The following is a 200,207-nucleotide window of genomic DNA, read 5'->3' on the forward strand; positions in this document are numbered from 1 at the left end:
CGAGCGCTGGGCCCCAGGATGGGGCGTACAGCGCGGTACCCACGGGAGCAAGAACGGAGCGAGGGAACCCCGGAGCGCAGCGCAGGGGCCGTATGAATGGAGCCAGCGGTTTTTGCCTACTTTTGCCCAAGAGCAAAAGTAGGTCGCCGTAAAGGCGAAAAGGTGACTAGATGTCGACATATTTCAAGAATATGTATGCAAAATCAAAACAATCGAGCCAGAGCCAGAGCCAGAGCCAGAGCCAGAGCCAAATCCAAATCCAAATCCAAATCCAAATCCAAATCCAAATCCAGAGCCAAATCCAGAGCCAAATCCAGATCCCTACCCAAACCAATGCTGCCAAGCCAACCGTACAGTCAACGCCAACACCACAGTAATAAACACCGGCCGAATGAACTTGCTGCCCCCACTGATCGCCGTCCGAGCCCCGAAAAACGCCCCGACCATCACCGACACCCCCATGCACAGCCCAACGATGTAATCCACCTGCCCGGAAATGACAAACACCGTCAGCGCCGCAATGTTGCTGACAAAGTTCATGCTGCGCGCCACGCCACTGGCCCGAACCAGGTCGATGGGATAGAGCAGCAACGTGCTCACGGTCCAGAAGGCACCGGTACCCGGCCCGGCAACGCCGTCGTAGAAGCCCAGGGTGAAGCCCTGCGGAAACTGCCACTTCCTTTTGATCGGCGCATCGGCGTCCACCGGCGCCTTCGGTGTACCGCCGAACAGCAGGTAGACGCCACAAGCGAACACGATCACCGGCAGCATCTTGTTCAGCCACTCGGCTGGCATGTAGTGAGCCACCACCGCACCGATCAGCGCGCCCACCAGCGTGCCGAGAATCGCCAGGCGCCACTGCGCCGGATGGAACAGCTTGCGCCGGTAGTAGGTGATGCTGGCCGTGGCGGCGCCGAAGGTCGAGCTGAGCTTGTTGGTGCCTAGCACCAAGTGCGGCGGCATGCCGGCGGTGAGCAGCGCCGGGGTGGTCAGCAGGCCGCCGCCGCCGGCGATGGCATCGATGAAGCCTGCGACGAAGGCGACCAGGGCGAGAATCAGCAGCGTGAGCGGTTCTACGGTGAGTTCGAAAGGCATGAGGGCACGGGCAGGCTGGACGGGAGGGTGCGGCAAAAGGCCGCGCTAGAGGTGGTGCATGGTAATGCCCTGTGGTCGGTGTTACCAGTTTTGGCCTCATCGCCGGCAAGCCGGCTCCCACAGGGATCGCGGTCCATCTGTGGGGCTTGGCAATGATGAGTCCGGTGAAGCTTACAGGAACCAGCGATACTCCCGCGCACTGACCTCCTGGAGAAACGCCAGATGGTCCTGGCGCTTGTTCTCGCAATAGACCATCACGAACTCCGCGCCCAACCCCTCGTTCACCGCCGGATGCCCACGCATCGCTGCCACCGCGCCGAGCATGTCCTTGGGAAAGTCGATCCCGCTGCCACGGTCCTCGTTCAGCGGCGCAATGGGTTCCTGCGCGGCATCCAGCCCGTGCTCCATGCCGCACAGGATCGCCGCCAGCACCAGGTACGGATTGCCATCCGCCCCGGCCAGCCGGTGCTCGATCCGCAGGTTGCGCGCATCCGACTCGGGGATACGGATACAGGCGTCGCGATCCTCGAAGCCCCAGCTGGCGCGGCTTGCGGCGTTGACCATGGCCCCGTAGCGGCGAAACGCATTGTGGTTGGCGGCGAAGATCGGCATGCAATGCGGCAGCAGCGCCAGGCAACCGGCCACGGCGTGGCGCAGCGGCCGCTGGTTATCGGCGGACAACAGGTTGTTGCCCGCCGGGTCGTACAGGCTGACATGCACATGCATGCCGCTACCCGGCGCGTGCAGATAGGGTTTGCTCATGAACGAGGCGCGCAGCCCGTGCTTGCGCGCCACGCCCCGGGTGCTGCGGCAGAACAGTGCCGCCCAGTCGGCGGCGCGCAGGCCATCGTCGCAATGGCCGAAGTTGATCTCGAACTGGCCGGGACCCAGTTCGGCGGTAATGACGTTGGCGTCCACCCCCTGGATGTTGGCAGTCTCGACCATTTCGCGCAGCACATCGGCAAAGCGCGACAGGCGCTCGATATGCATGTTCGGCTGGTCGTCGGCATCGCCACTGACCGGGTCGCGGGGGAACTGCGGCAAGCCCTCTTTCAACGCTTGGTCGAACAGGTAGAACTCCAGTTCGAACGCCACCACCGGGCGGATGCCTCGACGTTCGAGGCGTTGCAGGACGCGGGCCAGCACCTCGCGGGGTTCGAATTCGATGGGCGCCGCAGTGCCGTCCGAGGTGATCAGCATCTGCCCCAGCGGCTCTCGCTCCCAGGTCACCGGCTTGAGCGTACCGGGGACCAGGCGGCGCGGGGCGTCCGGGTCGCCGTCGTTGAAGCAGTAGTCGCCGATCGGGAACAGCCCGCCCTGCACGCCGAGCAGTACGCAGTTCTGCGGCAGCTTGAGCGGGCTGCCGGCGGCGACTTTTTCCAGCATGTCGATGGGATAGCGCTTGCCGTAGAAATGCCCGGGGATGTCCAGGCTGATCAGGTCGACGTAGCGCACGTCGGGGTGTCGGGTGCGCAAGGCGCGTACTTCGCTGAGCAGATCGGGGAAGCCTGTTGTACTTGTCATTGGCATGCTCTCAACGGAAGACCCAGAGAACCCGGGTCGTTCGGGCGGTCAGGTTGGCGTAGCGGAACTGGCTGTGGGGTGGCAGCTGGAAGCTGTCGTTGGGGGTCAGGGTGACGGCGCCGTCCTGGCCTTCGAGCCACAAGGTCAGCTCGCCCTCAAGGACGAAACCGCCTTGTTCCGAGCTGTCGTCCAGATGCCCCTCGCCACTGCTGGCGCCGGGCGCCAGGTGGCTTTCGAGCATGGCGAAGCGGCCACTTAGCGTCGGCGAGACCAGCACGTCGGTGATCCCGGCGGCGTAGTACAGGGTGCGCCGCTCGCCGGGGCGGGTCACCCAGTCGATCTCGCGGGGCGGCACGGCCTGGTAGAAATAGGTGGTAGGCACGTGCAGCGCTTCGCTGATGGCGGTCAGGTCAGCCACCGTGGGCCGCGACAGCCCGCGTTCGACCTGGGAGAGGAAGCCCAGCGAGCGGTTGACCCGAGTTGCCAGCTCGTCAAGGGTTAGGCCGCGGTGCTTGCGCAGGTCGCGCACCTGACGGGCGAGGGCGTGGGTATCGTCAGACATGATCGCGCATCCTGTACCAGGCCTTAGCAGCCGCTTCCAGTGGCGCGGCCAGCAGGTCGCCGCCTGGGAAACGGCCATTGTCGATGGCCTGGTACAGTTTCAGCAGCTCGTCGTCACCGAGGATTGCGTCGCTGACCGCGCGTGCACCAGCCAGGGTCGGCAGTACGCCGTGGCCGGAAAAACCCTGCAGCCAGTAACGTTGGCCCTGGCGACCGATATCCGGCGTGCGCTGGATGCTGCAATCGATGTGGCCGCCCCAGGCATGCTCGATGGCTACCCCTCGCAATTGTGGGAACACCCGCTCCAGGTACGGCCGGGTGGCGCCGGCGACGTCCTTGGGGATACCACCGAGGTACGTGCAGCCACCGCCGAACAGCAGGCGGTGGTCGGGGGTGAGGCGGAAATAGTCGGGGACGAACTGGTTGTCGATCACGCAGCTGTTGCGCGGCAGCAGCGAGGCGGCGAAGTCGGCGTCCAGCGGCGCCGTGGCCACCTGGTAGGAGCCCACCGGCAGCAGGCGACGCGAGAGCGCGCGGTCGAGGCGGTCGATGTAGGCGTTGCAGGCGAGCACCATTACGCGGCTGCGCACCTCGCCCTGATCGGTGCGGGCGGCGAAGCCGTCGGCGTGTTCCTGGTAATCGATCACCTGGCTCTGCTCGTAGATCCGCCCGCCATGCGCTTCGATCACGCCGGCCAGGCCCTGGGCCAGCTTCAGCGGGTTGAGGTGGGCGCCATTGGGATCGTACAGCGCGGCCTGGTAGCGGGGGCTGTCGATCCACTCGGGCAGTTCCTCGCGGCCGATCAGGCGCAGGCAGTCGTAGTCGAACTTTTCCTGTGCTTCACGCCGGGCCTCCTCCAGCAGTTTTACGCGGCGCGGCAACACGGCGGTCCACAGGCTTCCCAGGCGATAATCGACGTCGAAGCCATGGCGCTGGGGCAGTTCGTGCAGCTCGCGGGCGGCCCAGCACATGCTGTCCCACAGGCGCCGGCTGCGCTCCAGGCCCAGGGCTCGCTCCAACGGGGGCATGTCGCACGACCAGCCCAGCAGTGCCTGGCCACCGTTGCGGCCCGAGGCGGCCCAGGCCACCCGGCTGGCTTCCAGCAGGGTCACGCGCTGGCCGGCCAATGCCAGGCGCAAGGCCGTATGCAGGCCGCTGAAGCCGGCACCGACGATCAGGACGTCGGTGTCGTGGGCGCCCTGTAGGGTGGGGCGCAAGGGGATAGTGGCGGGGTAGGTGCGGGCGTAGTAGCTGGCGACGTGCTGGGCGGATTGCTTGAACATGTCGGGGCCTCGTGAAATTTTTTCTGATTATTTTCATGAAAAAATAGCAGAGGATTTTCATGGCGCCAGTCGGGGATGCCCTCGCGAGGCGTTAGGTCGCCGCCTTGCGGCGCGTCTGCCTGGGTTTGCTGGCTGCGGCTTTGCCCTTGGCCGCGCTTTTACGCTTCTTTTTCCATGGCGTCGCAGCCTTGCCCGCCGCCGGCCCGCTGATGGTCAGGCGCATGCCGCTGCAACGTTGCACCAGCTTGCCCATCCACGCCGATTGCCGGGCGACGAACTCCTCCAGGCTCATTTCCCCGCTCTGCACCATGTCCAGCGCCTGTTCCCAGATCGCCGTGGTGCCGGGGTCGGCGATGGCCCGGGGCACGGCGTCGATCAGGCTGAAGGCGGCGGGTGTGGCCGCGAGGGCCTTGCCGTTCTTGACCAGGTAGCCACGGTCGAGCAAGCCCTGGATGATGCTGGCGCGAGTCGCCTCGGTGCCGATGCCGGTGGTTTCCTTGAGCTTCTGCTTGAGCCTGGGGTCGTCCACCAGCTTGGCGACGTTTTTCATCGCCTTGATCAGGTCGCCTTCGGTGAAAGGCTTGGGTGGCTGGGTCCACAGGTCTTTCAGTTGCAGGTCCCGCACGGTGCAGTCCTGGCCTTCGCGCAACGCCGGCAGCACCTGGGCCGGTGGCGCCTCGCGACCCTTGGCCGGAGTCAATGCCTCGGGCAGCGCACGGCGCCAGCCGGGCTCAACAATCTGCTTGCCCACCGCGCGTAGCGCATGGCCGGCACAATCGAACTCGGCCTGGGTGCGGTCGTACTCGTGGTTGGGCAGGAACTGCGCCAGGTAGCGGGCGCGGATCAGGGTATACACCGCCTTGTACTTGGGTGGCAGGCGCGCCGGGTCACTGGCGGCGGCGGTGGGGATGATGCCGTGGTGGGCGCTGACCTTCTGGTCGTTCCACGCCCGCGAACGGCGCTGTGGGTCCAGGTAGTCCCGCAGTGGCGCGAGGCTGCTGTCGGCGCGATGCAAGGCGGCGAGGATGGCAGGGGCCTCGCCATGCTGGCTGAGGGGCAGGTAACCGCTGTCGCTGCGCGGGTAGGTGATGAGCTTGTGGGTCTCGTACAGGGCTTGGGCGATATCCAGGGTTTCCTGGGCGCCGAGGCCGAGCTTCTTCGAGCACACCTCCTGCAGGGTGCCGAGGTCGAAGGGCAGCGGCGCGGCCTCGCGCACCCGTTCGGTGGCGATCTTCAGCACCCGGGCGCTGCCCGCGGCCTGCATGTCGGCCGCGGCTTGTTGCGCCATGTCCTGCTTCAGGCAGCGGCCCTGATCGTCGCAGGCGTCCTCGGGGGCGCGCCACTGGGCGTTGAACACGGCGCCCGCGCTTTCCAGTTGCACGTCGATGGCCCAGAACGGTACGGGCACGAAGTTGGCGATGCTGCGGTCGCGGTCCACCACCAGGCGCAGTGTCGGGGTCTGCACCCGGCCCACTGGCAGTACGCCCTGGTAGCCGGACTGGCGGCCGAGCAGGGTGAACAGGCGGCTCATGTTCATGCCGATCAGCCAGTCGGCCCGCGAGCGGCCCAAGGCCGAATGGTAGAGGCTGAAGGTCTCCTTGCCGGGCAGCAGGCGCCCGAGCGCCTTGCGGATCGAGGCATCGTCCAGCGCCGACAGCCACAGGCGCTGGATCGGGCCGCGGTAGCGGCAGTGCTCGACCAGTTCGCGGGCAATCATCTCGCCCTCGCGGTCGGCATCGGTGGCGATCACCAGTTCCCGGGCTTCGCCCAGCAGGCGCTTGACCGCCTTGTACTGGCTGGCGGTCTTGGGCTTGACGGTCATCTTCCACTTTTGCGGGATGATCGGCAGGTCTTCGAGGGTCCAGCGTTTGTAGCGCTCGTCGTAGCTGTCCGGCGGGGCGGTCTCCAGCAGGTGGCCGATGCACCAGGTCACGCAGACATCGGTGCCCTGCCAGCAGCCATCGCCGCGGCGCTGGGCGCCGAGAACCTTGGCGATGTCTTTTGCCTGGGAGGGCTTTTCGCAGAGAAAGAGGCGCATGGCCGAAAACGCTTCATCGTGAAAGTTGGTCACTAGGATGCGCAAGCCAGGGCGCGCAGGCAAGTTTTATCTGTATGCATGTACAGGTTTTTTGCCCGCATCTTTGGCAGGGACGTCATCCCTTCGGGTTGGACGAGGTGGCAAATGCGTGCCAGCTTTGCCTTTCGCCCGTCAGTCGTGTCACCGGACGATGTCGCTGGGGTGTCCTTCCTACAAGAACAACAGGGATGTAAACCAATGCCCGTATTCGATTACCGACAGCTCGACAGCACTGCCTCCTCTGCGCTTTACAAGGACGCCATGGCGCTGGCCACCTACGCCTACCATGGCATCGACGATGGCTTCGGCGCCGGCTACCAGAAGTACGGCTTCGGTCTAGGTCTGCCGGCCACGCTGGTCAAGGCACTGATCGGCGGTACCGACAGCCAGGGTGTGATCCCCGGCATCCCCTGGAACCCGGACGCCGAAGCCAGGGCCCTGGCCCAGGTGAAGGCCGCCGGCTGGTCGCCGATCAGCGCGGCGCAATTGGGCTACCAGGGCAAGACCGACGCCCGCGGCACCTTCCACGGCGAAGCGCAGGGCTACACCTCGGCGCAGGTGGAGATCCTCGGCCGCTACGATGCCGCCGGCCAGCTCAGCGGCATCGGCATCGCTTTTCGCGGCACCAGCGGTCCGCGTGAGAACCTGCTGGGCGACACCATCGGTGACGCCATCAACGACCTGCTGGCGGCGATCGGCCCGGCAGGCTATGCCCGTGATTACGCCGGTAACGCATTCGGGCAGCTGCTCGCCGATGTCGCGGCCTTTGCCAAGGCCAACGGCCTGAGCGGCGCGGATATCACCGTCAGCGGGCACAGCCTTGGTGGCCTGGCGGTCAACAGCCTGGCCGACCTGAGCGGTTCGCGCTGGGGCGGCTTCTACCAGGATGCGCGCTACGTCGCCTTCGCCTCACCGACCCAGGCTGCCGACGCCAACAAGGTGCTCAATATCGGCTACGAGAACGACCCGGTGTTCCGCGCGCTCGATGGCACCTCGGCGACCTGGGGCACCCTGGGCGTGCACGACGGCGCCAAGGCCTCGGCCACCAACAATATCGTCAACTTCAATGACCACTACGCGTCCGACGCCTGGAACCTGCTGCCGTTCTCCATCGGCAACATCGCCACCTGGCTGTCGCACCTGCCGACGGCCTACACCGATGGCCTTGGGCGTGTGCTGGATTCGTCCTTCTATCAGTGGACCAGCCGCGACTCGACCATCCTGGTCAGCAACCTGTCGGACGTGACCCGTGGCTCGACCTGGGTCGAGGACCTCAACCGCAATGCGGAGCCGCACAAGGGCAGCACGTTCATTATCGGCTCGGACAAGGACGACCTGATCCATGGCGGGCGCGGCAACGACTACCTCGAAGGCCGGGCCGGCAACGATACCTTCCGCGATGACGGCGGTTTCAACCTGATCGACGGTGGCGCCGGCCATGACACCCTGAAGCTGCAGGATGCCTTGGCCAACCTGAGCATCGCCCGGGATGGCGAAGGCACGCTGTACGTGCGCGACGCCGAGGGCGGCATCAGCCTGGTGCGCAATGTCGAGAGCTTGGTGAGCAAAGAGTCGAGCCTGCTGATCTTCAGCAAGGAAGTCAGTCACGGGGTGGCGGCGCAGGGGTTGTTCGAAAGCGGCAAGATCACCCCCTACGCGTCCTCGCTCAACGGCACCCAGGCAGGCGACCAGCTGGTGGCGGGTAATCAGGGGCAGTGGCTGTTCGGCCTGGGCGGTGACGACCGACTGCTGGGCGGCGCCGGCAATGACGTGCTGGTCGGCGGCACGGGCAACGATGTGCTGATGGGTGGCGGGGGGCGCGACACCTTCCTGTTCAGCGGCCATTTCGGCCAGGACCGGGTGCTGGACTTCACCGGCCAGGATCGACTGGTGTTCATTGGCGTGGACGGCGGCACCGCCGCGCCGGACTGGCGTGCCCATGCCAGCCAGGTGGGGGATGACCTGGTGCTGAAGTTCGGCGGGGACAGCGTGACGCTGGTGGGGATTGCGGGGCAGGGCGTTGGGGATGGGCAGATCGTGATTGCCTGATCCTGGGGCTGCTGTTCGTCGGCACGACAAGCTGGCTCCCTCAGGCAAAGCGCTGTTCGTGGGAGCAATTGTCTTGTGCTGTTTGTAAGGGCCTCATCGCTGGCAAGCCAGCTCCCACAGGGACGGCGCTTGGCTTGAGAGCGGCGCGGTCGGTGTGGGAGCCGGCTTGCCGGCGATGGCTGGCGCTAGCCGGCCCGTTGCTCAGGCGATCTCGCGCGAATCCCGAACCATGTCCACATGCGGGATGCCGGCCTCGAGGAATTCCTCGCTGACCACGCGGAACCCCAGACGCTCGTAGAACGGCGTTGCATGCACCTGGGCGCTGAGCATCTGCTGGCTGAGGTCACGGTTCTGCGCCTCGATGATCACCGCGCGCATCAGCGCATCGCCCACGTGCAAGCCACGCCAGTCCTTGAGCACCGAAACCCGGCCGATGGTGCCGTCGGGCAGCAGGCGGGCGGTACCGATCGGGTAGTCGCCCTCCATGGCCAGGAAGTGCACGGCGGTTGGGTCTTCGGCGTCGAACTCCAGCTCTGGCGGCACGTGCTGCTCGGCAACGAACACGGCGCTGCGGATGCGGTGGATGTCGGCATTGTCCTTGTACCAGTCGGCCAGTCGAACACTGATCTTATTCATCGGCAAATCCCAGGCTGCCTTGCATGACCAGCTGTTGTACCAGCATCAGGCCGTCTTCGTCCTGCAGCCACTGCCCCAGGTTTTCGCTGTGCAGGGCGTCGGCGGAGCAGATCAGCTTCAGCAGTTCGCGCAGTTTGCCTGGCAGCGGGCAGCTGCGACCGCTGGCGAACAGCAGCAGGTCGTCACCGAACTCCGACCAGGCCAGGCGTGCGCTCGGGTTGCGAATCAGGATGGCGCCTTGGCCGAGATAGTCGAGCAGCTCCTGTTCGCTGAGCTCTTCGCCCACCACCTGCTCAGGATAGCGAGGCTCGGTCATGAACTGGCCGAACCAGGTCAGCAGCAGATCCTTGTCGGACATATGCTTGTCGATCAGCGCCTTGAGGCGGTCGAGGGCATCGTGCTGGATCTGGTGCGGGTCGCTGACCGGCTGGGCGTCGGCATCGCTGTAGCGCTCTTCATCCGGCAGGAACTGGCCGAGGAAGTCGGTGAAGTGGGTCAGCACTTCGGCGGCGCTCGGGGCGCGGAAACCGACCGAGTAAGTCAGGCACTCGCTCTCGGCGACGCCGTAGTGGGCCAGGCGCGGCGGCAGGTAGAGCATGTCGCCGGGTTCGAGGGTCCACTCGTCGCTCTGCTCGAAGTCAGCGAGGATGCGCAGGTCTGCGTGGTCGATCAGCGCACTGTCGCTGTTGCACATCTGCCCGACTTTCCAGTTGCGCGTGCCGTCGCCTTGCAGCAGGAACACATCGTAGTTGTCGAAGTGCGGGCCGACGCTGCCGCCGGGCGCGGCATAGCTGATCATCACGTCGTCGATGCGCCAGCTCGGCAGGAAGCGGAACTCTTCCAGCAGCTCGGCCACTTCCGGCACGAATTGGTCCACGGCCTGCACCAACAGGGTCCAGTCACGCTCGGGCAGGTCGCTGAAAGCGTCCTCGGCGAACGGGCCGCGGCGCAGCTCCCACGGGCGCTCGCCGTGCTCGAGCACCAGGCGCGACTCGACTTCTTCTTCCAGGGCCAGGCCGGCCAACTCGTCGGCGTCGATGGGGCTGACGAAGTCAGGGAAGGCCTGACGTACCAGCAGCGGCTTCTTCTGCCAGTAGTCGCGCAGGAATTCACGGGCCGTGAGGCCGCCCAACAGTTGCAGTGGAGTATCAGAATTCATGTTCAACCTATTGAAAAAACGTAATTTTCGTACGGGAATAAAAACGCCCGGCCAGGCCGGGCGTTGCACGCGACGGTCAGCTTAGATGCGTTTGGCCTGGGCCACCGCGTTGCCGATGTAGGTCGCCGGGGTCAGCTGCTTGAGCTCGGCCTTGGCTTCGGCCGGCATGTCCAGGCCGTCGATGAAGGTCAGCAGCGCGTCAGGGGTGATGCCCTTGCCACGGGTCAGCTCCTTGAGCTTCTCGTAGGGGTTCTCGATGTTGAAGCGGCGCATCACGGTCTGGATCGGCTCGGCCAGGACTTCCCAGCAGGCGTCCAGGTCGGCGGCGATACGGGCTTCGTTGACTTCCAGCTTGCCGATACCCTTGAGGCTGGCCTCGTAGGCGATGACGCTGTGGGCGAAGCCCACGCCCAGGTTGCGCAGCACGGTAGAGTCGGTCAGGTCACGCTGCCAGCGCGAGATCGGCAGCTTGCTGGCCAGGTGCTGGAACAGCGCATTGGCGATACCCAGGTTGCCTTCGGAGTTCTCGAAGTCGATCGGGTTGACCTTGTGCGGCATGGTCGAGGAGCCGATTTCGCCGGCAACGGTCTTCTGCTTGAAGTAGCCCAGCGAGATGTAGCCCCAGACGTCGCGGTCGAAGTCGATGAGGATGGTGTTGAAGCGGGCGATGGCGTCGAACAGCTCGGCAATGTAGTCGTGCGGCTCGATCTGGGTGGTGTAGGGGTTGAACACCAGGCCCAGCTCGTCTTCGATGAAGGCGCGGGCGTTGGCTTCCCAGTCGATCTGCGAGTAGGCCGACAGGTGGGCGTTGTAGTTGCCCACGGCGCCGTTGATCTTGCCCAGCAGCGGCACGGCGGCCACTTGCGCGATCTGGCGCTCCAGGCGGTAGACGACGTTGGCCAGTTCCTTGCCCAGGGTGGTCGGCGAGGCTGGCTGGCCATGGGTGCGCGACAGCATCGGCACGGCGGCGTGGGTGTGGGCCAGGGTGCGGATCGCTTCGGCGATCTGACGCATCAGTGGCAGCAGCACTTCGTCACGGCCGGCGCGCAGCATCAGGGCGTGGGACAGGTTGTTGATGTCCTCGCTGGTGCAGGCGAAGTGGATGAACTCGCTGACCTTGGCCAACTCAGGCAACTGCGCGGCCTGCTCCTTGAGCAGGTACTCGATGGCCTTGACGTCGTGGTTGGTGGTGCGCTCGATTTCCTTGACGCGTTCGGCGTGCTCGAGCTTGAAGTCGGTGGCCAGGCTGTCCAGCACGGCGTTGGCTTCGGCGGAGAACGCCGGCACTTCGCCGATCTGCGGGTGGGCGGCCAGGCGCTGCAGCCAGCGCACTTCGACCAGGGCGCGGAAACGGATCAGGCCGAATTCGCTGAAAATGGGGCGCAGGGCCTGGGTTTTGCCGGCATAACGGCCGTCTACAGGGGAAACCGCAGTGAGCGAGGAGAGCTGCATGGGGTGTTCTCGGACAGTCAGGCTTTTGGAAGGGCGCATATCATACATGAAAAACGCGCCCGGGTCGGGTGGCTGACCAAAGGTCGGGCCATTTCGAAGCGTGTGGTGGCTGGCGCGGGAGCGGCGGCGCACCGCCGCTCCCACGGTTCATTTCAATCGGCGGTACGCATCATGCCGTACAGCTCGTTGAGCAGCTTGCGCCGGCTGAACACCAGCTGCCAGCGATGTCCGCCCAGCTGGCGCCACAGGCGCGCGGCGCGGATGCCGGCCAGCAGCAGGGCGCGGATCTTCGATGCATTGCTGGCCTGCTGCAGGAAGCGCATGTCGCCGTGCACCTGGATACGTTGGCGCAGGGTGCTCAGGGTGTCCTGGTACAAGGCGCCGCTGGAGGCGATGACGTTTTCATGAACCAGGCCGAAATGCTCGGCCTGGGACTGGATCTGCGGCAGGCGGTTGCCGATTGTGTCGAGCAGGTCGCCACGCTTGTTCAGTTGGCGCTCAAGGCCCAGCATCGACAGGGCGTAGCGCAGCGGCTCGCGTTGCAGGCTGCTGGGGTCGCGCTCCAGGGCGCCGACCAGTGCCCGGTAACCGTCGCGCAGGTTGAGGTCGTCGCCGCCGAACACTTCCAGGGTGTCCTTGGGGTCGACCACCAGCAGGCTGCCGAGCATGCAGCCGATATTGGCTTCGCTTGCCTGGCCGGTGCGGGCGATACGGTCCACCAACACGGCGGCCTGGAACACGCCGCCCAGGGCAATCAGTTGCTCCTGGAGGTTGTTCATGGGCGCGGGCTCCATGGCTCGGCGATTTCGATCACGCCGCCGCCCAGGCATACCTCGCCGTCGTAGAACACCACCGACTGGCCCGGGGTGACGGCGCGCTGCGGCTCGTCGAACACTGCGCGGTAGCCGCTGGCGGTCTGCTCCAGCGTGCACTGCTGGTCGCCCTGGCGGTAGCGCACCTTGGCGGTGAGCTTGCGCGGGCTGGACAGGTCGATCGGGTTTACCCAGAAAATTTCCGAGGCCAGCAGGGCGCGTGAGAACAGCCACGGATGCTCGTTGCCCTGGCCGACCACCAGCACATTGCGCGTGAGGTCTTTTTCCAGCACGTACCACGGCTCGTCGCTGGCGTCCTTCAGGCCGCCGATGCCCAGGCCCTGGCGCTGGCCGATGGTGTGGTACATCAGGCCGTGGTGCTGGCCGATCACTTCACCCTCGGTGGTCTGGATCTCGCCCGGCTGGGCCGGCAGGTACTGCTTGAGGAAGTCGCTGAAACGGCGCTCGCCGATGAAGCAGATACCGGTGGAGTCCTTCTTCTTGGCCGTGGCCAGGCCGTGTTTCTCGGCGATGGCGCGTACCTCGGGTTTCTCCAGTTCGCCTACCGGGAACAGGGTGCGGGCGATTTCCTTGCCGCCGACGGCGTGCAGGAAGTAGCTCTGGTCCTTGTTCGGGTCCAGGCCCTTGAGCAACTCGGTCAGCTCGCCAGTGTCGCGGCGGCGCACATAGTGGCCGGTGGCGATCAGGTCGGCGCCCAGGGACAGGGCGTAGTCGAGGAAGGCCTTGAACTTGATTTCGCGGTTGCAGAGGATATCCGGGTTCGGCGTGCGGCCGGCCTTGTACTCCTCGAGGAAGTGCTCGAACACGTTGTCCCAGTATTCGGCGGCGAAGTTGGCGGTGTGCAGCTTGATGCCGATGCGGTCGCACACGGCCTGGGCGTCGGCCAGGTCTTCGCGGGCGGTGCAGTATTCGGTGCCGTCGTCCTCTTCCCAGTTCTTCATGAACAGACCTTCCACCTGGTAGCCCTGCTCCATGAGCAGAAGGGCGGAGACGGAAGAGTCCACGCCGCCGGACATGCCGACGATGACGCGGGTCTTGGCGGGGTCTTTGAGTGCTGGGCTGGTCATGGCTACCGATGTGTATCAGAGGGGAAAAACGCCGATTCTATCAAACCGGCGTCAGTCGCGCAGCAGGTCAAGGCTGTGCAGCGGGCCTTTGAGGTAGTCGTCGAGGCAGCGCGGCACCAGCTCGCTGCGCCAGCGCGACGGCTCGGCCAGCAGTTCGTCGCGGGTCAGCCATGCGGCGCGGACGATGTCGCTGTCCAGTGCGCGGCCTTGGTGGTGGCGCACGGGGCGGGCGGCGAAGCAGATGCGCTGGTAGGTGACGCCGTTGCTGGGGGCGGTATATAGGTAGATGCCGACCACGCCGGTGAGCTCGACTTCCCAGGCGGTTTCCTCGAGGGTTTCGCGCAGGGCGGCCTGGGTGATGGTTTCATTGGCTTCGAGGTGGCCGGCGGGCTGGTTGAAGACATGTCGGCCGGCCTTGAACTCCTCGACGAAGAGGAACTTGCCCTCGTGTTCGACGACGGTGGCGACAGTGATGTGGGGTTGCCAAGACACGGTCGATTCTCTCCCTAAGTAGCAAGTTTCAAGCTGCAAGCCACAAGTAGAAGCAGTACGCGGACCGCTTTGGCTTATGCCTTGCAGCTTGAAACTTGCGGCTGAAAAAGCACAAACCCCGGTGCGTGGCCGGGGTTTGTGCTGTTACTTCAAGCGAACCTTACAATGCTGCAATGGCGCTGTTCAGGGTCTCGCTTGGGCGCATCACCTTGGCGGTCAGCTCGGCATCCGGGGCGTAGTAGCCACCGATGTCGGCCGGCTTGCCCTGGACAGCGTTGAGCTCGGCGACGATGGTCGCTTCGTTCTCGCTAAGGGTCTTGGCCAGCGGGGCGAAGCGCGCCTGCAGGGCGGCGTCATCGGACTGGGCGGCCAGTGCTTCTGCCCAGTACAGGGTCAGGTAGAAGTGGCTGCCACGGTTGTCGATACCGCCAACCTTGCGCGAAGGCGACTTGTTGGTGTCGAGGAACTTGCCGGTGGCCTGGTCCAGGGTGTTGGCCAGGACCTTGGCGCGCGGGTTGTCGTAGGTGTTGCCCAGGTGCTCCAGGGAAGCGGCCAGGGCCAGGAATTCACCCAGCGAGTCCCAACGCAGGAAGTTCTCTTCAACCAGCTGCTGCACGTGCTTCGGTGCCGAACCACCGGCGCCAGTTTCGAACAGGCCACCGCCGTTCATCAGCGGCACGATCGACAGCATCTTGGCGCTGGTGCCCAGCTCCATGATCGGGAACAGGTCGGTCAGGTAGTCGCGCAGCACGTTGCCGGTCACCGAGATGGTGTCCTTGCCTTCGCGGATGCGGGCCAGGGAGAACTTGATGGCGTCGACCGGGGCCAGGATGCGGATATCCAGGCCGGCGGTGTCGTGATCCTTCAGGTACTGCTGCACCTTCTCGATCATCACACCGTCGTGGGCGCGGGCCGGGTCCAGCCAGAACACCGCCGGGGTGTTGCTCAGGCGGGCACGGTTGACGGCCAGCTTGACCCAGTCCTGGATCGGCGCGTCCTTGGTCTGGCACATGCGGAAGATGTCACCGGCTTCGACGTTCTGCTCCAGGACGACCTTGCCCTTGCCGTCGACTACGCGCACGACGCCGTCGGCCTTGATCTGGAAGGTCTTGTCGTGGGAGCCGTACTCTTCGGCTTTCTGCGCCATCAGGCCAACGTTCGGCACGCTGCCCATGGTGGTCGGGTCGAAGGCGCCGTTGGCCTTGCAGTCTTCGATGGTAGCCTGGTAGATGCCGGCGTAGCAGCGGTCCGGGATCACGGCCTTGGCGTCCTGCAGCTCACCTGCGGTGTTCCACATCTTGCCCGAGTCGCGGATCATCGCCGGCATCGAGGCGTCGACGATGACGTCGCTCGGTACGTGCAGGTTGGTGATGCCCTTGTCCGAGTTGACCATGGCCAGGGCCGGGCGAACGGCGTACAGGGCCTGGATGTCGGCTTCGATCTCGGCTTGCTTTTCAGCAGGCAGGTCCTTGATGCGGGCGTACAGGTCGCCGATGCCGTTGTTGGCGTTGAAGCCCACTTCGGCCAGCGCGGCGGCGTGCTTGGCGAGCACGTCGTTGTAGAACTCTTCGACGATCACGCCGAACATGATCGGGTCGGAAACCTTCATCATGGTGGCTTTCAGGTGCACCGACAGCAGCACGCCGGAGGCCTTGGCATCGGCGATCTGCTCGGCGATGAAGGCTTTGAGGGCCTTGCGGCTCATGGTCGCGCAGTCGATCACTTCGGCGGCTTTGACGGCGGTCTTTTCTTTCAGCACGGTGGTGCTGCCGTCCTTGCCGACCAGCTCGATGCGCAGGCTGTCGTCAGCCTCGATCAGCGCGGCCTTCTCGCTGCCGTAGAAGTCGCCCTGGGTCATGTGGGCAACGTGCGACTTGGAGTCGGCGGCCCAGGCGCCCATCTTGTGTGGGTGCTTACGGGCGTAGTTCTTGACCGACAGCGGCGCGCGGCGGTCGGAGTTGCCTTCGCGCAGGACCGGGTTCACGGCGCTGCCCTTGATGCGGTCGTAGCGGGCGCGCGATTCTTTCTCTTCGGCGCTGGCCGGCTCGTCGGCGTAGTCGGGGATGTTGAAGCCCTTGGCTTGCAGCTCCTTGATCGCGGCCTTCAGCTGTGGAACCGAAGCGGAAATATTCGGCAGCTTGATGATGTTGGCTTCAGGGGTGGTGGCCAGCTGGCCCAGTTCCGCCAGGTGATCGCCTACCTGCTTCTCGGCGCCCAGTTGCTCCGGGAAGGCGGCGAGAATACGGCCGGCCAGGGAGATGTCGCGGGTTTCGACGGCGATGTCGGCGGAGGCAGTGAACGCCTCGACGATCGGCAGCAGCGAGTAGGTGGCGAGGGCGGGGGCTTCGTCGGTGAAGGTGTAGATGATCTTGGAACGGGTGGGCATGCGGGTTAACTCTCTATGTGCTGAGCGTACTCGAGTCTCGAGGTGCGCAGGGTAGGCGCTTCGCCCTGGCGACGCCATGAGCGGAAAGTCGAGAGGCTGCGAGCGGTGATGGTGGATGCATCAGTCGAGCGTCAAGTGCTGGGCCGCGGTAACGACCCAGGCTTTGTGGCCATTCATGACCAAGGGCGAGCCGCATTTTCCTAGGGTTCGCCCCGATGACCCTATGGTCGCGCCGGAGTATATCAAACCCTTTGGGCTAATCAGCAAGGCGAAGTGGTATCAGCGCATTTATAAGACCAAAGACGTAGGGGCAATGTGGCGTGTTGCCGCAGGCATTTGCCAGCTGTTTGCCGGTGTTGGCGGGCTCCTGCCTTGCAGGTCGGCGGATGTGGTTTAGGCTCAGTGGATCGCACGATTTCCAATCACCCAGGAAAAGCGGAGTAGTGCAGCATGGGATACCAGAAAATCAAGGTTCCGACCGATGGTGCCAAGATCACCGTCAATGCAGACCATTCGCTCAATGTTCCCGACAACCCCATCATTCCCTACATCGAAGGCGACGGCATCGGCGTGGACGTCTCGCCAGTGATGATCAAGGTGGTGGATGCCGCCGTGGAGAAGGCCTATGGCGGCAAGCGCAAGATCGCCTGGATGGAGGTGTACGCTGGCGAGAAGGCCACCCAGGTCTATGACCAGGACACCTGGCTGCCCCAGGAAACCCTGGATGCGGTGAAAGACTATGTGGTGTCGATCAAGGGGCCGCTGACCACGCCGGTCGGTGGCGGCATCCGTTCGCTCAACGTGGCGTTGCGCCAGCAACTCGACCTGTATGTGTGCCTGCGTCCGGTGGTGTGGTTCCAGGGCGTGCCGAGCCCGGTGAAAAAGCCAGGCGACGTCGACATGGTGATCTTCCGCGAGAACTCCGAGGACATCTATGCCGGCATCGAGTGGAAGGCCGGCTCGCCCGAGGCGAACAAAGTGATCAAGTTTCTCAAGGAGGAGATGGGCGTCACCAAGATCCGCTTCGACCAGGACTGCGGCATCGGCGTCAAGCCGGTATCGAAGGAAGGCACCAAGCGCCTGGTGCGCAAGGCCCTGCAATATGTCGTGGATAACGACCGCAAGTCGCTGACCCTGGTGCACAAGGGCAACATCATGAAGTTCACCGAAGGCGCCTTCAAGGACTGGGGCTATGAGGTGGCCCGCGACGAGTTCGGCGCCGAACTGCTCGATGGCGGTCCGTGGATGAAGTTCAAGAACCCGCGCACCGGCCGCGAGGTGATCGTCAAGGATGCCATCGCCGACGCCATGCTCCAGCAGATCCTGCTGCGCCCGGCTGAGTACGATGTGATCGCCACGCTCAACCTCAATGGTGACTACCTGTCCGACGCCCTGGCGGCGGAAGTGGGCGGTATCGGCATCGCGCCGGGGGCCAACCTGTCGGACACCGTGGCCATGTTCGAGGCCACTCACGGTACCGCGCCGAAGTACGCAGGCAAGGATCAGGTCAACCCAGGGTCGGTGATCCTGTCGGCCGAGATGATGCTGCGGCACATGGGCTGGACCGAGGCGGCGGACCTGATCATCAAGGGCACCAATGGCGCCATTGCGGCCAAGACCGTGACATACGACTTCGAGCGCCTGATGGATGGCGCGACCCTGGTCGGCAGCTCGGGCTTTGGCGAGGCGTTGATCAAGCACATGTAAGCGTGGCAAAAAAACCGGTCGCCTCTTTAATTAAAAGAGCGACCGGTTTTTTCGTTTACCGGCAGACAGGCCAGAGGTCAGGCTTCGACGGTGCTGCCTGGGTTCGTGGCGCTGGCCTGGACGTTGCTGGTGGCGCTTCTGATGTCGGTCGCATGCAGCCCTTTGGGGCCCTGGATGATCTCGAAGTTCACGGTTTGGCCGGCTTTCAGCGTCTTGTAACCGTCCATCTGGATCGCTGAATAGTGGGCGAACAGATCATCGGTCTTACCGTCCTCGTTGATGAATCCGTAGCCCTTGGCATTGTTGAACCACTTGACTTTACCGCTTGCCATCCCTATGTCCCTCTGCAAAGGACTCCATCACTGGAGTATCATCCACTTCATCCGCATACGAACCTTGCGAGAAAATCTGGTTGACTGCGCGGATCTTTATCGACCACGGTGGGTTCTTATTGGTTGTAACACCGTTTTGCCGATAGTCAAGGTCAGCCGGCGCCCGCGCCGGGAGGGGCCTGCGCAGTCAACCCACAACCTTAACCTGTCGATCATGATGAAATTCTTTCCATGCATGTACTCAGTGAGATTCGACTAACATTCAATCAGGATCGCCCGCAGTCACATGAGGACGGGCATGAGGACGATGGCGCGGGCCTTGCCGTCCAGGAGGCCAAGCCGATCCTGCAGGCGCCACCGATGTACAAGGTGGTTTTGTTCAACGATGACTACACGCCAATGGATTTCGTCGTCGAAGTGCTCGAGACGTTCTTCAATCTGAACCGCGAGCTGGCGACCAAGATCATGCTGACCGTCCATACCGAAGGGCGGGCAGTGTGCGGATTGTTTACCCGTGACATCGCCGAGACAAAGGCCATGCAGGTCAACCAATACGCCAGGGAAAGCCAGCATCCGCTACTCTGTGAAATCGAGAAGGACGGTTAATCGCCGACCACTTGGGTATGAGGTGAAGCTATGTTAAACCGCGAGCTCGAAGTCACCCTCAATCTGGCCTTCAAGGAGGCCCGTTCAAAACGTCATGAGTTCATGACCGTCGAACACCTGCTGCTGGCACTCCTTGACAATGAGGCTGCCGCGACCGTTCTGCGCGCCTGTGGCGCCAATCTCGACAAGCTCAAGCACGACCTGCAGGAGTTCATCGATTCCACCACCCCGCTGATCCCCGTGCATGACGAGGACCGCGAGACGCAACCGACGCTGGGTTTCCAGCGCGTGTTGCAGCGTGCCGTGTTCCACGTGCAGAGCTCCGGCAAGCGCGAAGTGACCGGCGCCAACGTGCTGGTGGCGATCTTCAGCGAACAGGAAAGCCAGGCGGTGTTCCTGCTCAAGCAGCAGAGCGTGGCGCGTATCGACGTCGTCAACTACATCGCCCATGGCATCAGCAAGGTGCCGGGCCATGGGCCGAACACCGACAGCGACCAGGACATGCAGGATGAGGAGGGCGGCGAGGCTTCCTCTTCCAGCAACCCGCTGGACGCTTACGCCAGCAACCTCAACGAACTGGCCCGTGCCGGTCGTATCGATCCGCTGGTTGGCCGTGAGCAGGAGGTCGAGCGCGTCGCGCAGATCCTTGCCCGTCGGCGCAAGAACAACCCGTTGCTGGTCGGCGAGGCCGGCGTGGGCAAGACTGCCATCGCCGAAGGCCTGGCCAAGCGCATCGTCGATGGTCAGGTGCCCGACCTGCTGGCCCAGAGCGTGGTCTATTCCCTGGACCTCGGCGCGCTGCTGGCCGGCACCAAGTACCGTGGCGACTTCGAGAAGCGCTTCAAGGCGCTGCTCGGCGAGCTGCGCAAACGCCCGCAGGCGATCCTGTTCATCGACGAGATTCACACCATCATCGGCGCCGGCGCGGCTTCGGGTGGCGTGATGGATGCGTCCAACCTGCTCAAGCCCCTGTTGTCGTCTGGTGAGATCCGCTGCATCGGCTCAACCACGTTCCAGGAGTTCCGCGGCATCTTCGAGAAGGACCGTGCCTTGGCGCGTCGCTTCCAGAAGGTCGATGTCACCGAGCCGTCGGTGGAAGACACCGTGGGCATTCTGCGTGGCCTGAAAGGGCGCTTCGAAAGCCACCACAACATCGAGTACAGCGACGAGGCCCTGCGCGCCGCCGCCGAACTGGCGTCGCGCTACATCAATGACCGGCACATGCCGGACAAGGCCATCGACGTGATCGACGAGGCCGGCGCCTACCAGCGCCTGCAGCCGGAAGCCAACCGCGTCAAGCGTATCGACGTGCCGCAGGTCGAGGACATCGTCGCCAAGATCGCGCGGATCCCGCCGAAGCACGTCACCAGCTCCGACAAGGAGCTGCTGCGCAACCTCGAACGCGATCTGAAACTGACCGTGTTCGGCCAGGATGCGGCGATCGACTCGCTGGCCACCGCCATCAAGCTGTCCCGTGCCGGCCTCAAGGCGCCGGACAAGCCGGTGGGCTCGTTCCTGTTCGCCGGCCCCACCGGCGTGGGCAAGACCGAGGCGGCTCGCCAGCTGGCCAAGGCCTTGGGTGTCGAGTTGGTGCGCTTCGACATGTCCGAGTACATGGAGCGGCACACCGTGTCGCGGTTGATCGGTGCGCCGCCCGGCTACGTTGGGTTCGACCAGGGTGGCCTGCTGACCGAGGCCATCACCAAGCAGCCGCACTGCGTGCTGCTGCTCGATGAAATCGAGAAGGCTCACCCGGAAGTCTTCAACCTGCTGTTGCAGGTGATGGACCACGGTACCCTGACCGACAACAACGGGCGCAAGGCGGATTTTCGCAACGTGATCCTGATCATGACCACCAACGCTGGTGCCGAAACCGCCGCGCGCGCCTCGATCGGCTTCACCCATCAGGACCATTCCTCCGACGCCATGGAGGTCATCCGCAAGAGCTTCACGCCGGAGTTCCGCAACCGCCTGGACACCATCATCCAGTTCGGCCGCCTGTCCCACGAGACGATCAAGAGCATCGTCGACAAGTTCCTTATCGAACTGCAGGCGCAGCTGGAAGACAAGCGTGTGCTGCTGGAGGTCACCGACGCCGCGCGCGGCTGGCTGGCGGCCTCGGGCTACGACGTGCAGATGGGTGCGCGGCCAATGGCGCGGCTGATCCAGGACAAGATCAAGCGGCCGTTGGCCGAAGAGATCCTGTTCGGTGAGCTGGCCGAGCATGGCGGTGTGGTGCACATCGACCTGCGCGATGATGAGCTGGTGTTCGATTACGAGACCACGGCAGAGGTTGCGTAAGGCTGGGGCCGCTTTGCGGCCCATCGCGGCTAAAGCCGCTCCTACAGGGATACGTGGTGCCTGTAGGAGCGGCTTTAGCCGCGATGCGTTTCACCAGGCACAAAAAAGCCCGGCACAATGGCCGGGCTTTTTCATGGCTTGAGCTTAGCGCGCACGGTAGGTGATGCGGCCCTTGCTCAGGTCGTACGGCGTCAGTTCGACGCGGACCTTGTCGCCAGTGAGAATACGGATGTAGTTCTTGCGCATCTTGCCAGAGATGTGCGCGGTAACGACGTGCCCGTTTTCCAACTCCACGCGGAACATGGTGTTGGGCAGGGTGTCGACGACAGTGCCTTCCATTTCGAAGCTGTCTTCTTTCGACATGCAGTAAAGCCCTCGGTATCCAGTGATGGCCCGACGCGCAACTGCACCGGGCAAAAAAGTGGCGTGGATTATGCCCGAAAATTGTGTTTCAAGCCAATGCCTTTCAGTTGAGGGTGACCCAGCGCTGGTTGATCAGCAATTCGATGGGGCGGTACTGGGTCTTGTAGTTCATCTTCTTGCAGTTCTTGATCCAGTAGCCGAGGTAAACGGCCTCGAGGTTCTGGCGCAAGGCTTCGGTGATCTGCCAGAGGATCGCGTAGCGGCCAAGGCTGCGGCGCTCTTCTTCGGGCTCGTAGAAGGTGTAGACGGCCGACAGGCCGTTGGGCAGCAGGTCGCACACCGCCACGGCCAGCAGCCGGCCTTCCAGGCGGAACTCGTAGAACCAGCAGAACGGCAGGTCGCGCACCAGGAAGGTGGAGAACTGATCGCGGCTTGGCGGGTACATGTCGCCGTCGGCGTGACGCTGTTCGATATAGCGCCGGTACAGGTCGAAGTACTCTTCCTTGTACGCCGGGCGGGCGGCGCTGACGGTCAAGTCGGCGTTGCGCTTGAGGATGCGCCGCTGCTGGCGGTTGGGAATGAACCGCGCGGCGGGGATGCGCGCCGGCACGCAGGCGTTGCACTGCTGGCAATGCGGGCGATAGAGGTGGTCACCGCTGCGACGAAAGCCCATTTCCGACAGGTCGGCGTAGACGTGCACATCCATCGGCTGGCTGGGGTCGAGAAACAGTGTGGTCGCCTGCTCATCCGGCAGGTAGCTGCAGGAGTGGGGTTGAGTGGCATAGAACTTCAACCGCGCCAGCTCTGTCATGATCAACCCCTTAGGTGAGACGTTGTATCTAAGTGTAAGCCAGCTCCGGGAACTCGCCTAGGCAACCCAGCTGGCCGCACTGGGCTGATCCAGATGGCGCGCCAGGTAATCGGCGAAGCTAGCCCGGCTGATGGCGCGGGCACCCAGGCTGTGCAGATGGTCGGTGGGCATCTGGCAGTCGATCAGCACGAAGCCTGCCTGCTTCAGGTGCTCGACCAGTGTCACGAATCCCACCTTGGAGGCATTGTCGGCGCGGCTGAACATCGATTCGCCAAAGAACAGCTGGCCCATGGCCAGGCCATACAGGCCGCCGACCAGTTCACCCTCCCGGCGTACTTCGACCGAGTGGGCGATGCCGCGCCGATGCAGCTCGCAGTAGGCGGCGCGCATGGTGTCGGTGATCCAGGTGCCATCGGCGTAATCCCGGGGCGCGGCGCAGGCGGCGATCACCGCCGCGAAGTCGCTGTCGAAGCTCACCTGGTAGCGGCCTTGGCGGATCAGCTTGGCCAGCGAGCGCGAGACATGCAGTTCGTCCGGAAGCAGAACGGTGCGCGGGTCGGGCGACCACCAGAGGATCGGCTGGCCGTCCTGATACCAGGGGAAGCAGCCGTGGCGGTAGGCTGCGACCAGGCGATCCGGGGTCAGGTCGCCGCCGGCGGCAAGCAGGCCGTTGGGGTCGTGCAGGGCCTTTTCCAGAGGCGGGAAGGTCAGTGAGTCGCGGGTCAGCCAGGTGAGCATGGTGTTCTTGGGCGGCGGGGGAGGGGAGAGCGCCCAGCATGGCGTGGCGAGTGGATGAGGTCAACGACCGTCATCCCGGAGCATGCCCAGCGACGGGCCTGCCCAGGCAAAATCGACTGCCGATAATTCACGCATTCGCACCGCCATCGGCACCATCTGGCACATTTGCTGTCACACCTGTGCAAAAACACAGCATAAGCCTTTGTCACAAAAGAAAATGCATGCTCAAATTGCATCCATATGAAAGTCGCCCCGTTCACGCGCCATACAGCGTGCCGCCATGGCGGCGGGTGGGCAGTAATGTTAAAAGTAGTGGTTCATTGGCCGGTGACCGGCCAATCACTACTGGACGCGCAGCACGCGCAGGAATAGACGCGTTTTGAAGAAATCCACCGCAACTCCAGCCCCCTTGCCAGTGCCCCTGTGGCGGCAGCAGCTGCACTACCGCCTGAAGGAAGGTGCGCTGATTGCCGTCGGCGCCCTGTGCCTGTACCTGTGGATGGCACTGGTCACCTACGACACCGCTGACCCGGGCTTCAGCCACACCAGCAACGCCGAGCAGGTACAGAACGCCGCTGGCCGTGCCGGGGCCTATTTCGCCGACATCCTGTTCATGGTGCTCGGCTACTTCGCCTACATCTTCCCGCTGCTGCTGGCAATCAAGACCTGGCAGATCTTCCGCGAGCGCCATCAGCCCTGGCAGTGGAGCGGCTGGCTGTTCTCCTGGCGGCTGATCGGCCTGGTGTTCCTGGTGCTGTCGGGCGCGGCCCTGGCGCATATCCACTTCCACCCCTCGGCGAACATCCCGTTCTCCGCTGGCGGCGCCCTGGGTGAAAGCCTGGGCGATCTGGCGCGCAACCTGCTGAACGTGCAGGGCAGCACGCTGATGTTCATTGCCCTGTTCCTGTTCGGCCTGACGGTGTTCACCGACCTGTCCTGGTTCAAGGTGATGGACCTGACGGGCAAGATTACCCTTGACCTGTTCGAACTGGTGCAAGGCGCAGCCAGCCGCTGGTGGGAAGCACGCAACGAGCGCAAGCGCCTGGAAGCCCAGCTGCGTGAAGTCGACGACCCGGTCTTTGACCTGGGCGGCAAAGGCGACAGGCGCGAGCCGGCCAAGGCGCAGCTGCGCGAGCGCGCCGAGCCTGTGATGACGCGCGACGAGCCGCCGGCCCGCCCGGTGGTGCCGCGCGAAGTGGCCGTGGCCCGCGAATCGATCGCGCCGCGCGAAACCGTGGTAGCTCGCACCCAGCCCGCCGCCCCGGTGATCATCCCGCCGACCGCGGACAAGGCGCCGGAACCGAGCAAGCGGGTCATGAAGGAAAAACAGGCGCCGTTGTTCATCGACAGCGCGGTGGAAGGTACATTGCCGTCCATTTCCATCCTCGACCCGGCCGAGCAGAAGAAGATCGAGTACTCGCCTGAGTCCCTGGCCGGTGTCGGTCAGTTGCTGGAGATCAAGCTCAAGGAATTCGGCGTGGAAGTCGCGGTGGACTCGATCCATCCGGGGCCGGTGATCACCCGTTACGAAATCCAGCCGGCCGCAGGCGTGAAGGTCAGCCGCATCGCCAACCTGGCCAAGGACCTGGCGCGTTCGCTGGCGGTGACCAGCGTGCGCGTGGTCGAGGTGATACCCGGCAAGACCACCGTGGGCATCGAGATCCCCAACGAGAACCGCCAGATGGTGCGCTTCTCCGAGGTGTTGTCGTCGCCGCAGTTCGACGAGAACAAGTCGCCGGTCACCCTGGCCCTGGGCCATGACATCGGCGGCAAGCCGGTGATCACCGACCTGGCCAAGATGCCCCACCTGCTGGTGGCCGGTACCACCGGCTCCGGTAAGTCGGTGGGGGTGAACGCGATGATCCTGTCGATCCTGTTCAAGTCCGGCCCGGAAGACGCGCGGCTGATCATGATCGACCCGAAGATGCTCGAACTGTCGATCTACGAAGGCATCCCGCACTTGCTGTGCCCGGTGGTCACCGACATGAAGGATGCCGCCAACGCCCTGCGCTGGAGCGTCGCCGAAATGGAGCGGCGCTACAAGCTGATGGCGGCCATGGGCGTGCGCAACCTGGCGGGATTCAACCGCAAGATCAAGGATGCCCAGGAAGCCGGCGAAGTCATCCACGACCCGCTGTACCGTCGCGAGAGCATGGACGACGAGCCGCCGACGCTGAAGACCCTGCCGACCATCGTGGTGGTGGTCGACGAATTCGCCGACATGATGATGATCGTCGGCAAGAAGGTCGAGGAACTGATCGCGCGTATCGCCCAGAAGGCCCGTGCCGCTGGTATCCACCTGATCCTCGCCACCCAGCGCCCGTCGGTGGACGTAATCACCGGCCTGATCAAGGCCAACATCCCCACGCGCATGGCGTTCCAGGTGTCGAGCAAGATCGACTCGCGGACCATCATCGACCAGGGCGGCGCCGAGCAGTTGCTCGGCCACGGTGACATGCTCTACATGCCGCCGGGCACCAGCCTGCCGATCCGCGTGCATGGCGCCTTCGTCTCCGACGACGAAGTGCACCGCACCGTCGAAGCGTGGAAGCTGCGTGGCGCGCCGGACTACAACGACGACATCCTCAATGGTGTCGAAGAGGCCGGCAGCGGCTTCGACGGCGGCGGTGGTGGCGGCGATGGCGAAGACTCGGAAAGCGATGCCCTGTACGACGAAGCGGTGCAGTTCGTGCTGGAAAGCCGCCGGGCATCGATCTCGGCGGTGCAGCGCAAGCTCAAGATCGGCTACAACCGCGCCGCGCGCATGATCGAGGCGATGGAGATGGCCGGTGTGGTTACCCCCATGAACAGCAACGGCTCGCGCGAAGTGATTGCTCCGGGCGGCCCACGCGATTGATGAACAACCTGTCGGGCGCCATAGACGGCGCCCGGCCCCTTCACTGTGCAATGAGGATTTCCATGCGCGCGATTCGCATGCTGTTGGTTTCTGCCCTGGCCACGGCCAGCCTGTCGGCCCACGCCGGCGAACAGGACGTCCAGCGCCTGACGCAATTGCTGGAGAAGTCGCAGACCATCGAAGCCAATTTCTCCCAGTTGACCCTGGATGCTGGTGGCACCAGTCTGCAGGAGACCAGCGGCAAGATGACCGTCAAGCGTCCGGGCCTGTTCTACTGGCATACCGACGCGCCCCAGGAGCAGGTGGTGGTGTCCGACGGCAAGAACGTCACCCTGTGGGACCCGGATCTGGAGCAGGCCACCGTCAAGAAGCTCGACGTGCGCCTGAACCAGACGCCGGCGCTGCTGCTGTCCGGTGACGTCTCGAAGATCAGTCAGAGCTTCGACATCACCTCCAAGGAGCAGGGCGAGGTCATGGACTTCACCTTGAAACCCAAGACCAAGGACACCCTGTTCGACTCGCTGCGCGTGTCGTTCCGCCGGGGGTTGATCAATGACATGCAGCTGATCGACAGCGTCGGCCAGCGCACCAACATCCTGTTCAATGGCGTCAAGGCCAACCAGGCGGTGCCGGACAGCAAGTTCAAGTTCGACATCCCCAAAGGCGCGGACGTCATCAAGGAGTAAGCGGAGCCTGTGATGGACCTGTTTCGAAGCGAACCCGTCGCCCAGCCCCTGGCCGCCCGCCTGCGCCCGTCGAACCTGGACGAGTATGTCGGACAGGAGCACCTGCTGGCGCGCGGCAAGCCGCTGCGCGAGGCGCTGGAGCAGGGTGCGCTGCACTCGATGATCTTCTGGGGCCCGCCCGGGGTGGGCAAGACCACCCTGGCGCGGCTGCTGGCGCAGTTTTGCGACGCCCACTTCGAAACGGTCTCGGCAGTGCTGGCCGGGGTCAAGGAGATCCGCCAAGCCGTCGAGGTGGCCAAGCAGCAGGCCGGCCAGTATGGTCGGCGCACCATCCTGTTCGTCGATGAAGTGCATCGTTTCAACAAGTCGCAACAGGACGCTTTCCTGCCCTACGTGGAAGACGGCACGCTGATCTTCATCGGCGCGACTACCGAGAACCCGTCCTTCGAACTGAACAACGCGCTGCTGTCGCGGGCGCGGGTCTATGTACTCAAGAGCCTGGACGAGGCCGCGCTGCGCAAACTGGTCGATCGCGCCCTGAGCGAGGAACGCGGCCTGGGCAAGCGCAACCTGCGGGTGGGTGACGAAGCCTTCAAGATGCTCATGGCCGCCGCCGACGGCGATGGCCGGCGCATGCTCAACTTCCTCGAGAACGCCTCGGACCTGGCTGAAGATGGCGGCGAGATCGGCGTCGAGCTGCTGCAGAGCCTGCTCGGTGACAGCCGCCGCCGCTTCGACAAGGGTGGCGAGGCGTTCTATGACCAGATCTCGGCGCTGCACAAGTCGGTGCGCGGCTCCAACCCGGACGGTGCGCTGTACTGGTATGCACGTATGCTCGACGGTGGCTGCGACCCGTTGTACATCGCCCGGCGGGTGGTGCGCATGGCCAGCGAGGACATCGGCAACGCCGACCCCCGCGCCCTGAGCCTGTGCCTGGCAGCCTGGGACGTGCAGGAGCGCCTGGGCAGCCCAGAAGGCGAGCTGGCGGTGGCCCAGGCCATCACCTACATCGCCTGCGCGCCAAAAAGCAACGCGGTGTACATGGGCTTCAAGGCGGCGATGCGCGAGGCGGCCGAGCACGGCTCGCTGGAAGTGCCGCTGCACCTGCGCAACGCGCCGACCAAACTGATGAAGCAACTGGGCTATGGCGATGAGTACCGCTATGCCCACGACGAGCCGGACGCCTATGCCGCCGGCGAGGACTATTTCCCCGAGCAGCTCGAACCGCGCCAGTACTATCAGCCAGTGCCCCGGGGCCTGGAACTGAAGATCGGCGAGAAGCTCAAGCACCTGGCCGAACTCGATCGCGCCAGCCCGCGCCAGCGGAGAAAACCGTGATTGCACTGATTGCCGCAGTCAGCGCCGGCGGCATCGCCGGCACGCTGTTGCGCTTCGCCACCGCCAACTGGGTCGCGGCCCACTGGCCACGGCACTTCTATGCCGGTACGCTGGCGGTCAATCTGGTCGGCTGCCTGCTGATCGGCCTGTTGTACGGGCTGTTCCTGCACAAGCCGCTGGTGCCGGTCGAGCTGCGCGCCGGGCTGATCGTCGGCTTTCTCGGCGGCCTGACCACCTTTTCCTCCTTCTCGCTCGATACCGTGCGCCTGATGGAAAGCGGGCAGGTCCCGCTGGCCTTGGGCTATACCATTATCAGCGTGGTGGGCGGCCTGCTCGCGACCTGGGCCGGCCTGTCCCTGACCCGATTCTGAACCAACACCTACTTATAACGAGAGAACGATATGCTCGATTCCAAACTGTTACGCGGCCAACTTCAGGAAGTGGCTGACCGCCTGGCCTCCCGTGGCTTCAGCCTGGATGTCGCGCGCATCGAATCGCTGGAAGAGCGCCGCAAGGCGGTGCAGACCCGCACCGAGCAACTGCAGGCTGAGCGTAACGCCCGCTCCAAGTCCATCGGCCAGGCCAAGGCCAAGGGTGAGGACATCGCCCCGCTGATGGCCGACGTCGAGCGCATGGCCAACGAGCTGGCCGCCGGCAAGACCGAGCTGGACGGCATCCAGGCGGAACTGGACGGCATCCTGCTGACCATCCCCAACCTGCCCGACGCCAGCGTGCCGGTCGGCGCCAGCGAAGACGACAACGTCGAAGTGCGCCGCTGGGGAACGCCGAAGGCCTTCGACTTCGAGATCAAGGACCACGTCGCCCTGGGCGAGGTCAGCGGTGGCCTGGACTTCGAGGCCGCGGCCAAGCTGTCCGGCGCCCGCTTTGCCGTGCTGCGTGGCCCGGTGGCCCGCCTGCACCGCGCCCTGGCGCAGTTCATGATCAACCTGCACACCGGCGAGCACGGCTACGAGGAGCACTACACCCCGTACCTGGTGCAGGCCCCGGCCCTTCAGGGCACCGGCCAGCTGCCGAAGTTCGAGGAAGACCTGTTCAAGATCACCCGCGAAGGCGAGGCCGATTTCTACCTGATCCCGACCGCCGAAGTGTCGCTGACCAACCTGGTGGCGGGTGAAATCCTCGACGCCAAGCAGCTGCCGCTGAAGCTGGTCGCCCACACCCCGTGCTTCCGCAGCGAGGCCGGCGCCTCGGGCCGTGATACCCGCGGCATGATCCGCCAGCACCAGTTCGACAAGGTCGAGATGGTCCAGGTAGTCGAACCCGCGAAATCCATGGAAGCCCTGGAAGGCCTGACCGCCAACGCCGAGCGCGTGCTCCAGTTGCTTGAACTGCCGTACCGCGTACTGGCGCTGTGCACCGGCGACATGGGCTTCGGCGCGGTGAAGACCTACGACCTGGAAGTCTGGGTGCCAAGCCAGGACAAGTACCGCGAAATCAGCTCCTGCTCCAACTGCGGTGACTTCCAGGCACGTCGCATGCAAGCCCGCTGGCGCAACCCGGAAACCGGCAAGCCGGAGCTGGTGCACACCCTCAACGGGTCGGGCCTGGCCGTTGGCCGTACCTTGGTCGCCGTGCTGGAGAACTACCAGCAGGCTGACGGTTCGATCCGTGTGCCTGAAGTGCTCAAGCCGTACATGGGTGGCGTCGAGGTCATTCGCTGAATGGACTACCTGCCGCTGTTCCACAAGCTGCAGGGTGGCCGTGTGCTGGTCGTCGGCGGCGGCGAGATCGCCTTGCGCAAGGCGCGCCTGCTGGCCGACGCCGGCGCCGCGCTGCGGGTGGTGGCGCCTGAGGTCGACGGCCAGCTCGCCACGCTGGCCCGTGAGGGCGGGGGCGAGGTCCTGGTGCGTGGCTACCAGGCCTCGGACCTGGACGGCTGCCGGCTGGTGATCGCGGCGACCGACGACTCGGCGCTCAACGCCCAGGTCTCGACCGAGGCTCAGGCGCGCAGCCTGCCGGTCAACGTGGTGGACGCGCCGGCCCTGTGCACGGTGATCTTCCCGGCCATCGTCGACCGTTCACCGTTGGTGGTGGCGGTCTCCAGCGGCGGCGACGCTCCGGTGCTGGCGCGGCTGATCCGCGCCAAGCTGGAAGCCTGGATTCCATCCGCCTATGGCGAACTTGCCGGCCTGGCCGCACGCTTCCGTGAGCGGGTCAAGGCCTTGTACCCGGATGTCAACCAGCGTCGCGGCTTCTGGGAAACCGTGTTCCAGGGCCCGATCGCCGAGCGTCAGCTGGCCGGGCAGGGCGCCGAGGCTGAGCGCCTGTTACAGGCGATGGTCGACGGCGCGCCGGTGCAGCAGGGCGGCGAGGTGTACCTGGTGGGCGCGGGGCCGGGCGATCCGGACCTGCTGACCTTCCGCGCCCTGCGCCTGATGCAGCAAGCCGATGTGGTGCTGTACGACCGTCTGGTGGCCCCGGCCATCATCGAGATGTGCCGGCGTGACGCCGAACGCATCTATGTCGGCAAGCGCCGCGCCGATCATGCCGTGCCGCAGGATAAGATCAACCGCCTGCTGGTCGACCTGGCTCGCCAGGGCAAGCGCGTGCTACGGCTCAAAGGTGGCGATCCGTTCATCTTTGGCCGGGGAGGCGAGGAGATCGAAGAGCTGGCCGACGAGGGTATTCCGTTCCAGGTGGTACCGGGCATCACGGCAGCCAGTGGTTGTTCGGCCTATGGCGGGATTCCGCTGACCCACCGGGACTATGCCCAGTCGGTGCGCTTCGTTACTGGCCACCTGAAGGATGGCACCAGCAACCTGCCCTGGAATGACCTGGTGGCTCCGGCCCAGACCCTGGTGTTCTATATGGGTCTGGTCGGCTTGCCGACCATCTGCGCCGAGTTGATCCGCCATGGCCGTGCGGCGAGTACGCCGGCCGCGCTGGTGCAGCAGGGGACCACTCGCAACCAGCGGGTGTTCACCGGCACCCTGGCCGACCTGCCGGCGCTGGTGGCACGCCACGAAGTGCATGCGCCGACCCTGGTGATCGTCGGGGAAGTGGTGCAGTTGCGCGAGAAACTGGCGTGGTTCGAAGGCTCGCAAGACGTCTGAATGACTGGGGCCGCCTTGCGGCCCATCGCCACGATAAGCCGGCTCGCATAGGATCATACAAGCCCCTGTGGGAGCCGGCTTGTCGTGGCGACGAACCGCGGCGATGGGCTGCAAAGCAGCCCCAGCTTTATCAAGCCTTCCAGATCCCTTTGCCCATTAACCGCTCCCGATCATGCGGCAAGCCGAAATCCTGCAGCGGCCCCTTGGGCACGATCCCGTTCGGGTTGATGGTCTTGTGGCTCATGTAATAGTGCTTCTGGATGTGCTCCATGTTCACTGTGTCCGCCACGCCCGGCCATTGATACAGCTCACGCAGCCAGTTGGACAGGTTCGGATAGTCGCTCAAGCGGCGCAGGTTGCACTTGAAGTGACCGTGGTACACCGCGTCGAAACGCACCAGCGTGGTGAACAGACGCACATCGGCTTCGGTCAGGTACTCACCGGCCAGGTAACGCTGGCGGCCCAGTAGCGCCTCTAAGCGGTCCAGTTCGTTGAAGACATCGTCGAAGGCGGCCTCGTAAGCCTCTTGCGCGGTGGCAAAGCCTGCGCGGTACACGCCGTTGTTCACGGCCGGGTAGATACGTTCGTTGAGCGCATCGATGGTCGCGCGCAGCGGCTCGGGGTACAGGTCCAGGGTGTTGTCGGTCAGTTCGTTGAACGCGCTGTTGAAGATGCGGATGATCTCGGCCGACTCATTGTTGACGATGCGCTTCTCCTGCTTGTCCCACAGCACCGGCACGGTCACGCGACCGGTGTAATGCGGGTCGTCCTGGGTGTAGCGCTGGTGCAGGTACTGCAATGCGTCCAGATGATCGCCGCTGGAGCCCTGCTGCTGGTCGAAGGTCCAGCCGTGCTCGCCCATCAGCCAGCTGACCACAGAGACACCGATCAGCGGTTCCAGGCCCTTGATGGCGCGGAAAATCAGGGTGCGATGCGCCCAGGGGCAGGCCAGCGACACGTACAGATGATAGCGGCCCGCCTCGGCGGCGGGCAGTTGATTGCGGCGCTGGGCGTTCTCGCGTTTGAACGCGCCATCCTGGCTGGTCTGGTACCACTGGTCATGCCAGCGGCCATCGATCAAAAGGCCCATTTCGGAGCTCCTCGGAACAAAGTCGTTTGTCGTTGGAGCTCAGTCTAGTGAAAAGCGTTCGAATAAATAGCGCAAAGACTGCGCCCTATCTATCGACTTATTCGATGTTTCTGCGGTTGGCCCAGTAGTCGCGAGCGCGGCTGAACGCCTGCTCGCGGTCCTGGCCCAGTCCGCGCAGGGCGAGGGCCATGGTGGCGACCACGGCCAGCTCGCCATAGCTGTCCAGTGCCTCGCCACGCCATACCGCCAGCAGGTGTTCGGGCTGCAGGCTGGCCGGCTTCACATGGCGCTGGGCGCTGAGGGCCGGCCACTCCTCGTCCCAGGCCTCGCCGGACGAAGTGCCATACAGGTGGCTGATGACATCCGGGTTGACCTCGATCTCGCCGCCGTCACCTTTGATCACCACGGCGTGGTCGCCGAGCAGGCGGCTGGCCTCGCGGTGCACCGCCTGGTAGCCAGGGTGGAAGATGCTCTGCAGTCCGCAGCGGGCGCCGAGAGGGTTGAGCACCCGGGCGAGGGAGTGGATGGGCGAACGCAGGCCCAGGGTGTTGCGCAGGTCGATCATGCGTTGAAGCTGCGGCGCCCAGTCCTGCAGCGGGAAGAAGGCCAGCCGATGGCTGGACAGGGCTTGCTCCACGGCCGTCCAGTTGCGACACAGCGGAATGCCCAGCAGGTCGAGCAGTTGCTCGCTGTACAGCCTGCCCGCCGTATGGGCACCGCCGCCATGCATCAAGATACGCACGCCGTTGCCCGCCAGGCACTTGGCCGCCAGCAGGTACCACGGCAGGTGGCGCTTCTTGCCGGCGTAGCTGGGCCAGTCGAGGTCGACGGCGATGCGGGGGGCATGTAGGTGGCTGCGCAGGGCCTCGGTGAAGCCGGCCAGCTCCTCGGCGCTTTCTTCCTTGTGCCGCAGCAGCATCAGGAAGGCGCCCAGCTGGGTGTCCTCGACCTTGCCCTCGAGCAGCAGGGTCATCGCGGCGCGGGCTTCCTCGCGGGTCAGGCCGCGGGCGCCACGCTTGCCCTTGCCGAGGATGCGCACGAACTCGGCGAACGGGTGTTCGGCCGGGGTTTGCAGGGTTAGTGGGCGTGCTTCGTTCAGCAGGGACTCGGTCATATGCAATTGGTCGGCTTGGGCAGGCCCGCCAGTTTGGCGGCGAGTTTGGCGGGGGTGCCGTTGAACAGGCGATTGAGGTGCGGGCTGTTGCCTTTCTCGGCGCCGAGCTTGAGCGCGGTGTACTTGATCAGCGGCCGGGTGGCCGGCGACAACTGGTACTCCTGGTAGAACTGGCGCAGTAGCTCGAGGATTTCCCAGTGGTCTGCGGTCAGGGCGATGCTTTCGCGCGTGGCGAGGGCCTCGGCGACTTCGCGGGACCAGTCCTGCAGCTCGACCAGGAAACCGTCCTTGTCCAAGGCGATGCTGCGCTCGCCGACAGTCAGGGTACTCATAGCCAGCTGTTGACCTTGTCGTGGTGCAGGGTGAGCTCGACAAAGGCGGGGTAGTCCACTGCCTTGGCCAATTGGCTGTCGAGGGCGCGGGCCTGCAGGTCTTCGGTAAGTGCGAACAGGCGCTCGCCGAGATTGGCGGCCTGCAGGGCAGCGAAGGGCTCGGTGCCGGCCTTGAGCGCGTAGGTGGCGTCACCGCACAGCAGCAGCGCGTCCTGCGGGCCAAGTAGACGCAGGCAACTGGCCAGGCGCTCGTCACCGAAGGGCGAATGGGTGATTACATGCAGGGTCGTCATCAGAGCGTCACCACCTGGTCGAAACGGGCAATCAGCGCGGTCAGCGCGGCGCTGTCGAGCACTTCCACCGGCAGTGACAGGGCGTCGTTGTCCAGTCCTCGGCGGGCGAGGCTGTGACCGCAGGCGAACAGCTCCTCGACACCGAACATCGGCAGGGCCTGGAGGTTGGCGGCCAGGTTCTTCTGTTGCACGGCGTCTGGCTGCTGTGCGGCGGCGAGCTGGAACACGCCGTCATCGAGGAACAGCATGCCCAGCGGCAAATCGAAGGCGCCACCGGCCAGGGCGATGTCCAGCGCCTCGCGAGCGGACGGGCCGCTCCATGGCGCCTGGCGGCTGATGATCAGCAAGGACTTGGCCATTTCAATCACCTCCGAAGCAGACCAGACGGTCGGCCAGTTGCGCGGCTTCGTGCAGCTGGCCCAGGCCGGACAGCTCCCACGGCATCGGCAGGTTCACCGCCGGGCGCTGGTAACGGTTGGCCTCGGTGTCGTCGAGCACACCCCGGCGCAGGGCGGCGGCAATGCACACCACGGCGTCGAGCCTGTGATCGCTGACGAAAGCGCGCCACTGCGCGGCCACGTCCAGCTCATCCTGGGGCGCGACGATATTGGCCGAGGCACTGTGGACCCCGTCCTGGTAGAAGAACAGCCGGGCAATTTCATGCCCGCCGGCCAGCACCGCCTCGGCAAAGCGCAAGGCGCGGCGGGAGGAGGGCGCATGGGCCGGGGAAAAGACCGCAATGGCGAATTTCATGTAAGGCTCGAGCAAATGAATGCGGCCATGATAAAGCAAAAAGCCCGTGCGGGTGGGCACGGGCTTCTGCTCTGGCTGGCGGGGCTCAGGCCTGGTCTTTGCTTTCCGGCAGGAACCAGTTGAGCACCAGGGCACAGATGCCGCCGGTGGCGACACCCGACTCCAGAACGTTGCGCAGCGCCGACGGCATGTGCGCGAGGAACTCCGGCACTTGGGCCACGCCCAGGCCGAGCGACAGCGACACGGCGATGATCAGCAGGGCGCGGCGGTCGAGGCGGGTGCTGGCGAGGATATTGATACCCGAGGCCGCGACGGCGCCGAACATCACCATGGCCGCCCCACCGAGCACTGGCTCCGGCACCGCCTGGATCACTCCGGCGACGCTGGGGAACAGGCCCAGCAGGATCAGCATGGCGGCGATCCAGATACCGATATGGCGGCTGGCAATGCCGGTCAGCTGAATCACGCCGTTGTTCTGGGCGAAAATCGAGCTGGGGAAGGTGTTGAACAGCCCGGCCAATAGCGAGTTGGCGCCGTTGACCAGCACCCCACCCTTGATCCGCTGCATCCACACCGGGCCTTCGACCGGCTGGCGTGAAACCTTGCTGGTCGCAGTCACGTCACCGATGGCCTCCAGCGAGGTGACCAGGTAGATCACCAGCATCGGGATGAACAGCGACCAGGAGAAGCCCAGGCCGAAGTGCAACGGCGTCGGCACCTGGAACAGTGCGGCCTGGTGCATGCCAGTGAAGTCCAGGCGGCCCAGGTAGCCGGCCAGGGCGTAGCCCACAGCCAGGGCGATGACGATGGCGCAGCTGCGCATCCATACCACCGGGACACGGTTGAGGATGACGATGATCGCCAGCACCACGCCCGACAGCAGCAGGTTCTCGCCATCGGCGAAGGTGCCGTTGGCCATGGCGCCGAAGCCGCCGCCCATGCTGATCAGGCCGACCTTGATCAAGGTCAGGCCGATCATCAGCACGACGATGCCGGTCACCAGCGGGGTGATCAGGCGCTTGACGAAGGGCAGGATGCGCGACACGCCCATTTCCACGAACGAACCGGCGATGACCACGCCGAAGATCGCCGCCATCACGCCTTCAACTGGCGTGCCCTGCTTGACCATCAGCGCGCCGCCGGCGATGAGCGGGCCAACGAAGTTGAAGCTGGTGCCCTGCACGATCAGCAGCCCGGCGCCGAACGGCCCAAAGCGCTTGCACTGGACAAAGGTGGCGATGCCCGAGATCACCAGCGACATCGACACGATCAGGTTGGTATCACGCGCCGACACGCCCAGCGCCTGGCAGATCAGCAAACCCGGCGTGACGATCGGCACGATGATCGCCAGCAAGTGCTGCAGTGCCGCCAGCAGGCCGATCAGCAGGCGAGGCTTGTCCTCGAGGCCAAGGACCAGTTCATTGGCAGGCGCCGCCGCGCCTGGGCCGTGTTCGTGTGAACTCATGGGAAAATGCCGCCCCGGAAGAAAAAAGGAGCGCATTCTACGGGCAGAACGGCCATTGCGGTAGAGGCAAGCACGATGGGTGCACAATCGCGGAGGAAGGTGCTAATAAGCTGACTTTTAAGTCAATGTTTGTGAGGTTCCCGGCGCTGTTCAACGGGCATGAAAAAGCCCGCCGAAGCGGGCTTTTCCTTAAGCGCTGGCAACCGATTCGATCAGTCGTCGCGGCCCATGATGCCGAACAGCTGCAGCAGGCTGACGAACAGGTTGTAGATCGACACGTACAGGCTGATGGTAGCCATGATGTAGTTGCGCTCGCCGCCATGGATGATGGCGCTGGTCTGGAACAGGATGCAGACCGACGAGAACAGCACGAAGCCAGCGCTGATCGCCAGTTGCAGGCCGCTGATCTGGAAGAAGAAGCTAGCCACCACGGCACCCAGCAGGACGAAGAAGCCGGCGGTGATGAAGCCGCTGAGGAAGCTCATGTCCTTGCGGGTGATCAGCACGTAGGCCGACAGGCCGCCGAACACCAGGGCGGTCATGGCGAAGGCCGAACTGACCACCTCGGCGCCACCGGCCATGCCCAGGTAGCGGTTGAGGATCGGGCCGAGGATGAAGCCCATGAAGCCGGTGAGGGCGAAGGTAGAAACCAGGCCCCAGGCCGAGTCACGCAGCTTGTTGGTGAGGAAGAACAGGCCGTAGAAGCCGATCAGCACCACGAAGATGTTCGGGTAGCCGACACGCATCTGCTGGGCGACGAAGGCCATGATGCCGCTGAAGGCGAGGGTGAGGGCCAGCAGGCTGTACGTGTTGCGCAGGACCTTGCTGACCTCCTGCTGCTCGACCTGCTGGCCGTGTTGGACGGCGTAATCCTGTTCGCGCATGGCGCACTCCTTTGGGGTGAGACCGCGGTCCGGGACCTGCGGTAATGGAACGTATGGTGCAGAGCATATCAGAGCTGTCGCAAGCCGCGACACAGAGAGTTTGACAGCTTGTTACATTAAGGTATTATTGCCGCCGCAAAACAGCTGGAAGCGTGGCCGAGTGGTTTAAGGCAACGGTCTTGAAAACCGTCGATGGGCAACTATCCTAGAGTTCTTATCTAAGGTGGTTCCCAGATGCACACTACACCTTCATCAGCTGTGCATGCATCGGGAAATTGGCAGAGTGGTTGAATGCACCGGTCTTGAAAACCGGCGTACGTTAATAGCGTACCCAGGGTTCGAATCCCTGGTTTCCCGCCAAACTCAGTAAAATCAGGGCCTAGAGCGATCTAGGCCCTTTTTTGTGCCCGATCATTTCTTGCCTCCCTGGTGTGCTTAGGCACAATTTCCGTCTTGGGGCGCGAGGGATGCATCTCATCCACTGCACGCTACTGCCGCTTGCTGCACGCTTTGGAAAGGGTGAAATTTCGACTGCATGCTTTGCAAACCGCGGATTTCCTGGGTTCCCCGCATAGCCCTGTGCGTCCTCACCCGGTCTTGCATTCCGTCAGCACCTGAACCGTTGTTCGTTGGTGGCCTGGATGACCGTTGCGCCTGCTCCTCGCGGAGTCCCTCAAAAACCCTTCAGGTAATAAAATCGGTTGAGAAACGAACTGTGAAAGCTTCGTTGAGGCGCTCGGATCGTTACAGACCCAAATCAGCAGCGAACTTGAGATCGCGAAGCTCCGGGTGAAAAATTTCAGAGCCCATGGTGCCCAGAAGGTGCTGAGCAAACTGCCTTATGGGGTAGGAATCTACAGGGACACACCATCCTTCGTAATCGGACAGGCAGCTAAGAAATGCAAATCCGAACCGATAGCCTCGCTCTTGAGACACAGCCGTGAAGGCGTCAAAGAGAGCTAGAGCGTGCTCTGGCGGTAATCTCGATAGATCAATCATTACGTCTGTGCTGGGTTGATCATCAATAAAGTCAAAAAAGAAGGTCTCGATTTCCTGCGCGAGTGATTCGGGGGAATTGGATCGACAGGCGATCTCGATGACCGTCACGTCGTAGAGGGTGGCGCTGAGCTGCTCGCTCCGCGAGTCTTGTAGCATTGGTCTTCGCTCGTTTTACTTTTAATGGGGGGCTGGGAGTGTACCTGAGGCAGTAATGGTTCAGGTTTAGCAGTCGCGGTCTGGGGGGGAGGTGTGACCTGCTTAACTCCAGCTGTTCCGATTCTGGTCTGCACATTCAAGATGATGAAGCGCACAGTGAGCCGAGATCAGGAACAAGATCGAAGGGCTCTGATGCAATAAGGCGCTGTTTGTAAAGTGCACCCAAAGCCCAGATTTCTTGCCAACGTCTGCAGCCTAACCTTTACCTGCCTCCAGCCCTTGCTGTGACAGGCGTGCAGCACTGTCGTGTAGTCTAATCAGAGAGTCAACCCAGCGGATTATCTGTGAGTCTTCCCCTATAAACTTTTTCAGATCCAATCACCGGTTAGTGCCACGATCTCAGTACGGATGCTAATCCATCAAGCTGCTGGACAGCAGTCGCGAAGTTCGCTCAAAGCCAAAGAGTACAAATGTACTCTTCGTGGGCGGCGGGGCAGTGATGGGGGGAGGGTGAGAATTGAGCGGCCCATTCGCCAGGTCGCTGCTAAACACCCTCAACGCGCGGTTGCCCCACAAGTAGGTCAACAGCTCGATGAGCTATGGCGTTCTAGTCACTTAAGTGAAGGCTTGCAGCCCTCGATAGGATAGGTTCGAGATACCATCCGTGAGGCACTGCATCAGGCTGTTGGGGGGATTTGGCTGAGTGGATGATCACCATGAATTTTCGGGCCCTGCCTAAGGCGCAGAGGGCAACCCCTCTCAATTAATCAGCGATTAGCCCAGATAGCTGGACTGCCGCAGCAAGGTAAACAAGGAGTTAGAAACCAAGTGGTTAGAGCCGTATTTTTCAATGACGCTTTCAGGGCAGCCTTCAAGCATGCTGAGGCCCTGTGCAGTGATGACAAGCACAAGATCAAAGAGATCGTGTTGGTGATTCCGGCCATGGCAAACCTCAAGGGTTCCACAAGCCTGGTGTCGTTTCTTGGGCCGGAGGCAACAAAAGCGCTCAACAAAGGCGAAGCTGCCGTGCTGAGGGGTATGCCCATCACGCTGAAAACCGAACGCACCTTGTCAGGTTTGACGCCAAATACGCTGGTCGTCTGCGCCTACGCAAGCCAGAGCATGATGGACAAAGTTGATGGGTTTGGGCGGGTTGCTGGCGTCATTGCTCTGCCGTTCGCAAAGGACGTTATCAATAGCTGGATGACCTCTTGGTCGCCTTTGATCGATGGCAAACAGCCTCATCAATCGAGGTCGGCAGCTACCGATGGTGTCGTGTTACAGGCGATGGAGGGATTGACGGCAACAGTGGGGGTGGCAACAGGAGTGCTCCACAACTCGGATAAAGAAAGGGTTGATCGGGTGCTCAGAATTCTTCGCAAAAAAGGGCACGCGCTGGATGCTACGGCTTTACGTGCATGGGCTGTAGGTAATGGTTGGGCGCCAAAGGCCGCAGATGAACTGGAGAAGCTTGCGACCCGGATTGCTGGGCTGAAAAATAAGCCTACTCTGAGCAGCCCGGATCAGGCGGAGCAGCTCTACGCCTCTTGGGTCACGAAAGCCTCCCAATAGCTGAGACAGGCCTTGCATTCGTGATCAATCCGAAAAGGTCATCTGTGCTTGCATGGGGCAAGGGAAGGGTACTTGGGTGCGCGTCCTGCGAGGTGTTGGGTGGATACTTGCGGGCTCCGTCATATCAAAAAAACGGGCTCTAAACCGGGCAGCCCCTCGTTTTGCTTGAGGCTTACGCATCGGTTGAGCTCGTCATCCAGATCGTTGCAGGGGGGTAGTCGATGTCATCGCTACCTCGGATCTAAGCTGCCGGATCCATGTAAGACATGATCTGAATGACGCATGTCGCAGTCACCCCACAGTCGCTGGAAACCAGCCTCAGAGGCCGCTCAAAGGCTTTGAGTACAAATGTGCTCTTCAGGGGCGCCCGGGCGTTGATGGGCGCGACTACAGGGAGAATTGAGCGGCCCCTTCGCCAAGTCGCTGCTAAGGCAGTCTGAGCTGGCGGTTACCCAGAAAGCAGAGCAACAGATCGCTCAGAGCCATGGCCTCTTGATCGCTCAGGTTGAAAGGCTCGTAGCCCTCGATAAAGAAGCTACGAGAGGTGTTTGCAGTGTCAAGCATGGCGGTGTGAACCTTCTTGCCCACTTTGAAGTAGACCCTACCTCGCGATGAGGGGTGCAGTTGGATCAGCAGGTTTTCAGCATCCTGTTTGGATAGTTTGAATGCCTGTTGATCAATCTTCAAATTTAGACGATTCCACTTCCAGCGGAACTGTGTGAATCGCTCCCTGCTAGCTGAGCAGATAGTAAAGGGGCGGAGAATATTGTTCGCTTCCTTAAAGCGACGATGGAGTTCAGGAAGGGGAGGGAGGCCTTCTACGTCTGCGTGGATAACGCTATTGCGATAGCCTTTGAGCTCTATCGCCTCCTTGACAAATTTATCCCAGAATTCAGGATATTCCGGATGCAGAGGATAGTTTTCAAGGGTCTTCCGAACCAGTTTTCCCAGTGACTCTTCTGGTGCTGTACCTGCCATGCGCGCGATGTAGTCTTTGACATTTTTTTCGAACTCGATCGCTTCTGCGCGCAGCTCATGAATGGTGGGTTCGAAGCTTCCAGGTATGTCTTGGAAGTGAGTCGGTGGACGGAATCGACGAGACAGTCCGAATACGTGGGTGATCCATTGCAGCATCCGTTTTTCCTATTTCGATGGGTGGAAGAGCCTTGCTCTAAGCGATCTTGGAGGGTGATGTTTTGGATATCGGCAGATCGGTGAGTTTTTTTAGTGAAATATCACCGGCCTAGTAGATCCAGTGCCAGAGAATTGGCATTCAACAGAGCAGTCAGTCATGGATTGTTGCTGGTGGTGTGTTGTGCTACAAGGAGATCACTGGTAATTTGATAGAGGATAATAATAAGAAGAAGGAATGCGTCGTGGCTGATTTTTCTGTTGAAATTGTACCTGCTCCCAATGGGCCGATGTTCGAATTCAAACGCATACCTAGTAAGCAGGAAAGCCAACCGGTATCTGCTTTTCAGGGTGTCGGATTGATTTATCGAATTGCAGACGCCTTTGTTCGCTTTGATCCGTCTCTAAAAACAACAGCCGATGAATTCGTGTCGCGTCAACTATCTGAGGGCGGGTGGCCAGAGCAGATAGCAGAGTGTTTCCTCGCAGCACCTGATTGGCCCAGTAGAATGCTAACAGCATGGTGCCTTCTCGGCGAAGATGAGCGGCAGAAGGCAGTGGAGCTGGATTATGAGTGCTATATCAATTATTGGCCAAGCCAGGCCTTCATGGAGGCTGAGTGGACGGCGGAGGCTAGGCTATGGATAGAAGCCCCGGTAAACATGAAATACATTTAGCCCGGAGCGGAAAATCTCCGTTCGAAAGAGACATGAGCCCCGATTGAATCAGGGCATGTCGGTTTGGACAACTGACGGTCAGCCCTGGCATGCGAAGGCTGTAACCGTCATCATCAGCGTTACTCCACCTTGCGCATGATGGAGGTGATGTCAGTCCGCCCTCAAGCAACCTTTGTGGGCGCGTGCTCTCGGTATCATTGAGTAAGTCTTGTCGGATCCATTTACTCAGTCGAGACGCCTTCCTGGCAGCTAACCTATGAGATCAAACCCTGCTTCGCAAGCTGCTGCCGCGATACAGCTTGGAAAGCGACTCAAGGATTTCCATTGAATTGGATTGTGTTTCTTGCTCGCCAATCCAGCGTTGCAGCCTCAAACCCGTTAGCTCCTTGAGGTGACCTGTTTTCGCTTCATGGAATACGGGCACCGAGTCGAGAGCACGCGATTCGGTGGCGACCACCAACTCTTTGGCATGCTTGGCTTGCCAAATGAAATGGCTAAACATCAGCTCCATATGAATCCAAGGAGACCCTGTTTTGTCTTCGTCTTCGATCGAGTGCTGTGTGGACAGGGAATGGTCGGTGTTCAAGAAGAACAGTGCGGTGGAATCGCTAATCATCTGCTGCAGAGCTGTGGCTAGGATCATGTACACATGGGCGGTCGAGCGATTGCGAAGGTCGTAGTGATAACGAGTGGTACCTTCGATTTTGCAATGTTTTTCATCAATTGCCTTCAGGAGTTCGTATGCCGAACCCCAAACCGTAGAGTCGATGAAGGCTGTTATTCCTTTCTTTTTCAGATCCAGCGCGAGTTGGATCGCCAAGCCTTGATCCTGGAAGGAATGGGAAATGAAGATGTCGCATCGTTGCGCCGGGAATAGGTGCTTGATAACGGTTTTGGCATCAATGCTGACATTGTCCTCCAACAGGTAATTTTTAAGCTTGACTGTGGAGGTTTTAAGGGTGCTCTTGAAGTCTCTGACCTCCCTGGTAATCGGGAAGTGATTGGGGTTGATGTCAATGTTGAAGCCGTATTCCATTTGGTGGTTATCCTTTACCGAAAGTATTGTCTGGATCGTGCCTTGGTTTCGACGGTTTTACTGACAGATTGCGCTCGCTGTTTAGCCCGATTCCTAGGCCATGGGTGAACAGGCCAACGTAGTCGAGCAGCTCGTCGTAATCTTTTTCGTCGGGTGTGAGCAAGTGATCAATCGTGGCGGAAGCGCCACCAGGGCTGCGGAGCGCGATCACATTTGCTTGGGGATGATCCCCTTTAAACTGCACGTGCTCGTCGAGGATACCTTGTTGACCGCCGATGAAGACCGCGGCCTCGAACTTGTGGTGGCTGAACATGGCTCTTCTCATGAGTTCCAAGCTCGACTGCCGCTCGCCAGTTGAATCTACTTCAATCAAGTTTTCAAACCTGAGGTTCACCTTTGGAGCTACCTCTGCGAAGTATTTCGACTGGTAGATCGTCACGGCAGCTCTGTTGTCGACTCCTAGATCCGGTGTGTACTGGCTAGATTGAGCGTATTCAGTTCAGGATGCCAGAGGGTTGGTACGAACCTTCTGTCGTGCGGCGAAAGAAAGACCTCGAATTCGTTGTAAATGATGTCGGGGCCGCGCCCCTTCGAATCCTGCAGAGCTCGGACTATCTGATCCTCTAGCTTGAGAGCCTGCAGACGCATAGTGGAGTTGATGACCACGATGTGGTGGTCGTTCAGATTTTTGGCTAGTTCATGAGCCTCAAAGATGATGCTGTCCAACACTGCGACCTGGTGCACTTTCTGGCTCCGTATTGATGCGACCCGCTGGCACCTTAGAAAATCTCTCTGCCGGCTACCTGATAAACCTCAAGCCCGGGAGGCTGACAGTCTCGCTGCGGCACGTTCATTTGCTGCATCAGGCTCAGTGACGGCGCGAACCAGCTTGGTCTGTACAAACAGGCGCATGGCATAAACCCAGCCTGGTTTGCGTATCGGCGTAAACTAATGCTCCCGCGCCGCTGAGCACTGATTGACCGCTGATAGTGCTTGGGCTTCAGCTGTAACGGCTGACTGCATGAGGATTTCTGAGCGTTTCATCAGTCCACGCGAGCCATACACATACCGCGAGTGCGATGCATGCATACCCAAGCACTCCCGCAGTTCCAGCGACGCTCATGGATTCCACGTCTCGATAGCACCACACCATCAGGTACCCCATCATTGCGCCCAGCGCCGCGCGAAAAGCTGTCAGCAGGCTTCCACCGATGTTAACGAAGAACGAATGTACCTCGCGAGATTTCTGAATGAGACGGTACGCCCGGAACGTCACCCTGAAAATGAAGATACTCACCAAGCCGAAGGCGAAAAGCAGCCAGAGGTAGTAAGACATCAGGGCAGGAGCCGCCAAGAGGGCGTTTACTAATTCGCTGACCTCTTGGGAAGACGCGCATGCAAGGAAGGGCGGGGTACCGAGGAAAAAGGCATAGGTCAGTTCCCGACGCGCGCGTCGGATGAAGCCAAATTTTGGATCTCTTTTCAGTAGCAAGATTACGGACTTCCTTTAGGTCGCAACTAGATCAGCTGATCATCAAAAGCGGAATCTCGCGAGCCCCAGTAGGCCTTCAAGCATCTGCGTGAGGTAGTTCTCAGAGCCGAAGGCGAATCCTGCGGCCAGGGTAGGGGCCTTGAATTCCTCGGTTGCGTACTCGTGAGCGAAGCGGTTGATGGTCTCCGAATGCCATGAGATCCGTCCGCCTGCGATGGTTCTGATCTTACGATTTCGAATGATGTCGATCAGCGATTCCTCGCTGATTAGGCGCGATTCGCAGAAGAAAAGGAAAGAAAGAAACTCAAACCGTTCGTAGAGCAATCCTGCGCCGTGCAGACCTGCAAAATCTGGCGCCCAGCGCGGTGCCAGTACTTCAGCGAGGCGGTTGCAAAACGGTGTAGTGGAGCTGTCTTGCCCCTCGAACATTCGCCAGCGTTCGAATAGGCCGATGCCCGCTTCGACGTACAGCGGAGCGAACCTTTCCCCTATGGTGCTAGGGATTTCGTGGCGGGCAATTAGCGGAGTGCTGAACAGTTTACGGAGCTCTGTCAGGCGTTCAGCCCGGACTAACCCCATTCCGTACGCGTAGATGACCAACGTTGCGGGATAGCTCTTCAGTGAGACCCAATGCTGCCAGCCGGACTGCTCTTTTTGAGATGCGGCATACAGCCCTTTAATGGCGTCCAGTACCAATGGGTACTCGCCACCGCTTCCCCAGCGTCCCAAAACTGCGCAGAGGCGAGCGAGAGGTTCGATAGTGGCTTCGTAGCTGACGACCCGATCTGTGAAGTCTTTCGGTGCATCTCCTTGAGGCGGTGAAGTGAACAATGGTGTTAGCTGTGTGAGGGAGCGCTGAGTCTGTGCTGTGATCAGGTCGTCCAGCTGGATCCTGTGTTCCGGCTTCGCCAGGAAACGCTTGGCCATTGCAAGCGTCAGTTCTATTCCTGCCGGGTAGGGTAGCCGGGACTGTTGGATGGTTTCTAGCTTAAAGCTCAAGCCCTCAAAGAACGTGTCGGCATCCAAGCCATTAACCACGGTCGCTCTGCGCTGCGTGATGAGCTCTTGGCCGCGTTCGCATGGGCGGCCTCGAGCTAGCCAGTATGTAGAATAACGACGAGAGGGGGCTCTGATGAACGCGGCTCTCAGCGCATGATCCCACTCACCTGACCAACCCGCGACGATCAGCCCAAACTCATCGATGATGCGATCAAGGAGCGTATTGAATGCGGGTGGATAGTCTCCCAACTCATCATCCGTGTTGAGGATCCTGGCATCCTTGTAATCGCCATGGATTTTCAGGATGTAGCAAGTCGAGTGGGTAAGCGGCTCCGCGCCGGCGAAGCTATCAGCCGAGCTGACCACAGTAGGTTCGATGCCGACATCTCTTAGCGCGTTTTCCATCAGGCGATCGAAGTTCGTTGTCACAATCACGCGAATGTGGCCCGTCTTGACCATGTTCGCGATAGCTCGGTGTGCACGTGTGGGCAGTTTGAGGCCGTCCTCGGCCTCCTGCTCATTTGGTTCGAGAAAGCCCTGAATTATGGCTCTGCGTTCGGTTTGGGTCGCCGCCAGGCGCTCAAGCAGCTTGGAGTAGTTGGGCTGCTCACTCGTCTGCGCTACATACCAGGAGACCCAGTCATCCTGATCGCCCGCTCCTGTGGCGATGCCCCAGCGTTTGACCAGTTCCATTGTGATCTCCCAGCCCGTCTGTATTCCTGCGGAGCGGGAGACGCCTGAGCCAACAAGGACTGCGTAGACGCCTTTGTTCTCAAACATGGAGAAAGCAATTTGAGCAGTGGCATCAGGGGCTGTTGCGGTCATGCGGAGTCCTCGGTCATTAAGCGTAAGACGCTCATAGGCAGTCGTGCGTTTCAGTCCCTCGGTACCGAGCCGACGTAGGCATGAGCTCCATGCCACAAGGATGCTCGCCTGAGTTCACTCCCGTCCAGCCCAAGTGCTGGCAATTTGCCGTGTTTGCGTTCAGAGTGCTGTTGCCTGCCTGCTCCTACACGGGTGTGCTTAGCATTGCCCGCTATGCGGATCAGGTTCAGGGCGTTTCAAAACCTCGCAGAAACTACAGATCAGAAGGGATTCAGTATGTATGTAGGGCTTGAGTTGACCAGCTATGAAAGCTATAGCTCGGTACCCGCGTCGGAAATCCAGAAGTTCAAGGATCAGGTGCAAGGTCAGTTCGGTGAGGTGTCCGACTACTTGATCGATGTATTCGAAGGCAGGCGTCTGATCGACGCTAACCTGCTGTCGAGGCATATCTTCCCTCAGCAGCAGAGGACGCACGTGTTTCTCTCGCACTCCCATGCTGACGAGGATAGGGCTGTCGAGCTTGCAATTAAGCTCCGTAATTGTGGCGTCAACGTGTTCGTGGATTCCTGTGTCTGGGGGGCGTCACAGCATCTTATTGAGAAGCTGATGGCTTTTTACGCAGACCAGAAAGCAGACGGACTGCCACTGAGTGAGCGTGAAGTAAGCGATCTTTCGGCTGGCGTGCATCTGATGCTGGTAGGTGCGCTTCAGGAGATGATTGATAGAACGGAGCTTTTCGTGTTCCTGAACACTGAAAATTCCGTTCCCTTGAAGGCTTACGAAGGTTCAGATCGCACGTTCTCGCCCTGGATATATTCGGAGCTTCAGTTCAGCGCAATGGTGAGACGTCGGGTGCCAGCTCGCCGCAGACGCCGTAGCCCAGAGGTCTTGTCGTTGGAACACGAGCAGGCCAAACGCTTGCTGCCAAATTTTGCTCACAAGGCACTCAACTCTCACCTGCCCAAAGTCGACGGTTCAGAGTTCAGTGGCTGGATTGAGTTTTTGCTAGAAAAGGGTGAGCACGCTCTTGACAGCTTGTATGGGCACTTCGAGATACCAGGCCAGTTCAGAAGGCTTCGGGCTCAGGCGGCTGCTAAGAGCAAAAAGCTCTTGTAAGAAGGCTCTTGGCGCCTTCTCAACACCTACATGGATTGAAAAATGGCATTTTTTACGAAATCTGAGGCGCGTGCCGCAGCAAAACGAGCGATGAGGAATCGCAGCCTCGGCGAGATGATGAGCGAATCGATGGAGTCCAGTAAGCGGGCGACCAGGTTCGACGTTTTCCTGTCCCACTCGATCAACGATGCTGAGTTAGTACTCGGGGTGAAGGTGCTGCTGGAGGAAATGGGCAAAAAGGTTTATGTCGATTGGGTAGACGATCCTGAACTGGATCGTAGCCAGGTGAACAAACATACGGCGGAACGGCTGCGAGGTCGGATGAAGCAGTCAGATACGCTTCTCTACATCGCTACCGAGAACGCTACGAATTCGAAGTGGATGCCCTGGGAACTGGGCTATTTCGACGGCCATAAACCCAACAAAGTCGCCATCCTCCCTGTCCTGGAAAAGGAAAACCAGAAATTTGAAGGGCAGGAGTACCTGGGGTTGTATCCGACGGTAGACAAAGACAGCTTGAGCGAGCCTCCTCGGCAGAGTCGAGACCCTCTCAGGGATCTGGAGGCCCTGCGCAGGGGGCTTCCGGGCGGGCCGCTCCCGGGGTTCGGTAAGATCTATCTTTGATCGATGACGTAATTTTCACAATGCGCAGCGTACCTTGAGATAGCTCCCTAATGATTGAGTCCAGCCCGCTCTCCCCATCGCGGGCTTTTTTTTGCCTCCGGTTTCGTGCCCAGAGAAGATTCTCGTTTCGTAGACACGCAAAGGGCGTCTTGTCCTCACGGCTGCCTGGCCGCATTCGGGTTGTTGATCCACAGGAGCTGAACACACACGAGGTGCCATAGCGCACCTCGCCGAGCTGGGTTCGACCTACTGCTCGTAGTGTCACTTGATCGTGAGTTGTCCTGCGAGTAGCCAGCTCGTGCGAGCACGTCGGGATAGATCAACGGTGTAGGCCCGAGCTAGGCATTGCGAGTCCGGGCTCCTAGCTTACGCAGCCGTGTGGGAGTTGATGACGTAGACCACCACCACTGCAGTGATAGCCACCAACACCGCCCCATGGAAGACGATTAACGTTTTTGATAGCGTGGCTTTGAGCCAATTTTTCCACCCTTGGCCTTTATCGATCACCATCAGAAAGTCGATCTGGTCTTTGTCAGTCGCTCGAACCTTGTCGTAGAGCCTGCGGTAGCAACGCTCAAGCGCCAGGAAGTAGCCATCCAGCCCCCAAAACGCGATGCCTGGGATGTAGGCCAGCAGAGCGAAGCCCTTGTCAGAATCTTTGGCGGACAGTGCGAACAGCGCCGAGATCAGGATGATCGACCAACCTTTGAGCAGAAACGAGTTAGTAGAAAGGCGATTGACTACGCCTTGAACGAATTCAAGGTGTTTGAGCTTGGCATCCATGGGGTATATCCGTCAGAAGTTGCGGTATAAAAGATCGATGGCTTTCGAACCTCTAAGGGTGGACGCCTGTAGCATCCACTTTCGAAAATCGCTTTCTGCAATAGAGGTTAGGTGGCCGGTAGGGGCATCATGTACGACGTTGAAATGCTCGTTAGAAACTACTTCGTCCATCGCACGTTTGCCCTCTATCGCCATTTTGTAACGTGAGCGACGCCGTACCAATGTACTGAAATTGAGCTCCATGTGTATCCACGGAGACAAGGTCTTTCGCTCTTCATTTACTGAATGCTTCAGCGAGATCGAATGCTCCGTGTTCATGAAGATGATCGTATCTGTCTGATCAATCATGCGCTGCAGGGCGGTGGTCAGGATCATGTGTATGTGCGCTGTCAAGCGATTACGCTCATCGTAATCGTAATCGATTTGACCTTGACGGCGGCGGTACTTGTCGATGGCCTTCAGCAAATCGTAGATCGAGCCCCAGACGCAAGAGTCAATAAATACATTCAGGCCGCACTTCTCTTGGAGCTCCAGTGCGATTTGGATCGCCTCGTTCGCGTCAGCGGAGGAATGAGACAAAAAAATGTCAGCCTTCACTGCCGGGAAGAGAGCCTCCAATATGAGGGACGCATCGAATGTGTCCTCGTCAATCATTAGCTGGGCGAGGTCGTCAACGCGCTTTTGGTTTGCATCTTTATAAGCATGGACTTTTGTGAAGTCTACGGGGTATGGGCCGGTGTTAATGCTCAGGTTGAAACCGCGATCCATTAAACTCTTCCTTAGTTACTGAAAATCCGTTCGCTATTCGGATCGATGCCTAGGATGCTGTTGAACAGCGAGAAATAGTCTCCTGACTCTTCAAGGGCCTGGATGGCTGGGTCTGATTGCGTACAGGGAAGGGTCGCCGTAGCGCCGCCGCCGGCTCGGACTGCGATCACTTTGGCGTCAGGGGATTTTTCTCTGAACATTTCATATTCGTCGATGATGCCCTTCATGCCGCCGATGAAAATACCGACCTCAAATTCGTTATCTTCCAGCATTCGCCGGCGCATAGACAAAATACTGTCTTTGAGTTCTGCTTCCTTGGGGATTACCCGAATGTCAGCAAATCCATGGTTCTCAAGAGGGAATTTGTCTTCAAAAAATGCGGATTGGTAAATGGTCACGCATTCAATGGTATTGAGCCCAAAGCTTCTGCCCGCGGCATAAACCATGGGTGTGATTGAAGGATGTCCGCCAAATACCAAGCGTTGTCGTCCCAGTGCCAGGAGCAACAGTGATCTTACCGCTATTTGTATTTGATAAGGGTGGCAAGAGTCAAAAAACTCTCTGCCATACGTCGGTACGCTGGCAGAAAGAAAAATTGATTTTTTCATTTGCGCCAGTCCGTAAATTTCCAGCCAGAGTCATAGGGCTTGATCAAGCGGACGTCTTTTTCCAAATAGTCACTTATCCATTCCATATGTGAAATCCACCTTCTCTCTTCAATACCCGCGTCATCATATACTACAGCTACAGGTGCGGGATGGTTGTCAAGCGTGGCGTCATGCAAGGTATATGTTGTAGGTACCCCGAGGGCAGGATAGACGTAGATCGGATCGCCAAATTTCGGCTTCACGGTAATGCTACGGCGCAGTGAGCATCCCTCAATCGTCGCTTGAGCACGCTTGAGCGATGTCCCGAAGGCATCCATCAGCACGTGATAACGCGTTGCTACCCCTTCCGCGCGCAGATCCTCAGCAGACCGGCATACCCGAGCTAGGCATTCATCGGTGAGTGAGACCCCGTCAGGCAGAAAATCGTCTGTGCCTAGACGCATATCCCGCGTGAACTGGCCGCGGTCGTCGAGACCTACATCAGGCCATCCTGCTCTGAGGATAGGGATGCCTCGAAAAACAGCGCGAGCGAATTCTGCAGTCGTCCATCGGCTATCAAAATAGCCAGGCGTGTCCAGGTAGATCATGACATCGCTGTCGCACAGCTTTTGCCACAGCACCTCCTGAAAGTGTTCCCCTGGCAAAATCTCGTGCGTGTCGAGGAAAACGTCGAACAACCGTTCTGAAAGCGCCGCATAGAGCTGTAGCGCTGCGGTGGTAGATTCCGTTCGTCTGTAGCTCAGGAAAACGCGTCGTTGCCTAGGCAAGAGCGAGGCGCATTCCAGCAAGCAGTTGACGATGGTCGGGATTTCCGATGAGTCCAGTCCTAGCCCGTTGAGGATCGATACTGAAGGAGGAAATTCCGCGGCCAGATGTCCGAGCTTCGACGCGACTGGGATGACGGGGACACCATCCTTCATCAATTTCGTAATGTGTACGTCCTGGCCATTAGGAAGAGGGAAACACAGGGCTGCGGTGCATTTCCCGTTGGCAACGCGGTACTCGTCAGGCGTACCTGTGTACCAGTCGACCTCAACGCCGAGGTTGAGTGACAGTACCGCGAGTTTCGCTTTCAAGGCTTCGTAGAATTCGTCAACGAAGCCTTCGGGAGGCGAGCCGAAAATAGCCAGATAGTAAGAGGCGTGCTGCATGGTGTTTCTCATTGGCAGAGTCGAGAGAGGGCGGTTAGTAACGCTTTCGGATCGCTATCGCTTCTTCGACCCACCTGCCAAGATTCTGAGAGATGGTGGCGTACCGTGTGGCGCTGTCATAGCCCGCTGGATCGTAAGTGCGAACGATGTTGGAAAGAGGGACATTGTCCACATTGAAGCCGGTGAACGGATTTGAACCGACTCTGGAGGTCTGGTTGTTGCGATCAGTTATGCCGTGAATGTAGACCCCGACCAGGCCCATGCCTTTGTTCCAGGCTTGCTCAATTTCGTAGTTGATCCATTTGCGTCCCGCAGTTTGTGAGCCGATTAGCACAATCGCGCAGGAGCAGCCGTTCATTTCGGCGGCAATCCAGTTTTTGATTGCCTGTTCGCTGCCATTTTTCACAGCTTCCCAGCCGTTGTCATAGGCCTCGCGGGCGCCATGGATAGCGCCGATCGAGCGAATCTTGGCCGCTCGCCAATTGTCGGCTTCGTAGTGAAAGCTGTAAAAGCAGTGGCGCATGATTCCATCTCCGCGCAGGTAATGCAGCACCGAATGCTCGGCGCTGCGAGGGCGTTGATATCATAGGGCCGCTACTCTTGGGGCGCTACATCACGATTGCAAAAAGGCTGGGTAGACTTAAGCGCTTGCGCTGGACGCGCGTGGTTGAGCGTGCGCAGTTCAAGTTACGCAGGTTGCTCGGCCTTACTGGCTTCCAAGCACTCGTAAACTTTCTTGAGCGCTTCCCGGCGCTGCTGCGCATCTGGGGCCTCCACCTTCGCAAGAAGCCAATCTGCGGCTGCGTTTAGCTCCATCACGCCCAGATCCTCGCCTGGACGAGCCTCAATCTGGCCGGTTCGTCGAACTCTGAGATTAAATCGGCTCGCTACCGAGGCGGGTTCGAGTCGTGATAACGTCGGAGCCACGAATTCATAGGGAGCGCCGTAATGGCAAAAGTGTTTTTCTCATACAGTCATGATGATGAAGCACTGCGCAATCAACTGGAAAAGCACCTTGCCTCCCTGAGGTACGAGGGGCTGGTTGATTCGTGGCATGACCGGCGCTTGGTCGCCGGCGAGATGGTAGACAGTGCGATCGATGCGCAAATTGATGCCGCGGATATCGTGTTGCTGTTGGTCAGTGCCAGCTTCCTGAGCTCTCACTATTGCTATTCGGTAGAGATGCAACGCGCACTGGCCCGGCATGCTGCAGGGGAGTGCCGGGTTGTGCCAGTCATTCTGCGCGCGTGTGATTGGACTCATAGTCCGATGGGTAAGCTACTAGCGGTGCCTCAGGATGGGAAACCAATCACCAGTTGGACGAACCCTGATGAGGCTTTCACTGATGTGGTACGTCAGATTCGAGTACTGATCAAGGAAATATCGCCTGGCAATCCCGGACGTGGTGCAGGGGCTCAATCACATCGACCATCTGCTGCCCATGGCGCCGCAGCGGACACGGTAATTTCGACGATGTTTGAGTCGGTGCGTTCGAGTAACCTGAGGCTTCGAAAAACCTTCACAGATTTCGAAATTGATCAGTTCGCTCATGATGGTTTCACTTACATCCAGCGTTTTTTCGAGAATTCATTAGCTGAGCTTCAGGCGCGTAACCCTGGGATTCAAGCAACATTGAGACGACTGAGTGACACGCGGTTCGCGGCTTCCATCTATCGGGACGGGAAGGTCGCTTCGGAATGTGCGATTGGGATGGGGGATGGTATCAGTCGGAACGGTATCACCTACTCGGCTCAAGTATCCTCAAATGGATTTAACGAAATGCTCTCCGTGAGCACGGATGACCAGTCGATCTTCTTCAAGCCTCTGATGGGATTCTCTCGGAATACTCGTGATGAGAAGCTGAGCCACGAAGGTGCTGCAGAGGCGTTCTGGGCGAAACTTCTTGAGCCTCTCCAGCGCTAGGCCAGTTGACCTTATATTTTCCGCGCGCCGTGGAACGGGTTTACTTGGACTTTCCACGGATCAGCATTTTCGGAGCGTGAGGTCACTGCCTCCAATTTGCTCGGGGTATGCTGCCTGAGGCACTGTACTTCGGTGTTAAGACGTAGCGACTACGGGTGGACACTTTTACTCTTGCAAATTCAGTTCGCTATCAAATCGTCGAGCGCCTGATCAGATTTATTAAATAGGTGAAGACACGCCTAAGATATTGACCTAAGATATGCCTACTGTTCGTCTAGTGATCTCTCGTTTTAAGGAGTTTTTATGTCTCGTTTGGTAGAATTTCGGCAGTTGGAGCAAAAGCTAGCAGAGCAGCTCGCTGAACTTGAAGCGATGAAGGGGAGCTCTGAGCTTCAGCATGAAATTGAATTCGAGAAAAAGCTGAGGGATTTGCTAGCGAAGTACAACTATAGCTTACGTGATGTCATCAATATACTCGACCCGCAAACTGGCCGTGTCAGTGTAGAACCTAAAGCAGCTAAAGCAACACGAAAGGCACGTGAAGTTAAGGTGTACAAAAATCCTAATAACGGTGAAATCATCGAAACTAAAGGTGGTAATCATAGACTTCTGAAAGAGTGGAAGGCTAAGTATGGGGCAGAAGAAGTTGAGACTTGGGTTTCCAAGTGAAATATGTGATTTGATCTGAATGCCCGAAATAAAGCCCCGGTACATGGGGCTTTATTTTATTAAGCGCGTGAGTTTATGTCTGGCTATTCAAGCGCTAGATTGTCAATTTTATGTTCGTAATATCGATTGGTTATATGGCAGGTGGCATAGAGGTCGTCCAGAACCTCTCCAGCATCAGTAAATTTCTTCGCCGCTAGGTCATGGTACCACTTGCTGAAGTCTGTGCCTTTTACAGATGGCAGATGCTCCTTTGAAATTTTAAACGCCATCTCATACGGCTGTAATTGCTTTGACTCGGTCATGTAGCTCTCAAATCCAGCGACACTCGGTAGAGATTTCTTATTTTTCAAGCGTGGCGGAAGCACCTGTTGAACCTGGGCGCTGAATTGAAGCTCGGCATAGATCCACGGGGAAAGGGTTCTATCGCTGACATCGTTTTCAAATGGTACTGATTTTTCCGTGCGTAGAAAAACAAAAGCTTCGGTACGCCAAATCATTTGGTGGATGGCGGCAGAAAGCAGCGTATGCACGGCTGCGCTCACTCTGACTATTTGAGAATCTCTCGTTTCGTTCTCGAGTGGGCTGGACTGATCAAGAATCAGTTCTATTAATTTCTCGGAGTGTCCCCAGACGCATGAGTCTACGAATACCCTGATCCCTTTATCTTTAAGAGAAAGGGCTAGCTCGATTGCTTTACTTTGATCGGCATGGGAATGTGAGAGGAAAATATCATAGTCTGATCGAGGAAATAGACTAGCGGAAATTTTCTCGGCATCGAGATGTTGAATGGTATGCGAAGTTGATGCAACATATTTGGCTAAGTCGTAGATATTTGCGTCGTTTAAAGCACTGAAGCTCCATACGTCGAGGTCGTCTTGGTGGGTTAGGCCTTGATAGTCTGTTAATTCGAAGCCAATAAACATGTTAAGTCCTTTATCAGTCCATTGTGATGGTGTACTTGAGATCTAATTGGCTGATCTTAGTTATTTCAGGAAGCGCACCCATTTCCCTTTACCTTGCGGGTCAAATAGGGCTAAACCACCACCTGAGGCTCGGTCGACTTTGTTGTAGAGTTTTAGATACTCGTTGCCGTAGTGGTGGCCGCTATTGTCGGTGGTAGGAATTATTGCAATTTTCTCGATTCGCTTTTTCCCATCGGCATACCCGATCTCCCAAGGGCACCAGCGAGAAGCCTGAGAGTTTTGAGTCGCGAGAAATAAAAACCAATCAGCGGCGACGATAGCATTCTTGATACGGCTAGCCGTTACTGCGTCGGGCGACTCAGGCATGGCTTTATCCTGCCAATCAATATACACATCCCAGCCCTCTCGACGTAGTGTCTCCTGGAGCCCCAACGCGAGCTTCATATCTTTGTGGCTATGGCTCAGAAAAGCAGTGGGTTGACCAGATCGTTTAGATACATGGCCCTGAGGGACACGTGTTGTAGCGCTGTAGAAAAGTTCAGATTGCCGAATCGCCATAGAGAAACGCCCTCAAAAAATAGAGGCAAAATGCCAGCTTTCTTGGGCTGCCACAAGATGCTGATCTTAAGCAGGAAGGCGAATGCGTCTGCTGACGGTCTCACCACCAGCTCAGCAGCAACGTGATGAAGCCATCCGATTTGGCTACCGTTCGTCAGGTGTATTCGGCTTTAATAGCCATAAATTGACTTGTTAAAATAAAACAAGTTTCAAGAGTTAAGATCCGCGCTAGCGTTAACCGTAATCTCTTGATTTTTCTAAGCTTGGGCCATTGTTGCGTGTATAACTGCGGCTCAATATGTGTATTGTGCAATATCATTATACCGTGGAAGCTTGTTTTATAGTTTAATTTTGATCGTCGCCCCTCTCGCTTGAAGGCCTTGAGCGCTCCTTGCATGGCTGCATTTTGCGGTTAAGCTGCGAGCACAGTAAATCATTTCATAGGGCCTTACATGGTGTCCTGGGAGGCGGCGTGTCAAAGAATAAATTAATTAGGATGCTTGCGATCGCAGTGTTTTTTCTGCTGATTAGTCTATGGTCGCATTCGGCTTATTGAGCCTTGGTTTGATAGCGTTCGCTTTAAGCCTAAGCGGACGTTGCTTTTTTGGAGTAATGGATGATGGACGCACGTATCGAAGGTCTGTGTGCATCAACGCGTATGCAGTGCTTATAAAGGGAGCCAGGTTTATTCTTGATTCTCTCTAGGTTTGAGCAGGTCGTTGTTGTACAGATGCCTAAGAGATAATTCGGCTAGTATCTGTGCATAGCTCATCATGAGACTCAGCAGGTCGCTCAGATTAAAAGTTGAAAAAATGCCGTATGTTGGGTCGGTGTGGCCGAGAAGGAAAACGTGCGTTTCTTCGCTGCTTTTCAGCTCGCCGAAAAATTTATTGGCTTTTAGTGATAGTGCTGGTTTGTCTCTATCATTGATGCCGCAATCTCTAAAGATGCGTTCAATTACCTTCTCTTTATTTTTGACTACGCCTGAGTTATGTACGATCAAGTGACGCAGTTTCGATATTAAGCAGACGTCAAAACCAACATGGCAGTCAAGTTTGTTTTTGGTTTCAATTTTTCTTAGTTCGTCGAATTTATTTCGGAAACATGCGAGGATGCTGTTTGGTTTGCTTTTCTTGATGGCTACTTGGCTTAAGAACCAGTCAAAGTCTTTCGTGGGTAAATCAGAGCGATGAGTGTTTTTGTAGTCTGAAACAGGCCAGAAATCGTAGTCGACGTAGCCCATTCCAGCGTAGAGGTTCTCAAGAAAATCTTCGAACCCCTCGTAAGCTTCTGCCAATACCCACTGGTAGTGTCGGTTTTTATGGATGTGAGCTGACCTAATCTGATCGTCTAAAAATAAGCGCTTTGCACCATAGGTCTTGGCGTGGCCTGTTCTTAAATCATGATAGATCATGTGATGGACAGAGCGAGGGATATCCTCCATTCCCAATTCTTTCTCACGTTCCTTCTCTTCCTTCAGCTTCTTGAGTTCACTGTCAAAGCGGGAACTGATTGCGCTCCTCAGTGCGCTAGCCTCGGTCATCCTATTTTTTAGTGCATCCAGGGCGTCCAAGATTTTTTGTGCTTTCTCAGGCTCTTTCATAGTGCATCCTTGTTGGCTTTCACGCCATTCGTTTGAGTGTTCTCAGTCTGCTACCGGTGACATAGGTATTCGTAACAACGGGTAAAGGGGGGCGATACACACTGCGTGCGTCGCGGGATAGGGCATTTTACGAGAAGCAGTGAGAGAAACGTCCACTCTGGTGGTAGGCTTCTCGTGGCCTGAGCCTTGAATGAGGCACCGCATTTGAGCCTACAACCACCCTTCATCTGGTGGATGGGCTTTGTCGCACAGAATGGAGATTTGTTGTAGTGGATGCCCCAAAGCCTGACGCATCAGCGGATGAGACCGTTGAGCCATTGTTTTCTAAAAGTCTGGTGCATCGCCTGGTCAACCGGCTACTTGATGCCGCAGGCGTGCAGCAGGCATCTGCTTGGAGAGCAGGTCGTGTCGTGGGGCGAGAGGACGGATATCAGTCAGGATTGAAAGTAGGTCAGGCAGCGGGTGTCGCTTTAGGAAACAAGATAGGGCATGCACGCGGTCTTGGTGCAGGGCGCGCTGCTGGACATGAGGAGGGTCGAGCCCTTGGCTTTGAGGAAGGGCAGATAGCAGGGTTTAAAGCTGGCCACCAAAAGGGATTTGACGAAGGCAAGCTGGTCATTGAGGTTCAGGCTGGCCCCGAACCCACGACTGGTGCTCCAGGTATCCGGGAAGACCAGCTCTTTAAAGATTGGCGCTTCCCAATCACGGAGGAGTTGGAGGCACAAATCAGAGCTGACGTTGCTGATCGATTGCCTAAGCAGCCGCCTTCAGCCGATCAGTGGAAGATGATCTTGTCCAAAACGCCCACCACATCTGTGGTTGCCGGCGCGGGGAGTGGCAAGTCGACGACGATGGTGTTACGGCTTCTGGTGTTGAGGCACTACTTAGGAATCGATTTTTCGAACCTCACCGTAGTCACCTTTACCGTTGAGTCTAAGAAGGATTTTGCTAAGAAAGTCCGAGAGGTTTTCAAGCTTTGGGGCTATGACATCTCGCATGATGACTCGCTGAAGATCGTACGTACCTTCCACTCACGGATTTTGTCCTTTGCTCGATGCCTGCCAGGCATGAGTCAAGTGCAGCCTTTCGAATTCCTGGAAAAGGACGGCACGACGAAAGAGAAAGGCTCCATGTTTCAAGTGAAGATGGGCGAGCCCCAGCTGGAGCTGATGAACGAATGCTACATGCGTCTTTACGACAAGAATCCCGAGTTCAAAACGCTCATCGGTAAGCTGTATCGTCACGCACTGGCGATGGAGAAGGTCAACGCAGATAGCCCTGACGCGCTGAAGGCGCAAAGGCAGGCGCGCGACTTGGCCAAGGCTGACGAAGACATATGCGACACCCTAGAGCAGCTGTGGCGCGCTGCGGGCAAATGGCCGATCGAAGGTATTGAGCCTTCGCGCAAGGTGATTCAGCTTCTTGGCCAGGACTTCCAAGTCAACGGCTACATTCCTGAGCTGGATGCCTTTGTCATTTTGGGGGTGGATAAGTCGGAACCAAGTGATTTGAAGGCAAAGGAGGGGCGCTTTCCCTACCTCACCGCGGACGTCAAAAACAAGCGAATCCTCTTTCAGGCTCATTGCTCTCGGCCAGTCATCTACCTAAAAAGCTATGTCGAATCGGCCAGTCCGATAGAGGCAATCCGCAGCTTGGTGAATACCTGCCCAAAATTTACCTATAAGCTCGAAGGTGACATTGCTCCTCAGTACATCACGGAGGCGTTCTACAGCGCCGCATCGTACATGGAGAATCTCGGCCTGGATGTTTTTGAGGCCATCAGGGCCATGCGCCTACGCAAAGACGATGCGGATCGTGACTTCTTCCATGCCCTCGCGATCTACTGGAACGACTTCACACGGATGCTGTTCAACATGACTCCGCCGGTGATGACCTTCAACACGATGTTCTCCATCTTCAGCGAACGTAAGCCCCATAACCTTCGGGCACTGACACCAGATGTGCTGCGACCGATGACCACATTGCTGGTCGACGAGTTTCAGGATGTCGGCGCCAATACCATCTCCTGGATACGTGCGACGTTTGCCGAAATCGAGCGACGGAATTTGAGGGTTCCCACCAACGGTTCACCGGCGTACGCCTCGCTCATGGCCGTCGGCGATGACTGGCAGAGCATATATGGTTGGCGTGGCAGTTCTCCGCACTACCTTATCGACTTTGACAAGGTCTTCGAATCACCAGAGCCCAACCGGGTGCTTATGCAGGAGAACCACCGGTCTCACCAAATGGTGATTGATGCCGCGGAAGAAATCGTAAAGCGTACCCCGGGTGGTGTACCTGGCAAGCGGGGGGTTGCGAAAAACCAGGCTGTGGCAGAGCATCAGGTACCAGTCGAAGTGCGCGAGATGGATTGGAATCAGATCGCAGCCGATGTTGAGCGACACTACGATGCAGGTGATTCGATCCTCGTCCTGACACGCTCAAACTCCGTGAAGGAAGAGGCGCGCGACGCGCTGGAGGATCTTCGTGAACGAGCTAGGCTGGAAAGGCGCTCAGACCAGATCAAGTTCCTGACCTACCATTCTGCAAAGGGATTGCAAGCCAAAGCTGTTTTCCTGCTGGGTGATTGCGATCTCAAAACGTCCTCTCCGTCCAAGAATGACCTTTACGCTCAGGCTGGCCTCAATCGCCCGGGTGATCCTTGCGGATACGACACTTCGCAAGGCGAGGAAGCCTTGCGTACAGCATATGTAGCGATTACCCGAGCGATTACCTATTGCTACTGGTACCTGGATGATGGGTCTAAGCCGGTGATCGAGAGGGCTAGCCGTCATATCAACGCGGCTCAGCCGTACTGGAATCGGGTGAACGCTCCTGTTCCGGACGCTGCCAGCAAACCCAAAAGGCCAGCTAAGCAGCCTGGCAGTCGAGTTCACTGAGTGCCTTCGAGTGATGGCGAATCTGGAGCAAACAATTGGACGAGCATCTCATTCGATTTCTAGAAGGCGACGATCCGTTGATGCGAGTGGCGATTGACGCGCTCAAACGTTATCACGAGGCTGTGGATGCTTTAGCCCCTGAGGAAGAGGTAGTGCATCTGAAGAACGAAGCGGAAGCGCTCTTTCAGGCTGTGTCCGATTACCTATTCCGCGCGACCGGAGGTCAAGCAGGGACGCTGCACTGAGCGTACCGGCCGAGATAGGTGTGGTTTCTTGGGTGAGGGCTAAGTAGTCGTTTCGAGTGATGAAAAGCCTCGAATAAATGGAAGCTTCGAAGGGGAAATCATGGGAAAACATCAGCACCTTGTCGACCTGGCGCTTGGTGGGGAATTGCCCAAGCTTGCGATCGAATTTTTCATCGTGTTCTCTAGATTCGAGTGTGCCCTCAAGCGGTCTGCGGACTATGCAGCGCCAGGCGGTAACGTGAAGGTACACGCCAATTGGGATGCTTTCGCGAGTGATCTCGGAACAGGCTTTTTTGAAGAGGTACTTGCTCAGGGTTTAGCTCCAGAGCTGGTGCACAGGCCGCCCAAGCTACAAGTGCTGCTTCCCCATGGAGGTGGGCTAGGGTGGCGGGACACCGCTGCGGTGACCAACTCTGTGGAGCTTTTTCTCGCAATTCGCCGTGCTCGCAACAACCTGGTGCATGGAGCTAAGTACCGCGACCAAGCCACGGGGCAGGTAGATCTCATTGAGGGATCTGAGCGTGATGAGAGGTTGCTGGATCAAGCGTTGGCAGTGCTTGGCCTAGCGCTCGAACGACATGCAGAAATCCAGCGTTATTTCCAGCCGTACTGAGCTGTAATAGCATGCAAGGCGTAAAAGCAATGGTGCGAGGTATGCACTATCGAGTGTTCGAGAGGAGAGTGGAAACAGTGGAGTTTTCAGCGCTCCTGCACCTAGCTGAGCGCGTATTTGGTAACGAACGCAAAGATGCGGCGTGCCTGAGGTCGCCACTTAAGGTTGTCGTTTAGGGCGCCGCAATGGTGGCCCTGCCTCAACAGGGTGGGAGGGAGAGACATGCCCTATTGCATGCTGCTCAGTCCTGGTAGGCCACCTTCGTGTTCCAATGTTTCGAGCTCACCTTTAGTGTGCTGATAAGATCTTTAGCCGGTCAGCAGCCGTCTTCGCTCAGCGTTGGAGCCAATTGCGTCAATGAGCTCCGTTTGAGATCCGCGCTTAGCTGTTCGAGCTTGTCTAGAGTAATGCTTGGCCTCAGTCCAGAGTGACAGGCCTAGCGAGTGATTTTGAACGACATTTCCTACCAGGCTCTCTGGGCACCGGCTTCAGGCTGCAGTGCCGGCCATCCTGTCACCGCAAGAGTGGATTGACTGAGCAGCACCAAAACGCTTAACTGTATACATATACAGTATGAGTACTTTCCATATGGTGACCATCCTCGGCCCACTTGAACCCAGCGGGGCAAAGCTTCCGCTCTTTTCCTTCCATGTGCCAGCAGGGTTTCCATCGCCGGCAGCCGATCACCTCGAGAAACGCATTTCGCTCGATGAGCTGCTCGATGTCCGTGCTCCGCATATTTATCTGGTACGCGTAGAAGGGGACAGCATGATCGGCGCCGGCATATACCCAGGCGATCTCGTCATAGTCGACCGTTCCATCGAGGCGGAACCTGGCCATATCGTGATCGCCGCGGTGAACTGCGAACCGCTCTGCAAGCGCCTTGCTCGAGACGGCAGCCAAGTGGTGCTCAAATCCGAGAATCCACGTTACCCATCTCGGTACCTGCTCGAAGGGGAGGAGCTGCAGGTGTGGGGTGTGGTGACCTACAGCGTGCGAAGCCATGACAAAGCCTGAGCGGGTCTTCGCTCTAATCGACTGCAACAGCTTCTACGCGAGCTGTGAGCGTGTATTTCGCCTCGACCTCCGCACCAAGCCTGTTGTCGTGCTCAGCAACAACGACGGCTGCGTGATCGCACGGTCGGCGGACGCCAAGCCCTGGATCAAGATGGGCGAGCCGTACTTCCAAATCAAAGACAAGCTCCGCAAGCATGGCATCGTCGCGTGCTCGTCGAACTACGAGCTATACGGCGACATGAGTGAGCGGGTAATGACCGTCATCGAGTCCATGGTGCCGGCGGCGGAGGTATACAGCATCGACGAGGCTTTCGCTGAGCTCACGGGCATGCCTGGCGACCTCGAGCGCCTGGGCCGGCAGATCAGAGCGGAGGTCTATCGGCGGACAGGTATCCCTGTTGGAGTTGGCATCGCCTCAACCAAGACCCTCGCGAAGCTGGCAAACCACGCTGCGAAGAAATGGCAGAGCCACACTGGTGGTGTGGTTGACCTGCGCGATGACGTGAAGCGCAACTGGGTGCTCAAGAAGTGCGATGCGTCGGACGTCTGGGGAGTTGGCCGGCGCATGACGGCGCACCTGGCGGCTATGGATATAAGGACTGCGTGGGAGCTTGCGCATGCTGACGCCTGGGCACTCCGGAAGCAATTCAGTGTGGTGATCGAGAAGACAGCCAGGGAGCTGGCCGGCACCACGTGCCTCGAGTTGGACGAGCCTGACCCACCCAAAAAGGAGATCTGCTGCAGCCGCATGTTCGGTACCAGGCTTACTGAGCTGGCTCCAATCAAAGAGGCGGTGGCTACCTACACATCCAGGGCTGCCGAGAAGCTCCGTGCCCAGCAATCGCTCTGCAAACGGCTACGGGTGAGCATCCGCACGGGCATGTTCAACCCCGACGAGGCGAAGTACGCAAATGGCGTCCTGGTCGAGCTGCCCTATCCAACGGACGACACGCGTTTGCTGACAAAAGCAGCGCAGGAGGGCGTGGAGCGGGTGTTTCGGGATGGCTTCCGCTACAGCAAAGCCGAGGTGCTGCTGCTTGACCTCAGCCAGCCGAACGAAATTACGGGTGATCTGTTCGCCGCGGCTCAGCCGGTGGCGACCGAGAAGCTCATGGGTGTGCTCGATGCGGTGAACGGTAGGTGGGGCAGAGGGACGATGCGACTAGCGAGTGTCCCTGTCAATCCAAGCTGGGGTATGCGCCGGGAAATGATGAGCCAAAGCTTCACTACACGGGTTGATGAGCTTTGGACTGCCTATTGCAAGTGAAAGGCTAGGACAGAGGTAGGTTTGTTGTTGAGTGTTTCGTTTCTGCTGCTGAATGCCTGACACTGCAACCTGAAGTTAACAAAGGGAAATCGATCTATGAAGGCATTTTGTAATGCACTGCGCGCAACTGCTGCCCAATGGAGAGCAAGGCATGAGGAGTGCCGGGGCGGGATTGTGATGATCTGGGAAGGAGATGCATACGCTTGGAAAAATGAGGTTCGAGATCCTCAATGCGAACGACCAGGCGTATACGCGGTTGATGAGGAGGGAAAAATCTTTATCGCGGTAGGAGGTGATGACCACAATGGAGCAGAACGCTGGGTCGTGAAACAGCCAACGGTGGATGATCGTCCAGGTTCAAGTTGAGCAAATATTCGGAGCTCTGCGACATGTTGATGCAACGGCGCCCATCAAGGTCACGGCAGCTAATGCGCATGGTGCTCCACCGGTTATCGTCCAACGTTCGGGCGGGCCTATTCCTTCCGAGGCAATGCCGTACCTCTTCAAGCCGGAGGGGGCTCAAGCTATTCAGGCGGAGATCGGGCACTGCGGCTGGGCTTGGCCGCGACCTGTTCATCGCGTCGAAAATGGTTGCGAGCCGCGGTGGTCGAATTGAGGTGGAGTCGACTGAAGCGGAAGGGGTGACATTCGGAGTGATTCTGCTTTCTTCAGCTGGCTGATCACTCATGAAGGCTGATTTTATATGGCTTGGTTGTCGCTGGTCTGGTTGATCAGGGTGGCGAAATGCGGGGGTTTCTCGGATCATCGACCAGTGCCACCACTTAGCCTTAGCGCGAGCGCCACGGCGCAGGCCTGGCCATGTACACCTGCAAAGGAAGCCGGAATGCAAGCTCAGCAATCCATCGTCATTTACCTCGACAGTTGCGATTATTCGAACCTCAGCCACCCTTTGCTCGACGCTGCAAAAGCTGAGCAGTTGGCTGCGCTCAGGGCACTCAAGAAGCGCGGCGATGTGGTGTTTGTATACTCCGGCGCGCACATCTCCGAGATGTCGCCCCTGGATCAACAATACGCCAGCGCCGCTGTGGCGCGTACCGAGCTGATGGTCGAGCTTTGTGGTCGCTCAACGATGATTGCCTACGATCGACTTATACGGGCGGAGCTGACTCGCCTGGTGGAGCGCAACCCGCACCCCGTGAACGTCTTCGACAACAACGGTGGCTGGTTCCCCGACATGGGCTCATTGATAAATCCGCTTGATAAACTGGATTTGAGCGGGCAGTTAAAGGAGGACGCTGATTGGAAGAGGATGAACCGCCAGCAGCGTAGGAGGGCCGAGGCCACTCTGATGAAAAACGGCGGCTTCCGAAGCAGTTTCGAGCAGCATGCTGGGGAGATGGATATCAGCGAGCTCCTGACCAAGATACCGATGCGACCGAAAAATGCCCTGATGATGAAACGGTATGTGATTGGCAAAGCGACGCGGCAGCAGGCCGAGAAGGCCTTTCTGGAGAGCCTGCGCGATCCAACCTTCATGGCGCAGTGGTTCATCAACCACCACGATCAGATGGGCGCGATTATCGATTGGGTCAGGCGGCCTGCGCAGGAGTTTTTGGAGAGCTGCAATAAGACGTTGATGACGCTGGCCGAAAGCCTGACCAGGTTTCCGGAAGATGAGAGGGCCAAAGCGTTGAAGGGGGTCAGCGGCGATCGTTGGGTGAAGCTGAAAAAACAGGGGTTGGTCGATATCGTGAATAGATTGATCGCGCGTCTGTTTCCTGGTGCGTCGGAATGTGACGACGCAGCCGCGATCGAGCATTATTGCCCAGGCCTCTTCGTCTGTATCAACGGCTTCTACAATTCACTTCAGAACTCGCTGGGGGAGAGGGCGCGCGCGCTGAAAGGCAGTGATTTCGTCGACATCATTCACGCACTCTACATTCCATACGTATCGTTCTTCCGAGCGGATCGGTACATGTGTGGAGTGCTGCAGCCGTTGGCTACGCGATTCGGAACTCAGGTCGTGGAATCGCCGGCCAAGCTGATTCAAGCTCTTGATGCCGAGCGTGCCTGACGGCCCCGCGCCGCTCATTAGGGCCGCGTATTCACCTGCCACCCCAGAGGGTTTGACCATGAGTTACACGCTTTTGATTCTTGACGAAGCAGAGAGGATATTTGGTGACAAACTCAAAGCAGCGGCTTGGCTGAGGCAGCCACGGCCTCACTTTGACGGGCTCGCTGCTCTGGAGTTTGTCCAGGACGAGGTCACCTACCTGCAGGTAAAAGAGTTCCTAGACAGGCTTGATCACGGTTTTACATGCTGACCTGACATCGGCAGTCGCTCAGTCATAGAGGGCGAGCTCAGTTTGATTAGGACAAGTGGAAGGTTGTCGTTTGTGGTGCCTCGCTGGTCGCGCCGCCTCGATAGTGTGGGAAGGAGGGAGAGACATGCCCTGTTGAAGGCTAGTCAGTCCTGGTAGGCCACCTTCGCGCTCCAACGTTTCGAGTTCAACCTTCAGTGTGTTAACAAGGTCTCTAGCTGGCCTGCAACCGTCTTCGCTCAGCGTTAAAGCCAATAGCGTCAATGGGCTCAGTTCTAGGCGCGCGCTTAGCTGTTCGAGCTTGTCTAGAGTGATGCTTGATTTACCGCTCTCAAGCTTCGACAAGTAGGTACGGCTGGTTGCGTCTGCGAATTGCCGCTGGGTAATACTGCGCTTGCTCCTGATGGCGCGGAGCACAGTCGCAAATGACGACTTGAGCGTCATGAGCTAGGCCTGGTCATCTGACTTCGTACATACATTGCGCTCAGAGTTTTCCTTTTTGGATGTCGCTCACCGGAGGGCGAGCACTTGATCGTGAATGGTCGATTGCAACGGCGAGTGGCAGCCTGGCATGGGACTTTGATGGGAAAAGGTTCTCTAGTTTTTAGGCCCTAGCTTCCAAAGCTGAGGTGAGATCTTCGCCTATCATGAACAGGGCCGCCTCAATTTCTCGACTCGTCCATGTCCTAGGTAGCCGGGCGCCACTGCAGTCTAGCGTCGCGGCCTTGGCTAACCGCTCGATGATCCAGTTCGCTCTCCGATTCCAAGTTGCATGTCGTCGGTGGTATCTGATGTGGCCAGAGGGTGTGAAGTATTTGAAGGTTTTGCTATCCGGGGTTCTCACAGCTCGTGGCGTTTTCTGCGAGTTAGCCCTCATGCAGCCAAAGCACAGATGCTCAGGAACACGGAGCCCGCACTCCCGCGCCCACTCTCCTGCGAGCCATGCAAACGCCGCAGCGACACGGCTGTCGTAGATCACAAATCCAGGCAGGATTAGAGAGTGGATTTTTGTGGTGCCTGCATTAGAGCGAAGATCGTTCAGCCTCTCAAGCAGATGAGGTTCCTCGTTCTCAAGGGCCGGAAGGGCGCGAGTAAGGTACTCGTGCAAGCCTCCGTTTAAATTCTCTAGCCACACCGCATTGCCCGGGCGTTTAAAGACGCCTCCCCACTCCATAATCGCTTTTGCCCAGCCAGTCAGTTCAGCGGCGTTTACTGTGTGCTGAGACATGCAGCCTTTGATGCCGTCTGACAGTTTTTGCAGAAGCGCTTCATTCTGAGCAAAGCCCGAGTTCCGAGCGATGCTCATAGCTCCAGCGGGTGTGGCAAGCTCAAGGCGGTTGGGCGGCCAGCTATAACGCTCGAATGCATTGCTCAAAAGGTCATCAACACCGGCCCGATGTCGGAACTGGAGAGGGCGTGCTCCGATGACGACAGATTCGAACCAGGTCAGAAACGCCAAGGTATCGGGGTTCGTGAGAAAGTCATTTTTCGTCATGGTACCTAGCGCTCCATTTCCAGCCGGCATTCTTGCAGACGGCGCTGCCTTAGCACACCCGAATGCTGTGCCTGGTGTGATCGGATGATCAGGTTGCAGACTTTGAACAGGGGGGAGCTCACGCTCTCGTAGCTTCCCATTGGCGGCGTCATCGGTTGCTATTTTGGCGTGCGGAGGTACTGAGTAAACTCCTGAGCGTCTATTGCCTGTAACCGGTAATACTGTCCGTTCGCTTTGAGCGCGGGTTGGAGCTGACACTGAGCGTATGGAGTGCCATAAAAGGTATTCCGAGCATGGATGTTGAAGACAAACTCTTCTCCGCGGAAATGTTCGTGTTCTAGCTGTAGGTTGTCGAGAGCACCTGTGGCCTCTCCGTGTCCTTCGGCGATTTCGATGACTAGGGTGCGCAGGGTGGAGCTATCTCTGTCGGAGACCTCCACTGAGAATTTCCTCTGACGGTGATTGCCACCACTAAAACCACCTCCTGAACTGGCGGAACCGATCCGATTGAGGGTGATGTGAGCGAGCAGTACTACTTCCACGGCTTGGTCTCCATAATTCTGATTATCCACGTGATCGCAGACGGTAAGAGGTCGGCTGGCTTGCCCCGGCCTGGCTTGGAATGCAGCGATGGCTTCTTGTCAGCGCGGTGGCTCTGACGAGCCATTGAGTGCTTGGTTCTGACTCGCCCAGCTCACCGCATGCTTCAAGGCTATTAGAGAGCTGCCAAACGACTGACCATATCCTGCGTTCGAAAACTGAAACTCTTCATTGATGCCCCATCCCTTGATCCGAATCTCTGCGTACCGTGTGGTTGGGATTTGATAGTTATCGATGAACCGCCGATCTGGCGAGCCATCTTTGTTTTCCCGAAGCCAGCTGTACCCCGCGAGCGTAGCGTCTCGAGGGACAGATTCCGTCTCCAAAAATCTTGTCTTGCCGGACTCGATGACGAGTTCTTTCATCGAGAACACCTTGAATTCGGCAAAATTTTCGAGCAGTACAATGCCTGGTAATAAGTAGAGGGCAGCGCCGCTCGCCGTTCGAAGAAGAGGTAGCGTCGGGTTGCCCGTAAGCCATTGCGGCGCACTATCCTCAAAGCGGACAGGACAGCGGACGACTGAGCGACTGACGTTGGAGCGCTCAGTCAATTGGTTGACCGCACTGGAGCTGCAGATGCTCCAGATCATGTCGCTGAGTCTGACATCAGAAAACGTCTTGAGAACGGTGATGTATTGATCCGCTATATCCTGGGTAAGCGTCCAATGGAGCTCCAGTCCAAGGCCTTTGATTCGGTCTTGAACACCTGCTACCAGCTCCTGCTCATGGGCGATCAAACGATCCAGCCGATCTTTCCTCCCGCGCAGAAAAAAAGTAGACAAAATTGGACGCAGTCATGCGGCGCGTTTATCTCGCGCCTTCAGGGCTTGTTCGCGCTGGTTGAGCTCTTCAGTGAGCGTGATCCGTTCCTGGTAAACCTGGGAGATCAAATCCTGGAGATTCTTGATGGTGATTTCATCGGATTCCATCCCACGCCGTTGGAGAGCGGTCAAGCCTGAAGCAGCAACCTCGAGTGCAGGGAAAAGGGTGTTGCAGGAAAGATGAAGGGTAAGACCATTAACGATCTTCACCCGTCTGCGGTGTTGCAACGACATACATCCTTTCCTCGAGAGCTGATTTCGGCAGAATGATACCCCCGGCATACCCTTGGACGGATGACGGTTGGCGTGCGCCAGAACGCAGCCGTGATGCGCTACGTTGGCCCAGTGCCAGGTCTCTCTGGAGTGTTGAACTTCAGCAACCGCAGGCCCATCTGCAATCATTCCATTCGGGTGCGGATAGTCAAAGTGATATCTAATTAGATGGACAACACTCAAGCACTTCGTTAGGCGACGTAGCGACATTGGCACGTGGTCTACGCCAAACCATCACCAACTGCGAATCGGACGGAGTAGATGCCTCAACGAAGCCTGCGTGCTCCGCTGCTTTACGGGAGGCGATGTTCGATTTTCGCATGTGTGCATAAATCACTTCATGTTGGCTTTCCTGGCAGCAAAGGCGGTAGGCTGCCCGACCGATTTGGCGGCCCTGGCTGGGCCGGTTCAAAAAGACATGAAACGAGGCATGCCTTCCGCGAACGGCGTCCACAACCATGTTGATGTATGCGGTTCCCGCACGTTTACCATGCACTTGAATAATCCAGGCTTCTCCACCTGGGCCGCCACCGCGTTCGCGCGAACCTGGAGTACGAACAAAATCAACGTTTTCCAAATCGACCGGCCCCAACCTCGACTTCGCTGGTACCGGAGGCGGCTTCGGCGTCTTGCGTGCTGCCGCCTTTGGTTTGAGGGGCTTTACTGGTCGCTCCATGGCGCTTCTCCTAGGCCCGCGAGTAGACGGTCGCAGCTATCAGCCCAGAACTCAGCGGGATAAAAGCCCGGTGAAAAGGCAATGACGACGTCCGCAAGCCGCTGGGTCAAACCGTGGCGTCGCAGTGCAGCAGTCAGCTCATCAATGCGACTCAGGATTTCGGTTATTGAACTGTTCAGCGGCCCAGGCTGTTCGATATGGTCACTGTCTCCGTCGTATCGGTTGCAGAAGTAATCCATGTCGATGTGCAGCAGGATGGCAGATTCGCTGTCAGCAACCCCTTCAAGCCAAGCGTCAAGATCGTCTGTAAAGCGGTAGCGTCCTTTACCTGCACCTGTGGTCGCTGCCTCAAGTCGGATTGAAGGCCTTGAAGCCTCGGGGTCTAGTAGAGAGTCCTTTACGATTTCGAGTTTGATTACCGAATCTGTGGTTTGCGTGCATTTAGGCTTTTGGCAGAGATGACGCACATCGGCATCAGGATAGAAGTGTAGAAACGGAGTCAAAAAGCTCCCCATGCCGAATGCGCCGCTGCGAATCGCGTTCGTCACTGTCTCAGGCTGGGTCAGGTCAACGGCACTGCCCACTATCGGGTCTATCCAGCCATCCTTGCTCACGAACACGCGCGGGGTGCCTAAATCTTTATGGTCATCCACGTGGAGCACAGTGATGCCCTTAAGATTGGAACTCTGAGCTAACCACTCGCTCCAGCTTTCGAGCGTCCACGTGTCATTGAGCGACAAGAGCACTCTGCCGCGGCGTTTTCGAGCGCTCGCCATTTCCTCGTACTTGAGGGCGTCGCCCCACCAAGCTAACCCTTCATCTAAGCGCGGATCGACGTACCGATAGGGATCATCTGACCAGTGAAGGTTCAAGTGCCATTGACCGCCGTGCTTAGTCGCAATGGCGTCCTTGTCGCAAAAGTAGTCTCTGAGCTCGGCGTGACGCACCAGTGGGTCAGTTGAGAGCCTGGACAGCGGAATTGCTATGGTCGAGCTCATACTGTTCTTGCTCCTCAATCGCTGCACGGTTCAGGACGCCTACCAAGCGCTGCCCCATTTCTGTGAGCGGGCACTCTTGAAGCGTGACGAAAGCTTGGCTCAGGTGAAGGTCTGTATCAGCGAGTTGATTGACGGCACGAGAATTCAGCTCAGCTGGCCCGTGATCTCGTACGTGCATCCAAAACCGTCTTAGCTCGACGAAAACGAAAACGGCATGCAGTAAACCAGAGGGTGGGCGCAAATCCTCTCGCCACGGGGAGACGACTTGAGCGTTGGTACGTTCTACTGTGGGTGTGAATCGCTCGAGCAGATACAGCTTCTGATGTCTGTGTTCGTGAATCAGAGAATCAGCCAGATCGTACGGATCTATGAGGTGGTTACCCTGAGAAATCGAAACGTAAAGCGCGCCGGGCACTGAATTGTCGCTGAACGAAACGATCTTGCGTGGATCGGCTGAAGGGTCTCGGACAAACTGAACGGCTCTGCATGCCTTGAGGATTTCAGTTGCTAGGGCAGGGCGCCAGGCGCGCACGATCTCCATCGCGCGCTGTACCAGTTCCCGGCCAGCCTGCGTCAGCTCCGAGCTTTCGAAATAGATGGATTTGCCAAACGGCGCTCTGAGCCATTCGTCTTCATGACCCACTTTCAGGTCGCTAGCGGGTACCGTCTGCTGGATGAGCGATAGCACCTGAGTCAGGTACTGGGTATCGAATGATATCGGCTGCCCATCGACGGCCAGCAGCGTGTGCCCACGATGTTGCGCCAGTGCTGCATTTGACCATGCAATTGATCCGGGAAGCACGGCAGCGCGCTCAAGTAGCGAATCAGGCAAGGAAAGCAGCTCAATGGCACTGGCATCGTTCGCGAACAGTTGTAGAGCTTCGTGCATGTGTTTCACGGCGTTCGACTTGGCGTCTTCGCACAGCTCATTTAGGTGATGAGCAGCTGTCTCTGCCAGCTCGAACTCTGCGAGGTCGAAGGACTGAGGCAGGTCAGCGAAAATAATCTCGTCTGCGTTCTGCAGATGCTCATTCAATCGGTAACTGATGTGAGCGACTAGCCGCTTCATCTCGTTGCAATAAACCGTTGGATTGATGAAGCCATCTTCAGAGAAACGGTGGGGCAGTGATCCGCCGCCGCAGATATCGACAATCTCACAGCTTTGACAGGTCTGAGACAGACCTTCCTTGCGTAGATACCTGCGATGCTGCGCAATTGCGGCTGACTGAGCGACTTCGGCGATGGGAGTGTCGATGACAGTACCTGCCAGTCGAGTGATCCCATCCTGGGTAACCTTCAGTACATCGAGATCGTGATAGCTGCCATCCGTCTCTATCGACAGCAAGCTTACGTCTCCGAAGCCAAAAGCATCTGTTCCGGATGGCAAACCGGCGCTGACATCCAGCAGCGCTTCAAATGTCCGTAAAGGGATGTGAGCGTAATGGTCGAACCACACATCAAAAGCATTCACCAGCCACTGCTCGTACAGACCAGAGTCTTGGTTACGTCCAGGAGGTGGGCGGAGCCAGTGGGCGTCAGGCAGCAGGAAATCCAGCCGCGGAATGGTGAACTGGTTGAAATACTCGAACAGCTCTTGTGCGCTGGTTGAGGCGTCTACTACCGCGATCACCCCGGCGAAAATCGATGGGTATCGCTGCAGGCGAATCAACGCTTGTTCGGTTGCTTCGAAGCTCGATCGCCCCTTGCGGGTTAATCGATGTTTATCATTTGCCCCTCGCGGGCCATCGAGGCTCAGCGAGACGCCGATGTCGGCGGCTGCCAGAGTTTCTAGGGCCTGCTCTGTGAGCAGTAGGCCGTTAGTCTGCAAGCTCACGTCGACAGGGATACTGCATTTCTGCCTCAGCAAGAACGCGAAATCCGCCAGCACTTGCACGCCGGCAAGTAGCGGTTCACCGCCATGCAGAATCACTGCACAGTGCTTGAGATCGCTGTGCAGGATGTACTCAGCTAACCGATCTGCAAACGCTTCTCTGTGCTCTGCGCAGAGGAATTTGGGCATGGAGCGCCAACTCTGATCCGCGTGGTGGTAGACATAGCAGTAATCGCAGTCCAGGTTGCACCGCGATGCCACCTTTACCAAAAACGACGAGAACTTAGCGGCGTCCATGCTGAGACTCACGAGCGATTGTGGCGGTGATGCATGCGGTCATAGCTGGTAATGACTTGGCCGACATCCGACTCAGTCAGTACGCGAGAGCGCAGGCGTTGGATTGCAGGGTTGTTGCTTTGGCCTTTAGCCAGACTTTGGCGGACTGCCGACGGGGTCGGCGTTTCGATTTTCAGTGCTGCTGACGACATCACGAGCTCCTTTGCATGGTGAAGTGCCAGCATCATTGCCCAGGGGTACATGACAATTCAAGATATGGATCCAATCCATCATGGCATTGTGATATCGGCAATTTTTCCTGACTTTTCCAAGAAATTAATGCCTTATTTCTCGACGTTCGAGTGAGGCCGCCGATAAGATAGAAAAATAGAAAATTATGTAACTGTTTGTGTCCAAAAAAATGACGCGCGATCAATGCCTTCACTGTGACCGGACTGCCAGATTACTGCGCGACATGGTTGGAAACGCCGGCACCGTCAGTGATGCGGTTGGGAAAGTGACAGCAGTCCATGCCAGGCTCTGAAAAAAACTCATGGGAGCTCTGCGCGGTCAAAGAGAACCCTCTCGACATCCGGGTCAGCCTTCTGCAACTATAAGTCGTCGCCTAAACAAGTTTAGATAACATGGATACCCTATTAGTCGAGCAGCTAAACACTTTGCGCATAGCAATTTTTGACAATGCAGCAGCGTTGCATCAAGAGGCTGAAATTTTACTCAAAAACAGCATGTACAGCCGTGCTTATTTGTTGGCTCATTTTTGTATTGAAGAGCTTGGCAAGATCCCAATCTTGATAGGCGCCATTGTGAAAGTCGAAAAAAACGAATCGGTTGACTGGAGGGATGTAAAAAAGCGCTTTACTAGCCACGTGAAGAAAATTTCCTCACAAAATGGTCACTTCTATGCTTTTGGGCGAACACCCGAGTTGAGTGGTGATAAGGGCATCCCTTGGCTGCTTGCCGCGAACCACGCCATACCTGAATCCTACAACAGGAAAAACCTTTCTACATACGTGGATGTCAAGGATGGGAAAATACTGCGACCAAGCGATGCAATATCAAATGACGACGCAATGAGGCTCGTGAGTTATGCGGCAGACTGTCTGAGCGCTCATAGGCGTTCTGAGGAATTGACTAATCCAATAATTTATGAGGCGCATGAGGATGGCCGTCTTTGGGAAGACCCTATTAATTGATTTCCAGTCAATGCGCAGGTGCTGGCATGAGGCTGGGTGACTGGGATGTCGTGGGTTTTTGATGTTGTTTAGTAATTAATAGGTGTCGCAGGCTTTCTGCGGAAATTGGAAGTTGACTCATGAGTGCCGATTTATTTATTTCCTATGCATGGACATCTACAGCTCATCGAGAGTGGGTTCGCTTGCTTGCTAGCCAACTTCATTTGATGGGCTATGATGTGAAGCTCGATGAAGACGTCGATTATGGTTCAAACTTGCACGGCTTCATGCAGCAGGTCACCGAAGCGGCCCACGTTTTGCTGGTTGTCGACGAAAACTATGTCGATAGAGCTGACAATATGCCAGAATCTGGAGTAGGCATTGAAACAAGGTGGATGAGTGGCGTTTATAGGGATAAGCCAGAGTCATGGCTGTCAATCTTGTACATTCAAAATCCCAAGCTTCTCCGGCCTAAATGGTTTGGTGATCATAATCCAAAGGGTTTTGATTTCAACTGCAATATTGAAAGTAAACAGTTCCCGGGGTCGCTACAGCTTGAGGAACTCTGGCGATGGGTTGAGGGGCTTTCGCCTAATAAAGCCAATGCTATCCCATTGTCGGTGCTACGTAATCGCTGCGCTCGGCTTGAGCGTATAGATGCTGGTCGCGATCCCGCGAATTATGTGAGTCCAGCGATTAGTGGGCAAGTGATCTTTGCCTACAAAGACCATCCTTACTACACCCTTGGGTATGGGGAGTGTGAGTTTAAAGTGTCATTTGCCGCACGTTCACTTGACAGTGTTTACGTCTACACAGATGGAGATCTCAAGGCGCTCGGTTTGATTGTTGAGCCTGATTTTGATCCGGCCACTGTTTCATCATTCCTAACACTGGGTCGTGCTGTTGAGCCCGTAGTGGGGCAAAAAGTAGTACTGCTGAACCCATATGGTCTTATGTGTGTCATCACAATCAATGGGTTAGATCGCGAGATAAATGAGAGAAAATACATTCCAGGGCGAGTTAGCTTTTCTTATAAAATTCTGCTAAATGAGTAACTGTCCTGCTGGTAAATGACGCCGCCCAATTGCTGGCTCCGAAGGGGTGCTGTCTTTTTGGCGGTTGCCCCGATCTTTCATAACTGCACTTACAGGTAAGTGCGAATTGCTAGACGGCAGTATTCCTCCATTATCGTATAGCATATTTAGGGCATGCTGGCAGTGCCGCTTAGTGCTGAGTCGGTAGTTTTGAGGGAAGCATCCTTTGTGATCAGATATCGTTGTGAAGAGAGCTTAGCTTATCCGACGTTTTTCTTTCATCGCTCGCCGTCTGAGCTTCTCCGCAATCTCGAATATATTGTCTGCAGGGTCAGGCTTGGTAGGCACATAGCCGTTCTTGGCCAGCTCTTGAAAAGCTTTCTCCACCGCCCGTTCTTTCGGGTTCCGCTCGATGAATGTACTCATAGCCGCATTGCCACCAAGGTGATCGGATCGACATGCAGCATGACATGCAGAGCCAGTTTAGTCACAGGGGCGCGGTGAAATGTTGCCGGGTGCGGCATCGACAGATGCCATACAATGGCCATCGCTTTCTTTCCAATTCCGAGAAGCCTCTGCAGGCACCGTGTTGGCAATCGCGCAGGTCGAGGGGCATAAGCAAGGGCGACGTTCAGTGCGCTCAGGCCGGCCAAGCCGAGCTTGACCAATGAGGAGTGACGTATGAGGGATAAATCCCATCCTTTCCCATTTGATACGGAGGCGGAGCTCGTCATGGAAGCATTCATGAAAGCTACGGGGGAAAGGCTCGATCAAGCGCGCAGACAAGTGGGTGGAGGAGATAACGTCCAGCGCTTCAGCCATGGAGGATCTTGGCAGTCACATCACAGCTATGCCCCTGACCGAGTCGATCAGATGCAGACCATTAGGTACGAAACAAGGTTGCGTGTAGAGGACATCATGGAAGGCCAACTCCAGGTCATTGAGCGCACTGCCGAGGAAATTTCCAGCAGCATGGCGGACAGCTATGCCAAAGCGTTTTACCAAATGCTTTCTGATACGTGCGAAGAGAGCGGCAACGTCATTGATGGCTCGGCTGGGAGCTTGGGCGAGCAGATGCTTAAGGCCATCGAGCAAGTCGAATACTCGGTGGATCGGAACGGTCAAGTATCGCTTCCTGAGTTTCGGATGCACCCCGACCTAGCCAGGCGCCTTCATTCTGATCCTTCGCTCCGAGATCCGGTACTGCTGGCGAAAGCCGAGGAAATCAAGGCGCTCAAAACCGCCCAGGCATTGGCAGAGGAAGCGGCGCGTAAATCCAAGTTTCGATGCAGGGAGCAGTGATGGCCAAGGTATTGCTGTGCATTGGTTGCGACGACTATCAGTCTCTCAAAAAGCTGACTGGGGCCGAGCGTGACGCGATCTCTATCCATGCTGCGCTTTGCACTGGGCCAATGAGCAATATCCAGCCAGTCGACACCTATCTGCTTAAATCTCCGGCCCGGCATGATCTGGATGCCACGCTGCTGCAGATTCAAGATCGGTACGATGAGATCGAAAGCTTCACGCTTTTCTTTGCCGGCCATGGCGGAGAAGCGAATGACAGTTACTTCCTGTGCCTGAGCGATACCCGGGGCGATCGGCTTTCGACTACTGGCTTCGCGCTTAGTCGCTTGTTCGAGTATTTCAACGAGCTCAAAGCTGCTCACTGTAACGTCATCATCGACGCCTGCAACGCTGGCGGTATGGTTTCTAACTTGAGCATATTGCTCAAGCCTGAAGTGATAGGTAAGGCAAAGACGTTCGGCGTCTCATTCTTTGTGTCCTCTGCTGCAGATCAGTATGCCGGCGAGACCAACCGCGGTGGTTATGGAACCCTCGCACTACTCAAGGTTTTAGACGGGGAGATCGACACGGGATCGCGAGCCGGGATGCTCGATCTGGTGGATATGGGGCGGTCTGCTGCGCAGTATGTGGCAGAACAAACCCAAGGGAGGCAAATGCCATCGGTGTGGGGCGTGAATCTCTACGGCCACATGCCGCTCTTTAGTAATCCGCATGCTGCCGACAAACCAGCATCCTCATTGCTGGGCCTCACTGGGATTTTACCCACCTCTTTGGCTGGGCAAGCTATCAGCAGTCATTCCGCCGAGCTCTACACGCTCATGTTCGCCCCGGAGAATGAGCTCACTCCGGACAAGCTTTTCCCTGTTTTAGCCAGGTTCGTTGATCGGCTGGCCGAGATACCCAACTCGACCGGGGTGTTCATAGGCGGGATCTGGCAATCCTTGGAGAAAAGCGCAGGGCGTCATGCTAATAGCTTCTCGAGGGTGGAATTTAGCGCGACATGCATAGCTTTGCTCCTACAGTCCTCTCAGAAGGACACCACCGCTCGAGATTGCATTGAAGGGCTTGCCCACGAGATTGTCAGGGATGTTGAGCGCCTCCTTTGCGCAATCGCCCAGGGACTTCGTGAGAATCCTGGCTCGTTATGCCGTCATGGCATTCCTGATCTGTTCTACCTTCCTCAGCGGATATCGCGGATTTTGGGTTGGGCCGGCGCAGCAGTGCACTTGGCCAGGGAGCTAGGCATCAGAGATGCCGCACTCCGAGAGGTCTTGGAGCAACTGAGCGTCTTGCTGATCGAGCACTATGCAAGCACGTGTGCTGGTATGAGCGAAGACGAAGCACCGTACTGGTCAGCTTTCCTCACAGCCATCAAAGCCGATGACCTCAATGGCCTCGGTGAATTGGTCGTAAGCACGTTGATCAATGCGCTTGTTGAGCACGATGGGCGACTCGCTCGACCATTGCTGCCGGCAGAGGATGTGTACGCGTATCTCAAGGCGCGCGCAGACAAGGATTCTGTTGCTCTGAGCACTTTGAGCAACTCGCCCTCAGAAACTCTGGCCCTTGTCCTGCTCATCAGTGGGCGTCACTCGCTCGAGGAGGAACTGGATTACAACCTTGCGAGTCTTGACCACGCACACCTCAATATTTTCATCCCGCAAAGCTACCTGGACTTCAGCCAGTCTTTCGTTCCTAACGGGATAAACCATGTGTTTCAGATCGGCCAAAAGGTGTGGACAGTCGCGGATGTTGTCCAGCGTTGGGAGGCCGTGTGCAAGCCCCAGATGGATAGTGACTCGTCGCTTCGAGATCCAGCAACGCGGATCGGCGCTATCTGCGCATCACTGCTTTTTCCGAATCGAGTGCCTTGGTTTTTACTCATCGAGCAGTGATCACAGGTTGCTGGCAGATCTTCACGCGTGTCGAGCGCTGTGTCGCCGCGGCTCAGTCGCCCCAGCTAGCTATTCACCGAAGATGATCAAGGCAAGCGCTTACCCAGCTCACCAATGCCTCGCGGCAGTCGACTTTGAGATTCCAAGCATCCTGGAAGTCTCCGCTTTCGAGTGACCAAGGGATTTCAATCGCTGAACTTCATCGCGCAATTTTCCCGCTTCGATAACGCGAGGATGGGGCGCGGTTTGATCGTCAATCGAGAGCGGCTGCTCAAGCGCATCAACAGCCTCTAGCTCAGTACGGACGAGCTCCAACAGCTCCGCCGGAGGCATTTTTTCACTAGCCCCATACGTCAATGCGATCAGGGTGAGGGGATGGATTTTCAGCAGGCCGGCGATCTCGTCGAGCCGTTGCAGTGTTACGCTCGACTCGCTCCTTTCCAGGCGAGAGACGTGCGACTGGGACACGCCGCCCTCGAAATCGGTTTGGAAGACTTGGCGTCGAAGGCGCATGAATTTGAGCGCTGAAGCAAAAGCTTGCCGGAGCATGAGCATCCCGTACCGGAAATCCCACTATATGCCGCGTTTGCGCAGTTCGACTCAAACCCTTATAGTAATTCCAGTGGCACACCTGTTTGTGTGTGCTCTTGCGTTCACCTGGGCAGCAGCTTCATCACTGTCTAAGGCGTGTCGCATCACATGATGCGCGCTCAATACTCTGCTAAATCCTCCTTAGATGTGGCGAGTGGCGAGTACGTTCTCAAGCGACGTCAATTTTCTGGGAAAACGTTTAGTCCGTTCCTGCCAGCCTGATCCGGAGAGCCGTTGTTGACATGAGAGTGAAAAGCTACTCAGACCTGCACTTAGAGTTCTCGAAAGGGCCTCCACTCGACGTGGACGACGCTGACGTAGGTCTCGTGATCTTGGCGGGCGACATACATACCAACGGGAGGGGCATGGCTGGGGCCCAGAACACCTTCACGTCGCGTATGGCCGTTAGCGGCAACCATGAATTCCACAGCTCGGTGGGTCTTTGGGCGTACGCATAGCCATGTTGAAGTGACTTTTGATGGCTGTCGAATAGTGAGTAATCCTCGAGGCTACCCAAAGGAAGGCTGTGGTTTCCAGTTTTTACTGTTGAGACTTAAATTAACGCTGAGAGCGCAATGTATAACTATCGGGAAAAATTAGCTGAGGCGGCTCAGCAACAATTCAGCCATCCAGTGACGGGATTTTTATTAGATGCCCGCCTTAAGGATAAGGGCGTGAGGGGTGCGGTTTTTAATGACGCCTGCAATCGCTATGAAGACGGAGACACCTTTACAACAAGCGCAGTTCGAGAGGTGCGTCAAGAGCATGGTTACACTTTGTACATTACGGAAAATGGTTCCTGTTACGTAGCCGTGAGCCACATGCTCTTCATTGAAGATGTTGTCGACGGCGTGCCCCAGGCGTTGATCCTGCGTGCAGGCTGACCGGGGCGCCCGACCTCGCGCCCAAGGCCACTCGTAAAAATCGCGGCTCTGCATGATCAAGGAAAAATGCATGTCTGATCTAAAGAAAATGGTTGTCACTATCAAGAACTATGATCTCCAAGCTGTCGGTGATCTTGATGAGCTTTATACTCGCGTGCGGCTGGAGGATGAGCAAGGCAATACGTTCTACTTTAAGCAGGTTGTAGTGCCTAAGTACCTTAGAGGGCACGGAGCCATGGCTAAAGATGTCCCGCGAACCTGGTATTTTAAGCATGTGGCAAAAAAATCTATTGTCCTAATTGCTTATGAAAAAGCTGATGGTAAAGTTGAATATGATCTCGATGATTTCCGGGTCATTGCAAGGACAACGGTCTTAAAAGGAATTGTGGTTGCGCTACTCTCTATTCCCGGAGGAGTTATCGCTGCTACGGCGACATTTGGACTAGGTTTGGTAATTATCCCTATGGGAGTTTATTACGGCTATCGCAATGTGTTCAGGCTTCCAAAAATGTTGAGTCGGAAAAAATTGATTGATGAATTCTCAGCGTTTGGTATCTCCGTACGCTGATAGCCTAGGGAAGCAGCTACTCCTGTAGGGCCCCCGCTTCGCTGGATGTACCAGAGAGCCAATTAGCCTGTCGATACGGAGACCTGGCGATACGATGCGAATCACAATCTACTCAGATCTTCATTTGGAGTTCGCTGAATTCCATCCTCCCGCCACGGGTGCTGATCTGGTCGTATTGGCCGGCGACATCTCAGTGCGTGGCCGTGGAGTAGAGTGGGCGAACGACAATTTCAAATGTCAGGTAATCTACGTCTGCGGCAACCACGAGTTCTACAAGGGCCATCTAGACCGGACGTTCACAAAAATGCGTGATGCGGCTGCTGAGCACGTGCACGTTCTAGAAAACCAAATCCTGATCATCGGTAACACCCGTTTTCTGGTCGCTACAGCTTGGACGGACTACACAGCTACGGGCGACTACAAAGCGGCGATGAGGGTCTGTGCGGAGTGGATGACCGACTTCAAGAGGATTCGAATCGGAGAGGGCTACAGCAAGCTTCGCCCTGTCGATCTAATCGCTCGAAATATCGCAACACGCGAGTTCCTAGCTACAGAGTTGGCGAAGGACTTTGACGGCAAGACTGTCGTTATAACCCACCATTGCCCCATCCAAGATGTCGCCGGCGAGGGTCACGAAGGGCATCTCGGCGCAGCGTACTTCAATCAGTGGCATGATCTGGTCGCTCAGGCTGATGTCTGGGTTTTTGGTCACACTCATCAAGCAGTCGACACGGTTGTTGCAGGCTGCCGAGTGGTATCGAACCCGCGAGGTTACCCTACCGAGCCCACTGGTTTCTCGACTGATTTTACCATCGAAATCTAACCATTCATGTGACGATTTTTGAGCGTTTCCCAGCGGTGCCGGCAGCCTGGGTATCGGAGATATCGATATCTGATCTGGCACGCTTGGCCTCCTAAACGCTCACCGAAATCAATCAGGGGAACAACTCTAATTTGCTGAAAACGTAGGCCGGTCTCGGACAAACTTTCCAAAAAGCGACATTACTTTTATAGATGCGACATCCTGTCCACCCCCCCTCTTGAAAATTTTCAAGCGAGACGGAGTTCTTATATTTGAGAGCAAGAGAAAAGCTGCGGTGCCTGAGCCTCGCCGCTCTGTCAGGAAAAATCCGCTCTGCTTTTCGCTTTTCTGCTCTGGCCTTTGCTCTTGATGTTGATCTGAAGGTATTCGGTTTTCTAGCCGGATGCATCAGCCGGCAGGCCGCGGGGGAGGGGGAGATCGTTACTTCGGCGGCAAGGCCGCCGCTTTCGCTTTGACTCCAAAATGAAGCTTCTACAGGCAAAAAAATTTTGAGCCGTACACCGGCTCTAGATTCGGGTTACTACGCCCAAAATTCGGGGGTAACAAGCTGAAGCCGCAGAAGGGCTGCTGGCTCTGAAGCACGCTCGTTACGGGCTGAGTGGCGAATGACCTTTGCTCAGTGTGGTGCATTAGCGGCCACAAGGGCATGTTCCAGGGCTTCCAGAGCGTCTTCGAGGCGCTGATCCTCTCGAGCGTCATCACTTGCAGGCTTAAAGGTGCGACAGTGGCGTAGGAGGCTTTCCAAATCGTTTTGGTTGAGGTCGAATTCGATATGCATAAACTGGATCATCATGGTGATTTGATAACCATCGGGCCGCGTTTTTTGGTGCGGCGACGTGGCTGGCAATGAGGTTGCTGTTGAACATTGATGCAGAGAAACTGGTTTGGCAACACGCATGGCATGTATACGGTGAGTCGCTGGGCTTCATTCTGCAGGAAGCGCTGGCTGGCTATAGGCGTGCTAGCGGTTTCGATCAGTTGACTCGGTTCTACGACAGCGTTGCAAGTCGTGAAGTGCTGAGACTGTTGACGCAGGGTTTGCTGCTCGGGGGCCTTGTCCGAGAGGCCGAAACCGCAGAGTCGTACGTCGAGATTCGTTTTCGGCTTCGGTCGTATCTAGCTGAGTACCTTCTGCGCAAATTGCTGGCGGAGCATCAAGGGACGCCTGAGCTGCGAGATGTTATGTTCGCTGTAGATCTGGGCGTGTAGCTCGCTCAACCTGGACGAGCCGCCGCACATTCGCTGCTGGAATAGGCCGGAGGGCATCATGAAAAAGTCAGAGAAGCGTCCGGCAATGCTGAGCGATACCGAGTACGCCACTATGATGCGGGAATTTGAGTCAGCCTCGAATTGGATGGCTGAGCAACTGGCAGCGAAGCGGGGTAATCCGCGCTCCATTAAGCATCGAAGAGCCCCAGATCAGACGTGAGAGTGTGATCTTGCCGAGAGCATCATTCGTAACTCAGCTCGCCAAACAGGCCTATCATCAAATCGCCTTCGAGCACCTCAAAGGGAAGTTCGACGTAGTCATCAGGATGTCTCGGTAACGCTTTTCCGTCCTGAGGCGCGTTTTTGGTGTGGCCCTGAACTCGCTCACCGTTCTCTTTGACATAAGGCAGCACAACAATTCGTCCATGGTTCCTGGACAGAATCGTGCCTTCATGCCAGAGCGTCTCACTTTCGCTGCCTGCAGACCCACTGCCAGCATTTTTCACCACCCACCTCGGCGACGCATCCTCCTCGTACCAAAAGACAAAGCTACCGATAACCAGAACGCGTTGTCCGCGTGCCCTTGCTTCCGCCAGCATCCGCTTAACTCCTGCGATCTGGAGCAGTTGATTGGCCCTGGGCAGCAATTCCGCTCTGATATGTGCTTTGGTGCGCCCCCAGTGGTTACCTCCTGACAAGCCGAAGCCCCTCGCGATTCGCTCGCGGTAGCAGAGCTGGGACAGCTTCGAATTCAAGGTTCCTGCAGGCTCCCATGTCAAATTATCGGTAAGGCGCAGGGATGTCCGAAATCTCGGAAACGCTACGATCCGCAGATATGGCGCCACTGCAAGTTGCTCGGCAAGATCGTTCCTCAACCGTTCGTGGGGAGAGGTGAGTTGGAGCTCAAGGGCCGCTGGACGAGGGAGGTGGGCGTTCCGTCGTATCGCTTCCTGCTCCATGAGCTCTTCCTCGTCTCGTAGGCGCCGGCCAGCCGTCAGGGCCTTTCCCACTTTCAGGATCGTGGAGGCAGCCAATTCGGATGAAGCTTCTGCTTGTCGCACGCGCTCTGGGTGAAGCACGTTAAAGGTGTCCGCGGCCTTTACGGCTTCGCCGTAGGTTTGAAATACGGAGCTCCTGGCGTGGCCTTCGCCGTTATCTACAAAATGGTGTGTCCAGATTAGTTCGCCACTTGGGAACAGCTTCAGGGCTCGCAGATACCATGTCCAGCCAATGTGAAATCGACGATAGGGGAGGACAGCGATGGTGGGTATCGAGTAGTGAGGTGTTTTTTCGATCCGCATCAATGCTTCTCCTGAAGGACATCGTGAGCCAATGTTTCGTGTATGAAGTTACAGCTCAGGCCGAGTCTGATCGGGTGCTAGTCGGCTTCGACGGCATAGCGGCACATGCCACACAGTCGAGTTAGGTCGTCGTCCCAATCGATCTCCGATCCCAGCGTTCCGCCACATTCTGCGCAAGCTGGGTATGGGCTGTCATCAAGGCACAGTAGGCATTCCAGCTCTTCCGTCTGGTAGCTGAAGTGCCCGCAGGACGAACAGCGCGCGAGTGGGGATTCACCACCTCTGGCGAACGCATAGTAGAGATCTGGGTAGTGGTGCATCGTGGCAATGGTTTCTACTGCCTCCGCGTACGTGGCAGTATGCGCGCAGCAGGTACAAGCGAAGACTATTTCTGATAAAGGCTCGACAACTGCCAGAGGTTTGATGAGCGCTGATTTGCAAGCCGGGCATTGCATCAAATCGAAGGAGCCCCGGAGCAGAGCATGGCCCCAAGGCACTTGCTTATTTGCCTCTTGGCATAGTTCCAGCTCACGTTTATAAAAGACCTCCTGGGTCGTCAGGAATTTCCACAGTTCTTCCCCGAGAAGCTCCACTGGGGTGCGCCTGAGATAGGTCGGGACGAATTGTTGAATTAGATGAAACGAGGCAGCCATAGCTTCAGCCAAGCCTGATGCAGGCAGAGTTGTGTAGTAATGCTCGACGTCGTTGCGCATCCTGGTTAGCTTTTTCAGAAGGCTCCAGTCGATCCCTGTCACACCTAGGCTTTCGAGGCGTTCTTGGATTGTTGCCACATCGACTGTTTTTCCCCCTTTACCTATCCACACCGGATTACCATCGGCATCCCTAGTCGGAATCACCTGCTGCTTGAGTAGCACTTCTTTAGAGTCAGCTGGGCTAAGTTCTTGAAGCTTGACCTTGAACATCAGTAGCAGGCCGGCAGAAAGGTTTCGAATGGCAGACAGTGCGCGAGCCTCGTCGGCTGAGATAGCCTTAAAATCCTCAACACCCAAGCGGATTGAGGACACAGCGTTATCGAGCATTGTCATGGTTCACTTCCTTGTGCGGGTGTCGTGCGCGACCGGGGTGGCCGACAAACGTCGGTTCACGTTTTGGTTGATCGTAAGCTTCCCTTCACGCCAAAGCTAGAGAATAGGGGAAGTCGCACGAAGGCTGATGGCTCAATGGTTGAGGCCTCTATTCGACTGACCTCTGGCAACTGGTCGTGTTGGGAGGCGCCATCTGGCCCGCCAATGCTGCTGTACGGCGCCTATTCATTGCGTACGGCACATTGAAGATCGCGGTTGCTTCGACTAGTCATTTAATGACCGAAACCTGGCAATCCGATCAATGCGTGATCTCTGGCGTTTCGATACGGCCTGGCTTTCGTTCTTCTAGGAGCGCGTATGGAGAGGTTGCGGCGACGCTCCTGATACCGCCTGTCAGAGAGGTCGGAAAAATTATGGTCATTCAAAAAGTGCTTAAGGCTAAAATAAATAACGAATATTGACAAGTTAATTGGATATTATATGGAATAAAATTGGTTGTTGGTGGATTCTTAACTTGTTGATTTGCCGGTGCTGGTGGAAAACAATAACAGAGTATTGACGGCGCGTGCCGACTTTATGTCATATTATTGTGCCGTGAAATAGTCGACGAAAGATGCCTGTGTGAGAAGGGGTGGTGGCGTTTTGGTTTGCCGTGCGGGCTTGCAACCTCCAGTATTACAGATAGCATGAGTGCATGGTATCTGGACTCTTAATACTGACGTTGCCTGATGGCAGCTTGGAGGCTTTCGTGCGCTCTTGGAAATTCGTATTTGTCTTTTTGCTATTTTTGTTATTGCTGCTCTATTCTTCGGTGGCCTATTGATTGCCTGGGCTTCGGTAGCGATCGGCTTCATCTGGTTCCAAGAATTGGCAATCGCTACAGCGAAACGGTTTAGTCCAACTCAGACTATACATCCCAGGAAGAACCATCAAACATTGACTGGGTGGTCTAGGATGTAATGTCTGGTTGGTGCGCAAGCACCGCATTTCTACTCAATAGCCTTGTTGGACTTAGAGAGCTGTTCTAAGAAGCTTCTGCCATTTTCTATTGTGTGCACCGCCTCAAGATCAGCTATTAGGCCCTTTGCGTCATATAGGCCAGGAATCCTATGTTGTTCAGTTGGAGACTCTCTAATTCTAGTTAACGTCTGAAATCGATGGCGCATGGAGCTGTAGACTGAGATGGTGGTGGCGAGAAAAGTTGTGAGCTGGCTAATGGTATCTTGGGCTGCAGTATCAATGAGGGCGTTTGAATTTACAGAAGTCCTGATGCTACTGAGCCGGTCTCTCAAGAGATTTACTTGGCCTTGAAGGCTAGAGATTTTCAGTAGCGTCTCTTCAGAGATCGTCTCTGGCTCTTCGATCTGTACTCGCCCTTGCTCAAATGCTAGATCTACCAATCGCCTATAGTTTTTATTTCGAAGTAGAGTTATATAACTAAAATTGCGAGCTTGTTTGTTGAAGAATGGCGTATTTGGATCGCTAGATTTGGCTTGCCTGATCTCTGACGCTACAATTGCCAGTGCTTTGCAGAAGTCTGTAATGTTCCCGTAGCGGGTTGCATCTACAACTCGCAATGCGGCTTTAAGGATTCCTTCTGTATGTTCGGATCTTTCTCGTACATACCGATCAAATGTAGACTTTTTAGTGGGTGATTTTTTAATTTTTGTATTCATTGCAAATCTCTTTAAGCTACGATGTGTGTTAGTAGATTGGTTTTCTCAGGTGCTGAGATGATTTTCTTGATTGCGTTAGAGTCGCCTGAGGTAATTCCAAAAAGCTCAAATTCATCGATCGCTCCAGATGCAATCATCCCGCTGATCTGTGCAGAGACTTTTGTGGCTATAGGTGTGGCTTTGTTATGATCTACCCCTAAGATCTTGGACATGTCGCCCTCTTTCATAAGCAAAATATGTCGCAGGTGTGCGAGTTGCATGCTTAGGTCTTCAGAGGAAGCGTCCGGGAAGTTCTGCACGTCGATCAGTCTTTTCAGAAGGCGGGCTTCTTCTGGAAGAGAAATGTGCTCATAGTGCCGCACAATTTCTTGACGGTCTTTGACCATCAACTCCTGATTCAATCCGTTCTCATGCATCTTTATCAGCTGGTTCTCGATAATTTCGAGTAGGCAGGCTTCGCGGGCGAAGCGATCATTTTCCGCTTCGAGTTGCTCAAGCTCGGTATTAATTCGCGCCGATGGCTTACGGGTCAGATATTCCTGAATAAGGGTTAACGTGCTCGCCATTAACTCTTTGTATTTGTCTTTTTTCGCCGAAATCGCAGGTAAATGCGCCACCCCTCGAATAGCGAACTGGCAGCCGGAACAACACTGGGGCTCCCCGAGTAGATCGAGAACCTCCTGTGGGCAACTATTATTGAACGGGCAGATATGAGTGGTGTTGTACGCAAACTCACTAACTTCTTTGGCAATCAGTCGATCTAGGCCAGTATCGGATTCACGTTTAACACTTGCCAGGCTCATGAGTCTATGCTTGCTAATTGCAGATGCTGGGTCAGTCTCGATGTCAGCTTTAATTGCCTTGTTAAGCTTGGAGATCGCCTCAGCAAGCTCGGGAAAGTCTCCCGCAGCCAGCTTCTGTTGATTGCTCATCAGAGACATACACAGCAACTGCTGATGCGTCATTCCTAAGTCGCTTTCATCGAATACAGAATAATAAGATACCAACGGCTCAGATTGTCCTGTAAGCCACTGCCCTACAATGCTTGGAGGTAAAAACTTGATCGCCTCAGAGACAAATCCTGCACGCAAACCATGTGGTGTATAGTCGCTAGTTAACGTACTGGCTGTTATAGATGAAAGGCTGCTCACCGAGTGATCACCGATCTGTATTGCTTCGCCATTTGATCCCGCCGGAGGTTTACACCAAACGATGTCTGGGCAACGAGTGTCTCCCAATTCAAATTTATAGAAGTACTGCAGACAAAGAAGCAAGAGGCGGTACGGCTCATAGTTCGCCCATCCGCTTTGGGTTCGGGAAATTCTAAACAACGGTCGAAGTTTTCCAAACTTTGAGCCTGATGTCATATTATACCAGATGGGCTCGCGGAAGCTTGGTTCGGTGCAGCGCTGATACCAAGCGTATTGCCTGTCCAAAATTTCGATAACCCTGGTAGAGACAATTGCAGTCCATTCGCCATGGGCTTTGTCTGTACTCACCAGCAGCGGGGCAATAGGCCTTTTCATATTGCGTTCAACGTAGTTTGCATATCTGTCGACGTCTAGCCAAAGCAAGTGATGCTGGCGGATGCCCGTTTCACACATCAGTAAAACTGTTCGCGTATCATTCATGATGATGCGTGGCTGAATTTCACCATTGATATGCATGTCTGTGATTCGATAGAATCTTGGGATATACGTGAAAGGACGGGGTTTCCCGTTGTGGTAGAAGATTGGGGTGTAATTCAAAGCTTTGAGGTCGACACCTTCGCAGCTCATTACCCCAGTCCCCCACAGCCCTGACCAGTCAGAACCATGTATGAGCTCGCTCAACGTCGGCCACTTGAGCGTTCCCGACACTACGCCAGGTTCAGTACCGTCCGCCATCGCATTCAAATGCATGTTTAAATATTCGAGTGAATACATCATGCTAAGAAATGATGAAAAATATGCTCTAGGAATAGGTTTTTTGTCAGTGCCCCATCGTTTTACCTGTTTTGGGTAGCACTCAGGCGAGAAACTATTTCTTACTTTGTCTGCATCAGGAATGACGGTCGACTGAGAAATTACATAGTCGATGAAGTTATCAATGGGGTAGATTCTCTGGTATTGAGTGTCAGGTGTGTTCTGGTTGATCTCGATAACTGTGTTGATGAGAGTGAGGAGGGTTTCTGGTAATTCCTTTTCATAACCTCCGACCTCTCTAAGAAGGTCAGCGTCCGCTGTGATGTAGATTGCGCAAGTGAAATCATTGAACGTGGTTGGGTATGAGTCTAGGTTCCCGTCTCGGTTCATGAAAAACTTGTACAGATATGGGCCGCAGTAAGCGAGTAGCAGATAGAGCGACCTATAGTGATTTTTAGGGCTCTCCAACCTCCTGGATTTCACGAAAGAGTTGAAGGTGATGTTGATCATCTGACAAAATTTTATGACCTTTTCGGGCAGCAGGGCGAGGCCGCCAGGGGGGGCAGAAGTGTCGTTAATTCGGAAGGCGCCACTCAGATCTGAAGCGTTGGCGAAAGTTATCGCCAATTGCTCAATGCTGTGTTCTGAACCTTCCAGGAAGGATAGGGTTTTATCAAGCATTCTCTCACGTAACTTAGTGACTTTTTTCTGCTGGATAACAGGCTCGATCAGTGCTCGTGCATTCTTAGAACGTTCGCGGCTTTCGGTCAAAATGCCATCTACGGTCTGGCGCATCCAAGGATTATTCGATAAACTGGCGATAAATACGGAGAAGTCGTCAGTGTAAAATCTCCCTAGCTCTGCCTTTTCGCCGTAGCTTCGCAGCTTTAAATCACGTGCCACTTCAGCTGTAAAGGTCTGAGGGTCTTGTAGATTTGAAGCCAACAAAAGGCGCATCCAGTGTGCGGCTCTGAGGTCTCGTTCTTTCTTCGTCATTGCGCCCTCGTAAGTAATCGAGGATACAGGGTTAAGTGCCCTGATTTTGATGAGAATTGGAAGCCTGTCAGCACTCTCCTGAATAATTTCGTCAAGAATATCATCGCCATGGATTGGGCTGCTCCACGCGAGAGGCAAGATGATTTTCTTCTCCATCCATAGCCTTAAAAAAGCTAGCTTTAGCATAGAGACGATTTGCACTGGTTTTCTGGCGATAAAATCAGGAATTACAGATTTGATGATGGCTTCTTTGTCGAAACTGCCGGGGAAACAGCATGTGAGTAGTTGCTCAATGTCAATGGCTGTCAGTGAAGAGAATGGACGAGGGCCCAGATCGTTAATGGATAGCAGGGAGGCACGGTTACGCCCACCGTCCGGTCTGTTATAGCGTTTCCAGTATCGGTGTCGAATGTCACTCATTGCCATGTCGAATGCAGGGCCGATTTCCTTTTCGTCGATCAGCCAAATGGGAGCGGTGTGAGAAGGGTTAATCATGCTGCCTCCAGGGCAAGTTGCTGAAGTTGTTTAATTTCTTGCTGGTGATAATCAATGCGTGCCTGAAGAACCGACTTGGCACCGCCCGATAGGCGAGCAAAGTTTGCTGCGGCCATCGTTGCTTGAAGTAGGTGCGCATCTTGTCGTGCGTATCTTCGTGTGGTTTTGATTAGCACATGGCCCATCAATTGCTGAACCAGGCTCAGCTCTAGCCCATACTTTCTATTGTTGTGTGGGTTCGGATTGGGGCAATGATTTACAAGATAGTAACCATACATGTGTCTGAGGGAGTGAAATCCATACGAGCGCTGAGTTAGCTTCAGCGCAGCCTTATTAAATCGCTCGTACAGCGCTTGGTAGCTGTTATGCATAGGAGCACCATTAACAAGATTTTTCACCAAAAAGTCGTGCCTTACGGGCACCATAAAGAATTGTGAGCGAAGTTCTGCTTTGTACTCTTCTAGCGCGATCCAGAACATTGATGCAAACGGCTCGATCAAAAACGTCTGCGTATGAGCTCGGCCTTTGTGTGGGAGGGCATCGATCTCTGATGGGCTCAAATATGCGATCAGAGCGTTGCGTCGCGTATTCGGATCAACAATTTTTATGCTGTTCAGCATAGGGTTTGTGTCGAGCTTAATATCCTCATTCAGCATGGTGACGGCTTCCGAGAATCTGCAACCAGTGGCCGCTAGTAGGCTCCAAAGCATTTTGTCCCTTGCGCTTGGTGCCATTTCGATAAGCTCTTTGCATTTGTCTATCGGGAAGGCGAACTCATCCCCCCCGTACATGTCTGCATGCGCCAACGCGGATGGTTTTGAAATGACCGAAAGCCCTGCGCGTTTGATGCGTCGCGCTCCTCCAGCTAAACAGCCTGCTAACCAACTGTTTCGTTTGATAGCGCTTCTAACACTCGATGTTGTTTCCATCTTCACTGACTGAGCAAGAGAGAAACCAGAGAGATGCTGGGATGAAATATATCCTTGGGCCTCCAACTCCAACATTCCGAGCCTGAACCGCTCGCTGGCATCGACGAAGCTGTTAAGGGCAGAAATAGCGACACCCACAGAGCTACCAGACAAGTTCCGATCGCCCAATACGTGTGCTGCTTGAGCGATCATCGGGATTTCGCTGGAGGTTCCAAATACCAGGTAGCTCTCGTAATTTTCGATGGTCTGGCTAAGCAAGAGTGGGGTCAAGCCACCATGCAAATGCATTATGAACTGAAGGAGCTCCAGAAATACTCTGTTGTACCCTGCATATGCCTTTACTGTTTTGAATGATTTTTTTTGTGCTAATCGAGAGCACCAGTTTTCAAAAAAGTCATCCATGACCTTGTCTCCAGAAACGAGGGTAAAGATTTTTTTCTCATTTTTGGTAATCGGGATCAGCATTGGCGGGGCGAAGGAAGTGGGCCCGCTGGGTGTCGGCAGGGTGTTCATTTCAAATCCAAATTTGCTTGCTTGAGGAAATGGTTACATATGAGTTCACAAGCATGCAACTGTGTGCAGTTGCAGCAATTTTTAACTAAAAAGGTTAATTCGATTTTTTCAGTTTCGATGTTATATATCGTTATATAACAGTGTTATTAGTGGTCGAAGGGACGTTGGGCGTCTGTAAATTACGTAATCCGTGGCTTTTAGCCCGCGGCACCCTGACATTGGCAGTCATTCGAAGAACTTGTGTAGCACTAGGAGGGGGGCTCCAGCGTTGAGTAGGAGCGAGATGCGGTTTTGTCAATGAGGGGAAAAATATTTTTTCCGAGGTTTTTTTCGGTTTCTTAGACAGCTACCTAGGCCGATTGCGGCTTGGGAGCTGTCCCGGCGGCCTAGGCCTATAAGGCAAGGAGAGCCGCAAGCCTAAGGCCTGCAGCTGGATACGTGATTGCTCGATTCGAACGATGCTTGGGATCGCTGAAACCGCACTAGGATGTTTTTTCGGGGGGATTGCAGTTAGGAAGTGAGGGTAGGCTTTATGTTGACGCGATTCGGTCAAGCCATTCGCGCATCAGGGCGCGCTCTCCGAGGGTCAGCGTTTTTACAACGCCTAGATTGGCTTTTAGCTCTGCGGCGAGTGTGGGAGCCTTCCTGATGGGATCGGGGGCGTCCTCGTTAGAGGATGAGCGCTGCGTTCCCTTTTTTAGCAAGGGCTTGACTGCTTGACGCGCTAGCCAGCAGATGTCTGAAGTACGACTGGTATGGTGCAGACAAGTGAAGATCATTCCGACACTGAAAGGTTGGATAAGCTCCAAGGCTTGTTTCTCGCTGACGTGCAATAGGCCCGCCTTGGCTACCTCTCTGATGCATCCTCTCAGTTCATCAACCTGAGCGCTCCAAAAGCTTGAACCCTTGACTTCACGAGGTTTGCTGACATGTAGATATAGGTCTGGGTAGGTCAGGCCGAAGTCGATAAATCTCTCGATCGCCATGTAGAGTCTGTCGATCGAATCACGCGTGCAGGTTTCCTTGTGTGGATGATTTCGCCACATATGAAAAGCTGCGGCATTCATCAGCTGATCGATGTTCCCAACGTGCTTGTAGATTTGAGGAGGCAAAACATCCGCGTGCTTCGCGATATTTCTGACCGTTGCACCGCCTATCCCAACGTCGGCAATCAGCTTCGCTGTCGCTTCGATAATTGCGACTGCAAGAGGATGGGAGTGAGTATGGGATTGGGACATAGTCGTGGTGCTGATGTGGCTGAGCGCGGGACGGCAGATGATACGTTTCGACGCAGATGTGGGCAAACGCTGATAGGCGTTGTCCTATTCGTCTCGCTAAGAGGGAATGACCCGATAGCCCTGGCGGTCAATGTGTGACGCAGGCATCGTCCGATGACCAGGTGGAGTAGCACCATTGTCGCGAATAGCAGCTCACAGTCTCAGCGGCGATTCCCGCTGGGCCTAGGCTCTATACGAAAAGAGATGCCGCAAGCACCACATGGAACAAGCCAGTGAGGCCATGGCGGCGTAGCTTTTCGCGAGCGTCTCAAACCGCGTTACGATCCGACGGTTCTCCTGCAGCCAGCCAAACATGCGCTCAATGTTGCTGTGCTGCCGGTACTTGGGCCCATCAAACAGGTCTGATGCAGGCAGAGTGAAAAATAGTGCTCAACGCCGTTGCACATCATCGTCAACATTCTCAAGAGCTTCCAGTCGATGCCGGTAATACCCTGACTATCAAGGCGTTGGCTGATGATTGCAACATCCTCCGTTTTTCCACCCATGCCCATCCACCAAGGCTGCCGCAGGCATTTAGGGAGGGGGCACATTCTGCTTGAGCAACGCTTCTTGAGAGCTCGCTGGGCTCAGCTCTTGGAGATTGACCTTGAACCTCAAAGCATGTCTGTCGCGAGATTGACTGACAGTGTACGAGTCTCGTCAGTCGCAATGGCTTTGAAATCTTCGACGCCCAACCGGATTGATGAATCAGCGCTATCTAGCCTGGGCATGGTCACTTCCTCGTCGGCGTTCAACACGGATTGGCTTGAGTTTATGGGTGAGCCTAAGCTTCTCAACTAGATGCCAGTGCTACAAAGGCGGCTAGCCAGGTGAGTCCGCTTGCGCTCAGTACGTCAGCTTTCAGTCGGCTACTAGTCGCCGATGATGGGTGAAATGAAGGGGAGCAGCCCCTCCTGCAGTCAGGTTTGACATGCTACGCGACGACCAGAATCAGTTGGAGTCAGGTAGCCTAGCCCGCCGGTATGAGCCAGAAAGAGTGGACGGTGTCAGACAACAGCAAGTGCATGATTTTTTGAGAAATTGTAAGTATGCAGTCAGGTGCATGCTTGGCCACCGAGCTGTCCCGTAAGGGGAGGCCCCGGTATTGCTGGGCTGGATGGGTTGGTGTAGTATTTTTCTTGCTGGAGCGGTTCCCCGGAATTGAGGGGGTACCTTAGTTAAGGGTTCGAATCTCTACGCTTCCGCCACATTCAAAGCCCTGATTTTTCAGGGTTTTTTGCGTTTTTGGGGCATGGTAAAACTACCCATGGGAACACCCTTGGGAATGGGAAGCGCTTCCGACACTTTCCCTATTTGTTGGGTTTCTCCAGGGCTCCAACTCGGCGAAACCCGCTCTGCGATGTCGCCCTTGATATGGCCAAGCAGCAGGCTGACATGGTCGACATTGGTGATTTCCGAGACCGCCTTCGGGCGAATGTCGCGGAACTGGATTGGCTGATCCGGCCCGCTAGCACCTGGTCTCCGGCTACTACAGCTTCCTTCGTGGCGTTCTGGGCATCGTCCCATCGGTGGCGAAGCATCGGTGGCGTGCCACGTTTATCGTTATCAGTCAGCAGAGGTATGGGAAGCGGTGCGGAGCGTTGCTCTCCAGGATCTTTCTGATCAGCGGCCCAAACTGCTCTCTACTCCGTCCACCTCAAGCATGATCCGCAGCTTCTTTTGGGCCTTCTGCTGCTTTATGCCGAGGGCCTTGTCCTCGATGTCGTCCCTGATCATTGCAGTACGTCTGCCGGACGCTGGACCGTCAAATATGCCAAGTCCATGGCGTCCTTCAGCTCACCCACCGCTTTCGCGTACACCGTGTTCCCGATCGCGTCTTTAGCCTGCAATCGGGGTAAAGGGGGTATATTGGGGAGCGAGTCGGCATTCGTCCGGCTCATCGAAGGGGTAAGAACATGTACGAATCCGCGACGCATCAGGCGCATTTGCATCTGAAGCAAAAGATTGAACAGTTCTTATCCAAAGGCGGGGAAATTCAGAATGTCCCCTCAGGTGTCAGCGGCTTTAACCGAAGCTTACCTAAGGCCCACTGGGCCAAAGGGCAATCTGTAAAATCGTGATCACGATGGTCAGAGCCGTCTTCAAAAGGCGGCTTTCTAGGGTGCAGTGACTCGGGGGCGTTATTCGCCCATTGGTCGCATTTAAGCGAAATGAATATCTATCCCTCTTTTGGGTAAGCCCAGCACTTCGCTTTCGTCATTACGACGAAGTTCTTGAAGGCTGCAGAAGTATCGACGTGCAAGCCCAAACTTCGCGGACTGATGAAACACAAATATTTATAGGAGGGCGCTGCAAAAATAACGACCGAACTGCACAGGTGCCTTGCAACTTCAGGTCGAACGGAGCTATGAGTCGAGCCTTGGTCTGGGGCTGCGGGCGAAAGCATTCGTGATGGGTGGGCGGAGGTAGGTCTGCTTTTCGCATTTGAGCTTGCTGTGGGTACGATGGTGCCTTGCCGGCATATAGCTGTACGAACAGCCTAGTGAGGAGAGTACTGCAGCGGGATGGGGCGGATATACGCCTGATTAGGTTGATTTCAATGATCGAACTGTTCGGCCACTGGGTCATTGCAATAGGCTTGCGCATTTTTCGCCGACGATCGCGCACTGCATAAATCGGTCTGCAGCTTCTTGAATTGCACGTCATTCATGGCTGTAGCGTTCGTGTGAACGTAATTCCCTTGTTTCGTTCAGTCATGTCCGGTGGTCTGATAAATAATTTCTTCAATTGCTATGGGTGCATACTAAGTTAGCTCGGAATTTCTGAGCGTTGAGAGGTGTGTATGACCAGAGATAGGTATGGGATAGATAGTGACAGGTTGAGGGGCAAGCCATCTGAAAGTAATGGTTCTCCAGACGTTTTTGACGATCTGAGCAGAAGAGCACGAGCAGAGGAGCATGATGACAACCTCAAAAACCGGCCCTTTCGAGGCGATCACAGGCAAGGCCCGCCGGACTCATCGCGGGCATCCAACAATGCGCCTTATAGCCATGACAAGCGCCCACTTGAGTAATTGAAGGAGGTCGATACCAAAGCAATCTTGGAGTTCTTTGCTATAGCGTCAGCTTTGGGCTGGGCCTTTTTTATGATCCTTCACGGATTGCCGGAAAACCTTCTTGGCGATTTGCTCGGGTGTCCACCCAAAGGCTCGCAATCGCTTTTAACCCTCGGCCAGTTCAAGAGGGGAAAGCTTTTCGACTTCTTGGCGGGTGATGGTCCGTGCGACTGGCCCGAAGAAGATCAGCGAACCTCTCAAGGCTCAATCTGCTTCAAGACCCCAGCTACAATCGCTTCCGGCCTGTCTTCCTGCATCAGGTGGCCTGAGTTCTCCACTCGCGCGCAGGGCTGCTGGGAAATAAGCTCTGCAAGACGCTCCCCTTGGGAATACGGAATCCAGGCGTCCTCCGCGCCCCAAAGTACTGACACGGGGCAATCCAGCTTCCCGTAAAGCGGTTCAATTTCCTCGGTATAGACCTGATCCATCTGCGCGATCTGGCGGTAAAAGGCCGCCTGGCCAATCGGCCCCAGCCATGGTGCGCTGTAAACCTGCAGGGCTTCGTCACTGAGTGGATTGGCCGCAGAGGTTTGCAGATAGGCGGCCAGCAGTGCGCGGTGCATGTAGTCGGGCATCCCGGAAAAAGCGGCCTCATGTTGACGGACATGTTGTACGAACGCCGAGCCCCAGGGGGCCAGGGCCACCGCATCAAAAAGGGTGAGGGACGCATAGCGCAGACCGTTCAGGTAGTACGCGCGCAGCGCTGTCGCGCCGCCAAAATCATGGGCCAGGACGTCGGGGCGTTCGATGCCCCACTCCTCGAAAAGCGCAGCCATGACGTTGTTCTGAATCGCCAATGAAACGTCCTGGCCCTCCCGCATTTCAGACAGGCCATAGCCAACCAGGTCGAAGTAATACACGGTTCTGCGGTCAGCGAGGTGCGGTATGACGCGCCTCCATACCTGCGAAGAGAAGGGGGTGCCGTGGATAGCGACCAGCGGCACGCCTGTCCCCAATTTCCCCCATCTGACGGTGTTGCCTTCGATGCTCGATGCGTAGGGTAGATCCAACATGGCTCACCTCACATTGTCATTTAGCTAAATGACTATATGATGCGGGCATGGACAGATCAACACAGATGAAAGCGATGAGCAGTGAGGTCCGCATGGCGATCCTTCGCTTGCTCGCAGCGCCGCGTGAGCACTTCGCCGATCAATGGTCGGCAGACCCCGTCGAGTTCGGCGTCTGCATGACCCTTATCGCAAGTGCGTTGGGTATTGCCCAGCCCACAGCGAGCCGGCACCTTGAAATTCTCAAGCAGGCGGGGTTCATATCGGTTTCAAAGCAGCATAAATGGTCATATTGCAAACGTAATGACGCTGAGATTCTCGAGTACCTGGAGTGGCTCAGGCTTGAGTTGTCGCCGCCCGGCCATCTTGGTCCCCTGGAACCTCGCAGTACGGCAGGCGATAGGGAGAGTGAGCGCTAATGGGCAAAAGATTGGATAAGGTCCGAGAGTGGTTCACGCCACGCAGACGTATATGGGCAGGAGTAGCCCTGTTGGCCGCTTATTTTATGATTCCGACGGTCAGCCCCGGCACGACGGTGAGTTGGCTGATAGGGCCAGCGGCCGTTTTCTTGATGGGCGGCATCAAGCCCGAGTCGACCAGAAAACCATAAGGCGGTGGCGGGCAGCGCCAGCGGGTCAGGTGGCTCGGGCCTTGAAAGCGAGCATGGGGATAGACGGTGCATCACGCGCATGCAAGCTTCCATGGCCCAGGTAATCAGAACTGATAACCAACCCCGGCGTAATACCCCCAGCCATCGGACCGACCGCGGAAATCGCCGTCACCGAAATTCAGCTGGCTGCCGTCCTGCCAGTTGCCGCCATTGTGGAAATGGCGGCCCACCAGGGTGAAGCGCAGGTGGGTGAAGGCGTACAGCAACACGTTGGTGGATACCGTGGCATTGGCCGTGCGGTTGGGATTGTCCTTGTGCAGGTCCGAGCCGAAATCGAAGTTGGTGAAACCGATATAGGTCAGCGAGGCGCCGTTGTCGAACTTGCCGAGGGGCACGATGTACTTGAGCTGGGCCCGGTAACCGTCCCACGAATACTCGTTGCTGGCGCCATAGTTTTCCCACTGGTAGCGGCCGTAGAAGTTGGCCGACAGGTTGACCCGCGAATGGGTGTCGATGTCGGTGCCCAGGCCGCTGTAGAGGGTATTGGCACGGTTGGCGCTGTTGCTGCCGTGGTCGTAGATCCAGTCGAAAGCTACGTACCACTCCTTGAACGGGCCGACGGCCAGGCTGCGTCCGGCCAGGTAGTCGATGGAGATCCGCGGCTCATGCTCCATGAACAGCGGTGAGCCGTGGTCCCACGCGCCTTTGTCATGGCTGTTGCCGATATCGAGGATCTTCGGGATGTCGATGTAGCCGTACAGCTCGAACGGCCCCTTGCGGCCGAAGTACTCGTATTCGAGGTAGATATCGTCGACAGGGCGGGGGCCGAAACTGATGTCCTTGGTGCCGATCAGGGTGAAGTTCTGGTTGTACCAGTCCGACAGGTAGGGTCCCGATTTGGCCGGCGCGGCGGCCGGGCTCAAGGTCTCTCCCTGGGCCGACTCGCTGGGGGGATTATCCTGGGCCTGGGTGGTGACGCTGAGTAGTCCCGTAACAGCGCCCAGTAGCAGTTTGGCAGCCAGGGGGGAGCGGGCCGTTGCGGGTAAAGACGGTCGGTGCATTGAAAATCCTTGTTCATGCAGTGGTAAGCCCCTGGGGGCTGCGATGTGTCGAGAGCTGCAGCGATTGTTCGCTCAATGGCTCGGAGCAAACGTTTGCATAGTCTGTACCAAATCACCCGAGGTCTTTGAATTAAAAGCCGATTCGGCGTTTGAGCTGATCATTGGGTTAGAAAAACGCGCTGAAATCGGGCATGGCGCGTGCGCATGAGCGCATGGAGGGGTCTGATCGCCCTGCGTCGCAACAACCCGTTCGATTGAAATAATCCAGCAAAAAATGGGTTCTAGGATGGCCGCCGCCCATGGAAGGCATGTGTGTCCAAGGAGGAAACGAGTAGGCCGAGGCCGCGCTGGGCTTCGCTTGCCGCCAGGGAGGGTATCCATGACAAGGATGCCCCACGGTTTCGGCTGTGGGGCAGTTTCCCGAACTGTCCGAGCCCTGGCCGGGCCGCTGGCGTGTTGCATCATTTAAGTCTCGCAAGGAGAACGCAGGATGAGATCGACCATGATCAAGAGGCTGCACCTGGGGGTACTGAGTGTTCTATTGGCGGTCTCGGCGGAGTCCGTCGCGCAGACGCTGGTCCAGGCACCGGCAGGGCCGGTCCAGGGTGTCGTCATCGACAACGTGACCGCCTACAAGGGCTTGCCCTACGCCCAGGCGCCGGTCGGTCCGCTGCGCTGGCGGGCGCCGGTGGCGCTGTCGGCCTGGACACAGACGCGTGTCGCGGACGATTTCGCCGCCGCTTGCCCCCAGCCAAGGCCGGCCACCCCGAGCCTTTACGCGCCAGCGCTGGCCAAGATGTCCGAGGACTGCCTGTACCTCAACATCTGGGCGCCGGTGAAGGTCGAGAAGGCGCCGGTCATGGTCTGGATCCACGGCGGCAGCCTGATGGCCGGTGCCGGCAACGATGGCCTTTATGATGGTGCGGCGCTGGCCGCCCAGGGCGTGGTTGTGGTGACGATCAACTACCGTCTCGGCGTGCTGGGCTACTTGGCCCACCCTGAATTGAGCGCCGAGAACCTTGAGGGTATTTCGGGCAACTATGGCTTGCTTGATCAGATCCAGGCGCTGAAATGGGTGCGTGACAACATCGCGGCTTTTGGTGGTGATCCATCCAATGTAAGCATCGCGGGGGAATCCGCAGGTGGTCTCAGCGTGCTCTACCTGATGGCTTCGCCCCAGGCGCGAGGGCTGTTTCACAAGGCTGTGGCGCAGAGCGCCTACATGATCTCCACGCCTGAGTTGCAACGCTCCAGCCATGGCGATGTACCGGCACAGGAGAGCGGCCGGCGATTGGCGCAGCGCCTGAAGCTGGATATCGCGGGCCTGCGCAAGATGGAGGCAATGGCGCTGGTCAGGGCTGCCGAGGCAATCCATTTCATGCCATCGGGGACTGTCGATGGCAAGATTCTGCCGCGCCAGCTTGTCGAGACCTTCAACCGCGGCGAGCAGGCACCGGTACCGCTGCTGGCGGGCTTCAATGACGGCGAAATCCGCTCGTTGCCGTTCCTGGCTCCGCCGGCTCCGGCCACTGCGCAGGCGTATGAAGCCACCATCCGGGCACGGTATGGGGACCTTGCCGATGCGTTCCTGCGTCAGCATCCGTCATCCGCGATGACAGAAAGTGTCCAGACCGCCGTTCGGGACGCCATGTACGGCTGGACGGCCGAGAAGCTGGTGCGCAAACAGACCGAACTTGGCCAGCCTGCCTACTTCTATTACTTCGATCACGCTTACCGCGCGACCAACGAAGCCAAGCTTCACGCGTTCCATGCGGCGGAAATCCCCTACATTTTCGCTACCTTCGACCGTACGCCGGCCGCTTGGCCGCGCCCTCCGCTGACCCGTGGCGAGGCGCGCTTCAGCGAAGCCTTGAACCAATACTGGGGTTCGTTCATCCGCACGGGCCAGCCGCGGGCCGAGGGGCAGGCGCAATGGCTGGCCTATGGGCAAGACCGCAACTACCTTGCTTTTGAAGACGTTCCGCGAGCAGGCCGACATCTGGCCAAGGGCATGTTCGAGTTGAACGATGAGGTGGTGTGCCGTCGCTTCAAGGAGGGCGGCGTACCCTGGAACTGGAACGTTGGTCTGCGGGCGCCTTCGGCAATGCCGCCTGGCTGTTGACCCTGCTTCGGGGATGAGCGATGGGGTGCGCGGAGCACCGCATATCCATCGCCATCCGCCGGGCATCACTTCACTGCAACGTCTCGGGCTTCCTCCCCTGGGAAGCCTCCTTCAATCCCTGTTCCATTCGCCCGATCACCTGCGCCAGTATCGCCGCTCTTTCCAGCTCTCCTGACGCCTTCATCCGGGCATGATCCCTTCGCAGGTTCAACAGGCATTTTTGCAGTCCAAGTGCCGAGCTGTCGTAGTTGTCCATGCTGTACTCGTTGGTCGTGGGCATCCGTGCCGTTGTAAGAAAGGCTCGACGGTATCAGGTCAATTCTCCCGCCAATACTGATTATTCATACACTGGCTCACAATCCCGTAGAAACGTCCTACATCGACAAAAGAGGCGTCTTACAGGATGGCTTGGGTGAGTGTTTCGGGATGCTTCCGCTCATTTTGCGGCAGGCCCCGAAGTACAAGGCCTGCCGCGTAAAAGACGGGTCGTAGCGATAATCCGTGTTGCCCGGCACCCAACACGCGCCACTGAAACGATATGTTGCAATTGCCCCTAGAGGTGGTCCGCATCCACCACCGCCTTGACGAACGCCTCGGGCGCTTCCTGCGGCAGGTTGTGGCCGCTCCCACGCAGATTACTAAAGCCCGCTAAATCAAAGAGTCATGATTTGAAAGTGCTTGAGCATCAGCGTTCACCTGGGCCAGCAGCCAGTTCACCACCTGCTCGGCGGCCGAGCCTGCCAGCGGCGCATGGCTGGCCAGCAAGTGGAAGCCGGCGTCGCTGCGCAATTCATGGCCTTCCAGCGCCAGCACCAAGGCCCCGGCTTTCAGGGCATTCTCCACCAGCAGGCGCGGCACCAAGGCGATGCCCATGCCTTGCTCGGCGGCCTCGATGGCGAGGATGGTTTGCGAGAACACCGGGCCGTTGAACCGTGTGCCGGGCAACGCGTAGTGGTCGAACCAGCGCTTCCAGTTGTTGTGGCTGTCGGAGATCAGCGGGTGTTGCGCAAGCTCCGCGGCTTGCCGCCAAGGGTGCTCACCGCGCAACCCCGGCGCGCACACCGGTACCGCCACGCCGGGCAGCAGGGGCAGGGCGTAGGCGTCGGCGAAGGGCGGCGCTCCCCAGCGCACGGCCAGGTCCACTGCGCCCTTGCCGTTCAGGGGGCGGGTACTGTCGGAGGCGTCGATCATCAGGGCCACCTGCGGATGCGCCTCGGCCAGGCGCCCCAGGCGCGGGATCAGCCAGCGGCTGGCGAAGGCGGGGGTGGTACTGAGCAGGACCTGCTGCGGATCGCGCTGGTTGTCGCGCTCCAGCAGTTCGCCGGTGGCGTCCTCGATGATCTCCAGGGCCAGGCGCACGCGGGCCAGGTAGTCGGCGCCGTCCCGGTTGGGCCGCAGGCCACGGGGCAGGCGCTCGAACAAGGGGCGGCCAAGTTTGTCTTCCAGGGTGCGCACCTGCTGGGCGACCGCGCCCGGCGTGACATGCAGCTCGTCGGCGGCAGCGCGGAAGCTGCCCAGGCGGGCGGCGGCCTCGAAGGCCACCAGGTGATTGACGATGGCGGGGGCGTTGCGTCGCTTGGGCGCGCTCATCCAGTAGATTTCCTGCAGGCTGCTGCCAGTATTCGTGATTGGTGCGTTGAGCCGGATTCTGGCTTCATGGGCCCACTTGATCAACTCCCGGAAGGAGCGGCATATGTCTTCTCAGAAAGTGGCAGTCATCACCGCAGGTGGCAGTGGCATGGGCGCGGAGGCTGCGCGGCGGTTGGCTGCCGACGGTTTCAGGGTGGCGATCCTGTCGTCCTCGGGCAAGGGCGAGGCCCTGGCGGCCGAGCTGGGCGGCATCGGTGTGACGGGCTCCAACCAGTCGGCAGAGGACCTGCAGCGTCTGGTCGATACCGTGATGCAGCAATGGGGGCGTATCGATGTGCTGGTCAACAGCGCCGGGCATGGCCCGCGTGCGCCGGTGCTTGAACTCAGCGACGAGGACTGGCACCGGGGCATGGAGGTGTACTTCCTCAACGTGGTGCGCCCGACCCGCCTGGTGACCCCGATCATGCAGCGGCAAAAGGGCGGGACCATCATCAACATCTCGACCTTCGCCACCTTCGAGCCGGATCCGGCATTCCCGACCTCCGGCGTCTTCCGTGCCGGGCTCGCGGCCTTCACCAAACTGTTCGCCGACCGTTACGCGGCCGAGAATATCCGCATGAACAACGTGCTGCCAGGCTTCATCGACAGCCTGCCGGAGAAGGAGGAATTCCGTAGCCGGATTCCCATGGAGCGGTACGGCAAGGCCGAGGAAATCGCGGCCACTGTCAGCTTCCTTGCCTCCGAGGGCGCGGGTTACATCACCGGGCAGAACCTGCGGGTCGATGGGGGGATTACCCGTTCGGTGTAGGTGACATGGCGAGCCTGTGGCAGGGCGGCGACTTCCGTTAGGATGTCGCCCCTGTTTCCCGCTATCCGGACTCCGCCCCCATGAGCACACCGACATTCCGCCAGGCCGCCTCCAGCGACGTGGATCGTTGCTACCAGATCGAGACCAGCGCCTACGAAGGCGACGAAGCCGCCACCCGGGAAAAGATCGCCACGCGCATCGCCCTGTACCCGGAGGGCTTCCTCGTGCTGGAGGCCGAGGGCCAGGTGATCGGCTTCATCAACAGCGGTTGCGCCGACCAGGTGGTGATGTCGGACGAGGCGTTCAAGGAACTGGTCGGGCATGACCCGCAGGCGCCCAATGTGGTGATCATGTCGGTGGTGCTTGACCCCGCGTACCAGGGCCAGGGCCATGCCAGCCGGTTGATGGCGCGCTTCGTCGCGCAGATGCGCGAGCGCGGCAAGGCCACCATCCACCTGATGTGCAAGGAGCGCCATGTCGGGTTGTACGAGAAGATGGGCTACGCCTATGTACGCCCGTCGGCTTCCGATCATGGCGGCATGGCCTGGCATGAAATGGTCATGGTGCTGTAGAGGCCCTTCGACTAGCATCGACGCTTTTCGCAGCCAGGGAGAGGCCTGTGAAGTACGTCGTGATCGAGACACACCGCAATGAGTATCCTGCGCCCATCACCTTCGCCCGTGGCACGCTGCTGGAGATCGGCCAGCGCTACGAGGGCGACGAGCAGTGGGAGGACTGGTACCTGTGCAGTTGCCAGGGCCAGGCAGCAGGGTGGGTGCCAGCCCAGTTCATCGAACGGCTGGGCGTGGGCCAGGGCAGGGCGCTGGAAGCCTATTCGGCCCATGAACTGGACGTCGACCCCGGCCAGCAGCTCGATAGCCTGCGCCCCTTGAATGGTTGGGCCTGGTGTCGCCGGGTGAGCAATGGCGAGCTCGGCTGGGTGCCGCTGGCCAAGCTGCGCGCGCTGGCGTGATCAGCCTGCGGCCAGCACCGCCGCACTGTCCAGAACGCGCGCATAGTCCATGGCCAGGTTGCTCAGCGCCAGGGCATGGACATCCTCCGCCGGCCACAGCCGGCCTTGCAGATCATGCTGGTCGAAGCTGTAGCAGGCGTCGCCCACCACCACCGTTGCGAACCCCAGGTTGCCCGCCGAGCGTGCGCTCGACTCTACCGAGTTGTTGGTGATCACGCCGGTGATGACCAGTTGCTGGATGCCGCGCTGGTGCAGCCAGTGTTCCAGGCCGCTGTTGCAGAAAGCGTCGGGCAGGTGTTTTTCAAACACGGCCTCGTTCGCCTGCGGGGTGAAGGCGGGCTGGAACTCGCAGCCGGGCTGACCTGGCCGGAACACCGAATCCGGATCGCGGGAGATATGGCGCACGTGCACCACCGGGCGCTTGCTCGCGCGCCAAAAGGCGAGCAGTTCGCTGATGCGCTGTTCGGCTTCGGGGTTGTTGCGACGGCCCAGGCGAGGGTGGTTGATGCCGTTCTGCATGTCGATGATCAGCAGGGCGGCGTTGCTGGCGAGCGCGGTCATTTGCGGTGGTTCTCCTTGTCTGGGCTTCGGACCGTAGCATAGGTGTGTTGCCTGCGCGGATGTATCGCGGGGCAAGCCCGCTCCCACGCCGACCGCGTTGACCTCACGTTGTGCACTCGTGGGAGCGGGCTTGCACCGCGATGGTCGATTACCATCTGATCCGCTTTTTTTCCACGAACCTGAATCTGTAACCGTATCAGCCGCTGCCGGACAATACGCCCAGGCCCAGCCTTCCAATCCGGTGTGCGCTGGGCAGGCTGCCCCGCTGCACTACCGCAGCGGCCAGCCCCGCCGTTACGTCATCACACTGTAGAGGTTCCGATGGGCAAGCTCGCGCTGTTTCTGGGTGGTTTTCTGCTGCTGACTATCATGATTGGCCTGCTGGGCACCATTCCGCCAAGCTGAGCCGCAACTTTTTCCTGTCCCGGCCCGCCTGGCGCAATGGCGGGCCAGACTCTTCCCTCCCGGTTTTCCCGCCGAATACCGCAGTCGTCTAGACAAGCGGTAGCTGCAAGTCGTTCTCAAGTGCAAGTCGCTCGTGTAATCTCCCGCCCCCAATCAAAGGGCCCGGGCACACGGGCCATTCACTTGCCTTGGAGACAATACACACTATGGAATGCAAGAAAGGCACTGCAGCGATGCTGGAGTGGCGCGGTCGTTTTCTCGGCGAGGGCATCCTCCACGAAGAGGACTACGATCAGGCACTGCGCCGTGCCGAAGAGTTGGAGCGTTCCGGTGTGATCAGCGCAAGCGAATGGATCGAGTTGGTCAAGCTGGCCAACGTGGCCTTGCTGCGCTTGTAATTTTTCCTTCAAGGCTTGCGGAAACTGTCCACAAAAATCGTGGGTAGGTCTGTGGATAAAACGCTACAGGCCAGTATTGGCAAGCACTCTGTTAGATTGAGCAGAAATTGAGCAGGCCTGTTCAGGGCTGTTCCCATAGGCGCGGACGGGCATCGCGCAGGGCCTGCAGCAGCTCGCGAGCCCGTGCCGGCAGGTCGCCAGCGGGGTACACGGCATGCATCTGCGGGTCGTGCCCGGTGCTGGATGTCAGGTGAAAATCGGGGCAGACCCGCACCAACCGTCCGGCTCGCACCTCCGGTTCCCCCAGCCAATCGGCCAGCCGCGCGATGCCGGCGCCCGCCAGGGTGGTTTGCAGTACTGCCACCCCTGAGCCCAGGCGCAGCCGCGGCCGTGGGCGCAGGCTGGAGATGCGCCCATCCTTGCTGAAATGCCAGGCCTTGAGGATGCGCGGCGCGGTGTGCAGGATCAGCGCATGCCGTTCCAGGTCTTCCAGCCCTTGGGGCGTGCCGGCCTGCGCCAGGTACTCAGGACTGGCGTACAGGTGGCGGCGGTAACGCCATAGCGGGTAACCGATCAGTTCGCTGGACTGTGGGAAGGCTCCGCGGATCACGAAGTCCAGCTTGCCTTGCAGCGGATCCAGAGCCTGATCGTTGTACTGCACGTCAAGGGTGACATGAGGGTGGCGACGAGAGAACTCGGCCAGCACTCCCGGCAATATCTGCTGGGCCAGAACCTCGGGTGCGGCCAGGCGGATCCAGCCCTTGGCGTTGCCGGTCAACGCGGCCAACTCGTCGGCGGCATCACGTTGCACATCCAGCAAGCGTTCGGCGTGAGGCAGCAGACGCTCGCCGGCCTCGGTCAATGACACCGCGCTGGCGCTGCGGTTGAACAGCTTGGCGCCACTGTTGTCCTCCAGCGCCTGCACCGCACGAGTTACTGCGCTGGGCGAACGGCCCAGGGCACGGGCGGCGCTGACAAAGCTGCGCTTGTGCGCAACGCTGACGAACGCTTGTATTTCACGCAGCATGTCCAGCGCCATGCAAGGGCTCCTTGTTGCAGTTTTCGCAATATGGCATTTCAACACAAGCACGGCGCTTTGATTAGTCTGGCAGCCTGTTTTGTGCCGCCTGGACCTTCGAGATGATGGATATTGCCCTGCTTTCGCTGTTTGCCTTCGCCGCTGGCCTGATCGACGCTGCCGTCGGTGGTGGCGGGCTGATCCAGATCCCCGCGCTGTTCAACGTGCTGCCCAACGCCCAGCCGGCGGCACTGCTGGGCAGCAACAAGCTGGCCTCGGTGTGCGGTACCACGTTCGCGGCGCGTTCGTTCATCCGCAAGGTCAAGCTGGACTGGGGGTTGATCGTGCCAGCGGCGCTGAGCGCCTTCGTGATGTCGTTCCTCGGCGCGGCCACCGTATCCCTGGTGCCGGCGAGCGTGATGCGGCCGATGGTGCTGGTGCTGATCGTGCTGATGGCCATCTACACCTTCTGCAAGAAGGATTTCGGCACTCTGCACAAACCCATGGCCATTGGCCGCAAGGAACAGTGCCTGGCGGTGCTGATCGGTGGCGCCATCGGCTTCTATGACGGACTGTTTGGGCCGGGCACCGGCAGTTTCCTGATCTTCCTGTTCATCCGTTTCTTCGCCCTGGATTTCCTGCATGCCTCGGCCTCGGCGAAGCTGGTCAACATCGCCACCAACCTGGCCGCGCTGGTGTTCTTCATCCCGTCGGGCAATGTGCTGTGGGCCATCGCGCTGCCGATGGCGCTGTTCAATGTCCTTGGCGCGCTGACCGGCACCTGGCTGGCGGTGCGCAAGGGCGCCGGGTTCGTGCGGGGGCTGTTCCTGGTGCTGCTGTGCGTGCTGATCGCCAAGCTGAGCTGGGACCTGCTGGCCGGTTGACTCACACCACCTGGCGCTGCCCATCGGCTTGTTCGACGCGGTTACGGCCCTGGGCCTTGGCCCGGTAGAGCGCCTGGTCGGCGCTGGCCAGCAGCTCGTCGAGGCTGGGCGCCGGGGTGCCGGCGGCGCAACCGCTCACACCGATGCTCACGGTGATCCGCAGCGGCTGCCCGGGCTGCGCGATGTGCTGGTCCTGCACCGCCCGGCGCAGGCGCTCGGCGGTGAACCTGGCCAGCTCAGGCGCCAGCCCCGGCACGACGATGACGAACTCCTCGCCGCCCAGGCGGGCGAACAGCTCGCCATCGTGCAGCTGGTCCTGCAGGGTCATGGCGAACTGGCGCAGCACCTGGTCGCCGATTGCGTGGCCATGCTGGTCGTTGATGGTCTTGAAGTGATCGATGTCGAGCATCATCAAGGTCAGCGGCGCTTGCTGGCGGTTGTCGAGCAGGGCGTGGGCGCGGCGGATGAAGGCGCTGCGGCTGAGGGCCCCGGTCAGGTGGTCGATGGTCGCCTGGTGCGCCAGGCGCGCCATCAGGCTGCGGTTGGCGCTGCTGACGCAGGCCAGCACCAGCGGGCCTAGCACCAGCATGGCGATGCCCAGGCGCGCCGACATCAAGGTAGTGACCCCCGACTCGCTCTGCGGGATGTTGAAGTGCATGAGGTTCTGCGCCACGGCGACGATCAACGTGCTGCCCGCGGTGAGGGCCAGCAGCGACACGAGAAAGGGCGAATAGCTGAGCGCGCACCACAACAGCGCGGCAATCGGGAAAGCGATGGCGCCGGGCCCGCCGAAGATGATACTGACGCTCAGCGAGGCGAACAGCACCAGCAACGGCGCCAGGCGCACCGTCTGGCCGGTGCTGCCGGGGCGGGTCATGGCCCTGGGCGATGGCGCGGTGAGCAGCACCGGCAGGACCAGCACGCTGGTGGAGAACTGTTCGCTGAACCAGGCCAGCCAGGTGGCGCGCAGCGATTGTTCGAACCACGGCGCGGCCATCATGCAGGCCAGGCTCGCGGCGACCACCGCACCGACGGCGCAGGCACCGAACAGGCACAGAGTGCCGTGCGGGGTGCGCAGGCGACGATGCACGCGCGGCAGCCGAGCCATCAGGTACCAGATGGTGGCGATGGCGCCGAGGTTGCACAGGTTGAACCACAAGGCCGGGCGCCAGGCGCTGCCGCAGGCCAGGTCGGCACCGACCATGGCCAGATAGACCAGGGCAAAGCCGCCAGGGCTGGCTTGGCGTGGGTTGCGCAGCAGCACGCCGGCGAGTACCGCGTTCACCGGCCAGAACAGCGACAGAGATTCGATCGGGCGGGCGAGGATGCCGCCCAGAGTCAGCGCCAGGGTCAAGCCGAACAGAATCAGCGGGGGTAGCAGGCGTGACGGAACTGGAGACACCATGGGCTCGACCGACAAGCGAAGACAGAATCCAGGAAAACGGCTGTAGGCACCTGGGACGATGTCGTGTCAGTGTCTTTCAACTGGTCAATTGATGTCAATTCGCCGCAATCGGCCCGGATCGTGCCCGCGACTACAGCTCGAACACCCACGGCACCATCAGCACGGTCACCAGCATCACCAGCAGGGTGAACGGCACGCCGACCTTGACGAAGTCGGCGAAGCGGTACTGGCCGGGCCCCAGCACCAGGGTGTTGACCGGAGACGACACCGGCGTCATGAACGCCGCCGACGCCGCCAGGGCCACGGTCATGGCGAACGGGTAGGGCGACATGCCCAGCTGCTGCGCGGTGCTCACCGCCACCGGGGCCATCAGCACCGCGGTGGCGGTATTGGAGATGAACAGCCCGATCAGCGCCGTCACCGCGAACAGGCAGGCGAGGATCACGCTGGGCCCGGCGCCGCCGAGCGCACCGACCAGCGCACCGACGGCCAGGTCGATGCCGCCGGTCTTCTGCAGGGCCAGGGCAAAGGGCAGCATGCCGACGATCAGCACCAGGCTCTGCCAGTGGATGGCGCGGTAGGCGCTGTTCATGTCGATGCAGCGCCCGGCGCCCATCAGCAGGCAGCCGATCAGCGCGGCGATGACGTTGGGCACCAGGCCGCTGACCATCAGCCCGACCATTACCGCCAGGCTGATCAGCGCATAGGGTGCCCGGGCGCGTGCCGGCGCGACCTGGTCGATTTCCGCCGGCAGGCTCAGTACCAGGAAGTCGCGCGGCTTGCCCTGCAGCTGGCGCACCGCCTTCCACGGGCCGACCACCAGCAGGGTGTCGCCCAGGCGCAACTTTTCTTCCACCAGTTGCCCTTCGATGGCTTGCTGGTCACGGCGCAGGCCGACCACGTTGAGGTCGTAGCGGGTGCGAAAGGCCAGCTCGAGGATGTTCTTGCCGATCAGTTGTGAGCCCGGCGGCAGCGATATCTCTGCCATGCCCAGTTCCTGGGACTGGTCGATGAAGTAGGCGGCCTTGAAGTGCAGGGGCTCGAGCAGCATGGTCTGGCACAGGCTGCGCAGGTCGTCGCGGTTGGCGAACAGGTCCAGCAACAGCACGTCGCCCTGCTGCAGCAAGGTACCGGAGTCGGCGCCGATCACCCGGGTGGTGAACTTGTGCTGGCGTTCGATGCCGATCACGTTGGCGCCGTGGCGGGTGCGCAGCTCCAGCTCGCCGAGGGTATGGCCGATCAGCGGCGAATGGGGGCGGATGCGCAGGCGGCGCTCGCGGCCGTTGAGTTTGTAGTCCAGCACCAGGTCGAGCAGGGTGCGGCGGCTTTCGACCCGGCCGTCCTTGCGCACCTCGCCGTTGAGCCAGTGGCGGGTCAGCAGCATGTAGCCGATACCGAGCATCAGCACCACCAGGCCAAAGGGGGTGAAGCTGAAAAAGCCGAAGCCGCTCTCGCCGTGGCGCACCAGCTCGCTGTGCACCACCACGTTCGGCGGTGTCGCCACCAGGCTCAGCATGCCACTGATCAGGCCGGCGAAGCTCAGCGGCATCATCAGCCGGCTGGGCGAAAGCTGCTGGCGCGCGGCAATGCTCAGCACCACCGGGATGAAGATCGCCACCACGCCGGTGGAACTCATCACCGAACCCAGGCCGGCCACGGCCACCATCAGCAGCACCAGCAGGCGCGCCTCGCTGTTGCCGGCGCGCTCGCTCATCCATTCGCCGATGCGGTAGGCGAGGCCGGTGCGCACCAGCCCTTCGCCGATCACGAACAGCGCGGCGATCAGCACCACGTTGGGGTCGCTGAAGCCGGCCATGGCCTGCTCCACGGTGAGGATGCCCGACAGCGGCAGGGCGACGATCACCAGCAGGGCGACCACGTCCATGCGCGGGCGGTTGAGGATGAACAGGACGACGACGACGGCCAGCAGGCCAAGGACCCAGAGCAGCTCATGGTTCATGGGGAGGGGGTGTTCCTTCACACAGGCACGAAAGGCAATGGCCCTAGTGTGGCAGCTTGACGCGACCGCGTCGTTGACGTGCTGCAGTGTTTTGCCGGGTGATGACTCGGCAAGGGGCAGGGGCGGGCCGCTCGGCGGCCCGCTGTAGCAGCCGCTAGCGACCGCGTCGCCGCGACACCCGCGCCTCGATGTTCTTGCGCCCGATCAACAGCGGCGGTTTCTCCACCACCGGCTCGTCGGCCAGCCACTTGTACATCACCAGGCAATCGACCAGGCCCAGCTCGCCATGACGGTAGGCCTTGGGCAGGCGGCCGACGGTCTCGAAGCCGAGCTTGTGCCACAGCGCCACGGCCACTTCGTTGGTCGCCACCACCGAATTGAACTGCAGGGCCAGGAAGCCTTCCTGGCGGGCGAGCTTCTGCGAATGCTCGCACATCAGCCTGGCCACGCCACGGCCACGGGCGTTTTCGCACACCATGTAGCCGCAGTTGCCCACGTGCGCTCCGGGCCCGGCGGCATTGGCCTTGAGGAAGTAGGAACCAAGCAGTTCGCCGTCCGCCTCGGCCACCAGGGTGCGCAACGGGTTCTCCAGCCACAGCGTGCGGGCCTGGTCACTGTTCAGGGCAGGGTCGAAGGCGTAGGTCTGGCGAGCCTGGACAATGGCCTGGAAGGTCGGCCAGAAGCGCTCGAAGTCTTCCGGGGTCATGGGGCGAATCTGGATCATGGCGGTTCCTGCACGGGCTGAGCCGCCAAGTTTGGGTGCCAGGGCGTCGTCGCGCAAGGGCGGCGACGCCTTGGTGTGTCAGGCGCCGGCCTTGCCCACCGCGTCCAGGGCCCGGGCCGAGTAGACCAGTGCCGCGCCAGCGTTCATCGCCACCGCCACGCCCAGGGCCTCGGCGATCTCCTCGCGGGTGGCGCCATGCTTGACCGCCTGCTGCGAATGCACGGCGATGCAGCCGTCGCAGCGGGTGGTGACGGCCACGGCCAGGGAGATCAGCTCGCGGGTCTTGGCGTCCAGGTGGTTGGTCTTGGCCCCGGCGCCACTGGCGGTCATGTAGCCGGCCACGGTATCGGGGGAGAGTTGCTTGAGATCGCCGATGCCGGCCATCAACTGTTTACGGTAGGCGTCCCAGTCCATCATGCTCATCGTCTTCACCTTGTCAGGTTGGAAACAGGAGCTTTCAGGCTAGTAGACACAGGAACAGAGTGCGATGAATCCGCTGGCTCTTGGCAGGCAACGGGCGATCAGGTGTCGATACTGTCGATCAGGGTTGATGCTACAAGGGCAAAGCGCCCATTAGCCAGATCGTAATCGGATCCACCCACTGTGACACGCAGGTGGAATGAGAGATCGACCATTTCCCTTTCTGGTTGCCATTCGTCGAGACTGACATCCAGCACCTTGGCCTCATACAGGTAATCGCTGATGCATACGTGTGCGCTGCTGACTTCGCCGTCCCGAGTGAACCTCAAGCGTATACCTGGCGCCTTAAGTTCGGCATCCAGGCTCAGCAATTGATAGCTTTCCAGAAGAAACCCATCGTCCAAGTCAGTGAACAGGGTGTTATTGGCTTCGAATACTTCGAGTTTCGAGGGTAAGGGCGGTTCGAATCGCCCATTGACAAGGGCGAATGCGAGATCGGGCACGATACGAATAGGTGCTTGCATGGTGTTGTCTCCTTTGCTCTTGGCATTTGAAGCCGTTGTCGGCTTCATGCGTGGAGCTAGACTAGGAAGGAGCAACACGCGCCACAACTGGTAGAAGTGCCAGTTGACCAAGGTGCAGGCGCTGTGGATGAGCGTTAGACAAAGCGGCCGGCATAGTGAGCCGGCCGTAGAGAACAAGTGTTGCGTGGGTTCAGATGTATATGAACACCAGCACCAGCGCCGCGACCACCGCCCACTTCTCCAGGTAGTAGCGGGTGCGGTTGCGCTTTTTCATGGCCTTGCCGCGTTCACGGATCTTGTAGATGCGCGTGAACAGGCGGTTGATGCCGCCGGTCTTGTCATTGGCGTCGTTGGGCGCGGCGGCGGCGGCCATCACGTTGCGGCTGAACCAGCGGTTGAAGGCGGCTGCCCAGCGGTACTTGAGCGGGCGCTCGACGTCGCAGAACAGGATGATGCGGTTGTGCTCGGTGGTGTTGGCGGCGTAGTGGATGTAGGTCTCGTCGAACACCACGCCCTCACCGTCGCGCCAGGAGTACTTCTCGCCGTCCACGTCGATGTAGCAGCCATCGTCATTGGGCGTGTCCAGGCCCAGGTGGTAGCGGTACGAGCCGGCGTAGGGGTCGCGGTGGCGCACCAGCTTGGCGCCCGGCGGCAGGGTGGCGAACATGGCGGCCTTGACCGTGCCGATGCCTTGCAGCAGCTCGGTGGTACGCGGGCACAGGGTCATCGCCGAGGGGTGGCTTTCGCCGTACCACTTCAGGTAGAAGCGCTTCCAGCCGGTCTTGAAGAACGAGTTGAAGCCGACATCGTCATAGTTGTCGGACTTCTTGATCTCGCCGGCCTGCAGCAGTTGCTGGCCTTCCTTGCGGATCTCCTGCCAGTGGTCCTGCAGCACCTGCAGCTCAGGGAAGGCGCTGACCGGCAGGTAAGGCTTGGCCGGGTGCTTGGAGAACAGGTACAGGAAGGCGTTGACCGGGGCCAGGAAGCTGGAGTGGTCACCCAGCTGGCGGGTCAGCTTGTGACGTACCCGACCGCGCAGGTGAACATAGGCGATCGAGAGGACGAAGATCAGTACGAGTGCAATTTTCATGGACGTTTACTTGTCGAAAAATGGCCATGCGCCATGGCGTAAGCCCGCCAGCATAAACAATCGTGGCCAGGGTTTGTACTTATTGTTACGACAAAACGGCCCGACTTAGGTGACATGGCCTACAGCTTGCGTAAACGATTCATCCGCATAAGTGGGTATTTCTGACGACCCGGCGTTTACAATCCGGTGGCCGTCCATCCAGCAAGGAACTCCCGATGATTCAGGACGCACGCCCCAGTGGGGCCCCCTTCAAGCGGCTGTTCTTCGCCCTGGCGCTGGGCGACGAACAGCGCCGTGGCATCAGCCAGTGGCGGCGTGGCCTGGGCCTGCGCAGCGGCAAGCCGGTACCGAGCGAGAACTTCCATGTGACCTTGCTGTTCCTGGGCGATGTCGATGCCGCCCAGGTGCCGGCGGTGTGCGCCGCAGTGGATGCACTGCGGCTTCCTGAAGCCAAGCTGCGCCTGGTCCTAGACCAGTTGCAGGTGTGGCCGCGGGCTTCGGCGTTGGTGCTGGCGCCTGCGCAGGCGCCGTTGGCCCTGCGCCAGCTGGTGTACGACTTGCAGCAGGCGCTGCTGCTGCTGGGCATCGAGCCGTCGGTGCGTGAGTACCGGCCGCACCTGACCCTGTCCCGGGATTTTCGTGAGCCATTGCCGGAGGCGGGCGAGGCGCCGGCGTTCCACCTTATCGCCCGCCACTTCACCCTGTACGAGTCACGCAAGGGCCGCTACTGGCCTTTGGCCGAGTGGTCCCTGGCGCAGTGAAAGTGACGGTCGATGCCCAGGCCATCGAGGAAGTCCTGGTCGTGGGAAATCACCAGCAGCGCGTTGGGGTAATCCACCAGCACTTCCAGCAGGTGGGTGCGCATGCGCAGGTCGAGGTTGTTGGTCGGCTCGTCGAGGATCAGTAGTTGCGGTGGCCGGGCGGCGATGCAGGCCAGGGACAGGCGGGCCTTCTCGCCGCCGGACAGGCCCGCCACCGGCGCCTGTACCGCATCGGCCTGGCGGAACAGGAAGTCCGCCAGGTGCGCGCGTAACTGTTCCTGTGGCCAGTCCGGCACTAGTCGCGCCAGGGCTTCCTGCACATTGGCATCGGCGGGCAGGGTGTCGTAGTGCTGGTCGATGTAGCCGATCTGCTCGGGCGCCGGCAGCAGCCAGTCGCCACGGCGCCAGACCCGCGGGTCGCCAAGGATCGCCCGTGCCAGGGTGGACTTGCCGCTGCCGTTGTTGCCGGTCAGGGCCAGGCGTTCGCCGCCGTCCAGCTGCAGATCGATGCCGTTGAGCACCGCTGTGTCTGCGTAGCCCACGCAGCCGTCACGCACCTGGATCAGCACTCGCGATGACTGGCCCGTCGCCGGCAGGTGGAAGCGTGGCACGATCACCGGCTCCGGGCGCAGCTCGGCCAACTGCTCGCCGAGCTCGCGCTGCTGCTGCAGGATCTGCGCCTGCTTGCGCCCGGCTGTGGTGTTGCCGCGGCCCAGCTTGGTCGGCGAGCGCACGGTCGCCCACTTGCTGTTCTGGATCGCCTTGACCCCGCGCTTGCGGGCGCCGGCGGCGCGGGCCTGCTCCTGCATCAGCGAGTCGTGGGCATCGTCGCGGGCGCGACGCACCTCGGCGATGCGCTTGTCGAGCACGCCGCGCTGCAGGTCGCGCTCGGCCATGTAGTCGGCGTAGCTGCCGTTGAACACGTCCAGGCGCCCGTGGTGCAAGTGCCAGAGCGTGTCACAGGTCTGGTTCATCAGCGCCACGTCGTGGGTCACTAGCACCAGGGTGCCATGGAAATGCTCGAGCATGCGCGCCAGCGAGCGGCGGTTGGCGGCATCCAGATGGTTGGTCGGCTCGTCCAGCAGCAGCAGGTCGGGGCCCAGGGCCAGGGCCTGGCTCAATGCCTGGTTGACACGCTGCCCGCCGCTGAGTGACGACTCGCCGTCCAGTACCTGGGCCACATGGCCGACACGCAAACCGCCGTGGCGCTCGAGGTGCCCCTCGCTGGGCGCCAGGCTGCCCTGCAGCAGGCGCAGCAGTGACGACTTGCCGCTGCCGTTGTCGCCGATGATGGCGATGCGCTGCCCCCATTCGATGCGCGCGTCGAGTTCGCTGAAGAGGTGTTTGCGGCCATGGTGCATGCCCACGCCGTGTAGTTCGATCATTGCCATGGGATGGTGGCCCTCCTGGCCACTGTCGCGCTTGATCGGCAGCGCACATGGGCACGGCCTGCCTTGGCAGGCGCCCAATAAAAAACCCGCCACGAGGGCGGGTTTTTTTGCAGCTATCCGAAAATTACTCCGGACGAACCTGCGCAGCCTGCATGCCCTTCTGGCCTTTTTCGGCTACGAAGGAAACAGTTTGGCCTTCTTTCAGGCTTTTGAAACCGTCGGTTTCGATGGCCTTGAAGTGTACGAACAGGTCGTCGCCGCCGCCTTGAGGAGTGATGAAGCCGAAGCCTTTTTCATCGTTGAACCACTTGACGGTGCCGGTTTGGCGATTGGACATGGGGTGAATCTCCAGAAACATGATTTTTTATCGGGGTGCAGTGTCGCCTAAGCTTCAGTGGCACCGACGACACTATAGTCTAATTCTTCGCATCTAGCCCCTATTACCTTCGCAGGATGTTGATCCAGGGCAAAAGATGCGACGGATCGCCGGAAAATCCGGCCTATTTCGGCTTGCAGCTGGCCTGGACCACCTGCTGGGCCTTCTGCATCAGCTTGGCGTCTACGCCGTCCTGGCTGTCGAGGTCCTCGATCTCCTTGTCGTTGAAATTCTTCTTGATGGCTTGGGCACCACACTCGCAGTGCTTCTTGGCTGTCGCCGCATCCACGCCTTGACCGCTCGCCACTTGTTGGCACTGCGCCATATAGGACGCTTCCTTGCCGGCGGGGAAATTGCCTGCGTTGGCAGCCAGGGGCAGCAGCAGGGCGCTCGCGGCGCAGGCAGCCAGAAGGGACTGAAGTCGCATAACCGGACACTCCTTGGTTAATGGTCTCATCAAGAGTAGGTTGCTTCAGAAAGTCTGATAGGAAATTTTCCGCAAGAGTTCACCGCCACGGCGTAAATTCCAAATATTTCTGCCGGCCGCTCTAGCCCCGTGCTAGCATGCCTCCCTTGCGCCACGCCCTGTGCGGGCGCATTTCTTTTTATACCTTCCAGTCACTCTGGTTCGTCCCTGGCAGGCCGAAAGGTCTCTGCCACTGTGAGGCAGGCTTTCCCGCGGGAAAGGCAGGGCGGATCTTGTACTGGCTCATCCCAACCCACGTGACCTTTGGTAGGGGTCACCACTAGGAGAGGAGGCGCCATGCCCGTTATTACTCTTCCCGATGGCAGTCAACGCACGTTCGACCAGCCGGTATCCGTAGCCGAAGTCGCCGCCTCGATCGGCGCAGGCCTGGCCAAGGCCACCCTGGCCGGCAAGGTCGACGGCAAGCTCGTCGATGCCTGCGACAAGATCGACCACGACGCCACCCTGCAGATCATCACCCCTAAAGATGAAGAGGGACTGGAGATCATCCGTCACTCGTGCGCCCACCTGATCGGCCACGCAGTGAAGCAGCTGTACCCGACCGCCCGCATGGTGATCGGCCCGGTGATCGACGAAGGCTTCTATTACGACATCGCCTACGAGCGTCCCTTCACCCCGGACGACCTCGCCGCCATCGAAAAGCGCATGCAGCAGCTGATCGACACGGACTACGACGTCGTCAAGAAGATGACCCCGCGCGCCGAAGTTATCGACGTGTTCACCCAGCGTGGCGAAGACTACAAGCTGCGCCTGGTCGAGGACATGCCGGATGAACAGGCCATGGGCCTGTACTACCACGAAGAATACGTCGACATGTGCCGTGGCCCGCACGTGCCGAACACCCGCTTCCTGAAAGCGTTCAAGCTGACCAAGCTCAGCGGCGCCTACTGGCGCGGCGATGCCAAGAACGAGCAGCTGCAACGCGTGTACGGCACCGCCTGGGCCGACAAGAAGCAGTTGGCCGCCTATATCCAGCGCATCGAAGAAGCCGAAAAACGCGACCACCGCAAGATCGGCAAGCAGCTCGACCTGTTCCACCTGCAGGAAGAAGCCCCGGGCATGGTGTTCTGGCACGCCAACGGCTGGACCGTGTACCAGGTGCTCGAGCAGTACATGCGCCAGGTCCAGCGTGAAAACGGCTACCAGGAAATCAAGACCCCGCAGGTTGTCGACCGTATCCTCTGGGAGCGTTCCGGCCACTGGTCCAACTACGCCGAGAACATGTTCACCACTTCGTCGGAAAACCGCGACTACGCGGTAAAACCGATGAACTGCCCGTGCCACGTGCAGGTGTTCAACCAGGGCCTGAAGTCCTACCGCGACCTGCCGCTGCGCCTGGCCGAGTTCGGCGCCTGCCACCGCAACGAGCCGTCCGGCGCGCTGCACGGCATCATGCGCGTGCGTGGCTTCGTGCAGGACGACGCGCACATCTTCTGCACCGAAGAACAGGTGAAGAAGGAAGCCGCCGACTTCATCAAGCTGACCCTGGACGTGTACAAGGACTTCGGTTTCACCGACGTCGCCATGAAGCTGTCGACCCGTCCGGCCAAGCGCGTGGGCTCCGAAGAGCTGTGGGACCGTGCCGAAGGCGCACTGGCCGACGCCCTGAACGAGTCGGGCCTGGAGTGGGAATACCAGCCGGGCGAGGGCGCCTTCTACGGGCCGAAGATCGAGTTCACCCTGCGCGACTGCCTCGGCCGTAACTGGCAGTGCGGCACCCTGCAGTACGACCCGAACCTGCCCGAGCGCCTGGATGCCAGCTACATCGCCGAAGACAACAGCCGCGTGCGCCCGGTGATGCTGCACCGCGCCATCCTCGGTTCGTTCGAGCGCTTCATCGGCATGCTCATCGAGCACTACGCCGGCGTGTTCCCGGCCTGGCTCGCCCCGACCCAAGCCGTGATCATGAACATCACCGACAAACAGGCCGATTTCGCCCTCGAGGTGGAAAAAGCCCTGAACGGTAGCGGATTCCGTGCCAAGTCGGACTTGAGAAATGAGAAGATCGGCTTTAAAATCCGCGAGCATACGTTGCTGCGGGTCCCTTATCTTTTGGTTATAGGGGATCGCGAAGTCGAAACGCAAACCGTCGCTGTGCGCACCCGCGAAGGCGCAGACCTGGGCTCGATGCCCGTCGCGCAGTTCGCTGAGCTGCTGTCGCAAGCGGTTTCCCGGCGTGGTCGCCAAGAATCGGAGTAATGACTATTAAGCGTGAAATGAGAAACGATAAACGAACTGCACCGAAAGCCCCGATCAACGAGAATATCTCGGCACGCGAGGTTCGGTTAATTGGTGCTGACGGCGAGCAGATTGGCATCGTCTCGATTGATGAAGCGCTGCGTATCGCTGATGAAGCGAAGCTGGATCTGGTGGAAATCTCTGCAGACGCGGTACCGCCCGTCTGCAAGGTGATGGACTACGGCAAGCACCTCTTCGAGAAGAAGAAGCAGGCCAACGAAGCCAAGAAGAACCAGAAGCAGATCCAGATCAAAGAAATCAAGTTTCGTCCAGGGACGGAAGAAGGGGATTACCAGGTAAAACTACGCAACCTGGTACGTTTCCTTAGCGATGGGGACAAGGCCAAGATCTCTCTGAGATTCCGCGGCCGTGAGATGGCCCACCAGGAGCTGGGCATGGAGCTGTTGAAGCGGGTCGAAGCTGACCTCGTGGAATACGGCACCGTTGAGCAGCATCCGAAGATGGAAGGACGCCAGCTTATGATGGTCATCGCCCCCAAAAAGAAGAAGTAATCTCCCGGGCACGGCAGGCCTGATGATTATTGTGTAATTTTTATTCGAATGCGGAGTTCCAACATGCCAAAAATGAAAACCAAGAGCGGTGCTGCGAAGCGCTTCCTGAAGACGGCTTCCGGCTTCAAGCACAAGCACGCTTTCAAGAGCCACATCCTGACCAAAATGTCGACCAAGCGTAAGCGTCAACTGCGCGGTGCCAGCTTGCTGCACCCGTCTGACGTGGCAAAAGTCGAGCGCATGCTGCGCGTTCGTTAATTCTGGTTAAGATAGAGGAAGTTACTCATGGCTCGTGTTAAGCGCGGCGTTATCGCTCGTAAGCGTCACAAAAAAATTCTGAAACTGGCTAAAGGCTACTACGGTGCACGCTCGCGCGTATTCCGCGTTGCCAAGCAAGCGGTCATCAAGGCAGGCCAATACGCCTACCGCGACCGTCGCCAGAAGAAGCGTCAGTTCCGCGCACTGTGGATCGCTCGTATCAACGCCGGTGCCCGCACCAACGGTCTGTCGTACAGCCGTCTGATTGCTGGCCTGAAAAAAGCGTCGATCGAAATCGACCGTAAGGTTCTGGCTGATCTGGCAGTGAACGAAAAAGCGGCGTTTGCTGCGATTGTCGAGAAGGCTAAAGCCGTACTGGCTTAAGTACCCACGACAATCATCCGGCGGCGCCTGCGCCGTCGGGTGTAAAACGTCATCGGATAGGGGAAGAGCCTTCAAAAGCTCTTCCCCTATTTTCGTATCTGGAGTCTGTACATGGAAAACCTGGACGCGCTGGTCGCCCAAGCCCTCGAGGCCGTGGAACGCGCTGAAGACATCACTACCCTGGAACAGATCCGGGTCCAATATCTCGGCAAGAAAGGCGAGCTGACCCAGGTGATGAAGACCCTGGGCAACCTGCCAGCCGAAGAGCGCCCCAAGGTCGGCGCGCTGATCAACGACGCCAAGGAACGCGTCACCGACGTGCTCAACGCACGCAAGGCCGCCTTTGAAGAGGCCGAGCTCAACGCTCGCCTGGCCGCCGAATGCATCGACGTGACCCTGCCAGGCCGTGGCCAGACCACCGGCGGGCTGCACCCGATCACCCGTACTCTCGAGCGCATCGAGCAGTTCTTCACCCACATCGGCTACGGCATCGCCGAAGGCCCTGAGGTCGAAGACGACTACCACAACTTCGAAGCGCTCAACATCCCCGGCCACCACCCGGCCCGGGCGATGCACGACACCTTCTACTTCAACGCCAACATGCTGCTGCGCACCCACACCTCGCCGGTCCAGGTGCGTACCATGGAAAGCACCCAGCCGCCGATCCGCATCGTCTGCCCAGGCCGTGTGTACCGTTGCGACTCGGATATCACCCACTCGCCGATGTTCCACCAGGTCGAAGGCCTGCTGGTCGATCGCGGCATCAACTTCGCCGACCTCAAGGGCACCATCGAAGAGTTCCTGCGGGTGTTCTTCGAGAAAGAACTGGCCGTGCGCTTCCGCCCGTCGTTCTTCCCCTTCACCGAGCCGAGCGCCGAAGTCGACATCCAGTGCGTGATGTGTTCCGGCAAGGGCTGCCGCGTGTGCAAGCAGACCGGCTGGCTGGAAGTGATGGGCTGCGGCATGGTCCACCCGAACGTGCTGCGCATGTCCGGCATCGACCCGGAAGAGTACCAGGGCTTCGCCTTCGGCATGGGCGCCGAGCGCCTGGCCATGCTGCGCTATGGCGTCAACGATTTGCGTCTGTTCTTCGACAACGACCTGCGGTTCTTGGCTCAATTCCGCTAGGCCCAATCGACGCAACTTTCAGGAGAACAGCATGAAATTCAGTGAACAGTGGCTGCGCGGTTGGGTAAACCCGCAAGTCTCCCGTGACGAACTGGTCGCCCGCCTGTCCATGGCAGGCCTTGAAGTCGACAGCGTGACCCCCGCTGCCGGCCAGTTCAGCGGCATCGTGGTGGGCGAGATCCTCACCACCGAACAACACCCGGACGCCGACAAGCTGCGCGTGTGCCAGGTAAGCAACGGCGCAGAGACCTTCCAGGTGGTCTGCGGCGCCCCGAATGCCCGCCCAGGCATCAAGATCCCGTTCGCCATGATCGGCGCCGAACTGCCGGGCGACTTCAAGATCAAGAAGGCCAAGCTGCGCGGCGTCGAATCCTTCGGCATGCTCTGCTCGGCTTCCGAACTGCAGATCAGCGACGAGAACGACGGCCTGCTGGAACTGGCCGCCGACGCCCCGGTTGGCCAGGACATCCGTCAGTACCTGAACCTGGACGACGCCAGCATTGAGATCGGCCTGACCCCGAACCGCGGCGACTGCCTGTCCATCGCTGGCCTTGCCCGTGACGTCAGCGCCCTGTACGACGTGCCGGTCACCCGCCCGGTGGTGCCAGCCGTACCGGCTGCCCACGACGAAGTGCGCCCGGTCGAAGTCAGCGCCCCGGCCGCCTGCCCGCGCTACCTGGGTCGCGTGATCCGCAACGTCGACCTGAGCAAGCCGACCCCGCTGTGGATGGTCGAGCGCCTGCGCCGCAGCGACGTGCGCAGCATTGACGCCGCCGTCGACATCACCAACTACGTGATGCTCGAACTCGGCCAGCCGATGCACGCCTTCGACCTCGCCGAAATCAACGGCGGCATCCGCGTGCGCATGGCCGAGGAGGGTGAGAAACTCGTCCTGCTGGACGGCCAGGAAGTTGCCCTGCGCGCCGACACCCTGGTGATCGCCGACCACACCCGCGCCCTGGCCATTGCCGGCGTGATGGGTGGCGAGCACAGCGGCGTCAACACCGAGAAGACCCGCGACCTGTTCCTCGAGAGCGCCTTCTTCGAGCCGATCTCCGTCGCCGGCAAGGCCCGTTCCTACGGCCTGCACACCGACGCCTCGCACCGCTACGAGCGCGGCGTGGATTCGCAACTGGCCCGTGAAGCCATGGAGCGCGCCACCGCCCTGGTACTGGAGATTGTCGGCGGCGAAGCCGGCCCTGTGGTCGAAGCCGTGAGCGAGCAGCACCTGCCGAACATCGCGCCGATCACCCTGCGCGACGAACGCATCACCCAGATGCTCGGCATGCAAATGCAAGCCGCCCAGGTCGAGCAGCTGCTCAACGCCCTGGAGCTGAAAACCAGCGCCAATGGGGCAGGGGAGTGGACTGTCACCGTCCCAAGCCACCGCTTCGACGTCAGCCTGGAAGTCGACCTGATCGAAGAGCTGGCCCGCCTGTACGGCTACAACAACCTGCCGGTCCGTTACCCGCAGGCCCGCCTGGCCCCGCAAGCCCGCCCGGAAACCCGTGGCGAGCTGCCGAACCTGCGTCGCCTGCTGGTTGCCCGCGGCTACCAGGAAGCCATCACCTACAGCTTCATCGACCCGAAACTGTTCGAGCTGTTCACCCCAGGCGTCGAGCCGCTGCTGCTGGCCAACCCGATCTCCAACGACATGGCCGCCATGCGCGCCTCGTTGTGGCCGGGCCTGGTCAAGGCCATGCAGCACAACCTCAACCGCCAGCAAGACCGCGTTCGCCTGTTCGAAAGCGGCCTGCGCTTCGTCGGCCAGCTCGGTGACCTCAAGCAGCAACCGATGATCGCCGGCGTCGTCACCGGCAGCCGCCTGCCGGAAGGCTGGGCCAACGGCCGCGACAGCATCGACTTCTTCGACGCCAAAGCCGACGTGGAAGCCCTGCTGGGTTACTCCGGTGCCCTGAGCGACTTCACCTTCGCCGCCGGCAAGCACCCGGCCCTGCACCCCGGCCAGGCCGCCCGCATCGAGCGCGACGGCAAGGAAGTCGGTTACCTCGGCGCCATCCACCCCGAGCTGGCCAAGACCCTCGGCCTCGACCGCCCGGTGTTCGTCTTCGAGCTGGTGCTCGGCGATGTAGTCGAAGGCCGCCTGCCGAAGTTCAGCGAACTGTCCAAGTTCCCGGAAACCCGTCGTGACCTGGCTTTGATCGCAGGACGTGATGTAGCTTCTAGCTCGGTGCTTGAAGTAATTCGTGACAATGCGGGCGAATGGCTCACAGACCTCAGGCTGTTTGACGTCTACCAGGGTAAAGGCATTGATCCTGATAGAAAAAGCCTGGCGGTCGGCTTGACCTGGCAACATCCATCGCGCACTCTTAACGACGATGAGGTGAATGAAACCCTGCAAACCATCCTCACCTCGCTTGAACAAAGGTTGAACACCACGTTAAGGAAATAACGGCATGGGTGCTCTGACGAAAGCTGAGATGGCCGAAAGGCTGTACGAGGAGCTGGGGCTTAACAAGCGTGAGGCCAAGGAGCTGGTCGAGCTGTTTTTCGAAGAAATTCGGCACGCGCTTGAAGACAACGAGCAGGTCAAGTTGTCCGGTTTCGGCAACTTCGACCTTCGCGACAAACGCCAGCGGCCGGGCCGCAACCCTAAAACAGGGGAAGAGATCCCGATCACCGCGCGCCGCGTCGTCACCTTTCGTCCAGGGCAGAAGCTGAAAGCCCGGGTAGAGGCCTATGCTGGAACCAAGCCATAACGACGAGCTGCCCCCCATCCCGGGCAAACGCTACTTCACCATCGGTGAAGTCAGCGAGCTCTGTGCGGTAAAACCGCACGTGCTGCGCTACTGGGAGCAGGAATTCACGCAGCTCAACCCGGTGAAGCGCCGTGGCAACCGGCGGTATTACCAGCGCCAGGACGTGCTGATGATCCGCCAGATCCGCGCTTTGCTGTACGACCAGGGCTTTACCATTGGCGGGGCGCGACTGCGGCTCTCCAGTGATGAGGTCAAGGATGAGTCCAGCCAGTACAAGCAGCTGATTCGGCAGATGATTGCGGAGTTGGAGGATGTGTTGGTGGTGCTCAAGAAGTGATCAGAGCCGACGAATGGAAAGTTTTTTGAAAAAAAGCTTCCATTAATCAAAAGGTTAGGGTACATTTCTTCTCGTTCTCGGCAACATTGAGAACCGCCTTGTCGGGGCGTAGCGCAGCCCGGTAGCGCACTTGCATGGGGTGCAAGGGGTCGAGTGTTCGAATCACTCCGTCCCGACCATTATTGAAACGAAAAAAGCCCAGTCGGAAACGACTGGGCTTTTTTGCATGCTTAAATTTTTCCTGGAGACTGTATCACTGTCCGCGCTAGTGTTTTATGGCTAGATTTTTTTTCGGTAGTATGCTGACATGAAGTGATTTCAAAAATGTTCGCGCAAAGCTATAGCTAACTTTCTGAGTTGTACTTTGGGGGGAAAATGGATTTTGAAGGCTACCTGGGCTACATAAAATATGATGGAAACCTAACTCAGGACGGAGTTATGGATGGCCGGAAGCAGGCAGAGGCGCTTCTTGGTTTCGATACCGCACTGCGGCAGTTCTTGGCGAAACTCTCTCCTGAACTAAAAAATTTGGATTTTGATATTCCAGTCAAAGTCAGGGCGGGTTCATGGGAAGCACTAATCCCTGAAACAGTAGTCGGTTGGGTCCAGGCTGGCGCAGGTATAGTGGCGACCGCGTATGCAACTCAAGCGGCGCAAAAGATGGCTGCTCGAGATTTTGAAGAGTTTGGATTTTGTGATCTACTTAAGAAAGCTCTAAATGCAATAAAATGGTTTGCGAAAATTGCTAAACATATGGGGCGTGCTGGGGTAGAGAGTTTTGATTTGGCTAGGTTTTCTGATGATAAAGAGCTCATAGGTATCAGAAATGAAACTGGCGAGTATATCTATGTCCCGAAATATGCACTGGATCTGTATGTCGAAATTGGTAACAAGGCTTTAAGTCGGCTTGCACTTTTGATTGAGGATGGGCGTATTCTCAAAATCGGGAGCGTAACTGACGGTGTTGTCGATGAGGTTGTAATAGGTGTATCGGATAAGCGCATTTTTTGTGAGGAAGAAGAGGAGGATGTAGAGGATTTTCTATTTCCTGAGCTAAGGCATGGCGAAAATATTGTGCTTGAAGGCGAGGTGACCAGAGAGAATAAAACTTCGAACTCTATGGGGTTTAAGTATATGGATCATATTTTGACATCGTATCCTCAAGTCGGAAGTATTGTACGCTATAAACAGCTTTTGTTTTTGCGATGCAGGATTTTTGGTGTTGTCGATAGAACGGACGAGAAGGGGCGTACCATGGCGAAGAGGCCTCGAATTTATTTTTCTCATCTGGAAGCTCTTGAGCACGAGTCGACTAAAGATCTTTTCTCAGACCTATAAGCTTTATAATTACGTACAATAATTCGGGTGGTTAAAATTTTTGAGCTTTATACTCTATCGTTGGGTTAGGGGGACTGTAGCGCGATAGGCCCTTGTGTGATAGTAGAGGAGGTTCGCAGGTGATTACTTTCTCACTACTCGTGCCAGGTGAGCGCCTGAGGGGACTAAATTCCCACGAGTTAAATGTTAACGGCGTGCTTTCTGTTGTAGGGCCCTGATGTCTTTTTTACAGTTTATAATATGCATTCGGCGGTGGCAGTTCGGGCATAGCGCAACGGTATTTTCAACCGAATCTGCGCCTCCGCTGGCTAGCCAATGTATATGGTGAGTTTCCAGATATGGTTCGCCATTTCTTCGTTCAAAAGGAGCGGGCTTAGTGCAGAGCTCACAGTTTCCCTTGGCACGTCGCTTGGCAAACTCCGCCACCCAGATCGATCGCAGATAGTACGGCGCTTCTGTATGGCGTCGACTGACGAGTAGCTGCTGAGTTCGAAGGGCATTTTCCTCGATTTCTACGTCGCTAAATTTTCTTATCTTTTTTTCTTTTTCTTTGATTACGTTAAGTAGCGACGAAGCTGGTATTTTCGGGGCGTCGCTAGCACATAGCTTAAGTGGGAATACCCATACGTTTCTGAGGTTCATGCGAGCGTCATACTGCTTCTCTTCATAGGCGTCGCCAACCAAAATTACTTCGCCGATATAAGTGTACTGTTTGGGTTCGAATACTTCGAAAAGATGTATTTTGATTTTGTTGGTTGGCGATTCATTTAACGTCTTATTTTGGGCGGATCTCAGGCTTTGATTGCCATGCTGGCCCATGCCAGTGTAGTGAAAAATATCACCTTCCCACCGATCATCATAAACAGACTTCACATGGTTAGAGACGATTACCAATGTATTCGTAGCATGAGATCGTCGCATTCCGCCTTGAGTGCTGCATTGAAAGGTGGTTGTTAAAATTTCATTGCTGATAATTGTCCCTGGAACTGGGGCGACGGCTGTAGACACGGAGTGGATCTCACGCTTCGTAATGGCACATTGCTTGCCACATTAGCGCTAATGCCTACAAAATTAAAGGAAATTTCCTACTTTGGCTGTCTGATTGGGAGGCATCCCTGGTGTGCTGAGGGTGGTGTTTGGGGGGAGCATCGGAATGTCGTAGATGACCCCACATGTTCTCGGAATTCCAGCCTACAAGGAGCATGAGTCGTACAGGCGGTGCGTCGCGGGGCGTCATTTTTGGCTAAAGCGTGTGCCCCAAAGAACGTTCTGTGATGAGGAAGGATTAACAAGGGTCAAGCTATTTTGGGTGAAGGCGCGGAGGTGGGTGTGCAAGACCCGCTGTTCCGCGTGGTGGCGGGGCATCCGCTGGACCATGCAGTGGAGCAGGCGACTGTGCTGATGTGTGCGGTGCACAAGATCAGTTACCTGGCGAGGGTGGAGACTGATCAGCTGCCTACGCTGCTGACGGCGGTGCAGTACCTCATTGGCCTTGGATGTGAATCATGGGCTGATGTTTGGGCGGGGCTGGGCGGGCACTGTCGCGGGGCACGCCCGCTCCCACAGGCCTACTCACCTCACTTCCTATACGCGTTTGAGATTAGGCCGAGCCAGTCGCCACGACTTCCAGTTACGTTAACTTTAGAGAGCCAAGCTGCGATCAGGCTCAATAGCGCGATCAGCAACGTGATCGCGTCGACCAGCGAGACCAACCGTCTGAGCTGGATGGAAAGCCAGTACGCGGGCAGGGGCGTGCCGTAGTAGCGTTGTGCCTTCTGCCTAATGAGCATGGAGCCCTATCAATGACAGATTTTCATAACGAGTTTGCAGCAAGCCGCTACTTCAACGCCGAGAGAATCGACAGGCGCAGTGCCGATGCGTTGGCCGGCCTAGCGGCCGGGCTCGTGGCTGATAATGTGGTCACCCAGGAAGAGGCTGTATTTCTCAAAGACTGGATCGAGCGAAACCTAGCTCATATAGACGACCCGGTGATAAACCTTCTCTACCGTCGACTGAGCAGCATGCTGGCTGACGGCAAGCTTGATGCAGAGGAGTCCGCCGACCTGCTGGGTATGCTCAAGAGGCTCGGTGGGGTTTCCCCTCAAGTGGCCTCGTCCGCTACTTCTTCCTCAGTCGTCTCAAGGCCCACTGACCTACCTTTCTGCGCGCCTCCGCCCTCGCTCTGTTTTGAAGGCAAAAACTTCGTTTTCACAGGGATCATGGCCTTCGGCCCGCGCAAGGACTGCCAGCAGCTAGTTACTGATCGCGGTGGAATTCTTGGCGGCGCGGTTAGCAAGAAGGTGGATTATCTAATCGTTGGCAGCATAGGCAACGAGCAGTGGCGCCATGCGTCATATGGAACGAAAATTCTCAAGGCTGTAGAACTTCGTGAAGCCGGAGCAGCAATAGCCATCGTTTCAGAGGACCATTGGCAGCAAGCCGTCTTCGGCTAATCCGCTTCTCTAGCCTGTCCAAGCATCCAGCGTGGATGGAATGCGAGTACAACGCCATCAATGCTGCGTAGTAGCGCTGTGCCTCCCAACGAGCCCGTTCCCACAGGCCTGCTTCCACAAGTCAGCACCAAGGGTCTGCCCCCACGTTTCGCCAAGCCGCTATGGCGCCAGGTTCACACCGTTACAGCGGCCCTTGGTGGAGAAGTCGTTGATCTGCCGCTCCTTGGTCACCGACATCAGGATCGTGCAGCCGCCAGGATGGGCCACGTCGTCCCAGTAGTTGGTATGGACCATCACGTTGCCTTGCATCTCGGCGGTGCTGCCGACCACCTCCTTTTGCACATAGGTGGTATCGCGGTACCAGCCCAACTGCACCCCAGTGCCGCCGGGCAACGGCTCCATGCGCATGGGTGGGCCGAAGAAGTCGATGGCCTGCTTGGCGTCGCGCCCTTGCCATTGGTTGCCCGCCATCAGCTCCGGCAGGGTCGGGATGCAGCCGGCCAATGTCGGCAGCAACAGGCCAAGGATCAGCAGATGGCGCGTGTTCATCGTGGGGTGTTCGCCAGCATGTCGTCCAGCTCCTGCACCGCCTGGCTGTTGGCCTGGACGCCGATCAACTGGATGAACATGGCCTGGATGGTGGCGACCATCTTCGCCGCCGGCATCTTGCCGATCGACAGCATCTGGTTGCGCGCACGGTTGTCGGGGGCGCAGACGAAGGCGAAGGTGCGCTGCAGCCAGTAGTCCTTTGGTGCGACCCAGTCTTTGGCGTTGGTTTTCACATCGCGCACGGCACCGTCGAAGCGACGTATCGCCCGGGCGCTGTCCAGGCGGATCTGGCGCTGTTTGCATTTGACCTGCACCTCGTAGGCGGCGAGGGTCGGGAAGGCCGGGTCTTCGAACAGCTGCATGACCTGGGCCGATTGCACCCCGCCGGGCTTTTGCAGGATGCCGGCGGCATCGGCGACGTAGACCTCGTTGTGCAAGCGTTCCCCTTTGCCGTAGATGATCCAGTAGTCGCCTGCGGCTTGTTCGGCCAGGGCCGGGGTGCTGCAGGCCAGGGCCAGGATGGCCAGCCACTGGCAGAGGGGTGGAAGTTTGTAACCCATGGCGTCCTTTCCCGGTTTTTTGTAATCCAAGGGGGACTATACGAGGCATAAGGGAGGAGGGTCGATTAGGGCACTTGTGCTAATGGCCAAAGGCCTGCGGCGTTCTAGAGCAAGCGCCTGTGTTGATCGAACGGCAATGGGTATGTAGTCCCGTTCTGAAACCATGCAACGGTGGGCTTGCCCTTCATTTCTCTCGAGTAATTCTGCTGTACATTCCCTTGGTCAGATCGCACATGCGGCAGTCGTCGCATGGTCCGGATGAAGGAGCAAAACATGTCCGAATCAAAGGTGAGCGTGGCTCTTTTAGCCATCGAACGCGAAGCGCAGGAGGCCCCAAAAGCCATTCTTGAGCTTGTGCACACGGACATTACCGATAACCCGGAACGTCTCCAGCCCATCCCTGCATCGTTGCTGAGTCGCATGGCTGATCTTCGGGCACGGGCACAAGCGAATCGCAAGCGCACCGTGCTATTCGAAGGTTAAGAGCGTGATCGTCAGCAGACAACTTCTGCGCGCACGCCCCGGTCCGGCCATCCCATCCTCTGTTTCGCTTACGCGAAAGGCCACGTTGGTTGTCTTCAGACCGCCCGTTCCAGCAGTTGGGCTTCAGCGATCTGTCCGTTCTCATAACGCAGCAGTATCTGACGCTCCCCTTGATCGAACAACGACTGCTGCAGTTGCTGGGTGTCCCGCGGGCCTTGGGCCAAGACGCTGGTCAGGCCGTCCAGTTGCGCCGTGAAGCTCTGTTTCAGCGAGGCATCGAGGCTGAACATGCGTGAGCTGGTCAGTTCCATCTGCGAGCTGTAGATGCTACGGCTCTGGTTGCCGATTTTCTCCAGTTGGCCGAGGCTTTCGAGAGCCTTGGCCGCCTGGGCGCGGTAGCGTTGCAGTGGCTCGGCCAGGTAGCGCAAGGCACAACTGACCACCTGCAGCTGTGCGGTTTGCAGGTAACCGCTGACCCAACCGTCCATCTTCCTCAGACTTTCCTGCAATGCCTGGCGGGTGCTGTCCACGCCGAACAGTTTGTCAGCCTCCACATCCCGAGCGTGCTTCAGCTCTTCGTCCATCTTGCGATTGAAGTACTGGGCCAGGGAGGTGATCTGGCTATGCTGATTTTCCAGTGTCTGGCGGGCCGTGCCGTCGATGCCGTCGTGCGGATAGTGATCGAGCACGCCTTGGGTGTATTCGAACAGTCCAGTCAGTTCTTGCCATTGCGCTTCATCCAGCTCGCGCAGCACGTCGTCCAACTGACGCTTGATGGCGCCCAGCTTCTCATTGATGTCATGCAAGTGCTTCTGGCCCACCGCCGAGGACACTGCATTCCACACCGCGCCACTGAGCAGCACGTTCTGCAGGTCTTCAGGGAGCGACAGGCTGGCCTGTTCACTGATCTTGCCGCCGGTACGCACGAAGGCCCGGACGCTACCGTCGCCGTTGGCGTTCTTTGTCAGTGTCTCGAACGGCAGGCTGCACATCACGTAGTTGCCGCTGGCCAGCTCGCCCATGGCGGCCAGGCCGGGCACATTGGCCAGCAGCGGGTTGAGCGCACTGATGTGGTCGGTTGGCAGCGGGCGGTGGGTACCTGCGGGCGGACGTTGCACGACGTTGAGCTTGAGCAATGTGCCGCCCTGGCCGTCCTGGATCACCAGGGCGGCAGTGGTCTGGGAAGATGTGGCCACTGGCTGGGTGTCGGGGCGTGTGGCCGGGGGCGTGGCGGGCGACTCCCGGCGTAGGCGGATCCAGCCCATCTGGGCAACGAAGGGCACGGTCACGCGGTAGGCTTCAGCCACGCTGCTATGCAGGCCCACGCCAGCAGTGAAGGCGGCGCCAAAGGGGTTCAGGCGCAATCCGGTGGTCGCGGCCATGGTGAACAGTGCCGCGCTGCGCGAGGCGGAAAGGCCGATCATGCTGGCGGCCCCTTTGGGCAGCGCCTCTTCAAGTTTGAACAGCCCGGTCAGCACCTTGGTGCTGGTGGCCCGCTCGAAACGCTCGCTGGCCGGTAGCTCCCGCCAGCCAGCGCCGAACAGCGCCAGGGCGATCTGGCGTTCCTTGTCCGCCACGCTGGTTGCGCCGCTGCCGTTGAGCTTCTGGTACACGTCGTTGACGATCTCGGCGTAGGGCACCGCCGACTTCTTCAACAGGCGGCGGGCCAGGTTCATTGCCGAATGCCCGCCGAATTGCTGCAGCTCGTGGCCCAGCAGGTCGAGTTGCTGCTCGGTATAACCCGCCGGTCGCGAGCTGTGCTTGGCTTGTACCAGCTGCTTCTTGATGTCCGCATCCAGGCCGGCGCGGCCCCGGGAGAAGTCGGTGATGATGTCCACCAGAATGTCCACTTCCTCGGGCGTGGCGCTGATGAGGCTGGTGAACAAGTCGTCGTCGCAATCGATTCCTGAGGTTGCCATCGTGTGTCCTTACCTTTTGAACGGTGTATCGGGTAAAGGGAGCTGGTGCCCCCTACAAGGTGGGGGGCTCAAGGCACCAGCCAGGTGCTGGTCGGCCTGGCGTCTCGCTGAATGGCGACAGCCTGGCAGTGTTCCAGTATCGGCAGGATGTAGGTGATGACGACGGTTCCTGGACGGCCGTCGGGTTGGCGACGAGCGGCGTGGCAAAGCGGGCCGGCGTTTTCTGGCGCTAGATTGGAGCGAATCTCCACTGCGTGTGCTTCCCCGAAGTGTCGGTTGCTGGCCAGGTAATCCAGCGTTTGCTGGAAGGCCGCACGGGTCAGGGTGATCGAGCTGTTGTTCGTGCCGGTTACCACCCTTACGTGGTCGTTGTTGACCGCCGCGATTCTGAAACGGGTGTTGCTGGCGTTGGAGGGCGTTCGCAGCTCCGTGCCCTGCAAGCGGCTGATCAGTGCCCAAAGAGTGTTATCGACTTGGGTAATGTGCTGCATGGCGTCCTTCCTTGTTGTTCGCTGGTCGTCTTTCTAGATTAGCGTGGCTTGATGTCCGAATGACATCATCCTTTGGACTTACCCGTGTAACGATCCACGGCGATCCTGCAGCTGCAATTAGGGGGGCAGCAGGTGTCCTACCGCGTGTCGCCTGCATCGCGGGGCAAGCCCACTCCCACGATGATTTCGATGGTGTCGATTGCCCTTCGCGGAACGTGCCTTCGTCTCTTTAATGTTGTAGTCCCTGGGCTACTAAAATGAGGATGTCTACGAATTTTGTAGCCTCGGTGACACAAAGCCGCCTGGATGAACCACGGTCTGGAGTTGCTTGACCATGACCTTGACGTCCATGTCCGTTCAAGGCTCGTGGCCAAGCTTTATCGGCGCGTGACAATAACGCGGCGATAATCGAGCAGCTTTGCGTCTGAATTGCTGGGCAAAAGGTAATCCCGCTCGGGGTTGTCAGGTGAGCCTTGCCTTTATGGAATCTTGATCCCCAGTGAATTGAGAGTGGGTGTATCCATTCTGCCATTCACGGTCAGCGCACTATCCATTTGGAAGGCCATTAACGCGCCACGAGTAGCCTTGCCCATGACCCCATCAATTGTGCCTTGATAGTACTGGCGAACCATAAGTGCAGTCTGTACGCGCTTGACCAGGTTGCTTTTCTGTTCGTTGGTCGCGCGGGTCTTTGACGAACCCGGGCTCGCTCCGGGAGCAGTGCCGGACGACTGATAAAGGCTATTGCTACCTGAAGTACTGTGTGAGGTACTCGGCGCACTGTAACTCCGTGTGCTGGTTGCGGGCGGGCTGTAGTAGCGAGGCGCGCTATAGCCACCGGACCCGCTGTAATGGGAACTGTGGGAGCTATGGGACCGATGTGAGCTGTGCGAGCGATGTGCCGCATAAATGTTCACTGCGTCTGTGGCATTGAGCGTATCGGCAAAGACTGGAGGCTGCAGCTTGTCGTTCGGTTGCCAGTTCGCATCGGCAAGCGGTGTATGGCCCGCCTCTGCCAATGTGGTACCAGCCATCGGCAACAAGGTGATGCCACTGATCAGGATTTTCCAGCGGTCAAGCAATTTCACTGTGCACTCCTTGCATAGGCGCTAAAGGCCTCGGTCGATAGTTGTCGTACGCCGCGGCTCTGCCAGCGGTCAGTGTGGGATTTGAAGAACCCTGAGCAATGTTTGACGGCAGCGCATTGCTGGCAGGTATCGATGAACAGGTTTTTCCAGTCGGAGATGCTCTGGCGGGCGAATCGTGAGAGGTGGGGTGGGATCAAACACAAGGGCAGGTTGTAGATCGAAACCGGCATCCCACGGTTGAAGAGGAAATAGGCGGTTTGGCTCAATGCCTCTTGATAATCCAGCGGGTCAATCCACAACTCCTCGTAGTGCTTTCTGGCCAGACCAGTACTTTCGATACCCATCAACGCAACGTGCCGTACGAAGGGGAGGTTCCTGAACACGTAATGGGCTAATTCAGGCAAGCGTGGTGTGGTCAGGCGACTGAGTACCACGCGTATCTCAATGATCTGGTTAGCGCGTGCGAGGTTATAGAGTCCTTGCACGGTTTCGCTGAAGGCGCCCGGGGCCTGAACTACATGGTCATGGTCGACTGCGTTGTCGGCATACAGCGGAATGCCCCAACTCAGCTGGGGGTGGCCCAGGGCCGCGAGGGCTGCGATCCAGCTCGGATCTTTGAACAACCGTCCATTGCTGAGCACGTGTACGGACTTCTGTGGCAAAACGGTTTTGCACTTGGCCAGAATCTCAAGCAGGCCATCACGATAAAGAGTGGGCTCTCCGCCGCTGATCCCCAGGTTTTCCTCGCCCGCGTCCATCAGGTCGATCAGTCGAAGGTTTTCCTCGATATGCCAGCGGTCATCGATATCTTTAGGCGGTTGCGAGCACATCAGGCAGAGGCTGTTGCAACGATCCGTCATGAACAGCAGGTTACTGTCTGACCCGCGTCGATAGAGCACTCGTACCAATGCATTGCCAGGCGTAATGGCAATGACATCGCCAGGCTGAACGACATCCGGATACTTGGGGGAATGCAGGTGCAGCCTGCCGTTGTCGAAGGGGCTAGTGAGTGCCTCTGGGGTCAGGAAGCCGCCCACTGGCAATGAAATCAGATGTGGATTTCGTTCAAGATCTTCGTTGGGTAACCAGAGCAGCAAATCATTGAATTGCGCGGTACCGGCGCAAACTGCGACTCCTTGCTCAATGAACTCATCCAGGGTGATGACCTTGAGCAGCTTTGGTTCATTCAGGTATTGAATTTCGAAGTGGGTATCTTTGCGCAGCATCGTCCTCAGCCCCTGTAGCCTGGGAAGCGAACATCGCTGTATGAGCGCCTGTTCAACCAGGACAGCAGTACCCTTTGGACGTTGTCATCTCCGTCGCGTAGCAAGGCGAACAAGTGCTTTAACAGCCCCATGTTCTTCTTGCAGAAACTGCTGAATAACCGGTGTCCGATCGGATCACCTTGGCGAGCATAATGTTCGACCGGGTCTGCGCCGCAGTAGGGAACCAATGCACAATCCGAACAGCCCGGCAATGCCTCCGCGACGCCACTGGCAAGCAGCGCCTCCATGACGGGTGAGGCCAAAAGTTCTGACAAGGGTTGCTGGACTGTGCCCAACCTTAAACCGTCCTCGCCCATCTCCAGCAGCATCCGAGCTTCGTCCGACGGGTAGACGTAACCGTCATAGTTGTAGACCAGCGCCGCTGTACCCGCGCCAGCGGGTGAGCGCAGGTCGACATAGCCGGATGAGAAGGGCGTCAGGATATTTTTCAGCAGCAAGCTGGTGTAGCTCTCCGACAGGTAGGTCCCTTGCTGGTTGATCTTCAGCAGATAGGCCAGCGCCTTCGTGTAGAAGGTCAGGTACTGCTCAATCGGATAGTCAAGGCGATGTGCGCTCTTGGAAGCAAACCCATAAGGGCTGAGCGGTCGAAGTGAAATGCTGGAAAAGCCCTGCTTTACATACTCGTCGATGATAGCTTCAGGCTGTTCAAGGCTTCGAGAGGTCAACGTTGTCAGCGCGGAGACTGCGTCGTGTCCAAGATGCTCGCGCACCCGCTTGATACCTTCCACGGTGCGCTCATAAGAGTCTCGTGAAGGCGTCGGGCGGTTGGCATTGTGCAAGGGCGCCGGTCCATCGAGGGAAGTCGAGAACTGGATGCGGTGCTGTTTTGCGAAGTCGAGTACTTCGTCTGTCAGGTGGTGCAACGTTGTGGTAATGACGAACTGAATATCCCGTTGCTCGACCAGGTTTCGTGCAGCTACCCATTCGACAATCTGGCGTACACGTTCAAAGGCCAGAAGTGGCTCGCCGCCCTGGAACTCCACTGTCAGGGCGGGAGCGTTCGACTCGAACAAGCGATCAACCGCAGCGAGTGCATCCGCTTCCGATAAGTCATGGCCCGAGCCACCCAACGGTGCGCGCGAAACTTGGCAGTACTGGCAGGTGTGGTTGCATCGTAGCGTTACAACGAACAAGTGCAGGGCTGGGCCCTGGAAAAGAAAGTCTTTGCGGCTGCGATATTGCGCCGCCATTTCAGGAAAAGGATCGTGACGTGTCGGTTCGTAGATGAAATGGCGAGCTAGCAGGTCTTTGTAAAAAGGTGTGCCTGCTTCTATGTCGAAGTAACTAAGGGCCCGCAACTGCGCGTCGTTCACGTGCATGTACTCGCCTGTATCGGAGGTGAGCAAAATGTCACGTTCATTTGCGGTGTTCAGGCGCATGAAGCGAAAGGGCAGCAGACGGTAGCCGTTAGCGTCGGTCGTAATCAGTGTCACCGCGAAACTCCGCATCCAGCAAGCGCTGCCCGAGCCAGCACCTCATGCAACCCAGCTGTCTCACGGTTGATGTGATCACGTAGGGCAAAGTCATTTAAATGCTGGAGGATCAGCGAATGCGCCTGCTCCTGAGGCAGCATGACTTTCGCTTTAGCAGGGAAGGCAGTGAGGCTGATCTGGTCAGCTTCAATGCCGATCTGAATCGCGACTGTGTCAGCCAAGGCGTAAGCGGTTCGTTGCACCACGCTGAGGGAATAGGCTGCGCTGTCGAGTTTCAGAATGACTGGCCATGTCATTGGAACCGGTCCTTCAAATCCATTGGGAATGTATGGATTTTGCCGGCTAACGAGGCATAGTGCCATCATATTTTTTTACATTTGCATACATTCAGTCAGGATTTTGATGGGCGGTATGGGAAAAATGATGAGAGTGGGAAGCGTTGTATGAAAGCTTCCCAGGCTATGGATGATCCTCAGAATGTCGGTGGTAGTTCATGCTCGAAGGGCAGGTTCGGGCCTGTTCGGGAGCAGGTGATCGCTGCGGCATGGATTGCGTAGGCGAGGATTGCATCGATGGTTTCATGGGGGAGCTTCGCTACACCGGCCGGGCTGTCTGCTCCTAGGCGAGCCAGATAGGCGAGCACGGCGGCTTGGAAGGTGTCACCGGCGCCTACGGTGTCGCTAACCGGCAACGAAGTATCCGCCGGCCGCTGCCATGACCCATGCGCGCAATGCACGCTGGCACCGTGAGCACCATGGGTGATGAACACCAGCCGGCAGCGCTCGTTCAGCCAGCCTCGGGCCACGTCACGAGTCTCCCGGTCCGGATAGAGTAGGGCGATGTCTTCCTCACTGGCCTTGATCACATGCGCATGCCCAGCAAACGCCTCCACCTGCCGCCGCCACAGCGCCACATCCGGCTGCGGATTAAGCCGCACATTCGGATCAAGGCTGATCAAGCGCCGGTCCCGTTCGCGCTCCACCAGCGCCATCAGTGTATCGGCCACGGGCTGCACCACCAGGGTGTACGAGCCCACATGCAACCCCCGCACACGCTCATCCAGCACCGGCAGATGCTCCAGCATCACCTGCCGATCCGCACACCCTTCACCGCGAAACTGATACTGCGCCGAGCCATTGGCATCCAGCCCGACCATGGCCAGGGTGGTCGGCGCAGCACTGGTCACCACGTAGCGGCAGTCCACCCGTTCCTCTTCCAGCACCCGGCGCAGCCGGGCACCGAGGTAGTCGCTGGACAACCCGCCGAACAACGCCGATTCCACGCCCAACCGGCGCAGGCCGACGGCGACGTTGAACGGCGACCCGCCGGCAATCGCGGTAAACCCCAGCTCGCTGCTGCGGTTGCTGTTTTCCAGGCTGAAGACATCGAACAGGGCCTCGCCACACACCAGGTACATGCAGTTCTCCAGAACGATAGATAAGGGCAGGATACCTGCGCTCAGCGCGCAGGCAGTTGATCCCGGTAGCGTTGATAGGCGACCTCGTACTCGGCCTGTTGCGCCAGGCGGGGCAGGGTGCGGGTGCTTTCGTCGAGGGCGACGCAGCGGTGGCACAGGGTTTCGAGGCTATCGCCTTGGCCCAGCTGGCGGCCTAGGCTCCAGGCGGCCTGAAGCGCGGCGCCGAGGGCGGCGGCTTCGGTCTGTTGGGGGCATGCCACTGGCAGGCCGAGCAGGTCGGCCAGCACCTGCCGCCACAGCGGACTTTTCGCCGCACCGCCGACCAGGCGGATTTCGCTGCCTGGCAGGCCGTTGGCGCGCAGCAGGTCGAGGCCGTAACGCAGGCTGAAGCAGGTGCCTTCGAGCACGGCGCGGCAGAGGTTGGCGCGGGTCAGGTTGGCGCTGGTCATGCCATGCAGGCTGGCGCTGGCCTCGGGCAACGCGGGCACGCGTTCGCCGTCGAAGAAGGGCAGCATCAGCAGGCCGTCGGCGCCGATCGGGGCTTGGGCGGCGAGCTCAGTGAAACGGTCAAGGTCGAGTTCCAGCAGGTCGCGCACCAGGGCGCAGGCGCTGGTGAGGTTCATGGTGCAGATCAGCGGCAGCCAGCCGCCGCTGGAGGCGCAGAAGGTCGCCACTTCGCCCTGGGCGCTGACGTGGGGCTGGTCGGCATGGGCGGCCAGGGTGCCGGAGGTGCCGAGGCTCAGGGTGATCATGCCGGGGGCGATATTGCCGGTGCCGATGGCGCCGAGCATGTTGTCGCCGCCGCCAGTGGCTACCAAAGTCTGTGGGCTCAGGCCGAGGGCAGTGGCGGCCTGCGCGCGCAGGGTGCCGACGCAATCGCCGGATTCGACCAGCTCAGGCAGCGCAGCCAAAAGACGCTCGCCCGGCTCGATGTGCTGAAGAACATCAGGCGCCCAGGCGCGGCGGCGCACATCGTAGTAGCCGGTGCCGGAGGCGTCGCCGGGCTCAGTGCAGGCGCGACCAGTCAGCCAGTAATTGAGGTAATCGTGGGGCAGCAGGATATGGGCGAGGCGGGCGAACAGCTCGGGATATTGGCGCTTGGTCCACAGCAGCTTGGACACGGTATAGCCCGGCGCGATCACCAGCCCGAGGCGTTCAAGCGAGCCCTGGGCGCCGCCAAGGGCATTGAGCAACTCCGCGTTCTCAGGCGCGCTTTCGGTGTCGCACCAGAGCTTGGCCGGGCGCAGCACCTGGCCTTGGGCGTCGAGCAGCACCAGGCCGTGTTGCTGGCCGGACACCGCCAGTGCGCGAATGGCCTGGCCATCCACACCAGCTTCGCGCAACGCTGCGGACACCGCCGTGCGCAGGGCTTGCAGCCAGTCGGCCGGGTCCTGCTCGCGCCGGCCATCGCGACCTTGGGGTGGTGCATGGGCGGCGCTGCCCAGGCCCAGCACCTGGCCGCTGCCGGCGTCCAGCACCAGGGCCTTGGTGCCCTGGGTACCGCAGTCGATGCCGAGGAACAGTCCGTCCATTTCGATAACCTCCGTGTCAGTCGCCGAGGACCTGGCGCAGGGTTTCACTCACGCCGACTTCGCGCAAGCTGTCGTACAGGCGCTCGAAGGCGCTGACGAAGGCTTTGGACGCGGGGATCGCCGTGCCGAAGATCGCCTCGTCGCCGAGCACCCGGGCGGCCAGGCCGTCGCGCTGCGCCACCCGGGCCTGGCAGTCGGCGGCGCGGGGGTCGGGGATGCTGTAGCGGGTGCCCTGTTCGTCCTCGCCGCGCAGGTACAGGGCCCAGGCGGCCACCACCAGGGCCACGCGCTCCAGGGGCTTGCCGTCGGCGATCAGGCGGTTGGCGGTTGGCACGATGAACTTGGGGAATTTCGACGAGCCGTCGGAGCACACGCGCTCCAGCTGGTCGGCGATGGCGCGGTTGGCGAAGCGCTCGGTAAGGCTGTGCTTGTAGCGCGTCAGGTCGATGCCCGGTACCGGGGCCAGTTGCGGGGTTACGTCCTGGTCCATGAAGGTGTGCATGTAGCGGCGCAGTAGCGGGTCGGCGAGGGTTTCGTGGACGAAGCGGTAGCCTTGCAGAAAGCCCAGGTAGGTGAGGGCCAGGTGGCTGCCATTGAGCAGTTTGATCTTCATTTCTTCATAGGGCGTGACGTCGTCGGTGAACTGCACGCCGACCTGCTCCCAGGCCGGGCGGCCGGCGACGAACTTGTCTTCCACCACCCATTGCAGGAACGGCTCGCACACCACCGGCCAGGCATCGTCGACGCCGTGGCGCTCGAGCAGCTGCTGACGGTGGGCCGGGCTGGTCATCGGGGTGATGCGGTCGACCATGGCATTGGGAAAGCTGACGTGGCCGTCGATCCAGCGGGCCAGGTCGTGGTTCTGCAGGTGGGCGAAGGCCAGCAGGGCCTTGCGGGCGACGTCGCCGTTGTGCGGGAGGTTGTCGCAGGACATCACCGTGAACGGCCCACTGCCGGCCTCGCGGCGGCGGCGCAGGGCTTCGCAGAGGAAGCCGAACACGCTCTGCGGGGCTTGCGGGTTGGCCAGGTCGTGCTGGATCTGCGGCAGGTCGGCGCGGAATTCGCCGGTGCTGTCGTCGATGCAGTAGCCGCCTTCGGTGATGGTCAGCGAGACGATGCGGATGTCGGGTTCGGCCAGTTTGGCCAGCAGCGCTTCGGCGCCGTCCTCGGCCAGCAACATGCCGTTGATCGCGGCGATCACGCGGACCTGGGTGTCGGGTTGGTCGCCCAGCTCGAACAGGGTGTAGAGGTGGTCTTGCGCGGCCAGGGCATCGCGCATGGCGCGGTCTTCGCGGCGCAGGCCGGCACCGCAGATGGCCCAGTCGAGGCCTTCGCCCAGGTTCATCAGGGCGTCGGTGTAGGCAGCCTGGTGGGCGCGGTGGAAGCCGCCGACGCCGATGTGCACGATGCCCTGGCGCAATTGGCTTGGGTCGTAGCTGGGGCGGGCTACCGCCAGGCGGGGGAGGTTGTGTTGGTTGAGTTTCATCCTGAAGGTCCTTAGGCCGCCTGTTGCAGGCGCTTGTCGAGGGCTTGGCCGTTGCTGTCGAACAGGTGGCAGTGGGCGGGGTCGAAGGTCAGCTCCAGGGCCTCGCCGAAGGTCGGCGCAAAGTCCCCGCGCACGCGCACGGTGAGCATCTCGCCGGACGCGGCGCGCACATGGCAGTAGCTGTCGCTGCCCAGCCGCTCGCTGACATCGGCGGTCACCTGCAGCGACCCCGGCGCGCCCTGGCACACCGGGCTGATGCTCAGGTGCTCGGGCCTGATCCCCAGGGTCACCTGGCTGCCGGTGTGCAGCTCGCCCGCGCACAGCGGCAGGGCGATGCGCGCACCGCATTCGAGTGCCACCTCGCACTGGTTGCCCTGGTTACGGCTCAGGTGGCCACGCAGGAAGCCCATCTTCGGTGTGCCGAGAAAACCCGCGACGAACAGGTTGGCCGGATGGTGGTACAGCTCCAGCGGCGAGCCCACTTGCTCGACGCGCCCGCCGTTGAGTACCACCACCTTGTCGGCCAGGGTCATGGCCTCGACCTGGTCGTGGGTCACGTAGATCATCGTCGCGGCCAGCTCCTGGTGCAGACGCGCCAGCTCCAGGCGCATCTGCACGCGCAGGGCGGCGTCGAGGTTGGACAGCGGCTCGTCGAACAGGAAGATCTTCGGGTTGCGCACGATGGCGCGGCCGATCGCCACCCGCTGGCGCTGACCGCCGGAGAGCTGGCGCGGCTTGCGTTCGAGCAGCGGTTGCAGCTCGAGTATGCGTGCGGCGTTGTCGACCTTGGCGGTGACCTCGTGCTTGGCGACGCCGGCCAGGTCCAGGGCGAAGGACAGGTTCTTGCGCACGGTCATGTGCGGGTACAGCGCGTAGGTCTGGAACACCATGGCCAGGTCGCGCTTGGCCGGGGCGGTGTCGGTGATGTCGGCGCCGTCGAGGGTGATGCTGCCGCTGCTGACCTCCTCGAGGCCGGCGATCAGGCGCAGCAGGGTGGACTTGCCGCAGCCGGAGGGGCCGACGAACACCACGAACTCGCGGTCGCGCACGTCCAGGTCGATGCCCTTGATGATGGCGTGGCCATCGAAACCTTTGTGCAGGTTGCGGATTTTCAGGTCAGCCATGATGGGTGTCCTTGTCAGAGCCGTGGAAAGGAAGGCGTGGAAAGGGGCTGGCGTGGGAGCGTGCATGGCAGGAAGTCATTTCACAGCACCGAATGAAAGCCCGCGCACCAGCTGCTTCTGGCTGATCCAGCCAAAGATCAGGATCGGTGCGCAGGCCAGGGTCGAGACGGCCGAGAGCTTGGCCCAGAACAGCCCTTCGGGGCTGGAGTAGGAGGCCACCAGCGCGGTCAGCGGGGCGGCGGCGGACGAGGTCAGGTTGAGCGACCAGAACGCCTCGTTCCAGCACAGGATCAACGACAGCAGCAGGGTCGAGGCCAGTCCGCCGCGGGCGATCGGCAGCAGCACGCGGACGATCTCCTGCCAGGTGCCGGCACCATCCAGGCGCGCCGCTTCGAGGATGTCCACGGGGATGTCCTTGAAGTAGGTGTACACCATCCACACCACGATCGGCAGGTTGATCAGGGTGTAGACGATGACCAGCGCCAGGCGCGAATCGAGCAGGCCGAACTGCTTGGCCAGCAGGTAGATCGGCATCAGCACGCCCACCGGCGGCAGCATCTTGGTCGACAGCATCCACAGCAGCGTGCGCTTGGTGTGGCGGGTTTCGAAGAAGGCCATGGAGTAGGCGGCCGGCACGGCGATAAGCATGCACAGCAGGGTCGCCGAGAAGGAGATCAGCACCGAGTTCCAGGCGTAGGCGAAGTAGTCGCTGCGCTCGTTGATGTGCAGGTAGTTCTCCAGCGTCGGCGCGAAGATGAACTGCGGCGGCGTGGCGAAGGCGTCCAGCTCGGTCTTGAAGCTGGTCAGCAGCATCCAGAAAATCGGGAAGAAGATCACCAGGGCGATGGCCCAGCACAGCAGGCCGAGCAGGGCGTTCTTCAGGGTGCGGGTTTGCTTGAGTGTCAGCATGGCGGGCTCCTCAGCTGCGCGCGGTGAGGTTCTTGCCGATCATGCGAACCAGCACGATGGCGGCGATATTGGCGATCAGCACGGCGATCAGGCCACCGGCCGAGGCCATGCCGACGTCGAACTGCAGCAGCGCCTGGTTGTAGATCAGGTAGGCGAGGTTGGTGGACTCGTATCCGGGGCCGCCGCTGGTGGTGGTGAAGATCTCGGCGAACACCGACAGCAGGAAGATGGTCTCGATCATCACCACCACGGCGATGGGCCGCGCCAGGTGCGGCAGGGTCAGGTGCCAGAAGATCGCCAAGGGGCCTGCGCCATCCAGGCGCGCGGCTTCCTTCTGTTCCTGGTCCAGCGACTGCATGGCGGTCATCAGGATCAGGATGGCGAACGGCAGCCATTGCCACGACACGATCAGGATGATCGACAGCAGCGGGTAGTGCGCCAGCCAGTCCACCGGTTGCGCGCCGAACAGGCGCCACACGGCGGCGAGGATGCCCGACACCGGGTGGAAGATCAGGTTCTTCCACAGCAGCGCGCTGACCGTGGGCATGATGAAGAACGGCGAGATCAGCAGCACCCGCACCACGCCGCGACCCCAGAACTCGCCGGCCTCCAGCAGCGCGGCGATCAGCACGCCGAGCACCACGCTGATCGCCAGCACGCTGCCGACCAGGGTCAGGGTATTCAGGGCGCCGGGCACGAAGCCCGCGTCGGTGACGAAGAAGGCGAAGTTCTCCAGGCCCACGAACTGGTTTTCGCCGGGGTACAGCAGGTTGTAGCGGATCAGCGAGAAATACAGGGTCATGCCCAGGGGCACGATCATCCACAACAGCAGCAGCGCCACCGAAGGGCTGACCAGGAACCAGCCGGGGCCGACGCGGCGTTTGCCGGGGCGCGCGGTGGCGAGGCTCGGGGTGTCGAGGGCCGATGTGTTCATGGCGACTCCGTGTGCGGCAAAAAGGGGCGGTCACCGCGCCGGAGTTCGGCGCGGTTGGTGGCGGTAGGGGTTACTTGGGGTAACCGGCGCGCTTCATCTCGCGTTCGGTGGACTGCTGGGCGGCAGCCAGCACCTGATCCACCTTCATCTGCCCGGTGAGGGCGGCGGCGAACAGCTTGCCGACCTGGGTGCCGATGGCCTGGAACTCGGGGATGGTCACCAGCTGGATGCCCACGTAGGGCACGGGCTTGAGGGTGGGGTGGTTGGGGTCGACGCGCTTGAGTGATTCGAGGGTGACCTTGGCGAATGGCGCGGCGGCCAGGTACGCGTCGTTGTAGGTCGAGGCGCGGGTGCCGGGCGGCACGTTGGCCACGCCTTCTTTCTCGGCCACCAGCTTGCCGTAGGCCTCGGAGGTGGCCCAGGTGGCGAACGTTCTGGCGGCGTCCTTGGATTTGGAACTGGTGGGGATCGCCAGTGCCCAGGAATACAGCCAGGTGGCGCCCTTGTCGGTGACTTCCTTGGGCGCAAAGGTGAAGCCGACCTGGTCGGCGACCTTGCTCTGGGTCTTGTCGGTGACGAACGAGCCGGCGACGCTGGCGTCGACCCACATCGCGCACTTGCCGCTGTTGAACAGCGCGAGGTTTTCGTTGAAACCGTTGCTGGAGGCGCCGGGCGGGCCGTATTGCTTGAGGGTGTTCACATAGAAGTTCAGCGCATTCTTCCACTCGCTGCCGCTGAACTCGGGTTTCCATTGCTCATCGAACCAGCGCGCGCCGAAGGCGTTGGCCACGGTGCCGATCAGCGCCATGTTCTCGCCCCAGCCGGCCTTGCCGCGCAGGCACAGGCCGTACTGGCCCTGGTCGGGCTTGTTGAGCTTGGCGGCGAACTCACCGAGCTGGGTCCAGGTCGGTTGCTCGGGCATGCTCAGGCCGGCTTGCTGGAACAGGTCCTTGCGGTAGTAGGTGATCGAGGCTTCGGCGTAGAAGGGCAGGGCGTACAGCGTGCCATTGGCCGAGAGGCCGTTGCGTACCGAGGGGAACACGTCGTCGAGGTTGTAGTCGGCGGGCAGGTCGGTCATCGGTGCCAGCCAGCCCTTGGCGCCCCACAGCGCGGCTTCGTACATGCCGATGGTCAGCACGTCGAACTGGCCGCCCTGGGTGGCGATATCGGTGGTCAGTCGCTGGCGCAGCACGTTCTCTTCGAGCACCACCCACTTGAGCTGGATGTCCGGGTGCTGCTGCTCGAACACCTTGGCCAGGCGCTGCATGCGGATCATGTCGTTGTTGTTGACCGTGGCGATGGTCAGGGTGTCGGCGGCCTGGGCATGCAGCGGCAGGCTGAGGCAGGCGGCGGCCAGGCAGGCCTTGATCGAGTCGTTCATCAGTGAACTCCCTTATTGTTTTTGTATCGCTCGGCGCTGATTACACCCGTGCACGGCGATGCCGACAAAGCCTCGCCTGCACCTTGGCTGATACTTTTTTGCAGTGCTTGGACAGAGGCCGATGCGCGCCCCATCGCCGGCAAGCCGGCTCCCACAGGGATGGCGCTGGCTTGAAGGCGCTGCGGTCGGGGTGGGGGCCGGCTTGCCGGCGATGGGCTGCAACGCAGCCCCAAGGCTCAGGCGCGGTTCTGCTCGGTCAGCCGCTGGGTCACCAGGCTGCGGTAGTCGGAAGGGGTCATGCCCTTGAGTTGCAGGAAGCGCCGGTTGAAGTTCGACAGGTTGCTGAAGCCCGATTCGAAGCACACCTCGGTCACCGGCAGCTCGCCCTTGGCCAGCAGCTCGCACGACTTGCTCACCCGCAGCCGGTTGACGAACTCGACGAAGCCGCGCCCGGCAGCTTGCTTGAAAAACCGCGAGAAGTAGGTCGGCGTCATGCCCAGGTGCTCGGCGACCTGGTTCTGGGTCAGGTCCTGGGCGTAGTGCTGGAAGATGTAGTCCACCGCCCGGTTGATGCGCTCGACGTTGTGTTCGTCGGCCAGCTGCGAAGAGGTCACGGTGGACAGCAGTTGGTAGTCCTCGCAGGCGGCGAGCTGTTCCATGAGGATAAAAAAGTATCCCAGGCGGGTCATGCCGCTGCTGTCGGCGATGCGTTGCAGCAGTTGGCGGCTCTCGTTGATCAATGCCGGGTCGCGGAACTCGATGCCATAGCGCGCCCGGGCCAGCAGCGGGGCCAGCTGGTTGAGCTCGGCGAACACCTGGCTGCCGTGTTCAAGTACCTGGTCGGTAAAGTTGACCAGCATGTCGCGCTTGCCCACCACCTCGTCGGGGCCGACCTGGCTGATCCAGTTGTGCGGCAGGTTGGGGCCGGTGAGGAACAGCGTGTCGGGGGCGAAGTTGCCGATGTAGTCGCCGATGAACACCTTGCCGGCGCTGGCCACCATCAGGTGCAGCTCGTATTCCTTGTGGAAGTGCCAGCGCACCAGCGGGCTGGGGAAACCGTGCTGGCGGTAGATCAGCGAGGCGCCTTCGTGGTCGTCCATCAGCTCGTAGGACGGGTCGGTGACTTTACTTGTTCTGGGCATGGCGGTGGCTGGGCCTGGAGGGGCGAGGTGTCATCCTAGCCTGAAGTGGCGAAGCAGGGCAGCGCACAGTTCTGTAGGTGCGTGCCTTGCGATGGACTTATGCGGCCGCTTGCTCAGGCAGATTTTGTAGGTCCTACAGCCATTCTTCCGTTGTTCGTGTAGTCCTTTTCCTAAAGGTACCTTTTCCACTCGCCGGGCCGTTGTAGCGAGTGGGTAGGCCCTTTAGTCTCGCCCTGCTCGTCGTGTTTCGCCGTCCGGGGTTGGCCGGGCCTTTGGGCAGAGCGCCGCGCAAGGATCGCGCGGTTTGGCCCGCTGGCCCCGGGCGGTGAGACGCGGCGGGCTCTTTCATTTTTCAGGGGGTGGGTCATGGACAAGGACGAACAAGCAAAGGGCAGCGGCGAACTGAAAATCGTCAGCCTGGTCGGCCGTACCCGACGCCGGTCGGTACGCGACTGGGTGCAGGCGATACCGGGGTTGCCGACGGCCGAGGTGCTGCAGGAAACGTCGATCATCCTGGGCTGTATCACCGCGCTCACGTACCAGGCGTTGAGCCAGCCGAAACAGGCACAGACGCTGATGCGCGCAACGTACTACCTCAGCGGGATGGCCAAGGCGATGATCGACGGGCAGTTGCCGGCAAGCAAGGAACAGGGTGACAGTTGAGCAGCGCTGCAAACGCAAGAGCCGCTTTCGAGCAATCGAAAGCGGCTTTTTGTTTACTGCAGGCAAGCGATCAGCCGTGCAATCAACTTACCCCGGCCAACCGCTTGATCTGCTCGGCGAAGTCCTTCTCGGCAATCTTCACCTCCACCAGTACTGGCCGCTGCACCACCATCAGCAACTGCGGCAGCAAGCGCTCCAGCTCGTCCACCGTTTCCACCCGATACCCCAGCGCGCCATACCCGCTGGCCAGCGCGGTGTAGTCCAGCGCTGGCAGGGTATCGAACGGTGCGAATTCACCTTCGGGCGTGAACGCATCAGGGTCGACGAAGGCCTGCTCGATCGCATATACCTGGTTGCTCATCACGAACACCACGGCATTGACCCTGTTGCGCGCCAGCGCCGCCAGCGACTGGCTGACCATCATGAACCCGCCATCACCGGCCACCACCACCGGGCGCCGGCCACTGCCCAGCGCCACGCCCAGGGCGCAGCCGGTCTCGTGGCCGAGCGAGCCCCAGATGGCATCGGAGATGAAGCTGCCGCGGGGCATGCCGTTGATGTTGCTGGCCACGTACAGCGACGAGCTTTCGCCGAGGATCAGCGTGCTGGTCTGCCACAGGCGATGCTCCTGGGCGAAGTTCACCAGGCTGTCGAAGAAGCTTGCATAGCTCAGCGCGCTGGGCACCGCGCCGCTGCCCAGCAGCGGGCGCGAGGCGGCCAGGGCCGTGCCTGGGCGGGGGAACTGGGTGTCCACCTTCAGGGCCTTGAGCAGGGCGTCGACATAGTCGGGCAGGCGCACGTTGGGGTAGTAGTCGGCGCCGGCGCGGGCCAGCTCGCAGTTCACCTGGACGATTTCGCCATAGCGGGCCTTGAGCAGGTCCAGGTAGTCGTCGGTGAAGATCACGCCGATGGCCAGGATGCAGTCGCAGGCATCCACCTGGGCCGAGGTTTCCGGGCGCGAGGCGGGGCCGGCGTAGGTGCCGATGAACGGCGCCTGGCTTTCGTCGAGCACGGTCTTGGCGTCGAGGGTGGTGGAGAAGGGCAGGCCGCAACTGTCGATCAGGCGTTGCACGGCGTCCTGCAGGCCGTAGCGGATGATTTCCACGCCCAGCAGCACCAGCGGCTGGCGCGCCGTGGCCAGACGTTGCACGGTGGCCTCGACCAGGCTTTGCAAGGCTTGGGGGTTGGACGGACGCGGGGCTGGGGTCAGCTGGCCGTGGGGGCGGCTGACCTCGGCGCCCCAGATGTCCTGGTAGGCTTCCAGGTAAATGGGCTGGCGGTGGGTGAGGGCGGCGATCAGCGCGTTGTCGATCTGCCAGGGCGCGCGGTGCGGGTCGGCGAGGATCTCGCAGGCCACGGTCACCTGCTCCAGCACGTTGCGGTCGGCCTCGAAGTTGCCGGTGGAGTGATGGAACAGCACGTTCTGGGCATTGGCCTTGAGCCGGTCGCTGGTCGAGGGGCTGGCGGAGATCACCACCACCGGGTTGCGCTCCACGTAGGCGCCGGCGATGGCGTTCACCGCGCTGAAGGTGCCCACGCCGTACTGCAGTGACACCGCGCCCAGGCCGTGCACCCGGGCGTAGCCGTCAGCGCTGTAGGCGGCGCCCATCTCATAGACTTCGCCCACGGCGTCGATGCCGTCGAAGGCGTCCAGCGCGCTCATGAACCTGGAGCAATAATCCCCCGGCACCTGGAACACCTTGTCCAGGCCCAGCTCCTTGAGCCGGGTCAGCAGGTAGTCGGCTACGGTAAAGGTGCTCATGGCTTGACCCCCGCGCAGATGGCCTGGGTGATGGACTCGAGCACCTGCGGCGCGTGGCCGGGCATGGGCGGGGTGGCGTAGTCGATCTCTTCCGGGGCCGGAGTCGGCAGCAACTGGTAGCTGGCCGGCAGCCAGTTGGGACGTGGCAGTTCGAAGAACTCCTGCAGGGCTGACTCGGCGGTGGTCAGCGCGCCTTCGACCCAGCCCTGGCCATAGGAATAGGCCTCGCCGACGATGAACACCTGCTGGTCCTTCACCGGGTGGCGCATCTTCTGGATGATCAGGTCCAGGCGGTAGTTGGCCTTCCACTCGTGCCAGCCGCCACCGTAGGGGTCGGCGTCCCAGGCGTGGTACACGGCGCTGTAGGGTGCCGGCAGCTCGACCTGGGCGTGCAACTGAGTGACCTGGCGCTGGGCGATACGCACCATCTCGTCGCTGATCTGGAACTGCGTGCGCGGCACCACCGCGTCACTGGCGATGCGCCCTTCGAGGCTGCGCGGGGTGTAGCCGATGAATTCGGGGCCGTCTTCCAGGCCTTTCCAGAACGGCACGGTGCCGATGTCGTTGTAGGAGGCCATCAGCAGCGAGTTGAAGGTGTTCTCGCCACCCGCCTGATCGCACTCCGTGCCCATGTAGTAGCACTGGCGGATCGGCAGGTCGGTGACCGAGCGCCCGGCCACCAGGCCCAGGTTGCGCCACCAGGGTTGCTCATAGGCCAGGAACAGCTTGAACGCTGACTGCACCAGCACCGAGCCGAGGTTGTCCTTGAGCCACGGGTCGTCGAACAGCGGTGAGTCGATCAGCTCCAGCGCGCGGCGCGGCAGGGCGAGGACCACCTGGCGGGCGTGGACGATGTCCTCGCCTTCGAGGTCGTGGGTCTTGCCGTTGACGGTTTCGGTGTGGCGCAGGTGCAGGCGGTAGGGGTACTCCGTGTCGTCGCTGTAGCTCAGGGCGGCCAGGCGGCGGTTCATCTGGATGCGCTGGTCGGCGGGCACCAGGCCGCCGGCCTGTTCGCTGAAGCGCTGGGCCAGGGTCAGCGGCAGGCTCTGGAAGCCATCCTTGAGCGTGCGGAACACGGTGGCGTCGCTGTATTCGGTGGCGGGCAACTGGGTTACCGCGCTGGCGTTGGCGACGTTGGCCTCGTAGCCACCGGCGTCCTTCATGAACTGGTAGCCCTCGTTGCTCAGCACGCGGTAAAGCAGGTCCCAGAAGCCGTAGCGCCAGATCGGTTTGCCGAACACCTGCACCTGCATCTGCTCGGCCAGGCTCAGCTTGTCGAAGCCGGGGTAGATACTGTTCATCACGTTGACCTGGAGGTCTTCGGGGTTGTAGCCGCGCTCGGTCCAGCCCAGGTCGTAGGGAATCTTGTGCGGCGCCTCGACGAAGTCGCGGAAACGGAAGCGCTGGCCGCGCAGGTAGAACAGGTTGTCCTGGGCGCCGATGGGCGCGTCTTTGGGCAGTTCGTTGCCCATGGGGAAGTCCTTGCTCGGCAGGCCCAGGTGCTGCACCAGCGTGTCGACCATCACATGGCCGTCGGCGCCGGGCATGTAGCGCATGCCGCCCACCTCGGCGACCACGTTGGGCAGGCCGGGCAGCTTGACGCTGAACAGCCGCCCGCCGATGCGGTCGCCATATTCGAATAGCTGGATACGCTGGCTGTCGCCGTGGGCCTGTTGCAGGCGCCAGGCGCTGTAGGTACCGGAGACACCGCCGCCGATGATGGCGACGTCCAAGGGTTGGGGCTGGCTCATCGCAAATTCCCTTTTGTTGTTGTGGGCAAGGAATCCATGTGACGAGCCAGTATTGTCGAGGTTTGGCGGAATGCCAGTTTGCCATCATCGATTTTTCAACGTGGTCCCGGCGCGGCTACACCGACGGGTACGAGGCACCCAGGCGATGGTCATCTTGGCGTAGCTGTCGTTGGCGTAGGCACACTGGTGGCGTGGTATCGTTTTGGCACTACTTGTTGCCAGAAGCCTGCCAAGGCATGAGATTTTGATGAGGAAGGGTATGAACGTGCTGGAAACGCTGTTGCTGGCAGCGGTAAGGGAATGCTGGGGAGAGCAAGTCGACTTTGTTGGCGTTACCCGGGATGTGCTGTCCTGCGTGCTGGATCAGCGCGAGCTGTTCGAGGCGTTGCCTGAGCGTATGGCAGTTGAAGTGATTCCAATAGAAGATTGCGAGCCGGGCTCCCCCCGTACCCATTCAATGGAAGAGTTTCACCCCTCCAGGGCGGTCCTGCTGTTCGATGGCCTGACGGGGGCTGCGTTCGGCAGGAAATCCTATATCTACAAAAGCAAAGGGCTTCGGGTCTATCTATTCGAGTCAGGTGAGGTCTGCACGCTCACCCCACGTTGTACGATCGATGACCGAGGTTTCTCGCTGAGCAATGAGCTCTGGGATGCCCCTTACGATTTTCATGTGCCCACGCTACGCACTGTTGAACCGGTCGCGGATCTCTTCGAGATGATCAGCGATAATTTCCCGACGTTTTTACCTGAAACACGTATCGGCCTCGGGTTGATAAAGATGATCACCACCCTGCGCAGGACATTCCTTATCGATTACTGCCTGGAGTATGTGATTGTCCCGCCGGATGTCGACATCCTCTCCGACTTTTCCCAGTGGGCCAGGCGAGAGCTGTGGGATGTGTGTCTTTCCCGCAGGTTCGAGCGGGAGGCCGGGCATGAGGGGCAAACGCGAGCTATTGCCTTGCTCATGGAGGCCGGCATAAGCCCGCAGCCTGACCAGATACTGGATTATCTGCAGAGAATCGGTAGGTCATCGTCTTCCGAAAATCTCCTCCAGCGCATGGATGAACTGAAACTCGCAGTCCTTGGTCGCATCGATCAGCTCACCGAAGACTTGAGTAATCCGCTGTTCTGGAAACGGCTTGGCAGGGAGCAGCGTCGCTTGCTTGACGAGGTGGTGGAGCAGTTCCGGGACGACCCGTGCATACGCACGATGGGTGATGTGGTGCTTGAGATTCTTGAAGTATTCAAGGCGCAGATCGAAGTGCACGGACTGTGGACTGAGCTTTGGGATCGAGACCAGCCCAAGCACGAGCGCACCGTGCAGAAGCTGTTCTTCAGCAGTGCCGTGAGTTTTTGCCGTGCGTACGACCTGGATATTTCGCCTGAATCGGACGGTGGAAGTGGGCCGGTTGATTTCAAGATATCTGCCGGCTGGCATGACAAGGTCGTGGTGGAGTTCAAGCTGTCGACCAACACCAGAGTCGTGCATGGTTATGAGTGTCAGTTGGAGCGCTACAAGGATTCGGAAAACACCGAGCATGGGATTTTCGTGCTGGTGGATGTTGGAGAACTGGGTGGAAAGCTTGAGGGGGTCCGCTCGTTGCAAGCTGCCAAGGGCGACAGGGCGTCCGATATTGTCTATATCGACGCTCAGCAGCGGGTGTCGGCCAGCAGGAAGCGCTGAAAACCGAATGCCCCGCGCTTGCGAAAACGCGGGTAGGCTGCTTGCCGTGGGGGCGCAGTGACCGCGGCCGCCTAGAGCAAAAATGCTTGGCTCCAGGGCGGCTGGCGATGTCGTTTTGCCTTGGCAAGCAGGCCGCATGCCTGATCCATATCCACGGTATTTTCCCGTGTGTTGCCCTTGCGGGGGAATCAATGTCGGCGATACCGATGTGCCGTCAATTGCGGCAGCTCAGGTACGCCCTTTCAACAAGGTCGCCAGGGCGACGGTCAGGCCAACGGCAGTCGCCATCGCAACCAGCATGGTAATGGCCACGCCCGTAGGTTCGAGCAACCCCGCCATTGCCAGGTAGAACGCAATCACCCCCACCGCACCGATGGCATTGCCCCGCACCATAGCCGCCATCCCGGCGCGTCCGCCCTGCACATGGGCGAACACCACCAACGGCCAGGCGATCACCGGGATCGGCGCCAGCATCCCGCTGGTTGCCGGCCCCAGCCAACTGGCCAGGCTGGTGGTGAGCATCAGCAGCGCGGTGGCGGACACCATGCGCAGGGGGATCTCCCAATAGCGGTGTCGGGGCTGGGCAAGCGTATCGGGCTTGGGTTCGCGGCCACTGGCGCGAATCAGCACGCCGATCAGCAGCAGCGCCACGCCGATCGACAGGTACAGCCCACCCCAGTGGGTGAAGGCATAGGCCGCCAGGCCATAGAACAGGATCGCCAGCGATACCGCCGCAGCGATGCCGAGCTTGCGCGTGGCGAACAGGTAGAAGGTGTAGGTGGCCTGCACCGCGGCCAGGCCGCCCAACGCACCCGGCACCGCGCCCAGGGCGAAGGCCGTGCCTTGCTCCAGGCACAGGAAGGTCATCACCAGCGCCGAGGTGATCGGCAGGCCGGACAGCAAGCCGCCGAGCAGGCCGCCCCAGCGCCGCGAAGCGAGTGAGATGGCCCACATCAGCAGCGGGGTGACGAGGAGTTTCAGGTAGAAGAGAGTCATTGCGCGCAGTTCCGGTTCTGCAAGGGGGCGCCCGCCGTCGGCATTGGGTGGGGCGCGGGTGGATCAGCCGCGGCTGGCCTCCAGGGCCTGGGCGAGGTCGGCGATGATGTCATCGCTGTGCTCGATACCAATCGACAGGCGCACCATGTCTCGCGGCACACCGGCCTTTTCCAGCTCGTCGTCGTTGAGCTGGCGGTGGGTGGTGGAGGCGGGGTGGCAAGCCAGCGACTTGGCGTCGCCGATGTTCACCAGGCGCACCACCAGTTGCAGCGCATCGATGAAGCGCGCCCCGGCGGCCTGGCCGCCCTTGATGCCGAACGACAGGATCGAGGCCGGCTTGCCGCCGGTGTAGCGCTGGGCCAGTTGGTGCTCGGGATGATCGGGCAGGCCTGCGTATTTCACCCAGGCCACCTGGTCGTGTTCCTGCAGGTAGCGGGCAACCTTGAACGCGTTCTCGGTATGGCGCTCCATGCGCAGGGCCAGGGTCTCCAGGCCTTGCAGGATCAGGAAGGCGTTGAACGGCGACAGCGCGGCGCCGGTGTTGCGCAGCGGCACCACGCGGCAGCGGCCGATGAAGGCGGCGGGGCCGAAGGCTTCGGTGTAGGTGACGCCGTGGTAGGACGGGTCGGGGGTATTGAGCAGGGCGAAACGTTGCGTGTGATCGGCCCAGGGGAATTTGCCCGAGTCGATGACGATGCCGCCGATGCTGGTGCCGTGGCCGCCGATGTACTTGGTCAGCGAGTGCACGACAATATCAGCGCCGTGCTCGAACGGGCGGCAGAGGATTGGCGTGGCCACGGTATTGTCGACGATCAGCGGCACGCCGTGGCGGTGGGCGGCCTCGGCCAGCGCCGCGATATCGACGATATTGCCGGCAGGGTTGCCGATGGACTCGCAGAACACCGCCTTGGTGCGTTCGTCGATCAGCGCCTCGAGGGCGGCGATGTCGTCGTGGGCGGCGAAGCGGGTGGTGATGCCCTGGCGCGGCAGGGTATGGGCCAGCAGGTTGTAGGTGCCGCCGTACAGCTTGGCTACCGAGACGATGTTGTCGCCGGCCTCGGCGACGGTCTGGATGGCATAGGTGATGGCGGCCATGCCCGAAGCCACTGCCAGCGCGCCAACCCCGCCTTCGAGGGCGGCCATGCGCTGCTCGAGCACATCGTTGGTGGGGTTCATGATGCGCGAGTAGATGTTGCCGGCGACCTTGAGGTCGAACAGGTCGGCGCCGTGCTGGGTGTCGTCGAAGGCGAACGAGGTGGTCTGGTAGATCGGCACGGCCACCGCCTTGGTGGTCGGGTCGGGGCTGAAGCCCGCGTGGATGGCGAGTGTTTCCAGCTTCATGCAATCGTTCCTTGAGCGTGGGGTGGAAGCGGTCGAGCATGGGCGGGAGCGAGCAGGCGGTCAAGCGCGCGGAAGGTGCTGTAACCCGGCTAGTTATGCATCCACCCGGGTCATCATTCGATCAACTGCGTGAATGTCGATTGAACTTCGTCATGCGGGACAAGGCATGCAGGATGCGCTGTCTACAGTCGTGATGAACCAGCAGCAACAGCGCATTCAGGAGCAGCATCGCCCCCAGATAGTGTGCCGATAGATAAGTCGCACGTAGATAGATGGCGATCACCAGCAACGATATCAGTACCAACGCCCCGCGTTTGAGTGGGCTGACCGCCCTGGTGGCGTTTAAAGCGAAGCCGCATAGCACCAGCAGCACCGAGACGACAAAACCGAAGAGAGCGCCGACGTATTTCGCCTCGCAGGGGATAGCGATGAAGTCACTGTTAGCCACCACTGTAAGCGCAACGATGTCTACCAGCGCCGACAACATGACGAAACTGAACAAAGGGGGTAGGTTTCGCCTCAGCCATTCAAAGGCCAACGCCTCTTCCTGAGCTTCTCTTCTACGGGATTTTCCAGAGGTAACGAAGGCCGCAAGCATGCCGGCGCCAAACCCGCCAAGCGTCATGGCCGCGAAATTGGTAAGCACGCCCGCCAGGTCAATACGGACGGTGTGGTAATCCGCTTCGTCCATGTTGAACTTTTTGCTTTCCATGAGCACGCTGCGAACGTTATCCGCTAGCTCTGGGTTCTTCAGTGTTTCATTGATTGTTGATACTTGCTCTGTGAGCACAGTCAGCGCTCGTTTGGCTTGAAGGCTGTCTGCCGCCACTGAAAAAAAGATGAACAAAGCGCCAATCGTGGCAATCATGAACCCCGCCAGTTGGCTCCAGGTCGTCCTGAATTTGTACGGTACAGCTGTTGCCACAAGCGCAAAGACCGCCCAAGCAATGACGATTTTCCAATGGAAATCAGGCCCTGAGCTGCTGAGCAGTGGCGACAACATGTACTGTTTGGCAACACTGGAAATTGATAGGGGGCAGGCTGCCGAGATTAGTTGCATGGTTTTAGTCCGGTACGCGTGGCATACCAGGGCGATCCTCAATGTGTGACTCGCTAGCTTAGCGCGAGATGCTGGCGAAATGATGTTTTTGAAGTGTGGATTGCTGTTCGCATGGTGATCAGCGCTGTGCTGATGCGCTTTGTCGGCGTTGGGTTTCCTCATCGAGATAGTCGAGCAAGGCGGTGATCTCGGTTTCACCCAGGCGCATGTTCGGCATAGCCAGCTGGTTGTACTGTTCATACAGGAGCATCGCCAACGGGTCTTTCTCCGCCAGCATCCTGTCGGGCTCCATCAGCCAGCGCTTGAGCCAGGCCTCGTCCCGCTGCCGGGTCACCCCCAGCAGATCCGGGCCGATGCCGTGGGTGGCGCCTGGCTCTGCGTCGCCCAGGGTATGGCATGACGAGCAGCGGGTCCTGAACAGTTGCTCGCCTTTGCTCGGCGGGCGGATGTCGGGGGCCTGGGTGTAGTCGCGGTGCTGGGCGCTGGCGGTTTTCCAGTTGTGCAGGCTGTTGGCCAGGCGGTCGGCGAGGATGTACGGGCTTTCGAAGGGCGAGGCCTTCATCCAGCGGCCGGTGGCCTGGTTGCCGATGATCAGGCTGAGGTTGTGGTCCTTGCTGCGGCCATTCTCCAGGCCTTCGATGTACAGGCCCAGGCTGCGGCGCAGCTGTTCGATGTCGGCGGCTTCGCCGGTGAGCAGGGTCCAGCCGGGGCCGATGGCGAATTTTTCCGCGTAGCGCTTGAGGGTGGCGGGGGTGTCATTGTAGGGATCGATGCTGATCGAGTAGATGAAGATGTCCTGGCCGACGCGTTCGCCCAGCAGCTTCTGTACCTGGCGCAGGCGGGCGGTTTCCACCGGGCAGGAGTCGCCGCAACCGGTGAATATGAAATTGATGGCCACCACCTTGTCCTTGATCAGGTCGTCGAAGAAATGCACCTGGCGGCCGTCCTGGGTGAGCAGGGGGATGTTGGGAAAGTAGTTGGCACCCCAGGGGGTGTCGGGGTCAGCGCTGGCGCTGGTCGGGGGCAGGGCGCAGGGCAGGCTGAGGATGATCAGCAGGGGGAGCAGCAGGCGCCAGGTGTGGGGCATGGTCTTACCCTCTTGGATATCTGATGGGGCCTGCGATGCAGGCCATCGCTGGCAAGCCAGCTCCCACATGTACAGCGCCGATCACAAGGCATGCACAGCAACTGTGGGAGCCGGCTTGTCGTGGCGACGAACCGCGGCGAAGGGCCGCGCAGCGGCCCTTGCACGACGTCACTTGATACTCAACGGTACCGTCACGCTCTGCCCCAGCGCCGACTTCACCGTTACCGCCGGTGGCGAGGCCGGGCCGCTGCCGGTAGTGGTTACCGATAGTTTCCAGCGCGCGCCGGAACCGCTGGCGCTCAACGTCGCCAGGCCCAGGTCGAGCGGCCCGCTGGTGGTGTTGCTGGTCACCCGGATGCTGTTGCCGGCGGCCACCGAGGTGGTGCCGGACACCTCCCAGGTCCAGCGGCTGTTGCTGCGCAACTGCACCGAAGCGCTGCTGACCTGGATTTCGTCCATCGGCACGGCGGGCGAAACCGCGATGCTCACCGTGGCCGGGGCCAGGGATTCGAGGCCCTTGGCGTCGCGTGCGGCGTAGGTGAAGCTGGCGGTGAATGCCGTGGCGACGGTGGCCGGTGGGGTGTAGGTAACCTGGGTACCGTTGCTGCTGACCGTGCCCTGGCCGGAGTCGGGCTGGGCCAGGCTGCTGACGCTCAGCGGCAGGTTGCCGTCGGGGTCGGTGTCGTTGGCCAGCACGTTGAGCACGATCGGCTTGCCGGCCATGGTCGCGGCGCTGTCGTTGACCGCCACCGGCGGCTTGTTGCTGTCGTTGCCCGGGCCGCTGCTCGAGGTGCGGAAGGTCGGCAGGGCCGCCGAGTTGATGTATTCCACGCCATCCCAGCCGGGAAATGGCGTCGGCATCATCTGGAACTGGCCGGGGTGCTCGAGGTCCCAGCGCAGCAGCATCGAGGTGTCTTCGTGCTGGGTGTTGTGGCAATGCTCCATGTAGGTGCCGGCGAACTCGCGGAAGCGAATGGCCATTTCCACTTCTTCCGAGGAGTCGCTGTCCGGGCCGATGCGGTAGACGTCCTTGCGCGCCCATTTTTCCCATTCCGGCGGGGCCTTGCCGTCGCGGCTGAGAATCACCCCTTCCTCGAAGTGCACATGCACCGGGTGGCTCCAGCCATTGCCACCGTTCTTGATCTTCCACACTTCCAGGGTGCCGTCGCCACTGAAGCCGCCGTCGGTAGCCTCGGTGGCCAGTTGCGGGGCGGCGCTGATGCGCCGTGGGTCCATGGTGTAGCCGAAGCCGCCGTCGGTCTTGATGGTCCAGGGGGTGCTGTCGGTGCCGTCGGAGCGGCCGAAAATGAACTCGCGGTGGCGGGCGGCCTTGATCTTGGTCTGGTCACTGGCGCTGTTGCGGTCGATCGACAGGGGGATCATCACCAATCCGGCGGCTTTGCCGGGCTTGGCCGGTTCATACAGGCTCGGATCCATGCTGAGGTCCTGGCCGGTATAGGGCTGCACGATCAACTGCATGAACTTGCCGACCACCGGGTCGCCGCCATCCCATTCCGGGCCTTTGCTGGTTTGCTTGATCACCGCCTTGTACTTCTCCGACAACACGTCGGCCAGGGGTATGGGCTGTTTCGGGCCCTTGCCGGTTTCGTGCTCCATGAGGTTGACGAAGTACAGCTTGTCGCCGACCTTGATCCCGTTTTTGGCGAAATTGATGATGATGTCGTAGCGCTCGGCGATGCCCTGCAGCGGCAGGATGGCGTTGTTGTCCTGCAGGTTGCCGTCACCGTTGAGGTCGAGGGTGCCGTCGAACGGCACGGCGTGTTCCATGATATTGCCGTCGTTGGCGATCATGTGGAACGGCACGCGGGCATAGGAGACGTTGGAGCCGCTCGGGCCCTTGAACTCGCCGCCGTTGCCGGCGATCTCACGCACCACGGCGAACTTGAAGTAGCGCGACACCGAGCCGTTGAGAATGCGGAAACGATAGCTGCGCGCGCGCACCTTGAGCTTGGGTTGGTACTGCCAGTTGACCAGGATCTGGTCGCCGAGGAAGCCGTCGGTGTTGAACGGGTTGAACCACAACTGGCCGTTGGCGTCCCAGGCCTTGTCGGCGATCACCAGGTTGACGTCGTAGTCGCGGTTACCCCACGGCATCGCCGCGCCGCTGGGGAAACGCAGGTTGACGCCGTCCTGCAGGGCTTCGTTGCCACGGTCGATGGCCGAGTAGTAGTTCATCATCACCGCGTTGCCCTTGTAGACGTTCTGCGCGGTGAAATCGAGCATGTGGTCGTGGAACCAGTGGGTGCTCATGGTCTCGCGCCAATCACCGCGGATCTTGATGCTGCCGTTCTCGCAGGTCTTGAGGCCTGGGGACGCGTCGTTGACGTACAGGGTTTCGCCCGGCGCGCAGGGGAAGGCGGCGCGCGGGTCCTGGGCGCGGGTGTTGATGGTGTCGTAGCCGGCCAGCTGGATCGGCCACCGGTAGTCGTAGTACTGGCCGGGGAAGAAGTAGGCGTTGGCGAAGCCGTCGCTCTCGGCCGGCGAGTGGCCGTTGTGCTCGTGGGTGGAGATGGTGTGCAGGCCGAAGCCGTTGTTGGCCGAGGGGTCGATCGGCAGGGCGTTGTAGTGGCGCATCAGCACCGGTTGGCCATAGCGCACCATCAGCAGCTTGACCGGGAAGGTGCCGTCGAAGGTCCACAGCGCCTTGTGGCCCTGCAAGGGCATCTTCGGATGGAAGCGGGTATCGATGCCCTTGGTGGTGCCCAGGGTGGTGGGGATGTCGGAGGTCTGGTAGTACAGCCCGCCGGGGGCGAATTCGCCCTTGGCGTAGTTGTGCAGTTGCTTGCGGTCGCGCAGGCCCTGGTTGATGCGCGCGCCGGCCTGCGCGGTCTTGAAGGCGGCCTGTGGGTAGAACTCGTTCCAGCGCTGGTGCGACCAGCCTTTTCCTGGCGGGCGGCCCTCGGCGGGCGAGCCGACCCCGCTGCGGTTGAGGAACATCTCGATCTGCGCCTTCCACGGGTTGCGGTCGAGCACGTTGGCGTACTGCGACGGGAACGGTGTCAGCCCCGGCTGGGTGAGGAACGCCTCCAGGGCATTGCCGTTGGGGCTGCTGCGCGCGGCGTAGTCCGGGTCCTGCGCGGGCGCGGCACCGATCACGGGGGGCGGGAAGGTCAGGCTGTAGGGTGGGGTGGCCGGGTCGAGTTTCTCCGGGCCGAATTCTTCGAACAGCAGCAGTTGCTGGGTGAACGGCTCGGCGCCGAACAACGGGCTGGGCTTGCCGTTGGTGGGGTACTTGCGTGAAGTCTGCAGGGTAGGGGGCAGCACGTTGTTGCTGGTCACCGTGGCGCGGGTGCCGTAGGCACCGTTGCTCAATTCCAGCGACCCTTCGTTGGCCTCGGGCATCGATTTCAAGGCTTCCAGGGCGGCGGCCTGGGCCACTGGGTCGGCGGCCGGGTCGCTGAAGGCGGAAGGGTCGGTGGGCGGTGGTTGGCTCACGTCGTCAAGCGACCCAGCGAACACGTTGGCCATCCCCAGGCTGAGCAGCAGCGCCGTGAGGGAGGACAACCTGAACACCTGGGTCGATGTTGCAACTGGTTTCTTCATTGCCGTATGCCCCGTGTTGTGCAGGTTGGCATCTGTTGCCACTGCGATAAGTGGCGATGTGCCTTGAACAGGGGTCAGCAACCGCTGTGCCAATCGGCAAATGGCTAAACGCCACGTGTTTCAAGATGTTGCAAGAGTGCGAATGAGACACGCTCGGGCAACTGCCACAAACCTGGGGATAGACACCCAGGGCTGGGTGGGGAATGCTCCCCACTTCACGAACACCAGGTGGGCTAGGCTCCTGTCGCGGGCTTGCCCCGCGATAGTGTCGCCACAGGCAGCCAGGCCTTGCCCGAAACCGGTGTTCTTGGCACCCTTGCCTGCCTTGCGTCTCGTCACGCCCATCAAACAAGGAACCTTCAAGGTGAGTTGGGAGAAAGTCGGTAAATCCCTGGTGGGCCTGCTGGCCCTGGTTGCCGTTGCCGCCACGCTCTATATGACGTTGCGCGACGACGACCGCCTGCAGGCGCGCCTGACCTACGCCCATCTCACCTACCCGGGCCAGTTCAACGAGCGCATCAGCCAGGCCAACGACCTGCTCAAGTACGAGCGGCTGCATTCACAGATCAGCGAGATCGGCGCAGGCGCCCTCAGCCATCCGCAGATCGACAAGCTGGTCGACCTGGCCCAGGCGCCGTACCTGCACCTGTTCGCCAGGCCCTTCGAGGCCGGTTTGGTGGACCATCGCACCGGTCTGCTGATCGAGCTGTACAACCCAGCAGGGGTGCCACTGAAGGCCGTGCACATCCGTCTGCCGGCCAAGGGCCTGGTCCAGGTGCGCGATGCGGCCGGTAACGACACGCTGGTGCCGACGTCGACCAGCAGCATCGACCTGCCGGCCATCGACGGGGTGAGCGAGAGCAAGGTCTGGGTGTACTTCGACGCTGACTTTTCGCAGATCCGCCAGGGTGGGATCAGCATTCGCGATGCCGATGGCAGTGCCGATATCCAGGTGGTTCGTGAAGTGACGGGGTTCCCGGCGCTGCTGGCGCGCTACAGCCAGGTGGTGGTGGCGGTGTTCGCCGCGCTGGGGCTGGGGTTGCTGGCGCTGGCGTATATCTGGTTGGGGCGGGCGCGGGTCGCCGGGGTATCGCATAGCCTGTAGGCGATGAACCGCGAACCTGGCAAGTCTACCGCTCGGCTGCTGATCGCCTACAGGATTGCAGCTAGATCACAGGCGTGGCGGCCGACAGCAAGGCCTCGATAAACAGGCTTTCCGCTCGACTCATACGCTGGTCCTTGTTCCACAACAGGTGGATGTCGACGTCGGCGATGCCCTCTTGCGGCGGCAGTTTCCACAACAGCCCCGCGTCGACATCCGGCGCCACCACATGCTCGGGCAGGCAGCCGATGCCGAAGCCGGCGATCACCAGGCGGCGCACCTCTTCCAGGCTCGGCGACGAGGCGACGATGCGCCCGGCGAAGCCCTGCTGGTCGCGGAAGATGGTCAGCGGCGAGAGCATGCCGCCAATCTGGTCGCTGGTGAAACTGACGAAATTCTCCCGCTGCAGGTCGCCTTCGGCCTGGCCGAACAGCGCGTGGTGCTTGCCGCAGAAGAACGCGTAGCGCTGGCGCAGGAACAACCGCTGCTCCAGCCGTGGCTGGGGCCGGCGGTTGAGGCTGAGGCCGGCGGTGGCGGTTTTTTCCTGCAGGGCGGCGACGATGTCGGAGCTGCGCATCACGTCGATTTCCAGCTCTACCCGCGGGTGCTGGCGGTGAAAGTCGGCGAGGAAGTCGTCGAAGCGTTCGCTGACGATACGGCTGATCATCAACAGCCGCACCTTGCCTACCAGTTCGTCCGCCGGCTGCTCCAGCAGGCCGCCGATCTGCGACATCTGCCCGTACACCTCGCCGGCCAGCTGGAACAGCTGCTCGCCCACCTCGGTCAGCACGAAGCGCGGTCCACGGCGGGCGATGAGCTGGCGCCCGAGTTGCTCTTCAAGGCGCTTGAGCGCCTGGCTCACGGCGGGCTGGGTAAGGTGCAGGCGGGCGGCGGCGCGGCTGATCGACAGTTCCTGGCCGATGACGCGGAAGGTGCGCAGCAGGTTCCAGTCGAGGCGGTCGTTGAGCAGGCGGTCGGGCATGGTCGGGCTCGATGATAAGCGTGGTTAATAATTCGAATAATAAATAGAAAATTGAATTATAGGCGCCCGCGATGAATGATCTCCAGCAGTGCGGGCCTCTTCGCGGAGCCCGACCCAGGCGCCGCCAGAGCGCCACCGTGACCCGACAACTCCTGCCAGAAAAACAACCAAAGGAGCCACCCCATGAGCCCGCCGCTTCGCCCCAACCGCGCCGTGCCGCCGCCGCCGCGTTCATCGGCACCATGATCGAGTGGTACGACTTCTACATCTATGCCACCGCCGCCGCGCTGGTGTTCGGTGCCTTGTTCTTCCCCTCGGACAACAGCCTGTTCAGCACCATGGCTGCTTTCGGCACCTTTGCCGTGGGCTTCTTCGCCCGGCCCTTGGGCGGCATCATCTTCGGCCATATCGGCGACCGTATCGGGCGCAAGAAATCGCTGATCATCACCTTGCTGATGATGGGTGTGGTCACCGTCGCCATTGGCCTGCTGCCGACCTACGCGCAGATCGGCGCCAGCGCGCCGGTGCTGCTGGTCCTGTTGCGCGTGGTCCAGGGCATCGCCGTGGGTGGCGAGTGGGGTGGGGCGGTGCTGATGGCCGGGGAGCATGCGCCCAAGGGCCGGCGCAACTTCTTCGCTTCGTTCGCCCAGCTGGGTAGCCCGGCAGGACTGATCCTGTCGCTGCTGGCTTTCAGCGCGGTCACCCGCCTGCCGGAAGAAGACCTGATGAGCTGGGGCTGGCGCGTGCCGTTCCTGGCCAGCGCGCTGTTGCTGCTGGTGGGCCTGGCAATCCGCCTGGGGGTCAACGAGTCGCCCGAGTTTCTCGCCAGCCGCGAGCAGGCCGAGCAGACCCGGCGCAAGGAGCAGGCACCCGTGCTGGAAGTGCTGCGCAGCGCCTGGCGGCCGCTGCTGCTGTGCATCGGCGCCAACACCCTGGGCATCGCCGGGGTCTATTTCACCAATACCTTCATGATCAGCTACACCACCCAGCAGTTGCACCTGGAGCGTTCGCTGATCCTCGAATGCCTGTTCTTCGTGGCGATCATCCAGTTCTGCGTGCAGCCGTTGGCGGCGTGGCTGTCGGAGCGGCTCGGCGCCACGCGCTTCCTGGCCCTGATGGCGCTGCTGGCGATGGCCTCGCCGTACCCGATGTTCGTGTTGGTGAGCAGCGGCGAAGGCCCGCTGATCGTGCTCGGCATCGCCCTGGCGGCGGCGTGCATGGCGTCGTTCTACGCAGTGATCGCCGGCTATGTCAGCGGCATGTTCGCCACCCGCGTGCGCTACACCGCCATCTCCCTGGCCTATCAGGTGTGTGGCGCCATCGCCGGTGGCCTGACCCCGCTGATCGGCACCTGGCTGGCCCACAGTTTCAGCGGCCAATGGTGGCCGATGGCGGTCTTCTACAGCTTGATCGCCTGCACTTCCCTGGTCTGCGTGCTGGCGCTGGCGCGCCGCTACGCCCTTGGCCGGCAGCTCGAGCTGGCCTGAATCTGGAGTATCCGCAATGTTGAAAAGCAATGGCGATCGCCTGTGGGCGAGCCTGATGGCCATGGCCGAGATCGGCGCCACCGCCCGTGGCGGCAGCTGCCGCCTGGCCCTGAGCGACGAGGACAAGGCCGGGCGTGAACTGTTCGGCCGCTGGTGCCGCGAGGCCGGGCTGAGCCTGAGCGTGGACGCCATCGGCAACCTGTTCGCCCGCCGCGAAGGCAGCGACCCGCATGCCGCGCCAGTGATGATGGGCAGCCACCTGGACACCCAGCCCGAAGGCGGGCGTTTCGACGGCGTCTACGGCGTGCTGGCCGGGCTGGAAGTGGTGCGCCGCCTGAACGACCTGGGTATCCGTACCCGCAAACCGCTGGAAGTCGCGGTGTGGACCAATGAGGAGGGCGCCCGCTTCACCCCGGCCATGTTCGGTTCGGCGGTGTTCACCGGCACCTTGCCGCTGGCCCAGGCCCTGGCGATCCGCGATGCCGACGGCATCAGCGTCGCCGATGAACTGGCGCGCACGGGTTATGCCGGCCAACGCCCGCTGGGCGGCAAGGTGGACGCCTATTTCGAAGCGCATATCGAGCAGGGCCCGATCCTCGAGGACAACGCCAGGAGCATCGGTGTGGTCAGCGGCGGCCAGGCGATCCGCTGGCTCGACGTGACTGTCGAGGGCATGGCCGCGCATGCCGGCACCACGCCGATGAAGTTGCGCAAGGACGCCTTGTACGGCGTGGCACGGATGATCCAGGCCATCGAACAGCTGGCCAGCGACTTCGCCCCCGAGGGCCTGACCACAGTGGGTGAGCTGAGCATCGCCAAGTCGTCGCGCAACACCATCCCCGGCCAGGTGCGCTTCACCCTCGACCTGCGCCACCACCGCGACGAGGCCATCGACGCCATGGAGCGCGATATCAGCCTGCAATTGCAGGCCATCGCCGGCCAGCGTGGCCTGGCGGTGCGCATCGAGCGCCACTGGGTCAGCCCGGCCACGCCGTTCGACGCCGACTGCGTGGCCGCCGTGCAGCGGGCAGTGGATGGCCTGGGCTACAGCCAACAGTCCATCGTCAGCGGTGCCGGCCATGATGCGATCCTGCTGGCACGCTACTGCCCCACGGCGATGGTGTTCATCCCCTGCGTTGGTGGGCTGAGCCACAACGAGGCCGAGGATGTGCTGCCCGAGGATGCCCGCCAGGGCGCCGATGTATTGCTCAACGCCGTGCTGGCCCGTGCCGGCCAGGTTGTCGAAGGAGAAGCTTGATGCGCTGCTATTTCCACCCTGAACAATTGCTCCACCATCCGCGCAGCTACTATTCGCGCGGCGCCATGCGCACCCCGCAGGAAGTCCCCGAGCGCGCCCAACGCCTGCTGCAGGCCGCCAAGGACCTTGGCTTCGATATCCGCAAACCCGAGGATGCCGGCCTTGCACCGCTCAAGGCCGTGCATGGCGAGGCCTACCTCGCGTTCCTCGAAGAAGCCCATGCGCGCTGGAAGGAGGTGCCCGAGGACTGGGGCGACGAGGTGATGTCCAACATCTTCGTCCGCGAACCCAACGCCCTGCGCGGCATCCTGGCCCAGGCCGGGCGCTACCTGGCCGATGGCAGCTGCCCGGTGGGGGAGCATACCTGGCGCGCCGCCTACTGGTCGGCACAGAGCGCTGTCGCCGGGGCCCAGGCCATCCTTGACGGCGAACCCGCCGCCTATGCCCTGTGTCGTCCGCCGGGGCACCATGCCCGGTACGATGCCGCCGGTGGCTTCTGCTACCTCAATAACGCCGCCGTCGCGGCCCAGGTGTTGCGCGGCCGCTATCAGCGCGTGGCGATCCTGGATACCGACATGCACCACGGGCAGGGCATCCAGGAGATTTTCTACGAGCGGGACGACGTGCTGTACGTCTCTGTGCATGGTGACCCGACCAATTTCTATCCAGGAGTGGCGGGCTTTGCCGACGAGCGCGGCAGCGGAGCGGGTGAGGGCTGCAATCTCAATCTGCCGATGGCCCACGGGGCGAGTGAAGCGGACTTCATGGCGCAGCTGGAGGTTGCGTTGCAAGCGCTGAAGGACTTCGGCGCCGAGGTGCTGGTGCTTTCGCTGGGCTTCGATATCTACGAGCTGGACCCGCAGAGCAAAGTGGCGGTGACTACGGAAGGGTTCGCCCGCCTTGGTGAACAGATTCGTGGGTTGCGTTTGCCGTGCCTGATCGTGCAGGAAGGCGGGTACCACCTGGAGAGCCTGGAGGCGAATGCCCGGGCATTCTTCGGCGAAGAGCGCGATTGGCGTTAAGCCTGTCGCGGGGAAAGCCCGCTTCCACAGGTTGTATCGCAACGGTGGGAGCGGGCTTGTCCCGCGATTACGTTGGTACGGGTATCACACCCCGCCCCTGCGTACATGCTTCACTAGCACCTTCTCCAGCAACTCCCACATCGCCGGGTCGGTACTGAACGCTACATTGAAGCGCATCCAACCGGTGGCTTTGGCATCGACCATGAACAACTGCCCGGGCCCGAGCATGATGCCTTTCTCCAGCGCATCGTCCAGCAGCGCGGCGCTGTCGGGGATCGCCGGATGGCGGGTCCAGATGTACATCCCCTCATCCGATTCGATGAACAGCTCGAAACCCAGCCGATGCAGGTGCCGGCCCACTTCCTGGTGCGCCTCGGCCAGGCGCTGGCGCAGGCGTTTGAGGTGCTTGCGCCAGCGGCCGTCGATGATCGCGGCGTACACCACCCGCTCCATCACCTGCGAGGTGGTCAGGCCCGAGCGCATCTTCAGGTGCAGCAGTTGCTGGGTCAGCTCGGGGTTGGCCAGCAGGTAGCCGACGCGCACGTTGGGCGAGATGCTTTTCGAATAGCTGCCCACGTACACCACTTGCTGCAGGTGGTCGAGGCTCGCCAGGCAGGGCAGCGGGTCGGCGATCATGTCGGCGTAGAGGTTGTTCTCCACCAGGCGGAAACCATGCTGGCTGGCCAACTGCAACAGGCGGTGCAGCTGCGCCAGCGGGGTGCGCGAGCAGGTCGGGCTGTGCAGGTGCGGCTGGGTGAAGAACGCCGTGGGGCGGTGGTGGCCCAGCAGGCGCTCGAGCTGGTCGAGGTCGTAGCCGGCCGGGGTGCGTGGCACGCCCACCAGGGTGGCGCCCTGGGTGCGCAGGATGCTCATCAGGTTGGGGTAGCCGGGGTCGTCCACCAGCACCACATCGCCGGGGCGCACCAGGGTGCGCACGGCCAGGTCCAGGGCCTGGCTGGCACCGTGGGTGAGCATGAGTTGCGCCGGGTTGGCGACGATCGACAGTTCCTGCTGCAGGTTCTGAGCGGTCAATGCGCGCAGCTCCGGCAAGCCCATGGGGTCGCCGTAGCCGGACAGCTCCAGCGGGCTGCCGGCGACCTGGCGCAGGCCGCGGCGCAAGCCTTCCTCGTACATCCAGTCGTTGGGCAGCCAGCCGCAACCCGGTTTGAACGGCAGCTGGCGGATCTCGAAGATCTGCTGCAGGTACCATTCCGAGTTGAACGTGGGGCGGCTGGTATCGGCCTCGACGGAGTGCTTGTCCAGCAGATCGTTGGCCGCACGATTGACGAAGAACCCCGCATTGCCCTTGCTCACCAGCAACCCCTGGGCCACCAGGCGGTCGTAGGCCTCGACCACGGTGAAGGTGCTCACCGAGTAGGTCGAGGCGAACGCCCGGATCGACGGGACCTTCGCCCCGGGCTTGAGGGTCTGGTCGTCGATCAGCGCGCGCAAGCCGTCGATGATCTGGTTGACCAGCGGGGTGGAGGAGTCCGGATGTAGCTGGAGCATTCGGGGGCCTTCAGGTGTGCGGGACGCCAGGCGCCTGCGGGGCACAGCGGGTGTATTGCATCGGCGGCCTGTACAGTGCAGTGCGTTTTTCATGCCGCTGTGCATGGCTCAATGTGTTCGACATTTTTACATTACGTGTCAGATATAGCCAACACAGCACATGACAGCGCCATGAATAATCACAACATCGCTGCTTTACCGTCGAGGTCCGCCTCGCACCTTCTTCCCGCCTGGCCGGACGCTGCTCGTCCGTCCCCAGCATGGTTCAGTTCGTCCAGAGGGTCGCCTCTGGCCGCGTAAGCAGGCCGCCACGGATGGCCTGCGTGTGCTCGCGCACACCTCCCTGCCCGCAGTAGCACTGATGTACAGGTGAGACCGATAACCATCGGGGTTTCACAGTTTTTCCTTGGATAAAAAGAAGCACGGGGTAAATAACTGATGGACGCAACATCCACATCCACCACCGCGAAGGATGGGCACGAGAGCAAGCTCAGTGCCTCGCTCAAGTCGCGCCACCTGACGATGATGTCCATCGCCGGGGTGATCGGCGGCGCCTTGTTCGTCGGTTCCGGCAGCGTGATCCACAGCGCCGGCCCGGCCGCTGTCCTGGCTTACCTGGCCGGCGGCATCCTGGTGGTGCTGATCATGCGCATGCTGGGTGAAATGGCGACTTCGTCGCCGGACACCGGCTCGTTCTCGACCTACGCCGACCGCGCCATCGGCCGCTGGGCCGGTTTCACCATCGGTTGGCTGTACTGGTGGTACTGGGTGATCCTCATGGCCTGGGAGGCCTACGTGGCGGGCAAGATCCTGCACGGATTTTTCCCGGACGTGAGCGTCAACGTGTTCGTGCTGGCCACGACCCTGCTGCTGATCACCGTCAACTTCTTCAACGTCAAGCACTACGGCGAGTTCGAGTTCTGGTTCGCGCTGATCAAGGTGGTGGCGATCGTCTGCTTCCTGGTGGTGTGCACCGCCGCGGTGATGAACGTCTGGCAGTTCGGCGAGGTGCGCGGCATCAGCCACCTGACCGCTGAAGGCTTCATGCCCAACGGCATCACCACGGTGATCGGCGCCTTGCTGGGGGTGATGTTCGCCTTCCTCGGCGCCGAGATCGTCACTATCGCCGCCTCCGAAGCGAAGGACCCGGCCACCCAGATCGTCAAGGCGACCAACTCGGTGGTCTGGCGGGTGTGCCTGTTCTATGTCGGCTCGATCTTCCTGATCGTCTGCCTGGTGCCGTGGAACGACCCGCACCTGGGCGTCTCCGGTTATGGTGCCTACCGTCGCACCCTGGAGCTGTTGGGCGTGCCCTATGCCGAGCTGCTGATGAACTTCGTGGTGCTGACCTCGGTGAGCAGCTGCCTGATCTCCGGCCACTACACGGCTTCGCGCATGCTGTTCTCCCTGGCCCAGCGTGGCGATGCGCCGCGCCTGTTCAAGTTCACCCGCACCGGCACCGGCGTACCGGTGAACGCGATCATCGGCTCGTGCCTGGTGGCGGTGTTCTGTGCGCTGATCAACTTCAGCGACACCCTGCGCCCGAAAGACGTGCTGGAAACCCTGATGAACACCACCGGCATGATCGCCCTGCTGGTGTACCTGGTGATCGCCTTCTCGCAGCTGCGCATGCGCCGCAAGCTGGTGGCCGAGGGCAAGGAAGTGCGCCTGAAGATGTGGTTGTTCCCGTGGCTGACCTACCTGGTGATCGTGTTCATCGTGGCGGCGCTGGTGACCATGGCCTTCATGCCTGACTACCAGATCCTGGTGATCTCCACCGGTATCGCTGCGGCGATCGTGGTGGTCATGGGCGTGGTGCACCAGATGCGTACCGCCAAGCGTCACTGACTGCGGTAGCTCCGCGCGCAACGGCCGGTACCCGTCAAGGGACCGGCCGTTTCCGTTTTCGCCTGCGCCAATCGGATCATCCCTACGCTGTGGGGGGCCGACATGGCTTATGCTGCACGCAATTGCCCTACAAGGAGTGTCCCATGTCCTGGTCCGCCACCCAGTATTCGCTGTTCGAAGACGAACGCACTCGCGCCGTACGCGACCTGCTTGCCGCCGTGCCGACGCGCCCGGTGCGCCACGCCACCGACCTTGGCTGCGGTCCGGGCAACTCCACCGAAGTGTTGCTGCAACGTTGCCCCGATGCGCAGGTCGTCGCCCTGGACAGCGATCCGGACATGGTCGACAAGGCCCGGCAGCGGCCACGGTTGAGCATTCCACGGGTGCGTTGCGAGATTGGCGAGATCGCCGGCTGGGCGGCCCAGGTGCCCCAGGATCTGATTCTTGCCAACGCTTCGCTGCAGTGGGTGCCGGACCATGCCAGCCTCTATCCGCATCTGGTACGGCAGCTGAACGAAGGTGCGAGCCTGGCCGTGCAGACGCCGGACAACCTCGACGAGCCGGCTCATCGCCGCTTGCGCGAGATTGCCAGCCAAGGACCTTGGGCTGACAAGTTCGCTGACTTCAGCCTGCCGCCGCGGCACAACGCAGGTTTCTATTACGACCTGCTCAGCCCTTTGTGCGCGCGGGTGGATGTGTGGCGCACCACCTATCACCACCCCTTGAACGGTGGCGCCGAGGCGGTGGTGGAGTGGTTCAAGGGATCGGCGTTGCGGCCTTACCTGGCGCGGCTGGATGAGCAGGAGCAGGCGGGTTTTCTGCAGTTGTACCTGCAGGCCATGCAGCATGACTACCCGGCGGCCAGCGACGGTCGGGTGTTGTTGCCGTTCCCGCGGCTATTTGTGGTGGCCACGCGATAGGTGCCATAGCACATAGGTGTAGATGCCGAGGTTGAGCGCCAGCACAATGGTGCCCAGCCACAGCTGGATCTGTGGGGTCAGGCCGGCGGGGTAGATCACGGGCCAGATGTAGTGTTCGACGAAACCGCCGTGGTAGCCGGCGTCGCCGGCAGCTTTGCGCAGGTGGTTCTCCCAGTCGGTCAGAGGGCACTCCAGGTGCAGGCCTTCCACGGCCAGGCCCCAGGCTAGGGCGGGGAGGTGGATCAGCAGGGCGCGGCGGCGCCAGAGCACCAGCAGGCCGCCGAACAGGACGAGCAGGATGAACGAGAGGTGGAACAGGACCAGGGTGTCGGCGGCCAGGCGGTGGAACATGGTGGGTGGGGCCTTGCTGGGGGAGATGGTTTAGTTTGTCATGGTTTTTCGGCTTTTTGTTTCTGAGTTTGGTTAATTGTTTTGATAGTTGTATGCGCATTCATTTGCGATGTCGACGCATAGTCACCTTTCCGCCCTTACGGCGGGTCCCTTTTTGAAGGATCAAAAAGGAACCAAAAAATCCTCGCTCCATTCATCCGGCCCTCCGCTTCGCTCCGGGTCCCCTCACTCCGGCCTTGCTCCCGGGAGGACCGCGCTGAACGCCCCATCCTGGGGCGCAGCGCTTGACGGGCATCCATGCCCGTCACCTCCCTCCGCAAGACCTGCGTTCGGCCTCCTGAAGTCGCGAAGTTACGGGCGGCGCCTGAACTAACGCAGCTGTCGCTAGTGACTACGCAGTTAATCTTGCGATCAAGATCAACATCGGACCGTGGCTTTGTTTAGTTCTTCGCCTTCGAATGCCGCCACCCTTGGTCAAAGAACGCAAACACCACCACCAGCACCCCGGCCACCGCCAATATCATCGCCACGCCATCGGTGGAATGAGTCGCGGAACCTGCCACCAGCGCCAGCCCGCCCAACGGCGCCAGGCCACCGGCCACCGCGGTACCGACCTCTCGCCCGGTGCCGAACCCGGACGAGCGCGTCTGCGTGGGGAACTGCCGGCTGAGGAACGACCCCTGCGGGGCGAACATCATCGGCGCCAGGATCCCGGTGCCCACGGCGATAGCCAAGTAGATCATCATCGGCTCGCCAGTCGACAGCAGTTGCAGGAACGGGAAGGCAAACAGCGCCGACAGCACGCCACCGAGCATCAGCACGGTCTTGCTGCTCCACTTGTCGCACAGCCAGCCGAAGAACGGCACGGCGAAGATCGCCACCAGGCTGGCCAGGGTCACCGACAGCGAGGTGACATGCGCCTCGACGCCCTTGAACTGGGTGAGGTAGGCCAGCGAGAAGGTCTTGAAGATGTAGCTCAGGGCGTTGTAGCCCACCGCCACGAAGAACACCACGGCCAGGCCCTTGAGATCGTTCCTGAACAGCAGCTTCAGCGGCGACACCTGTGGTTTGTCGTCGGCCTTGTCCAGCTCCTTGAAGTCCGGGGTCTCGGGGATGCTCTTGCGCACCCACAGGCCCACCGCCACCAGCGCGATACTGGCGATGAACGGGATGCGCCAGCCGCCGGCCAGCAGGAATTCGTTGCCGTTCATGGTCAGCAGGTACACGGTCAGCGACGACAGCAACAAGCCCAGGTTCAGCCCCAGCGCCGGCCAGGCCCCCTGGCTGCCGCGCTTGCCTTCACTGGCGTGTTCGTAGGAGGTGACTGCCGCGCCGGATAACTCGGCACCGGCGCCCAGGCCCTGGATGATGCGGATGATCACCAGCAGGATCGGCGCCCAGATGCCAATGGTCGCGTAGCCGGGGATCAGGCCGATCAGCATGGTGCACAGGCCCATCATGCAAAAGGTGATCACCAGCACATGCTTGCGCCCGAAACGGTCGCCCAGGTAGCCGAACAGCACGCCGCCGAACGGGCGGGCGATGAAGCCGATGGCGAAGGTGGAAAACGCCAGCAGCGAGGCCACCGCCGGGTTGCTCGGGTCGAAGAAGATCTTCGAGAAGACGATCGCGGCCATGGTCGCGTAAAGGTAGAAGTCATACCACTCCAGCATCGAGCCGAAGATGGTCGCCGCCGCCACCTTGCGCAGGCGCTTGCGTTGCTGTTCGGGGGTTTCCGGCGCGGCCGGGGCCGTCTCGTATACCGACATCTGAGGTTTCCTTGTTGTCTTTGTAGTTGTGGATGCAGCAGGTGCTTCAGCGGGCCTCGAGGATCTTTTCGGCGATCATCTGGCCGATGGGGATGGCCGAGGTGGCGGCCGGCGACGGTGCGTTGCACACGTGCACCATGCGCGGCGTCTCGGCGAACAGGAAGTCGTGCACCAGGGTGCCGTCGCGCATCACTGCCTGGGCGCGGATGCCGGCCTCATAGGGCAGCAGATCCTCGACTTGGAGCGACGGGCAGTACTTGCGGCACTGCTCCAGGTAGCCACGCTTGAACAGTGAGTTCTTCATCTCGGCGGTGCCGGAACCGAGGTTGTTCCAGATGGTTTTCCAGAAGCCGGGGAAGCGTGCGTACTCGGCGACGTCGCGCCAGTTCACCGAGAACTTGCGGTAGTTTTCCCGGCCAAAGCCGAGCACTGCGTTGGGGCCGACGGTGACGCTGCCGTCGATCATCCGCGTCAGGTGCACGCCAAGGAACGGCAGTTCCGGATCGGGGATCGGGTAGATGAGGTGGTTGACGATCTGGTTCTTGCTCGCCGGCAAGCGGTAGTACTCGCCGCGGAAGGGGATGATCTGGTGGTCGATCTGCACCCCGGCCAGGCGCGCCAGGCGGTCGGATTGCAGGCCGGCGCAGGCCACCAGCTGGCGGGCGCGCCAGGTGTTGCCGTCGGTGCTGACCGCGACATGATCGGCATGCTCCTGGATGGCGCGCACGGCGGTGGACAGGCGCACTTCGCCCCCGGCCTGGCGAATCACCTTGGCCATGGCGTCACATACCTGCTGGTAGTCGACGATACCGGTGGCATCGAGGAACAGCGCGCCCTTGCCGACGATGTTCGGCTCGCGTTCACGCAGGGCGCCGGCGTCCAGGCGCTCGACTTTCAGGCCGTTCTGCTGCGAACGCTCGTACAGCGCCTGCATGCGCTGCACCTCCAGGTCATTGGAAGCCACCAGCAGCTTGCCGCAGACCTCGAAGGCGATACCGTGCTCGGTGCAGAAGTCCTTGGTGGCCTGGGCACCGCGCTTGCACAGGTCGGCCTTGAGGCTGCCGGGTGCGTAGTAGATACCGGCATGGATCACGCCGCTATTGTGGCCGGTCTGGTGGCGGCCGAGGCTGGCCTCCTTTTCCAGGATCAGCAGCGAGGCGCCGGGGCGACGGGTGAGCAGGGCCATCGCGGTGGCGAGGCCGACGATGCCGCCGCCGATGATGCAATAGTCGTAAGTCATGCAGGGTACCTTGGAATTCTTGTCGGTGAATCTGCTTATCAGGTTGTCAGACTAAGTAGTGCGCGTAAAACCTCGCCAGGCTGCGATAGGGGTCTCCAGGGTCAGTCGAGGTCGGGGAGGTCGAGTTTCAAACGCTTTGCCGAGGCGCGCAGGTGGGCTTCGGCGCAAGTGGCGGCCGCATGGCGGTCACCGTCGGCAATGGCCTGGTACAGCGCCCGGTGCTCACGGAGCGCGTCGGCCGAACCGCCCACGGCCGGGGTGGCGGAGTTTTCCCAGGCGGTGCGGCGCGCGGCGGCCAGCTGGCCACCGAGGAAATCGTGGAAGGCGACGAAGTAGTCGTTCTTGCCGGCATCGGCGATGGCCCGGTGAAAGGCCACGTCGGCGGCTGCGGCGGTGGCGAAGTCGCTGCGCGGGTCTTCCATGGTGCCCAGGGCCGCGGCCATGCGCTGCAGGTCGTCGGCGTCGCGGCGTCGGGCGGCGATGGCGGCGGCCTGGGTCTCGATCCACAGGCGCATCTCGAACATCTGCACCAGGTCCGGCTTGCGCCCGTTGCTGCCGGGGAAGCGGAACACCGTGCCGTTGGGGGTCTGCGAGATGTACGAACCGAGCCCACGGCGAGCGATCAGCACGCCGTCGGCCTTGAGCTGCGCCACGGCCTCGCGCACCACCGAGCGGCTGACATTGAGCTGTTCGGCCAGTTGCTGTTCGGTGGGCAGGCGCGACTCGGCGGCCAGGCGGCCGGCATCGATCTCGGCGCGAATGGCGCTGACGACGCGTTCAACGAGGGTGTCGGGGCGCTGTAGCTCTAGCATGGACGTGCGGGTGCCTATTGGTCAGGTTGTCAGACAATGCCTGCTCGCACCTTCGGCTGTCAATGGTGTTGTGCCTTCATCGCGGAAGACTCAAGCCCCCGCGAGGAGGCCCGAATGACCGGTCTAGACCTCGGACACGAAGATCCCGGTCCCGTCGAGGATGTTGCGCAAGGTCAGCGCGACTTCCTCCAGGTCGCTGCCCGAGGTGGTCAGGATGATCTCCAGTTCCTCGTCGCCCTTCAGCGCGTCGCGATCCCCGGCCGCCACCTCGATCAGCAGGCGGGTGGCGCTCAAGGTCACCTTCAGCCCGTCCAGCGTCGACGGCTCGTCGTCCAGTGTCAGGTCGACGGTGTCCTCGTCCGGGTAGCGGGTCAGCAGGAACATCTGGCCCTTGTCGCTGTGGCAGCACAGGGTCGCCATGTTGTCTTCCTCGTCGTCGCAGGGGGTGGCGAAGAGCAGGGCGGTTTTCAATTGCATGGCGCACTCGGATCAATGGAAATGAAAAGGAATTCTGACAGCCTTGCGCACACTGATAAACGTAAAGTTACCGCGCATTGACCGAAATTGTCGCAGCGCTGCAAGCCCAAGTGACCGTTCAGTCGTTAAGCTGCCCTGTCGATGGGTTCCCGTAAAGGCACAGCCACCTGGCAGTCGCTTTTGCAGGTACCCAACGCTTCTGTCTTGCCACGGGTTGGCTATGGTTGATCCGTACAAGGCGCATGTACGCGACGCTTCACCTATAACAAAGCCCAAGCGGAGTACCACAGATGGCGTTCTTCACCGCAGCCAGCAAAGCCGACTTCCAGCATCAACTGCAAGCGGCCCTGGCGCAGCACATCAACGAACAGTCCCTGCCACAAGTGGCACTGTTCGCTGAACAGTTCTTCGGCATCATCTCTCTGGACGAACTCACTCAGCGCAGGCTGTCGGACCTGGCCGGCTGCACGCTGTCCGCCTGGCGCATCATCGAGCGCTTCGACGCCGCGCACCCGCAGGTGCGGGTCTACAACCCCGATTACGAACGCCACGGCTGGCAGTCCACGCACACCGTGGTCGAGGTACTGCACCACGACCTGCCATTTCTGGTCGACTCGGTGCGCACCGAGCTCAACCGCCGCGGCTACAGCATCCACACCCTGCAGACCACCGTGCTCAGCGTGCGCCGCGGCGCCAAGGGCGAGCTGGTCGAGCTGCTGCCCAAGGGCACCCTGGGCGAGGGCGTCAACCATGAATCGCTGATGTACCTGGAGATCGACCGCTGCTCCAATACCGCCGAGCTCAACACCCTGACCATGGAGCTGGAGCAGGTGCTGGCCGAGGTGCGCGGCGTGGTCGCCGACTTCGAGCCGATGAAAGCCAAGATCCGCGAGCTGCTGGAACTGGTGGAGCAGAACGCCTTCGGCCCCGCGCAGAACGACAAGGCTGAGGTGAAAAGCTTCCTGTCGTGGCTGCTGGACAACCATTTCACCTTCCTCGGCTATGAGGAGTTCACCGTCGAGTCCGACGCCGACGGCGGCCACCTGGTCTACGACGACGCTTCGTTCCTGGGCCTGGCCCGCCTGCTGCGCGCCGGTCTTGGCGCCGACGACCTGCGCATCGAGGACTACGCCGTCGCCTACCTGCGCGAACCGCGCCTGCTGTCGTTCGCCAAAGCCTCGCAGCCGAGCCGCGTGCATCGTCCGGCCTACCCGGATTACGTGTCGATCCGCCAGATCGACCAGGACGGCAAGGTCGTCAAGGAATGCCGCTTCATGGGCCTGTACACCTCGTCGGTGTACGGCGAGAGCGTGCACACCATCCCCTACATCCGCGGCAAGGTCGCTGAAGTCGAGCGCCGCTCGCACTTCGACCCGAAGGCGCACCTGGGCAAGGAACTGGCCCAGGTCCTCGAAGTGCTGCCCCGCGACGACCTGTTCCAGACCCCGGTGGACGAGCTGTTCAGCACCGCCATGTCGATCGTGCAGATCCAGGAACGCAACAAGATCCGCGTGTTCCTGCGCAAGGACCCGTACGGCCGCTTCTGCTACTGCCTGGCCTACGTGCCGCGCGAGATCTACTCCACCGAGGTGCGGCAGAAGATCCAGCAGGTGCTGATGGAGCGCTTGAAAGCCACCGACTGTGAGTTCTGGACCTTCTTCTCCGAGTCGGTGCTGGCCCGCGTGCAGTTGATCCTGCGGGTCGACCCGAAGAACCGCATCGAGATCGACCCGCAGCAACTGGAGAACGAAGTGATCCAGGCCTGCCGTTCGTGGCAGGACGACTTCTCGGCGCTGGTGGTGGAAAACTTTGGCGAAGCCCACGGCACCAACATCCTCGCCGATTTCCCGAAAGGCTTCCCGGCCGGCTATCGCGAGCGCTTCGCCGCGCACTCGGCAGTGGTCGACATGCAGCATGTGCTGAACCTGTCCGAGGCCAAGCCGCTGGCCATGAGCTTCTACCAGCCGCTGACCCAGCTCGGTGAGCGCACGCTGCACTGCAAGCTCTACCACGCCGATACGCCGCTGGCACTGTCGGACGTGCTGCCGATTCTGGAAAACCTCGGCCTGCGCGTGCTCGGCGAATTCCCTTACCGCCTGCGCCACGCCAGCGGCCGCGAGTTCTGGATCCACGACTTTGCCTTCACCTACAGCGAAGGCCTCAACCTCGACATCCAGCAGCTCAACGACACCTTCCAGGACGCCTTCGTCCATATCGTCAAGGGCGATGCCGAGAACGACGCGTTCAACCGCCTGGTGCTGACCGCCGGCCTGCCGTGGCGCGACGTCGCGCTGCTGCGGGCCTACGCCCGTTACCTCAAGCAGATTCGCCTGGGCTTCGACCTGGGCTACATCGCCAGCACCCTGAATAACCACACCGATATCGCCCGCGAGCTGACCCGGTTGTTCAAGACCCGCTTCTACCTGGCGCGCAAGCTCACCAACGAAGACCTCGACGACAAGCAGCAGCGCCTGGAACAGGCCATCCTCACCGCCCTGGATGACGTGCAGGTGCTCAACGAGGACCGCATCCTGCGTCGCTACCTGGACCTGATCAAGGCGACCCTGCGCACCAACTTCTACCAGCCGGACGCCAACGGGCAGAACAAGTCGTACTTCAGCTTCAAGTTCAACCCCAAGCTGATCCCCGAGCTACCCAAGCCGGTGCCGAAGTTCGAGATCTTCGTCTATTCGCCACGGGTCGAGGGCGTGCACCTGCGCTTCGGCAACGTCGCCCGTGGCGGCCTGCGCTGGTCGGACCGCGAGGAAGACTTCCGCACCGAGGTGCTCGGCCTGGTCAAGGCCCAGCAGGTGAAGAACTCGGTGATCGTGCCGGTCGGCGCCAAGGGCGGCTTCCTGCCGCGTCGCCTGCCGCTGGGCGGCAGCCGTGACGAGATCGCCGCCGAAGGCGTGGCGTGCTACCGCATCTTCATCTCGGGCCTGCTCGACATCACCGACAACCTCAAGGACGGTGGCGTGGTGCCGCCGGCCAACGTGGTGCGTCACGATGACGACGATCCGTACCTGGTGGTGGCGGCCGACAAAGGCACCGCGACCTTCTCCGACATCGCCAACGGCATCGCCATCGACTACGGCTTCTGGCTGGGTGATGCGTTCGCCTCGGGCGGCTCGGCCGGCTATGACCACAAGAAGATGGGCATCACCGCCCGTGGCGCGTGGGTGGGCGTGCAGCGCCACTTCCGCGAGCGCGGTATCAACGTGCAGGAAGACCCGATCACCGTGGTCGGTGTCGGCGACATGGCCGGCGACGTGTTCGGCAACGGCCTGCTGATGTCCGACAAGCTGCAACTGGTGGCGGCGTTCAACCACCTGCACATCTTCATCGACCCGAATCCGGACCCGGCCACCAGCTTCGCCGAGCGCAAGCGCCTGTTCGACCTGCCGCGTTCAGCCTGGAGCGACTACGACACCGGCATCATGTCCGAAGGCGGCGGGATCTTCCCGCGCAGCGCCAAGAGCATCGCCATCAGCCCGCAGATGAAGGAACGCTTCGCCATCGAGGCCGACCGCCTGACCCCGACCGAACTGCTGCATGCACTGCTGCAGGCGCCGGTGGACTTGCTGTGGAACGGCGGTATCGGCACCTACGTCAAAGCCAGTACGGAAAGCCACGCCGATGTTGGCGACAAGGCCAACGACGCCCTGCGCGTCAACGGCAACGAACTGCGCTGCAAGGTGGTGGGCGAGGGCGGCAACCTGGGCATGACCCAGCTCGGCCGTGTCGAGTTCGGTCTCAATGGCGGCGCCACCAACACCGACTTCATCGACAACGCCGGTGGCGTCGACTGCTCCGATCACGAGGTCAACATCAAGATCCTGCTCAACGAAGTGGTGCAGGGTGGCGACATGACCGAGAAGCAGCGCAACCAGCTGCTGGGCAGCATGACCGACGAAGTCGCCGGGCTGGTGCTGGGCAACAACTACAAGCAGACGCAAGCGCTGTCGCTGGCGGCCCGCCGTGCCCGCGAGCGCATCGCCGAGTACAAGCGTCTGATGGCTGACCTGGAAGCACGTGGCAAGCTGGACCGCGCCATCGAGTTCCTGCCCAGCGAGGAACAGTTGGCCGAACGCCTGGCGGCCGGGCAGGGCCTGACCCGCGCCGAGCTGTCGGTGTTGATCTCGTACAGCAAGATCGACCTCAAGGAGCAACTGCTCAAGTCGCTGGTGCCGGACGACGACTACCTGACCCGCGACATGGAGACCGCGTTCCCGCCGTCGCTGGTCAGCAAGTTCGCCGACTCCATGCGTCGCCACCGCCTCAAGCGCGAGATCGTCAGCACCCAGATCGCCAACGACCTGGTCAACAACATGGGCATCACCTTCGTGCAGCGCCTGAAGGAGTCCACCGGCATGAGCCCGGCCAACGTGGCGGGCGCTTATGTGATCGTGCGCGACATCTTCCACCTGCCGCACTGGTTCCGCCAGATCGAGGCCCTGGACTATCAGGTCCCGGCCGAGATCCAGCTGACCCTGATGGACGAGCTGATGCGCCTGGGCCGTCGGGCCACCCGCTGGTTCCTGCGCAGCCGTCGCAACGAGCAGGACGCTGGTCGCGATGTTGCTCACTTCGGTCCGGTGCTCGCGCAGTTGGGGCTCAAGCTCGACGAACTGCTGGAGGGGCCGACCCGCGAGCGCTGGATGAACCGCTACCAGGGCTTCGTCGACGCCGGGGTACCGGAGTTGTTGGCGCGCATGGTCGCTGGCACCACGCACCTGTACACCCTGCTGCCGATCATCGAGGCCTCGGATGTCACCGGGCACGATCCGGCGCAGGTGGCCAAGGCGTTCTTCGCGGTGGGCAGCTCGCTGGACCTGACCTGGTACCTGCAAGAGATCAGCAACCTGCCGGTGGAGAACAACTGGCAGGCCCTGGCCCGCGAGGCGTTCCGCGACGACATCGACCTGCAGCAGCGGGCGATCACCATCTCCGTGCTGCAGATGGCCGACGCGCCGGAAGACATGGACGCCCGCGTGGCCCTGTGGTGCGAGCAGCACCGGGTGATGGTCGAGCGCTGGCGCGCCATGCTCGACGACCTGCGCAACGCCACCGGCACCGACTATGCGATGTACGCGGTGGCCAACCGTGAGCTGGTCGACCTGGCGCTGAGTGGTCAGGCGGCGGTGATTCCGTCCTGAGCCTTGCGCTGAAGTGAAAAAAAGCCCCGGCAGCGATGCCGGGGCTTTTTTTGTGCAGGTCGGCGGTGCCGGAGGGGTCAGTTGAAGAAGGCCGCCAGGCGGGCAGTCCAGACATGGGTGGCCTTGCGGCTCATCGGGAACTTGAGCAACGGCTGGTTGGGGTCGGCCACGGTCAGCTCGAGGGCGAAGTCCTTGAGCCGTACCGTGCGCTCGAAGGTCGGGGCGCTCATGCCGTTGGCATTGACCTGGCGAGTCCCGCCGCCCATTTCCATGCTTTCCGACTCGCGCCAGGTCACCTGCCAGCTGATGACCCAGGAATAATCGTGGATGCGGTAGCTGTCGTCGATCAACGAGCAGACCGCCACTTTGCGGTTCTGCGGATCGAATACCAGGAAGCCCGGCGATGGATAACCGAGCAGGTGCCCGGCATCGAGCGCGAGCCCTTCGCTGGCGTTGATCCGGGCCACCAGCGCCTTGCTTTGCACCTGCAATTTGGCCAGGAACCTGAAGGACACCGCGAAGATCGCTGCTGCGATCAGCAGTGCCAGCATGGTCCCGCTGGTCAGCAGTTGCCAGAGCGAAGCATGCGGCATTTTCGCCGGGCCAACATCGAACAGCGCCAGCAGCATTGACAGGCCAAGGCCAGCAGTTGCCAAGCCGGAAAGGCCGGCCACCGGAATGGCCAGGCCTGCCAGGGCACCGACAGCGGCACCTTTCATCACACTCGACATGCAACACCTCCTTGTGGATTTTTCGCGGGCGATTCTAAAGCTGTGCGCCCGTCTGCGCCAGCCGCAGCTATGAGCTGCGCACGGCAGATTGGTTCCCCAGGGCGGCGCAGAAAACGCTATTCGTAGGTCGTCGGGGCCCTGAGGAAGTGGCCCTGCTTCCACAGGGCGATGGCGGGCTTACTTGAACCGACGCTCGACGCCTTTCTCCACGAGGATCTTCGCCGAAATCTCCTCCACCGAAAAATGCGTGGAATTGATGTTGGGGATGTTCTCCCGACGGAACAGGTTCTCCACTTCGCGCACCTCGAACTCGCACTGGGCGAAGCTTGCGTAGCGGCTGTTGGGCTTGCGTTCGTGGCGGATCGCGGTCAGGCGGTCGGGGTCGATGGTCAGGCCGAACAGCTTGTTGTGGTGCTTCTTGAGCACCGCCGGCAACTGCAGGCGCTCCATGTCGTCCTCGGTCAGCGGGTAGTTGGCGGCGCGAATGCCGAACTGCATGGCCATGTACAGGCAGGTCGGGGTCTTGCCGCAGCGCGACACGCCCACCAGGATCAGGTCGGCCTTGTCGTAGTAGTGGGTGCGTGCGCCGTCGTCATTGTCCAGGGCGAAGTTGACCGCCTCGATGCGCTCCATGTAGTTGGAATTGCCGCCGATCGAGTGGGACTTGCCCACGGAATACGACGAATGGGCGGTCAATTCCTGCTCGAGCGGGGATAAAAACGTCGAGAAGATGTCGATCATGAAGCCATTGGAGGTGGCCATGACCTCACGGATGTCCTGGTTGACGATGGTGTCGAAAATGATCGGGCGCACCCCGTCGCGCTCGGCCGCGGCGTTGATTTGCTGGACCATGGCCCGGGCCTTTTCCAGCGTGTCGATGTAGGGGCGCGTGAATTTATTGAACGGAATGCTCTCGAATTGTGCGAGCAGGCTCTGGCCCAGCGTTTCTGCAGTGATGCCGGTACCGTCGGAGATGAAGAACGCGGTTCGTTTCATTTGCACCTGGGGGCCTTAAGCTGCCGAAGATTTCTGGATATGATAGGTTCGGTTTGCCGAACGCGGTTGCACGGCATTCTCACTTATTTTCCAGGTCCAGGCCACAAGCGTCCGGCCCAGTCATTCAGGCAGGCGGGCGCCCTTGAGCTTTTCCAATACAGTTAGTGGAGAGATCACCTTGGTAGAGTACGTAGTTTCCCTCGATAAGCTCGGCGTCCATGATGTGGAGCATGTGGGGGGCAAGAACGCATCCCTGGGCGAGATGATCAGTAACCTCGCAGGTGCCGGTGTCTCGGTGCCGGGCGGCTTTGCCACTACGGCTCAGGCGTACCGCGATTTTCTCGAGCAAAGTGGCCTCAACGACCGCATCCATGCGGCGCTCGACGCGCTGGATGTCGACGATGTCAACGCCCTGGCCAAGACCGGGGCGCAGATTCGCCAGTGGGTGATGGAGGCCGATTTCCCGGCGCGTCTCGATTCGGAAATCCGAACCGCCTTCGCCGAAATGTCCCAGGGCAACGACAACATGGCCGTGGCCGTGCGCTCCTCGGCCACCGCCGAAGACCTGCCGGACGCCTCCTTCGCCGGCCAGCAGGAGACCTTCCTCAACATCCGTGGCGTCGACAACGTGATCCGCGCGGCCAAGGAAGTGTTCGCCTCGCTGTTCAACGACCGGGCCATTTCCTACCGCGTGCACCAGGGCTTCGACCACAAGCTGGTCGCCCTGTCCGCTGGCGTGCAACGCATGGTCCGCTCCGAGACCGGTACCGCGGGCGTGATGTTCACCCTGGACACCGAGTCGGGCTTCCGCGACGTGGTGTTCATCACCGGTGCCTATGGCCTGGGTGAAACCGTGGTTCAGGGAGCGGTCAACCCGGACGAGTTCTACGTGCACAAGAACACCTTGCAGGCCGGTCGCCCGGCGATCCTGCGCCGCAACCTGGGCAGCAAGGCGATCAAGATGGTCTATGGCGACGAAGCCAAGGCCGGTCGTTCGGTCAAGACCGTCGAGGTCGACCGCGCCGAGCGTGCGCGCTTCTGCCTGAGCGACGACGAAGTCAATGAACTGGCCAAGCAGGCCATGATCATCGAACAGCACTACCAGCGCCCGATGGACATCGAGTGGGCCAAGGACGGTGACGACGGCAAGCTGTACATCGTCCAGGCCCGTCCTGAAACGGTGAAAAGCCGCGCCAGCGCCAATGTCATGGAGCGCTACCTGCTGAAAGAGAAGGGCACCGTGCTGGTCGAGGGCCGCGCCATCGGCCAGCGCATCGGCGCCGGCAAGGTCCGCGTGATCAACGACGTGTCCGAGATGGACAAGGTCCAGCCAGGCGATGTGCTGGTCTCGGACATGACCGACCCTGACTGGGAACCAGTGATGAAGCGCGCCAGCGCCATCGTCACCAACCGTGGCGGGCGTACCTGCCATGCGGCGATCATCGCCCGTGAGCTGGGCATCCCGGCGGTGGTCGGCTGCGGTAACGCCACCCAGGTCCTGAAGGACGGCCAGGGCGTCACCGTTTCCTGCGCCGAAGGCGACACCGGCTTCATCTTCGAAGGTGAGCTGGGCTTCGACATCAAGCAGAACTCGGTCGATGCCATGCCGGAGCTGCCGTTCAAGATCATGATGAACGTCGGCAACCCGGACCGCGCCTTCGACTTCGCCCAGTTGCCCAATGCCGGTGTCGGCCTGGCGCGCCTGGAGTTCATCATCAACCGTATGATCGGCGTGCACCCCAAGGCGCTGCTCAACTACGCCGGCCTGCCGCCGGAGCTGAAAGAGAGCGTCGACAAGCGCATTGCCGGCTACAACGACCCGGTCGGCTTCTATGTCGAGAAGCTGGTCGAGGGCATCAGCACCCTGGCTGCGGCGTTCTACCCGAAAAAGGTCATCGTGCGCCTGTCGGACTTCAAGTCCAACGAGTACGCCAACCTGATCGGCGGCAAGCTCTACGAGCCGGAAGAAGAAAACCCGATGCTGGGCTTCCGCGGTGCGTCGCGCTACATCAGCGAGTCGTTCCGTGACTGCTTCGAGCTCGAGTGCCGTGCGCTGAAGCGCGTGCGCAACGAGATGGGCCTGACCAACGTCGAGATCATGGTGCCGTTCGTGCGCACCCTGGGCGAGGCCAGCCAGGTCGTCGACCTGCTCGCCGAAAACGGCCTGGCCCGCGGCGACAACGGCCTGCGCGTGATCATGATGTGCGAGCTGCCGTCCAACGCCATCCTCGCCGAAGAGTTCCTCGAGTACTTCGACGGCTTCTCCATCGGCTCCAACGACCTGACCCAGCTCACCCTGGGCCTTGACCGCGATTCCGGCATCATCGCCCACCTGTTCGATGAGCGAAATCCTGCGGTGAAGAAGCTGCTGGCCAACGCCATCGCCGCGTGCAACAAGGCCGGCAAGTACATCGGCATCTGCGGCCAGGGCCCGTCGGACCACCCCGACCTGGCCAAGTGGCTGATGGAGCAGGGCATCGAAAGCGTGTCGCTGAACCCGGACTCGGTGCTCGAGACCTGGTTCTTCCTGGCCGAAGGCCAGGGCGCGGCCTGATGCGGTAACAGGGCGCCTGTTGCGCCCTGGTGTTAGTGCGTGGGAGCGGCGGTGCGCCGATGCGACTTGCCCCGCGATAGCGTCAGTGAAGACACCTCTGTAGTCTGCTCTGACGCCATCGTGGGCAAGTCGCATCGGCGCACCGCCGCTCCCACGTTTCATGTCCAATGAATTTGTGAAGCCATGCAAAGCAGCAGCACCCAATTTCCCGTCGCGTTGCTCAGTGCCGAGCGCCGCGGCGACCTCAGCGAAGACGTTTACCGGATCAAGGCCGGCAACAGCCCGGATGCGAGCGTAGAGCTGGCCGTCACCCGCCTGGGCCTGGCCGATCAGGACCGCGTCCAGGGCATGCCGGTCATTCTCCTGCACGGAAGCTTCTCCAACCGGCGCTTCTGGTATTCGCCCAAGGGTATAGGCCTGGGCGCCTACCTGGCACGCGCCGGTTTCGATGTGTGGATCCCGGAGATGCGCGGCCACGGCCTGTCGCCGCGCAACCGCGACTGGCGGCAGAATCGCGTGGCCGACTATGCGCGCTACGACCTGCCGGTGATCGGCGCCTTCGTACATGAAAAAGCGGGGCAGGTTCCGCGCTGGATCGGCCACTCGCTGGGCGGGACCACGTTGGCGGCGGCGCTGGGCAGCGGCTATCTCGACACCGGCCTGGTGGCCAGTGCGGCGTTGTTTGGCACCCAGGTCAGCCGGGTTTATTGGCCGTTGAAAGTGCCACCGGTGGAGTGGGGCGCGCGCATGCTGCTCAAGCGTTTTGCGCAGATTTCCGGTTCGCGCCTCAAGCGGGGCCCGGAAGACGAACCCATCGGCTTGGCCCTGGAGAGCCTGCGCTGGAATGGCCTGTTCGGCCGCTTCGGCGACAAGGAGAAGGACTGGTGGTCGGGCCTGGCCGAAGTCGAGGTGCCGCTGCTGGCGGTGGCCGGGGCCGGCGACTTCCAGGATCCGGTGTGGGCCTGCCGCAAGTTGTTCGAGCAGTTTGGCGGTGATGCCAGGCAGTTCCTGCGCCTGGGCCGCGAGGAAGGCTTCGAGGCCTTCGGGCATGTCGACATGCTGGTCAGCAAGGCGGCGCAGACCCAGGTGTGGCCGTTGGTGGAGCGCTGGTTGCGCGACCCCCTGGTAGCGGTGCATGCCTCGACGGTGGTGATGGAGCCTGTGGCTGCCAGTTGAAACATCGGCCGGCGCGGCGACGGTTCAACTGACTGCTCGGTCCCGGATGACTGCCGGCCCTCCCAAGGTGTAGCCTTGGCCGACACCCGCTTTCGTTGTGACTGACAGGAGTTTCCCATGCAGCATTACGTAACGCCCGACCTGTGCGACGCCTATCCGGATCTGGTCCAGGTGCTCGAACCCATGTTCAGCAACTTTGGCGGCCACGACTCGTTCGGCGGCCAGATCGTCACCATCAAGTGCTTCGAAGACAACTCCCTGGTCAAGGAGCAGGTCGAGCTCGATGGCAAGGGCAAGGTCCTGGTGGTCGATGGTGGCGGCTCGCTGCGTCGGGCGCTGCTGGGCGACATGCTTGCCGAGAAGGCCGCGAAGAATGGCTGGGAAGGCCTGCTGATCTACGGCTGCGTGCGTGACGTGGACGTGCTGGCGCAGACCGATGTCGGTATCCAGGCTCTGGCCAGCCACCCGATGAAGACCGACAAACGCGGCATTGGCGACCTCAACGTCGCGGTGACCTTTGCCGGCGTGACCTTCCGTCCGGGCGAATATGTGTACGCCGACAACAACGGCGTGCTGGTCTCGCCAAGCCCGCTGAAGATGCCCGAGTGATTCGCCGCACATCCATGGAGCTTTGATGTTCGAGGAAGACAACGCGCAATGGGGCCTGGTGCATGCCCTGGTGCTCGATGGCAAGGGTGGCGCGCGTTCGATCGCCCGCACCGAGCTGGACGACCTGCAGTTGCTGCCCCAGGAGAGCCTGTGGCTGCACTGGGACCGCAGCCATCCGCAGACCCGCACCTGGCTGCTGCACGACAGCGGTCTGAGCGAGTTCGCCTGCGAACTGTTGCTTGAGGAGAACACCCGCCCGCGCCTGTTGCAGATGGCCGGCGAGCAGATGCTGCTGTTCTTGCGCGGGGTCAACCTCAACCCGGGTGCCGAACCCGAGGACATGGTTTCGGTACGTATCTTCGCCGAGGCGCGGCGAGTCATCTCGCTGCGTTTGCGGCCGTTGCGCGCCAGCGACGAGGTGCTCCAGCAACTGGATGAGGGCAGGGGGCCGAAAACGGCCTCCGAACTGTTGCTGCTGATGGGCGAACTGTTGACCGAAAAGGTCCAGGCGCTGGTCAGCGACCTGTCCGAAGCGGTCGATCTGGAAGAGGAAAAGGCAGAATCCGACGAACGGTATTCGCCGGCACAGGGCAGCCTGCAGCAGATCCGCCGTCGTGCCGCCGGCTTGCGCCGTTTCCTTGCCCCTCAGCGCGATATCTATGCCCAGCTTTCGCGCAATAAATGCAGTTGGTTCGCCGATGCTGACGCGGACTACTGGAACGAGCTGAACAACAGCCTGATCCGCTACCTCGAAGAACTCGAACTGGCTCGCGAGCGAGCCGCCCTGGTGCTGGAAAGCGAGGATCGGCGCCGCAGCGAGCGAATGAACCGGACCATGTACCGGTTTGGCATCATTACCTGCATTTTCCTGCCCATGAGCTTTGTCACGGGCCTGCTGGGCATCAATGTCGGCGGTATTCCCGGGGCGGAAAACCCCTACGGCTTCGCGCTCGCCTGCACCGTGGTGCTGGGGCTGGCGGCGGGGCAGTGGTGGTTGTTCCGTCGGCTGCGCTGGGTCTGAAATGAGGTATTTTGAAACATTCGTCCCAGTGGCAGGTGTGACCCATCGCTTGGTACCCACGTCTTTGACTGACATTGCGCGAGGTGCCCATGCACGATCCGTTTGAAGAATCCCTGCGTGACCTGCTCAAGGCGTCGCCGTCCGGCCAGGACCGTGACGACGCCGCGTGCCTGGGTCGTGTGCTCAAGACCGCCAACCGCCAGGTTGGCGCGGGCGATCTGTTCAGCCTGCTTGGCCGCTGGAGCCAGGCGCTGCTGATCGCCGTGAACAATGGCTCGGCGCATGTGGCGCCGGTGCGCCGCAACTCTACCCGCAACCCTGCCGCAGGCAGCCCTGCAGATAAGGCCGATTGAATATGGAACTCGATCTCTGGACCCAGAGCCTGGTCACCGCCATGACTGCCCTTTGGACCAAGGTGGCGAACTTCATCCCCAACCTGTTCGGCGCACTGGTCGTGGTGCTGCTTGGTTTTGTCGTGGCCAAGCTGCTCGACACCTTGCTGTCCAAGGTGCTGGCCAAGTTCGGCCTGGACCGCCTGATGAGTGGTACCGGCCTGACCAAGATGCTCGCCCGGATTGGTATCCAGGTACCGATTTCGACGCTGATCGGCAAGATCGTCTATTGGTTCGTGCTGTTGATCTTCCTGGTTTCGGCGGCTGAATCGCTGGGCCTGGAGCGGGTCTCGGCGACCCTGGACATGCTGGCGCTGTACCTGCCCAAGGTATTCGGCGCGGCGCTGGTGATGCTGGCCGGCGTGCTGTTGGCGCAACTGGCCAACGGCCTTGTGCGCGGCGCCGCCGAGGGCATCGGCCTGGAGTACGCCGCTGGCGTCGGGCGTATCGTCCAGGGCCTCGTGATCATCATCAGTATATCGGTGGCCATCAGCCAGCTGGAGGTCAAGACCGACCTGCTCAACCACGTGATCGTCATCGGGCTGATTACCGTTGGTCTGGCAATTGCCCTGGCGATGGGCTTGGGCAGCCGCGAAATCGCCGGGCAGATCCTGGCCGGCATCTATGTGCGTGAGCTTTACCAGGTTGGCCAGCAGGTGCGGATTGGCGAGGTCGAAGGGCACATCGAGGAGATCGGCACGGTCAAGACGACCCTGCTGACCGATGATGGCGAACTGGTGTCGTTGTCTAATCGCGAGCTGCTCGAGCAGCGCGTGAATAGCCGCTAACCGAACAAAAGCTGTTAATGTATGCCGCCGCAAAAAACGGCCCACGGGGCCGAGCGGCGACATTGACCTGACTGTCGGCCAGATCCGTTTTGAATAAAGTTCATTCGCCGCCCATGCGCTATGACCCCCGCGAGCTCACCGACGAGGAGTTGGTGGCGCGTTCGCATGAGGAGCTGTTTCATGTCACCCGCGCCTATGAGGAACTCATGCGGCGCTACCAGCGCACGCTGTTCAACGTCTGTGCGCGCTACCTGGGGAACGATCGGGATGCCGACGATGTCTGTCAGGAGGTGATGCTCAAGGTGCTCTACGGGTTGAAGAACTTCGAGGGCAAGTCCAAGTTCAAGACCTGGCTCTACAGCATCACCTACAACGAATGCATCACCCAGTACCGCAAGGAGCGTCGCAAGCGCCGGCTGATGGATGCGCTGAGCCTGGACCCTGTCGAAGAGGCGTCCGAGGACAAGGCACCAAAGCCGGAAGAAAAAGGCGGGCTGGATAAATGGCTGGTGCATGTGAACCCGATCGACAGGGAAATCCTGGTGCTGCGCTTTGTCGCGGAGCTGGAATTCCAGGAAATCGCGGACATCATGCACATGGGCCTGAGCGCCACGAAAATGCGCTACAAGCGTGCGCTCGACAAGCTTAGAGAGAAATTTGCCGGCGTGGCTGAAACTTAGTGGCCTGCAAATACCTCTAACCAACCGGCAAGTTCTGCTAGACTTGCCGTCGAGTTGTCCCCCGGATGTTGGTGGGACTGCTTAACTATCACCAGATGGGGATTTAACGGATGAAATTGAAAAACACCTTGGGCTTGGCCATTGGCTCTCTCGTGGCCGTGACTTCGCTCGGCGCTCTGGCTCAAGGCCAAGGCGCAGTCGAAATCGAAGGTAACGTTACCAAGCAGTTCTACGACAGCGAGCGTAACTTCAAGAACGACGGCACCAACCCTGGTGTTCGCCTCGGCTACTTCCTGACCGACGACGTCTCCCTGGACCTGGGCTACAACGAGACCCACAACGCTCGTGGTGAAGTCCTGAACAAGGACATCAAAGGCTCCAAGACCAAGCTCGACGCTACCTACCACTTCGGTACCGTAGGCGATGCACTGCGTCCGTACGTTTCCGCCGGTTTCGCTCACGAGAGCCTGGGTCAGGCCACTCGTAGCGGCCGTGACCACTCCACCTTCGCCAACGTTGGCGCTGGCGCCAAGTGGTACATCACCGACATGTTCTTCGCCCGTGCCGGCGTCGAAGCCATGTACAACATCGACAACGGCAACACCGAGTGGGGTCCGACCGTTGGTCTGGGTCTGAACTTCGGTGGCAGCGGTGGCCAGAAAGCCGCTCCTGCGCCTGCTCCGGTTGCCGAAGTCTGCTCCGACAGCGACAACGATGGCGTCTGCGACAACGTCGACAAGTGCCCTGACACCCCGGCCAACGTTACCGTTGACGCTGATGGCTGCCCGGCTGTTGCCGAAGTCGTTCGCGTTGAGCTGGACGTCAAGTTCGACTTCGACAAGTCGGTCGTCAAGCCAAACAGCTACGGCGACATCAAGAACCTGGCTGACTTCATGAAGCAGTACCCACAGACCACCACCACCGTGGAAGGTCACACTGACTCCGTCGGCCCAGACGCTTACAACCAGAAGCTGTCCGAGCGTCGTGCCAGCGCTGTCAAGCAGGTCCTGACCCAGCAGTACGGTGTTGAATCGAGCCGTGTTGACTCGGTTGGCTACGGTGAGACCCGTCCGGTCGCCGACAACGCCACCGAAGCTGGCCGCGCCGTCAACCGTCGCGTAGAAGCTCAGGTAGAAGCCCAGGCCAAGTAATTGGTTTGACGCTTCACGAAAAACCCGGCCTCGGCCGGGTTTTTCTTTGTCCGCGATTTCTGGGTGCCTATGGGGCGCGGTTTGCCTGTGTGCTTAGGCTCGTACAGAGCCTAGTGCTTGAGCAGAACCAGCAACAGCACCATGTTCAACAGCAGCGACAGCAACCCAATCGTGCGCCATACCTTCAGTGGCTCACGCTCAAGCAGCGGCCGTGGTCGCTCGTCCAGTTCCTGGCGATCCCCCCGCTCCAGCAACAGCAACCACTGTTCGGCGGTCTCGAAGCGCTGCACGGGATCTGTCGCCACTGCCTGCAACAGGTTGTGCTGCAACCACTCCGGCACATCTGGGCGGTAGCGCGCCGGGCTCACTGGCGTACCGAAGCGGGGCCGTTGGAACGCCTCGACTTCGCCGTAGGGGTAGTGGCCGGTCAGCAGCTGGTAAAGCGTCACGCCCGCGGCATAGAGGTCCTGACGCGGCGCAGGGGGCAGGCCGTCGTAAGCTTCCGGGGCAAGGAACGAGGGCGTGCCTGGCAAGGCGTGGGGCGGGTCCTCGGAAAGCCCTGGGCAATACGCCAGCCCGAAGTCCAGCAGGCGCAACTGGCCATCTTCGCCCAAGTGAAGGTTTTCCGGCTTGATGTCACGGTGCAGCAGGTTGCGCCGGTGCAGTGCGCCGACAGCCTGCAGCAGCTGGCGCGCCATTTCCAGCCATTGCGCCAGGGGCAGCGGGCCGCCCGCCACGAGCAGGCTGGCGAGGGTCGTGCCCGGGTATTCGCGCATCAGGTAGTACAGGTGCTGGCGCTGGCTGGCCGGGTGCACTTCGGGGAAGTGGCGGCCGGCGACCCGGCGCAGGAACCACTCTTCCATGAGCAAGGTCTGGGCGGCCCCGGGCTCGTTGTCGCGGGTCGGGGGCAGGGTCTTGAGCAACCAGGGCCGGCCTTGCGGATCACGGGTGCGGTAGAGCAGCGCTTGCCTGCTCTGGGCCAGCAAACCGTCGACCTGCCAGCCATCGATCATCTGGCCTTCACGCAAAGCGGCTGGCAGCGGCCACTGCTTGAGCTGCGCCAGGGTGTCGCCCAGGTTGCTCGCGCCCAGCTGGTCGACTCGTACCAGCAAGGCGCTGGCATTGTCCTGGCTGCCGCAGTGATGGGCGCTGGCCACGAGGGTATCGGCGGCTTCCTGCAGGTCGGGGTGTTCGCGCAGGATCGACTGGATATGCACATCGCCCAGGCTGGCCCACACGCCGTCGCTGAGCAGCACGAAGCACTCGCCTTCGTGCAGATCGCCTTCCAGATAGTCCACCAGCAACTGCTGGTCCAGCCCCAGCGCGCGCTTGAGCACGTGCTGCATGCCGGGCTGGTCCCACACATGGTCTTCACTCAGGCATTGCAGCTGGTCGTCCTGCCAGCGGTACACCCGGCAGTCGCCGACGTGGGCGAGGGTGAAGCGTCGCCCGCGCAGCACCAGGGCGCTGAGGGTGGTGAGCAGCGGCTGGCCATTGCCTTGGGCGCGCAGCCAGCGGTTTTGCGCCACCAGCAGACGGTCCAGGGCCTGGGCCACGCTCCAGGTGGCGGGCGTGGCGTAGTAGTCCAGGGCCAGGGCCTGCAAGCTGGCGCGTGCTGCCAGGCCGCCGTCGGCGCACTGGCTGACGCCGTCGGCCAGCGCGCACAGATAACCCTTGCTGGCCGCGAGTTCCGGTACCGGGGTGACCAGGCGCAGGGCGTCCTGGTTTTCCGTGCGCGGGCCTGTGGCGCTGGCCTGGGCGAAGCTCAGTAGCAGGCTCATGGCGGCGCCTCAGACCCGCGCCGCGGTGACTGCGGCCGAGCCCCAGGTGGTGCGCCAGCGCTGCTTGACGCCATGCAGGCCGAACCAGGCCAGCAGGCCCAGGCTGGCGAACAGCCACAGGCCGAGCTGGTAGTCGCCGGTGTGCTGCTTGATGGTGCCAAGGCCTGCGGCGAGCAGGAAGCCACCGATGCCGCCGGCCATGCCGATCAGCCCGGTCATCACGCCGATCTCCTGGCGGAAGCGCTGCGGCACCAGCTGGAACACCGCGCCATTTCCGGCCCCCAGCCCGAGCATGGCGCTGACGAACAGCGCCAGGGCCGCCGCCGCGCTGGGCAGGTTGAAGCCCACCGCCGCGATGCACACGGCGGCGACGCCGTACATCGCCAGCAGGGTGCGGATGCCACCGAAGCGATCGGCGACGGCGCCGCCGAGCGGGCGCATGAGGCTGCCGGCGAACACACAGGCGGCGGTGTAATAGCCGGCGGTCACCGGGCTCAGGCCGTACTGGTCGCTGAAATAGCCAGGCAGGGCGCTGGCCAGGCCGATGAAGCCGCCGAAGGTGACACTGTAGAAGAACATGAACCACCAGCTGTCGCGGTCGCCAAGGGCCTTGAGGTAGTCGGCCATGGCCTTGGGCTTGGGCCGTTGCGGGGCATTGCGGGCCAGCCAGGCGAACAGCACCAGGGTCAGCAGCAGCGGCAGCAGGGCAAAGCCGAACACATTGTTCCAGCCGAAGGCGGCGGCCAACGCCGGCGCCAGCAGGGCGGCGAACACCGTGCCGGAGTTGCCGGCACCGGCGATGCCCATGGCCTTGCCCTGGTGCTGCGGCGGGTACCACTGCGAGGCCAGCGGCAGGGACACGGCAAACGAGGCCCCGGCAAAACCAAGGAACACACCCAGCAGCAAGGCTTGTTCGTAGCTGCGCACGCCCAACTGCCAGGCACAGGCCAGGGCGACGATCACCACCACCTGGCCGATCAGCCCGGCGGTCTTGGGCGACAGGCGATCGACCAGCAGACCCATGGCAAAGCGCAGCAGCGCGCCGGCCAGGATCGGCGTGGCCACCATCAGGCCCCGTTGCTGTGCGGTCAGTTGCAGGTCGGCGGCAATCTGCACCGCCATCGGGCCGAGCAGGTACCAGACCATGAAACTCAGGTCGAAATACAGGAAGGCGGCGAACAGGGTGGGCACATGCCCGGATTTCCAGAAGCTCGTATTCATCGGACACCTCGTGGGGCGCACAACACAGGGCGGAAACGAAAAGACGCCGCTGCCCGGTCCACGGATAAGTGGCGGGGAAGCGACGTCTTTGTCGGGGTCTGGGGGGGCAACCGCCGTTGGCTACCTGGTGTTCCATGAGCAAGAGACGGGCCAAGGTCTGCGGGTCATTGCAACTAGCCCAGCATCTCCGACATGGCGATGATCTGCTCCGCCACCTGGATCAGCTTCTGCTGGCGGCTCATGGCCTGGCGGCGCATCAGGGTGTAGGCCGCTTCCTCGTTGCAGTCCTTCATTTTCATCAGCAGCCCCTTGGCTTGTTCGATGCGCTTGCGCTCGGCCAGTTGCTGGTCGCGGGCCAGCAATTGCGCCTTCAGCGCCTGGTCGCTTTCGAAACGTGCCATGGCCACGTCGAGGATCGGCTGCAGGCGCGTGGCCTGGATACCCTCGACGATGTAGGCGCTGACTCCAGCCTGGATCGCCTGGCGCATCACGTCGGGGTCGTGCTCGTCGGTGAACAGCACGATCGGACGGGGGCGATCGCGGCTGACCAGCACCACCTGCTCCATCACATCGCGGCCAGGTGACTCGGTATCGATCAGCACCACGTCCGGGTGCACCGTTTCGACACAGGCGGGCAGATCGATGCTCAGGTTGCCGGCCTCGATCACTTCGAAGCCGGCCTCGATCAGGGCGGCCTTGAGACGACCGACTTTCTTTTCGGTGTCGTCGATCAGCAAGATACGCAGCATGTTCGCCCCCTCAGTGACTGGCGCGGGCATCAGGCACCGCGTCCAGGGCGTGCAGGGGGAAGCTGCGCGCATAGCCATGGGGGTCGCTGCCGTCCCAGCGGCGGCCGTCGAGCAGCAGGCTGCTGCGCATGGGTAGGTCGGCGCAGGGCACGCCCAGTGCCGAGGCAGCCTCGCGGTAAAGGGCCTGCTGTTGCACCTGGCGGGCGACCCCGATGTAGTCCGGGTCGTCACGCAGCAGGCCCCAGCGGCGGAACTGGGTCATGAACCACATGCCGTCGGAGAGGTAGGGCAGGTTGGCCCGGCCCTGGTCGAACAGGCGCAGGCCATGGGGGTCGTGCCAGCGATGGCCGAGGCCATCCTGGTAGTCGCCGAGCAGGCGCGGCTCGATGCTGTCGACGGGGGTGTCCAGGTAGGCGCTGCCGCTGAGCAGTTGCGCGGTGCTGCGGCGGTTTTCCTGGCTCTGCTCGATGAAGCGCGCGGCGGCGAGTACCGACTGGATCAGCGCCCGGGCGCTGTTGGGGTACTGTTCGACGAAACCGCGGGCGCAGGCCAGGACCTTTTCCGGGTGATCGGGCCAGATCGACTGGCTGGTGGCCAGGGTGAAGCCCTGGCCCTTGGCGAGCGCGTCCGCCGACCAGGGTTCGCCGACGCAGAAGCCGTCGATGCGCCCGGCCTGCAGGTGGGCGGCCATTTGCGCCGGGGGCACCACCACGCTGCTGACGTCACGCAATGGGTGGATACCCTGGCTGGCCAGCCAGTAGTACAGCCACAGGGCATGGGTGCCGGTGGGAAAGGTCTGGGCGAAGGTCAGCCGTGCGCCTTGCTGGTGCACCAGCCGCGCCAGTGCCTCGGGGTTGGTCACGCCCTTGCGCTGCAGCGCGGGGGAGAGGTTGATGGCCTGGGCGTTCTGGTTCAGCCCCATAAGCACGGCCAGGGGGCTGGCGGGCACGCCGCCGATACCGAGGTGCACCGCGTACACCAGGCCATAGAGGCAGTGGGCGGCGTCGAGTTCGCCGCTGACCAGCTTGTCGCGCAGCCCGGCCCAGGAGGCCTGGCGGCGCAGGTTTAAGGTCAGGCCGAATGGCTGGGCGAAGCCCTGGGTGGCGGCTACCACCACCGAGGCGCAGTCGGTGAGGGCCATGAAACCGATGTCCAGGCTGGGTTTTTCCGGCGCGTCGCTGCCGTTGACCCAGGCCAGGGGCGTTGTCGGGAGGGGTGTGTTCACGGAGTTCCTCGAGCGTTCGCAATGGAGCGGCATGCAACAGACATAGCAACCCATGTGCCATGGCCCTGTCGCCCCGGCGGCGCGCTGGCTATAATCGCCCCCTCACACACCGCGAGTCCGCCCGCCCATGTATACCCTGGCCCGCCAGCTGCTGTTCAAGCTCTCCCCGGAAACCTCCCACGACCTCTCGCTGGACCTGATCGGCGCTGGTGGCCGCCTGGGGCTCAATGGTCTGCTGTGCAAGCAGCCAGCGGCGTTGCCGGTGACGGTGATGGGCTTGAACTTCGCCAACCCGGTCGGCCTGGCCGCAGGCCTGGACAAGAACGGCGCGGCCATCGACGGTTTCGCCCAGCTGGGCTTCGGCTTTGTCGAGATCGGCACCGTGACGCCGCGCCCGCAGCCGGGCAACCCCAAGCCGCGGCTGTTCCGCCTGCCTGAAGCCACGGCCATCATCAACCGCATGGGCTTCAACAACCTCGGTGTCGACCACTTGCTGGCACGTGTGCGCGCCTCGAAGTACACCGGGGTACTGGGCATCAACATCGGCAAGAACTTCGACACCCCGGTCGAGCGGGCCCAGGACGACTACCTGATCTGTCTGGAAAAGGTCTACAACGACGCCAGCTACATCACCGTCAACGTCAGCTCGCCGAATACCCCGGGCCTGCGTTCTCTGCAGTTCGGCGACTCGCTCAAGCAACTGCTCGATGCCCTGGCCGAGCGCCGTGAACAGCTGGCCACGGCCAACGGCAAGCGCGTGCCATTGGCGATCAAGATTGCACCGGACATGAGCGACGAAGAGACCGCGCTGGTGGCCGCGGCGCTGCGCGAGTCGGGCATGGACGCGGTGATCGCCACCAATACCACCCTGGGCCGCGAAGGTGTCGAAGGCCTGCCGTTCGGTGGCGAGGCGGGCGGCCTGTCGGGTGCGCCGGTACTGCAAAAGAGCACGCACACGGTGAAGGTGCTGGCGGGCGAGCTGGGCGGCAAGCTGCCGATCATCGCCGCTGGCGGCATTACCGAGGGGCGCCACGCGGCTGAGAAGATCGCCGCTGGGGCTAGCCTGGTGCAGATCTATTCGGGCTTCATCTACAAAGGCCCGGCGTTGATTCGTGAAGCGGTGGATGCGATTGCGGCGATGCCGAAACCATGAAATGAGCCGCTCCCACGCTGTATAGAAAATGTGGCGAGAAAATAAGGTGCATAAAAAAGGGCCCCTTCAAAGGGGCCCCTGGGCCGCAGCCCGCCGCCCGGATAGGGCGCGCATGGTGCTCGAATTCAGTGTCCTCGTTCAGCCAACGGCGTGATTTTCGTTGAGTCTATGAATGCCAGCGGTGCCGGTCATGCCATCCCAGTTATCGCCGCGACCTTCGCGCCAGCCGTTGATCCAGGCTTGGCGTACAGAGGGTAGATTGAAGGGGCAAAGTTCGCGGGATTTGCCGGTGACTCCATACTGGTAGCCACGTGAATATGCTCTTTCCAACGGATCACGCTTAAGTCTTCTCATAGGGTGTTGCCCTCACTTGTTGACTGTAATGTCCCGTCGGCCTCTCCGAGGCCGGGCAGAATCGTTCTGCCGGTTTGCGCCCGCTGCCGGCGTCGCGGGCTGAAAGTGCCGCCCCGTTGCGGTGCGGCCTGAGATCAGTTCTAACGAATGCGAGTCACAGTGTGAATGATCGATTTGTCATAAGGACGTAACCTTTCCGAGGGTGAGGGGATAAGTAAATAAATGCGACTCAACCTTGTTTGCCGTTGGGCCCGCTATGATCAGGGTTTAGTCAACGTTGACGTCAATTGGCCAGCGTTGCTCGATGATGACAGTAATAATTGGTAATGCGACGAAGGGTCACATCTGAACCCTGGGTCCACGAAATTTTCACACTGCCCGACGATCAAAGCCTCTTTCGCTTCTGCGTGAGGCATTGGTCTGCCGAGCGGCCAGGTCTTGCGATCGCTTCGCAAGGCCACCCGGGCGCCTGCTGGAAAGGTGCGCGGGCAAACAGCGGCAGCCGATGCGTCGGCTTGCCATTTACCTAGCCAAAGGCTCTGGATTACACATGTCGGACCGTTTCGAACTTTATCTCACCTGCCCCAAGGGCCTTGAAGGCCTGCTCGCCGAAGAGGCCAGCCAACTGGGCCTGACCGAGGTGCGTGAACACACCTCGGCCATTCGCGGCTCGGCCGACATGGAAACCGCCTACCGCCTGTGCCTGTGGTCGCGCCTGGCCAACCGGGTGCTACTGGTGCTCAAGCGTTTCTCGATGAAGAACGCCGACGACCTCTATGACGGCGTGCATGCGCTCGACTGGGCTGACCACCTGGCGGCCGACGGCACGCTGGCAGTGGAGTTCAGCGGCCATGGCTCGGGTATCGACAACACTCACTTCGGCGCCCTGAAAGTGAAGGACGCCATTGTCGACAAACTGCGCAACCGCGAAGGCCTGCGCCCGTCGGTGGACAAGCTCGACCCGGACCTGCGGGTGCACCTGCGCCTGGACCGTGGCGAGGCGATTCTGTCCCTCGACCTGTCCGGCCACAGCCTGCACCAGCGCGGCTATCGCCTGCAGCAGGGCGCGGCGCCATTGAAGGAAAACCTGGCAGCGGCGGTGCTGATCCGCTCGGGCTGGCCACGCATTGCGGCCGAGGGCGGCGCCCTGGCTGACCCGATGTGCGGTGTGGGCACCTTCCTGGTCGAGGCGGCGATGATCGCCGCCGACATCGCCCCCAACCTCAAGCGCGAGCGCTGGGGCTTCACGGCCTGGCTCGGGCACGTACCGGCGCTGTGGCGCAAGCTGCACGACGAGGCCCAGGCCCGTGCCCAAGTGGGCCTGGCCAAGCCACCGTTGTGGATTCGTGGCTACGAGGCCGACCCGCGGCTGATCCAGCCGGGGCGCAACAACGTCGAGCGCGCAGGCCTGGGCGACTGGGTGAAGATCTATCAGGGAGAGGTGGCCAGCTTCGAGCCGCGCCCGGACCAGAACCAGAAGGGCCTGGTGATCAGCAACCCACCCTATGGCGAGCGCCTGGGCGATGAGGCCAGCCTGCTGTACCTCTACCAGAACCTCGGCGAGCGCCTGCGCCAGGCATGCATGGGCTGGGACGCGGCGGTGTTCACCGGCGCGCCGGAGCTGGGCAAGCGCATGGGTATCCGCAGCCACAAGCAATACGCTTTCTGGAACGGCGCATTGCCGTGCAAGCTGTTGCTGTTCAAGGTCCAGCCCGACCAGTTCGTCACTGGCGATCGTCGTCAGGCTCAGGCCCAGGCCGACGCGGGTGAGGGCGAGCCGCGCCGCCAGGCGCCGGTGGCCAGCGAGCCGGCGCGCCTGTCGGAAGGTGCGCAGATGTTCGCCAACCGCCTGCAGAAGAACTTCAAGCAGCTGGGCAAGTGGGCCCGCCGCGAGCAGGTCGATTGCTACCGCGTGTACGATGCCGACATGCCCGAGTACGCCTTGGCTGTCGACCTGTACCACGACTGGGTGCACGTGCAGGAGTATGCCGCGCCGCGCTCGATCGACCCGGACAAGGCCCAGGCACGCCTGCTCGACGCGTTGACCGCGATTCCGCAGGCCCTTGGCGTCGATCCGCAGCGCGTGGTGCTCAAGCGCCGGGAGCGCCAGACCGGCACCCGCCAGTACGAACGCCAGGCCACCGAAGGTCGCTTCCAGGAAGTCAGCGAGGGCGGCGTCAAGCTGCTGGTCAACCTCACCGACTACCTCGACACCGGCCTGTTCCTCGACCACCGCCCGATGCGCCTGCGTATCCAGCGCGAGGCGGCGGGCAAGCGCTTCCTCAACCTGTTCTGCTACACCGCCACGGCCAGCGTGCATGCGGCCAAGGGCGGCGCGCGCAGCACCACCAGCGTCGACCTGTCGAAGACCTACCTGGACTGGGCACGGCGCAACCTGTCGCTCAACGGTTTCTCCGAGCGCAACCGCCTGGAGCAGGGCGACGTCATGGCCTGGCTGGAGAACGCCCAGGACAGCTACGACCTGATCTTCATCGACCCGCCGACCTTCTCCAACTCCAAGCGCATGGAAGGGGTGTTCGACGTGCAGCGCGACCATGTGCAACTGCTCGACCTGGCCATGGCGCGCCTGGCGCCGGGTGGTGTGCTGTACTTCTCCAACAACTTCCGCAAGTTCCAGCTCGACGAGCACCTGGCGACGCGGTATGCGGTGGAGGAAATCAGCGCCCAGACCCTGGACCCTGACTTCGCTCGCAACAACCGCATCCATCGCGCCTGGCAGCTGCGTTTGCGCTGAGCCGACGAGGTACATGGCGTGGCCACTGGCCAGCGGCTATAAAGCAGGACAGGGCGGGACAATACGCAGGACGCTGACGTTGCTGAGAGTCCTCTATGTCGAACCCAGGCGTACCTGCGAAGCCGCTTGGCCTGTTCGGTGACGAGCTGTCGGCCTGGGGCGTGGCCCTGGCGGCGCTGGTCGCCGGGGCGCTGCTCACGGCCGCGCTGGCCATTGCCACGCAGACCTTCTTCAAGCAGCAACTGCGCCAGCGTTTCGAACTGCTGGCCAGTGAACGCTACAGCCGCATCGCCGAACGTTTCGAGGAGCAGGAGCAGCGCCTGGACGGCCTGCGCCGCTTTTTCGCCTACTCCAGTGAAATCACGCCCTACGAGTTCGATGGCTATGCCCGCCCGTTGCTGCATCGCACCCAGGCCTACTCCTGGGCGCCGCGGGTAGCGTCCGGGCAGCGCGCGGCGTTCGAACAGCAGGCCAGCGCCTTGCTGGGGCAGCCTTACCAGATCCGCGACCTGGACGCCCAGGGGCATTGGCAGGCGGCAGCGATGCGCGATCACTACTACCCGGTCCTGTACACCCAGGCGGCGAGCCGGCAGGCCCAGCCCTATGGTTTCGACCTGGGCGGGCAGGCGCTGCGCGCCGCGACCCTGGCCCGGGCCTCGGGCCCTGGCAGCATGGCGGTGTCTGCGCCGCTGGACATGATCAATGTCGAGCCGGCCTACACCCGCGGCCTGCTGATGGTCGCTCCGGTGTTCGCCGATGATGCGCCGGCGAGCGAGTTGCCCCGAGGTTATGTGATGGCGTTGCTCAGCCTGCACCAGTTGATAGCCGAGAGCCTGCCGACCGTGGCCGATGACAACCTGGTGGTGCGCATCCTCGATCTGTCCACCGAGGGTAGTCACGAGGTGCTGTTCGACTCGGGCATGCCGCCGGCGCGCATGGGCCTTGCCAGCAGTCACCTGCTGCACCTGGCCGACCATCACTACCAGCTCGATATTCGCCCCAGCCAGGGCTTTCTGTTGGCCAACCGGTCGTCTGCGGTGTCAGTCGTGGCATTGCTTGGTGGCCTGCTGAGCATATTGCTGGCGCTGCTGCTTTACAGCCTGTTCAGCCAGCGCCAGCGTGCCCTGGGCCTGGTGGCCCGGCGCACCGCCGAGTTGCGTGTCAGCGAGCAGTCGTTGCGCGAGACTCACAACCAGTTGCGCAGCGTGCTCGATGCCGCGACCCAGGTCGCGATCATCGCCACCAGCCTGCGCGGAGTGATCGGCACGTTCAATGCCGGCGCCGAACGCATGCTGGGCTACTCGGCCGGCGAAGCGCTGGGCCACCTGCGGCTGGAGGACCTGGTGTTGCCCGAAGAGCTGCACCAGCGTGCCCATGCCTTGAGCGTGCGCTTTGGCCGCGAGGTCGGCGCCGGCCAGGCGATGTTCGCCGAAACGGTGCAGGAGGGTGGCGCGCAGCCGGCGGACTGGACGCTGGTACGCAAGGACGGCAGCCATCTGCTGGCCAACATGCTGGTGACGGCGGTGCTGGACGAGCAGGGCTTGTGGGTGGGTTACCTGGCGATCTGCATCGATGTCACCGAGAGGCGCCGGGTGCACGAAGCCCTGGCGGCCCGCGACCGCTTGCTGGAGAAACTCAGTGCCGAGGTGCCTGGCGGGATCTACCAGTACCGCCTGGATGCCGATGGCCATTCCTGTTTTCCCTATGCCAGCCAAGGTTTGCACGACATCTACGAGGTTGACCTGGCGGTGCTGCGCGAGGACGCCACGGCGGTGTTCGAGCGTATTCACCCTGACGACCTGGAGCGGGTGCGACGCTCGGTGCGGTATTCCGCCGAGCATCTTGCGCCGTGGCGCGAGGAGTATCGGGTGTGCCTGCCGCAAGCGGGGCTGCGCTGGGTGCGTGGGGAGGCTACGCCGGAGATCGGCGAGCATGGCAGCACGCTGTGGCATGGCTACCTGACGGACATCTCGGATCTCAAGCGGGTCGAGGAAGAGTTACGCGCATTGTCGGTGACCGACGCCCTGACCGGCATCTACAACCGACGCTATTTCCAGGAGCGGCTGCGCAACGAACTGGATCGGGCACAGCGCGAAGGTCTGGACCTGGCGGTGATCATGCTGGATATCGATCATTTCAAGCGTATCAACGATCAGTTCGGGCACGCGGTCGGGGATCATGTGTTGCGCAATCTTTGCCAGCGAATCGCGCATCGGTTGCGGCGCACCGATGTGTTCTGCCGCTTGGGCGGGGAGGAGTTCATGGTGCTGTGCCCCGGGAGCAATGCCGAGCAGGCGCGGATGCTGGCGCAGGAGTTGTGGCAGGGGGTGCGCAGTGTGCCGGTGGAAGGTGTCGGGCGGGTCACGG

180 protein-coding genes, 2 tRNA genes and 1 pseudogene are annotated in these 200,207 nt (G+C 60.4%); 72 read left to right on the forward strand and 111 right to left on the reverse strand.

Annotated features, from left to right (window positions below; genetic code table 11):
- Positions 1 to 321: 321 nt before the first annotated feature.
- From AC3WL2_RS08140 to AC3WL2_RS08160, 5 genes are all read right to left on the reverse strand, one after another.
- Entirely contained in the window at positions 322 to 1,095 is a 774-nt protein-coding gene (locus tag AC3WL2_RS08140; protein ID WP_102685482.1) for a TSUP family transporter, read from the reverse strand.
- A 171-nt stretch (positions 1,096 to 1,266) separates the two neighbouring features.
- A complete protein-coding gene (locus AC3WL2_RS08145; protein WP_102685481.1) occupies positions 1,267 to 2,619 on the reverse strand; it encodes a glutamine synthetase family protein in 1,353 nt (450 codons plus the stop codon).
- Positions 2,620 to 2,629: 10 nt separating this feature from the next.
- Positions 2,630 to 3,181 carry a helix-turn-helix domain-containing protein gene (locus AC3WL2_RS08150; RefSeq protein ID WP_102685480.1) on the reverse strand — a complete coding sequence of 184 codons (552 nt, stop codon included), beginning with the start codon at positions 3,179 to 3,181 and terminating at the stop codon, positions 2,630 to 2,632.
- Positions 3,174 to 4,463: an NAD(P)/FAD-dependent oxidoreductase gene (locus tag AC3WL2_RS08155; RefSeq protein ID WP_102690683.1), complete on the reverse strand. Its 1,290-nt coding sequence runs from the start codon at positions 4,461 to 4,463 to the stop codon at positions 3,174 to 3,176. Before AC3WL2_RS08155 ends, AC3WL2_RS08150 begins: the two co-directional genes overlap by 8 nt.
- Positions 4,464 to 4,554: 91 nt before the next feature.
- Positions 4,555 to 6,501 (reverse strand): DNA topoisomerase III, encoded by a 1,947-nt coding sequence (locus AC3WL2_RS08160; RefSeq protein ID WP_102682658.1) that lies wholly within the window; start codon positions 6,499 to 6,501, stop codon positions 4,555 to 4,557.
- A 237-nt stretch (positions 6,502 to 6,738) separates the two neighbouring features.
- Between AC3WL2_RS08160 and AC3WL2_RS08165 the strand changes: the two genes are divergently transcribed.
- Positions 6,739 to 8,589, forward strand: coding sequence for a polyurethane esterase (locus AC3WL2_RS08165; RefSeq protein WP_102682657.1), 1,851 nt, complete (start codon positions 6,739 to 6,741; stop codon positions 8,587 to 8,589).
- A 201-nt stretch (positions 8,590 to 8,790) separates the two neighbouring features.
- Here AC3WL2_RS08165 and AC3WL2_RS08170 read toward each other — a convergent pair whose 3' ends face one another.
- The 7 genes from AC3WL2_RS08170 to AC3WL2_RS08200 form a co-directional block, all read right to left on the reverse strand.
- Positions 8,791 to 9,225 (reverse strand): GNAT family N-acetyltransferase, encoded by a 435-nt coding sequence (locus AC3WL2_RS08170; RefSeq protein ID WP_102682656.1) that lies wholly within the window; start codon positions 9,223 to 9,225, stop codon positions 8,791 to 8,793.
- Entirely contained in the window at positions 9,218 to 10,384 is a 1,167-nt protein-coding gene (locus tag AC3WL2_RS08175) for a ribosomal protein uL16 3-hydroxylase (protein WP_102682655.1), read from the reverse strand. The genes AC3WL2_RS08170 and AC3WL2_RS08175 overlap by 8 nt, the downstream gene beginning before the upstream one ends.
- An 81-nt stretch (positions 10,385 to 10,465) precedes the next feature.
- The gene (gene purB, locus AC3WL2_RS08180; protein ID WP_046856178.1) at positions 10,466 to 11,836 is read right to left on the reverse strand and encodes an adenylosuccinate lyase; all 1,371 of its coding nucleotides are present in this window, start codon (positions 11,834 to 11,836) and stop codon (positions 10,466 to 10,468) included.
- Between the two features lie 152 nt (positions 11,837 to 11,988).
- The gene (gene hflD, locus AC3WL2_RS08185) at positions 11,989 to 12,615 is read right to left on the reverse strand and encodes a high frequency lysogenization protein HflD (protein WP_102682654.1); all 627 of its coding nucleotides are present in this window, start codon (positions 12,613 to 12,615) and stop codon (positions 11,989 to 11,991) included.
- Positions 12,612 to 13,736 (reverse strand): tRNA 2-thiouridine(34) synthase MnmA, encoded by a 1,125-nt coding sequence (gene mnmA, locus AC3WL2_RS08190; protein ID WP_102682653.1) that lies wholly within the window; start codon positions 13,734 to 13,736, stop codon positions 12,612 to 12,614. The genes hflD and mnmA overlap by 4 nt, the downstream gene beginning before the upstream one ends.
- Positions 13,737 to 13,787: 51 nt before the next feature.
- Positions 13,788 to 14,228: an NUDIX hydrolase gene (locus AC3WL2_RS08195; protein ID WP_102682652.1), complete on the reverse strand. Its 441-nt coding sequence runs from the start codon at positions 14,226 to 14,228 to the stop codon at positions 13,788 to 13,790.
- Positions 14,229 to 14,388: 160 nt separating this feature from the next.
- Positions 14,389 to 16,614 (reverse strand): NADP-dependent isocitrate dehydrogenase, encoded by a 2,226-nt coding sequence (locus tag AC3WL2_RS08200; protein ID WP_102682651.1) that lies wholly within the window; start codon positions 16,612 to 16,614, stop codon positions 14,389 to 14,391.
- A 450-nt stretch (positions 16,615 to 17,064) separates the two neighbouring features.
- Here AC3WL2_RS08200 and icd point away from each other — a divergent pair, with 450 nt between their 5' ends.
- On the forward strand, positions 17,065 to 18,321 hold the full coding sequence (gene icd / locus AC3WL2_RS08205; protein ID WP_102682649.1) for an NADP-dependent isocitrate dehydrogenase: 1,257 nt from the start codon (positions 17,065 to 17,067) through the stop codon (positions 18,319 to 18,321).
- A gap of 77 nt (positions 18,322 to 18,398) precedes the next feature.
- On the opposite strand, the gene cspD is transcribed toward icd, so the two are convergent.
- Positions 18,399 to 18,653, reverse strand: a complete 255-nt coding sequence (gene cspD / locus AC3WL2_RS08210) for a cold shock domain-containing protein CspD (protein WP_102682648.1) — start codon at positions 18,651 to 18,653, stop codon at positions 18,399 to 18,401.
- 231 nt (positions 18,654 to 18,884) lie between these two features.
- Between cspD and clpS the strand changes: the two genes are divergently transcribed.
- Together clpS and clpA are read left to right on the forward strand one after the other, a co-directional pair.
- On the forward strand, positions 18,885 to 19,259 hold the full coding sequence (gene clpS, locus AC3WL2_RS08215) for an ATP-dependent Clp protease adapter ClpS (protein ID WP_023630410.1): 375 nt from the start codon (positions 18,885 to 18,887) through the stop codon (positions 19,257 to 19,259).
- Between the two features lie 30 nt (positions 19,260 to 19,289).
- Positions 19,290 to 21,560: an ATP-dependent Clp protease ATP-binding subunit ClpA gene (clpA, locus tag AC3WL2_RS08220; protein WP_038705843.1), complete on the forward strand. Its 2,271-nt coding sequence runs from the start codon at positions 19,290 to 19,292 to the stop codon at positions 21,558 to 21,560.
- Positions 21,561 to 21,704: 144 nt separating this feature from the next.
- Here clpA and infA read toward each other — a convergent pair whose 3' ends face one another.
- From infA to aat, 3 genes are all read right to left on the reverse strand, one after another.
- Positions 21,705 to 21,923: a translation initiation factor IF-1 gene (gene infA, locus AC3WL2_RS08225; RefSeq protein WP_002553999.1), complete on the reverse strand. Its 219-nt coding sequence runs from the start codon at positions 21,921 to 21,923 to the stop codon at positions 21,705 to 21,707.
- A 103-nt stretch (positions 21,924 to 22,026) separates the two neighbouring features.
- Entirely contained in the window at positions 22,027 to 22,734 is a 708-nt protein-coding gene (locus AC3WL2_RS08230) for an arginyltransferase (RefSeq protein ID WP_102682647.1), read from the reverse strand.
- Positions 22,735 to 22,791: 57 nt separating this feature from the next.
- On the reverse strand, positions 22,792 to 23,472 hold the full coding sequence (aat, locus tag AC3WL2_RS08235; RefSeq protein ID WP_102682646.1) for a leucyl/phenylalanyl-tRNA--protein transferase: 681 nt from the start codon (positions 23,470 to 23,472) through the stop codon (positions 22,792 to 22,794).
- Positions 23,473 to 23,851: 379 nt separating this feature from the next.
- Between aat and AC3WL2_RS08240 the strand changes: the two genes are divergently transcribed.
- The 6 genes from AC3WL2_RS08240 to cysG all read left to right on the forward strand — a co-directional run bounded on the left by AC3WL2_RS08240 (position 23,852) and on the right by cysG (position 31,427).
- On the forward strand, positions 23,852 to 26,329 hold the full coding sequence (locus AC3WL2_RS08240) for a DNA translocase FtsK (protein ID WP_102682645.1): 2,478 nt from the start codon (positions 23,852 to 23,854) through the stop codon (positions 26,327 to 26,329).
- 62 nt (positions 26,330 to 26,391) lie between these two features.
- A complete protein-coding gene (gene lolA / locus AC3WL2_RS08245) occupies positions 26,392 to 27,015 on the forward strand; it encodes an outer membrane lipoprotein periplasmic chaperone LolA (protein WP_102682644.1) in 624 nt (207 codons plus the stop codon).
- A gap of 12 nt (positions 27,016 to 27,027) precedes the next feature.
- Complete coding sequence (locus AC3WL2_RS08250; protein ID WP_102682643.1) at positions 27,028 to 28,353, forward strand: replication-associated recombination protein A; 1,326 nt, start codon at positions 27,028 to 27,030, stop codon at positions 28,351 to 28,353.
- A complete protein-coding gene (gene crcB, locus AC3WL2_RS08255; protein ID WP_102682642.1) occupies positions 28,350 to 28,724 on the forward strand; it encodes a fluoride efflux transporter CrcB in 375 nt (124 codons plus the stop codon). Before AC3WL2_RS08250 ends, crcB begins: the two co-directional genes overlap by 4 nt.
- Positions 28,725 to 28,754: 30 nt before the next feature.
- Positions 28,755 to 30,035, forward strand: a complete 1,281-nt coding sequence (gene serS, locus AC3WL2_RS08260; RefSeq protein ID WP_102682641.1) for a serine--tRNA ligase — start codon at positions 28,755 to 28,757, stop codon at positions 30,033 to 30,035.
- On the forward strand, positions 30,036 to 31,427 hold the full coding sequence (gene cysG, locus AC3WL2_RS08265; RefSeq protein WP_102682640.1) for a siroheme synthase CysG: 1,392 nt from the start codon (positions 30,036 to 30,038) through the stop codon (positions 31,425 to 31,427). It begins immediately after the preceding gene.
- A gap of 130 nt (positions 31,428 to 31,557) precedes the next feature.
- Here the strand turns inward: cysG and AC3WL2_RS08270 are convergent, their stop codons facing one another.
- The 8 genes from AC3WL2_RS08270 to AC3WL2_RS08305 all read right to left on the reverse strand — a co-directional run bounded on the left by AC3WL2_RS08270 (position 31,558) and on the right by AC3WL2_RS08305 (position 37,358).
- Entirely contained in the window at positions 31,558 to 32,517 is a 960-nt protein-coding gene (locus AC3WL2_RS08270; RefSeq protein ID WP_102682639.1) for a glutathione S-transferase family protein, read from the reverse strand.
- 97 nt (positions 32,518 to 32,614) lie between these two features.
- Positions 32,615 to 33,631: a glycosyl transferase family protein gene (locus AC3WL2_RS08275; protein WP_102682638.1), complete on the reverse strand. Its 1,017-nt coding sequence runs from the start codon at positions 33,629 to 33,631 to the stop codon at positions 32,615 to 32,617.
- Complete coding sequence (locus AC3WL2_RS08280; RefSeq protein WP_102682637.1) at positions 33,628 to 33,963, reverse strand: TusE/DsrC/DsvC family sulfur relay protein; 336 nt, start codon at positions 33,961 to 33,963, stop codon at positions 33,628 to 33,630. Before AC3WL2_RS08280 ends, AC3WL2_RS08275 begins: the two co-directional genes overlap by 4 nt.
- Positions 33,960 to 34,256, reverse strand: coding sequence for a sulfurtransferase complex subunit TusB (gene tusB / locus AC3WL2_RS08285; RefSeq protein WP_102682636.1), 297 nt, complete (start codon positions 34,254 to 34,256; stop codon positions 33,960 to 33,962). Before tusB ends, AC3WL2_RS08280 begins: the two co-directional genes overlap by 4 nt.
- Positions 34,256 to 34,615, reverse strand: a complete 360-nt coding sequence (gene tusC / locus AC3WL2_RS08290; protein WP_102682635.1) for a sulfurtransferase complex subunit TusC — start codon at positions 34,613 to 34,615, stop codon at positions 34,256 to 34,258. The genes tusB and tusC overlap by 1 nt, the downstream gene beginning before the upstream one ends.
- A gap of 1 nt (position 34,616) precedes the next feature.
- Positions 34,617 to 35,009 carry a sulfurtransferase complex subunit TusD gene (gene tusD / locus AC3WL2_RS08295; RefSeq protein ID WP_023632843.1) on the reverse strand — a complete coding sequence of 131 codons (393 nt, stop codon included), beginning with the start codon at positions 35,007 to 35,009 and terminating at the stop codon, positions 34,617 to 34,619.
- 85 nt (positions 35,010 to 35,094) lie between these two features.
- Positions 35,095 to 36,474, reverse strand: coding sequence for a nucleobase:cation symporter-2 family protein (locus AC3WL2_RS08300; protein WP_046856163.1), 1,380 nt, complete (start codon positions 36,472 to 36,474; stop codon positions 35,095 to 35,097).
- 212 nt (positions 36,475 to 36,686) lie between these two features.
- Complete coding sequence (locus AC3WL2_RS08305; protein ID WP_028692373.1) at positions 36,687 to 37,358, reverse strand: Bax inhibitor-1/YccA family protein; 672 nt, start codon at positions 37,356 to 37,358, stop codon at positions 36,687 to 36,689.
- Positions 37,359 to 37,627: 269 nt separating this feature from the next.
- On the opposite strand from AC3WL2_RS08305, the gene AC3WL2_RS08310 reads away from it, so the two are divergent.
- A tRNA-Ser gene (locus AC3WL2_RS08310) sits at positions 37,628 to 37,718 on the forward strand.
- A 384-nt stretch (positions 37,719 to 38,102) separates the two neighbouring features.
- Here AC3WL2_RS08310 and AC3WL2_RS08315 read toward each other — a convergent pair.
- A complete protein-coding gene (locus AC3WL2_RS08315; RefSeq protein ID WP_102682634.1) occupies positions 38,103 to 38,513 on the reverse strand; it encodes a hypothetical protein in 411 nt (136 codons plus the stop codon).
- An 828-nt stretch (positions 38,514 to 39,341) separates the two neighbouring features.
- Here AC3WL2_RS08315 and AC3WL2_RS08320 point away from each other — a divergent pair.
- Positions 39,342 to 40,085, forward strand: coding sequence for a DUF1889 family protein (locus AC3WL2_RS08320; protein WP_102682633.1), 744 nt, complete (start codon positions 39,342 to 39,344; stop codon positions 40,083 to 40,085).
- A gap of 426 nt (positions 40,086 to 40,511) precedes the next feature.
- Here the strand turns inward: AC3WL2_RS08320 and AC3WL2_RS08325 are convergent, their stop codons facing one another.
- Positions 40,512 to 41,219, reverse strand: a complete 708-nt coding sequence (locus tag AC3WL2_RS08325) for a hypothetical protein (protein WP_102682632.1) — start codon at positions 41,217 to 41,219, stop codon at positions 40,512 to 40,514.
- Between the two features lie 242 nt (positions 41,220 to 41,461).
- Between AC3WL2_RS08325 and AC3WL2_RS08330 the strand changes: the two genes are divergently transcribed.
- Positions 41,462 to 41,893: a hypothetical protein gene (locus tag AC3WL2_RS08330; protein WP_146022606.1), complete on the forward strand. Its 432-nt coding sequence runs from the start codon at positions 41,462 to 41,464 to the stop codon at positions 41,891 to 41,893.
- 262 nt (positions 41,894 to 42,155) lie between these two features.
- Here AC3WL2_RS08330 and AC3WL2_RS08335 read toward each other — a convergent pair whose 3' ends face one another.
- From AC3WL2_RS08335 to AC3WL2_RS08355, 5 genes are all read right to left on the reverse strand, one after another.
- The gene (locus AC3WL2_RS08335) at positions 42,156 to 42,929 is read right to left on the reverse strand and encodes a toll/interleukin-1 receptor domain-containing protein (protein ID WP_102682631.1); all 774 of its coding nucleotides are present in this window, start codon (positions 42,927 to 42,929) and stop codon (positions 42,156 to 42,158) included.
- A 7-nt stretch (positions 42,930 to 42,936) separates the two neighbouring features.
- Positions 42,937 to 43,368, reverse strand: coding sequence for an SLOG domain-containing protein (locus tag AC3WL2_RS08340; RefSeq protein WP_102682630.1), 432 nt, complete (start codon positions 43,366 to 43,368; stop codon positions 42,937 to 42,939).
- A gap of 20 nt (positions 43,369 to 43,388) precedes the next feature.
- The gene (locus AC3WL2_RS08345) at positions 43,389 to 43,655 is read right to left on the reverse strand and encodes a hypothetical protein (RefSeq protein ID WP_146022605.1); all 267 of its coding nucleotides are present in this window, start codon (positions 43,653 to 43,655) and stop codon (positions 43,389 to 43,391) included.
- A 274-nt stretch (positions 43,656 to 43,929) separates the two neighbouring features.
- Positions 43,930 to 44,421 carry a hypothetical protein gene (locus AC3WL2_RS08350; protein WP_102682628.1) on the reverse strand — a complete coding sequence of 164 codons (492 nt, stop codon included), beginning with the start codon at positions 44,419 to 44,421 and terminating at the stop codon, positions 43,930 to 43,932.
- Between the two features lie 42 nt (positions 44,422 to 44,463).
- A complete protein-coding gene (locus AC3WL2_RS08355; RefSeq protein WP_102682627.1) occupies positions 44,464 to 46,245 on the reverse strand; it encodes an SIR2 family protein in 1,782 nt (593 codons plus the stop codon).
- Between the two features lie 276 nt (positions 46,246 to 46,521).
- On the opposite strand from AC3WL2_RS08355, the gene AC3WL2_RS08360 reads away from it, so the two are divergent.
- Entirely contained in the window at positions 46,522 to 47,361 is an 840-nt protein-coding gene (locus AC3WL2_RS08360; RefSeq protein WP_102682626.1) for a toll/interleukin-1 receptor domain-containing protein, read from the forward strand.
- A gap of 42 nt (positions 47,362 to 47,403) precedes the next feature.
- Complete coding sequence (locus AC3WL2_RS08365) at positions 47,404 to 47,985, forward strand: toll/interleukin-1 receptor domain-containing protein (protein ID WP_102682625.1); 582 nt, start codon at positions 47,404 to 47,406, stop codon at positions 47,983 to 47,985.
- Positions 47,986 to 48,351: 366 nt separating this feature from the next.
- Here the strand turns inward: AC3WL2_RS08365 and AC3WL2_RS08370 are convergent, their stop codons facing one another.
- From AC3WL2_RS08370 to AC3WL2_RS08390, 5 genes are read right to left on the reverse strand one after another with little or no spacing between them, the layout of a single operon-like run.
- Positions 48,352 to 48,768 (reverse strand): hypothetical protein, encoded by a 417-nt coding sequence (locus AC3WL2_RS08370; RefSeq protein ID WP_102682624.1) that lies wholly within the window; start codon positions 48,766 to 48,768, stop codon positions 48,352 to 48,354.
- Between the two features lie 12 nt (positions 48,769 to 48,780).
- Complete coding sequence (locus AC3WL2_RS08375) at positions 48,781 to 49,536, reverse strand: toll/interleukin-1 receptor domain-containing protein (protein WP_102682623.1); 756 nt, start codon at positions 49,534 to 49,536, stop codon at positions 48,781 to 48,783.
- Between the two features lie 11 nt (positions 49,537 to 49,547).
- Positions 49,548 to 50,144, reverse strand: coding sequence for a Thoeris type III anti-phage system protein ThcA (thcA, locus tag AC3WL2_RS08380; protein ID WP_146022604.1), 597 nt, complete (start codon positions 50,142 to 50,144; stop codon positions 49,548 to 49,550).
- Entirely contained in the window at positions 50,141 to 51,295 is a 1,155-nt protein-coding gene (thcB4, locus tag AC3WL2_RS08385; protein ID WP_158247494.1) for a Thoeris type III anti-phage system protein ThcB4, read from the reverse strand. The genes thcA and thcB4 overlap by 4 nt, the downstream gene beginning before the upstream one ends.
- A 34-nt stretch (positions 51,296 to 51,329) precedes the next feature.
- Positions 51,330 to 51,848, reverse strand: a complete 519-nt coding sequence (locus AC3WL2_RS08390; protein WP_207238334.1) for a TIR domain-containing protein — start codon at positions 51,846 to 51,848, stop codon at positions 51,330 to 51,332.
- Between the two features lie 395 nt (positions 51,849 to 52,243).
- On the opposite strand from AC3WL2_RS08390, the gene AC3WL2_RS08395 reads away from it, so the two are divergent.
- Positions 52,244 to 53,218 carry a toll/interleukin-1 receptor domain-containing protein gene (locus tag AC3WL2_RS08395; RefSeq protein ID WP_102682620.1) on the forward strand — a complete coding sequence of 325 codons (975 nt, stop codon included), beginning with the start codon at positions 52,244 to 52,246 and terminating at the stop codon, positions 53,216 to 53,218.
- Between the two features lie 303 nt (positions 53,219 to 53,521).
- Positions 53,522 to 53,887, forward strand: coding sequence for a histone-like nucleoid-structuring protein, MvaT/MvaU family (locus AC3WL2_RS08400; protein WP_102682619.1), 366 nt, complete (start codon positions 53,522 to 53,524; stop codon positions 53,885 to 53,887).
- An 83-nt stretch (positions 53,888 to 53,970) separates the two neighbouring features.
- Here the strand turns inward: AC3WL2_RS08400 and AC3WL2_RS08405 are convergent, their stop codons facing one another.
- The 3 genes from AC3WL2_RS08405 to AC3WL2_RS08415 form a co-directional block, all read right to left on the reverse strand.
- Positions 53,971 to 54,810, reverse strand: a complete 840-nt coding sequence (locus AC3WL2_RS08405) for a toll/interleukin-1 receptor domain-containing protein (protein ID WP_102682618.1) — start codon at positions 54,808 to 54,810, stop codon at positions 53,971 to 53,973.
- A 60-nt stretch (positions 54,811 to 54,870) separates the two neighbouring features.
- Positions 54,871 to 55,368, reverse strand: a complete 498-nt coding sequence (locus AC3WL2_RS08410; protein ID WP_102682617.1) for a toll/interleukin-1 receptor domain-containing protein — start codon at positions 55,366 to 55,368, stop codon at positions 54,871 to 54,873.
- A gap of 685 nt (positions 55,369 to 56,053) precedes the next feature.
- On the reverse strand, positions 56,054 to 56,971 hold the full coding sequence (locus AC3WL2_RS08415) for a hypothetical protein (protein ID WP_102682616.1): 918 nt from the start codon (positions 56,969 to 56,971) through the stop codon (positions 56,054 to 56,056).
- 269 nt (positions 56,972 to 57,240) lie between these two features.
- On the opposite strand from AC3WL2_RS08415, the gene AC3WL2_RS08420 reads away from it, so the two are divergent.
- The 7 genes from AC3WL2_RS08420 (at position 57,241) to AC3WL2_RS08450 (ending at position 65,298) form a co-directional block, all read left to right on the forward strand.
- Positions 57,241 to 59,871: a UvrD-helicase domain-containing protein gene (locus tag AC3WL2_RS08420; protein WP_146022603.1), complete on the forward strand. Its 2,631-nt coding sequence runs from the start codon at positions 57,241 to 57,243 to the stop codon at positions 59,869 to 59,871.
- A 35-nt stretch (positions 59,872 to 59,906) separates the two neighbouring features.
- On the forward strand, positions 59,907 to 60,116 hold the full coding sequence (locus AC3WL2_RS08425) for a hypothetical protein (RefSeq protein WP_102682613.1): 210 nt from the start codon (positions 59,907 to 59,909) through the stop codon (positions 60,114 to 60,116).
- Positions 60,117 to 60,216: 100 nt separating this feature from the next.
- Positions 60,217 to 60,729, forward strand: a complete 513-nt coding sequence (locus AC3WL2_RS08430) for a hypothetical protein (RefSeq protein WP_102682612.1) — start codon at positions 60,217 to 60,219, stop codon at positions 60,727 to 60,729.
- 588 nt (positions 60,730 to 61,317) lie between these two features.
- Complete coding sequence (locus tag AC3WL2_RS08435; RefSeq protein ID WP_029886617.1) at positions 61,318 to 61,746, forward strand: LexA family protein; 429 nt, start codon at positions 61,318 to 61,320, stop codon at positions 61,744 to 61,746.
- Positions 61,733 to 63,013: a translesion error-prone DNA polymerase V subunit UmuC gene (umuC, locus tag AC3WL2_RS08440; protein ID WP_102682611.1), complete on the forward strand. Its 1,281-nt coding sequence runs from the start codon at positions 61,733 to 61,735 to the stop codon at positions 63,011 to 63,013. The genes AC3WL2_RS08435 and umuC overlap by 14 nt, the downstream gene beginning before the upstream one ends.
- 844 nt (positions 63,014 to 63,857) lie before the next feature.
- The gene (locus AC3WL2_RS08445; protein ID WP_102682609.1) at positions 63,858 to 65,048 is read left to right on the forward strand and encodes a hypothetical protein; all 1,191 of its coding nucleotides are present in this window, start codon (positions 63,858 to 63,860) and stop codon (positions 65,046 to 65,048) included.
- Between the two features lie 58 nt (positions 65,049 to 65,106).
- Positions 65,107 to 65,298, forward strand: coding sequence for an MbcA/ParS/Xre antitoxin family protein (locus AC3WL2_RS08450; RefSeq protein ID WP_102682661.1), 192 nt, complete (start codon positions 65,107 to 65,109; stop codon positions 65,296 to 65,298).
- An 18-nt stretch (positions 65,299 to 65,316) separates the two neighbouring features.
- On the opposite strand, the gene AC3WL2_RS08455 is transcribed toward AC3WL2_RS08450, so the two are convergent.
- From AC3WL2_RS08455 to yhhA, 9 genes are all read right to left on the reverse strand, one after another.
- Entirely contained in the window at positions 65,317 to 65,739 is a 423-nt protein-coding gene (locus AC3WL2_RS08455; RefSeq protein ID WP_102682608.1) for a helix-turn-helix domain-containing protein, read from the reverse strand.
- A 160-nt stretch (positions 65,740 to 65,899) separates the two neighbouring features.
- Entirely contained in the window at positions 65,900 to 66,790 is an 891-nt protein-coding gene (locus tag AC3WL2_RS08460; protein ID WP_102682607.1) for a hypothetical protein, read from the reverse strand.
- A gap of 158 nt (positions 66,791 to 66,948) precedes the next feature.
- Entirely contained in the window at positions 66,949 to 67,332 is a 384-nt protein-coding gene (locus tag AC3WL2_RS08465) for a hypothetical protein (RefSeq protein ID WP_102682606.1), read from the reverse strand.
- 99 nt (positions 67,333 to 67,431) lie between these two features.
- Positions 67,432 to 68,127, reverse strand: a complete 696-nt coding sequence (locus AC3WL2_RS08470) for a hypothetical protein (protein WP_102682605.1) — start codon at positions 68,125 to 68,127, stop codon at positions 67,432 to 67,434.
- A gap of 57 nt (positions 68,128 to 68,184) precedes the next feature.
- Complete coding sequence (locus AC3WL2_RS08475; protein WP_102682604.1) at positions 68,185 to 68,445, reverse strand: hypothetical protein; 261 nt, start codon at positions 68,443 to 68,445, stop codon at positions 68,185 to 68,187.
- 199 nt (positions 68,446 to 68,644) lie between these two features.
- Positions 68,645 to 69,160: a GNAT family N-acetyltransferase gene (locus AC3WL2_RS08480; protein ID WP_256582592.1), complete on the reverse strand. Its 516-nt coding sequence runs from the start codon at positions 69,158 to 69,160 to the stop codon at positions 68,645 to 68,647.
- Complete coding sequence (locus tag AC3WL2_RS08485; protein ID WP_102682603.1) at positions 69,145 to 70,158, reverse strand: hypothetical protein; 1,014 nt, start codon at positions 70,156 to 70,158, stop codon at positions 69,145 to 69,147. The genes AC3WL2_RS08480 and AC3WL2_RS08485 overlap by 16 nt, the downstream gene beginning before the upstream one ends.
- Complete coding sequence (yhhB, locus tag AC3WL2_RS08490) at positions 70,115 to 72,286, reverse strand: cyclophane-forming radical SAM/SPASM peptide maturase YhhB (RefSeq protein WP_102682602.1); 2,172 nt, start codon at positions 72,284 to 72,286, stop codon at positions 70,115 to 70,117. The genes AC3WL2_RS08485 and yhhB overlap by 44 nt, the downstream gene beginning before the upstream one ends.
- Before the next feature lie 8 nt (positions 72,287 to 72,294).
- Positions 72,295 to 72,528, reverse strand: coding sequence for a YhhA family cyclophane-containing RiPP (yhhA, locus tag AC3WL2_RS08495; protein WP_353479410.1), 234 nt, complete (start codon positions 72,526 to 72,528; stop codon positions 72,295 to 72,297).
- A gap of 381 nt (positions 72,529 to 72,909) precedes the next feature.
- On the opposite strand from yhhA, the gene AC3WL2_RS08500 reads away from it, so the two are divergent.
- Together AC3WL2_RS08500 and AC3WL2_RS08505 are read left to right on the forward strand one after the other, a co-directional pair.
- Complete coding sequence (locus tag AC3WL2_RS08500; RefSeq protein ID WP_102682601.1) at positions 72,910 to 73,479, forward strand: AbiV family abortive infection protein; 570 nt, start codon at positions 72,910 to 72,912, stop codon at positions 73,477 to 73,479.
- A 119-nt stretch (positions 73,480 to 73,598) separates the two neighbouring features.
- Positions 73,599 to 74,513, forward strand: coding sequence for a toll/interleukin-1 receptor domain-containing protein (locus AC3WL2_RS08505; RefSeq protein WP_102682600.1), 915 nt, complete (start codon positions 73,599 to 73,601; stop codon positions 74,511 to 74,513).
- Positions 74,514 to 74,747: 234 nt separating this feature from the next.
- Here AC3WL2_RS08505 and AC3WL2_RS08510 read toward each other — a convergent pair whose 3' ends face one another.
- The gene (locus AC3WL2_RS08510; protein WP_158247495.1) at positions 74,748 to 74,918 is read right to left on the reverse strand and encodes a hypothetical protein; all 171 of its coding nucleotides are present in this window, start codon (positions 74,916 to 74,918) and stop codon (positions 74,748 to 74,750) included.
- A gap of 306 nt (positions 74,919 to 75,224) precedes the next feature.
- Here AC3WL2_RS08510 and AC3WL2_RS08515 point away from each other — a divergent pair, with 306 nt between their 5' ends.
- Together AC3WL2_RS08515 and AC3WL2_RS08520 are read left to right on the forward strand one after the other, a co-directional pair.
- Positions 75,225 to 75,794: a hypothetical protein gene (locus AC3WL2_RS08515; RefSeq protein WP_256583139.1), complete on the forward strand. Its 570-nt coding sequence runs from the start codon at positions 75,225 to 75,227 to the stop codon at positions 75,792 to 75,794.
- Positions 75,794 to 77,692 (forward strand): caspase family protein, encoded by a 1,899-nt coding sequence (locus AC3WL2_RS08520; protein ID WP_102682598.1) that lies wholly within the window; start codon positions 75,794 to 75,796, stop codon positions 77,690 to 77,692. Before AC3WL2_RS08515 ends, AC3WL2_RS08520 begins: the two co-directional genes overlap by 1 nt.
- A gap of 108 nt (positions 77,693 to 77,800) precedes the next feature.
- Here the strand turns inward: AC3WL2_RS08520 and AC3WL2_RS08525 are convergent, their stop codons facing one another.
- Complete coding sequence (locus AC3WL2_RS08525; protein WP_102682660.1) at positions 77,801 to 78,241, reverse strand: helix-turn-helix domain-containing protein; 441 nt, start codon at positions 78,239 to 78,241, stop codon at positions 77,801 to 77,803.
- A 617-nt stretch (positions 78,242 to 78,858) separates the two neighbouring features.
- Between AC3WL2_RS08525 and AC3WL2_RS08530 the strand changes: the two genes are divergently transcribed.
- The 3 genes from AC3WL2_RS08530 (at position 78,859) to AC3WL2_RS08540 (ending at position 80,558) form a co-directional block, all read left to right on the forward strand.
- Complete coding sequence (locus tag AC3WL2_RS08530; RefSeq protein ID WP_102682597.1) at positions 78,859 to 79,167, forward strand: hypothetical protein; 309 nt, start codon at positions 78,859 to 78,861, stop codon at positions 79,165 to 79,167.
- A gap of 70 nt (positions 79,168 to 79,237) precedes the next feature.
- Positions 79,238 to 79,735 carry a hypothetical protein gene (locus AC3WL2_RS08535; RefSeq protein ID WP_102682596.1) on the forward strand — a complete coding sequence of 166 codons (498 nt, stop codon included), beginning with the start codon at positions 79,238 to 79,240 and terminating at the stop codon, positions 79,733 to 79,735.
- 94 nt (positions 79,736 to 79,829) lie between these two features.
- Positions 79,830 to 80,558 (forward strand): metallophosphoesterase family protein, encoded by a 729-nt coding sequence (locus AC3WL2_RS08540; protein WP_102682595.1) that lies wholly within the window; start codon positions 79,830 to 79,832, stop codon positions 80,556 to 80,558.
- A gap of 616 nt (positions 80,559 to 81,174) precedes the next feature.
- Here AC3WL2_RS08540 and AC3WL2_RS08545 read toward each other — a convergent pair.
- The 8 genes and pseudogenes from AC3WL2_RS08545 to AC3WL2_RS08580 form a co-directional block, all read right to left on the reverse strand.
- The gene (locus AC3WL2_RS08545) at positions 81,175 to 81,456 is read right to left on the reverse strand and encodes a hypothetical protein (protein WP_146022602.1); all 282 of its coding nucleotides are present in this window, start codon (positions 81,454 to 81,456) and stop codon (positions 81,175 to 81,177) included.
- 553 nt (positions 81,457 to 82,009) lie between these two features.
- On the reverse strand, positions 82,010 to 83,068 hold the full coding sequence (locus AC3WL2_RS08550) for a hypothetical protein (protein ID WP_102682593.1): 1,059 nt from the start codon (positions 83,066 to 83,068) through the stop codon (positions 82,010 to 82,012).
- Between the two features lie 77 nt (positions 83,069 to 83,145).
- The gene (locus tag AC3WL2_RS08555; protein ID WP_177431933.1) at positions 83,146 to 84,114 is read right to left on the reverse strand and encodes a hypothetical protein; all 969 of its coding nucleotides are present in this window, start codon (positions 84,112 to 84,114) and stop codon (positions 83,146 to 83,148) included.
- Positions 84,115 to 85,103: 989 nt separating this feature from the next.
- Positions 85,104 to 85,790 (reverse strand): hypothetical protein, encoded by a 687-nt coding sequence (locus tag AC3WL2_RS08560; protein WP_146022601.1) that lies wholly within the window; start codon positions 85,788 to 85,790, stop codon positions 85,104 to 85,106.
- A gap of 11 nt (positions 85,791 to 85,801) precedes the next feature.
- Entirely contained in the window at positions 85,802 to 89,185 is a 3,384-nt protein-coding gene (locus tag AC3WL2_RS08565; protein ID WP_102682592.1) for a hypothetical protein, read from the reverse strand.
- Entirely contained in the window at positions 89,182 to 90,627 is a 1,446-nt protein-coding gene (locus tag AC3WL2_RS08570; RefSeq protein WP_256582593.1) for a tyrosine-type recombinase/integrase, read from the reverse strand. The genes AC3WL2_RS08565 and AC3WL2_RS08570 overlap by 4 nt, the downstream gene beginning before the upstream one ends.
- 530 nt (positions 90,628 to 91,157) lie before the next feature.
- Positions 91,158 to 91,865 carry a TetR/AcrR family transcriptional regulator gene (locus tag AC3WL2_RS08575; protein ID WP_102682591.1) on the reverse strand — a complete coding sequence of 236 codons (708 nt, stop codon included), beginning with the start codon at positions 91,863 to 91,865 and terminating at the stop codon, positions 91,158 to 91,160.
- A 222-nt stretch (positions 91,866 to 92,087) separates the two neighbouring features.
- Positions 92,088 to 92,264: pseudogene (locus tag AC3WL2_RS08580) on the reverse strand (IS5/IS1182 family transposase); the annotation flags it as partial.
- Positions 92,265 to 93,820: 1,556 nt separating this feature from the next.
- Here AC3WL2_RS08580 and AC3WL2_RS08585 point away from each other — a divergent pair.
- Positions 93,821 to 93,985, forward strand: a complete 165-nt coding sequence (locus tag AC3WL2_RS08585; protein ID WP_155952720.1) for a hypothetical protein — start codon at positions 93,821 to 93,823, stop codon at positions 93,983 to 93,985.
- Between the two features lie 1,192 nt (positions 93,986 to 95,177).
- Here the strand turns inward: AC3WL2_RS08585 and AC3WL2_RS08590 are convergent.
- Positions 95,178 to 95,993, reverse strand: coding sequence for an alpha/beta fold hydrolase (locus AC3WL2_RS08590; RefSeq protein ID WP_102682588.1), 816 nt, complete (start codon positions 95,991 to 95,993; stop codon positions 95,178 to 95,180).
- Between the two features lie 47 nt (positions 95,994 to 96,040).
- On the opposite strand from AC3WL2_RS08590, the gene AC3WL2_RS08595 reads away from it, so the two are divergent.
- Positions 96,041 to 96,409, forward strand: coding sequence for an ArsR/SmtB family transcription factor (locus AC3WL2_RS08595; protein ID WP_102682587.1), 369 nt, complete (start codon positions 96,041 to 96,043; stop codon positions 96,407 to 96,409).
- Between the two features lie 295 nt (positions 96,410 to 96,704).
- On the opposite strand, the gene AC3WL2_RS08600 is transcribed toward AC3WL2_RS08595, so the two are convergent.
- Positions 96,705 to 97,661, reverse strand: coding sequence for a nucleoside-specific channel-forming protein Tsx (locus AC3WL2_RS08600; RefSeq protein WP_102682586.1), 957 nt, complete (start codon positions 97,659 to 97,661; stop codon positions 96,705 to 96,707).
- A gap of 502 nt (positions 97,662 to 98,163) precedes the next feature.
- On the opposite strand from AC3WL2_RS08600, the gene AC3WL2_RS08605 reads away from it, so the two are divergent.
- Complete coding sequence (locus AC3WL2_RS08605; protein WP_102682585.1) at positions 98,164 to 99,783, forward strand: carboxylesterase/lipase family protein; 1,620 nt, start codon at positions 98,164 to 98,166, stop codon at positions 99,781 to 99,783.
- A 70-nt stretch (positions 99,784 to 99,853) separates the two neighbouring features.
- Here AC3WL2_RS08605 and AC3WL2_RS08610 read toward each other — a convergent pair whose 3' ends face one another.
- Both AC3WL2_RS08610 and AC3WL2_RS08615 read right to left on the reverse strand, forming a co-directional pair.
- Positions 99,854 to 100,039 carry a hypothetical protein gene (locus AC3WL2_RS08610; protein ID WP_102682584.1) on the reverse strand — a complete coding sequence of 62 codons (186 nt, stop codon included), beginning with the start codon at positions 100,037 to 100,039 and terminating at the stop codon, positions 99,854 to 99,856.
- Between the two features lie 392 nt (positions 100,040 to 100,431).
- Positions 100,432 to 101,373 (reverse strand): LysR substrate-binding domain-containing protein, encoded by a 942-nt coding sequence (locus AC3WL2_RS08615; protein WP_102682583.1) that lies wholly within the window; start codon positions 101,371 to 101,373, stop codon positions 100,432 to 100,434.
- Between the two features lie 103 nt (positions 101,374 to 101,476).
- On the opposite strand from AC3WL2_RS08615, the gene AC3WL2_RS08620 reads away from it, so the two are divergent.
- From AC3WL2_RS08620 to AC3WL2_RS08630, 3 genes are all read left to right on the forward strand, one after another.
- Complete coding sequence (locus tag AC3WL2_RS08620) at positions 101,477 to 102,181, forward strand: SDR family oxidoreductase (RefSeq protein WP_102682582.1); 705 nt, start codon at positions 101,477 to 101,479, stop codon at positions 102,179 to 102,181.
- A gap of 80 nt (positions 102,182 to 102,261) precedes the next feature.
- On the forward strand, positions 102,262 to 102,753 hold the full coding sequence (locus tag AC3WL2_RS08625) for a GNAT family N-acetyltransferase (RefSeq protein ID WP_102682581.1): 492 nt from the start codon (positions 102,262 to 102,264) through the stop codon (positions 102,751 to 102,753).
- 47 nt (positions 102,754 to 102,800) lie between these two features.
- Positions 102,801 to 103,154, forward strand: coding sequence for an SH3 domain-containing protein (locus AC3WL2_RS08630; protein ID WP_102682580.1), 354 nt, complete (start codon positions 102,801 to 102,803; stop codon positions 103,152 to 103,154).
- Here AC3WL2_RS08630 and AC3WL2_RS08635 read toward each other — a convergent pair whose 3' ends face one another.
- Positions 103,155 to 103,715 carry a cysteine hydrolase family protein gene (locus AC3WL2_RS08635; RefSeq protein WP_102682579.1) on the reverse strand — a complete coding sequence of 187 codons (561 nt, stop codon included), beginning with the start codon at positions 103,713 to 103,715 and terminating at the stop codon, positions 103,155 to 103,157. It abuts the gene before it with no gap.
- Positions 103,716 to 104,326: 611 nt separating this feature from the next.
- Between AC3WL2_RS08635 and AC3WL2_RS08640 the strand changes: the two genes are divergently transcribed.
- Positions 104,327 to 104,518 carry a hypothetical protein gene (locus AC3WL2_RS08640; RefSeq protein WP_031315428.1) on the forward strand — a complete coding sequence of 64 codons (192 nt, stop codon included), beginning with the start codon at positions 104,327 to 104,329 and terminating at the stop codon, positions 104,516 to 104,518.
- Positions 104,519 to 104,639: 121 nt separating this feature from the next.
- Here AC3WL2_RS08640 and AC3WL2_RS08645 read toward each other — a convergent pair whose 3' ends face one another.
- Positions 104,640 to 105,557, reverse strand: a complete 918-nt coding sequence (locus AC3WL2_RS08645; protein ID WP_102682578.1) for a LysR family transcriptional regulator — start codon at positions 105,555 to 105,557, stop codon at positions 104,640 to 104,642.
- A gap of 101 nt (positions 105,558 to 105,658) precedes the next feature.
- Between AC3WL2_RS08645 and AC3WL2_RS08650 the strand changes: the two genes are divergently transcribed.
- On the forward strand, positions 105,659 to 106,420 hold the full coding sequence (locus AC3WL2_RS08650; protein WP_102682577.1) for a sulfite exporter TauE/SafE family protein: 762 nt from the start codon (positions 105,659 to 105,661) through the stop codon (positions 106,418 to 106,420).
- 1 nt (position 106,421) lies between these two features.
- Here AC3WL2_RS08650 and AC3WL2_RS08655 read toward each other — a convergent pair whose 3' ends face one another.
- The 6 genes from AC3WL2_RS08655 to lpxO form a co-directional block, all read right to left on the reverse strand.
- Positions 106,422 to 107,840 (reverse strand): GGDEF domain-containing protein, encoded by a 1,419-nt coding sequence (locus AC3WL2_RS08655; RefSeq protein WP_102682576.1) that lies wholly within the window; start codon positions 107,838 to 107,840, stop codon positions 106,422 to 106,424.
- Between the two features lie 115 nt (positions 107,841 to 107,955).
- Positions 107,956 to 109,785 (reverse strand): SLC13 family permease, encoded by a 1,830-nt coding sequence (locus AC3WL2_RS08660; protein WP_102682575.1) that lies wholly within the window; start codon positions 109,783 to 109,785, stop codon positions 107,956 to 107,958.
- Positions 109,786 to 109,939: 154 nt separating this feature from the next.
- Positions 109,940 to 110,509: a GNAT family N-acetyltransferase gene (locus tag AC3WL2_RS08665; protein WP_102682574.1), complete on the reverse strand. Its 570-nt coding sequence runs from the start codon at positions 110,507 to 110,509 to the stop codon at positions 109,940 to 109,942.
- Between the two features lie 78 nt (positions 110,510 to 110,587).
- On the reverse strand, positions 110,588 to 110,932 hold the full coding sequence (locus AC3WL2_RS08670; protein WP_046856072.1) for a carboxymuconolactone decarboxylase family protein: 345 nt from the start codon (positions 110,930 to 110,932) through the stop codon (positions 110,588 to 110,590).
- Between the two features lie 98 nt (positions 110,933 to 111,030).
- Positions 111,031 to 111,453: a hypothetical protein gene (locus tag AC3WL2_RS08675; protein ID WP_102682573.1), complete on the reverse strand. Its 423-nt coding sequence runs from the start codon at positions 111,451 to 111,453 to the stop codon at positions 111,031 to 111,033.
- Positions 111,454 to 111,643: 190 nt separating this feature from the next.
- The gene (lpxO, locus tag AC3WL2_RS08680; protein WP_023632669.1) at positions 111,644 to 112,543 is read right to left on the reverse strand and encodes a lipid A hydroxylase LpxO; all 900 of its coding nucleotides are present in this window, start codon (positions 112,541 to 112,543) and stop codon (positions 111,644 to 111,646) included.
- A gap of 215 nt (positions 112,544 to 112,758) precedes the next feature.
- On the opposite strand from lpxO, the gene thpR reads away from it, so the two are divergent.
- Positions 112,759 to 113,304, forward strand: coding sequence for an RNA 2',3'-cyclic phosphodiesterase (thpR, locus tag AC3WL2_RS08685; protein ID WP_102682572.1), 546 nt, complete (start codon positions 112,759 to 112,761; stop codon positions 113,302 to 113,304).
- Here the strand turns inward: thpR and AC3WL2_RS08690 are convergent.
- From AC3WL2_RS08690 to AC3WL2_RS08700, 3 genes are all read right to left on the reverse strand, one after another.
- On the reverse strand, positions 113,268 to 114,695 hold the full coding sequence (locus tag AC3WL2_RS08690) for an ABC-F family ATP-binding cassette domain-containing protein (protein ID WP_102682571.1): 1,428 nt from the start codon (positions 114,693 to 114,695) through the stop codon (positions 113,268 to 113,270). The genes thpR and AC3WL2_RS08690 overlap by 37 nt on opposite strands.
- A 124-nt stretch (positions 114,696 to 114,819) precedes the next feature.
- On the reverse strand, positions 114,820 to 115,032 hold the full coding sequence (locus tag AC3WL2_RS08695; protein WP_007956027.1) for a cold-shock protein: 213 nt from the start codon (positions 115,030 to 115,032) through the stop codon (positions 114,820 to 114,822).
- Positions 115,033 to 115,195: 163 nt separating this feature from the next.
- Entirely contained in the window at positions 115,196 to 115,498 is a 303-nt protein-coding gene (locus AC3WL2_RS08700; protein WP_046856070.1) for a hypothetical protein, read from the reverse strand.
- Between the two features lie 336 nt (positions 115,499 to 115,834).
- Between AC3WL2_RS08700 and thrS the strand changes: the two genes are divergently transcribed.
- From thrS to AC3WL2_RS08750, 10 genes are all read left to right on the forward strand, one after another.
- On the forward strand, positions 115,835 to 117,757 hold the full coding sequence (thrS, locus tag AC3WL2_RS08705; protein ID WP_046856069.1) for a threonine--tRNA ligase: 1,923 nt from the start codon (positions 115,835 to 115,837) through the stop codon (positions 117,755 to 117,757).
- A complete protein-coding gene (gene infC / locus AC3WL2_RS08710) occupies positions 117,757 to 118,308 on the forward strand; it encodes a translation initiation factor IF-3 (protein ID WP_172670897.1) in 552 nt (183 codons plus the stop codon). Before thrS ends, infC begins: the two co-directional genes overlap by 1 nt.
- A 63-nt stretch (positions 118,309 to 118,371) precedes the next feature.
- Entirely contained in the window at positions 118,372 to 118,566 is a 195-nt protein-coding gene (rpmI, locus tag AC3WL2_RS08715; protein ID WP_003250667.1) for a 50S ribosomal protein L35, read from the forward strand.
- A gap of 27 nt (positions 118,567 to 118,593) precedes the next feature.
- A complete protein-coding gene (gene rplT, locus AC3WL2_RS08720; protein WP_003250671.1) occupies positions 118,594 to 118,950 on the forward strand; it encodes a 50S ribosomal protein L20 in 357 nt (118 codons plus the stop codon).
- A gap of 111 nt (positions 118,951 to 119,061) precedes the next feature.
- On the forward strand, positions 119,062 to 120,078 hold the full coding sequence (gene pheS / locus AC3WL2_RS08725; RefSeq protein ID WP_023629191.1) for a phenylalanine--tRNA ligase subunit alpha: 1,017 nt from the start codon (positions 119,062 to 119,064) through the stop codon (positions 120,076 to 120,078).
- Positions 120,079 to 120,109: 31 nt separating this feature from the next.
- On the forward strand, positions 120,110 to 122,491 hold the full coding sequence (gene pheT, locus AC3WL2_RS08730) for a phenylalanine--tRNA ligase subunit beta (RefSeq protein WP_102682570.1): 2,382 nt from the start codon (positions 120,110 to 120,112) through the stop codon (positions 122,489 to 122,491).
- Between the two features lie 4 nt (positions 122,492 to 122,495).
- Positions 122,496 to 122,798, forward strand: coding sequence for an integration host factor subunit alpha (ihfA, locus tag AC3WL2_RS08735; protein ID WP_009394049.1), 303 nt, complete (start codon positions 122,496 to 122,498; stop codon positions 122,796 to 122,798).
- The gene (locus AC3WL2_RS08740; RefSeq protein ID WP_023629031.1) at positions 122,779 to 123,135 is read left to right on the forward strand and encodes a MerR family transcriptional regulator; all 357 of its coding nucleotides are present in this window, start codon (positions 122,779 to 122,781) and stop codon (positions 123,133 to 123,135) included. Before ihfA ends, AC3WL2_RS08740 begins: the two co-directional genes overlap by 20 nt.
- A 102-nt stretch (positions 123,136 to 123,237) precedes the next feature.
- Positions 123,238 to 123,314 (forward strand) — tRNA-Pro (locus AC3WL2_RS08745).
- Between the two features lie 196 nt (positions 123,315 to 123,510).
- Positions 123,511 to 124,473: a hypothetical protein gene (locus AC3WL2_RS08750; protein WP_102682569.1), complete on the forward strand. Its 963-nt coding sequence runs from the start codon at positions 123,511 to 123,513 to the stop codon at positions 124,471 to 124,473.
- A 186-nt stretch (positions 124,474 to 124,659) separates the two neighbouring features.
- Here AC3WL2_RS08750 and AC3WL2_RS08755 read toward each other — a convergent pair whose 3' ends face one another.
- Positions 124,660 to 125,481: an HNH endonuclease gene (locus AC3WL2_RS08755; RefSeq protein WP_256582595.1), complete on the reverse strand. Its 822-nt coding sequence runs from the start codon at positions 125,479 to 125,481 to the stop codon at positions 124,660 to 124,662.
- Positions 125,482 to 126,275: 794 nt separating this feature from the next.
- Between AC3WL2_RS08755 and AC3WL2_RS08760 the strand changes: the two genes are divergently transcribed.
- Positions 126,276 to 126,926 (forward strand): BRCT domain-containing protein, encoded by a 651-nt coding sequence (locus AC3WL2_RS08760; protein WP_102685039.1) that lies wholly within the window; start codon positions 126,276 to 126,278, stop codon positions 126,924 to 126,926.
- Between the two features lie 159 nt (positions 126,927 to 127,085).
- Here the strand turns inward: AC3WL2_RS08760 and AC3WL2_RS08765 are convergent, their stop codons facing one another.
- Both AC3WL2_RS08765 and AC3WL2_RS08770 read right to left on the reverse strand, forming a co-directional pair.
- The gene (locus AC3WL2_RS08765) at positions 127,086 to 127,475 is read right to left on the reverse strand and encodes a S8/S53 family peptidase (protein WP_102685038.1); all 390 of its coding nucleotides are present in this window, start codon (positions 127,473 to 127,475) and stop codon (positions 127,086 to 127,088) included.
- The gene (locus tag AC3WL2_RS08770; protein ID WP_094010398.1) at positions 127,472 to 128,035 is read right to left on the reverse strand and encodes a hypothetical protein; all 564 of its coding nucleotides are present in this window, start codon (positions 128,033 to 128,035) and stop codon (positions 127,472 to 127,474) included. Before AC3WL2_RS08770 ends, AC3WL2_RS08765 begins: the two co-directional genes overlap by 4 nt.
- Positions 128,036 to 128,308: 273 nt before the next feature.
- Here AC3WL2_RS08770 and AC3WL2_RS08775 point away from each other — a divergent pair, with 273 nt between their 5' ends.
- Positions 128,309 to 128,518: an AbrB/MazE/SpoVT family DNA-binding domain-containing protein gene (locus AC3WL2_RS08775; RefSeq protein WP_102685037.1), complete on the forward strand. Its 210-nt coding sequence runs from the start codon at positions 128,309 to 128,311 to the stop codon at positions 128,516 to 128,518.
- Positions 128,519 to 128,613: 95 nt separating this feature from the next.
- Here AC3WL2_RS08775 and AC3WL2_RS08780 read toward each other — a convergent pair whose 3' ends face one another.
- The 14 genes from AC3WL2_RS08780 to AC3WL2_RS08845 all read right to left on the reverse strand — a co-directional run bounded on the left by AC3WL2_RS08780 (position 128,614) and on the right by AC3WL2_RS08845 (position 144,660).
- Positions 128,614 to 130,437 carry a YaaW family protein gene (locus tag AC3WL2_RS08780; protein ID WP_102685036.1) on the reverse strand — a complete coding sequence of 608 codons (1,824 nt, stop codon included), beginning with the start codon at positions 130,435 to 130,437 and terminating at the stop codon, positions 128,614 to 128,616.
- 68 nt (positions 130,438 to 130,505) lie between these two features.
- Entirely contained in the window at positions 130,506 to 130,928 is a 423-nt protein-coding gene (locus AC3WL2_RS08785; RefSeq protein WP_084942470.1) for a hypothetical protein, read from the reverse strand.
- Between the two features lie 479 nt (positions 130,929 to 131,407).
- Complete coding sequence (hxsA, locus tag AC3WL2_RS08790) at positions 131,408 to 132,016, reverse strand: His-Xaa-Ser repeat protein HxsA (RefSeq protein ID WP_102685035.1); 609 nt, start codon at positions 132,014 to 132,016, stop codon at positions 131,408 to 131,410.
- A complete protein-coding gene (gene hxsC, locus AC3WL2_RS08795; protein WP_102685034.1) occupies positions 132,013 to 133,242 on the reverse strand; it encodes a His-Xaa-Ser system radical SAM maturase HxsC in 1,230 nt (409 codons plus the stop codon). The genes hxsA and hxsC overlap by 4 nt, the downstream gene beginning before the upstream one ends.
- Positions 133,243 to 133,247: 5 nt before the next feature.
- The gene (gene hxsB / locus AC3WL2_RS08800; protein ID WP_102685041.1) at positions 133,248 to 134,735 is read right to left on the reverse strand and encodes a His-Xaa-Ser system radical SAM maturase HxsB; all 1,488 of its coding nucleotides are present in this window, start codon (positions 134,733 to 134,735) and stop codon (positions 133,248 to 133,250) included.
- Positions 134,732 to 135,031, reverse strand: coding sequence for a His-Xaa-Ser system protein HxsD (gene hxsD, locus AC3WL2_RS08805; RefSeq protein ID WP_102685033.1), 300 nt, complete (start codon positions 135,029 to 135,031; stop codon positions 134,732 to 134,734). Before hxsD ends, hxsB begins: the two co-directional genes overlap by 4 nt.
- A 176-nt stretch (positions 135,032 to 135,207) precedes the next feature.
- Complete coding sequence (locus tag AC3WL2_RS08810) at positions 135,208 to 136,152, reverse strand: carbohydrate kinase family protein (RefSeq protein WP_102685032.1); 945 nt, start codon at positions 136,150 to 136,152, stop codon at positions 135,208 to 135,210.
- Positions 136,153 to 136,193: 41 nt separating this feature from the next.
- Entirely contained in the window at positions 136,194 to 137,684 is a 1,491-nt protein-coding gene (gene xylB, locus AC3WL2_RS08815) for a xylulokinase (RefSeq protein ID WP_102685031.1), read from the reverse strand.
- 16 nt (positions 137,685 to 137,700) lie between these two features.
- Complete coding sequence (locus tag AC3WL2_RS08820; RefSeq protein WP_102685030.1) at positions 137,701 to 139,170, reverse strand: mannitol dehydrogenase family protein; 1,470 nt, start codon at positions 139,168 to 139,170, stop codon at positions 137,701 to 137,703.
- A gap of 11 nt (positions 139,171 to 139,181) precedes the next feature.
- The gene (locus AC3WL2_RS08825) at positions 139,182 to 140,294 is read right to left on the reverse strand and encodes an ABC transporter ATP-binding protein (RefSeq protein WP_102685029.1); all 1,113 of its coding nucleotides are present in this window, start codon (positions 140,292 to 140,294) and stop codon (positions 139,182 to 139,184) included.
- Between the two features lie 75 nt (positions 140,295 to 140,369).
- Positions 140,370 to 141,203, reverse strand: coding sequence for a carbohydrate ABC transporter permease (locus AC3WL2_RS08830; protein ID WP_046856056.1), 834 nt, complete (start codon positions 141,201 to 141,203; stop codon positions 140,370 to 140,372).
- Positions 141,204 to 141,213: 10 nt separating this feature from the next.
- Complete coding sequence (locus AC3WL2_RS08835) at positions 141,214 to 142,137, reverse strand: carbohydrate ABC transporter permease (RefSeq protein WP_102685028.1); 924 nt, start codon at positions 142,135 to 142,137, stop codon at positions 141,214 to 141,216.
- A gap of 70 nt (positions 142,138 to 142,207) precedes the next feature.
- Complete coding sequence (locus AC3WL2_RS08840; protein ID WP_102685027.1) at positions 142,208 to 143,518, reverse strand: ABC transporter substrate-binding protein; 1,311 nt, start codon at positions 143,516 to 143,518, stop codon at positions 142,208 to 142,210.
- 236 nt (positions 143,519 to 143,754) lie between these two features.
- A complete protein-coding gene (locus AC3WL2_RS08845; protein WP_102685026.1) occupies positions 143,755 to 144,660 on the reverse strand; it encodes an AraC family transcriptional regulator in 906 nt (301 codons plus the stop codon).
- Between the two features lie 366 nt (positions 144,661 to 145,026).
- Here AC3WL2_RS08845 and AC3WL2_RS08850 point away from each other — a divergent pair, with 366 nt between their 5' ends.
- Positions 145,027 to 145,323: a DUF3077 domain-containing protein gene (locus AC3WL2_RS08850; protein ID WP_102685025.1), complete on the forward strand. Its 297-nt coding sequence runs from the start codon at positions 145,027 to 145,029 to the stop codon at positions 145,321 to 145,323.
- Between the two features lie 82 nt (positions 145,324 to 145,405).
- Here AC3WL2_RS08850 and AC3WL2_RS08855 read toward each other — a convergent pair whose 3' ends face one another.
- Complete coding sequence (locus tag AC3WL2_RS08855; RefSeq protein ID WP_102685024.1) at positions 145,406 to 147,085, reverse strand: alpha-keto acid decarboxylase family protein; 1,680 nt, start codon at positions 147,083 to 147,085, stop codon at positions 145,406 to 145,408.
- The gene (locus AC3WL2_RS08860; protein ID WP_102685023.1) at positions 147,082 to 148,836 is read right to left on the reverse strand and encodes a flavin monoamine oxidase family protein; all 1,755 of its coding nucleotides are present in this window, start codon (positions 148,834 to 148,836) and stop codon (positions 147,082 to 147,084) included. Before AC3WL2_RS08860 ends, AC3WL2_RS08855 begins: the two co-directional genes overlap by 4 nt.
- Before the next feature lie 259 nt (positions 148,837 to 149,095).
- Here AC3WL2_RS08860 and AC3WL2_RS08865 point away from each other — a divergent pair, with 259 nt between their 5' ends.
- Positions 149,096 to 150,523, forward strand: a complete 1,428-nt coding sequence (locus AC3WL2_RS08865; protein ID WP_146022620.1) for a DUF8371 domain-containing protein — start codon at positions 149,096 to 149,098, stop codon at positions 150,521 to 150,523.
- 228 nt (positions 150,524 to 150,751) lie between these two features.
- Here AC3WL2_RS08865 and AC3WL2_RS08870 read toward each other — a convergent pair whose 3' ends face one another.
- From AC3WL2_RS08870 to AC3WL2_RS08890, 5 genes are all read right to left on the reverse strand, one after another.
- Positions 150,752 to 151,519, reverse strand: coding sequence for a hypothetical protein (locus AC3WL2_RS08870; RefSeq protein ID WP_102685021.1), 768 nt, complete (start codon positions 151,517 to 151,519; stop codon positions 150,752 to 150,754).
- Between the two features lie 63 nt (positions 151,520 to 151,582).
- Positions 151,583 to 152,860, reverse strand: coding sequence for a bifunctional O-acetylhomoserine aminocarboxypropyltransferase/cysteine synthase (locus AC3WL2_RS08875; protein ID WP_102685020.1), 1,278 nt, complete (start codon positions 152,858 to 152,860; stop codon positions 151,583 to 151,585).
- Between the two features lie 121 nt (positions 152,861 to 152,981).
- Positions 152,982 to 153,920 (reverse strand): hypothetical protein, encoded by a 939-nt coding sequence (locus AC3WL2_RS08880; protein ID WP_146022619.1) that lies wholly within the window; start codon positions 153,918 to 153,920, stop codon positions 152,982 to 152,984.
- Positions 153,921 to 154,038: 118 nt separating this feature from the next.
- The gene (locus tag AC3WL2_RS08885; RefSeq protein ID WP_102685017.1) at positions 154,039 to 155,007 is read right to left on the reverse strand and encodes an SCO family protein; all 969 of its coding nucleotides are present in this window, start codon (positions 155,005 to 155,007) and stop codon (positions 154,039 to 154,041) included.
- Positions 155,008 to 155,175: 168 nt separating this feature from the next.
- Positions 155,176 to 158,571 carry an Ig-like domain-containing protein gene (locus AC3WL2_RS08890; protein ID WP_102690710.1) on the reverse strand — a complete coding sequence of 1,132 codons (3,396 nt, stop codon included), beginning with the start codon at positions 158,569 to 158,571 and terminating at the stop codon, positions 155,176 to 155,178.
- Positions 158,572 to 158,935: 364 nt separating this feature from the next.
- Between AC3WL2_RS08890 and AC3WL2_RS08895 the strand changes: the two genes are divergently transcribed.
- On the forward strand, positions 158,936 to 159,676 hold the full coding sequence (locus tag AC3WL2_RS08895; RefSeq protein ID WP_102685413.1) for a hypothetical protein: 741 nt from the start codon (positions 158,936 to 158,938) through the stop codon (positions 159,674 to 159,676).
- Between the two features lie 61 nt (positions 159,677 to 159,737).
- Here the strand turns inward: AC3WL2_RS08895 and AC3WL2_RS08900 are convergent, their stop codons facing one another.
- Positions 159,738 to 160,655, reverse strand: a complete 918-nt coding sequence (locus AC3WL2_RS08900) for a LysR family transcriptional regulator (RefSeq protein ID WP_102685412.1) — start codon at positions 160,653 to 160,655, stop codon at positions 159,738 to 159,740.
- 137 nt (positions 160,656 to 160,792) lie between these two features.
- On the opposite strand from AC3WL2_RS08900, the gene AC3WL2_RS08905 reads away from it, so the two are divergent.
- From AC3WL2_RS08905 to AC3WL2_RS08915, 3 genes are read left to right on the forward strand one after another with little or no spacing between them, the layout of a single operon-like run.
- Positions 160,793 to 162,142, forward strand: a complete 1,350-nt coding sequence (locus tag AC3WL2_RS08905) for an MFS transporter (RefSeq protein WP_256582663.1) — start codon at positions 160,793 to 160,795, stop codon at positions 162,140 to 162,142.
- A gap of 16 nt (positions 162,143 to 162,158) precedes the next feature.
- Positions 162,159 to 163,400 carry a Zn-dependent hydrolase gene (locus tag AC3WL2_RS08910; protein WP_102685411.1) on the forward strand — a complete coding sequence of 414 codons (1,242 nt, stop codon included), beginning with the start codon at positions 162,159 to 162,161 and terminating at the stop codon, positions 163,398 to 163,400.
- On the forward strand, positions 163,400 to 164,422 hold the full coding sequence (locus tag AC3WL2_RS08915) for a histone deacetylase family protein (RefSeq protein WP_102685410.1): 1,023 nt from the start codon (positions 163,400 to 163,402) through the stop codon (positions 164,420 to 164,422). The genes AC3WL2_RS08910 and AC3WL2_RS08915 overlap by 1 nt, the downstream gene beginning before the upstream one ends.
- Positions 164,423 to 164,506: 84 nt before the next feature.
- On the opposite strand, the gene AC3WL2_RS08920 is transcribed toward AC3WL2_RS08915, so the two are convergent.
- Complete coding sequence (locus tag AC3WL2_RS08920; protein WP_102685409.1) at positions 164,507 to 165,931, reverse strand: aminotransferase-like domain-containing protein; 1,425 nt, start codon at positions 165,929 to 165,931, stop codon at positions 164,507 to 164,509.
- A gap of 438 nt (positions 165,932 to 166,369) precedes the next feature.
- Between AC3WL2_RS08920 and AC3WL2_RS08925 the strand changes: the two genes are divergently transcribed.
- The gene (locus AC3WL2_RS08925) at positions 166,370 to 167,779 is read left to right on the forward strand and encodes an amino acid permease (protein WP_102685408.1); all 1,410 of its coding nucleotides are present in this window, start codon (positions 166,370 to 166,372) and stop codon (positions 167,777 to 167,779) included.
- A gap of 122 nt (positions 167,780 to 167,901) precedes the next feature.
- Entirely contained in the window at positions 167,902 to 168,699 is a 798-nt protein-coding gene (gene tam / locus AC3WL2_RS08930) for a trans-aconitate 2-methyltransferase (RefSeq protein WP_256582665.1), read from the forward strand.
- Here the strand turns inward: tam and AC3WL2_RS08935 are convergent.
- The 5 genes from AC3WL2_RS08935 to AC3WL2_RS08955 all read right to left on the reverse strand — a co-directional run bounded on the left by AC3WL2_RS08935 (position 168,676) and on the right by AC3WL2_RS08955 (position 173,348).
- Positions 168,676 to 169,050 carry a DUF2784 domain-containing protein gene (locus AC3WL2_RS08935; protein ID WP_102685406.1) on the reverse strand — a complete coding sequence of 125 codons (375 nt, stop codon included), beginning with the start codon at positions 169,048 to 169,050 and terminating at the stop codon, positions 168,676 to 168,678. The genes tam and AC3WL2_RS08935 overlap by 24 nt on opposite strands.
- Before the next feature lie 440 nt (positions 169,051 to 169,490).
- Entirely contained in the window at positions 169,491 to 170,819 is a 1,329-nt protein-coding gene (locus AC3WL2_RS08940) for an MFS transporter (RefSeq protein ID WP_046854741.1), read from the reverse strand.
- Between the two features lie 46 nt (positions 170,820 to 170,865).
- Positions 170,866 to 172,059: an L-2-hydroxyglutarate oxidase gene (gene lhgO, locus AC3WL2_RS08945; protein ID WP_102682724.1), complete on the reverse strand. Its 1,194-nt coding sequence runs from the start codon at positions 172,057 to 172,059 to the stop codon at positions 170,866 to 170,868.
- 101 nt (positions 172,060 to 172,160) lie between these two features.
- Positions 172,161 to 172,871 carry a FadR/GntR family transcriptional regulator gene (locus tag AC3WL2_RS08950; protein WP_102682725.1) on the reverse strand — a complete coding sequence of 237 codons (711 nt, stop codon included), beginning with the start codon at positions 172,869 to 172,871 and terminating at the stop codon, positions 172,161 to 172,163.
- A 123-nt stretch (positions 172,872 to 172,994) separates the two neighbouring features.
- Positions 172,995 to 173,348 carry a hypothetical protein gene (locus AC3WL2_RS08955; protein ID WP_102682726.1) on the reverse strand — a complete coding sequence of 118 codons (354 nt, stop codon included), beginning with the start codon at positions 173,346 to 173,348 and terminating at the stop codon, positions 172,995 to 172,997.
- A gap of 290 nt (positions 173,349 to 173,638) precedes the next feature.
- On the opposite strand from AC3WL2_RS08955, the gene AC3WL2_RS08960 reads away from it, so the two are divergent.
- The gene (locus tag AC3WL2_RS08960) at positions 173,639 to 178,504 is read left to right on the forward strand and encodes an NAD-glutamate dehydrogenase (protein ID WP_102682727.1); all 4,866 of its coding nucleotides are present in this window, start codon (positions 173,639 to 173,641) and stop codon (positions 178,502 to 178,504) included.
- A 77-nt stretch (positions 178,505 to 178,581) separates the two neighbouring features.
- Here AC3WL2_RS08960 and AC3WL2_RS08965 read toward each other — a convergent pair whose 3' ends face one another.
- Both AC3WL2_RS08965 and ppsR read right to left on the reverse strand, forming a co-directional pair.
- Positions 178,582 to 179,235: a hypothetical protein gene (locus AC3WL2_RS08965; RefSeq protein WP_102682728.1), complete on the reverse strand. Its 654-nt coding sequence runs from the start codon at positions 179,233 to 179,235 to the stop codon at positions 178,582 to 178,584.
- 177 nt (positions 179,236 to 179,412) lie between these two features.
- The gene (gene ppsR, locus AC3WL2_RS08970; RefSeq protein ID WP_046854746.1) at positions 179,413 to 180,231 is read right to left on the reverse strand and encodes a posphoenolpyruvate synthetase regulatory kinase/phosphorylase PpsR; all 819 of its coding nucleotides are present in this window, start codon (positions 180,229 to 180,231) and stop codon (positions 179,413 to 179,415) included.
- Positions 180,232 to 180,409: 178 nt separating this feature from the next.
- On the opposite strand from ppsR, the gene ppsA reads away from it, so the two are divergent.
- The 8 genes from ppsA (at position 180,410) to AC3WL2_RS09010 (ending at position 188,602) form a co-directional block, all read left to right on the forward strand.
- Positions 180,410 to 182,785, forward strand: a complete 2,376-nt coding sequence (ppsA, locus tag AC3WL2_RS08975; protein WP_102682729.1) for a phosphoenolpyruvate synthase — start codon at positions 180,410 to 180,412, stop codon at positions 182,783 to 182,785.
- A 183-nt stretch (positions 182,786 to 182,968) separates the two neighbouring features.
- Positions 182,969 to 183,961, forward strand: a complete 993-nt coding sequence (locus tag AC3WL2_RS08980) for an alpha/beta fold hydrolase (protein WP_102682730.1) — start codon at positions 182,969 to 182,971, stop codon at positions 183,959 to 183,961.
- 117 nt (positions 183,962 to 184,078) lie between these two features.
- Positions 184,079 to 184,570, forward strand: a complete 492-nt coding sequence (rraA, locus tag AC3WL2_RS08985; protein ID WP_023630330.1) for a ribonuclease E activity regulator RraA — start codon at positions 184,079 to 184,081, stop codon at positions 184,568 to 184,570.
- A 25-nt stretch (positions 184,571 to 184,595) separates the two neighbouring features.
- Positions 184,596 to 185,591: a zinc transporter ZntB gene (locus AC3WL2_RS08990; RefSeq protein WP_102682731.1), complete on the forward strand. Its 996-nt coding sequence runs from the start codon at positions 184,596 to 184,598 to the stop codon at positions 185,589 to 185,591.
- Positions 185,592 to 185,680: 89 nt separating this feature from the next.
- On the forward strand, positions 185,681 to 185,944 hold the full coding sequence (locus AC3WL2_RS08995; protein WP_038706516.1) for a hypothetical protein: 264 nt from the start codon (positions 185,681 to 185,683) through the stop codon (positions 185,942 to 185,944).
- A gap of 2 nt (positions 185,945 to 185,946) precedes the next feature.
- Complete coding sequence (locus AC3WL2_RS09000; protein ID WP_102682732.1) at positions 185,947 to 186,771, forward strand: mechanosensitive ion channel family protein; 825 nt, start codon at positions 185,947 to 185,949, stop codon at positions 186,769 to 186,771.
- 113 nt (positions 186,772 to 186,884) lie between these two features.
- A complete protein-coding gene (sigX, locus tag AC3WL2_RS09005) occupies positions 186,885 to 187,451 on the forward strand; it encodes an RNA polymerase sigma factor SigX (RefSeq protein ID WP_046854750.1) in 567 nt (188 codons plus the stop codon).
- A 110-nt stretch (positions 187,452 to 187,561) separates the two neighbouring features.
- On the forward strand, positions 187,562 to 188,602 hold the full coding sequence (locus AC3WL2_RS09010) for an OmpA family protein (protein ID WP_102682733.1): 1,041 nt from the start codon (positions 187,562 to 187,564) through the stop codon (positions 188,600 to 188,602).
- Between the two features lie 110 nt (positions 188,603 to 188,712).
- Here AC3WL2_RS09010 and AC3WL2_RS09015 read toward each other — a convergent pair whose 3' ends face one another.
- The 4 genes from AC3WL2_RS09015 to AC3WL2_RS09030 all read right to left on the reverse strand — a co-directional run bounded on the left by AC3WL2_RS09015 (position 188,713) and on the right by AC3WL2_RS09030 (position 193,611).
- Positions 188,713 to 190,383, reverse strand: a complete 1,671-nt coding sequence (locus AC3WL2_RS09015; protein WP_102682734.1) for a bifunctional protein-serine/threonine kinase/phosphatase — start codon at positions 190,381 to 190,383, stop codon at positions 188,713 to 188,715.
- Between the two features lie 9 nt (positions 190,384 to 190,392).
- On the reverse strand, positions 190,393 to 191,604 hold the full coding sequence (locus tag AC3WL2_RS09020; protein WP_102682735.1) for a nitrate/nitrite transporter: 1,212 nt from the start codon (positions 191,602 to 191,604) through the stop codon (positions 190,393 to 190,395).
- Between the two features lie 173 nt (positions 191,605 to 191,777).
- Positions 191,778 to 192,353 (reverse strand): ANTAR domain-containing response regulator, encoded by a 576-nt coding sequence (locus tag AC3WL2_RS09025; protein ID WP_046854754.1) that lies wholly within the window; start codon positions 192,351 to 192,353, stop codon positions 191,778 to 191,780.
- A gap of 10 nt (positions 192,354 to 192,363) precedes the next feature.
- Positions 192,364 to 193,611, reverse strand: a complete 1,248-nt coding sequence (locus tag AC3WL2_RS09030) for a CmpA/NrtA family ABC transporter substrate-binding protein (protein ID WP_102682736.1) — start codon at positions 193,609 to 193,611, stop codon at positions 192,364 to 192,366.
- 94 nt (positions 193,612 to 193,705) lie between these two features.
- Between AC3WL2_RS09030 and AC3WL2_RS09035 the strand changes: the two genes are divergently transcribed.
- Positions 193,706 to 194,731, forward strand: coding sequence for a quinone-dependent dihydroorotate dehydrogenase (locus tag AC3WL2_RS09035; RefSeq protein ID WP_102682737.1), 1,026 nt, complete (start codon positions 193,706 to 193,708; stop codon positions 194,729 to 194,731).
- Positions 194,732 to 194,869: 138 nt separating this feature from the next.
- Here AC3WL2_RS09035 and rmf read toward each other — a convergent pair whose 3' ends face one another.
- A complete protein-coding gene (rmf, locus tag AC3WL2_RS09040; protein ID WP_003248687.1) occupies positions 194,870 to 195,085 on the reverse strand; it encodes a ribosome modulation factor in 216 nt (71 codons plus the stop codon).
- A 550-nt stretch (positions 195,086 to 195,635) separates the two neighbouring features.
- On the opposite strand from rmf, the gene rlmKL reads away from it, so the two are divergent.
- Together rlmKL and AC3WL2_RS09050 are read left to right on the forward strand one after the other, a co-directional pair.
- Positions 195,636 to 197,840, forward strand: a complete 2,205-nt coding sequence (gene rlmKL, locus AC3WL2_RS09045; RefSeq protein ID WP_102682738.1) for a bifunctional 23S rRNA (guanine(2069)-N(7))-methyltransferase RlmK/23S rRNA (guanine(2445)-N(2))-methyltransferase RlmL — start codon at positions 195,636 to 195,638, stop codon at positions 197,838 to 197,840.
- Between the two features lie 95 nt (positions 197,841 to 197,935).
- Positions 197,936 to 200,207, forward strand: a 2,272-nt coding sequence (locus AC3WL2_RS09050; RefSeq protein ID WP_102719666.1) for a sensor domain-containing diguanylate cyclase, incomplete at its 3' end; no start/stop codon positions are given.

This window comes from Pseudomonas sp. FW305-96 (assembly GCF_058783825.1).

Excerpts from the sequence above, each read along its gene's own strand:
- AC3WL2_RS08335 (WP_102682631.1), bottom strand. The coding sequence starts at position 42,929 with ATGGAATACGGCTTCAACATTGACATCAACCCCAATCACTTCCCGATT.
- serS (WP_102682641.1), top strand. The coding sequence starts at position 28,755 with ATGCTCGATTCCAAACTGTTACGCGGCCAACTTCAGGAAGTGGCTGAC.
- AC3WL2_RS08955 (WP_102682726.1), bottom strand. The coding sequence starts at position 173,348 with ATGCAATTGAAAACCGCCCTGCTCTTCGCCACCCCCTGCGACGACGAG.
- AC3WL2_RS08615 (WP_102682583.1), bottom strand. The coding sequence starts at position 101,373 with ATGAGCGCGCCCAAGCGACGCAACGCCCCCGCCATCGTCAATCACCTG.
- AC3WL2_RS08650 (WP_102682577.1), top strand. The coding sequence starts at position 105,659 with ATGATGGATATTGCCCTGCTTTCGCTGTTTGCCTTCGCCGCTGGCCTG.
- thcB4 (WP_158247494.1), bottom strand. The coding sequence starts at position 51,295 with ATGCAGCACGCCTCTTACTATCTGGCTATTTTCGGCTCGCCTCCCGAA.
- AC3WL2_RS08950 (WP_102682725.1), bottom strand. The coding sequence starts at position 172,871 with ATGCTAGAGCTACAGCGCCCCGACACCCTCGTTGAACGCGTCGTCAGC.
- AC3WL2_RS08545 (WP_146022602.1), bottom strand. The coding sequence starts at position 81,456 with ATGCGTGTTGCCAAACCAGTTTCTCTGCATCAATGTTCAACAGCAACC.
- tusD (WP_023632843.1), bottom strand. The coding sequence starts at position 35,009 with ATGAAATTCGCCATTGCGGTCTTTTCCCCGGCCCATGCGCCCTCCTCC.
- AC3WL2_RS08850 (WP_102685025.1), top strand. The coding sequence starts at position 145,027 with ATGGACAAGGACGAACAAGCAAAGGGCAGCGGCGAACTGAAAATCGTC.
- ihfA (WP_009394049.1), top strand. The coding sequence starts at position 122,496 with ATGGGTGCTCTGACGAAAGCTGAGATGGCCGAAAGGCTGTACGAGGAG.
- AC3WL2_RS08370 (WP_102682624.1), bottom strand. The coding sequence starts at position 48,768 with ATGGATGCCAAGCTCAAACACCTTGAATTCGTTCAAGGCGTAGTCAAT.
- AC3WL2_RS09025 (WP_046854754.1), bottom strand. The coding sequence starts at position 192,353 with ATGCTGCGTATCTTGCTGATCGACGACACCGAAAAGAAAGTCGGTCGT.
- lolA (WP_102682644.1), top strand. The coding sequence starts at position 26,392 with ATGCGCGCGATTCGCATGCTGTTGGTTTCTGCCCTGGCCACGGCCAGC.
- AC3WL2_RS08525 (WP_102682660.1), bottom strand. The coding sequence starts at position 78,241 with ATGCTCCGGCAAGCTTTTGCTTCAGCGCTCAAATTCATGCGCCTTCGA.
- AC3WL2_RS08590 (WP_102682588.1), bottom strand. The coding sequence starts at position 95,993 with ATGTTGGATCTACCCTACGCATCGAGCATCGAAGGCAACACCGTCAGA.
- AC3WL2_RS08600 (WP_102682586.1), bottom strand. The coding sequence starts at position 97,661 with ATGCACCGACCGTCTTTACCCGCAACGGCCCGCTCCCCCCTGGCTGCC.
- AC3WL2_RS08770 (WP_094010398.1), bottom strand. The coding sequence starts at position 128,035 with ATGGGTTACAAACTTCCACCCCTCTGCCAGTGGCTGGCCATCCTGGCC.
- AC3WL2_RS08990 (WP_102682731.1), top strand. The coding sequence starts at position 184,596 with ATGTTCGAGGAAGACAACGCGCAATGGGGCCTGGTGCATGCCCTGGTG.
- AC3WL2_RS08760 (WP_102685039.1), top strand. The coding sequence starts at position 126,276 with ATGACAGATTTTCATAACGAGTTTGCAGCAAGCCGCTACTTCAACGCC.
- AC3WL2_RS08145 (WP_102685481.1), bottom strand. The coding sequence starts at position 2,619 with ATGACAAGTACAACAGGCTTCCCCGATCTGCTCAGCGAAGTACGCGCC.
- AC3WL2_RS08740 (WP_023629031.1), top strand. The coding sequence starts at position 122,779 with ATGCTGGAACCAAGCCATAACGACGAGCTGCCCCCCATCCCGGGCAAA.
- AC3WL2_RS08275 (WP_102682638.1), bottom strand. The coding sequence starts at position 33,631 with ATGACCGAGTCCCTGCTGAACGAAGCACGCCCACTAACCCTGCAAACC.
- AC3WL2_RS08935 (WP_102685406.1), bottom strand. The coding sequence starts at position 169,050 with ATGTTCCACCGCCTGGCCGCCGACACCCTGGTCCTGTTCCACCTCTCG.
- AC3WL2_RS08845 (WP_102685026.1), bottom strand. The coding sequence starts at position 144,660 with ATGCCCAGAACAAGTAAAGTCACCGACCCGTCCTACGAGCTGATGGAC.
- AC3WL2_RS08775 (WP_102685037.1), top strand. The coding sequence starts at position 128,309 with ATGTCCGAATCAAAGGTGAGCGTGGCTCTTTTAGCCATCGAACGCGAA.
- AC3WL2_RS08940 (WP_046854741.1), bottom strand. The coding sequence starts at position 170,819 with ATGTCGGTATACGAGACGGCCCCGGCCGCGCCGGAAACCCCCGAACAG.
- AC3WL2_RS08835 (WP_102685028.1), bottom strand. The coding sequence starts at position 142,137 with ATGAACACATCGGCCCTCGACACCCCGAGCCTCGCCACCGCGCGCCCC.
- AC3WL2_RS09030 (WP_102682736.1), bottom strand. The coding sequence starts at position 193,611 with ATGCCGCTCCATTGCGAACGCTCGAGGAACTCCGTGAACACACCCCTC.
- AC3WL2_RS08925 (WP_102685408.1), top strand. The coding sequence starts at position 166,370 with ATGGACGCAACATCCACATCCACCACCGCGAAGGATGGGCACGAGAGC.
- AC3WL2_RS08160 (WP_102682658.1), bottom strand. The coding sequence starts at position 6,501 with ATGCGCCTCTTTCTCTGCGAAAAGCCCTCCCAGGCAAAAGACATCGCC.
- AC3WL2_RS08140 (WP_102685482.1), bottom strand. The coding sequence starts at position 1,095 with ATGCCTTTCGAACTCACCGTAGAACCGCTCACGCTGCTGATTCTCGCC.
- pheT (WP_102682570.1), top strand. The coding sequence starts at position 120,110 with ATGAAATTCAGTGAACAGTGGCTGCGCGGTTGGGTAAACCCGCAAGTC.
- AC3WL2_RS08250 (WP_102682643.1), top strand. The coding sequence starts at position 27,028 with ATGGACCTGTTTCGAAGCGAACCCGTCGCCCAGCCCCTGGCCGCCCGC.
- yhhA (WP_353479410.1), bottom strand. The coding sequence starts at position 72,528 with ATGTACCCCTGGGCAATGATGCTGGCACTTCACCATGCAAAGGAGCTC.
- clpA (WP_038705843.1), top strand. The coding sequence starts at position 19,290 with ATGTTAAACCGCGAGCTCGAAGTCACCCTCAATCTGGCCTTCAAGGAG.
- AC3WL2_RS08375 (WP_102682623.1), bottom strand. The coding sequence starts at position 49,536 with ATGGATCGCGGTTTCAACCTGAGCATTAACACCGGCCCATACCCCGTA.
- AC3WL2_RS08880 (WP_146022619.1), bottom strand. The coding sequence starts at position 153,920 with ATGCAACTAATCTCGGCAGCCTGCCCCCTATCAATTTCCAGTGTTGCC.
- AC3WL2_RS08675 (WP_102682573.1), bottom strand. The coding sequence starts at position 111,453 with ATGCAAGCACCTATTCGTATCGTGCCCGATCTCGCATTCGCCCTTGTC.
- AC3WL2_RS08405 (WP_102682618.1), bottom strand. The coding sequence starts at position 54,810 with ATGTTTATTGGCTTCGAATTAACAGACTATCAAGGCCTAACCCACCAA.
- thcA (WP_146022604.1), bottom strand. The coding sequence starts at position 50,144 with ATGAAAAAATCAATTTTTCTTTCTGCCAGCGTACCGACGTATGGCAGA.
- AC3WL2_RS08640 (WP_031315428.1), top strand. The coding sequence starts at position 104,327 with ATGGAATGCAAGAAAGGCACTGCAGCGATGCTGGAGTGGCGCGGTCGT.
- AC3WL2_RS09010 (WP_102682733.1), top strand. The coding sequence starts at position 187,562 with ATGAAATTGAAAAACACCTTGGGCTTGGCCATTGGCTCTCTCGTGGCC.
- AC3WL2_RS08635 (WP_102682579.1), bottom strand. The coding sequence starts at position 103,715 with ATGACCGCGCTCGCCAGCAACGCCGCCCTGCTGATCATCGACATGCAG.
- rmf (WP_003248687.1), bottom strand. The coding sequence starts at position 195,085 with ATGAGAAGACTTAAGCGTGATCCGTTGGAAAGAGCATATTCACGTGGC.
- hxsC (WP_102685034.1), bottom strand. The coding sequence starts at position 133,242 with ATGCTGCGCAAAGATACCCACTTCGAAATTCAATACCTGAATGAACCA.
- AC3WL2_RS08785 (WP_084942470.1), bottom strand. The coding sequence starts at position 130,928 with ATGCAGCACATTACCCAAGTCGATAACACTCTTTGGGCACTGATCAGC.
- AC3WL2_RS08460 (WP_102682607.1), bottom strand. The coding sequence starts at position 66,790 with ATGACGAAAAATGACTTTCTCACGAACCCCGATACCTTGGCGTTTCTG.
- AC3WL2_RS08910 (WP_102685411.1), top strand. The coding sequence starts at position 162,159 with ATGTTGAAAAGCAATGGCGATCGCCTGTGGGCGAGCCTGATGGCCATG.
- rplT (WP_003250671.1), top strand. The coding sequence starts at position 118,594 with ATGGCTCGTGTTAAGCGCGGCGTTATCGCTCGTAAGCGTCACAAAAAA.
- AC3WL2_RS08610 (WP_102682584.1), bottom strand. The coding sequence starts at position 100,039 with ATGGACAACTACGACAGCTCGGCACTTGGACTGCAAAAATGCCTGTTG.
- AC3WL2_RS08400 (WP_102682619.1), top strand. The coding sequence starts at position 53,522 with ATGTCTCGTTTGGTAGAATTTCGGCAGTTGGAGCAAAAGCTAGCAGAG.
- AC3WL2_RS08530 (WP_102682597.1), top strand. The coding sequence starts at position 78,859 with ATGTATAACTATCGGGAAAAATTAGCTGAGGCGGCTCAGCAACAATTC.
- AC3WL2_RS08230 (WP_102682647.1), bottom strand. The coding sequence starts at position 22,734 with ATGACAGAGCTGGCGCGGTTGAAGTTCTATGCCACTCAACCCCACTCC.
- AC3WL2_RS08510 (WP_158247495.1), bottom strand. The coding sequence starts at position 74,918 with ATGAGTACATTCATCGAGCGGAACCCGAAAGAACGGGCGGTGGAGAAA.
- AC3WL2_RS08690 (WP_102682571.1), bottom strand. The coding sequence starts at position 114,695 with ATGGCAATGATCGAACTACACGGCGTGGGCATGCACCATGGCCGCAAA.
- AC3WL2_RS08200 (WP_102682651.1), bottom strand. The coding sequence starts at position 16,614 with ATGCCCACCCGTTCCAAGATCATCTACACCTTCACCGACGAAGCCCCC.
- AC3WL2_RS08515 (WP_256583139.1), top strand. The coding sequence starts at position 75,225 with ATGGAAGCATTCATGAAAGCTACGGGGGAAAGGCTCGATCAAGCGCGC.
- AC3WL2_RS08550 (WP_102682593.1), bottom strand. The coding sequence starts at position 83,068 with ATGCGGATCGAAAAAACACCTCACTACTCGATACCCACCATCGCTGTC.
- AC3WL2_RS08175 (WP_102682655.1), bottom strand. The coding sequence starts at position 10,384 with ATGAATTCTGATACTCCACTGCAACTGTTGGGCGGCCTCACGGCCCGT.
- AC3WL2_RS08855 (WP_102685024.1), bottom strand. The coding sequence starts at position 147,085 with ATGAGCACCTTTACCGTAGCCGACTACCTGCTGACCCGGCTCAAGGAG.
- AC3WL2_RS09015 (WP_102682734.1), bottom strand. The coding sequence starts at position 190,383 with ATGAGCCTGCTACTGAGCTTCGCCCAGGCCAGCGCCACAGGCCCGCGC.
- AC3WL2_RS08165 (WP_102682657.1), top strand. The coding sequence starts at position 6,739 with ATGCCCGTATTCGATTACCGACAGCTCGACAGCACTGCCTCCTCTGCG.
- AC3WL2_RS08765 (WP_102685038.1), bottom strand. The coding sequence starts at position 127,475 with ATGAACACGCGCCATCTGCTGATCCTTGGCCTGTTGCTGCCGACATTG.
- infC (WP_172670897.1), top strand. The coding sequence starts at position 117,757 with ATGACTATTAAGCGTGAAATGAGAAACGATAAACGAACTGCACCGAAA.
- umuC (WP_102682611.1), top strand. The coding sequence starts at position 61,733 with ATGACAAAGCCTGAGCGGGTCTTCGCTCTAATCGACTGCAACAGCTTC.
- AC3WL2_RS08150 (WP_102685480.1), bottom strand. The coding sequence starts at position 3,181 with ATGTCTGACGATACCCACGCCCTCGCCCGTCAGGTGCGCGACCTGCGC.
- AC3WL2_RS08875 (WP_102685020.1), bottom strand. The coding sequence starts at position 152,860 with ATGAAGCTGGAAACACTCGCCATCCACGCGGGCTTCAGCCCCGACCCG.
- AC3WL2_RS08560 (WP_146022601.1), bottom strand. The coding sequence starts at position 85,790 with ATGAATACAAAAATTAAAAAATCACCCACTAAAAAGTCTACATTTGAT.
- AC3WL2_RS09020 (WP_102682735.1), bottom strand. The coding sequence starts at position 191,604 with ATGAATACGAGCTTCTGGAAATCCGGGCATGTGCCCACCCTGTTCGCC.
- cspD (WP_102682648.1), bottom strand. The coding sequence starts at position 18,653 with ATGGCAAGCGGTAAAGTCAAGTGGTTCAACAATGCCAAGGGCTACGGA.
- AC3WL2_RS08435 (WP_029886617.1), top strand. The coding sequence starts at position 61,318 with ATGGTGACCATCCTCGGCCCACTTGAACCCAGCGGGGCAAAGCTTCCG.
- AC3WL2_RS08520 (WP_102682598.1), top strand. The coding sequence starts at position 75,794 with ATGGCCAAGGTATTGCTGTGCATTGGTTGCGACGACTATCAGTCTCTC.
- AC3WL2_RS08965 (WP_102682728.1), bottom strand. The coding sequence starts at position 179,235 with ATGTCGAGTGTGATGAAAGGTGCCGCTGTCGGTGCCCTGGCAGGCCTG.
- xylB (WP_102685031.1), bottom strand. The coding sequence starts at position 137,684 with ATGGACGGACTGTTCCTCGGCATCGACTGCGGTACCCAGGGCACCAAG.
- AC3WL2_RS08325 (WP_102682632.1), bottom strand. The coding sequence starts at position 41,219 with ATGCTGCAATGGATCACCCACGTATTCGGACTGTCTCGTCGATTCCGT.
- icd (WP_102682649.1), top strand. The coding sequence starts at position 17,065 with ATGGGATACCAGAAAATCAAGGTTCCGACCGATGGTGCCAAGATCACC.
- AC3WL2_RS08780 (WP_102685036.1), bottom strand. The coding sequence starts at position 130,437 with ATGGCAACCTCAGGAATCGATTGCGACGACGACTTGTTCACCAGCCTC.
- rraA (WP_023630330.1), top strand. The coding sequence starts at position 184,079 with ATGCAGCATTACGTAACGCCCGACCTGTGCGACGCCTATCCGGATCTG.
- AC3WL2_RS08700 (WP_046856070.1), bottom strand. The coding sequence starts at position 115,498 with ATGCGACTTCAGTCCCTTCTGGCTGCCTGCGCCGCGAGCGCCCTGCTG.
- AC3WL2_RS08480 (WP_256582592.1), bottom strand. The coding sequence starts at position 69,160 with ATGGAGCGACCAGTAAAGCCCCTCAAACCAAAGGCGGCAGCACGCAAG.
- AC3WL2_RS08585 (WP_155952720.1), top strand. The coding sequence starts at position 93,821 with ATGTACGAATCCGCGACGCATCAGGCGCATTTGCATCTGAAGCAAAAG.
- lpxO (WP_023632669.1), bottom strand. The coding sequence starts at position 112,543 with ATGAAAATTGCACTCGTACTGATCTTCGTCCTCTCGATCGCCTATGTT.
- AC3WL2_RS08825 (WP_102685029.1), bottom strand. The coding sequence starts at position 140,294 with ATGGCTGACCTGAAAATCCGCAACCTGCACAAAGGTTTCGATGGCCAC.
- AC3WL2_RS08505 (WP_102682600.1), top strand. The coding sequence starts at position 73,599 with ATGAGTGCCGATTTATTTATTTCCTATGCATGGACATCTACAGCTCAT.
- AC3WL2_RS08645 (WP_102682578.1), bottom strand. The coding sequence starts at position 105,557 with ATGGCGCTGGACATGCTGCGTGAAATACAAGCGTTCGTCAGCGTTGCG.
- AC3WL2_RS08555 (WP_177431933.1), bottom strand. The coding sequence starts at position 84,114 with ATGACAATGCTCGATAACGCTGTGTCCTCAATCCGCTTGGGTGTTGAG.
- rlmKL (WP_102682738.1), top strand. The coding sequence starts at position 195,636 with ATGTCGGACCGTTTCGAACTTTATCTCACCTGCCCCAAGGGCCTTGAA.
- AC3WL2_RS08575 (WP_102682591.1), bottom strand. The coding sequence starts at position 91,865 with ATGTCCCAATCCCATACTCACTCCCATCCTCTTGCAGTCGCAATTATC.
- AC3WL2_RS08155 (WP_102690683.1), bottom strand. The coding sequence starts at position 4,463 with ATGTTCAAGCAATCCGCCCAGCACGTCGCCAGCTACTACGCCCGCACC.
- AC3WL2_RS08860 (WP_102685023.1), bottom strand. The coding sequence starts at position 148,836 with ATGAGCCAGCCCCAACCCTTGGACGTCGCCATCATCGGCGGCGGTGTC.
- yhhB (WP_102682602.1), bottom strand. The coding sequence starts at position 72,286 with ATGGACGCCGCTAAGTTCTCGTCGTTTTTGGTAAAGGTGGCATCGCGG.
- cysG (WP_102682640.1), top strand. The coding sequence starts at position 30,036 with ATGGACTACCTGCCGCTGTTCCACAAGCTGCAGGGTGGCCGTGTGCTG.
- AC3WL2_RS08870 (WP_102685021.1), bottom strand. The coding sequence starts at position 151,519 with ATGACTCTCTTCTACCTGAAACTCCTCGTCACCCCGCTGCTGATGTGG.
- AC3WL2_RS08890 (WP_102690710.1), bottom strand. The coding sequence starts at position 158,571 with ATGAAGAAACCAGTTGCAACATCGACCCAGGTGTTCAGGTTGTCCTCC.
- infA (WP_002553999.1), bottom strand. The coding sequence starts at position 21,923 with ATGTCGAAAGAAGACAGCTTCGAAATGGAAGGCACTGTCGTCGACACC.
- AC3WL2_RS08535 (WP_102682596.1), top strand. The coding sequence starts at position 79,238 with ATGTCTGATCTAAAGAAAATGGTTGTCACTATCAAGAACTATGATCTC.
- AC3WL2_RS08820 (WP_102685030.1), bottom strand. The coding sequence starts at position 139,170 with ATGAAACTCAACCAACACAACCTCCCCCGCCTGGCGGTAGCCCGCCCC.
- AC3WL2_RS09000 (WP_102682732.1), top strand. The coding sequence starts at position 185,947 with ATGGAACTCGATCTCTGGACCCAGAGCCTGGTCACCGCCATGACTGCC.
- AC3WL2_RS08415 (WP_102682616.1), bottom strand. The coding sequence starts at position 56,971 with ATGAAAGAGCCTGAGAAAGCACAAAAAATCTTGGACGCCCTGGATGCA.
- AC3WL2_RS09035 (WP_102682737.1), top strand. The coding sequence starts at position 193,706 with ATGTATACCCTGGCCCGCCAGCTGCTGTTCAAGCTCTCCCCGGAAACC.
- AC3WL2_RS08410 (WP_102682617.1), bottom strand. The coding sequence starts at position 55,368 with ATGGCGATTCGGCAATCTGAACTTTTCTACAGCGCTACAACACGTGTC.
- AC3WL2_RS08280 (WP_102682637.1), bottom strand. The coding sequence starts at position 33,963 with ATGAGTACCCTGACTGTCGGCGAGCGCAGCATCGCCTTGGACAAGGAC.
- AC3WL2_RS08565 (WP_102682592.1), bottom strand. The coding sequence starts at position 89,185 with ATGATTAACCCTTCTCACACCGCTCCCATTTGGCTGATCGACGAAAAG.
- AC3WL2_RS08915 (WP_102685410.1), top strand. The coding sequence starts at position 163,400 with ATGCGCTGCTATTTCCACCCTGAACAATTGCTCCACCATCCGCGCAGC.
- AC3WL2_RS08170 (WP_102682656.1), bottom strand. The coding sequence starts at position 9,225 with ATGAATAAGATCAGTGTTCGACTGGCCGACTGGTACAAGGACAATGCC.
- AC3WL2_RS08900 (WP_102685412.1), bottom strand. The coding sequence starts at position 160,655 with ATGCCCGACCGCCTGCTCAACGACCGCCTCGACTGGAACCTGCTGCGC.
- AC3WL2_RS08830 (WP_046856056.1), bottom strand. The coding sequence starts at position 141,203 with ATGCTGACACTCAAGCAAACCCGCACCCTGAAGAACGCCCTGCTCGGC.
- rpmI (WP_003250667.1), top strand. The coding sequence starts at position 118,372 with ATGCCAAAAATGAAAACCAAGAGCGGTGCTGCGAAGCGCTTCCTGAAG.
- AC3WL2_RS08455 (WP_102682608.1), bottom strand. The coding sequence starts at position 65,739 with ATGACGCTCAAGTCGTCATTTGCGACTGTGCTCCGCGCCATCAGGAGC.
- AC3WL2_RS08920 (WP_102685409.1), bottom strand. The coding sequence starts at position 165,931 with ATGCTCCAGCTACATCCGGACTCCTCCACCCCGCTGGTCAACCAGATC.
- AC3WL2_RS08300 (WP_046856163.1), bottom strand. The coding sequence starts at position 36,474 with ATGAGTTCACACGAACACGGCCCAGGCGCGGCGGCGCCTGCCAATGAA.
- AC3WL2_RS08475 (WP_102682604.1), bottom strand. The coding sequence starts at position 68,445 with ATGTCGTTGCAACACCGCAGACGGGTGAAGATCGTTAATGGTCTTACC.
- AC3WL2_RS08395 (WP_102682620.1), top strand. The coding sequence starts at position 52,244 with ATGGCAAAAGTGTTTTTCTCATACAGTCATGATGATGAAGCACTGCGC.
- AC3WL2_RS08270 (WP_102682639.1), bottom strand. The coding sequence starts at position 32,517 with ATGGGCCTTTTGATCGATGGCCGCTGGCATGACCAGTGGTACCAGACC.
- AC3WL2_RS08865 (WP_146022620.1), top strand. The coding sequence starts at position 149,096 with ATGAACGTGCTGGAAACGCTGTTGCTGGCAGCGGTAAGGGAATGCTGG.
- AC3WL2_RS08365 (WP_102682625.1), top strand. The coding sequence starts at position 47,404 with ATGGCATTTTTTACGAAATCTGAGGCGCGTGCCGCAGCAAAACGAGCG.
- AC3WL2_RS08570 (WP_256582593.1), bottom strand. The coding sequence starts at position 90,627 with ATGAACACCCTGCCGACACCCAGCGGGCCCACTTCCTTCGCCCCGCCA.
- sigX (WP_046854750.1), top strand. The coding sequence starts at position 186,885 with ATGCGCTATGACCCCCGCGAGCTCACCGACGAGGAGTTGGTGGCGCGT.
- AC3WL2_RS08605 (WP_102682585.1), top strand. The coding sequence starts at position 98,164 with ATGATCAAGAGGCTGCACCTGGGGGTACTGAGTGTTCTATTGGCGGTC.
- AC3WL2_RS08355 (WP_102682627.1), bottom strand. The coding sequence starts at position 46,245 with ATGACCGCAACAGCCCCTGATGCCACTGCTCAAATTGCTTTCTCCATG.
- AC3WL2_RS08620 (WP_102682582.1), top strand. The coding sequence starts at position 101,477 with ATGTCTTCTCAGAAAGTGGCAGTCATCACCGCAGGTGGCAGTGGCATG.
- pheS (WP_023629191.1), top strand. The coding sequence starts at position 119,062 with ATGGAAAACCTGGACGCGCTGGTCGCCCAAGCCCTCGAGGCCGTGGAA.
- AC3WL2_RS08500 (WP_102682601.1), top strand. The coding sequence starts at position 72,910 with ATGGATACCCTATTAGTCGAGCAGCTAAACACTTTGCGCATAGCAATT.
- AC3WL2_RS08450 (WP_102682661.1), top strand. The coding sequence starts at position 65,107 with ATGAGTTACACGCTTTTGATTCTTGACGAAGCAGAGAGGATATTTGGT.
- hflD (WP_102682654.1), bottom strand. The coding sequence starts at position 12,615 with ATGAACAACCTCCAGGAGCAACTGATTGCCCTGGGCGGCGTGTTCCAG.
- tusB (WP_102682636.1), bottom strand. The coding sequence starts at position 34,256 with ATGACGACCCTGCATGTAATCACCCATTCGCCCTTCGGTGACGAGCGC.
- AC3WL2_RS08485 (WP_102682603.1), bottom strand. The coding sequence starts at position 70,158 with ATGAGCTCGACCATAGCAATTCCGCTGTCCAGGCTCTCAACTGACCCA.
- AC3WL2_RS08430 (WP_102682612.1), top strand. The coding sequence starts at position 60,217 with ATGGGAAAACATCAGCACCTTGTCGACCTGGCGCTTGGTGGGGAATTG.
- AC3WL2_RS08315 (WP_102682634.1), bottom strand. The coding sequence starts at position 38,513 with ATGCTACAAGACTCGCGGAGCGAGCAGCTCAGCGCCACCCTCTACGAC.
- AC3WL2_RS08540 (WP_102682595.1), top strand. The coding sequence starts at position 79,830 with ATGCGAATCACAATCTACTCAGATCTTCATTTGGAGTTCGCTGAATTC.
- AC3WL2_RS08750 (WP_102682569.1), top strand. The coding sequence starts at position 123,511 with ATGGATTTTGAAGGCTACCTGGGCTACATAAAATATGATGGAAACCTA.
- AC3WL2_RS08305 (WP_028692373.1), bottom strand. The coding sequence starts at position 37,358 with ATGCGCGAACAGGATTACGCCGTCCAACACGGCCAGCAGGTCGAGCAG.
- AC3WL2_RS08960 (WP_102682727.1), top strand. The coding sequence starts at position 173,639 with ATGGCGTTCTTCACCGCAGCCAGCAAAGCCGACTTCCAGCATCAACTG.
- tusC (WP_102682635.1), bottom strand. The coding sequence starts at position 34,615 with ATGGCCAAGTCCTTGCTGATCATCAGCCGCCAGGCGCCATGGAGCGGC.
- AC3WL2_RS08445 (WP_102682609.1), top strand. The coding sequence starts at position 63,858 with ATGCAAGCTCAGCAATCCATCGTCATTTACCTCGACAGTTGCGATTAT.
- AC3WL2_RS08980 (WP_102682730.1), top strand. The coding sequence starts at position 182,969 with ATGCAAAGCAGCAGCACCCAATTTCCCGTCGCGTTGCTCAGTGCCGAG.
- lhgO (WP_102682724.1), bottom strand. The coding sequence starts at position 172,059 with ATGACTTACGACTATTGCATCATCGGCGGCGGCATCGTCGGCCTCGCC.
- AC3WL2_RS08885 (WP_102685017.1), bottom strand. The coding sequence starts at position 155,007 with ATGCCCCACACCTGGCGCCTGCTGCTCCCCCTGCTGATCATCCTCAGC.
- thrS (WP_046856069.1), top strand. The coding sequence starts at position 115,835 with ATGCCCGTTATTACTCTTCCCGATGGCAGTCAACGCACGTTCGACCAG.
- hxsD (WP_102685033.1), bottom strand. The coding sequence starts at position 135,031 with ATGACATGGCCAGTCATTCTGAAACTCGACAGCGCAGCCTATTCCCTC.
- aat (WP_102682646.1), bottom strand. The coding sequence starts at position 23,472 with ATGCTCACCTGGCTGACCCGCGACTCACTGACCTTCCCGCCTCTGGAA.
- AC3WL2_RS08670 (WP_046856072.1), bottom strand. The coding sequence starts at position 110,932 with ATGAGCATGATGGACTGGGACGCCTACCGTAAACAGTTGATGGCCGGC.
- AC3WL2_RS08665 (WP_102682574.1), bottom strand. The coding sequence starts at position 110,509 with ATGATCCAGATTCGCCCCATGACCCCGGAAGACTTCGAGCGCTTCTGG.
- ppsR (WP_046854746.1), bottom strand. The coding sequence starts at position 180,231 with ATGAAACGAACCGCGTTCTTCATCTCCGACGGTACCGGCATCACTGCA.
- thpR (WP_102682572.1), top strand. The coding sequence starts at position 112,759 with ATGATTCAGGACGCACGCCCCAGTGGGGCCCCCTTCAAGCGGCTGTTC.
- AC3WL2_RS08360 (WP_102682626.1), top strand. The coding sequence starts at position 46,522 with ATGTATGTAGGGCTTGAGTTGACCAGCTATGAAAGCTATAGCTCGGTA.
- AC3WL2_RS08995 (WP_038706516.1), top strand. The coding sequence starts at position 185,681 with ATGCACGATCCGTTTGAAGAATCCCTGCGTGACCTGCTCAAGGCGTCG.
- AC3WL2_RS08695 (WP_007956027.1), bottom strand. The coding sequence starts at position 115,032 with ATGTCCAATCGCCAAACCGGCACCGTCAAGTGGTTCAACGATGAAAAA.
- clpS (WP_023630410.1), top strand. The coding sequence starts at position 18,885 with ATGCATGTACTCAGTGAGATTCGACTAACATTCAATCAGGATCGCCCG.
- AC3WL2_RS08810 (WP_102685032.1), bottom strand. The coding sequence starts at position 136,152 with ATGTACCTGGTGTGTGGCGAGGCCCTGTTCGATGTCTTCAGCCTGGAA.
- AC3WL2_RS08625 (WP_102682581.1), top strand. The coding sequence starts at position 102,262 with ATGAGCACACCGACATTCCGCCAGGCCGCCTCCAGCGACGTGGATCGT.
- mnmA (WP_102682653.1), bottom strand. The coding sequence starts at position 13,736 with ATGACCAGCCCAGCACTCAAAGACCCCGCCAAGACCCGCGTCATCGTC.
- purB (WP_046856178.1), bottom strand. The coding sequence starts at position 11,836 with ATGCAGCTCTCCTCGCTCACTGCGGTTTCCCCTGTAGACGGCCGTTAT.
- AC3WL2_RS08595 (WP_102682587.1), top strand. The coding sequence starts at position 96,041 with ATGGACAGATCAACACAGATGAAAGCGATGAGCAGTGAGGTCCGCATG.
- AC3WL2_RS08660 (WP_102682575.1), bottom strand. The coding sequence starts at position 109,785 with ATGAACCATGAGCTGCTCTGGGTCCTTGGCCTGCTGGCCGTCGTCGTC.
- AC3WL2_RS08840 (WP_102685027.1), bottom strand. The coding sequence starts at position 143,518 with ATGAACGACTCGATCAAGGCCTGCCTGGCCGCCGCCTGCCTCAGCCTG.